Here is a 211,644-nt window from a genome sequence, read left to right as displayed (position 1 = left end):
CATCACAACCTCCAGGTCGTGTTCGCCCTGGCCATGGTGACGCTGCTGCTGGCGCCCGGATGGCGCAGGGCAGCGGGGGGCGGGGGGTGGGGGGGGCGGGGGGGGGGGGGGGGGGGGGGGGGCGCGGCCGGTGGGGGGGGGGGGGGGGGGGGGGGGCCACTACCCCGGCCGCGGGGGGCGCGGGGGGCAGGCCGCCGTCAAGCAGCGAGGCTGATATCAGCGGCAGATTGGCCATGCCCATATAGACGACGACCGGCTGGCCGGTGCGGGCGATTGCCGCCCAGTCGATGTCGTCGTCGGTGCCGGCGGCGTGGCCGGTGGCCAGGATCACCGCCTTGTTGATGCCGCGCATGGTGGCCGGGATGCCGGCCCCGGCAAGCGCGCTGAGGCCCGAAGTCAGGCCGGGCAGCACGCGGAACGGGATGTTTTCGCGCGCCAGCGCCAGCGCCTCTTCGCCGCCGCGGCCGAAAATATAAGGGTCGCCGCCCTTCAGCCTGACGACGCGGCGGGCCTCGCGCGCCAGCCGCACCAGCAAAGCGGTGATGTCGTCCTGTTTCATCGACGGCTGGCCGCCGCGCTTGCCGGCGTAAAAAAGCTCGGCGCCCGCGGCGACGGCGACGATATCGGGAGAGACCAGCGCGTCGTAGACGAGGGCATCGCACTGCCCAAGCGCGGCCAGCACTTCCAGCGTCAGGCAGCCGGGATCGCCGGGGCCGGCGCCGGCCAGCCAGACATGGCCGGGCTCAAGCTGGCGCGGCTTGAAGTTGAGCCGGGCCAAAGCCTGTTCGATCGTGGTGTTTCCACCGCTGTTTCCGGTGCCGTCGTTCACAATCCGTCCCGTCCGCGAAAACGCCGCTGGTAGTGGGCGTCGTAAAGTGAACTCTCGTCAAAGCCTTCCGCCGCCAGCGAGCGGCCGACGAAGATGATGGCCGTGCGCTCCATCGGGTCGGCGGCCAATTGCGCCTCGATCGTCGCCAGCGTGCCGGTCAGCACGCGCTCGTCCGGCCAGGAGGCACGGAAGACGACCACTACCGGGCAATCGGCGCCATAGAACGGCGTCAGCTCGGCGACGATGCGGTCGATGGCGTGGATGGCAAGGTGGATGGCGAGCGTCGCGCCGGTGCGGCCGAAGCCGGCCAGCGTCTCGCCAGGCGGCATTTTGGACGCGCGGCCGGAGATGCGGGTCAGCACCAGGCTTTGCGCGACTTCGGGAATGGTCAGCTCGCGGCGAAGCGCTGCCGCGGCAGCCGCGAAGGAGGGCACGCCCGGCGTCAGCGTATAGGCGATGCCGTGCTTCTCCAGCCGGCGGATCTGCTCGGCGACGGCGCTCCACACCGACAGGTCGCCGGAATGCAGGCGGGAGACATCGTGGCCGGCCTGGTGGGCCGCCACATATTCCGCTTCGATCTCGTCGAGCGACATCGGCGCGGTGTCGATCAGCTTCGTGCCGGGCGCGCAGTGCTGCAACAATTCCGGGGCGACGATCGAGCCGGCATAGAGGCAGACTGGGCAGCTTGCCAGCAGCCGGCTGCCGCGCAAGGTGATGAGGTCGGCCGCGCCGGGACCGGCGCCGATGAAGTGGACGGTCATGCGGCGTCTCCGCTGATGGCGATGGCGCAGGTGACCGGGCCAAGCACGGTGCGCGGCCCGAGCAGTTTTGCGCCTTTGCCCGCGGCAGCAAGCGCCGAGGCTTCGGAAACCGACGGCGTGCCGGCACGCGCCTGCGACAGGTCGGAACGGCTGAGCAAAGCGGCCCCCTCATCCGGCCCTTCGGGCCACCTTCTCCCCGCTGGGGAGAAGAGACTGCCGCCAGCATGCGAGATCTCCTCTCCCCTCGGGGAGAGGTCGGCCGAGCGAAGCGGAGGCCGGGTGAGGGGGAGCGACGGTTCAGAGCCAGCAACATCCACCACTATGACCGGGAGATCGAGTTTACGGCCGGCATCAAGAATGGCCACTTCGCTGCGTTTGAATTCGGTCGTCGCCAAGGCAGACAGTGCCGTCATCGCCAGCCCATGAACTTCAAGCGCGGCTTCTATTGCCGCAAGAACGTCTTGCACATTCACGCCTTTGCGGCTGCCGATGCCCGCGACCATCATGGCTTGACCCAGCTCCATTGGGTGACCGGCATGGCCGGCCGCCAGGCCTGCATCGAGCCAACCGGCGAAGCGCGGGATAGTGCGATGCGGGTGAGATCGCCGCCGAGCGACGCGTGACGGGCGAGCAGCAGCGCCTCCATCTCCAGCGTCACCGCATTGGCGACCAGCCGGCCGCCAGCACGCAGGGCCTCGAGGGCCGTTTCCAGCACGCCGGTATCGCTGCCGCCACCGCCGATGAAGATCGCGTCCGGCGTCTCCAATCCGGCGAGCGCCTGCGGCGCCGAGCCTTCGACGACGGCAAGACCGGGCACGCCGCAGGCGGAACCGTTGCGGCGGATGCGGGCGGCGCGGGTTGGATCGGCCTCGATGGCAATGGCGCGCATCGTCGGATGGGCGAGCATCCATTCGATGCCGATCGAGCCGGAGCCGGCGCCGATGTCCCACAGCAACTCGCCGCGCCTGGGGGCGAGGGCCGACAGGGTGATGGCGCGCACTTCGCGCTTGGTGATCTGGCCGTCATGCTCGAACAAATGATCGGCAAGGCCCGATGTCAGCGGCAGGATGCGTGCTTCCGATGTTGAGTCAACTTCGACCGCCAGAACGTTGAGCGGATTGATTTTTTGCAGGTCGAAGGCGTCCGCCCGCGCCGAGCGCAACCTTTCGTTCGGGCCGCCCAGCGCCTCAAGTGACGTCAGCTGCGATGCACCGAAGCCGAGTTCGGCCAGCAGGCGCGCAATCGCCGCTGGCGCATCGCCGTCCGAGGTCAGCGCAAGGATGCGGCTGCCCGGATGCAGCAACGGCCGGATCAGGTCGAGCGGGCGGCCGTGCAGCGAAATGGTCTCGATATCCTGCAGCGCCCAGCCGAGGCGGGCGGCGGCCAGCGAGAAGGCAGAAGCGGCTGAAATCACCTGCATCTCCTGGGGAGGAATTTTGCGAGCAAGGGTGACGCCGACGCCATGGAAGAACGGATCGCCCGACGCCAGCACGCAGACTCGCCTGCCGGAAAGCGCCAGCACGTCGCGCATCTCCGCATCGAAAGGGGTCGGCCAGGCACGGGCTTCGCCTTTGGCGAGCGACGCGACGAGCGCAATGTGGCGCGTGCCGCCGAAGACGAATTCGGCCTCGGCGATCAGCCGCTTGGCCTCGTCGCCGAGACCCGCTACACCGTCCTCGCCGATGCCGACGATTGTGAGCCAACTTGAGTTGAGCCAGGCGGCGCGCGGACCCTCAGCAGGCATGATGACCCACCGCATTCTGATCCTCGGCGGAACCACCGAAGCCCGGCAACTGGCGGGCAAGCTTGTTGCGCGCGCTGATCTTGAGGTCACGTTGTCGCTGGCCGGCCGCACCGAAAATCCTGTCGCGCAAGGCGTGCCGACGAGGGTAGGCGGTTTCGGCGGCGCCGACGGGCTGGCTGCCTACCTCCGCGAGACCCGCATCGAGCTGCTGGTCGACGCCACGCATCCCTATGCGGCGCAAATCTCGGCCAATGCCGCGGCAGCGGCGCATGAGGCCGGCGTGCCGATCGTCGCGCTCAGGCGCCCAGGCTGGGAGCCGGCCGAAGGTGACCGCTGGACGCTGGTCGACAGCGTTGCCGGCGCGGTGACGGCGCTGGCCGCTGCGCCACGCCGCGTTTTCCTGGCGCTCGGCCGGCAGGAGGTCGCCGCCTTCGAGACCGCGCCCCAGCATCATTATCTGATCCGCAGCGTCGATCCGGTCGAGCCAAGGCTCGCTGTGCCCGACGCGACCTATCTCCTGGCGCGCGGCCCGTTCCGGGAAGCCGACGAACGTGCACTGCTTCGGGAACACCGCATCGATGTCGTCGTGTCCAAGAACAGCGGCGGCGAGGCGACCTACGGCAAGATCGCCGCAGCGCGGGCGCTCGGCATCGAGGTGGTCATGATCCGCAGGCCGACGCTGCCGGACGTTGCGTCGGCGGAAACCGTCGAAGCCCTTGCCGCGATGGTCGATCATTTTCTTGGGCCCGCCGCCGAACGCGGCGTGTAGACCAGCGCCGGTTTTTCGCCGCGCTTGATGATCCTGGTTTCCGGCGAGCCGATGATGATGCAGGTCGCCATGTCGGCCTTTTCCGCATCGGCGTCCGCCAGCAGAACAATCTCGATGCGCTCGTCGGGACGGCCGGCGGCACGGCCGAAGACGACCGGCGTCGTACCCGGCAGGATCGCCGTGAGGCATTCGAAGGCGCGGCCAAGCTGCCAGGGGCGTGCCTTGCTGATCGGATTGTAGAGCGCGATGACGAAGCCAGCGCCGGCCGCCGCCAGCAGCCGCAATTCGATGAGATCCCATGGCTTTAGATTGTCGGACAACGAGATGGCGCAGAAATCATGGCCGAGCGGCGCGCCGATGCGGGCCGCGACCGCGAGCATTGCGGTGATGCCGGGCAGCATCGAAACGTCGACGGCACGCCATTCGGCCGGGCCGGCCTCGATCGCCTCGCAGACGGCTGCCGCCATGGCAAACACGCCGGGGTCGCCGCCCGAGACAACGGCGACATCGTGGCCCTGCGCAGCCATTGCCAGCGCGTCCTTGGCGCGGGACAGCTCCTCGCGATTGTCGGAGGCGACGCGGGTCTGGTCCGGGCGCAGGTCGAGCCGGTCGAGATACGGCTTGTAGCCGTAGAAGAATCTTGCCTCGGCGACGGCGCGGCTTGCCTCCGGCGTCACCTGGTCGGCATTGCCGGGTCCGAGGCCGACAACGGTCAGGCGGCCACTCATGCTTCGGCTCCCAATGCGGCACGACCGGACCAGCCGGCGACCAGCACGATGGCGAAGTAGGGTGCGTTGTCGCCCTGCTTGTCGGCCAGCCGCATCGAAACGCCGCCCGGCATGGTGCCGCGCTCGACATAGACGGCACGCGCCAGCTTGTCGGTCGCCGCCAGCGCGCGCCTGATCTTGGGCAGGTTGCGGCCAACCTTCATGATGACAGCGGCATCGGTGTCGGCGAGGCGGCGGGTCAGCTCGAATTCGCTCATCGTGCCCGGCAGCACGGTCAATACATCGTCGCCCTGGACGATCGGCGTTCCGGTCGCCGACCAGCAGCCGGACATCGCGGTCACGCCGGGAATGACCTCTGTCGGAAAGCGGTGCGCCAGCCTGACATGCAGGTGCATGTAGGAGCCGTAGAACAGCGGGTCGCCCTCCGAGAGCACCGCGACCATCCTGCCGGCGCTGAGATGCTCGGCGACCTTTTCGGCCGACTCCTCGTAGAAATCCGCTATCTGCGACCGGTAATCACCGTGATCCTTGTCGATTTCGGTGGTCACGGGATAGAGCAGCGGCAACTCCATCAAATCAGGACGAAAATGCGCGCCGACGATGGCGCGCGCATTGCTGTTGTTGCCGCGCTTGGCGAAATGCGCAACCACGTCGGCCTCGGCCAGCGCGCGCACGGCCTTGAGCGTCAGCAGCTCGGGGTCGCCGGGACCGGTGCCGACGCCGACAAGCCGGCCTTTTACAATCGCGTTCACAGGCCCGGCCTCGCCAATGCGTTGAGGGCGGCCGCGGTCATGGCGCTGCCGCCCAGCCTGCCGCGCACGATGGCGTAGGGAACGTCGTAGGAATTCTCGGCCAGCGCGTCCTTCGATTCGGCAGCACCGACGAAACCGACCGGCATGCCGATGATGACAGCCGGTTTCGGCGCACCGTCGCGCAGTTTCTCCAGCAGGTAGAAAAGTGCGGTCGGCGCGTTGCCGATGGCGACGACCGAACCGGCCATGCGCTCGCCCCACAGGTCGATGGCTGCGGCCGAACGGGTGTTGCCGATCTTTTTCGCTATGTCGGGGGTTTGTGGGTCGCGCAGCGTGCAGATCACCTCGTTGCCGGCCGGCAACCGGGCGCGCGTGATGCCGTGCGAGACCATCTCGGCGTCGCAGAAGATCGGCGCGCCGGCCGCCAGTGCCGCGCGGGCGGCGGCAAGAAAATCGCTGGAAAAAACAAAGTTCTGCGCGGCCCCGACCTGGCCGCAGGCATGGATCATGCGGATGGCGACATCGGCTTCGGCATTGGAAAAGCGCGACAGGTCGGCCTCGGCGCGAATGATGGCGAAGGAGCGCTCATAGATCGCCGTGCCGTCATGGATGTAGTCGTAGGGGGCGGGCATGTTCATTCCTGTCGGTAGAGTTCGGTGACACCGGCCGCGCCAAGCCTTGTCAGGCAGGCGGCGGTGGTCTCGCCTCGAAATCGTGCTTCGCGGATCGCTGCGGCAATGCGTCCAACGCCGCGCGCGGCGTCATAGCCCGGCCTGTATCCGGCAGGAAGGGCCTTTGCCGTCCCGTCCACGACAAGTCCGGCTCCGTTATCGCCGCCGACCAGTGTCAGCGCCGCCCGGCCGGGATGGGCGCAGCCCTTGGCACAGCCGGAGATATGGAGGGTGACGGAGGCATCGAGGAGGTCGCGGTTTTCGGCGGCGACGGTCTCGGCGATGTCGCGCGCGGCGATCCGGCCGGAGGCGCAGGCCGGCGCACCGGGGCAAGCGGCGATTTTCGTGCGCGGGTCGGCAGCGTCAATAATGAAGCCGAGGCTGGCGGCGGCCTGCTGGAGCGCGTGGCAGGCGGTCGGGGAGAGGCCGATGAAAAGCAGCGCGCGGTGTGGCGCCAGGCGGATTTCGGCCGCGCCAAGGGTGAGGGCGTGTTGCGTGAGGCCGATGATTTTTTGCGCCGGCATGCTGCCGAAGGGCAGGCCGATGCCAAGGGCGGTGCCGGCTGTCAGATCGAAAACGCCAATGGGGAGGCGAGCCGGCACAGGAAGGCGATCCACGGCGCCCCCCTCTGTCCTGCCGGACATCTCCCCCACTTGGGGGGAGATTGCGCCCTCATCGCCGGTTTCGCCAATGTCCAAAGTTGTAGAAAGAGAGCCGGCGGCGAAGCTGCCGATCTCCCCCCTCGTGGGGGAGATGTCCGGCAGGACAGAGGGGGGCGCGAAGGAATGCCAGCTTGCGAGAGATGTCAGCTGCCTAGCCGTCAAATCCCTTGCATGGGCATCGCGGCCCTTTTCGGCGACCATCCTCAGTATCGCGATGGCGATATCGCGGGCCGCATCGTCTCCCACCGTAGCGAGCGGCTTCGCATTCTGCCCATCACCCGCAACAGACACCTGCCACCTGATTCCCGCATTGGTGCGCGTTGCAGCCAGCCGCACATCGGCTGTCACTACATCCATAGCCAACTGTCCGCCGCCGTCGATAACCACCGAAACCTTCGGGCCAAGGCGCTGTGCCAGCCCGGCTTCGTCAATCGCTTTTCGAATCCGCTCCGCCAATGGGCGCGGATCGGCGATCTCTTGCGGATCCAGCCCGGCCAGCGGTCCGGTCTCGACCGGCACGCCGGTGCGCACTGCGATGCCGAGCGCGTCGACCTCCATTGCCAGCAGCCGGGCGCTTGCCGATATCAGGCCGCGGATCTGCAGGCTGCCACGCGCGGTCACTTCGATGATGCCGTTGCCATGCCGCAAGGCGGATTCACCGAGCCCGATCAAGGATTTCGGCGAGAGTCCTCCAGCGACCGGGTTGAGCCGCACCAGAAGCCCGTCGCCGGTCTGCATCGGCGCGGACAAAGCAGGGCAGGCGCCGCGTCGGGAGAAGGCGTTCATGCCGCCACCCCCAGCGCGCGGGCTTCGGCGATCAGGGCGGCGAGGTCGTCGTCGACGGAATTGCGCAGCGGGTGCCAGAGACCGCGCCGCCGCGCCGACAAAAAACGCTCGGCGATGATTTTCGCGGCCGCCGGATTTTCGTGCAGGATGAAGGCGCGCACCTCGGGATCGCCGAGATAGGCGTCGTGCACGGCCTCGATCAGTGTGCCCGGTATGGCATGGGTGGTCTCGGCGAAACCGACGAGACGGTCGACCGTCTCGGCGAATTCCGAAGCGCCGCGCGGCCCGTGCCGCATCTGGCCGGCAATGAAGCGCGGGTTGACCGCGCGGGCGCGAACCACCCGAGATACGGCTTCTCCAAGCGAGCGCGGCTTCGGCTTTTGCGGATCCGTGGTGTCGAGGACGATGACGTCGGCGTTCTTGCCAAGCGCTGCAAGCGCTGCCGAAAAACCGCCGATGAAGGCGACATCGGCGGAGCCTTCCAAAATGTCGCGGCCGGGGTCGTCTCCGGCATGGACGAGGAGGTCGGCCTCGGCGACGCGACCCTCGAACGCGCCGGGCGACGAAATCGCTTCGCCCTCGGCGCCGCCATAGGCATGCGAGGTGGCGTCGAGATAGGCGCGACCGATTTCTTCGCGCGCCGCCCAGTCGCCGCTCGACAGCAACGCCTCGATACCGGCGCCGTAGGTGCCGGGCGAGGTGCCGAAAATGCGCGGGCTGACCTTGCCATCGGCGCGGGTTTTTGCGGCGAGCGGGTTTTCCGTCGCGTCCTCGTTGCGGGCGGCGACGGCGTTGGCGGCCGCATCGATCAGGGCGATCTGGGTCGGGAACATGTCGCGGAACAGGCCTGAAATGCGCCAGGTTACATCGACGCGCGGACGGCCAAGGGTGGCCGGCGGCAGCACCTCGATGCCGGTGACGCGGCCGGTGGCGCCATCCCATTGCGGCCGGCAGCCCATCAGCGCCAGGCCTTGCGCGATCTCTTCGCCGCCGGTGCGCAGCGAGGCCGAGCCCCAGAGGTCGATGACCAGGGAGCGCGGCCAGTCGCCATGCGCCTGCATGTAGCTGCGCAAGACCTCGTCGGACGCCGCCCTGCCGAGATCGAAGGATGTCGGCGTCGGCATGGTGCGTGGATCCGATGTGAACAGGTTGCGGCCAGTCGGCAGCACATCGCGCCGGCCACGCGCCGGTGCGCCGGCCGGCCCGGCAGCGACATGGCGGCCGTCGAGGGCCGCGATCAATGCTGACTTCTCGGCTGCTGCACTTTGCTGGCGCAGCGGATCGGCCTCGCCCTCGGGCGAGCGGCCAAAGATGTGCAGCCCGTCCTTGATGGCGAAGTCCTTGAGGTCGCAGAGCCAGGCGTCGATGCGGCGCAGCGCTTCGTCGGGCGCGTCGGTTCCGGCGACGCCGGCCTCGGAGGCGAGATCGGTCTTTTCAGCTGTTTCGACGATCAGCCTCGCCAGGCGGTCGCGGCGGCGGCGGTCGAGCCCTTCAGCCTGGGCATATTCGTCGACCAGCCGCTCGAGCTGCTGCTGGTTCTCGTCCAGACCGGCGCCGGTCAGCGGCGGCGGCAGATGGCCGAGGGTGACGGCGGCGATGCGCCGCTTGGCTTGTGCCGCCTCTCCCGGGTTGGAGACGATGAAGGGATAGATGACGGGCAGGGGCCCGGTGACGATCTCGGGAAAACAGGATTCGCTGAGCGCCACTGTCTTGCCGGGCAGCCATTCCAGTGTGCCGTGGGCGCCGACATGGACGAGGGCATGGACATCGAGCGACTTGCGCAGCCACAGGCCAAAGGCAATCAGCGCATGGCGCGGCGGCAGCGTCGGGTCGTGATAGTCGGCGCGACGGTCGACTGAACGCCCGCGGTCGGGGGCAAGTGCTACGGTGATGTTGCCGAAGGTGGCGGCGCGGAAGGGGAATTGTTTGCTGTTTGCCAGACTCGAAGGTTGGTGCTCCGTCGCGCCCCCCTCTGTCCTGCCGGACATCTCCCCCACTTGGGGGGAGATTGGCGGCTCCATTGCCGGCTCTCCTCCTGCTGCGTTGGAAATTGGCGAAAGCAGAGATGAGGGCGCAATCTCCCCCCAAGTGGGGGAGATGTCCGGCAGGACAGAGGGGGGTGCCTCGCACAAACCTGTCTCATCTGCCGCATTCCCCCACGCGGCCTCTACCACAGCCATTGCCTCAGCAGGCAATTCCTTCGAGAAGGTCAGGTACTCCTTCAATGCCAACCCTTGATCGACCGACTCCAGCATCTCCAGCAATTCACGCGGCGTTTGCGGAATCCCTTCAACGACGTAGCCCTGTTCGCTCAGGTCGTGCAGCATCGCCAGCACGCTGGACGGCACGTCGAGGCCGACGGCGTAGCCGGTGCGGCCGGGCGCGCTTGGATAGTCGGGGATCAGGATGGCGAGCTTGCGTTTTTCGCGCGGCGTGCGCTGCAGGCGCACGAACGCCTCGACACGGTTCGCCACCTGCGCCACGCGGTCCGGCTCCGGCCGGTTGGCGAAGGCGCGGAAAGCCAATGCTGGATCGACCTCGCTTTCGCCCTTGAAGGAAATGGCGCCGGCGAGAATGCGGCCGTCGAGTTCCGGCAGGACGACATGCATGGCGAGGTCGGCGGGCGCCAGGCCGCGCTGGTTGTCTTGCCAGATATCGCGGCGTGTCGTCGCGACGATGACCTGAAAAACAGGAACGCCGGCGCGGTCGAACAGGGTTTCGACGCCGGGCTCGGCACCCGAGGCGAAGGCGGTCGCGGTGATGATGGCGGCCGGCTTCAGCGCGGCAAGCGCGGTCTCGACAAAGGCGAGCGAGGCCGGGTCCTTGAGGCTGGAGACGAAGATCGGCACGGGGGCCATGCCGCGCTGCCGCAGCGCTTCAAACAATGCGTCGATCGGCGCGACGTCGGCGGCGAGCAGCATCGAGCGGTAGAAGAGGATGGGCACGACGTCCCCCTCCCCCTCGAGGGGAGGGTGGCCCGCAGGGCCGGGTGGGGTCGTTGCGGCAGTACTCGACGTTTTTTGCTGTTGGCGCACTTCAAAGCGTTGGCGCACTTCATAGGCGACCCCACCCCCGGCCTTCGGCCGGACCCTCCCCTCGAGGGGGAGGGGGACGTCGCGCTCTATGACACCGCGTCCCGGTTGATAGTAGCCCGCCTTCGGCACGACAACCGGCTCCGCGACCGCCACATCTGATCCGGCGAGACTTGCCAGCCTCTGCACCAGCGCCGTCATATTCTCCGGGCCGCCTTCGCGGAAATAGCCGAGCAGGCCGTCGAGTTCCTGGCGCGGCAGCGTCGAGCCTTCGATCAGCCGCAAATCCTCGTCGCGGCATTCGCCGGGCAGCAGCGCCAGTTTTATGCCGTGCGTGCGGGCGGTCGAGGCGAGCTGGTCGCAGCCGTAGCGCCACCAGTCGTAGCCGCCGAGGATGCGAACCAGAACAACCCTGGCGTGCCGGGCGACGCTGTCGATCCAGAGGTCGACGGACATCGGATGGCGCAGATCGCGCAAGGCGGCCAGCCGCATCGACGGCAGCCGATCCGCGTCCGCTTTCCATGCCGCCGCCAGCCCGGCCAGATCGCTGTCGGTGAAGGACAGCGCCACGACATCCGCAGGCGTCTGCCTGAGATCGACAGGCTCGGCGAGATCGTCGAGCGAGGCGGATGTGGTGGTGAGGATGTGCATCGCGGCTCGTGCCTGAGGTCAGCCGGCGAGAATACGCTCGATGGCCGGGCGGTTCAGCCCTTTCAGGCCGATGACGACGAGGCGCGAGCGGCGGTCGTCGTCGGCAGTCCAGGCGCGATCGTAGTAGTGGTTGACGCGCGGCCCGACAGCCTGCAGCAACAGTCGCATCGGCTTGCCGCCGACCTCGACGAAGCCTTTTACGCGCAGCACGTTTTCTTCCTCCGCCGCCGTGGCGACACGCAAAGCCAGCTCATCGGGATTGGCGATCGACGGAATATCGATGACGAACGAGTCGAAATCGTCATGCTCGTGATCGAGCTCGTCGTCGTGGTGGGTCTTGCGGTTCTCGATGTCGTCCTCGACGGCAAGGCCGAGGCCGAGCAGCACGGACGGATCGACCTTGCCCTGAGAGGCCGGCACGATCTTCACCGCGCGGGCGGCGTGCTTGCCGATGACGGCATTGGCGCGGGCCGAGCCGGCGGCGTCCATCAGGTCGCTCTTTGACAATATGATCAGGTCGGCGCAGGCGAGTTGGTCCTCGAACACCTCCTCGACCGGATCGTCGTGGTCGAGCGTCTCGTCCTGCGCGCGCTGCACCTGCAGGGCGTCCATGTCGTTGGCAACGCGGCCTTCGGCCAGCGCCGGCCCGTCGACCACGGCAATGACGCCGTCGACCGTCACCCGGCTCCTCACCGTCGGCCACTGGAAGGCCTGGACCAGCGGCTTGGGCAGCGCCAGCCCGGAGGTTTCGATCAGGATATGGTCGACCCTGGGCGTCAGCGACAGGATCTGGTCGAGCGCCGGGACGAAATCGTCGGCGACGGTGCAGCAGATGCAGCCATTGGCCAGTTCGACGATGTTTTCCTCAGGGCAGGTGTCGATGCCGCATCCCTTAAGAATCTCGCCATCGATGCCGATGTCGCCGAACTCGTTGACGATGATGGCCAGCCGCTTGCCGCCGGCGTTTTCGAGCAGATGGCGGATCAGCGTCGTCTTGCCGGCGCCGAGGAAGCCGGTGACGACGGTGCAGGGCACGCGCGAGACGGAAGTGGTCATATCTGGTCCTTCAAAAGGTCGAGGGGAGGGATGCGGGCAACGAGGCCGCGCTTCAGGCAATCGGGGCGGCCGCGCCATGGCATGAGGCCGTCGGTCGAGGTGGCGAAGAGTTTTGCGCCGGTGATGAGATCGGCGCCGCTGGTCGCGGTCAGGTCGCCGAAGACATAGCTCCAGCAGCCGTCGCGCAGGATAGCGGCGCTGAGCCGGCGCTTGCAGTTGCCGAGGCATTCGACGCTGCGGATACGGATATTTTCGCCAGAGGCGGCGCGGCGCGTGTCTTCGGCCAACAATTCGCCGGCGCGAGGATGGCCGTCGGAGCCGGTCTCGTCACGGCAGGAGGCGCAGACGATCACGGTGACGTCGGCCAGAGCATCATCATCGCCGGACAATACGCCCGCTGTCTCAGCCGAAAAACTGCTGTCGCGTTCCAAATCAGGCTCCTTGCCCGGAAAACCCGCCAGGCGATCGGATTTTTATGTCCTAGACGGCAGGTCTCCTGGCTCGCGGGTCATCGCCTTGGTGCCGCCTTCCCGGGATTTTCCCAGTGGTTATCGGCCTTGGCTCGTCGCTTACAGTTGCGGGGACAGCCGCGGATTTGAAATCGAGATTTCGCACCGCATTCCCTCTTGGCTCCTCCCTTTGCCGAGAGGAGACCGTCTGAACCGGATTTAGGCTTGTGGAGGCAGTCGTGTCAACGCACGTCTACGACACGGCGAGGGAAACGCTCCAGAGCGATTTTCGATGTCGGCGCTGCCCCTCATCCGCCTGCCGGCACCTTCTCCCCGTATAGTGACGGGGAGAAGGAAAGCCGGCCGCACCTGGGCGCCCAGCCTTACAACGCTGTAGATTGGCGAAATCCCAAACGAAGTCGTCCTTTCTCCCCGTCACTATACGGGGAGAAATGCCCGGCAGGCAGGTGAGGGGCGGCGCCGACATCAGCAATCCCTTACGAAACCGCGACTTCCGCCAGCGCGTGGCCCAAATCACCCGCGGGCGTCACCTCGATGCGTTCGAGGCCGAGCCAACCCTGCATCAGCTTCAATTCCTCAAAAAGTTCGGCGGCGGTTTGCGGTGGCGCGCCGGGCTCGGCATAGGCGGCATGGACGCGCAGCACGCTGGCCGGGCGGTCGGCCTTAAGGTCGATGCGCGCCACGATCCTTTCGCCGAGCAGGAACGGCAGCACATAATAGCCGTACTGGCGTTTTTCGGCCGGGGTGTAGATCTCGATGCGATAGCGGAAGTCGAACAGTCTTTCCGTACGTGCTCGCTCGAAGACAACCGGATCGAACGGAGCGAGCAAGGCGCGCGCCTCGATCTTGCGCGGAAAACGGGCATCCCTGTGAAGATAGGCTGGCTTGCTCCAGCCTTCGACGGTCACCGGCAAGAGGTCGCCGGCCTCGACCAGTTCCTCGATGCGGCCTTTGATGTCAGCGGGAGAGAGACGAAAATAGTCGCGCAGGTCGCCTGCTGTCGCGACGCCGTGGGCGCGGGCGGAGATGCGCAGCAATTCGCGGTGCGCATCCTCAGGCGAGGGCACCGGCAGGGCAAGTACTGCCGGCGGCAGCACGCGCTGCGGCAGATCATAAAGCCGCTCGAAGCCACGACGCGACGCCGTGGTAATGCGGCCGGCCCAGAACAGCCATTCGAAAGCGTGCTTGGCGTCGCTCCAGCCCCACCAGCCGCCGGAGCCTTTCTGGCCTTCCAGGGCGGAAGCGGCGATCGGGCCGCGTTCGACGACCTCGCGATAAATGTCTTCAATGTAGGCGGCGCGCTCGCGGCCCCACTTGGCCAGCCCGTTATACATTTCCTCGCCACGTTCGGCCCGTTCCATGCGCCAGCGCATCAGCGGATAGGTCTCGACCGGCAGAAAGGAGGCTTCGTGCGCCCAATATTCGAAGACTTTGCGCTTGCGCGTCACGGCGGCGTTGTCGAGCAGGGCGAGCGGGTAGGGGCCAAGCCGCGAATAGAGCGGCATATAATGGGCACGCACCACCGCGCTGACGGAATCGATCTGCAGCAGACCGGTCCGGGCAAGCACACGGGCCAGATTGCGGCGATCGGGCGTGCCGTTAGGGCGAGGATCGGCAAACCCCTGTGCGGCAAGCGCGATGCGCCGGGCCAAGGCGAGCGAGATTTTTTCCTTCATGCAGGCGGCACTCTGTCGGCGTTCGACCAAAGGTGGAAGAGATGATTCCGCACCATGCTAGCAGGGTTCCGGCGGCATCTATGTCAGGAGAGAAAAGTGGAGTAAAAAGCGAAGGAAATCAAACAGGAGCGGATTGGACCAGTTTATCCGGATATGCCGTCGAGCACCGTGTTTTGAACAAGGTTTGACTTGCTTCGCCGAAAGCCCTGCGCTAACCCTCGCCGCGTTGCAGCATAGAGCCCCCTAAAACGGTTCAGTGGTTAAACTGTCACGCTTCCGCAAGTGGGTCCGGTGCTGTAATCAGAGTGGATTGGCCGCCAACGGAAAGCTGCAGCATGAACGCATTGTTGAGTTCGTACCTGCCCATCGTCCTGTTCATCGGCGTGGCGCTGGTCGTCGGCCTGGCGCTGCTTGCCGCACCCTTTCTGGTGGCCTACCGCAATCCCGATCCGGAAAAGCTTTCCGCCTATGAATGCGGCTTCAACTCCTTTGACGATGCCCGCATGAAGTTCGACATCCGCTTCTACCTGGTGTCGATCCTGTTCATCATCTTCGATCTGGAAGTGGCCTTCCTGTTTCCGTGGGCAGTGTCTTTCAGCCAGATCGGCATGCTCGGTTTCTGGTCGATGATGGTGTTTTTGGCGGTGCTGACCATCGGCTTTGCCTATGAATGGAAGAAAGGAGCGCTGGAATGGGATTGAGCGACAATTCCGGCACGCTCGTCGCGCCGAAGCCAAAAGGCATTCTCGACCCCAGCACCGGAAAGCCGGTGGGGGCGAATGATCCGTTCTTTCTCGAGATCAACGACGAGCTTGCCGACAAGGGCTTTCTCGTCACCTCGACCGAGGCGCTGATCACCTGGGCGCGCAGCGGCTCGCTGATGTTCATGACCTTCGGTCTTGCCTGCTGTGCGGTCGAGATGATCCACACCTCGATGCCGCGCTATGACTCGGAGAGGTTCGGCGTTGCGCCGCGCGCCTCGCCGCGCCAGTCCGACATCATGATCGTCGCCGGCACGCTGACCAACAAGATGGCGCCGGCGCTGCGCAAGGTCTACGACCAGATGCCGGAGCCGCGCTACGTCATCTCGATGGGCTCCTGCGCCAATGGCGGCGGCTATTACCACTATTCCTATTCGGTGGTGCGCGGCTGCGATCGCGTCGTGCCTGTCGACATCTATGTGCCCGGCTGTCCGCCGAGCGCGGAAGCGCTGCTCTACGGCATCCTTCTGTTGCAAAAGAAGATCCGCCGCACCGGCACGATCGAGCGGTGAGCGCGATGATGAGCCTGAATGAACTCTCGACCTATCTCGGCGAGAAGCTGAGCGGCCGGATCGGCGAAGCGGTGTTTGCCTATGGCGAACTCACGATCTCGCTCGAGCCGCACGATCTGATCGAGGTGGTGAGCTTCCTGCGCGACGATCCAAAATGCCAGTTCATCTCGATCATCGACGTCTGCGGCGCCGATTATCCATCGCGGGCCAAGCGCTTCGACGTCGTCTATCACCTGCTGTCGCCGAAGCAGAATATTCGCATCCGCATCAAGGTGCAGGCCGACGAGGAGACGGTGGTGCCGTCTATCACCGGTGTGTTTCCGGGCGCCGACTGGTTCGAGCGCGAAACCTACGATCTCTACGGCGTGCTGTTCTCGGGCCACCCCGATCTCAGGCGAATCCTGACCGATTACGGCTTCGAAGGCCATCCGCTGCGCAAGGACTTCCCGCTGACCGGTTTCGTCGAGGTGCGCTACGACGACGAAGCCAAGCGTGTCATCTACGAGCCGGTGGAATTGAAGCAGGAATTCCGCAATTTCGATTTTCTCTCGCCATGGGAAGGGACGGACTACGTTCTGCCGGGCGACGAGAAAGCCAAGACGAATTGAGACGCCAGAATGGCTGAAACCTCCGTCCGCAATTTTAACATCAACTTTGGACCTCAACACCCTGCAGCGCATGGTGTTTTGAGGCTTGTTCTTGAGTTGGACGGCGAAGTCGTCGATCGCGTCGATCCGCATATCGGACTGTTGCATCGCGGCACCGAGAAGCTGATCGAAGCCAAGACCTATCTGCAGGCCGTGCCCTATCTCGACCGGCTCGACTATTGCGCGCCGATGAATCAGGAGCATGCCTTCGCGCTTGCCGCCGAGCGGCTGCTCGGCATCGAGGTGCCGAAGCGCGGCCAATTGATCCGCGTGCTCTATTGCGAGATCGGCCGCATCATGTCGCACATCCTCAATGTGACGACGCAGGCGATGGATGTCGGCGCGCTGACGCCGCCGCTGTGGGGTTTTGTCGAGCGCGAAAAACTGATGGTGTTCTACGAGCGGGCCAGCGGCTCGCGCATGCATGCAGCCTATTTCCGGCCGGGCGGCGTCCACCAGGACCTGCCGCAGCAGCTGGTCGAGGATATCGGCACGTGGATCGACCCGTTCCTGAAATCGCTCGACGATCTGGACGCACTGCTCACCGGCAACCGCATCTTCAAGCAGCGTAATGTCGACATCGGCATCGTCTCGCTGGCCGATGCCTGGGCCTGGGGTTTTTCGGGCGTCATGGTGCGTGGATCCGGCGTCGCCTGGGATCTGCGCAAGTCGCAGCCCTATGAATGCTATGCCGAGATGGATTTCGACATTCCGATCGGCAAGAACGGCGACTGCTACGACCGTTATCTCGTGCGCATGGAAGAGATGCGCCAGTCGGCCAAGATTATGCGCCAGTGCGTCGACCTGCTGCTCGGCAAGGAAGGCAGCGGGCCGGTGTCGAACCTCGACGGCAAGGTGGTGCCGCCGAAGCGCGCGGCGATGAAGCGCTCGATGGAGGCGCTGATCCATCATTTCAAGCTCTACACCGAGGGCTATCGCGTGCCGGCCGGCGAGGTCTATGCGGCGGTCGAAGCCCCGAAGGGTGAGTTCGGCGTCTATCTGGTCTCGGACGGCACCAACAAACCCTATCGCTGCAAGCTGCGGGCGCCCGGCTTCGCGCATCTGCAGGCCATGGACTTTTTGTGCCGCGGCCACATGCTGGCCGACGTCACCGCCGTTCTCGGCTCCCTCGACATCGTGTTTGGTGAGGTCGATCGATAAATGTCAGTCCGCCGTCTCGCAGAAGCCAGCCTCCAGCCAGCCGCCTTCGCCTTCAACCGGGCGAATGCGGCAGCGGCGAAGCAATGGATCAACAAATATCCGAAGGGCCGCGAGCAGTCGGCGATCATCCCCTTGCTGATGCTGGCGCAGGAGCAGGAAGGCTGGGTGACCAAGGCGGCGATCGAGACGATCTCCGACATGCTCGGCATGCCCTACATCAGAGGGCTCGAAGTCGCGACCTTCTACACCCAGTACCAGCTCAATCCGGTCGGCACCCGCGCGCATATCCAGGTCTGCGGCACCACGCCCTGCATGCTTCGCGGCTCGGAAGCGCTGATGGATTTGTGCCGCTCGAAAATCCATCACGACCAGTTCCACACCAACGACAAGGGCACGCTGTCGTGGGAAGAGGTCGAATGCCTTGGCGCCTGCGTCAACGCGCCGATGGTGATGATTTTCAAGGATACGTTCGAGGATCTGACGCCGGAGCGGCTTGCCGAGATCATCGACCTCTACGATGCCGGCAAGGGCGCCTCGGTGACGCCTGGGCCGCAGAACGGCCGCATCACCTCCGAGCCGATCACCGGCCTGACGACGCTGAAGAGCGAAAAGGCAATCCTGAAGACGACCCGCGACAGGGACGCCAAGGCAGCCGCCAAGGCCGCCAGGGAGCCCGCGCCAGCGGCAATTGTCGCGGCGCCAGCGGCTCCGGCCCAGGCATCGGCCGGCCCCGTTGCGCCGTCGAAGGCCAGCAAGCCGAAGACCGATGCGCCCGAAACCAGCCCAGTGCTAAAGTCGCCTTCGCCGGTCAAGGTCGCACCGGAGACGGAAAAGGCGGCGAGCGTCAGAGCACCGCGGCATTCGGCGGCCAATGCCAACAAGGCCGCGCCGGAAGTCGAAAAGGTTTTGAAACAGCGCAGCGGTCCGATAGTCAAGGCTGAGCCGGCGGCTGCTTTCAAGGCGCCGGAAGCCAAGGGCACACAGCTCGGCGCTGCCGGCAAGACGGCCGCCGCGAAGACGACCAATGCCAAGCCGACCAGTGCCAAGCCGACCAATGCCAAGCCGACCAATGCCAAGCCGACCAATGCCAAGACGGGCAAGCCTTCGCTCGAGGACAAGAACCGTCCGGCCGGCATCGCGAGGCCGGCACTGGTCGACGATCTCAAGCTGATCTCGGGCGTCGGCCCGAAGATCGAAGGCATCCTGCATTCGCTTGGTATCTTCACCTACGCGCAAGTCGCGTCTTGGAAGAAGGCCGAGCGCGAGTGGGTCGATGGCTATCTCAGTTTCCACGGCCGTATCGAGCGCGAAGACTGGGTCAAGCAGGCCAAGGCGCTGGCCAAGGGCGGGGTCGCCGAATATATCCGCGTTTTCGGCAAGAAACCGGTCTGAGGGACGAACAATGCTTCAGGACAGAGACCGCATCTTCAACAACATCTACGGCCGCTTTGACAAGTCGCTGGCCGGTGCGATGGCGCGCGGCGCCTGGGACAACACGCCCGGCATCATCGCCAAGGGGCGCGACTGGATCGTCAACGAGATGAAGGCATCAGGCCTGCGCGGCCGCGGCGGCGCCGGCTTCCCGACCGGGCTGAAATGGTCGTTCATGCCCAAGCAGAGCGACGGCCGGCCGAGCTATCTCGTCGTCAACGCCGACGAATCCGAGCCCGGCACCTGCAAGGACCGCGACATTTTGCGCCATGACCCGCACACGCTGGTCGAAGGCTGCCTGATCGCCGGCTTCGCCATGGGCGCGATCGCCGCCTACATCTATGTGCGCGGCGAGTTCATCCGCGAGCGCGAGGCGCTGCAGCGCGCCATCGACGAGGCCTATGCGGCCAAGCTGATCGGCAAGAACAACACGTCCGGCTTCGATTTCGACATCTACATGCATCATGGCGCCGGCGCCTATATCTGCGGCGAGGAAACGGCGCTGCTCGAAAGCCTCGAAGGCAAGAAGGGCCAGCCGCGGCTGAAGCCGCCGTTTCCGGCCAATGTCGGCCTCTATGGCTGCCCGACGACGGTCAATAATGTCGAGTCGATCGCCGTGGCGCCGACCATTCTGCGGCGTGGCGCTGCCTGGTTCTCGTCCATTGGCCGGCCCAACAATGTCGGCACCAAGCTGTTCTGCGTTTCGGGCCACGTCAACACGCCGTGCACCGTCGAAGAGGCGATGTCGATCCCGTTCCGCGAGCTGATCGAGACGCATTGCGGCGGCATTCGCGGCGGCTGGGACAATCTGCTGGCGGTCATTCCGGGCGGGGCCTCGGTGCCGCTGGTGCCGGCGGAGCAGATCATCGACGCGCCGATGGATTTCGATGCGCTGCGCGACCTGAAATCGGGTCTCGGCACGGCGGCTGTCATCGTCATGGACAAATCGACCGATATCGTGAAGGCGATCGCCCGGCTTTCCTACTTCTACAAGCACGAGAGCTGCGGCCAGTGCACACCGTGCCGCGAAGGCACCGGCTGGATGTGGCGGGTGATGGAGCGGCTGGTGCGCGGCGAGGCGCAGAAGCGCGAGATCGACATGCTGCTCGACGTGACCAAACAGGTCGAAGGCCACACGATCTGCGCGCTGGGCGATGCGGCGGCGTGGCCGATCCAGGGCCTGATGCGGCATTTCCGCGGCGAGGTGGAGCGGCGTATCGACGAGTTTTCGCGCAATGCGCACCGGGCAGAACCGGTGATGGTGGCGGCGGAATAGAGAAGAATTTGAAGCGGGCGATTGCCCGATTGGAATGCGGGCAGGTGCCCGATCTGAGATACGGGCGAATGCCCGATCTGAAGTACGGGCAAGAGCCCGATCTGAGGAAACAGGCCGGGGCATACGGAAGAAACGACCAGGAGACTACCTATGTCGCTGAATTCGAGACCCGAACATTTGATGCCAGATTTGGACCCGTTCGAGAAGATGAACCAGGACCTGACCGGGATGATGCCGAAGGAGATGGCCAGCGCCGTCAATCTCCTGGCGCACCCTGTCGCGGGTGCGGCAGCGATGTCGGCGCTCGGCATCGGGCTTGCCAATCATGCCTTTGGGTTGTGGATGGGCGTGCTCTCGGGCGCCGCCGAGGCCTCGCAGCGGCTCTTCCAGCCGATCGTCGACGATTTCGATGCCAGGGTAGAACGCTTTTCGCAGACAGGGACAAACTCCTCGACCAAGGCGCGCGCGGCGACGAAAACCTTGATCGCCGAGGCGCAGTCCTTCGCCAGGAACGTGAATGACATAGCCGCGAACAGCATGGATGATGCACGCAGCGTGGTGGATGCGGCTGCCGCACCGGCCGGGTTGATGCCGGAGGATTTCAAGCAGCCCAAGGCAATGGATCGTCCGGAAAACCCGGCAGACCTCAAGGCAATATCGGGCATCGGGCCGAAGCTGGAACAGGTGCTGAACGGCTTGGGCATCTGGACCTACGGCCAGATCGCGACATGGACGCCGGAAGAGATCGCCTGGGTCGACGATTATCTGTCGTTCAAGGGCCGCATCGGTCGCGACAACTGGCTTGGCCAGGCGGCGGCGCTGGCTGCGGCCAGACATTGAATTCAATGCCGGGCGCGGTTTCGGCTGCGCCCGGAAAGAAAGATTGCGGAATGTCCGCAGGGGTTTGAGACGACATGGCAAAGCTCAAGGTCGACGGGAAAGAGATTACTGTACCCGACCACTACACGCTGCTGCAGGCAGCCGAGGACGCCGGCGCCGAAGTGCCGCGCTTCTGCTTCCATGAGCGGCTGTCGATCGCCGGCAATTGCCGCATGTGCCTGATCGAGGTGAAGGGCGGGCCGCCCAAGCCGCAGGCGTCCTGCGCCATGGGCGTGCGCGATCTGCGTCCGGGACCAAATGGCGAAACGCCGGAAATTTTCACCAATACGCCGATGGTCAAGAAGGCCCGGGAAGGCGTGATGGAATTCCTGCTGATCAACCATCCGCTCGACTGCCCGATCTGCGACCAGGGCGGCGAGTGCGACCTGCAGGACCAGGCGATGGCGTTCGGCGTCGATTCCTCGCGCTATCACGAGAACAAGCGGGCGGTCGAAGACAAGTATATCGGGCCGCTTGTCAAGACGATCATGAACCGCTGCATCCATTGCACGCGCTGCGTCCGCTTCACCACCGAAATTGCCGGCATTTCCGAGCTCGGCCTGATCGGCCGCGGTGAGGACGCCGAAATCACCACCTATCTCGAAAGCGCGATGACATCGGAACTACAGGGCAACGTCATCGATCTTTGCCCGGTCGGTGCGCTGACCTCAAAACCCTACGCCTTCCAGGCGCGGCCGTGGGAACTGACCAAGACCGAATCCATCGATGTCATGGATGCCGTCGGCTCGGCGATCCGCGTCGATAGCAGAGGCCGCGAGGTGATGCGCATCCTGCCGCGCACCAACGAGGCGGTGAACGAGGAGTGGATTTCCGACAAGACCCGCTTCATCTGGGACGGTCTGCGCACCCAGCGCCTCGACCGGCCATATGTCCGCAAGAACGGCAAGCTGGCCCCGGCAAGCTGGGCCGAGGCTTTTTCCGCGATCAAGGAAGCGGTGTCGAGCACTGCGCCCGACAAGATCGGCGCCATATCAGGCGATCTCGCCGCCGTCGAGGAGATCTATGCGCTGAAGCTGCTGATGGCCTCGCTCGGCTCGAAGAACACCGACTGCCGCCAGGACGGCGCCGCGCTCGATCCGTCGCTCGGCCGGGCAAGTTATCTCTTCAACCCGACCATCGAGGGCATCGAGCAGGCCGACGCGGTGCTGATCATCGGCGCCAATCCGCGCTTCGAGGCTTCCTTGCTCAACGCCCGCATCCGCAAGCGCTGGCGGCTCGGCAACCTGCCGGTCGGCGTCATCGGCGATGTCGGCGATACGCGCTACGACTATGAGCAGCTCGGCGCCGGAACGGAATCGCTCAGGGATTTGACCGACGGCAACGGCAAATTTTTTGAGGTGCTGAAGAATGCGACTCATCCGTTGATCATCGTCGGTCAGGGCGCGCTGTCGCGCCCCGACGGCGTGGCCGTGCTCGGCCAGGCGGCGAAGCTCAGCCTGGCCGTTAATGCTGCGAGAGCCGACTGGAACGGCTTTGCCGTGCTGCACACTGCGGCGGCGCGTGTCGGCGGTCTCGATGTCGGCTTCGTGCCGGGCGAGGGTGGCAAGAACGTCGCCGGCATGCTGGGCGAGATGGACGTTTTGTTCCTGCTCGGCGCCGACGAGATCGACATGGCCAGCACCGGCGGCGCCTTCGTCGTCTATATCGGCACGCATGGCGACCACGGCGCGCACCGCGCCGACGTCATCCTGCCGGGCGCCGCCTATACCGAAAAATCGGGCACCTACGTCAACACCGAGGGCCGGGTGCAGCAGACCAACCGCGCCGGCTTCGCGCCGGGCGATGCGCGCGAGGACTGGGCGATCCTGCGGGCGCTGTCGGATGTGCTGGGCAAGAGATTGTCGTTCGATTCGCTGCCGCAGCTGCGCGCAAAGCTCTATGGCGAATACCCGCATCTTGCCCGCATCGACCAGGTCGCGGCCGGCAATGCCGACGATATCGCTGAGGTGGCGAAGCTCGGCGGGCGGCTGGGCAAGGACGCCTTCACCTCGCCGGTCAAGGATTTTTATCTGACCAACCCGATCGCGCGGGCTTCCGCAGTGATGGCGGAGTGCTCGGCGCTGGCGAAGAACGGTTTTAGGCAGGCGGCGGAATAGCATGGACACCTTCTTCTCCTTCTACGTGCTGCCGGCGCTTCTCATCCTGCTGAAGTCGGTCGTGCTGATCGTCGTGCTGTTGATCTTCGTCGCCTACATCCTGTACGCGGACCGCAAGATCTGGGCGGCGGTGCAGCTGCGCCGCGGCCCGAACGTCGTCGGCCCATGGGGCACGCTGCAGGCTTTCGCCGACCTTCTGAAGTTCGTGTTCAAGGAGCCGGTGATTCCGTCCGGCGCCAACAAGGGCGTTTTTCTGCTGGCGCCCTTGGTTTCGGCGGTTCTGGCGATCTCGGCCTGGGCGGTGATCCCGGTCAATGAGGGCTGGGCGATCGCCAACGTCAATGTCGGCATCCTCTATGTCTTCGCCATCTCCTCGCTCGAGGTCTATGGCGTGATCATGGGCGGCTGGGCGTCCAACTCGAAATATCCGTTCCTCGGCGCGCTGCGCTCGGCGGCGCAGATGGTGTCCTACGAGGTCTCGATCGGTTTCGTCATCGTCACCGTGCTGCTTTGCGTCGGCTCGCTCAACCTGTCCGACATCGTGCTGTCGCAGCAGGACGGGCTGGGCACAAGGGTTGGCCTGCCCAACACCTTCCTCGACTGGCATTGGCTGTCGCTGTTCCCGATGTTCGTCATCTTCTTCATCTCGGCGCTGGCCGAAACCAACCGCCCGCCTTTCGACCTGGTGGAAGCCGAATCGGAACTCGTCGCCGGCCATATGGTCGAATATTCGTCGACGCCGTTCCTGCTGTTCTTCCTCGGCGAGTATGTCGCCATCGTGCTGATGTGCGCGCTGGCCACCATCCTGTTTCTCGGCGGCTGGCTGCCGCCCTTCGATTTCGCTCCCTTCACCTGGGTGCCGGGTCTGATTTGGTTCGTGCTCAAGGTCTGCCTGGTGTTTTTCATGATCTCGATGGTGAAGGCCTTCGTGCCGCGCTACCGCTACGACCAGCTGATGCGGCTCGGCTGGAAGGTCTTCCTGCCGATCTCGCTGGCGATGGTGGTCATTGTCGCCGCGTTCCTCAAGATCACGGGGTTTGCGTGATGGGCAGTCTGACCGCTGGTTTTCTAGGTGCAGCTGTCGGCGTGCTTTTTGCGCTCTTTGGCAACGCCGTTGTGCTGCCCTACGTTTTGCGACAACAGGACCAAAGGTTGGCAGCAAACTACCGAGCGCCGGTGCTTGGCTGGGATAAGCAGATGTTGGCGTCGCTTACGAGGCTTGTGTACCGTTTCCTGATGCCTGTCATTTTCGGATTTGTCGGCGCAGTCGCTGCAGTACAGATTTTTGGGGGTGCTGAATGAGCCCGCTAGCCCAAGCCGCAAAATCCCTGCTGCTGCAGGATTTCGTCAGCGCCTTCTTCCTGTCGATGCGCCAGTTCTTCGCGCCGAAGGAGACGATCAACTACCCGCACGAGAAGGGGCCGATCAGCCCGCGCTTTCGCGGCGAGCATGCGCTGCGCCGCTATCCGAACGGCGAGGAACGCTGCATCGCCTGCAAATTGTGCGAGGCGATCTGCCCGGCGCAGGCGATCACCATCGAGGCCGGCCCGCGCCGCAACGACGGCACCCGCCGCACGGTGCGCTACGACATCGATATGGTGAAGTGCATCTATTGCGGCTTCTGCCAGGAGGCCTGCCCAGTCGACGCCATCGTCGAGGGGCCGAACTTCGAGTTCGCGACCGAGACGCGCGAGGAACTTTATTACGACAAGGACAAGCTCTTGGCCAATGGCGACCGCTGGGAGCGCGAACTGGCGCGCAACATCTCGCTGGATGCGCCGTACCGCTGACATTTGACGCATGGACGAGGCGAAGGGCCTCGTCTAAGGAACACGCGGCTTCGGCACCGGAGGCGGACCAAGCCACACATCGAACAGGACGAACGTCCTGTTCGGACAGGAACCCGGGGGAACCCATGCTGAATGGATTAGAGGCGGCCTTTTTCTACCTCTTCGCCTTTGTCGCGGTGGCGTCGGCGTTCATGGTCATTTCGGCGCGCAATCCCGTGCATTCGGTGCTGTTCCTGATCCTGACCTTCTTCAATGCCGCGGGCCTGTTCATGCTGACCGGCGCCGAATTCCTGGCGATGATCCTGCTCGTCGTCTATGTCGGCGCGGTCATGGTGCTGTTCCTGTTCGTCGTCATGATGCTCGACGTGGATTTCGCCGAGATGAAGGAAGGCGCCCTGCAATACGCACCGATCGGCGCGCTGGTCGGGCTGATCCTGGCGGCTGAGCTGATCGTCGTGCTCGGCGGCTATACATTCGCGCCGCAACTGGCGGCAACGGTTGCAAAACCCACTCCGGACCTTGCCGCGCGCTCGAACACGGCAGCGCTCGGCGACATCCTCTACACCGACTATCTCTACTATTTCCAGATTGCCGGCCTTGTGCTGCTGGTCGCCATGATCGGCGCCATCGTGCTGACGCTGCGCCACAAGCCGGGCATCAAGCGGCAGTCGATCGCCGCCCAGGTCGGCCGCACGCCGGCGACGGGAATGGAAATCCGCAAGGTCAAGACGGGCGAAGGAATCTGAGATGGTCGTTGGCATCGCACATTATCTGACCGTATCGGCTATCCTGTTCACGCTCGGCGTGTTCGGCATTTTTCTCAACCGCAGAAACATCATCGTCATCCTGATGTCGATCGAGCTGATCCTGCTTGCGGTCAACATCAATTTCGTCGCCTTCTCGGCAGCGCTCGGCGATCTCGTCGGACAGGTGTTCGCGCTGTTCGTGCTGACGGTCGCAGCTGCTGAAGCGGCGATCGGCCTCGCCATTCTCGTCGTCTTCTTCCGCAACCGCGGCTCGATCGCGGTCGAAGACGTGAACATGATGAAGGGTTGACGGAAACCACCATGTATCAGGCCATCGTCTTCCTTCCTCTGCTCGGCTTCCTGATCGTCGGCCTGTTCGGCACGTCGCTCGGCGCCAAGGCGTCCGAGTACATCACCTCCGGTTTCCTGGTGATATCAGCCGTGCTGTCGTGGGTCGCCTTCTTCGCCGTCGGTTTCGGCGAGGGCGAGGTGTTCACCGTGCCGGTGCTGCGCTGGATCCAGTCGGGCGGGCTGGAGGCCGCATGGGCGCTGCGCATCGACACGCTGACGGTGGTGATGCTGGTCGTCGTCAACACGGTGTCGGCGCTGGTCCACATCTACTCGATCGGCTACATGCATCACGACCCGAACCGGCCGCGCTTCTTCGCCTATCTGTCGCTGTTCACCTTCGCCATGCTGATGCTGGTGACGGCCGACAACCTCGTGCAGATGTTCTTCGGCTGGGAAGGCGTCGGCCTCGCCTCCTATCTGCTGATCGGCTTCTGGTACAAGAAACCGTCGGCCAATGCCGCCGCGATCAAGGCCTTCGTCGTCAACCGCGTCGGCGATTTCGGTTTCGCGCTCGGCATCTTCGGCGTGTTCGTGCTGTTCGGCTCGGTCAATCTCGGCACCATCTTCGCCAATGCGGCGACGTTCATTCCGGCCGAAGGCGCCCCCGAGGGCGCTGCCGTGCTGACCTTCCTCGGCTATGCGCTCGACAAGCAGGCTGCGATGACCGTCGTCTGTCTCTTGCTGTTCATGGGCGCCATGGGCAAGTCGGCCCAGGTGCCGCTGCACACCTGGTTGCCGGACGCCATGGAGGGCCCGACGCCGGTCTCGGCGCTCATCCATGCCGCCACTATGGTGACGGCCGGCGTGTTCATGCTGGCGCGGCTGTCGCCGCTGTTCGAACTGTCGCATTCGGCGCTGATCGTGGTCACCTTCATCGGCGCCTTCACCGCCTTCTTCGCGGCGACCGTCGGCCTTGTCCAGAACGACATCAAGCGCGTCATCGCCTATTCGACCTGCTCGCAGCTCGGCTACATGTTCGTGGCGCTCGGCGTCGGCGCCTATGGCGCGGCGATCTTCCATCTGTTCACGCATGCCTTCTTCAAGGCGCTGCTGTTCCTTGGCTCCGGCTCGGTGATCCACGCCGTCTCCGATGAACAGGACATGCGCAGGATGGGCGGCCTCAGGACGCTCATTCCGAAGACCTACTGGATGATGGTGATCGGCACGCTGGCGCTGACCGGCGTCGGCATTCCGGTGACGGTCATCGGCACCGCCGGCTTCTTCTCCAAGGACGCGATCATCGAAAGCGCCTTTGCCGCGCACAATCCGGTCGCCGGCCTTGCCTTCGTGCTGCTGGTCGTCGCCGCCTGCTTCACCAGCTTCTATTCCTGGCGCTTGATCTTCATGACCTTCCACGGCCAGCCGCGGGCGAGCCACGACGTCATGCACCACGTCCATGAATCGCCGCCGGTCATGCTGGTGCCGCTGTACATCCTGGCGGCGGGCGCGCTGTTCGCCGGCGTGATCTTCCATGGCGCCTTCATCGGTGAGGGCTATGCCGAGTTCTGGAAGGCGTCGCTGTTCACGCTGCCGGAGAACCACATCCTGCACGACATCCACGAAGTGCCGTTTTGGGTGAAGCTGTCGCCGTTCGTCGCCATGCTGATCGGCTTTGCGATTGCCTGGCAATTCTACATCCGCGCGCCGGAGATGCCGAAAAACCTGGCGGCGCAGCATCGCGGGCTCTACGCCTTCCTGCTCAACAAGTGGTATTTCGACGAGCTCTTCGACTTCCTGTTCGTGCGGCCGGCAAAACGCCTCGGCCACTTCCTGTGGAAGACCGGCGACGGCACCGTGATCGACGGACTTGGTCCTGACGGGGTTTCGGCGCGCGTCGTCGACGTCACCAACCGGGTCGTCAAACTGCAGACCGGCTACCTCTATCACTATGCCTTCGCCATGCTGATCGGCGTTGCCGCATTCGTCACCTGGATGATGCTCTGATGACCGCCTGGCCGATCCTCTCGCTGGTCACCTTCCTGCCGCTGGTTGGTGTGCTGTCCATTCTGCTGATCAATGACGACAGCGAGAATGCCCGCCGCAACATCCGCGCCATCGCGTTGTGGACGACTGGTATCACCTTCATCATCTCGCTGTTCATCTGGACCGGCTTCGACAATGCGGAGCCCGGCTTCCAGTTCGTCGAGAAGTTTGCCTGGCTGGATTCCGGCATCTCCTACCATATGGGCGTCGACGGTATCTCCATGCTGTTCGTCATCCTGACCACCTTCCTGATGCCGCTCTGCATCCTGGCTTCGTGGGAATCGATCGAGAAGCGCGTCAAGGCCTACATGATCGCCTTCCTGCTGCTGGAGACGCTGATGATCGGCGTGTTCTGCGCGCTCGACATCGTCTTGTTCTACGTCTTCTTCGAAGCCGGCCTGATCCCGATGTTCATCATCATCGGCGTGTGGGGCGGCAAGCGGCGCGTCTACGCCTCGTTCAAGTTCTTCCTCTACACGCTGGCCGGCTCGGTGCTGATGCTGCTCGCCATCATGGCGATGTTCTTCCAGTCCGGCACCACCGACATCCCGACCCTGCTGACGCACAACTTCCCGGCCTCCATGCAGACCTGGCTATGGCTCGCCTTCTTCGCCTCCTTCGCCGTGAAGATGCCGATGTGGCCGGTGCACACCTGGCTGCCGGACGCCCATGTCGAGGCGCCGACGGCCGGTTCGGTGATCCTGGCCGCCATCCTGCTGAAGATGGGCGGATATGGCTTCCTGCGCTTCTCCCTGCCGATGTTTCCGATCGCCTCGGAGATGTTTGCGCCGCTGGTCTTCGCGCTGTCCGTCGTCGCCATCATCTACACCTCGCTGGTGGCGTTGATGCAGGAGGACATGAAGAAGCTGATCGCCTATTCGTCGGTCGCCCATATGGGCTTCGTCACCATGGGCATCTTCGCGATGAACCAGGAAGGCGTCCAGGGGGCGATCTTCCAGATGCTGTCGCACGGCCTGGTCTCCGGCGCACTGTTCCTCTGCGTCGGCGTCATCTACGACCGTATGCACACGCGCGACATCGACGCCTATGGCGGGCTGGTCAACAACATGCCGAAATACGCCACCGTGTTCATGATCTTCACCATGGCCAATGTCGGCCTGCCCGGCACCAGCGGCTTCGTCGGCGAGTTCCTGACCATGCTCGGCGTGTTCCGGGTCAACACCTGGGTGGCGTTCTTCGCCGCCACCGGCGTCATCCTGTCGGCGGCCTATGCGCTGTGGCTGTATCGCCGGGTGATCTTCGGCGCGCTGACCAAGGACAGCCTGAAAGGCCTGCTCGACCTGTCGACGCGCGAGAAGGTGATCATCTACCCGCTGGCCGTGCTGGTCATCTTCTTCGGCGTCTACCCGGCGCCGGTCTTCGACGCGACCGCCGCATCGGTCAAGGCGCTCGTCACCAATGTCACCGCATCCATCGACACCGCGCAGACCGCGGCGGCGAACTGACCCGAGAGGTTTGCGAACCATGACGCCGGACCTTCTCTCCAGCCTGTCGCTGTCGACGCCAGAGCTGATCCTCGCCGTCGGCGCCCTGGCGCTGCTGATGCTCGGCGCCTATTCGCGCGCCAACACCACCACCACGGTCAGCGGCCTTGCCGTCGCCATCCTGGTGGTTGCCGGCGTCTGGACGATCTTTTCCACCGGGCAGGGCAACGCTTACGGCGAAGCCTTCGTCCAGGATCCCTTCGCCCGCTTCATGAAGGTGCTGGCGCTGATCGGGTCGGCGGTGACGCTGGTCATGTCGATGCGGTTCGCCAAGGCGGAGCATTTCGACAAGTTCGAGTATCCGGTGCTGATCCTGCTGTGCACGCTCGGCATGATGCTGATGATCTCGGCCAACGGCATGATCGGGCTTTATCTCGGCCTGGAACTGCAGTCGCTGGCAATCTACGTGCTGGCGGCGATCAACCGGGACAATCTGCGCTCGACCGAGGCGGGACTCAAGTACTTCGTACTTGGGGCGCTGTCGTCGGGCATGCTGCTCTACGGCATCAGCCTCGTCTACGGCTACACCGGCAACACCGGCTTCCAGGAGATCGCCGCAGCACTTGGCGGCGGCGAGCGGCAGCTTGGCCTGGTCTTCGGCCTGGTCTTCGTACTGGCCGGCCTTGCCTTCAAGATATCGGCGGTGCCGTTCCACATGTGGACGCCCGACGTCTATGAAGGCGCGCCGACGCCGGTGACGGCCTTCCTCGCGGCGGCGCCGAAGATGGCGGCGATGGCGCTGATCGTGCGCGTCACCATGGACGCCTTCCAGCCGATCGCCGCCGACTGGCAGCAGATCATCGTCTTCATCTCGATCGCCTCGATGCTGCTCGGCGCCTTTGCGGCTATCGGCCAGACCAACATCAAGCGGCTGATGGCCTATTCCTCGATCGGCCATATGGGCTACGCTCTGGTCGGCCTCGCCGCCAACAGCCAGGCCGGCGTGCGCGGCGTCGCCATCTACATGCTGATCTATCTGGTGATGACGCTCGGCACCTTCGCCTTCATCCTCGCCATGCGGCGCAAGGAAGGCAATGTCGAACAGATCAGCGATCTCGCCGGGCTGTCGTCGACCAATCCGATCATGGCGACGATCCTGACCATCCTGATGTTCTCGCTGGCCGGCATTCCGCCGCTCGCCGGCTTCTGGGGGAAGTGGTACGTGTTCCTTGCCGCCATCAACGCCAACCTCTACGCGCTGGCGATCATCGGCGTGCTGGCCTCGGTGGTGGGCGCCTATTATTATCTGCGGATCATCAAGATCATGTGGTTCGACGAACCGGTCGGCGGCTTCGTGCCGATGGCGACCGAGCTTCGCATCGTGCTTGGCGTCTGCGGCGCCTTCGTGCTGTTCTACGTGCTGATCGGCGGGCCGATCGGCACCTATGCCGAAGCCGCCGCCAAGACATTCTTCTGACGGGATGGCATTTCGGCTGGCTCCAACAGCGGCCTCGGAAGGGTTCCGGCTCGAGGCTCATGACACGGTCGGTTCCACCAATGCGCTGGCGCTCGACCGTGCGCGGGCGGGAGATCCGGGCAAGCTCTGGGTCGTTTCAAAAAAACAGGAAAGCGGGCGTGGCCGGCGCGGCCGGGTCTGGGCGACGCCCGAGGGCAATCTGGCGGCGACGCTGCTGGTGGTCACCAATGCCGAGCTTCGCCTGGCCGCGACGCTCGGCTTCGTCGCCGGGCTGGCGCTGGCCGATGCGCTCGACGCCGTCGTGCCGAAGGGCAGGATCGCAATCGGCCTCGACGGCGGCAGCGATGGAAAAAACCGTTTCGAGTTGAAATGGCCGAACGATGTGCTCGCCTCCGGCGCCAAGCTTGCCGGCATCCTGCTGGAATCGGCGATACTCGAAGGCGATCGCTTTGCGGTGGCGGTCGGCATCGGTGTCAATGTGGTGGCATACCCCAAGGATTTGCCTTATCCCGCGACATCGCTTGGCGCGCTGGGCGCTGCTTGCGATGCCGAGACATTGTTTCTGGCACTGTCGGATGCCTGGAGCGAGAATGCGCGGCTGTGGAACGATGGGCGCGGGCTGGCCGCCGTCAGGCGGCGCTGGCTGGCGCGGGCGGCAGGGCTTGGCGGGCAGGTTGCTGTCAGAATTGACGGTAATGTGGTGCGCGGCACGTTCGAGACCATTGACGAGGACTGCCGTTTCGTGATCCGCGACGATGAGGGTTCGGTTCTGACGATCGCCGCCGGCGACGTGCATTTCGGTGCGGTCGCGTCGGCCCAGGTTTGACAGGCCCCCCAGGTTTGGCAGGCCAAGGTTTTGACAGGCCAAGTTTTTTACGGGCTCAGGTTTGACTGGCCCCAGATTTTGACGGGCTTGGGTTGACCGGCCAGGAAAGGAATGATCATGGCGACAGCGGAAAACGCCGAACTCGTCTTCGTGCCGCTTGGCGGCGTCGGCGAGATCGGCATGAACTTCGCCCTCTATGGCTACGGGCCGGCCAATGCGCGCGAATGGATCGTCGTCGATGTCGGCGTGACCTTTCCCGATGCCAGCCTGCCTGGCGTCGACCTGGTGCTGCCCGACACGCGCTTCATCGAGGAGAACGTCGCCAATCTGCGTGGCATCGTCATCACGCACGCGCATGAGGACCACTACGGCGCGCTGCTCGACACATGGCCGAAGCTCAAGGCGCCGGTCTGGATGACGCCGTTCGGCGCTGGATTGCTGGAAGCCAAGCGGCAGGGCGAGCAGGGCGCACCAAAGATCCCGGTGACGATCTACCGCGCCGGTGAAAAGTTCAGCGTCGGCCCGTTCGAGATCGAGGCCATCCCGGTTGCGCATTCGATTCCCGAACCGATGTCGCTGGCGATCACCTCGCCGGCCGGCACCGTCATCCACACCGGCGACTGGAAGATCGATCCGGCGCCGACGATCGGGCCGATGACCGACGAGGCCCGCTTCCGCGCCTATGGCGACAACGGCGTGCTGGCGTTGATCTGCGATTCCACCAATGCGCTGCGGGAAGGGGTATCGCCGTCGGAAGTCGCGGTTGGCGAGGGCCTCAAGGGCGTCATCCAGAGCGCCAAGGGCCGCGTTGCGGTCACCACCTTTTCCTCCAATGTCGGACGCATCGTCTCCATTGCCAAGGCGGCACGCGATGCCGGCCGGCAGTGCCTGGTGCTCGGCCGCTCGCTGAAGCGGGTCATCGATGTTGCCGGCGAACTCGGCTACATGGATGGGCTGCCCGAATTCATCGCCGAGGAGGACTTTGGCTTCATCCCGCGCGAAAACCTCGTCATCATCTGCACCGGCAGCCAGGGCGAGCCGCTTGCGGCGCTGGCGAAACTGTCGCGCGAGGAGATGAAATCGGTGTCGCTGACGGCAGGCGATACGGTGGTGTTTTCCTCGCGTACCATTCCCGGCAACGAGAAGGGTATCCTTGAGATCAAGAACCGTCTGATCGATCTCGGCATCAAGATCATCGAGGACGGCGATGCGCTGGTGCATGTCTCGGGCCACCCGCGCCGCAGCGAGCTGCGCAAGATGTATGAATGGGTGCGGCCGCAGATCGGCGTTCCCGTGCATGGCGAGGCGGCGCATCTGGTGGCGCAGGGATCGCTGATGTCGGTGTCCGGCATCGGCCAGGTGGCGCAGGTGCGCAACGGCGACATGCTGCGGCTCTATCCCGGTGCGGCGGCGATCATCGACCAGGTGCCGTTCGGCCGCATCTACAAGGACGGCAGGCTGATCGGCACCGACCAGGCGATGGGCATTCGCGACCGGCGCAAGCTGTCTTTCGCCGGCCATGTCGCGGTCAATGTCGTGCTCGACGACAAATATGAGCTCGCCGGCGATCCCGATCTGGTCGCCATCGGCGTCGCCGAGGCCGATGGCCGCGGCGAGAGCCTGGAGGACCTGATGATCGATGCGGCAATCGGCGCCGTGGACTCCATCCCCCGTCAGCGCCGAAGAGATCTCGACCTCGTGCAGGAGGCAGTGCGCCGCGCCGTCCGTGGCGCCGCCAATGAAGCTTGGGGCAAGAAGCCGCTGGTGACGGTGTTCGTCACAAGGTAAGGGAATAGGGGAGTAGGGCAGTACGGCAGTAGGGGGAGAAAGTCGTTTTTCCCTACTCCCATACTGCCCTATTGCCTTACTGCCCTGAGGAAAACCAATGCTTGGACGCCTGAACCATGTCGCGCTTGCCGTGCCGGATCTGGCTGCGGCGACAGCGGCTTATCGCGACACGCTCGGCGCTCGGGTGACGGCGCCGCAGGCGCTGCCGGAGCATGGCGTGACGGTGGTGTTCGTCGATGTCGGCAATACCAAGATCGAATTGCTGGAGCCGCTTGGTGAGGGTTCGCCGATCGCGGCATTCCTCGAGAAGAACCCCTCGGGCGGCATGCATCATCTGTGCTATGAGGTCGACGACATTCTTGCCGCGCGTGATCACCTCATCGCCAGCGGCGCCCGCGTCCTGGGCGACGGCAACCCGAAGACCGGCGCGCACGGCAAGCCGGTGCTTTTCCTGCATCCCAAGGATTTCTTTGGCACGCTGGTCGAACTGGAGCAAGCATGAGCTGGGTTTCATTTCTCGCCCTGTTCTTCATCACATGGTGGGTGGTGCTGTTCGCCATCCTGCCGTTCAGCCTGAGGACGCAGGACGAGGATGAGGACGTGACGCTGGGCACGGTATCCAGCGCGCCGCGCGGACCGCATATGCTGCGCGCGGTGCTGCGGACGACGATCGTCACGCTGGTTCTGCTTGGCGTCTTTTATGGCATGACGCGGGGGCTCGGCCTCGGCATCGACGACATCCCGCACATCGTGCCGGATTTCAGCCGGAGTCCCGAAAACTAGACCGCCGGGTACGGCTGGCCACATCTTGCATGCGAGCACCAATCCGGGCTGGAAGCCGATGCAGGTTCCGAACCGGCTGTGCTGGGGACCAGGTAAAGTGGTTTAGCAATTTGTCGTGCTAACCAAATGATTGCACAAAAAAAATGCAAGGCACGAGGCCTTGCAATTTAAACGCGTCCGATCTGTTTCCGGTATCCGGCGGCAGCGAGTAACCGCGCCTAGATCGCATCCTCCCAAGACTTTGACCGCGTAGGAGAGCAGATTTCTTTCCGCCCTCTCGTTTATCGGCGCACATTAGACCAAGCCGGGTGAAAATGTCACGCAGAATTTTGCCCGGAAATAAGCAATCTCGTGCTGCACTGCACAATAGTATGGCAGGCGTTGCTTGCGAAACGACCAGCAAGGCGAACGCGGCACTGCGGCGCCTTTGCGACGCCCCATCGGCCGCCCAGTTGGCTGCCAGTTGGCTTGGGGGGCGGGTTTCCATTCCGTCATGAAATGGCTATGAAGCCGGGGCAAGCAAGCCTGCGCTGCGCCGATTCCGGTGCGGCAATCCTCTCTCTCACGGACCGGTCCATGCGTTTGTCGCGCTATTTCCTGCCTATCCTTAAAGAAAATCCGCGCGAGGCCGAAATCGTCTCGCACCGGCTGATGCTGCGCGCCGGCATGATCCGCCAGCAGGGGCAAGGCAGTTTTTCCTGGCTGCCGCTCGGCAAGAGGGTGCTGGACAAGGTCTGCCGGATCGTTCGCGAGGAGCAGGACCGGGCCGGCGCGCTCGAGATCCTGATGCCGACCATCCAGTCGGCCGAGCTGTGGCGCGAAAGCGGTCGCTATGACGACTATGGCAAGGAGATGCTGCGCATCAAGGACCGGCAGGATCGGGACATGCTCTATGGGCCGACCAACGAGGAGGTGGTCACCGAGATTTTCCGCGCCTATGTGAAGTCCTACAAGGATCTGCCGCTCAATCTCTATCACATCCAGTGGAAGTTCCGCGACGAGGTGCGGCCGCGCTTCGGCGTCATGCGCAGCAGAGAGTTCCTGATGAAGGACGCCTATTCCTTCGATCTCGACTTCGAAAGCGCCAGGGCGGCCTATAACAGGATGTTCGTGTCCTATCTCAGGACGTTCACGCGCATGGGGCTGCAGGCAATCCCGATGCGTGCCGACACCGGGCCTATCGGCGGCGACCTCAGCCACGAATTCATCATCCTGGCCGACACCGGCGAGAGCCAGGTCTATTGCCATCGCGACTATCTCGCGCTTGACGTGCCGGGGGCGGACACGGACTTCTCCAACGATGCCGAGATCGGCGACATCGTCAAGAAATGGACGACGCCCTATGCGGCGACCGACGAGATGCACGACGAGGCGGCGTGGGAGAAGGTCGCGACAAGCGACCGGGTCTCGGCGCGCGGCATCGAGGTCGGCCACATCTTCCATTTCGGCGACAAATATTCGAAGCCGATGGGCGCCAAGGTGACCGGGCCCGACGGCAAGGATCATTTTGCTTCGGGAGGTTCCTACGGCATCGGCCCGACGCGGCTGGTCGCGGCGATCATCGAGGCCAGCCACGACGACAACGGCATCATCTGGCCGGAGGCGGTGGCGCCTTTCGACATCGGCCTGATCAATATGAAAGCCGGCGACGCCGACTGCGACCGCATCTGCGATGAACTCTATGCAGCGTTTGTCGCCGTCGGCAAGGACGTGCTCTACGACGACACCGATCAGCGGCCGGGCGGCAAGTTCGCCACAGCCGACCTGATCGGGCTGCCGTGGCAGGTGATCGTCGGGCCGCGCGGCGTGGCCGCCGGCGAGGTCGAGATCAAGAACCGCAGGAACGGCGAGCGTGAGACGCTGCCGATCGAAGACGTGAAGAAACGCTTCGGTTTTGCCGGATGAGTGGAGCGGCAGCAGCTAAACCCATGGCCGCCGGACCTTTTTCCGTGTTTGAACGCATGGTCGCGTGGCGCTATCTGCGCTCGCGCCGCAAGGAGACGGTGATCTCCGTCATTGCCTCGATCTCGTTCCTCGGCATCATGCTGGGCGTCGCCACGCTGATCGTCGTGATGGCTGTCATGAACGGCTTTCGCGCCGAGCTTCTGACGCGCATCCTCGGCGTCAACGGCCATCTGATCGTGCAGCCGCTCGACATGCCGCTGGAGGACTATGCGCAGATCGCCGGCCGCATCAACGGCGTGCCCGGCGTCCAATACGCCATTCCGCTGATCGACGGCCAGGTGCTGGCGCAAGGCAATGTCGGCGGCGGGTCGGGGGCGCTGGTGCGCGGCATACGCGGCGAGGACCTGGGCAAGATTTCAATCGTCGCCAACAATATCAAGCAGGGCTCGATCGCCGGCTTCGACACAGGCGAGGGCGTCGCCATCGGCAGCCGCATGGCCGACAATCTCGGTCTTGTGCTCGGCGACACCATCACGCTGATCGCCCCCGACGGCGATGTCACGCCGCTCGGCACGACACCGCGCATGAAGGGTTACCTGATCACGGCGATCTTCGAGGTCGGCATGTCGGAATATGACAGCTCCATCGTCTACATGCCGTTTTCGGAAGCGCAGCTCTATTTCAACATGGATGGCCGGGCCCAGGCGATCGAGATCTATGTCGACAATCCCGACAATGTCGACGCGCTGAAGCCGAAGGTCGAGGAGGCATCGCAGCGGCCGATAACCATGGTCGACTGGCGAGAACGAAACCGGACATTCTTCGATGCGCTGCAAGTGGAGCGCAACGTCATGTTCATGATCCTGACGCTGATCGTGCTGGTTGCGGCGCTCAACATCATTTCGGGGCTGATCATGCTGGTCAAGGACAAGGGCCACGATATCGCCATCCTGCGCACCATGGGCGCCACGCGCGGCGCGATCCTGCGCATCTTCCTGATGACGGGGGCGGCGATCGGCGTGGTGGGCACCCTCGCCGGCGTCCTGCTCGGCGTCGTTATCTGCCTGAACGTCGAGCGCATTCGCCAGTTCTTCTCCTGGCTGGCCGGCGAAAGGCTGTTCAATCCCGAGCTCTACTTCCTGAGCCAGTTGCCTGCCCGCATGGACGCCAGCGAGACGATCTCGGTGGTGCTGATGGCGCTGGTGCTGTCGTTCCTGGCGACGCTGTTTCCGGCATGGCGCGCGGCCAGGCTCGATCCGGTCGAAGCGCTGAGGTACGAATGATGGCCGAGGCCATTATCGAGCTGAAGAGCGTCGAGCGGCATTATGTCCAGGGGCCGCGCAAGCTGACCATCCTCAACGGCGCCGATTTTTCGCTGAAGCGCGGTGAGATCGTGGCGCTGGTGGCGCCTTCGGGCACCGGCAAATCGACGCTGTTGCATACCGCCGGACTGCTGGAGCGGCCGGACGCCGGTGATGTCATTCTGGCCGGCCGCGCCTGCGGGCGGCTTTCCGACGACGAGCGCACGGCCATCCGCCGCAACGATGTCGGCTTCGTCTACCAGTTCCATCACCTGCTGCCCGAGTTCACGGCGCTGGAAAACATCATGATGCCGCAACTGATAAAAGGGCTGACGCGCAAGGAGGCTGCCGAGCGGTCGGCGCAACTGCTCGACTACATGCAGATCGGCAAACGCGCGCAGCACCGGCCGTCGGAACTGTCCGGCGGCGAGCAGCAGCGCGTCGCCATCGCGCGCGCCGTCGCCAATGCGCCGCTGGTGCTGCTGGCCGACGAGCCGACCGGCAACCTCGACCCGGTCACTGCCTCCTATGTCTTCGAGGCACTGGCGGCGCTGGTCCGGCAGTCGGGCCTGGCGGCGCTGATCGCCACCCACAATCACGAGCTTGCCTCGCGCATGGACCGTCGCGTCACGCTAGCCGACGGCAAGGTCGTTCCGCTCTAGGTGTGCTGTCTGGCTGCATCTCCCCACGCGCAGCCAGCGCGGAAACAGTGAAATCCGATCTCAACCTTTCCTTAACCGTGCCGAACTGAGCGCCCGAATTTCGCGACACGCTCTGACTGAGGCCGTTGACATTCGAACAAAATCAGAACAAAATGCGAACATACTGAAAACAGGAGAGCGTTATGACCGGTCTTGTTCAGGATGTCGTGTCACTGGTGTGCATGAGCACGTTTCTCATTTCCATGGCGATCTGGATCGGAGCGATGTGAGGCAGCGCGCCCGTTCTTCACGGGTGAGGGGCTGCGTCGGAGCTCTGCGGTTCAGCGCCGCCTTGTCAGCCGGCCTTGCGGGCCGTTTCGACAAGCAGAGCTGCGGTGGGTCCGAAGACATCCTCGAAGGCGGATTTCAGCGCGAGGTCGAGATCGGCCATCGTTATGGGAAGGCCGAGATCGACGAGGCTGGTGACACCGTGGTCCTGCACGCCGCACGGCACTATGCCGCTGAAGTGGGCGAGATCCGGCTCGACATTGATGGCGATACCGTGAAAGCTCACCCAGCGCCTCAGCCTGATGCCGATGGCGGCGATCTTGTCCTCGGCGAGCGATCCGTCGGGCCGGGCGGGGCGATCCGGCCGGACCACCCAGACGCCGACACGGTTCTCGCGCCGTTCGCCGCGCACGTTGAAGGCGGCGAGCGTGCCGATGATCCATTGTTCAAGTGCCGCGACGAAGGCGCGGACATCCTCGCGCCGCCGCTTCAGGTCGAGCATCACATAAGCGACCCGCTGGCCCGGCCCATGATAGGTGTATTCGCCGCCGCGCCCAGCTGCGAACATCGGGAAACGGTCGGGCTCGATCAGGTCCTCGATGCGGGCGCTGGTGCCGGCGGTGTAGAGTGGCGGATGCTCTACCAGCCAGACCATCTCGCCGGCGCCGCCGCTTCTGATCGCTTCGGCACGCGCCTCCATCACGGCGAGCGCATCCGGATAGGCGGTGAGGCCGGGTTCGATCCGCCATTCGACCGGCGCCGAACCGGGCAGGGGCAGGAACGACGTGGCGATCTGGCTGCGTTCTGTCATGGTGTGTCTCGTGTCGCCTCACATATGGCGGCAATCGGCTGAAACGTCCAGTTGCGAGCGCGTTTCAGCTCTTTGGAGGGTTATGCCGAAGCCCGGGCAATTATTGCGCGACGCGCCCTTGTTTCGCTGGAAACGATTTGCTACACGCCGCGAGCCGGTTCGTTCCGGCTCCTACCACGTGCGGTCGTGGCGGAATTGGTAGACGCGCAGCGTTGAGGTCGCTGTGGGGCAACCCGTGGAAGTTCGAGTCTTCTCGACCGCACCAGCTTTATCCAATAAGCTGTTATTTTTATTGTGCGTTTTTTGTTTCCCTGCAGTCCTTCCAAGACTGTTTGTGCAAACTGAACACTGCGCGAACCCGTTGCTGTTTGGATGCGGAATGCCGCGCCCTGACCGCGTGGTTTGACCCGCCATCATATGCCAGCTGCTTCAAAGACCGAACCGTGCCGCGAAACGGACACGTGGGAATGCTCGGCGAAAAATGCGCTTTCCCCGCAAGCGGCTGTATATTGATGTGATTGCGCGGCAAAATAGCCCGCTAGTGCATTATCTCAAGGCTTGTTTGCGGACGCGACTTTCCAGCCGCATGAGCAAATAGTCGACCTCTTGTCTGGCCGCCGCCGACAATGCACTGCCCGGCTTGCGCTGGGCGTCCGACGCGATGGCGCCGCGCTTCATCATCACATATTTGCGTACCGCAAGTCCCACGCCGGGTTGCTGCTCATAGCGCAGATAGGGCAGGTGGGCGTCGAAAAGATCGTGCGCCTTGTCGCGCTCGCCGGCGGCGGACAGTTTCACCATGTCGACCAGCATGTCGGGGAAGGCATAGCCGGTCATCGCGCCGTCGGCACCGCGCTCCATCTCGAAATCGAGAAAGAGGCCGCCATTACCGGTGAGGATGGACAGCGGCCGCAGCGAGCCGTCCTTCTGGAAACCGCGCAGCGCGCTGATCTTCTCCAGGCCCGGCCAGTCCTCGTGCTTGAGCATGAAGCAGGCCGGGTTGTCGGTGACGATGCGGCGGATGACGGCCGGCGTCATGACGACCGAGAGGGTCAGCGGATAATCCTGCAGGACGAAAGGAACATCTTCGCCGACCGCTTCGGATGCGTTGCGGAAATAGGTGACGATCTGGTCGTCGGTGCGCAGCGCCGGCGGCGGCGCGATCATCACGCCCTGAGCGCCAACCTCCATCGCGGCGCGCGCAAGGCTGCGCATGGCGGCGAAGCCAGGGGCGGAGACGCCGACGATGACCGGCAGCCTAGTGCGCGCCACGACACGTTTGACGATCTCGATCGATTCGCCGGCGTCGAGCTTCGGGGCCTCACCCATGATGCCGAGGATTGTCATCCCATCGACGCCGCAGCGCTCGTAGAAATCGACCATCGAATCAAGCGATTCCCAGTCGATCTTGCCATCCGCCTCGAACGGCGTCGGGGCAATGGTGTAGACGCCTTTGGTGTCAGCGCCGATGGCCATGAGCTCCTCCTAAATCCAGCTTTCAATCATAGCGCAGGACCGACGGCCCGATCCAACCCGGCAGTCGGTCCGGACGGGCGGGGTCCCGTTCGTCGTTCCATCGTATGCGGACAACTGGTTGGCCGATCTGGACAATGGCTGCACGGGATTGCGCCGCGGGTCGAAACCCGCGGAAAAGAGAAGGTGTTGCGCCGTCGGACAATGCAATCGTGCTCTGCGAGCCGTCAACCTTCTTCCGCCGCGAGATCAGCAATTGCAGGCGGCGATCCGTGCGGCGATTGACCTCAAGGACTGTCGATCCTGGGGAATGGCTTTGCCAAAGTCAAAATCCAGCCTTAACCTTCTGCAATGCATTCCAGGTCGAGCATCCGGTTTTGCCTGGGAAAGCCGCACGCAACGGAGCCTATTTATGAGTGACAGCCAGGTAAGGATTGCGGCCGGGAACACCATTCGAAGCCTGCATGCCGATCTGCCGGTCAACGCCACCTTCCATATCTGGCTCAAGGCGACCAGGCCGGACGTTCCAGGCTCGCTGTCGTTTTCCAACGTTCGCGGCAAGTTCGGCGAGGTGAGCGTCGCGAACGCCGAAGAGCATGAATTCAGAATTTTTCACGTCTTCGGCGGCGGCAGTGTCGAACTGGATTACGATGCGGATCAGACCTCGGTTTCGGTTGCCTACTGGTTCGCATTGGCCGACGTGCTGGAGACAGGCATCACGGTTCTCCACACCAATCCGGGAAATGCCCCGCCGAACATCCCCGACAGCTATCATTTTCGTCCGCCGTTCGGCTGGATGAACGATCCGAACGGATTTGGCCGGTTTGGAGGCCGCCCACATCTGTTCTATCAGCATTATTCGCATGGGCTTCGCTGGAACACGATGCATTGGGGGCACGCCGTCTCTTCGGATTATTTGCGTTGGCGCCACATGCCCATCTTCCTGTTTCCATCGGAAGATCTCACCGCCAGGCCCGACAAACGGGGCGGCGCCTATTCCGGCTCGGCCATCCCGCTTGCCGATGGCCCGGGCATTCGCGTCTTTTTCACCGAGCAGGTACAGGACCGTATCCCGGAACAGCAGATCCAACTCACGGCCACTTCCAGCGACCTCATCATGGCGGGAGATGCGCACGTCATCCTGCCATACCGTCCGCTTGACCAGGGACTGACAGCGGATTTTCGTGACCCATACGTCTTCAGGGGACCGGATGGCCTTTGGAAAATGCTGCTGGGCAGCCAGAGCGATGAAGGCGGCGTTGTCCTGCTCTACGAAACCCGTGACCATACGGCCGCCACCGGATGGACGTATGTCGGCAAGCTTCTGGTCGAGAAACACTATCGGACGACGGCGATCGAATGTCCCTGTCTGCTGCCGCTCGACGGGCCTGCGACCGACCCAGCGACGCGCTGGGTCCTGATTCTCGGGCTGATGAACAGTGAAGACCAGTCGACCCGGCGCAAGAACCTGACAATGGCCATTGTCGGCTGGTTCGATGGTCGGACCTTTGCCAAGGAATTCGAACAGGAACTGGACTTCGGGACGGATAATTACGCCTTCCAGGCCTTCGCCGACGGCGATGCCATTGTTGGCATAGGCTGGCTTGCCAACTGGGCCGACACCGGACCGGCGATCGATTTTCCCACAGCCATGACATTGCCTCGTAATATCCATCTGTCTGCAGGCGAGTTGCACACCCCGCCCATCGGCGCTGCCGAGAGCCTGCGGAGCCATATTCTGGACCGGACACGCCTCGCAGCCGGAGAGCAGGTAAGCTTTATCAACGGCGCCGTCGAAATCCTTTTCGAGCTGGAAAACCCGGGTGCCCATTTCCACTTGAAGCTGCAACATCCAACCGTCCGGCTCGAGGTTGTCGTCGACGACGAGGGACTTGCCATTCTTCATGGAGACGACGCAGCGGCATCCCCTCACTATATTGCCAAGGGAGCCCGTCCAAAACGGCTGCGGATATTCCTCGACTACGGATCGATCGAGGTTTTTGCGGATCGCGGTCGTTGGGCCGGCACGAAACGGATCAGCGGGTTTGAGCCGGTGCAATCGGCACGTCTCATCGCCGAAACTGGCGCCATTCTACACGCGACGGTGTGGGCCCTCAAACCGTGACAACGAGAATATTTCCAGCTCAGGATCGGGCGTCCGCAAACACCGACCAATGAACGAGGCCTTCGACGACGCCAAGGGCGAACTGTCCCTTGGCGCTGTAGATCAGCGGGTTGGCCCGCGCCATGTCAAGCAGTTCGGGAAGGGCATTGGCAACGACAATCCCGCGCGCACCGGGCAGCTCGAACATGCTGCGGTCGTTGTTGGTATCGCCGGCGACGACCACCTCATCGAGGCCGATGCCGAGCTCATTGCAGAGCCAGGCCAGCGCCTGGCCCTTGTCTGCTGAGCGCGGCAGGATGTCGAGATCGCGTCCGCTCGAATAAACCATCGTCACCGACAGGCCGGCCTCGGCCAAAGCACGCTCGATGCTGGCAAGGGCTTCCGGACTTGCGTCGAGCAGGTACCAGCTCGATTTGAAGGCGTGCTGATAGCCGTCGGGTTGGCGGACGGTGTCTTTGAGCGACCCGAGCACCGCATCGATCTTTTCAAGCGACCAGCCTTCCGAAAATCTTTGGGTAAAATGCCCCAAATCAGTAAAGTGTGCGGGGCGCGAGGTGTGCCGCGGACCGGCGAGCATCGTGCCGACACCGCCGATCACATAGTCCGGCGCCGGCAGGGCTACTTCGTCGACGAAGTTCAAGATATCGTCGGCCAGGCGACCGCTGTTGTAGACGAGAACCGGCCGGTGCTCGGGATCGAGCGCCTCCCATTTCAACCGAAAGCGTGACGTCGCCGGCGCATCGCCAGCCAGGGTCCCGTCGAGATCACTCGACAAAAGCGCGATCGGTTTCAATCGCCGTCGTTCCACGGCTCGTCCCAATCATGGTCGTCGACCGCCTTCAGCACCGGACGTCCTTCGACAAGGCTGACCAGCTGCTGCGCGATGCCTGTCCAGGTGAACAGGCTGCGCGCCTTGTGCGCGCCCATGCGGCCCAGACGGCCGTAGAGGCGCTGGTGCTTCATCGGCTTGACGATGGTGATGCCGAGATCTTCCTTGTCGAACGGATCGCCAAAAAGCGCATGCCGGCCATAGCTGATCCCGCGATAGAGGCCGCCATGGATCGTAACCACGGTCGGCGTTCCGCAAGCCATTGCCTCGATCGCGGTCATGCCGAACGGCTCGTATCGGCTCGACAGGACGAACATGTCCGCCGCCCGATAGGTGTCGGCCAGGTCCTCGTCGGCAACATAGCCGGAGAAGACGACACGATCCTGCAAGCCTAGCTGTTCGACCTGTTGCTTGAGCTGGTTGAGGATCTTCTGTTCCTGCTCGTCCATGTTCTCGCCGCCGACAGCGAGCCTCAGGACCGCATCCGGCACACGCGGCGCCACCACGGAAAACGCATCGATCAGCAGGTCGTAGCCCTTGTTGGTGGCGAGCCGGCCGAGCGCCAGGACCGTTCGCCCTTCGAAGCCGAGCCGATGGCGGATCAACCGACGAGACGCCTCGCTGACGGGGAAGAACCGGTTGTCGTCGTAACCGGGCGGGATCATGTGCACGCGGTCGCGCTCGAGGCTGTAGTCCTCGACCAGCATGTCGACCTGCGGCGGCGTTGTTGCGATCACCATGGCGCAGCTTCGATAGATGATCGTCTCGTGCTTTATGCGCTCGCTGAAATTGAACTCGGCCTCGAACGTATCGGCCTTGTCAGGGTAGTCGGTCTTCATCTGGCGCTGCTTCCATATGCCAAGCGAATGCGGCGTATGGATGTGCGGGATATTGAGCGCTTCGGACAGCCGCTGCCCCGCCACGCCCGCATCCCAGTAGTGACTGTTGATGAAGTCGTAGGAGAGATTTTCCCGGCGAATCAGGCGCAGCGCGTTTTCACACCACTCGAGAAGGTGGCGGTGGAGATATTCCTTCGGAATAAAATCGGGTCCGCCACAGGCGACACGCAGGACGCGAACCCCGTCGGCCACTTCATCGACAGGAGGCTGGTCTTCAAATCGTCGCGTCCAGATATCGACGGCATAACCCAACTGGGCCAGCTTTTTGGCAAGTTCCAGGACATAGACCACCTGTCCGCCGGTATCGGCCGCGCCCAGTGGCGGGTTGGCTGCTACGTAGCCGTGGGTTGAAATGAGAGCAATTCGAGGTATCGCCGCATCCGAGTCCGGCATCTGTATCCTTCTCTACGATTGATCTGCGCACGCCGCAGCATGCACAAGTTCGATTATATAAGGTTTCCAGCCGCCATCCGCAAATGTCGAAAGCGCCGGGCGGCCGCCAGGCTGGTGGCACGTCGGTGAGAATATTGACTCCGCCCGCAATGGTGGCCCCCAGAGACGCCGATAGGGGAATATATCGGAGAACCTCGGGGCGACGATTATGGGAGCCGGACAAGACATTGGCTATTGGTCGATGACTGCCCGCTGACATCGACTTCGAAATCTGACAGACGCTGTAGCAATTTGACGCTGCTCATGATCCTTTCTGGAAATCGATTCCGATTTCCATGGTCATGCGCTAGACCTAACACGCAGCTTTTCCGGAATTCTGATGGCGGGAGGCGCCGGTGGAAGGCCAGGACGAACAGACGACCGGCGCCAGGACTGCTGAGGACAGCGCCGACATCTATGGCGAGGACGGCGCCATTCTGTCGTCGTTCCTTGCCCAGATCGGCGCCGCGATCGCCGATCGCGACACGCTGACGCTGAAGCGTGAGGTCGACGACCTGCACCAATCGGAACTCGGCGACCTGATCGAGGCGCTCCATCCCGAACAGCGCCGCGCGCTGGTCGAATTGTTGGGCGCCGACTTCGATTTTTCCGCGCTGACCGAGGTCGACGAGGCGATCCGCCGCGACATCGTCGACAGCCTGCCCAACGCACAGATTGCCCAGGGTGTGCAGGACCTCGATTCCGACGACGCGGTCTACATTCTCGAGGATCTCGAAAAGGAAGACCAGGACGAGATCCTGTCGCAACTGCCGTTCACCGAGCGGATCAGGCTGCGCCGCTCGCTCGACTATCCCGAAGAGACCGCCGGCCGCCGCATGCAGACCGAGTTCGTCGCGGTGCCGCCATTCTGGACGATCGGCCAGACCATCGACTACATGCGCGAGGACAACAACCTTCCCGACCGCTTCAGCCAGATTTTCGTCATTGATCCGAGCTTCAAGCTGCTCGGCGCCATCGACCTCGACCAGATCCTGCGCACCAAGCGCTCGATCAAGGTCGAAGAGGTCATGCATGAGACCAGGCACGCCATTCCGGCGACCATGGACCAGGAAGAGGCGGCACGCGAGTTCGAACAATACGACCTTCTCTCCGCTGCCGTCGTCGACGAGAACGAGCGGCTGGTCGGCGTGCTGACCATCGACGACGTGGTCGACGTCATCCAGCAGGAAGCCGAGGAGGATCTGCTGCGCATGGGCGGTGTCGGCGACGAAGAATTGTCGGACAGCATCCTTTCGACCTCGCGCTCGCGCGTTCCGTGGCTGCTCGTCAACCTTTTGACGGCGTTCCTGGCGGCCTCGGTGATCGGCTTGTTCGACCGCACGATCGAGCACATCGTGGCACTGGCCGTGCTGATGCCGATCGTCGCCGGCATGGGCGGCAATGCCGGCTCGCAGACCATGACGGTCACGGTGCGGGCGCTGGCGACGAGGGACCTCGACATCTACAATGCCGGCCGCATCATCCGCCGCGAGATGGGGGTGGGCTTCATCAACGGCATCATCTTCGCCATCCTGATCGGCATCGTCGCGGCCGCCTGGTTCCGCGATCCCAATCTGGGCGGCATCATCGCCGCGGCGATGATCATCAACATGTTCGTGGCCGCACTTGCCGGCATCCTGATCCCGCTGCTGCTCGACCGGTTCAAGATCGACCCGGCCGTGGCTTCGGCGGTTTTCGTCACGACGGTCACCGACGTCGTCGGCTTCTTTGCCTTTCTCGGCCTCGCCACATGGTGGTTCGGCGTGTGAGCGACGCCCGCTCAATTGACTTTTACGTAAATGCCATGCGAGATTTTGGAACAGCCTTTGGCCGATTCTGACACGCGTGCGGATAGCGAGGCCGCATGGTTGGAACTCGCAGCACGGCCGGGCATTTGGAGTGATGATGCGGGAATATTATTCGATAACCGAACTGACCCGCGAATTCGACGTTTCGACGCGGACGCTGCGCTTCTACGAGGACGAGGGGCTGGTGCAGCCGGTGCGGCGCGGCCGCACGCGGCTGTTTCGCCCGTCGGACCGGCATCTCATCCGCCAGATCATGCGCGGCAAGAGGCTCGGCTTTTCGATCAACGAGATCCGCGAAATCATCCAGATGTACAAGGAGCCGCCCGGCGAGGTCGGTCAGCTCAACCTGATGATCAAGCGCATCGAGGAAAAGCGCGAGGATCTGCGGCAGAAGCGCCGCGACCTCGAAGAGACCCTGGCCGAGCTCGACCAGGCCGAGGAGTCCTGCGTCGAGCGGCTGGTGGAGCTTGGCGTCAACACCTGAACTTAGACGCTGGAGGGACAGCGCCCCCCTCTGTCCTGCCGGACATCTCCCCCACAAGGGGGGAGATTGGCAGCTTCGGCGCTGCCTCAAATCCAGCGCCGCACAATTTTCGCGTAATCCCGGTATTTCTTGCCGAATTTCGTTGCCAGAACTTTTTCCTCGCCCTCGATCGCCATTTTCTGCGTTGCATAGGCGGCGATGATCGCCAGCGGTAGGAACCATACGTTCCCCGAGATAAGGGCGACGCCGATCATCAGCAGCGTGTTGGCCAGATAGATCGGATTGCGGCTGACGGCGAAGGGGCCCGATGTAACCAGATGGTCCGGCACGGCGTTCGGGTGGAGCGTCGTCTTTGCCCGGATCATGATGCGGATCGCCGTGAACCAGAGTGCGACGACGCCGAACAATGCCACCCAGCCGGCCGCGAACAGGATGTCGCCCAAAAGGCCGCCGATCCATGGCAGCGGATAAAGCAAGCCAAGCGCGATGCTGACGGCGATGGCCGCGACATAGATCAGCGGCGGCCACGGTATAAACCCCGGTTTTTGCTGTCCCGGTTTCTGTTGGCCCGGTTTCTGCTGATGGTCGGTCATTGTGCTCCTCCCTCCATCAAAGTGCCGTCGGCCTTGGCAGTGCAGGCGCCGGCGAGCTCGTCGAGATGCGCCTTCCATTCCGCAGCCTGGTCGTTGCGGTAGAGCCGATCAAGCGTGGCCTCGCCCTCGAGCGTATCGAGCATGCAGACACAATAGCTGCTGCAGAACTCCGTGTCGCGCGATTGCTCGCACGATGCCTGGCACTCTTTCAGGAAGGTGACCTGCCTGGTTTCGACCGCTGCCGGCATGACTTGCGAAATCAGCCAGACCGAGCCGATCAGCACCGGCTGGTGGATCAGATAGAAGGCGAGGCTGTGCCGGCCGATAAAGACCAGCGGATTAGTCCAGCGGCCGGGCGTCAGGCCCGCCAGCCGCGTCAGCATGCCGGAGGCGAAGGCAAGCTTTGCCGCTGCGATGCCGGCAAGCACAGCGCCGAACCATGGAAACAGCGGGACATAATCGTTGGAGCGCGGGTTGGTTGCCGACAGGCCGACCCACCACAGGGCCGGATGATCGAAGATCTCGGACCTGAGGTAGAGCGGCGCGGTGATGACGAAAGCAGCGACAACCAGCGTCAGCAGCGCCGGCAGCCGCAGAAACGCCAGGCCGAGCAGGCTGGCGAGCGCGATCTCGTGCAGGATGCCGAAGAAGATGAAACTGTCGGGTGTGGCAAGCCTGGTGGCGGCCGATATGCCGAGCGCCGCCCCGCCGACCATGGCGAAGCGTTTCCAGAAGCCGTTCCAGCGGATTTGCTTGCCATGGGCAAGGAACAGGCTGACGCCGACCAGGAACAGGAAGGTCGAAGCGATGCAGCGCGCGTAGAATTTCCACCAGCCAAAGGCAGTCAGGCCGGGATCGGTGTAGCCGAAGAATTCGAGATCCCAGGTGAAATGGTAGCTCGCCATGGCAAGCAAAGCGATGCCGCGGGCGACGTCGATAGCGATGATGCGCCTGGATCGGTCCTGAACGGCCGGCGTAGGAATGGTCATGGTCTCGCAATCTGATTCAGTGCTGCAAGACGACTATCATGGTTGCCCCGGACAAAAGAAGACAAGGCGCCGCCCTTCTTCCTTCTCCCCTTGTGGATTGGCGAGCAGCGCCAAGACGGAAGAGGGGTGTTGGACGGAGCGCGGCTTTTGCCAAGCTGGAACACCCCTCATCCGACCTCGCTTCGCGAGGCCACCTTCTCCCACAAGGGGAGAAGGAAGAGCCCACGAGAAACGATTACCTTGACGGCGCATTCGCGCTGCTAGCTGGCGGAATTTGGTTTGCCGGGCGCGGCGATTCTGCCTATAGTCGCACCCGTCGTCGGTTCCGTTTTGGAACCAAGAGGGAATGCGGTAGGGGCAAAATTCGCCCGATGCCGTGGCTGCCCCCGCAACTGTGTGCGGTAGTCCTCTCCATATGCCACTGAAGATTTTCTTCGGGAAGAGCTTCTTCGGGAAGGTGGGGAAGGGCGCTGATCCGCGAGCCAGGAGACCTGCCGGCGACAGGAGAACTGACTTCTATGCCCTCGGGTGGAGGGCGAAAGGACAAGACATGAATACCGCTTCCGTCTCGCTCGGCGCTTCCGTCTCCTCGCAGTCGCGCTTCGTGCAGTTGGCGCTTGCTGCATTTCTCGGCGTTTTCGTCATGGGTTTTGTCGGCTTCTCGCATATCGATGCGGTCCACAATGCCGCCCACGACTATCGCCATTCGATGGGCTTTCCCTGCCACTGACGAGGGGCTGACACCATGACACTGTTTCGCAACGTCGTGTTCATCGCGGCGATCGCAGGGCTAGTGGCCGGCGTCGTTCTCGCCTGCATGCAGGCCTACGCCACGGTGCCACTCATCCTCAAGGCGGAAGTCTACGAACAGGCCGGCGGTGGTCACACGCATGACCATGGTTTGTCGCCGGCCGCAGCAGGCAGCAATGCCATGAGCAGCGTCGTGCCGGCTGAAGCTGTCATCGCGGAAGAGGAAGGCTGGGCGCCGGCCGATGGCTTCGAGCGCTTCGCCTTCAACGTCGTTGCCAACGTCGTCACCGGCATCGGCTTTGCGCTGATCCTGGTCGCCGCTTCGGAATTCGCCGGCGGCATCGGCAATTGGCGACTGGGCCTGTTCTGGGGCGTTGCCGGCTTTGCCGTGTTCACGCTGGCCCCGAACCTTGGCCTGCCGCCCGAACTGCCAGCGATGCCGGCGGCCGATCTCGCCCAGCGCCAGATCTGGTGGACGGCGACCGTGGTGGCGACGGCTGCCGGTCTCGGGCTGCTCGCCTTTCGCAAATCGCTGCCGCTGGCGGTGATTGCCGTGGCGTTGATCGTCGCGCCGCATATTGTCGGCGCGCCGCAGCCCGACAGTTTCGAATCGCCGATCCCGGAAGGCCTGCACCACCAGTTCGTGGTGGCGGTGACGCTGACCAATCTGGTGTTCTGGCTGGTGCTCGGCGCCGTCGTCGGCTTGTTGCGCGGCCGCTTGACCGGCACCGCAACCAGCCTGCGCGACAGCCTTGCCTGATCGCGCTGCTCCAGGCAGCAAGCTGACCCTGGTCGTCGGCGGTGCACGCTCGGGCAAGAGCGCGCATGCCGAAAGCCTGGTGACGGACTGTCCGGCGCCGTGGGCCTATATCGCCACGGCGCAAGCATATGACGACGAGATGCGCGAACGCATCGCGCTGCACCGGGCACGGCGCGGCGAGGGCTGGACGACCATCGACGCGCCGCTCGATCTCGTCGGCGCGATCGAGGCGCTGCCTGACGGCCGGCCAGTCCTGATCGACTGCCTGACGCTGTGGCTGTCCAACCACATGCTGGCCGAACGCGACCTTGAGGCCGAATGCCGAGGGCTGGCGGATGTGCTGTCGCGGCCGCGCGGGCCGTGGTTCGTGGTTTCCAACGAGGTCGGGCAAGGCATCGTGCCCGACAATGCGCTTGCCCGCCGGTTTCGCGATGCCGCCGGCCGGCTCAACCAGCAGGTCGCCGCCGTCGCCGGCACGGTGCTGCTGATGGTGGCGGGGCTGCCGCTCAAGGTGAAATGATATGACCGCTATCGACGACAGGGACGAGCAACGCCACCGCGCCAAGATGGCCAAGCGCAAGGCGGTGCAGGATGCCGAGGTCGCGGCCAAGACGGTCGAGAAGGGACTGCTGATCGTCAACACCGGGCCCGGCAAGGGCAAGACCACTTCCGCCTTCGGGCTGGCGCTGAGGATGCTCGGCTACGGCAGGCGCGTCGGCGTCGTCCAGTTCATCAAGGGCAAATGGCATACTGGCGAGAAGGACGCCTTTGCCGCTTTCGGCGACCGGGTCGTCTGGCACACGATGGGCGAGGGGTTTACCTGGGAAACGCAGGATCTGAAGCGCGACATCGCCGCCGCCGAGGCTGCCTGGGCCAAGGTGCTCGAGCTGATGGCCGATCCATCGATCAGCCTGCTGGTACTCGACGAGTTGAACATCGCGCTGCGCTACGACTATCTCGATCTCGACACGGTGGTGGCGGCGCTGAAGGGCCGCCGCGAAAACCTGCATATTGTCGTCACCGGCCGCAACGCCAAGCCGGCGCTGGTCGATGCGGCCGATCTGGTCACCGAGATGGGCGTCACCAAGCATCACTTTTCCGCCGGCGTGAAGGCGCAGCAAGGCATAGAGTTTTGAGGTTTCGTTCGCCTCTTCTCCCTTCTCCCCTTGTGGGAGAGGTGGATTGGCGCGTAGCGCCAAGACGGTTGAGGGGTGCTGGACGGAGCGCCGTCGGTACCAAGCTGGAACACCCCTCATCCGGCCGCTTCGCGGCCACCTTCTCCCACAAGGGGAGAAGGGGAGGCCGCAGTCACGCAACGATGACGATCACCGACAGCAAGCCGAACAGTCCCATCAGCAGAAAGTCGGCAACCCGATAGAGTCTTAGCGCTCGTCTTATGTCCACGCTCTCGACATCGCGGCGGCCGCCTTCGCCCATGAACGCGTCGTCGACCATGACGCCGTTGTAGGAGCGCGGCCCGGCCAGCGCCAGGCCGAGCGCGCCGGCCATCGCTGCTTCAGGCCAGCCGGCATTGGGCGAGCGGTGCTTTTTCGCGTCGCGCCGCACGGTGCGCCAGGCGTTGCCGGCATCGGCGTCTTTGACGAGGAAGGCGGCCAACACGATGAGCAGCGCGGTCAGCCGCGACGCCGGCAGGTTGATCAGATCGTCGAAGCGCGCCGCCGCCCTGCCGAAGGCCTCGTGGCGCGGCGTGCGGTGGCCGATCATCGAATCGGCGGTATTGGCGGCCTTGTAGGCGACGCCGCCGGCCAGCCCGCCGATGCCGATCCAGAAGACCGGCGCGACGACGCCGTCGGAAAAATTCTCGGCCAGGCTTTCGATCGCCGCGCGGCAGACACCGGCTCTGTCGAGCTTTTCCGGATCGCGGCCGACGATCTGCGAGACGGCAACACGACCGATGTCGAGTCCGCCATTGTCGAGTCCGTCGGCCACCGCCTCGACATGCTCGGCCAGGCTCTTCTGCGACAGCAGCGATGTCGCCAGGAGCGCGGTGAGGATCAATCCGGCTGGAATGCCCGCAAGCATGGTTTCCACCGCGAAAGCGATGGTGGCCGGCACCAGCACGATGATCAGCAGCGCATGAACACCGCGCCGGCGACGCAGGGCGTCGGAATCAGTATCGCGGTTGAGCCTGCGGTCGAGAAAGGATATCAGCCTGCCGAACCAGGTGACGGGATGGCCGATGGCGCCAAGCAGCCAGCTGGGATAGCCGACAGCGAATTCAACAAGCAGTGACAGGAAAGCGATCAGGATCGACATGAAGTCTCTTGATGGAGCGGCGGCAGTGGTGGATCACGGCGGAAGCCTTGGCCGGGCGAGGGCGCTTTTTCCGCATGCGCCGCAGCCCTTCGTCGACCTCTCGACCGGTATCAATCCGCACTCCTATCCGTTTTTCGAGCTGCCCGCCACCGCCCTGTCGAGATTGCCGGAAGCTGCGCGGGTCCGTGATCTGGCCGATGTCGCAGCGAGCGCCTATGGCGCACCATCGGCGGCCAATGTGGTGGCAGCGCCGGGCACGCAGATCCTGTTGCCGCGCATCGCTTCGCTGGTCAGCCCCGGCAAGGCGCTGGTGCTCGGGCCGACCTATGCCGAGCATCAGCGGGCAGCGGCAATCGCCGGCCATGCGGTGACGGAGATCGACGATTTCGAGGCCCTGGCAGGAGCCGATCTTGCCATCGTCGTCAACCCCAACAATCCGGACGGTCGAATCGTCGAACGCAAGAATCTGCTTGCGCTTGCCGAAAGTTTGCGCGCCAGAGGCGGGCTGCTGGTCGTCGACGAGGCGTTCATGGATGTCGGACCACTTGGCGAGAGCTTGGCCGGCGATGTCGAGCAAGGCGGCATCGTCGTGCTGCGCTCCTTCGGCAAGTTTTTTGGCCTTGCCGGCCTGCGGCTCGGCTTTGCGCTGGCCGACGCGCTGACGGTCGAACGGCTGGAGGCGCAGTTCGGGCCGTGGGCGGTTGCCGGTCCGGCGCTCGAATATGGCATCCGCGCGCTTGCCGACAGCGGCTGGCAGGCCGAGATGCGGGACCGTCTGGCCAGGGATGCAGCACGGCTCGATACGCTGTTCGGCCGCTTCGGTATCCCGGTCGCCGGCGGCACCACGCTGTTCCGCTATGTCAGGCTGAGCGACGCCGCCGGTTTGTTTTCGGTGCTTGGCGAGCGCGGCATCCTGCTTCGGCATTTTTCCGGCCGGCCGGAGGTGCTGCGCGCCGGGCTGCCGGGCGAGGGCGAGGAATGGCAGCGGCTCGAATCGGCTCTTGCCGCCTGGGCGCAACAGCGCCACGATAACACCAGCGAGGTCCAGCAATGATCCATGTCTGTTCGCTTTCAAAAGTCGAGGAAACCGTCGCGAAGACCGGGGCCGAGCGGTTGCTTTCGCTGCTGGCTGCCGGCACCGAGGTGACGCGGCCGGCCTCGATCGCCCGGGAAAACCATCTGCATCTGGTCATGCACGATATCGCGGCGGCGCAGGAGGGCATGACCATGCCGAGCGAGGCGCATGTTCGCAACCTGCTCGATTTCGCGCGCCGATGGGATCGCGCAAGGCCGCTGGTCGTGCATTGCTATGCCGGTATCAGCCGGTCGACGGCCTCGGCCTACATCATCGCGGCGGCACTGGCGCCGCAGCGCTGCGAGGTCGAGTTGGCTGAGACGCTGCGTGCACTGTCGCCGACGGCCACACCCAACCCGCGGCTGATCGCGGTCGCCGACGCGCTGCTCAATCGCAACGGCCGCATGACCGGTGCGATCCAGGCGATCGGGCGCGGCGCCGAGGCCTTCGAAGGCACGCCTTTTGCGTTGAAGATCGACGGCTGATTCTGGCCAGAGGCCTGATCCGTCCCGATCGGGCTAAGGCCGCGCTTGTTTTCACGGCAGGCTATTTGGTGACCCTTTCCATGTATCGCGTAACCCCCTCCAAGCCCTTCGGTGCTGGTTCGAATGGTTCGCACTCTTGAAAGCCGAACTTGCGGTAAAGAGCGATAGCGCTCGTCATGAATGAAACTGTCACCAGGTTCACTTTTCGGCACTTGGACTCCTCGATAGCATCGAGCGCGGTCGCAAGGAGGCGGGCTCCTACGCCTTTTCCTCGTCCTTCCGGACGCACGAAGAGCTTAACGATCTCGGCGACATTTCCATGGCTGACGTGGCTGACGCAGCCCAAGGCGACAGAGCCAATCCGAGCGAGGTACATGCCTGTGCTGGGCAAGGTGCACTTTTCCAACAAGCTCGCGGCATCGTCAGAATAGTAGGCGGAAATCACGCCTTCCGACGGAAGACCGTGCACTCCGCATTGGGCAACGTCCCATTGGCCCATCTCCGCGATGAGTGCGTGGGCTGCATGGAAGTCAGCAAGGGTCAGTGCCTTTGTGACGACAACCATCGCGCACCCGTGGATGTGAGACTAGAGAGACAAACCAGCGAGACTTTACCTTACGCATGATCTGGAAACTGGCGCCATCAAAGCGGGCTGTCTGTCTTCAACCTCAAGCGGGGCGTGTGTGGCTCACCTTGATCTGAAACAGACCCTACGCCAACCAGTCGGCCAGCTTCGCTTTTCGCACGTCCTTCAACAGGCTGATGAAACCGTCGGCTTGATGGTTGGCGGTCAGCCGGCCCTTTTCGGCCGTTGCAATGCTGGCGTCGCCGACCACGCCGTTCGGGTTGAGGTCGGTGGCGATCCAGGCGAAGGCGTGCGTTCCCGTATGGCGCAGCAGCGAGAATTCCTGTTCGGCGTGGGCGACGTTGGACACGAAATTGCCGGCCTTTGCCATGTCGACCAGATCCGGCCGGAAATGCAGCATCAGCGAGGTCTCGACATCGCCGCCATGGATGCCGTGGCGGTCTTCAAGCTCGGTATACATGCCGGCCGGCCGGCCGAAGCGCTGCCAGCTCGTCTTCACCGCCAGCATCTTTGCCCGCACGCGCAATTCGCGGGTGATGATGCCCATGATCTCCTCGTTGCCGCCATGCGAGTTGACGACGATCAGCTTCCTTAACCCGGCCCGTGCGACCGACAGGCCAAGCTCGGTCCACGCCTCGATCAAGGTCGCCGCCGGCAATGTAAGGGTTCCCGGCGCATGCAGGTGCTCGTTCGACTTGCCCACCGCCTGGACCGGCAGGATGCGGATGTCGAGATCGCCGGGCAGGCGCGCGATCACCGTTTCGAGCATGCCGTTCATGATCGAGCTGTCAGTCGAGACCGGCAGATGCGGCCCGTGCTGTTCGATCGCCGCCACCGGCAGAACGGCGATCGTCGCCTCCGGGTCGATGGTGGCGTATTCTGTGGTCCGATAGTCGCCCCACCACACGCGTTTCGTTGCAACGGTCATTTTGAAACCTCGAGCAAACTGGCGGCGTTGGCGCTGCCCCTCACCCTTACCCTCTCCCCGTATAGAGACGGGGAGAGGGGGTCGCCGGCGTTGGAGCTTGTCCCTTCTCCCCGTCACTATTCGGGGAGAAGGTGCCGGCAGGCGGATGAGGGGCAGCGCCAACCTGATTTCGTTTAACTTGAGATCGCTGGCCTGTCGATTCTAGAGCCTTCGGCCAGCCGGCTCCTCACCCTGCCGCGACGACCTCGATCTCGACCTTGAATTCCGGCCGCGCGAAACCGGATACGATCATCAGCGTCGAAGCCGGCGCCGGGCTGGTGAACAGGCGGTCGCGAACGTCCATATAGGGTTTCAGGAAGACGCGGTCGGTGACATAGGCGTTGATGCGCACAATGTCGGAAAGTCCAAGCCCGGCGTCGCCGAGAATCGCCGCGATGTTTTGAAAACAGAGTTCGGCCTGCGCGCCGGCATCCTCCGGGATCTGATCGTCCACAGTGATGGCGACCTGGCCAGAACACAGCACCAGCCGCTTGCCCGGCGGCACCTCGACGCCATGGCTGTAGCGGGCAAAGGGCGGCTTGATCGACTTCGGCGTCAGGAATTTGAACATGAAAATCTCCAGTCTGCTGCCAGCGTAAAGCCGGATCAGGCGAGCCCTCAAGATGCAGTGCATACTATCAGGGCGATTGTGGACAGGCGTTCAAAAAATAGGCACGATGCCCCCGGTACGGCATGACCCGTCCGGCTTTCGCGCGCCACTGTTGCGCGAGGCGGGCGGTCCGGGCGATGGCATGTGTCTTGCTTCTTCAATCGATGGTGTCGAGCCCGGCGCGCAGCGCGCCGGAGCCAACTGAGGGTGGTGTGGATGGACGGAAAACTCAAGATTTCGGCTGGCGCGATCGTGCTGCTTGCCGCAACCACGCTGAGTGCGGCAGCAAACGAGAAGATCACATTCGGCACCAATTGGCTCGCCCAGGCCGAGCACGGTGGCTATTATCAGGCGGTCGCTGATGGCACCTATGCCGCTTGCGGGCTCGACGTGACGATCATGCAAGGTGGCCCGCAGGTCAGCGGCCGGCCGCTGCTGCTTGCCGGCAAGATCGACTTCTACATGGGCGGCAACATGCTGCAGGCCTTCGACGCGGTTCAGCAGGAGATTCCGCTGCGCGTCGTCGCCGCTTCGTTCCAGAAAGAGCCGCAGGTGATCATGGCCCATCCAGGTCAGGGGCTCGACAGATGGGAGGATTTGAAGAACGCGGACCAGTACATCGTCGCTGACGAAGGTGCACAGAGCTTCTTCCAATGGATGGTAACGGAATTCGGCTTCGATCCGGCCAAGCGCGTGCCCTACACCTTCAACCCCGCACCTTTTATCGCCAATCCGAAGTCGATCCAGCAAGGCTACGTGACCTCGGAGCCCTATGCCGTCGCCAAGGAAGGCGGCTTCCAGCCCAATGTGTTCCTGCTCGCCGACTACGGCTTCGACACCTATGCGACGACGATCGAGACCATGCAGGCGACGATCGACAAGCGGCCGGAGGTGGTTCAGTGCTTCGTCGATGGCTCGGCCAAGGGCTGGTACAACTATCTCTACGGCGACAACGCTGCCGCCAACGCGGCGATCAAGAAGGACAACCCCGACATCAGCGACGAGCAGATCGCGTTCTCGATCGAGCAGATGAAGAAATTCGGCATCGTCGATTCCGGCGATACGGAAAAACTCGGCATCGGCGCGATGACCGACGCGCGCATCCAGAGCTTCTACGACAAGATGGTCAAGGCCAAGGTCGTGCCGGCCGACGTCGACATCAAAAAGTCCTACACACTGGCCTTCGTCAACAAGGGCGTCGGGATCGACCTGAAGAAATAGCACCCGGGCATGATGCAGGAGAAAGTGGCGCAAGCGCCGGCAAGCGCATCGGGCAAAGGTCCGATGCTGCTGGCGCTGCGCGGCGTCGGCAAAGTCTTTTCCAACGGCGTGACAGCGCTCAGCGACGTCGACCTGACGATCCGGGAAGGCGACTTCCTCAGCCTTCTCGGCCCGTCCGGCTGTGGCAAGTCAACGGCCTTGCGCCTCATCGCCGGTCTTGCAACGCCGACCTCCGGCCTGCTCGACTGGCGCGGCAGCAGCGCTGCCGATCGCTCTGACATCGGCTTCGTCTTCCAGGAACCGACGCTGCTGCCGTGGGCCGACGTCTTCGACAATGTCTGGCTGCCGCTCAGGCTGAAGGGCGTGTCGCGGGCCAAGGCTGCGCCTGTCGTGATGGAGATGCTGGCGCGGGTTCATCTGACCGGCTTCGAGAAAGCCGTGCCGCGCGAATTGTCCGGCGGCATGAAGATGCGCGTCTCGATCGCCCGCGCCATGGTGACCAAGCCGCGCGTGCTTTTGATGGACGAGCCATTTGCGGCATTGGACGAGATCACCCGCTTCAAGCTCAACAACGATCTTCTGGAACTGTGGCAGGACGAGCGTTTTACCGTCGTCTTCGTCACCCACAGCGTCTTCGAAAGTGTTTTCCTCTCCAGCCGCGTCGTCGTCATGGCGGCGCGGCCGGGCAGGGTCTTCAAAGAACTCGCCATCGATGCGTCCTATCCGCGCAACGAAGCCTTCCGCACCTCGCCCGCCTATGCCGCGCTCTGCCGCCAGGCGTCCGATGTGCTGATCGGCGCCATCAACTCAACCGCGGGACCGCATCATGACGGCCATTGATCATACTGCCGTAACCCTGGATCCAGAGGAGGCGCGTCGCCTGCGCCAGGAGCGGCTCGAGCGGATCGGCCGATGGCTGCTGCCGCTGGCGATCATGGTCCTGGCGATCTGGCTGTGGGACCGCATCTGCGTCTGGAACGACATCCCGAAATATATCCTGCCGCGCCCCGCTGTGGTGCTGCAAACGCTGTTCGACGATGCCGGGCTGCTGTTCTCCTCGCTGCTGGTGACGCTCAGGATCACCTTTCTCAGCCTGCTTCTGGCCGTCATCGGCGGCGTCGGGCTGGCGGTGCTGTTTACGCAATCGAAATGGGTGGAGATGTCGTTCTTCCCGTTTGCGATCGTGCTGCAGGTTACGCCGATCGTCGCGATCTTCCCGCTGATCAACATCTATGTCGACAACCAGACGACGAAGCTTCTGCTGTGTGCCTGGATCGTCGCTTTCTTCCCGATCCTGTCCAACACGACGCTCGGCCTCAACTCCGTCGACCGCAACCTGCGCGACATGTTCAAGCTCAACGGCGCAACCCGCTGGCAGCAATTGCGCTATCTGCGCCTGCCGGCGGCGATGCCGTATTTCCTCGGCGGGCTGAAGATCGCCGGCGGCCTGTCGCTGATAGGCGCGGTGGTGGCGGAGTTCGTCGCCGGGGCCACCGGGCAGTCGTCGGGGCTGGCCTCGCGCATCATCGAGGCCGGTTACCGGCTCAACGCACCGCGGCTGTTCGCGGCGCTGATCCTGATCTCGTTCACCGGCATTTTGATTTTCCTGGTGCTGTCGCTGATCTCGCACCTGATCCTGCGACGCTGGCACGAGAGTGCGCTGAAGCAGGAGCGATGATGGTTGAAAGGTTGGCGCAAATCACCCCCCTCTGTCCTGCCGGACATCTCCCCCTCAAGGGGGGAGATCGGCAGCTTCGCCCATGGCGCTCGTGTTGCAACGTTGGTGATTGGCGAAACCCTAGATGGCATCCAATCTCCCCCCTTGAGGGGGAGATGGCCGGCAGGCCAGAGGGGGGTGCGCCTTGATACCAGCCTCTGGTCCTTATCAACTCACCAGCGCCCGGCTTCACGCATCACTTACGCCGGGACTCTCCGCAGCCTTCGATGCAGACGGCTTTGCGCTCGCCGACATCACCGTCGCCGACGGCAAAATCTCCAGCATCGTCGCGAATCGCCAGTCCAATTCACCCGTAGGCGCCGTCGACCTCGGCGGCCGTATCGTCATGCCGTGCTTCGTCGACTGCCACACCCATATCGACAAAGGCCATATCTGGCCTCGAAAACCCAATCCGGACGGCACCTTCATGGGGGCGCTGAACGCCACCGGCGCCGACCGTGCTGCCCGCTGGAGCGCCGAGGACGTCGCTCGCCGCATGGATTTTTCGCTGCGCTGCGCCTATTCGCACGGCACCAGGGCTTTGCGCACCCATCTCGACAGCGTCGCACCGCAGGAGGAGATATCCTGGCCGGTGTTCGAGACGGTGCGGGAGAAATGGCGTGGCCGCATCGAGCTGCAGGCCGCCTGCCTGCTCGGCATCGAAGGCGTGCGCGACAAGAAATGGTTCGAAAGCCTGGCCAAACGCGTCGCTGCGGCCAACGGCGTGCTTGGCGTCGTCACCTATATGCTGCCGGACCTGGAAGAGCTTCTCGATCGGGTTTTCGCGCAGGCGATCAAGCATGGCCTCGACCTCGATTTCCATGCCGACGAGACCGACGACATCTCGGCGATCTCGCTGAAGAAGATCGCCGAGGCGGCGCTGTGGAACGGGTTTGAGGGAAACATCCTCGTCGGCCACTGCTGCTCGCTGGCACGCCAGCCCGATCTCGACGTGCTCGACACGCTCGACAAGATGGCGAAGGCGGGGCTCGCCGTGGTGTCGCTGCCGATGTGCAATCTCTATCTGCAGGACCGGCGCGGCGACAACACCACGCCGCGCTGGCGCGGCGTGACGCTGCTGCACGAGATGAAGGCGCGCGGCATTCCCGTCGCCGTCGCCTCCGACAACACCCGCGATCCGTTCTACGCCTATGGCGATCTTGACATGCTGGAGGTCTATCGCATGGCGACGCGTATCCTGCATTTCGATCACCCGGTCGGCGACTGGCCGCAAGCGGTGACTTCGACGCCGGCCAGAGTGATGCGGCTCGACGGGTTCGGCACCCTTGCCGCAGGCGGTGGCGCCGACTTCGTCGTCTTCAGGGGGCGGAACTGGACGGAATTGCTGTCGCGGCCCGAATCGGATCGCACCGTGGTGCGTGATGGCCGCGCCATCGAGCGCCAATTGCCCGACTATGCCGAACTCGACGATCTGATGGTGCGATGATGGACCTGGCTGCGCTCAAACGCGATCTCGACGGTCTGAAGATCGACGACCATCCGGCGATCGTCCAGCAGAAGAGCCGCGATTTCTACTGGTACAGCCCGGTGCTCAAGCAACAGCTCGACCATGTCACCGGCGACCTGATCGTGACGCCAAAGACCGAAGTCGAGGTGATCCGCGTGCTTGGCGCGTGCCACCGGCATGGCATTCCGGTGACGCCACGCGGCAGCGGTACCGGCAATTACGGTCAGGCGATGCCCTTGTCCGGCGGCGTCGTGCTCAATCTCGCCGAGATGAACGCAATCAAGGCGATCGCGCCTGGTCGCGTCGTGACCGGTCCCGGTGCCGTCCTCGCCGACATCGACAGGGCGACGCGCGCCCATTCCGGCCAGGAGCTTCGGATGTCGCCGTCGACCTATAACACCGCTTCGATCGGCGGCTTCGTTGCCGGCGGCTCGGGCGGCATCGGCTCGATCCGCTGGGGCGGGCTGCGCGACCTCGGCAACGTCATCCGGCTCAGGACCGTGACGATGGAGGCGGAGCCTCGCATCATGGATCTTGCCGGCGAGGAGGTGCTGAAGGTGATGCATGCCTACGGCACCAACGGCATCATCACCGAGGTCGAGATGCCGTTGACCGCATCCTACGACTGGATCGACGTCATCGTCGGCTTCGACGATTTCATGGATGCGGCTGGCTTCGGCAACGATCTCGCCATTCAGGACGGCATACTGGCGAAGCTGATCACGCCGATCGCCGCGCCGATCCCTTACGACTATTTCAAGCGGCACCAGAAATTCTTCCGGCGCGAGCAAAGCATCGTCGTCTGCATGATCGCCCCGCAGGCGATGGACGCCTTTGTCGCCCTCACGGCGCGCAGCAAGGGCGAGATCGTCTTCCGCGCCGACAAGGAGGCCGATCTTAGGGGTTTGCCGCCGGCCTATGAGCTGACCTGGAACCACACGACGCTGCGCGCCATCAGGGTCGACCCTGATATTACCTATCTGCAGACCCGCTATCCCTCGCCGGATCACCTCGCTTACGTCAAGGCGATGATCGACCGCTTCGGCGACGAGGTGCCGGTTCATCTCGAATTCATCCGCTTCGACGGCGCGATCGGCGTCGCCGGACTGCCGCTGGTCCGCTTCACCACGGCGGAGCGGCTCGACGAGATCATCCGCATCCACGAGGACAACGGCTGCTGGGTCTTCAATCCGCACCGCTACACGCTGGAAGAGGGCGGCATGAAGCAGACGGACGAGGTGCAGCTCGCCTTCAAGCGCGAAACCGATCCGCAAGGGCTGCTCAATCCCGGCAAGATGATCGCCTGGGAAAACCCTGACTACGACTATCGCTCGGGCAAGTCGTTCCTGTTCAAGGGGTTGCAGAAGGCGGGGTGAAACGATGACGAGCGTGTGGCGCTGTCGCGCTGACCTGCGAGGTCTTCGGTGAACATCCTCGTGCTCTACGCCCACCCGGTCGAAACCAGCTTCAACGCCGGTCTGCACCGGACGATCGTCGAGCGGCTGACGGCCGCCGGCCACGCCGTCGACGATTGCGATCTCTATGCCGAGGATTTCGACCCGCGGCTGACACGGGCCGAGCGGCTAGGTTATCACGACGAGCGCGGTACCGGTGATCCGGCAGCGCTCTATGTCGAGCGCCTGCTGAGGGCAGAGGCGCTGGTGCTGTCGTTTCCGGTGTGGAACTACGGCTATCCGGCGATCCTGAAAGGCTTTTTCGACCGCGTCTTCCTGCCCGGCATCTCGTTCAAGCTGGTCAATGGCAAGGTGCAGCCTTCGCTGCACAACATCCGCAAGCTGGCGGCGGTCACCACCTATGGTGGCAGCCGGCTCCACGCCATGCTGATGGGCGACCCGCCGCGCAAGCTTGTCAAGCGTGTGTTGCGCGCGACGGTCAAGCCAAGCGCCTCGGTGTCCTATCTCGCGCATTATTCGATGAACCTATCGACCGATGAGACGCGGAAGAGATTTACGGCGAAGGTCGCCGCCAGCATGGATGCCTTCTGATGCGGGTCCTGGTGGTTTATTGCCATCCGGTCCCGGAAAGCTTTTGCGCCGCGATCCGGGATAGTGCCATCGAGGTGCTGGAGGCGAGAGGCTGGGAGGTGCGGCTGCTCGACCTCTATGCGGAAAATTTCGATCCGGTCATGGGCTGCGACGAGCGACGCGTCTATAACGAGCACGCCCCGCAGGATCCGGCGCTCAAGCCGCATATCGAAAATCTCAACTGGGCCCAGGCAATCCTCTTCATCTATCCGACATGGTGGTACGGGCTGCCGGCGATGCTGAAGGGCTGGCTCGACCGGGTCTGGGCGACCGACGTCGCCTTCCGACTGCCGGCCGGCAAGGGACGGATCCAGTCACTGGTGAGGCATGTGACGAAGATCGGGGTGATCACGACCTGCGGCGCACCGACCTGGTGGAGCGTCGTCGTCGGCCAGCCGGGACGCAAGACGATCCTGCGCGGCATGCGGGCGCTCTGCGCCACTCGCTGCAGGACGTTCTTTCTGGCGCACTATTTGATGGACGCGTCGACACCCCGGAGCCGGGCTGCTTTCCTTGCGAAAGTGCGGGCGAAACTGGAGCGGTTTTGAGAGATGAGCGTCCTTCTCCCCGTTCACGGGGAGAAGATGCCGGCAGGCAGATGAGGGACAGCGTGAACCTGGCAAGACTTGTGCCGCCCCTTCATCCGGCCCTTCGGGCCCCCTTCTCCCCGTAAACGGGGCGAAGGAAAAAGGGCTACATCCGCACCCGTTCCGCTTTCGGATCATACATCGGCTTCAGCGACACTTCCGCGGCGAAGCGGTCGCCGGCGATCTCGATCTCGTAGGAAGACGACAGCACGTCCGCCTCGCTCTCGCCCCGGCAGGGCACGTAGCCGAGGCCGACGGCGCCGCCGAGATGATGGCCGTAATTGCCCGAGGTGACCGGGCCGACAATCTTGCCGTCGCGCAGGATCGCTTCGTTGTGGAAGAGCAAGGGTTGCGTGTCTTTCAGGCGAAATTGCACCAGCCGCCGGTTCAATCCGGTTTCTTGTCTCCTCAGCACGGCATCGCGGCCAAGAAAATCGCCCTTGGCAGTCTTCACTGCGAATCCAAGGCCTGCCTCCAGCACATTGTCCTCGTCGGTGATGTCGTGGCCAAAATGCCGGAAGGCCTTTTCGATGCGGCAGGAATCCAGCGTGTGCAGGCCGCAAAGTTTTAGGCCGACATCGGCGCCGGCCGCCTCGATCGCCTCGAACACGTGTGCGGCCTGGTCGGTCGAGACGTAAAGCTCCCAGCCGAGTTCGCCGACATAGGTCACGCGATGGGCGCGGGCCAGCCCCATGCCGATTTCAATCTCCTGAAACGTTCCGAACGGATTGGTTTCGTTGGAGAAATCGTTCGGGCTCAGCTTTTGAATGAGCTGCCTCGAATCCGGGCCCATCAGGCAGAGCACGGCCTCGGCCGCGGTGACATCGGTGATGACGACGAATTCATCGGCGAGATGTTTTTTCAACCAGGCGAGATCACGCTGTAGCGTGGCGCCCGGCACGACGAGGAAGAACACGGTTTCAGACAGCCGCGAGACGGTGAGATCGCTCTCGATGCCGCCGCGCTGGTTGAGCATCTGGGTGTAGACGATCTTGCCCGGTGCCACCTCCATGTCGTTGGCGCAAAGCCTCTGCAGGAAGGCGCAGGCATCGCGGCCCTCGACACGGATCTTGCCGAACGAGGTCATGTCGAACAGGCCGACGCCGTTTCGGACGGCCAGATGTTCGTCGCGCTGGTTGTCGAACCAGTTCTGCCGTTTCCAGGAATAGCGGTACTCGCGCTCCTGGTCCTCACGCGCGAACCAGTTGGCCCGCTCCCAGCCAGCGACCTCGCCGAACACCGCGCCGCGTGCCTTCAGATGTTCATGGAGCGGGGAGCGCCTGACGTTCCGAGAGGTCGCCATCTGCCGATACGGGAAATGATCGGCATAAAGCAGGCCGAGGGTTTCGGAGACGCGCTCCTTCAGGTAGCGGCGGTTCTTCTGGAACGGCTGGGCGCGGCGGATGTCGACCTCCCACAGATCGAAGGGTGCTTCGCCATCGTTGATCCATTGCGCCAGCGCCATGCCGGCGCCGCCTGAGGAGACGATGCCGATGGAGTTGTAGCCGGTCGCCATCCAGTAGCCGGAAAGCTCCGGCGCCTCGCCGAGATAATAGCGATCATCAGGCGTGAAACTCTCGGGGCCGTTGAAGAAAGTGTGGATGCCGGCGCTGGCCAGCATCGGCATGCGGTTGACGCCCATTTCGAGGATCGGCTCGAAATGCTCAAAATCCTCGGGCAACTGGTCGAAGCAGAAATCTTCGCTTATGCCGTCCATGCCCCACGGCTTGGCCACCGGCTCGAAGGCGCCGAGCATCATCTTGCCGGCGTCTTCCTTGTAGTAGGCGCACTCGTCCGGCACGCGCAGCACCGGCAGCCGGGTCAGGCCGGGGATCGGTTCGGTGACGAGATAAAAATGCTCGCAGGCATGCAGCGGGATGCTGACGCCGTTCTGGGCGCCAAGCTCGCGTGCCCACATCCCGGCGCAATTGACGACGACATCGGCCTCGATCATGCCTTGCTCGTCGCCCCGCATCCAGGAAACGCCGGTGACGCAGCCATTCCTGGTGTGAACCTTGGTGACCTTCACATTCTCGACGATCGTCGCACCGCGCTGGCGCGCACCCTTGGCCAGCGCCATGGCGATATTGGCCGGGTCGCATTGGCCGTCGAGCGGCAAATGCACGGCGCCGACCACATCGGAAACATTAAGATGCGGGTACATCTGCTTGACTTCGTTTGGCGAAATCTCGCGCACGTCGATATCGAACGCGCGGGCGAGCGACGCCTGCCTATAAATCTCGTGCTTGCGTTCCTCGGTCAGCGCCACGGTGATCGAACCGACCTGGCGCATGCCGGTGCCGACATCGGTCTCGGCCTCCAGCCTGACGTAGAGGTCGGCCGAATATTTCGCCAGCCGTGTCATGTTCTGCGAACCGCGCAACTGGCCGATCAGGCCGGCGGCATGCCATGTCGTGCCCGATGTCAGCTGCTTGCGCTCGAGCAGCACGATGTCGGTCCAGCCGAGCTTGGCCAGATGATAGGCGACCGAGCAGCCGGAGACGCCGCCGCCGATGATGACGGCCCTCGCCTTGGGAGGAATGGTTTTGGCCAGTATGGTTTTGGGAGACGGGACGCTCATGCGGCCTCGCGGCGGTAGCTGGACGCGAAGCGGCGCAGGCGAAGGGCTGCTTCCAGAAGCACCGCCTCGGGCTGGCAGAGGCTGACGCGAATATGACCGGCGGCGGCCTCGCCGAAACTCGAGCCGGGCATGACGCCGACCTTTTCCTTGTCGAGCAGGGCCCAGGCGAATTTCTCGTCGTCCGGCTCGAGAGCCGAGATGTCGAGCATGACATACATGCCGCCTTCGGAGCCGCGCACGGTGACGTTGTTCATGCCGCGCATGGCATCGAGGACGACGCTGCGCCGTGCGGCATAGCGTTCGGCGATCTCCTTGACGCCGTAGCCGTTTTCCAGCGCCTCGGCGCAAGCGAGGCTGATGAACGCCGGCAGGCCGTAGGTGGTCACCAGATTGAGGTTGGTCAGCAGCGAGATCATCTGCTCGGGCCCGCTCAGCCAGCCCATGCGCCAGCCGGTCATGCCGTGGCTCTTCGACATGGAGTTGATGACCAGCGTGCGTTCCGCCATGCCGGGCAGCGAACGCGGCGAGACGTGCTCGCCGCCGCCCAGCGTCCAATAGACCTCGTCCGACAGCAGCCAGAGGTCATGCTCCCGGCAGATCTGCGCCAGCTCCTCAAGCCGCTGGCGCGAATAGACGGCACCCGTCGGGTTGTTCGGCGTGTTGATGAGGATGGCGCGGGTGTTCGGCCGAAGTGCTGCGCGAATGTCGACGGCGCGCGGCTGGAAACCATCCTCGGCCGGTGTCTCGACCACGGTGAAATCGGCGCCCGCCGCACTGAAGGTGTTGGGGTAGGTCGCGTAATAGGGCGCCACCACAATGGCATGGTCGCCCTGGTCGAGAACGGCCTGCACCGCCGCATACAGCGCGGCCTGCCCGCCCGGCGTAGCGATGACCTGGTCGGGGTTGGTCGCAACGCCGGTGCAGGCGGTCGAGGCCGCCGCCATGGCCTGGCGCAGGCGCGGAATGCCGGCAAGCGGGGTATAGTGGTGATTGCTGGCGCGAACCGCCGTCACGCAGGCTTCGATCGTCTGCGCCGGCGTGTCGAAATCATGGTCGCCGACGGACAGCATGATGATGTCCTCGCCGGCCTGCTTGCGCGTCCAGGCGGCGAAATGGACCTCCCAGCCGTCCTTGCCGGAAGGCACGATGCCGGAAATGCGCGATGATGGTCTGGGCATTATGCTACTCCCGAAATTTCGTAGCCGGCCTGTTCGAGCCGGTCGCGCAGGGCCGCGATATGAGGCGGCCCGACTTCGCAGCAGCCGCCGACGATGTCGGCGCCGGCCTCGACCCAGCCGACCGCCTGGTCGGCATAGGCATCCGGATCGAGGTCGTGGCGGGCGTGCAGCACTTCCACCGTTCCGCCATGCTTGAGCGCCTCGACCGAGGTGAAGCCGTTGGCATAGGCGCCAACCGGCCCGCCGAGAGCGATCAGTTCGGGCAGCGCTGCAGCAATGGCTTCGGGCCGGCAGCAATTGATCAGCCTGGCTGCGACCGGCAGGCCGTCGAGAGCTCTTGCTGCCGCCGCTATGGTTTCGCCGCTGCGCAGCCGCGGCGCGCCGTGATCGGCGAGCGTCCACGACACCCACACCGGCTTGCCGCTTTCCGACGCGGCGGTGACAGCCGCGCGCGCCTCCTCGGCCGACGCCATGGTCTCGCACAGGAACAGATCGACGCCGTCGGCCTGCTCGGCAACGATGCGGCGGTAGATGTCGAGCGTATCCTCGAAGGATATCGTCAGGGCCGGTGCGTAGCTGCCGAACAGCGGCGACAGGCAGCCGGCGATTGCCGCGTCGCCGGCCTGGTCGCGCGCTTGCCTTGCCAGTTCTATGCCGCGCTGCTGCAGCGGCTTGAACAGCTCTTGCGCGCCCTCGCGCGCCAGCCGCTCGGGGGTTGCGGAATAGGTGTTGATGGTGATGACGCGGGCGCCGGCCCGGATGAATTCCGCATGCAGGTCGCGCACCAGGTCCGGTTCGTCGATCAGCACCCTGGCCGACCATAGCGGGGTGGGATCGGAGCTGCTGCGGCGGACCAGTTCCTGGCCCATGCCGCCGTCGGTGAGAATGACTGAATTCATGCGCGCAACCTCTCGTTGTTTGGATCCCACAGCGGTTCGTCCTTCTGCACGACCGCCTTGAAGCGCTCGCCGAAGATCTCAACCTCGACCGCAGTTCCCGGCTCAGTCAGGTCGGCGCGCAGCATGCCGAGCGCGATCGACCTGTCGATCCGATGACCCCAGCCGCCGGACGTCGTCTCGCCGACGATCCGGCCGTCATGCCACAGCGTCGACATGGTTGGCGCGTCGCAGTCACCGGGGTTTTCGACAACCAGCGTGACAAAGCGCTTCTTCACGCCCTGCTGCTTCTCGTCTTGCAGCGCCGCCTTGCCACGGAATTCCGGCTTGTCCCATTTCACGAAACGCTCCAGCCCACCCTGCAGGATCGAATAGTCGGTCGACAGGTCGCCTTTCCAGGCGCGATAGGATTTTTCAAGCCGCAATGAATCCAGCGCGTACATGCCGAACGGTTTCAGGCCGTGCTTCTGCCCGGTCGCCCAGACGGCGTCGAAGACGGTGGCGGTGTCGTCGATCCTGGTGTGGATTTCCCAGCCGAGTTCACCGGCGAAGGACACGCGCAACAGCCTTGCCCAACGGCCGGCGATTGTCGTCTCCTGGTGCGTCAGCCAGGGCAGAGCAAGGTCGGCGGCGCAGACATCGGCGAGGATTTTTCGCGAATTGGGCCCGGCGAGGATCTGCGTTGAGAATTCCTCGGTCCTGTCGACCAGCCTGAACGAGGCGTCCTTCGGCATGCGCCATTTCAGCCATTCGAAATCATGCCACTGCGCCACCGCGGCGGTGATCAGCGTCATCAGATTCTCGTCGTGGCGAACGACAGACATTTCGGTGACGATGCGGCCCTTGTCGTCGGCAAAATAGACGAGGCCGATGCGGCCGGGTTTCGGCACCAGGCCGGTGATCTGTTGGCTCAACCAGTCGGCCGCGCCCGGACCGTCGAGATTGAAGCGGGAGAACCCGGGCAGGTCCAAAATGCCGGCGGCATCGCGCACGGCAAAGCATTCTTCGCGCACGCGATGCTGCCACGGCCCGTCGCGGCGGAAGGTCAGCGTCGCGGTTTCCGAGACGTCGTCGCCGGCCTGCGCGTACCAGGTGGCGCGCTCCCAGCCATTATAGGCGTCGAAGCAAGCGCCGAGCGCCTTGATGCGATCATGGATCGGCGACAGTTTGCGGTCGCGGCCTGCCGGCCAGGCATGGCGCGGGAACTGGATGGCGTATTCGTTGCCGTAGATTTCCATGCCCTTGGCGACGCAGTAATCCGGGGCCGAGGCAAAGCTGGTGAAGCGGCGCGGATCGCAGGACCACATGTCCCATTCGGTTTGGCCTTCAGTCACCCATTCGGCCAGCACCTTGCCGGCGCCGCCGCCCTGGGCGATGCCGAAGGTGAAGACGCAGGCCTCGAAGGCGTTCGGCACGCCGGGCATCGGGCCGATCAGCGGGTTGCCGTCCGGCGCGTAGGGGATCGGACCGTTGATGACCTTGGACAGGCCGGCGGTGCCGAGAATCGGCACCCGGGCGACGGCATCGGCCAGATAGTCCTCGAGCCGGTCGAGATCGTCGGGGAACAGCTGGAACGAAAAATCGTCTGGCATCGGATCGTTGTGGCCGACCCAATGGGCACGGCAATTGCGCTCATAGGGGCCGAGATTCATGCCGTTCTTTTCCTGGCGCAGATAATAGGAGGTGTCGACGTCGCGCAGCAGCGGCAGTTTCTTGCCCTGCTCCTTCGACCACGCGGCCAGTTCGGGGATTTCCTCGAACAGGATATATTGATGGCTCATCACCATCATCGGCACGTCGCGGCCGAACATCCTGCCGACTTCGGCCGCACGGTAGCCGGCGGCGTTGACGACGATCTCGCAGCGGATCTCGCCCTGAGCGGTCTCGACCACCCACTCGTCCTTGTCGCTGCGCACGCCGGTGACCGGACAGAAGCGAATGATCTTCGCACCCAGGTCGCGGGCGCCCTTGGCCAGCGCCTGGGTCAGTTGCGCCGGGTCGATGTCGCCGTCGCTCGGATCGTAGAGCGCGCCCTTCAATTCATGCGTTTCGATGAACGGGTAGCGGCGCTTGATCTCGTCGAGCCCGACCACATCGATGTCCATGCCCTGGTAGCGGCCCATGCCCTTGGCGCGCTGAAACTCCTGCATACGCTCGGCTGTATGGGCCAGCCTGAGCGAGCCGGTGACATGGTAGTTCATGGGATAGCCGACCGCGTCGGCCAGCCCGCGATAGAGCTCGGTCGAATAGCGCTGCATGTTCATCAGCGACCATGACGAGGAGAAGGTCGGCACGTTGCCGGCCGCATGCCAGGTCGAGCCGGAGGTGAGCTCGTTCTTTTCCAGGAGCACGCAGTCGGTCCAGCCCGCCTTTGCGAGATGGTAGAGCGCCGACGCACCCACGACACCGCCTCCGATGATCACCACACGTGCCGTGGTCGGCAAACCGGCCATATTCTTCTCCAGACCCTAGTAAACAGGTGGCGAAACCACCCAGATGACCACCGCCGGCTCCGCACCGGGATTGCGCCAGCGGAACGGCTTGCCGTCGAAGCGAAAGGAGTCGCCTTCGCCAAGCCGGTGCCAGACGCCTGATATCTCGATGTCGAAGCTGCCGGAAGCGACATATCCGGCTTCCTCCGTCGGCCGGCGGGCTTCGGTCTTCAGTTCAGCACCCGGCGCGAAGACCGAACGCAGCATCTCGAAGCTACCGCCGAGATCGGGCGAAAGAAGCTCCTCCACCAGGCCGGAATCGCTTGTGCCAAGCGTGCGGCGGCTGCCGGCGCGCACGACCACGCCGCGTTCGTTCTCGACGGGCACGTCGTGGCTGAAGAACAGGCTGACCGGCACGCCGAACAATTCCGCGAAGCCCCTGAGATCGCTAAGCGACGGTATCGACAGGCCGCGCTCGACCTGACTGACCCAGCCGACCGAGCGGCCGAGCTTCAGGCCGGTCTCGGCAAGCGTCAGCCCGCGCGCCCTGCGCAGCGCCCTGATATCGCCGGCCAGCAGCCGTTCGCGGTTTTCCTGCTCCGATCTGACGGCGGTTGAGGTCAAAGCTTTTTTCTCGGTGAAAATCTCTCTGGTGAAATACCCCTGGTGAAAAATTGGGGGCAAATTTCATGAGGGGTCAAGTTCGTGAAAAAATCAAGAGAATTTTCATGAGGCCACAAGATTTGCTTGCGCCGTTTTGACGGTTCAGGCAAAGGCTCGGCCACGAACGGCGAGTGAGGGCGTCCGGTCGAGGCTTGCGTTAGAGCGCCATGCGTCAAATTGGACCGCATTGGTGCTCTCTCATTTCTAGACGGCGCATGTATCCTTTCCGGAATCGATTCCGGTTTCCGGGGCACGCGCAAAGGGACGCCCATGCTGGAAAACAGGACTAAGATTACGGATGGCGCGGCGATCGTCGACGAGGCGATCACGTCGCGCCGTTCGGTGCGGGCGTTCCTGCCCGACATGGTCGACGACGAGACGATCCGCGCCATACTCGCCGTTGCCGCGCGTGCGCCTTCGGGCACCAACATGCAGCCCTGGCGGGTCTACGTGACCAGGGGCGAGGTCAAGCAGCGGATCACCGACGCCATCCTCAACTCCGGCATCCGTGCCGAAAAGGCCGAGTGGGACGAGTATCGCTACTATCCCGACCAGTTCTTCGAGCCCTATCTGACCCGGCGGCGAGCCAACGGCTTCGGCCTCTACAGCGTGCTCGGCATCGGCCGGCGTGAGGTCGACAGGATGCGCGCGCAGCACGACCGCAACTTCGTCTTCTTCGACGCACCGGTCGGCATGATCTTCACCGTTGACCGGCGGCTGAACAAGGGCTCGTGGATCGATTACGGCATGTTCCTGCAGAACATCATGGTGGCGGCGCGGGGCAGGGGCCTGCACACCTGCCCGCAGGCGGCCTTTGCACCCTATCACAAGCAGATCAGGCCGGTGCTCAACATTCCCGACGAGGAGATCGTCGTCTGCGGCATGGCGCTTGGCCGTGAGGACACATCCAAGCCCGAAAACGCGTTCCGCACCGACCGCGCGCCGCTGGAAGAGTGGGTGACGTTCGCCACGTGAGGTGACGATACGCCGTCCCGGTCTACTGCACTTCGTAGCCGACTTCCTCGCTGGCGTGACAGAGCGCCTTCCAGAACGAGCGCGCAAACGAGCGGAACACATAGATGTCGAACTGGTCGGCGCCGGTGCGCTGGATTTGGGCGAAGACATCATGATGCATGGTCGAGCGGCCGGCACCGACCGGGAAGGCCGGCAGCGCGAAGTCGATGGCGAAGAACTTTGCCAGCACCCATTCCGCCTTCGGTCCGGCGATGCGGATCGCGGTGCGGCCGTGCGACAGGTCGGTCACCGTGCCGATGTCAGGGGTGACGACATTGGCAAAGGCCGATGCCAGGCCCTCGGCTTCGTCGACCACGGTGAATTTTCCCGGTGCAAATCCGAACACCGACCTCACGCCGTTGGTGCTGCCGGCGCCGGCGCCGTCGGGCAGCGCAAGGCCGGTAACGGTGCGAATGCCTGCTATCAACGCCTTCTCCTGGCCCGGCCAGGCTGCGAGCTGCAGGATCGATCCCGGCCTGGTTTCGGAGAGGATGACCTCGATGCCGTGTTCGAAATCGCCACGCGAGCCGGTGCGCAGCTCCAGTTCAAGCGGGGATTGGCGCTCAACCATGCATGCGGCTCCCGTCCGGATCAAAGAAGTGATTGGAGACGATCTCGACCGGGCCGAACCGGTTGCGCAGAGGATCGGAGATATGGGCGCGCGTGCCGCGCCGTGCCTTGCCGTCCTTGACCAGAGCGAGCGCGATGTACTTGCCGAGCGCCGGCGAATAACAGCAAGCGGTGATGTGGCCGATGGAATCGCGCGGATTGGCTTCGTCAAGCGCTTCGACGATGTGGGCGCCGCCGTTGAGCGGCTGGTTGTCCAGCGAAATCAGGCCGACGAGTTCCAGGCGGCCGGGCGCGATCAGGCCCTCGCGATCCATCATCGCCGAGCCGATGAAGGGCTTTTTCCTGGACAGCATCCAGTCGAGATGCAGGTCGCGTGCGGTGGTGCGGCCGTCGATCTCGGCGCCGGTGACGTGGCCTTTCTCGATGCGCAACGTGCCAAGTGCCTCAAGCCCGTAAGTCACCAGTCCGAACGGCTTGCCGGCTTCGATCAAGGCTTCCCAGACATGGGCGCCGTAGCCGGCGCCGCAGTAGACTTCGAAGGCCATTTCGCCGGAGAAGGAAAGCCGGCAGATCATCACCGGCACGCCTGATATCTTGCCGCGCACGATGCCCATGAAAGGCAGGGTTGCGTTGTCGACGGCGGTGCCGGTGACGCAGGCAGCAAGAATGGCTCGCGCCTTTGGCCCGCCGATCGCCGCACCCGCCCACTCGTCGGTCACCGAGGTGACATGGACCTTAAGCTCCGGCCAGATGACGTCGAGGAAATACTCCAGATGCTGCATCACCTTGCCGGCATTGGCGGTGGTGGTGGTCATCAGGAAGTCCTGTTCGCCGAGACGCCACGTCGTGCCGTCGTCGAAGGCGAGGCCGTCCTCGCGCAGCATTAGCCCGTAGCGGGCCTTGCCGACGGCCAATGTCGAGAACATGTTGGTGTAAACCCGGTCGAGGAATTCCGCCGCGTCCGGGCCCTGCACGGCGATCTTGCCCAGCGTCGAGACATCGACGATGCCGGCGCTCTCGCGCGTCGCCCTGGCTTCGCGCACATAGGCCTGCTCGATCGTCTCGCCGGGATCGCCATAGATCATCGGGCGATACCAGAGGCCGGCCGAATACATGGTCGCGCCGTTGGCGACGTGCCAGTCATGGATCGGCGTCAACCGTTGGGGCCTCAGGTCGCCGAAACGCTCGGCGGCGAGTGAGCCGATCGACACGGCCGAAAAAGGTGGGCGAAAGCGTGTCGTGCCGACTTCGGGAATCGGCTTGCCCAGCGCCTCGGCCATGATGGCGAGGCCGGGTATGTTGGAGCTCTTGCCCTGGTCGGTCGCCATGCCGAGCGTGGTGTAGCGCTTCAGATGCTCGACCGAGACGAAGCCTTCGCGATGTGCAAGCCGTACGTCCTCCGCGGTCACGTCGTGCTGGAAATCGACGAAGCTTTTTCCATTGGCCCTGATCTCGAACACCGGCGCCGGGTCGGGACCGCCGGGTGCGGCTTCGACGACCGGCAGGGCCGTAGGCACGCCTGTTCCACCTGCCGCCGAAAGCCCGGCGGCGCGGCCTTCGGCGATTGCCTCGGCGGTTGAAAAGCTGCCGGTGAAAGCGCCGGCGCCAATCCATCGCTGTGTTGGCCATCGCTGGGTCGGCCATTGCTGGGTTGGCTTCGGTGGCAGGAAGGCTTGTCTGGCGGCATTCCATTCCGCCTTGGCGCCTGCCTGGCTGGCCAGATGGATGGTCGGCGACCAGCCTCCCGACATCAGCAGGCAGTCGGCTTGAATGCTGCGCGCCTCGCCGGCAAGCGCGCCGTTGACCATGTCGAAGCGCTGCACCTTGACGCCGGACAGCGCCTTGCCGCCTTCGGTGGCGACCACGGCGTGACCGAAAAGGATCTTGGCTTCCGCTTCATCGGCGAGCTCGCGCATCTCGCTCGAAAGCTCCGGCCGCACGTCGACGATGGCGACAATCGCCGCACCGGCCTTCTTCAGCGCCAGGGCGGAGCAATAGGCGCTGTCATTGTTGGTGAACAGTGCGATCCTGTTGCCCGCCAGCACGCCGTACTCGTTGGCGTAGCGTTCGGCGGCATGCGCCAGCATCACTCCCGGCCGATCGTTGCCCGGAAACACCAGCGGCCGCTCGAAGGAGCCGGTGGCCAGCACCACCGACTTGGCGCGAATGATCCAGTAGCGATGGCGTGGTTCGCCCTTGCCGGGCCTCTCCTTGTGGTCGGCAACCCGTTCAAGCGCGGCGAGCGTGTTGCCGTCGTAATAGCCCCAGACCGTGGTGCGTGGCAGCAGGCGGACATTGTCATAGCCTTCGAGCTGGCCGGCGGCTCGCGCTGCCCAGTCGGCCCCGGGCATCCCGTCGATCGTCTCGCCCGACCAGTTGGCCGAGCCGCCGAAATGCGGTTCGAGCTCGCTGAGGATGACACGCGCGCCCTGATCGGCGGCTGCCCTGGCGGCCATCAGTCCGGCCGGACCGGAACCGACCACCAGCACATCGCAGAAGGCGTTCATGCGCTCGTAACGCGCCGTGTCGGCAGCGGTCCCGGCGCGGCCGAGACCGGCGGCGCGGCGGATAAAATGCTCGCAGAACATCCAGAAACGCGTGCTCTTCAGCGGGCCGATCGCGGGCCCCATGAAGGTCTTGTAATAGAAGCCGGCGGACAGAAGCTTGCCGCCGAGCTGGTTGGCGGCGCTGACATCCCAGGCCAGCGATGGAAAGCGGTTCTGGCTGACGGCGGTCAGCCCATCATGGATCTCGACCATGGTCGCGGCGATGTTGGGCTCGCGAACCTCGCCCCGCAACACCGTCACCAGGGCGTTCGGTTCCTCGGCGCCTGCCGTCAGCACCCCGCGAGGACGGTGATATTTGAACGAGCGTCCGAACAGGGTGACGCCATTGGCCAGCAGCGCTGAGGCAAGGGTGTCGCCGGCATGGCCGGTGTAAGGCGCGCCGTCGAAGGTGAACCGGATGGTTCGCAGCCGGTCGATCCGGCCACCGGCATCGGTGCGGCGCGGGCTCATGACTTGCCCTCCGCCTTGTGCCGGGCAGCCACTTTGTGGTCGCCGCGCGTGAACACGACGCTGGAGATCTCGTGTGTCAGCGTGTTGCGCACGACCCTGAGATGGGCACGGCAGCCGCCGGAATGCTGCCAGATCTCGTTGTGGTCACCCGCCGGGTTCAATCGGTCATAGACATAGGCGTTCCAGGCATCGAGGTCCTGCGAGGCAGGCTGAGGGCGCTCGCGGTTGCCGTCACCCTGATAGATGAACTCGATGACGTCGCGCGGGCCGCAATAGGGGCAGGTAATCAGCATGCGATTGTATCTTCTCGTTTGACCATGATCTTGGCCGAAAACCGGTTTCCACTCTTTGTTACGCCGGCCTGCGGTTCGGGATCATGGTCTAATGCAGCCGCGGCGTTGCGCCCTGGCCCTTGTCGTCGATCACCAGTCCGCGATGGAAGCGATCCAGCGTGAAGGGGGCGTTGATGTCGTGCGGTTCATCCTTGGCGATGGTCCAGGCAAAGCACCAGCCGGAGGCCGGCGTCGCCTTGAAGCCGCCGTAGCACCAGCCGCAGTTGAGATACATGCCCGGCAGCGGGCCGGTGGTGATGATCGGAGAACCGTCCATCGACATGTCGCAGACGCCGCCCCAGGAACGCAGCATGCGAACTCGGGCGAGACCCGGAAACAGCGCCAGCATCTCGCTCATCACCTCATCGACAACAGGCAAACTGCCGCGCTGGGCGTAGCTGTTGTAGCCGTCGAGATCGCCGCCATAGACAAGGCCGCCCTTGTCCGACTGCGACATGTAGAAATGGCCCATGCCGAAAGTCAGGACTGTGTTGATGAACGGCTTCAGCGATTCCGTCACAAAAGCCTGCAGCACGTGGCTCTCGATCGGCATCGTATCGATGCCGGCGAGCCGCATGACTTGCCCGGTGCTGCCGGCCACCGCGACCGCCACCTTCCTGGCGCGGATATCTCCGCGCGACGTCGAGACGCCTGATATGCGGTCGCCGTCGTGCAGGAAGCCGGTGACCTCGCAATTCTCGATGATGTCGACACCGCGGCGGTCGGCGCCGCGCGCATAGCCCCAGGCGACGGCATCGTGGCGGGCGGTGCCGGCGCGCCGCTGCATCAGGCCGCCGACGATTGGGAAGCGCGCCGTGGCGGAGACGTCCAGCGCCGGCACCAGGCGCGCGATCTCGGCCGTGGTCATCAGTTCGGCGTCGACGCCGAGATGGCGCATGGCGTTGCCGCGGCGGGCAAAATCGTCGAGCTGGGCGGGCGTGTGCGCGAGGTTGAGGCAGCCGCGCTGCGAGAACATGACGTTGTAGTTGAGGTCGTGCGACAGGTTCTCCCACAGCTTCATCGAATGTTCGTAGAAGCGGGTGTTGGCCGGCAGCAGGTAGTTGGAGCGGACGGCTGTCGTGTTGCGGCCGACGTTGCCGGAGCCGAGCCAGCCCTTTTCCAGCACCGCGACGTTGGTGATGCCGTGCTCCTTGGCGAGATAATAGGCGGTCGACAGGCCATGGCCGCCACCGCCGATGACGATCACGTCGTAGGACGCCTTCGGGTCCGGCTTGCGCCAGGCCGGTTTCCAGTCCTTGTTGCCGGTCAGCGCATTTTTGAGAAGCGAGAAGGCCGAATATTCCGCCATTCTTTTTGTTGTCCGTTCTGGCTTTTCGTCAGCCGTTTTGGGCGATGCGGCACATTATAGAGCAGGCCGCTGCCGCAAAGCCAATATTGCGCCATCGCTTTTCGACTGGCCGACTCCGAAGGACGGGCAGGGCGGGACGGCTTGCTCCCCGGTATCAGCGTCTTTATCAAGGGCGAGCTTTAAAACGCCTTACCGCCTGTGAGTCGCCAAACGATCATGCTTTTCCGACTGCTCCGCTTCGTTCTGGTCCTGGCGATCGTCGCCTCGGCGCCGCTGTCGCTTGATGCGGCGGCGCAGGGGCTTGACCAGGCTGCCTCCGGAGTGGTCGCCGACCAGCAGAAAATCCTGCAGGACCTGACGACGAGGACCGACAATCTCGAAAAGAAAATCCAGGAGAACGGTGACGACGACGCCAGCCTTGTCGACATCCGCCTGCAGCTCGAGGAAATGTCGCGAGGTGCGCTGGACAGCGCGCTTGCCTTCCGCCCGCGCCTTTCGGAGATCAACGCAAGGCTCGATCAGCTCGGGGCGCCGCCGGCCGCGGGCCAGCCGACCGAACCCGACATCGTGACCAGCGAACGCCAGGCGCTGGCGTCCGAAAAGGCCGAGATCAATGCAGTCATCGCCGCGGCGCAAAACCTGTCGATCCGCATCAGCGGCCTCATCGCCAAGATCGCCAATATGCGCAGCGAGCTGTTTCGCAATCTGCTCACCAAGCGCTACGTGCTGTCCGACGCGTTGAGCCCTGAGGTCATTTCCGATGCCAATGGTGAATTTACCGGCTTCAACAAGGCAGTGTCGTCGTGGCTGACGTTCGTCTTCAAGTTCAAGTTCCAGGCCGTGCTGGCCGCGACCTTGACGGCGCTTTCCCTGGCGGCGGTGCTTTTTGTCGGTGGGCGGCGTTTGTTCGGGCGTGTCTTCGAAGCGGACCCGTCGGTCGAAGATCCGTCCTATCTCAGCCGGTTGTCGGTGGCGTTCTGGTCGACATTGCTGCCGACGCTGGCGGTCGGCGTCTTCCTGGTCTCGACCGTGTTCTTTTTCAACTATTACAATGTGTTGCGCGGCGACATTGGCGTTTTCCTGAAGGCGCTGGTCGGGGTCATCGCGGTGGTGTTCTGCGTCAACCGACTGGCCAATGCGACGCTGGAGCCGCGGCTGCCGAACTGGCGGCTAATCCCCGTTGAATCAGGCCCGGCACGCTGGCTGGTGCGGCTGACGACCGCCATGGCGGTGGTGATCGGCGTCAACTATTTCCTGTCGGTGGTCAACGACACGATGGGCTCGCCGCTGTCTCTGACCATCGCCAGAAGTTTTGTCGCCACCGTCATCGTCGGCATCATCCTGATCCTGATGGCGCTGCTGAAGCCGTTCAAGGCCACCGACGGAAGCTGGCGCCCCTGGCCGGCGTGGCTGCGCTACACCGCTGTCGCGCTAGGCCTTTTCACCATTGCCACGGCGCTGCTCGGCTATATCGGCCTTGCCATCTTCGTCTCGCTGCAGGTCGTGGTCACCGGTACCATTCTGGTGACCGCCTATATCGGCTTCCTGTCAGCGCGGGCGATCAGCGAGGAAGGTGGCTTTGCCAACACGTCGATCGGGCGCTGGCTATCGACCAATTCCAGTTATGAGGAGTCCGCGCTCGACCAGCTCGGCCTGGTCGTCAGCGTCGCCATCAACCTGATGATCGTGCTGGTGTTCCTGCCGCTGATCCTGTTGATGTGGGGCTTCCAGCCCGGCGACATCGAGGCCTGGGCCTACAAGCTGGCGACGGGCCTCACCGTCGGCTCCGTGACGATCTCGGTGACCGGCATCCTGACCGGCATCATCGTCTTCATCATCGGCTATTTCCTGACGCGCTGGTTCCAGGGCTGGCTCGACGGCTCGGTGATGGCGCGCGGCAAGGTCGATACCGGCGTGCGCAACTCGATCCGGCTGGCGGTCGGCTATGCCGGCGTCGCGCTCGCAGCCCTCGTCGGCGTCTCGGCGGCGGGCATCGATCTCTCCAACCTGGCGCTTGTCGCCGGCGCCCTGTCGCTCGGTATCGGCTTTGGCCTGCAGAATGTCGTCTCCAACTTCGTCTCCGGCCTGATCCTCTTGGCCGAGCGGCCGTTCAAGGTCGGCGACTGGATCGTCGCCGGTGAGATCAGCGGCACGGTCAAGAAGATCAGCGTGCGCGCTACCGAGATCGAGACGTTCCAGCGCCAGTCGGTGATCCTGCCCAATTCAAACCTGATCAACAATGCCGTCGGCAACTGGACGCACCGCAACAAGCTCGGTCGCATCGACATCAAGGTCGGCGTCGCCTACGGCAGCGACGTCAAGCAGGCCCATGCTGTGCTGTTGGAGATTGCGCGCGGCCATCCGCTGGTGCTGAAAAATCCGGAACCCTTCGTGCTGTTCACCAATTTCGGGGCGGCCGCTCTCGAATTCGAAATCCGTGTGTTCCTGGCCGACGTGATGAACGGCAACATCGTGCAGAACGACATTCGGTTTGCCGTCCTCGACGAGTTCGCCGATCAGCATATCGAAATTCCGTCGGCGCCGCGCGCCGTCGTCGAGACCAAGAAGCATGAGGCGTGGCCGATCGATGACGACAAGATCGAAGTCGATTTTGCCGAACAGGAGCAAGCAAAGGCGGAAGCCGTGGCCGAGACGAAACGCCTGGCCAGATCCGGGCGCAAGACCCGCAAGCCGGATCCCGATTAGGGTTTATTGATATTCAGCCGGCCTGCGAACGGCTGATACCTGCGCTTCCGACGCAGCCAAAGCAATTGCGGCATGAATGCGGCATTCAGTTGCCGTTCAGCTGGCATCTCATATAAGCTCATATGCAAACGGCGAGAATGCCTTGCGAAATGCAACAGAGGCGGTGGCAACACCGATACTGCAAATGTGGAAGTCTCTCGTCGCCGCCATTGCTTTTCTTGCCGTGGGCGATTCAGCCTTCGCCGCCAGCGCCACCAACAAGGACGCCGAGACCCGCACACTCGTCGTGACCGAAGGCGGTGGCAAGACGGAGCTGGCGCTGGCCGCCGGCGAAACCGCTGAATTCTGCCCGACCGGCTGTTTCGTTACCATGCCGAATGGCGACCTCGAAGCACTGACCGGTTCGGAAACAATCGAAATCTCTGGCGGCGTCGCCCGCATCAAGTAACCGCGTCAAAAAACGTTGACTAGTTTTTAGAAGGCCGGGCAAATGCCCGGCCTTTGATCGTTTCGGGTTATCGAAACTTAACGATGAAAGGGAAAATACCGTCACGCAAGCCAGGCCGGGCCGGACGCCTTAACGATCGCTGCGCTGTTGCTCGCTATATCGGGCCGAAGACGCTGAAGCATGGGGTTTTGGATCGGCGCCTGATCCTTTCCGAAAGGTCGGCTTTCGGGATCATGCGCTTTTAGGCAGGGCAACGAAGAATGGATGCGCGGTGGGACAGGAACGCAATCCCGCTTGCTGTCGATCTCGACGGCACGCTGCTCGCGACGGACCTGCTGTGGGAAGGTCTGTTCATCCTTCTCAAGAAGAATCCGCTCTATGTTTTCCTGGTGCCGTTCTGGCTCGCCGGCGGGCCGGCGCGGTTGAAGCAGGCCATCGCTCAACGCATCGACATCGATCCTGCGTCGCTGCCCTACCGCGAGGCGCTGCTTCAGCGCCTTCGCACCGAACATGGCGAAGGCCGCAAGATCGTGCTGGCGACCGGGACGCCGCGTAAATTCGCCGAGGCGATCGCCGCACATCTCGGGATATTCGATCGCGTCCTGGCGACTGACGGCCCCCACAACATGACGTCAGGCAGAAAGTGCGCCTCGCTTGTCGCAGCCTATGGCGATGGCGGCTTCGACTATGCCGGCAACAGTCGGCACGACCTTAAGGTATTCGACGCCGCGCACACGGCAATCGTCGTCGCGCCCGACCGCCATGCCGCGCGCTGGCAGGCCGCGCACAGTGCTGAAATCATGCCGGCGCCGAAACCGACATTCAGAACCATCGTCAAGATGCTGCGCGTTCATCAGTGGCTGAAAAACTCGCTGATCGCAGTGCCGATGGTGCTGTCGCACGAATACTTCAACGCCGACATGATCTGGGAATGCCTGCTGGCATTCGTCTCGTTCAGCGCAGTCGCTTCCGCCATCTATATCCTCAATGATTTCTTCGATCTCGCGCTCGACCGCAAACACCCGACCAAGCGCAACCGGCCATTCGCCAGCGGCGCGCTGTCGATCCCGTTCGGCCTCGGTTCAATGATGGTGCTGCTCGCAACAGGCGTTGCTGCAGGGCTTCTGCTGCCGATCGAATTCCTCGGCGTGCTCGGTGGCTACATGGTCATCACCACAGGCTATTCGCTGTCGTTCAAGCGCATGCTTCTGATCGACGTGCTGACATTGGCCGGTCTCTACACGATCCGCGTTCTGGCGGGCGCCGCGGCAACCGGCGTCGACGTCTCTTTCTGGCTGCTGGCCTTCTCGATCTTCTTTTTCCTGTCGCTGGCGCTGGTGAAGCGGTTTGTCGAGCTGCGCACGACCGCCATTCCGGCCGGCGAGCGCATTGCCGGCCGCGGCTACCGCACCGAAGACCAGGAGATCGTCGCCCAGGCGGGCATGGCGTCGGCCTTTTCCTCGGCGCTGGTGCTGGCGCTCTATATGGACAGCGCTGCGGTGCGCGAACTTTATCCGCATCCTTGGCTGGTCTGGCCGCTGGCGCCGATCGTGCTTTACCTGACCATGCGCGTCTGGATTCTCGCCCGCCGCGACCAGATGCATGACGATCCGGTCGTCTTCATCATCCGCGACTGGCGCAGCCAGATCGTCGTGCTCATCGGCGCTGTGTTTCTGGTCGTCGGAGGCTGGTAGGGGTGGGCCAGGAGCGGTTCCAGAGCTTCGGTCTTGCCACGCCACCGGCACTCGATGTGATCCCGGCTGACGACGCTGTTGCGTTGCTGAAGAGCGGCAAGGCGACAAGAAACGCTTTGCTCGCCTACGGCAACGGCCGCTCCTATGGCGATTCCTGCCAGAATGGGGCCGGCACGATCATCGATATGCGGCCGCTGAACAGGATCCGCGCCTTCAATGCCGAGACCGGCGTGATCGAGGCCGAGGCCGGCGTGCTTCTCTCCGACATCATCGACCATGCAGCGCCATACGGCTTCTTTCCCGCCGTCGTTCCGGGCACGCAGTTCGTCACGCTCGGCGGCGCCATCGCCAACGACGTTCACGGCAAGAACCATCACCGGCGCGGCACCTTCGGCTGCCACGTCGAATCCTTGACGCTGCTCAGATCGGACGGACAGGCCCATTACAGCTCGGCCACCGAGAATGAACGCCAGTTCGCGGCGACGATCGGCGGCATGGGGCTGACGGGCCTGATACTGTCCGCATCGATCCGGCTGATGCGGGTGCCATCGCTCGACATCATCGAGAAGGTGACGCCATTCCGTGATCTCGGCGAGTTCTTCGAACTTGCGGAAGCGGCCGATCAGGCCAACGAATACGTCGTCGCCTGGATCGACCAGCTTGCCGGCGGCCACAGTCGCGGGCGCGGGCTGCTGTTCACCGGCAATCACGCCGAGCATGGCTCCCATGTGGCCTTGCGTGCCGGTGGAAATCTTTCGGTGCCGTTCCAGCCGCCGTTCAACGTGCTCAACCGGCCGTTCCTGACTGCCTTCAATGCCGCCTACCGGTGGAAGAAAGGCCGGTCGACGGAGGCGCGTCAGGTCGGCTACCAGGGATTCTTCTTTCCGCTCGACGGCGTCGGCAACTGGAACCGCCTCTATGGACCGAATGGGCTTTTCCAGCACCAGAGCGTGATGCCGGAAGACGTCGCGCGCCGAGTGGTGCCGGCGTTGCTTGCGGCGGCAAAACGGGCCGGGCAGGGCTCGTTCCTCACAGTCCTGAAGCGCTTCGGCGGGGTCCGCTCGCCGGCACTGCTGTCGTTCCCGCGGCCGGGTTTCACGTTGACGCTGGATTTCCCCAACCGTGGCAGGGCGACGCTGGCGCTGCTGAAGGAGCTCGACCAAATCACGGTCGAGGCCGGTGGTGCGGTCAATCCCTACAAGGATGCCCGCATGGGCGACGACGTTTTCGCAGCCTCCTTTCCGGAATGGCAACGCCTCGAAGCGATCCGCGATCCCGCCTTCATGTCGAGTTTCTGGGCGCGAACGGCGAAAAGGCTCGAGGCGCGACACGGAGCCGCCGAAGCCGCGGAATAGATAACATTCGAATAGTTCGTGGTAAACAGATCGATAATTCAAGCTTTCCTCGAACTTTTTTGTGCTTCACGAAATGTTTGGAAGTTTTCAGTAGAACGAAAAAGGTTGATGAGAAAAACATGAAATACATCGTCTCAATTCTGTTCACGGTCATGACCAACGCCGCCGCGCAACTCATGCTGAAGCAGGGCATGATGTCACTCGGTCCGATTTCCTTCGAGGGCAGCAATCCGTTGCTGAAGCTGTTGCAGATCGTCTTCAGCCCATGGGTTTTCTTCGGCCTGTGCACCTTCGTCATCTCGATGGCGGCGCACATCTATGTGCTGTCCAAGGTAGAGCTCAGCTTCGCCTATCCGTTCCTCAGCCTCGCCTATGTCGCCGTCGCGATCTTCGCCTATTTCATCTTCCGCGAAGACCTCAATGGCTGGCGTATCGCCGGCATCGCTTTCATCTGCGTTGGCACGGTGCTGATCGCCCAAAGTGGCCGGGATCTGGGTGGCCGGGATTTGGATAGCCAGGATTTGGGTGGTCGCGGGCATGACGAGGAAACCGCCTCCCTTTCGTCCGACAAGATTCACAGTGGGATCGTTCGATGAGACATGTGATCTTCGGCGGTGACGGTTTCGTCGGCCGCCACCTTGCCCCGAAACTCCTGGCCGACGGCGAGGAGGTGGTCGTCGCCGATATCGCTAAAAGCGACCTGCCGCATTACCGCTCCGCCCAATATGTCAGGTGCGACGTCACCGATCCGGCCTCGGTCGCTTCGGTCGGGCTGAAGGCCGACGACATGGTCTATAATCTGTCGGCGAAAATGCTGTCGCCGATCCAGGTGCGCGCCAAGCGCCACGAATTCTTCTTCCCGGTGAATTTCCACGGCACCGAGCACATCATGCAGGCGATGGACAGAGCCGGCGCGCCCAAGCTCGTCCATTACACGACCGACATGATCTACGGCCACACGGTCACGCAGCCGATGACCGAGGAGCACCCGGTCGCGCCGCTCGGCGAATATGGCTGGTCGAAGCAGAAGACCGAGGAACTGGCCGCCGATTGGCGCAAGCGCGGCATGTCGATCTCGCTGCTTCGGCCGCGCCTGATCATCGGCCCCGGCCGCCTCGGCATCCTCGAAAAGCTGTTCAAGCTGATCGACTGGAACCTTCCGGTGCCGACGATCGGCTCGGGTAAGAACCCGTATCAGTTCATCTCGGTGTTCGACTGCGCCGAGGCGGCGCGCGCCGCCTGGAGAGCCGGCGTGCCTGATGAGGCTTATAATCTCGGCTCGCTCAACCCGCCGCCGGTCCGGAAATTGCTCAGCGATCTGATCAGGCATGCCGGCTCGAAATCGATCCTGATCCCGACCCCGGGCTGGGCAGTCAAGCGAACGCTCGACCTGCTCGACCTCTTGAACATGCCGATCATGGATCCGGAGCAGTATCTGATCGCCGACGAGGACTGCGTGCTCGACGTGTCCAAGGCCGAACGCCAGCTCGGCTGGGTGCCGCAATATCGCGACGAGGACATGCTGATCGCCGCCTACAGCGAATATCGCGCCAAGAAAGACGGCCATGCCGTCGCCGCCAAACATGTGCCCGCCGAGTGAAGGGCCAGCAGGAGACTCTTGAGATGACCGTCATGACCAAACCAGACCACACGACTGCGCACGTCACGGTCAGCGCGCCAGCGCTTTCGCCCGCCACCACCGCCAAGCCCGATCTGATCAGCGTCGAGCAGGCCAAGGCGATGGACGTCGCACGCATGACCGACCTGTTCAAGGCGCATCTCAACCCCGGCCAGCTGCATTTCATGAAGCTGCTCGGCTTCCACAAGATCAAGGTCGAGCGCGCCGAAGGCATGTTCTACATCGACCAGAACGGCCGCAAGATCCTCGATTTCTTCGGCGGCTTCGGCTCGCTGGCCTTCGGCCACAATCATCCGCGCCTTCTCGAGGCGCGCAAAAAGTTCCAGGAGGAGAAGCGGCAGGAGATCGCCATCGCCTTCATGTCGCAATATGCGGCGGCCCTGGCGCACAATCTCGCCAAATGCTCGCCCGGCGACCTCGATATGGTGTTTCTGGGCTCTTCCGGCTCGGAAGCCATGGAGGCGGCGGTGAAGCTCGCCGAGCGCGCCGCCGGCCCGAAGCGGCCGAAAATCGTCTATGCCGAGAATTCCTTCCACGGCAAGACCAAGGGCGTGCTGGCGATCACCGACGGCTCGCTCTATCGCGCCGACTTCAAGATGGCCGACAATGTCATGCGCATTCCGTTCGGCGACGTCGAAGCGGTCGAGCGCACGTTCCGCTCCGATCCCGAGGTCGGCGTCATCGTGCTCGAAACCATCCAGGGCGGCGGCGGCATCATCCAGGCGCCTGCCGAATACTGGCAGAAGCTGCGTGCGCTATGCGACCAATACGGTGTTCTGTGGGTCGCCGACGAGGTGCAGTGCGGCTATGGCCGCTCCGGCCGCTTCTATGCCTTCGAGCACTACGGCGTCGTTCCGGACGTGACGGCGCTGGCAAAGTCGCTCGGTGGCGGCAAGGCGGCGGTCGGCGCGATGATCGCCAGGCGCGAGGTCTATTTGAAGGCCTATGGCACGCCGAAGACGGCGATGATCCACGCCATGGCCACCTTCGGCGGCATGGGCGAGGCCTGCGTCACCTCGATCGAGGCGCTCAACGTGCTTTACGACGAGGGGCTGATCGACAACGCCGCGGTCACCGGCGACTATCTGCTGCAACGCCTGCAGACGTTGCGGGAAAAATGCCCGAGGATCATCAAGGAGGTCCGCGGCAAAGGCCTTATGGTCGGGCTGGAATTCCACGACTTTTCGCAGACCTTGCCGATGGTGCTGCGGCCTGTGGTCAGCGTGCTTGACGACAAGCTGAAGGGATCCTTGTCCGGTTTTGTTGGTGCTTTGCTGCTGCGTGACTACGACGTGCTCGTTGCCTTCACCGAATACAACCGCAACGTCATCCGCCTCGAACCGCCGCTGATCTGCCAGCGCGAACATGTCGACCGCTTCGTCGAGGCGCTCGACAGCCTGTTGTCGCGCGGCATCGTGTCGATCGTGAAGGATTTCGTCAAAAGCCAGGTTCGTTAGCCAGGTGCGCCGAGCGAGACCATGCTGAGCAAGTCTCCGGCTCCGACAAACCTGCTCGACTGGCTGACCAAGGCCAGTCTGGCATGGGGCGAGGGCACCTATGCGCGTCTTGCCGCACCGATCGGCGCGGCTGCCTTCGCGCTCTACATCCTGCTGACCGCGGCGACGGCATGGTTCATGCCTGACGCCAATTGGGACATGCTGCCCTACCTTGCGATCGCCGAGGAGGGCACCTATCGCGATGTGCAGGCGCTGCACGATTATGCCTATGGCACGGTCAGGGACGGCCTGTCGGCGAGCGACTACAAGGCGCTGACCGATGATGGCGGCGGTTTCCGCAGTCATATGGCCGGGAATGCCGCCGATTTCCATTCGCTGCTCGGCATGTACCGGATCAAGTTCCTTTTCGCCGAGATCCTGTCGACGATGAGCTCGGCGATGTCGCCGGTCGCGGCGATGCGGCTGCTGCAGGTGTTCTCGGTGCTGCTGTTCGGCGCGATCGCGCTGCTCTGGCTGCGCTCAGAGGGCGCGCTGGCGCTGGCGCCGGTTCTCGGCGCGGTGCTGATGATGGCTGATTTCGGCGACGCGGCGCGGGCGTTGACGCCTGACCTGCTGTGCTCAGCGCTGTTCCTCGGCGGGCTCTTTGCCTATAGGCGCGGTCGTGAAGTGGCCACCGCGATCCTGCTCTTCCTCGCTTTCATGGCTCGGCCCGACAATATTGTTTTCCTTGCTATTTTTGCCGTGCTGCTGTTGGTCTTCCGGCAGAATGCGTGGGGCGCGCTGGCCGGCTTTGCCGCCTCGCTCGTCGCCTATTTCGCCATCTCCCACTGGGCGCAGCATCCCGGCTGGTGGCCGCATCTGTGGTTCTCCTCGATCGAGCAGCACTACAATATGGCCGGCTTCGATCCGCCGTTCTCGGCTGTCGCCTACCTCCGGGCTTTTGCCGCCTCCCTGATCCGTGCCGTCAGCCTGAACAACTGGGTCGGCGTCTCGGTGATGGCGCTGGCGGGGTGGTATGCCTCAAGCCGTGCCGGCTTCAAGCTCGACCGCCGCGCCGGCATTCTGTTTGCGGCATTGGTGCTCGGCGTATTGGCCAAATTCACGGTCTTCCCGATCCACGACACCCGCATCTATTTTCCCAATCTGATCCCGCCGTTCCTGCTGCTCGCCGGGCCATTTATGGCGTTGTGGGCATCAGCGAGCACCAAAGGGCGCGGCGCCGCGCCATTGCACGTCATTCCTGGAGACAAGTCATGAGTTCCGTTTCCAGCCTGGCGCGCATCGCGCTGTCGCTCGGCCTCCCCGCTGGCATCCTCGATCGCGGGCCGTCGCTGCACGGTACGAAGTTCCTGGCGAAGGCCGCGCTGAAGGCGCGCCTCAGTGGGGCAAAAAGGCGGTTCCAGATGGTCAATGTCGGCGCCTGCGATGGCGTGTTGTTCGACGATGTGACGCCGTGGCTGCACCGCATCCCGCACGCTCGCGCCGTACTGGTCGAGCCGATCCCGCACAACCAGAAGCGGTTGCGCGCCAACTATACCGATACGGGCCGCTTCATCATTGAGCCGGTTGCGGTGACGAAGAGCAAGGGAACGATCACGGTCCACACCTTCGATGCCGCCGCACTCGAGGCTGGCACGCTGCCGATCGAGTTCATCGGCTGCTCGTCGGTGACCGACACCAATCTGATGTCGGGCAAGAATGCCTGGGGCCAGGCCGATGCCAACTTCAACAAATTCGCGCCGCACCTCAGGGATATCGAAGTGCCGTCGGAGACATTGCAGACGCTGCTCGACCGCAACTGCATCACCCATATCGACGCCTTCCTTGTCGATTGCGAAGGCGCCGACTGGATCGTCTTCGAGCAGCTCGACCTCGAGCGCTACCGTCCCGGCATGATCAAGGTCGAGGTTGGTGCGTTGCCGGCGGCCGAGATCGGCCAGGTCGTGGTCAAGTTGAAGACCGCCGGCTACCAGGTCGGCTTCCAGGCCGAGGACATCTGGGCCTTCGCCTGAGGGATAGCCCCGGAGCCCGATAGCACCTGATTTTTGCGGGTCGCGTCGCACTTGCAGCGTGTCGCAAACAGGCGGTAGCATGGCGGCTGTCGCCTGCATATTGTGCGCCGATCAAACGGGCGCCGGTGCCCGCTTTACCACTTTGGAGTCGCGGGCAATGGCAGGGTTTCCGGAAAAGGCGAAGGTCGTCATCGTCGGGCTGGGCGGTATTGTCGGCGCATCGGTCGCCCATCACCTGATCGAGCGCGGATGGGATGACATCGTCGGCATCGACAAGTCAGGGATTCCGACCGATATCGGCTCGACAGCGCATGCTTCCGACTTCTGCTACACCACCAGCCATGATTTCCTGTCCTGCTGGACGACGCTCTACTCCATCGATTTTTATGAAAAGATGGGTCACTACGCCCGTATCGGCGGCCTCGAGGTTGCCCGCGTCGGCGATGACGATCGCATGGCGGAGATCAAGCGCAAGATCGCCTCGGCAAAGGCTTTCGGAACGCGTGCCCGGCTGATCGAGCCGGCCGAGATCAAGCAGAAATTCCCGCTGATCGAAGAAGAGATGGTGCAGGGCGGCCTGTGGGATCCCGATGCCGGTCTCGTCATCCCGCGCTCGCAAACGGTCGCCGGCAAGCTGGTCGACCAGGCGGAAGCCTCCGGAAAACTTAAATCCTTCGCCAACACGCCGGCCCGGTCGCTTGTCGTCGAGAACGGTCGCATCAAGGGCGTGGTGACCGATCGCGGCACCATCGAAGCCGACTACGTCATCGTTTGCGCAGGTATCTGGGGCCGGTTGATCGCGGAAATGGTCGGCGAGGACCTGCCGGTCATGCCGATCGACCATCCGCTCACCTTCTTCGGGCCCTATACCGAGTTCGCCGGCACCGGCAAGGAGATCGGCTGGCCGCTGCTGCGTGACCAAGGCAACTCGGCCTACATGCGCGACACCGGCGATCCCAAGACCGCCGAAGGCGGACAGATCGAGTGGGGCTACTACGAAGAGACCAATCCGCGCCTTTGCCATCCGCGCGACCTCCTGGAGAAAGACCAGGCCCGTCTATCGCCCTCGCAGCGCGACCTCGACATGGAACAGATCCTGGCGCCGCTCGAGCGCGCCATGGAATTGACGCCGATCCTGGGCGAACTGGGCTACAATGAGAGCCATTCCTTCAACGGGCTTCTGCAGGTGACGGCAGACGGCGGCCCCTCCATGGGCGAGAGCCAGAAGGTGCGGGGCCTCTGGTATGCCGTCGCGATCTGGGTCAAGGACGGCCCCGGCATGGGCAAGCTCATCGCCGACTGGATGACGGACGGCCGGACGTCGATCGACCACCACGCCATCGACTATTCGCGCTTCTATCCGCACCAAACGCAAGAGCAGTTCATCTGGGACCGCTGCACCGAAACGGCGATGAAGGTCTACAATCCGGCCGTCCATCCGCGCGAGCCATTCTCCAAGGCTCGCGACGTGCGCCGCTCGCCCTTCTGGGAGCGCGAGAAGGAACTCGGCGGCTATTTCATGGAACTCGGCGGCTGGGAGCGCGCCCACGGCTATGCCGCCAACGAGCACCTGCTCGAGAAATACGGCAACCGGGTGCCGGTGCGCGAAAACGAGTGGGACAACCGCCATTTCTGGCGCGTCTCCAATGCCGAGCATCTCGCCATGAGCGAGGATTGCGGCATCGTCAACCTGTCGCATTTCGCGATGTACGACGTGGAAGGCCCTGATCATGTCGCGCTGATGGAGTGGCTGTGCGCGGCCAGGATCGGCGGCGACGGCAATATCGGCAAAGGCATCTACACCCATTTCCTCGACGACGAGGGCATGGTGCGCGCCGACCTGACCGTCATCCGCATGGCCGACCGCTGCCGCGTCATAGACGGCGCCGATGCCGGCCCGCGCGACTTCCACTACATGCGGCGGACGGCAGAAGACAAAGGGTTCGATGTCGCCATCACCGACGTGACCGAGAAATACGTGACCGTCGGCATCTGGGGTCCGAACGCGCGCTCGACCTTGCAGAAGGTCGTCGAGGACCCGGATGGCCTGACGCCGGAGAACTTTGCCTTTGCGGCGATCAAGCCTGTCAGGATCGCCGGCAAGGACGTGACCGCTTTCCGGATCTCGTATGTCGGCGAGCAGGGCTGGGAACTGCACATGCGCTACGAAGACGGCCTGGCCGTATGGGATGCTTTGCGTTCGACCGGCGTGATGGCTTTTGGCGTCGAGACCTATGCCAACAGCCGCCGCATGGAGAAGAGCCTGCGCCTGCAGAATGCGGATCTTTTGACCGAGTACAATCTGCTGGAGGCCGATCTTGCCCGCCCGAAGGTCAAGGAGGCCGATTTCAGCGGCAAGGCAAAGCATCTGGACTATCGCGCCCGTGCGCATCAGCCGGTTATGCTCTGCACGCTTGTCATGACGGATAATGTCGATTCCAGGGGCGTGGCCCGCTATCCCGTCGGCACGATGCCGGTGATGGACCCGCAAACGGGTGAAACGCTGGTCGACGAACTCGGCCGCCGATCGTTTACGACCTCGGTCGCCTACGGCCCGACCATCGGCAAGAACATCGCGCTTGCCTATCTGCCGTGGGCGTATTGCCAGGAGGGCCGCAAGCTGGATGTCGAATATTTCGGCGAGACATACCCGGTCGAAGTGGCCGCCGTCGGCTACAGGCCGCTTTACGACCCGGACAACCTCAAGCCACGCAGCTGAGCCTCCCACAATAGAGGGTGAGAGGCGGACTCGCAAAATGTGAGCGCAAGGACTTAAGGCGCGTCACGTTGTGTGGGGAGTCATGCGCAGCGCGTTAAGTTCTCGTTTTTATGCAAGTCGTTGCCCAAACCCGCTGCGCACCCTTAGTTCAAGCCCGAGGGCATGCTTTTGGACGACATGCATTAGCCCGGCGCTGGGCTTTTCGCTTTGTGGCGTGACGATTTTCGCTTACCTTGCGGCATGTCTGCTTTTCCCCGCGCAGGACATCTCCTCTCAGGCGCCGCCGCGCTGGTGCTGATGCTCGTCCAGGCGCCGGACTCCCGCGCTGCCGAACCCGTCGACGTCGAACTGGTGTTGGCGGTCGACGTTTCGCTGTCGATGTCGCCGGCCGAACTCGAAATCCAGCGTCGCGGCTATGTCGCGGCGCTGACGCATGACACGGTCCTGCAGGCCATCGCCGACGGCGCCTACGGCAAGATTGCCGTCACCTATGTCGAATGGGCCGGCACGACATGGCAGCACATCATCGTGCCGTGGACGGTGATCGCCAATCGTGCCGACGCCGAGCGGGTGGTCGAGCAACTCTCCGCCCATGCGCCCAACAGCGCGCGGCGCACCTCGATTTCCGGTGCCTTGCAATTCAGCAGCGATCTCTTCGCCGAAAGCGGCTTTCAAGGCGTCAAGCGAGTCATCGACATTTCAGGCGATGGCCCCAACAATCAAGGTGCTCCCGTCGACATCATCCGTGACGAACTGGTCAGGCAAGGCATCACCATCAACGGCCTGCCGCTGATGACGCGGGGCGGCTTCACCAGCGTCTACGACGTCAACTATCTCGACCGCTATTACACCGACTGCGTCATCGGCGGGCCCGGGGCGTTCATGATCCCCGTCAATGAGTGGACGCAGTTTCCCGAAGCGATCCGCCGCAAGCTGGTGCTTGAGCTTGCCGGACCTGCCTCACCGCAATGGACGGCGGAAGAAGCGGCGCATCCGCCAGTGGTGCTGGCGCAGGACAAGCCGGCCACCGATTGCCAGGTCGGCGAGAAAATGTGGCGCGACCGAAGCTGGATGTTCGACACCCGCTAGACTTCAATCGGCCATCCGCCAGACCAGAGATACGCGTGCAAAATATTGCCTTGTCTTGTCTAGTCTACGCGACCAGCAACTGCTTGCGATCGACGCGCTCCTGCTGCGGCGAGCGCGCATAGAGCTCGCGATAGCATTTGGAGAAATGCGAGGCGGAGACGAAGCCGCAAGCGACCGCCACTTCGACCACCGGCAGCGATGATTGGATCAGCAAGTGCCGGGCCCGGTCGAGGCGGATCTCCAGATAATAGCGGGCAGGGGATCGTCCCATCTCGGTGCGGAACAGGCGCTCGATCTGCCGGCGTGACAGGTCGACATGGTCGGCGATCTCGATCAACGACAGTGGCTCGGACAGGTTTGCTTCCATCAATTCGATGATGGTCAGCACCTTGGAGTTCTGCACGCCAAGGCGTGCGCGCAGCGGCAGGCGCTGGCGATCGGTCGGGCTGCGCACGCGGTCAGTCAAGACCTGCTCGCAGACCCGGTTAACCAGATTGTCGTCGAAATCGTCGCCGATCAGCTTCAGCATCATATCGAGCGCCGCGGTGCCGCCGGCGCAGGTGTAGATGTTCTGGTCGATCTCGAAGAGGTCGGCAAAGACATTGGCCTTCGGGAACGCTTCGGAAAAGCCCGGCAGGTTCTCCCAATGAATGGCGCAGCGTTTGTTGGACAACAGGCCGGCGGCGGCCAGTATATGAGCGCCAGTGCACAAGCCGCCGATGGCGACGCCGCGATTGTATTCCTCGCGCAGCCAGGCGAAGGCCGATTTGTTCTGATAGCGCTCGACATTGATGCCGCTGCAAACGACCGCCATGTTCGGCCGTTCGGGGCCGGACATCTTCTTGCGTTCGTCCTCCAGCGAGGTGTCGACGGCGCATTCGACGCCGTTCGAGGCGCGCACCGGCTTGCCGTCGATGCTGGCGAGCCGCCAGCGGTAGGCCTCGTAGCCGAGCATCCGGTTGGCCGAGCGCAACGGATCGAGCGCCGTTGCAAAGGCGATCATGGTGAAATCGGGGACCAGGAAGAATACAAACGATCGCCTGATCGGATGATTTACGACGTTCACAGGGTAACCCTCACGCTGCAATGGCGCGAACAGGATGTCGCGATCAGCATAGCGACATCAGGAAAAACTTTTCCTGTCAATCGGCTAGGCGGCAACGGATACACTTTATTTGCGACATGGGTCGCAAATGGGCAATCGCTAGGCGATGACGACCCAACCTGCTGCCGGATTGAGCGCATTTCGCATGAGGTCGGGGCATGACCAGGCACGCCGCCTCGGCAAACCGAAGCGGCGTTGTGATCAACTTCGAAGCTGCAGCAGCGAGCGCCGCTTGCGAGCTTGGCAGATCAGGCGACGAAGCCGAGGCGCGCGGCGGCCACGGCGCCGGTCTGGCCCGGCATGGTGTTGGCAAGGCGCTGGCGCTCGAGCGCGGTCGTCAGGCTCATTTCGCGGCGAGCAAAAAGGCGGGCAAAAAGCTTCATCATCATCTCCATTCGGTTGCTCAGACGGGTCGCCTTCGCGTGATGGAGTGGGGCAGCTCGTTGGCTGGCGCTGATATAGGCTTACGTGAAGGGAAACTAAATCGCAAAAGCGAAGCACTTGATAGGAAAAGCGACACGGCATGCGACGTATTTGGGCATTCCGCCAGATTAATAATCACTTACAAGGCGTTAGTTCAAAATTTGAGCTGCTATGCGGCCCGGTCATAGGCACCATGCAACGACGGCATGGCTCGGAAATGGCTGCAAATAAAAAGGCCTGCCGGACATGGTCTGTGCGGCAGGCCTTCAGCTTTTGATACACACGATCTATTTTGCTCCGCCAGCCCAGGATCCAACGCCGTGGCGAGTGCCGGTCTTGGTGTCGGCGGCTTCAGGCCAGCCGATATCCTTCTGCAGTTCGATCGGCAGAGAGCGGATGGCGCGTTCGGTCTGGTAGCGGGCGCGGGCCGCGCTGAATTCGGTCGCGATGCGGCCGATGGATGACAGGATGGACATTTTAATTCTCCTTAGGGTTGGGTCGGGTGCCGGTCGCTCGGCGGACCAAGCGCTACATCCGGTTTGTTTCAGCTTCATTTCGTGTCGATTGCAGATCAGTGTCATCGCCGTCTGCCTTCGATGGAGTTGACTATCCTCCCAAAGTGATGTTCAATCAAACGAAATGGAATGATAGTTTGCATCAGAAAAATTGAAGGTCGATCCCGATGAACGCCCCACTCAATCATCCGTTGCCGCTGCTCGATCTCGACGTCTTGCGCACCTTCGTGGCGATCGCCGAGACCGGCAGTTTCACCACCGCTGCCAGTGCTGTCTTCCGCACGCCGTCGGCCGTCTCCATGCAGATCAAAAAGCTGGAGGACATTCTCGGCCGCTCGGTGTTTGCGCGCGACGCGCGCTCGGTGACGCTGACCACGGATGGCGAGATGCTGCTCGGCTACGCCCGCCGGCTGTTGTCGATCAACCGCGAGGTGGTGTCGAAGTTCATCATCCCCGACATTGTCGGGGTGGTGCGGCTCGGCTCGCCCGACGATTATGGCGAGCGCGTGCTGCCGCACGTGCTGAAGCGTTTTGCACAGTCGCATCCTTCGATCGCCGTCGACGTGACCATCGACCAGAGCGTCAATCTGCGTCGGCGCATGGACGACCGGGCGCTCGACATCACGCTTCTCACCAATTCCTACAAGACCAGCGCGCTCGGCGCCGAAGTGCTGCTCACCGAACCGATCGTCTGGGCCGGCGCCAAGGGCGGCTGCGCGCATCTGCGCGAACCGCTGCCGGTGTCATTGTGGGAAGAGGGCTGCGCCTGGCGGGCAGGCGCCCTCGAGGCGCTTGGGCGTGAGGGCCGGAACTACCGCGTCGCCTATATGAGTGCGCACACCGCCGGCCAGCGCGCCGCAATCATGTCCGACCTCGCGGTGGCGCCGCTGCCAAAATCGTTCCTCGGCAGCGACATGGTCGAGCTTTGCCCGAAGGACGGCATGCCCGACATCGGCACCTACAATCTGGCCATGGTCGTGGCGCCGGACGCCAGCGCGCCAGTGAAAGCCGTTGCCGATCACATCCGCGCGACCTTCGAAGTGTTCAAAGAAACCGGAAAGTTTTGATTCAGGACTTCGACGGCGCAGACAGGTTGTGAGTGGAGACTTCACGACCTGTCCTTTGCAGTGCCAATTCGCCGGCATTGGCATGATAGCTTTCGCTGTCGCTGGCTAAAAACGTCACGATGCTGTCCCGCGCGCGCCGCGCTTCTGGCATGTCGATCAGCGGCCAGGCATGGAACATGCCTTGCTCGTGCACGACCTCTATCGCGACACCGGCGGCACGGGCCTTTTGCGCGAAGATCAGATTGTCGGGGGTCAGCATGTCGCGCGAACCGGTCAGAAGCAGCGTTTTCGGCAACACCGAGAGGTCGCCGTAAAGCGGACTGATGCGCCAGTCGCTGGGATCTATGCCGGCACTGTAGAGCCGGACTGCCTCCAGCCCGCCAGGAATTCCCAGCCACGGATCGTAGCGTTCCGCCTCGAACACTTCGGGGTTGGCGAGCGACAGATCGAGCCCGGGCGAAATCAGCACATGGCGAGACGGCAATGGCAGGGCTTCCTCCGCGGCCATCATGGTCAGCACCACGGCCATGTTGCCGCCGGCGGAATCGCCAATGAAGACGATGTCCTGCGCTTCCGTTTCGTCGAGCATCTGACGGTAGACCTCGCCGACCATGCCGAACATGGCGTGGAAATCGTGTTCGGGAGCAATGGGGTAGATCGGCACGGTGATGCCGAAGCCCAGCCGGTCGGCCATATCGGCGATCAGTCCCCAGTGATAGGACGTGATTTGAAAGACATAGGCGCCGCCATGCAGGTAGAGGATCCGCTTTCGCTCGCCGGTCTTCGGCGCGATTTCGTACACGGGAAAGCCGTCCACGCTGCGCGTCGCGATCTCGAAACGCTGATGCAGCGATGCGGGCGGCTGATGGTTCTCCGTCTTGCGGGCGTAAGCGATCCAGCGCTGCAGGTTTTCCGGGCTGGAAAAGGCTTTCTTGCGGCTATACCTGAGCACGAAGGAAACGACGTGGCTTTTGATACTGGGCATGCGGACACACGGACTTCGGCTGAGCCGACTAAGAGAACCCCTCGCAATCGAAGATCGTGCCTTCGCCCAGAATGTCAAGATTTGCGCGGTCTCAACACGGCCCTGTGATCTGGCTGGCAATCAAGGCCAGCGCAGCATCGCTCAGCGCCTGGGCAGCAGTACGGCGCGCAGCCGACGGTCGCTTGCTGCCGGAGCCGTATGACGGTTCCGGCGCTTGGCCAGCAGCTTGCATTTGTCGGCGAAGGTCATCAGCGCGCCGAACCCAGATGTCGGGCCGAGAAGGTGACCTGCGGGTCGTTGCGCGGCGACACGGGCCAGCCGATATCCTTCTGAATTTCGGGCGGCAGGCTGTTCATGGCCCGGACCGACCTGTTCCTGTTGTGCGCATGCTTGATGGCCGTACCAAAGCGGCCGAGGCTTTCGAACATCGACATCTTCATCTCCCTTGGAGTGCTGCGGCGGCTGAAAGTTATTTCCTGCCTGCCGTTCGATGCCGGTTAAATGCGCCGCGTGTGTATCGGGTGGATTTCGCTGATAACAGCGCCTTGTTTCTGTTTGGGCTGATCCGGAAACATATGCATGCAAATGAGAATGAGGGTGAGTGCAGCTTTTAGCAGCGGGATGCTACCCCCGGCCGCGCCGGGCGGCGTGGCCTTCGCGCGAACGACGCCGTGGGGCGGCATCGCCGGCAATGCCGTCCTCGCTCACGGTCTTGCGCGGTGGCAGCTTCACCGCCGCCGATAGTTTCGGGAACGGGTCGATCTTGTTCGGCAGCGCCATGGCATAGACGAAATGCTCCTGGAATCTCGGCTCCAGCGCGGTCTCGATCTTCTCGATCCGGCTCACTGTTTCCTCGATCTCGCGGCGATAGCCGCGATTGAGCAGCGCCATGCGCGCACCGGCACCGGCGGCGTTTCCGACGGCCGAGACCTTGTCGAGATCGCAGTCGGGAATCAGTCCCAGCACCATGGCGTATTTCGGATCGATAAAGGAGCCGAAGGCACCGGCGAAGTGGATGCGGTCGACATGATCGGTGTGCTGCTTTTCCATCAACAGCTTGGTGCCGGCGTAGAGGGCCGCCTTGGCGAGTTGGATGGCGCGTACGTCGGTCTGGGTGATGGTGATCCTCGGCTCGCCTTCCTTCAGCACGTAGGAGAAGGTGCGGCCATTGGCGGTGACGCGCGGCGAGCGGGCGCAGAGCCCACCGTCGACGACGCCGTCCTCGGAGATGATGCCGGCCAGGTACATCTCGGCGACCACCTCGATGATGCCGGAGCCGCAGATGCCGGTGACGCCGGTTGCCTGGACGCTGTCGAGGAAGCCGGGCTCGTCGGACCACAGTTCCGAGCCGATGACGCGGTATTTCGGCTCCAGCGTGTCGGGATCGATGCGGACGCGCTCGATGGCGCCGGGCGCAGCGCGCTGGCCGCCGGAGATTTCCGCGCCCTCGAAGGCCGGACCGGTGGGCGAGGAGGCCGCCACGACCCGCTGGCGATTGCCGAGCACGATCTCGGCATTGGTGCCGACATCGACGATCAGCATCATCTCGTCCTGGCGGTGCGGGCCTTCCGACAGCGTCACCGCAGCCGCGTCGGCGCCGACATGGCCGGCGATGCAAGGCAGCATGTAGAGCCTGGCGCCCTGGTTGAGCTTCAGGCCGATATCCGACGCCTTGATGTGCACGGCGCCCGAGACAGCCAGCGCGAAGGGCGCGCCGCCGAGTTCGGTCGGGTCAATGCCGAGGAACAGATGGTGCATGATCGGATTGCCGACGAAGACGCAATCCAGGATGTCGTTGCGCTGGACGTTGCCTTCCGCGCAAACCTTGTCGACGAGACCCGAGATCGCCTCGCGCACCGCGACCGTCATGCCTTCGCGGCCGTCCGGGTTCATCATCACATAGGAAACGCGGCTCATCAGATCCTCGCCGAAGCGGATCTGCGGGTTCGACGTGCCTGACGAGGCGGCGACGCGGCCCGACAGCAGCGACACCAGATGCATGGCGATGGTGGTCGAGCCGATATCGCAGGCAAGCCCGTAGGCCTCGTTCTTGAGGCCGGGCCACAACGAGATGACCCGCGCGGTCTCGCTTTCGGCATCCTTGTGGATGGCGGCGGTCGCGGTCCAGTTGCCTTTGCGCAGGATGCCTTGCACCTGCGGCAGCAGATGGAAATCGAAATCGAGGCTGTTGAGCCCCCAGTCCTTCATCAGCGCGATCTTCAGGCGATCGAGATCGCCTGAAGGATTGTGCATGTCGGGCTCTTCGATCTCGACATAGCACATGTGGATTGCCGAATCGCGGGCAATGACCCTGGTGTCGGCATCCTTGCGAATAGTCTGTGCGTTGATGACCGTATCCTGCGGTACGTCGACGACGAGATCGCCGAGGATCTGCGCCGAGCAGGACAGGCGGCGCCGTTCGGGAAGGCCGCGCACGCGTTCGTAGCGTTCCTCCTTGGCGCCCTTGGGCGAGATGTGGTCGTTGGAAGAGACGATCTTGTGCTTGGCGAAATTGCCTTCCTGCACCTCGACCTGGCAGCGCCCGCAGGTGGCGCGTCCACCGCACACGCTCTCGACATAGACGCCGAGCTGGCGTGCGGCATCGAGCACCGGCGTGCCGACCGGAAACCGCCCGCGCTTGCCGGACGGCATGAACAGCACGAGTGGATCGGTGATGTTGGCAGGAGAGTTCACGATTGCGCGCTTATCCTCGGGCCATACGGGCTTCACGACCCCCGCGCCGGCGACCGCCATTGCCATTGCCTTCGCCCGGCGCATTGACTTGCGTGGGCGCCGCGATCGCCTGGCCGCCTTCGGCCGGCTTGTAGTCCTTGTAGGTCCTGATCCAGTTGGTGCAGTTCTCGTCGGTGCCGTTCAGCACATTGGCGCCGCGCACCGCTTCCATCTCTTGCGGACGCACCGGGTTCATGATCGCCGAGGTCATGCCAGCGCCGATCACCATCGGGATGAAGGCAGCATTGATGCCGTGGCGGTGCGGCAGGCCGAACGAGATGTTTGACAGGCCGCAGGTGGTGTTGACCTTGAGCTCTTCACGCAGCCGGCGCAGCAGGGCAAAGACCTGGCGGCCGGCGTCGCCGAGCGCGCCGATCGGCATGACCAGCGGGTCGACGACCACGTCATGCGCCGGAATGCCGAAATCGGCGCAGCGCTCGACGATCTTCTTGGCGACGGCGAAGCGCACATCCGGATCCATCGAAATGCCTGTCTCGTCGTTGGAGATGGCAACCACCGGGACATTGTATTTCTTGACCAGCGGCAGGATGGCTTCGAGCTTTTCTTCCTCGCCGGTGACGGAGTTGACCAGCGGACGGCCCTTGGCGACCCTGAGCGCCGCCTCGATCGCCGCCGTCACCGAACTGTCGATCGACAGCGGTAGGTCGACCAACCCCTGCACGATTTCCAGCGTCTGCACCAGCAGGCCGGGTTCTGTCTCGTTCGGGTTGACCGAGGTGACGCCGGCATTGACGTCGAGCATGGTCGCGCCGCAGGCGGCCTGTTCCAGCGTGTCCCTGATGACGGTATCGAAATTGCCTGCGATCATCTCGGCCGCGAGCTTCTTGCGCCCGGTCGGATTGATGCGCTCACCGATCACGCAGAAGGGCTGGTCGAAGCCGATGATGATTTCTCGTGTCGCCGAGGCGACGATCGTCCGGGTCATGCAATCTCTCCCTCGTGATATAAAGACTTCTTTATATCGTTTCTGTTTTCGATCAAGCGAATGGTGGCGTCCGCGCCATCAATGCGCGGTCTTGACCATGTCGACCTGCGTTTCGGTGATCTCGTCGTGCAAAATGTGGTCGAGCCGGTCGGCGACGAGCTGATCGTCGCGGCGGATTTCGCGTTTCCAGGGCTGGCGCCCCTTCAGCACGCCCGATTCATCGACGATCTCGGCGACATATTCCTCCTGGCGATAGGCCATCACATGGACGCCGCAGACGCCGGGAATTTCTTTCACCTCGTTGATGATATCGATGCAGAGCTGCTTGCCTTCCTTCTTTTGGTCCTGGGCGCCTTCCAGCCGCTTGACGATCGAATCGGGGATATGAATGCCCGGCACGTTTGAGCGGATCCATTTGGCGGTCTTGGCCGAGGCCAGCGGTCCGACGCCGCACAGGATGAAGCATTTTTCTGTAAAACCGAGATCGCGGACCTGCTGCATGTAGGTGCGGAACATCGGCACGTCGAAGCAGTACTGGCTCTGCACGAATTGCGCGCCGGCGGCGATTTTCTTGCCCAGCCGGTAGGGGCGGAAATCGATCGGCGGCGCGAAAGGGTTGATCGCCGCGCCGAGGAAAAGCTGCGGCGGCGTCGTCAGCTTGCGGCCGGACAGGAACTTGCCGTTGTCGCGCATGATGCGGCAGGTTTCCAGCAGTGACATGCAGTCGAGATCGAATACCGGCTTGGCGCCTGGCTGGTCGCCGGCCTGCACGCCGTCGCCGGTCAGGCACAGCATGTTGGCGACGCCCATCGCCGCCCCGCCCAGCACGTCGCCCTGGATGGCGATGCGGTTCCTGTCGCGGCAGGCGATCTGCATGATCGGGGCATAACCCATGCGGGTCAGCAGCGCACAGATGCCGACCGACGACATGTGGCAGTTGGCGCCCGAGGCGTCGACGGCGTTGATGGCGTCGACCCAGCCGTCGAAGATTTTGGCGCGGTTGTAGACGTCTTCCGGATCGGCGCTGTCCGGCGGGTTGAGCTCGGTGGTCACCGCGAATTCGCCGCGCCTCAGGACGCGCTCCAGCCGGCCGCGCGAGGTGTGGCCGGGCAGGGGGTCGAGCGGCAGATGGATGCCGGCCGGGTTCTCGTCGGGCTGGCGGCCGATCATGCCGGTGCCCCAGGTTTTGGAACGTTGCGCGCGGCTTCGCGGGCGGCGGCGGCCTGTGCGGTCACCCGCAGCCATGCCGAGGTCTCGCGCAGCGACTGGTCGACCGGCTTCTGCACGTCGAGGATCTTGTCGCCATGCACCATATTGCGTGAACCTTCCCAGGCCTTGACCCAGACGCACGGCATATCAGGCTCGACCTCGCAATTGCCGTTGGCGCGCACACCGCCGCAAGGGCCGTTGCGCAATTGCTTGGGGCAATTCATCGGGCACGACATGCCGGTAGAAGAAAGGACGCACTGGCCGCACATGCGGCAGTCGAACATAAAACCCTTGACGCGTTTTTCGACGAATTTGATCGGACCTTCGACGCGGCCGTAACCGATGCGCTTCCACAGCGGATGGAGGAGCAAAAACATGTCGGAGAACCTGGCGTAGAACCATTCGAGCAGTCGCGAGTGGCGGACGGACCACAGCCTGACCGCGAAGGAGCGCTGCACGCGCCGCTGCGGCGACACGTCGGCCGGCTTGTAGTCGGATTTCGGCGCTGCCTTCTTGACCAGAGTGGCCTGGGTAATCGCCCGGGTCGTTTCAGACATCTTCTTTTCCGCCCGCCTTGACCAGAGCGACCAGCCGCTCGCGGTCGTATTTCGCGTCGATGTCCTGAAAGGCTTTTTCCGCCTCGCCTTCAAGATCGTCGCTGACCGGCATGGGGTCGGCCTTGCGCCATTCGGCAAGGTAGTCGTCGGTGCCGCCGGCGCCGGTGCGCATCGCGCACATGTCGATCGCCTCGGTAAAGCGCAGCGGCAGTTCGCGCTTGGCGTTCTGCCGGCCCTTCTTGACGATGACCTGGGCGGGGATGTCGCGCCAGTAGACGACGATCAGATCGGCCATGAATTTCCTACTCCTCGCGCATGACCCCGAAAATCGGCATCGTTTGGAAAGGATCATGCGCCGACTTAAAGTGCTACAGCGTCTATTGCGCGTCCAATGGGACGCGCGGCGCTGTAGTGAGTGCGAGCATTGCCGGAAGCGCTGTCGGGCTGCTTGTTATGGGACGACGCGCGCGCATTCAAAAGCGACGCAATTGGCAGCCGCAACGGAAACGCGAAAATATTCGATGCTTGGCCTGGTTTTGATCAGCCGGCGCGACGATCGAAGCTGCCGACAAGCTTCCTGTGGAAGCGGACATAGCCTCGCTCGGTCGTGCGCAGATGTTCGGCGACAATTTGGTGGAAACGCGGCAGGCGGTGAAAGGGAACGGCCGGATAAGAATGGTGCTCGGAGTGGTAAGGCATGTTCCACGCCACGAAGCGGACCAGCCTTGTGGTAAAGGTGGTGCGGGTGTTTTCGAGCATGTTGGCGACATACGGGCAGAGCGCGTGCTCGGCCAACAGATAGGCCCGCAAAAACGGCTGACCGACGAGCACCGGAACAATCCAGACCCACAACAGCAGCGCCGACTGCACGGCCAGGGAGGCCGCCAGCAGCACCGCATAGGCGATCAGAAACCAACGCGTTTGCGAAATCACCTTGTCGCGGCCCTTGTCCGGCACGAAGCCGTCACGGTTGCGGCCGGCGGCGTTGACGACGATCACGCGCGCCATGCCGCTCCAATAGGGGATCCCGGAGAGATAGCGCACATACTGGCCGATGGTCTCCGGTTTCGGAGCCATCAGTTCGGGGTCATTGTCCGGATCGTGCGTGTGACGGTGGTGCGCGAAATGGAAATAACGGAACCATGCCGGCGGCAGCAGGATCAGGAAGCCGGTGACAGTGGCGATGGCGCGATTGAGCCACGGCGTTCTGAAGGCGGTTTCGTGGATCGTCTCGTGCAACAGCGTGAAGAAAAAGACGACCAGGATTCCCTGCGGCAGCACGAGAACCGGCCAGAACGGAATACGGGCGGCAATCAGCGCACCCAGCACCACAACCAGCCCGCCGTGAACGGCCAGCCGGACAATGCCAGGCCTGTCCAGTTTGGCGGTGAGGTCGCGACGATCCTCGACCGAAAGGCCGGCGATGATGGTGCGGTGATCGATTTCGCTCATAAGTGCCAAGCTTATCGCCAGGGCGCTGTCCGGTAAATCGGCGCTCGTTGCCAGACGCCGGTTTTTGCGCCGGTCATCGGTGCGTTCCCGGTCGGCTGGAACAGCCTGTTTTCTCGTTTGGCATACAACTTACCCGTTCGCGGCGGCCTGTCATCCGTGCTTAACAGCGATCGGCTAAAAAATCGTGGGTTTGCCGATGCGGATCTTGCTTACGGGATCGTCAGGCTGGCTGGGCAGCGCGCTCGCGCCGCGCCTGCGGGCGCTTGGCCATGCCGTCATCGGGTTGGATCCGGTCCCGTCGCCGCAAACGCAGGTGATCGGCTCGGTCGCCGACCGTGATCTGGTGATGCGGATGGTCAGGGAAGACCGCATCGAGGCGATCATCCACAGCGGCGCGCTGCACAAGCCTGACATCGAACACCAACGTAATGAGGATTTCATCGAGACGAATGTGCGCGGCACCCTGAACCTGCTCGACGCGGCGGTGTTATCAGGCGTTCAGCGCTTCGTCTTCACGTCGACGACCTCGCTGATGATCTCGAAAGCGATACGCGCCGGCTTGATCGGCGGTGCGCGCAAGGCCGCCTGGCTGACGGAAGACATGGCGCCCGAGCCGCGCAACATCTACGGCGTAACCAAGCTTTCGGCCGAACATCTTTGCCGCCTCTATCACATCCAGTCCGGACTGCCGGTGATCGTGCTGCGCACCGCCCGGTTCTTTCCCGAGGCAGACGACATGGCGCATGCGATCGAGCAGTCGGACGCCAACACCAAGGCCAATGAGCTGTTGTTCCGCCGACTGACCGTGGAAGATGCCGCCGAGGCCCATGTCGCGGCGCTGGAGAAGGCGCCGCGACTGGGCTTCGATATCTTCATCGTCTCGGCGCCAACGCCGTTCCGGCCTGATGATTGCGAGGCATTGATCGCCGACGCGCCGCCCGTCGTGGCGCGTTATTTTCCGGAGTTTCCGGCGCTCTATGCGCGAAAGGGCTGGACGATGTTTTCCTCGATCGACCGTGTCTACGACGCCTCACGGGCGCGGGACAGGCTGGGCTTCGTCTGCAAAACGAGCTTTGCCGCTGTGCTTGCCGGGCTTGCAGCGGAAGAAGGGGCGGCCTGATCGAACGGTCAGCCGTGTCCGGCGGCGCTGGCCAGCTCCGTCGTCAGATCGCCGTAGCCGGTCGAGCGGCGCTCATAGGCGAGGCCGAGCATTTTCGCGGCCTTCTCGGCGACCTTGTCGAGTTCCGGATCGTCGGTCTGGGCGATATAGACCAGCTTCTGGTAATTGCCGAAATAGTCCTTGATGAGCTCCGGATGCCGATCGAGGCCGAGCGGCTTCATGAAGAAGGCGTCGAACTGCCGGCACAGGAAATCGGTCATGTAGAACGACATCATGTCGCCGTCGGCGATTTTCGCATAGGCTTCCATGCCCTGGTAGAAGGCAAAGCAATGCGGACCGGCCATGCGCTCGACCCCATGCTTCTCGCAGACGCGGTCGAGCAGGCCGCCTGTGCCGCAATCGGCATAGCCGACGAAAATATTGGTGTAGCCGTCCGCCTTGGCCTTCTCGATTGCCTTGTCCATGGCCGGCGCGATGCGGTCCGGGTAGAAATGGAACTCCGCCGGCAGGCAGGTCAGGTCGAGATGGTCGAGCCCCAGCTGCTCCTTAACGGCCAGAACTTCGCGCGCAATCATCCCGCAGGCGATGACAAGCAGCCTGTCACCTTGATCGGGTTGTAGTTTTCGCGCAATGCTCATGGAACCAGTCTAACCGATTTTCGTTGCTGTCCCACGAATCTATCTGTTGAGGGAGATACCATTCATGAAACCGCTACGCATTGCGCCGATCGCCATCCTCGCTTGCGCCCTGGCTCTTTCGGCCTGCGCCAACACCGTCCGCGGCGTCGGCAGGGATGTCAAATCGACAGCCAACGCGGTCGAGGATACGGTCCAAAATCCCTGATCCCGCGGATATCAACAAGGCGCATCGCTATCGAGAAAGTTCAAGCGATGCGCGTTAAGTCATTGTAACATCTGGGAACAACAAAGTCGCGTTGCAAGGCTTGGCTCGGTTTATGGTCCATGCCGAATTCGCCGAAGTGAGGTCGAAGCGGCCGTGGTGTCCGCCTATTGCAATTGTTTCGTCAGGTGGGGGTTCGCTGGGGCAGGCACAAAAAGTTGACTTTTCCAATGCGGGACATGCCGGTAGTCTTTCCCTGTACCTCAACAACGAAGCTAGGAGCATAGAATGAAGACCGCTCTCTTGGTTATCGCCGCTCTGGGCCTTTCGGTATCCGGCGCCGCAGCGGAATGTGTCGGCCACAACAAAACGACGGCTTCCGTAGATCAGCAAACCAAAGCTGCAAGCGTAGATCAGCAAACCAAAGTCGCAAGCGTCGCGAATACAACCGCCGACACGCCGATCCTGAAAAAGGAAGAGGCGAAAGAGTCTGAATAAGCACTTCAAGCCGTTACGCGGGTCGCTGTTGCTTGTTGAAGTCTTGACATGCCGGCGCTACGCGGCGCCTCGTCTGCAAGAGCATAAGTACGGGCTCCGTACTTATGCTCTTGTGTTCTCCTCGTCAGCTCAGGCCGAAGCGCGGACGTTGTGCTTGCGCTTCATAAAATCCTTGGCGGTTTCGACTGCCACGGCCGCGTCGCGGCAATAGGCGTCGGCGCCGACGGCTTTGCCGAATTCCTCGTTGAGCGGGGCACCGCCGACCAGCACGACGTAGTCGTCGCGGATGCCCTTTTCCTTCATCGTGTCGATGACGACCTTCATGTAGGGCATGGTCGTCGTCAGCAGCGCCGACATGCCGATGATGTCAGGCTGGTGCTGTTCGATGGCGTCGAGATATTTTTCCACCGCATTGTTGATGCCGAGGTCGATGACGTCGAAGCCGGCGCCTTCCATCATCATGCCGACAAGGTTCTTGCCGATGTCGTGGATGTCGCCCTTGACGGTGCCGATCACCATCTTGCCCTGCTTCGGCGCGCCGGTGGCGACAAGCAGCGGACGCAGGATGAACATGCCGGCCTTCATCGCGTTGGCCGACAACAGCACTTCCGGCACGAACAGGATGCCGTCGCGAAAATCCTCGCCGACGATGCGCATGCCTTCGACTAGTGCCTCGGTCAGCACCTTGTAAGGCGCCCAGCCGCGCTCGAGAAGGATGTTGGTGCCTTCCTCGATCTCTTCCTTCAGCCCGTCATAAAGGTCGTCGTGCATCTGCTGCACGAGTTCGTCGTCGGAAAGCTCGGAAAGGATGATCTCGTCGTCGGCCATTTTTAATCCAGCTCCTTGCCGCACAGATGCAATTGCGGGGCCTCAAATATCACGTCAATACCTAACCCGCTACAGGCTTGCGTCCATAGCTGATTTGCGACTTCCCGCAAAAGGAAAGCGACTGCAAATCTATTGGAATTCTTGTCGATTTTGCGACAGGCGTTGGCGCTGGCGGGCCGTTTCGAATAGGGTGCATGACTACGATCCGGCCAGAAGCCGCGATATGCGGCAATAATAATTGTGCCAGAACAAAAGTCAGGGAAGAACGATCATGAGTGAGAACGCGCCGGTCGACCAGGAAGCGTCAAACGCGCGGCGCGGACGCGCCGCCAGCGGTGGTGCCGCTGCCCGGCGGGCGGCGCGCTCGGGTAGCGGCCCCGGCACCCAGCTCACCTACATCAAGCGCAAGATCAACGTCTATGAGGTGCTGGACGAGGAAGGGCTGGCGCTGATCGAGAAGAACACCGACACGGTGCTCGAGGAGATCGGCATCATCTTTCGCGACGACGCCGAGGCGCTGCAGCTGTGGAAAGAGGCCGGCGCCGACGTCAAGGGCGAGCGCGTGCACTTCCCGAAGGGGCTCTGCCGCTCACTTTTGAAAACCGCGCCGTCCGTCTATACCCAGCACGCCCGCAATGCCGAACGTTCGGTGCAGATCGGCGGCAACGCCACGGTCTTCGCACCGGTCTACGGCCCGCCCTTCGTGCGCGACCTCGACGGCGTCAGGCGCTATGCGACGATCGAGGATTTCCGGAATTTCGTGAAGCTCGCCTATATGGCGCCGTCGATCCACCATTCGGGCGGCACGGTGTGCGAGCCGGTCGACGTGCCGGTCAACAAGCGCCATCTCGACATGATCTACAGCCACATCAAATATTCGGACAAGCCGTTCATGGGCTCGGTCACCGCGCCGGAGCGCGCCGAAGATACGGTTGCGATGGCCAAGATCGTGTTCGGCGACGATTTCGTCGAGAACAACACGGTGCTGACCAGCCTGATCAACGCCAACTCGCCGATGGTGTTCGACGAGACCATGCTGGGGGCGCTGAAAGTCTATTCGCGCCACAACCAGGCCTGTATCGTCACGCCGTTCATCCTCGCCGGCGCAATGAGCCCGGTGACGGTCGCTGGCACGCTGACCCAGGTCCTGGCCGAAGTGCTGGCTGGCGCGTCGTTCACGCAGCTGATCCGGCCGGGCGCACCGGTGCTGTTCGGCACCTTCGCCTCGTCGATCTCGATGCAGTCTGGCGCGCCGACCTTCGGCACGCCGGAGCCGTCACTGGTTTCCTATGGCGCGGCGCAGCTCGCGCGCCGGCTTGGCCTGCCGTTCCGCACCGGCGGTTCGCTCTGCGCCTCCAAAATCCCGGACGCGCAGGCGGCCTATGAGAGCGCCAACACGCTGAACTCGACGATCCTCGCCGGCACCAATTTCGTGCTGCACTCGGCCGGCTGGCTCGAGGGCGGGCTCGCTTCCTGCTACGAAAAATTCATGATGGACATCGACCAGCTCGGCATGACCCAGAAGTTCTCCGAAGGCGTCGATCTGTCGGAGAACGGCCAGGCGATGGATGCCATCCGCCAGGTCGGCCCGGGCAGCCACTATCTCGGCTGTGACCACACCCAGGCCAATTTCCAGACCGCCTTCTACCGTTCCAGCATCGCCGACAACAATTCCTACGAGCAGTGGCTGGCCGAAGGCGAAAAGTCGGCACCGCAGCGCGCCAACGAACTCGCCCGCCGCTGGCTGGAAAGCTACGAGGCGCCGCATCTCGATCAGGGCATCGACGATGGGCTGAAGGACTTCATCGCCAGCAAGAAGGCGTCGATGGCCGACGCCTTCACTTGAAAGGAGCCCGAGTCAGGCGGGGCTAAAGTCGCCAACATCATCCACAAGGAAGTCTGGCGGAGCGCCTTCTCCGAGCCGGACAGGAAGGGATGATCCTTGAGCGCAGCATGGTCGAAGATATAGCGGCGGCGCTTTCCGCCCACGGCCTCATCCTGCGCGGTGGCTTCAATTTTGCAGGCGGTGAGGAAACACCCTCCGGTCTCTCCGGCGCTGCCGCCAGATCCGTCCTGCTGGTGGGGCAGGCGGGCGCCGCGCCGTGGCCGCATTTTCTGCGCTGGCGGGAAGGCCAATCGCAAACAGTTGCCGATCCGCTCGATGCATGGTCGCGCGAAGTGATCGGCGCAGTGGCGAAGACATTCGGCGCGCGCGCCGTGTCGCCGTCCGACAGACCGTATCTGCCGTTCCAGCAATGGGCGATGCAGGCGGAGGGTCTGAAACCGTCGCCGCTCGGCATCCTCATACATCCGCAATACGGGCTCTGGCACGCCTATCGCGGCGCGCTGCTGTTCGAGGACGAGATTGCGTTTGGGGTAACTCGCGAAGTGGTTCACCTTTGCGATGCATGTGTCGACAAACCTTGCCTGAAATCCTGTCCGGTCGACGCTTATTCTGCGGATGGTTTCGCGCATGGAACATGTCTGGCGCATGTGCGTGGGCACAACGGCGCGGCTTGCCGAACCGGCGGTTGTCTCGACCGCAACGCCTGCCCCTACGGCGCGGCCTATCGCTATCCGCCACAGGTTCAAGCCTTCCACATGGTCGCGTTCGCGGGCCTGTAGCGTCGCCGAATGCCGCACGAAACTTGAACACCGCATTGCGACCCCGATAGCCCGCTGGTGGTCATCTGACCGCCCTGCAAAAAATCCTTCCATCATCCCAAGGAATCGCCATTAGCCTTCGTCCAACAGGCAAATGATGGCGATGATGCTGGATGAAAGCGAAGCCTCCGACGCCGAGCTGATCGGTCGTGCGAAGGGCGGTGACAGGGGGGCTTTCGGCAAATTGCTCGAAAGGCACTATGACTTCGTCTATCGCGCCGCCTATCGCTGGTGCGGGAAAAAGGCCGATGCCGAGGATATCGCCCAGGAAGTCTGCGTCCGGCTCGGCCGGGCGATCCGCGACTATCATGGCAGCGGCGCCTTCACCACCTGGCTCTACACCATGACGCTGAATGCGGCACGCGACATGATGCGCAAGAGCGTCCGCGAGGCGATCAAGACCGAAGCCTACGGGGCTTACGAGCTGATCTCGGGAGAGGCCCCGGCCGAGCCCGAAGATCCAGCCGAGGCGCTTTGGGCGGCGGTGCGGATGCTGCCGGACAAGCAGCGCGATGCAGTGCTGCTCGTCTATGGCGAAGGGCTGAGCCACGCACTCGCTTCCGAGGCGATGGGCATCTCGGAGACGACGGTTTCCTGGCACATCCATGAAGCGAAGAAACGGTTGAAGGCGCTCATGCTTTCAGCCGGGGAAGTGTGATCATGGTCGACGACAACCAACTCAACAGGCTGCGCGACATCGCAGCACCGGCACCCGGCAACGACGCGAAGGGGCGTGCCTTAGGGGCGGCCATGCGTGCCTACGACATGGGCGAAAAAACTTCACCTGCCGCCCAAGGATCGGCGAAAGGGGTTCGTCTCACAGAGCGAGCACAAAAGCTCTGGAGCGAAATCATGCAAAAGAAACTCTTCGCCACGCCGGCCATTGCCGGGCTCGTCGCCCTGCCGATCGCCGGATACGCCACCATCTATATGCTGCAGGAGCAGCCGTTCTATTCCGGTGGGGACGAGAAGATCACCGAAACGCTGGCCGATAAACCAGCGGCTACGAAGAAAGCCGATGCCGACGCCGAAAACCGCGTCGCAGCCGAGGCGCTTGTCGCGCCGGCATCGCCGCCGAAGCCACAATCGGCTGCCGGCGGCTTGGCGCAGCAGGACGCTCTGGCCCGCAATGTGGCGCCCAAGCCGGCACCTGCGCCGAAAGGTGAGTTCGCACAGGATGGTGGAGCTGCGCCGTCTGGCAGAGTGATGATGTCTATATCTCCTCCGAAAGCCGACGGAGCCACGCGGGCTGGCCGCATGCCAGGCGCCGAATCCAAGCTGATGGTACAGCCGCAGGCCATGCCGGCCGACCAGATGCTGCCGGAGCAAAACGGCGACCGCGTCGGGGATTTCAAGAGCAATCCGGTGCGTGCCGCGCTCGAAGACCCGGTGTCGACCTTCTCGATCGATGTCGACACGGCCTCCTATTCCTTCGTGCGGCGCTCGCTCAGGGAAGGTGCTTTGCCGCAGGCCGACACGGTCCGCGTCGAGGAGATGATCAACTACTTCCCCTATCACTGGAAAGGTCCGGACGTTGCCTCGACGCCGTTCAACTCGACCGTCAGCGTCATGCCGACGCCGTGGAACGAGCACACCAGGCTGATGCATGTCGCCATCAAGGGTTTCGACGCCAAGCCGGCCGAGCAGCCCAAGGCCAACCTGGTCTTCCTGATCGACGTGTCGGGCTCGATGAACGAGCAGGACAAGCTGCCGCTCCTGCAGTCCGCGTTCCGGCTTCTGGTCAACAAATTGAAGCCCGACGACACCGTCTCGATCGTCACCTATGCGGGCGATGCCGGCACTGTACTGGAGCCGACGAAGGTTTCGGAGAAGGACAAGATCCTCGATGCCATCGACACGTTGGCGCCCGGCGGCAGCACGGCCGGCGAGGCGGGTATCAGGCAAGCTTATCGGCTGGCGCAGAAATCCTTCGTCAACGACGGCATCAATCGCGTGATGCTGGCCACGGACGGCGACTTCAATGTCGGCCAGACCGACGACGACGATCTGAAGCGGTTGATCGAAAAGGAGCGCAAGACCGGGGTGTTCCTGTCGGTGTTCGGTTTCGGCCGCGGCAACCTGAACGATCAGATGATGCAGGCCATCGCCCAGAACGGCAACGGCACCGCCGCCTATATCGACACTTTGGCCGAGGCGGAGAAGGTGCTGGTCGAGGATGCGTCCTCGACGCTGTTCACCATCGCCAAGGACGTGAAGATCCAGGTCGAGTTCAACCCGCAAAAAGTCTCGGAATACCGGCTGATCGGCTACGAGACCCGCGCCTTGAATCGCGAGGATTTCAACAACGATCGCATCGACGCCGGCGAGATCGGTTCGGGGCATTCGGTTACCGCGATCTACGAGATCACGCCGAAGGACAGCGGCGGCGAGAAGATCGATCCGCTGCGCTACGGCCAGGCGTCCGTGAGCAATGGCGGCGTCGCCAATGCCGACGAATATGCCTTCGTCAAGATCCGCTACAAGCTGCCGAACGAGGATGCCTCGAAGCTGATCACCACGCCGGTGACATCGGCCAACGAAGTTGCTGATTTCGACCGGGCCAGCACCGACCAGCGCTTCTCCGTTGCCGTCGCAGCTTTTGGCCAGAAGCTGCGCGACGAGGATGCGACCGCGAAGTTCGGCTACGACAAGATCATCGAGATTGCCACTGCCGCCCGGGGAGCCGACCCGTTCGGGTACCGGTCCGAGTTCCTCTCGCTGGTGCGCCTTGCCTCGGCGCTCGGCGGTAACCGGTAATGGCTGTGACGGCCGGTTTTCCTCAGATGGGATCGTTCTGATACGGAAAACCGACCGATGGGCGGTGAGGCAGGCCGGCAGGGAAAACCTTGCCGGCCTTTTTCAATTGCCTCAGGCGCGGCTGCGCCGGCGCTCGCGGCGGGCTTCGCTGGTCTCGACGGTGTTGACCGTCGCCTGCTTGTTGCGCATCGGGCCGATGCGCTCGACGATTTTTTCGACGGTCGGGCGATCCGACCTTGTGTGCGCATCGAGTGCCTTGCGCATGGCGGCGAGGTGGGCGAACGAGGTGCCGCAGCAGCCACCGACGATCTTTGCGCCGGCATCGACGGCCAGCCTGACATAGTCGGCCATCAGCTCGGGCGTGCCGGAATAGTGGATCTCGGCGCCGCGAAATTCCGGAATGCCGCAATTGCCCTTGACGATCACCGTCGCCTCCGGCTTCGCCTCGGTCATGTCGAGCAGTGATGCGAGGATGTCGGAGGCGCCGACGCCGCAATTGGCGCCGACACCGAGCGGCGCCTGCGACAAGCCATCGGCGACGCCGTGGATGTCCTGCGGCAACAGCCCCATCATGGTGCGGCCGGCGGTGTCGAAGGAGCCGGTGTAGGTATAGGGAAGGCCGACGCGGATCGCGGCTTCGGCTGCGGCGCGGATTTCGTCCGGCGCCGACATGGTCTCGATCCAGGCGACTTCGGCGCCGCCGGCCTTCAGGCCCTCGATCTGCTCGGCAAACGCCTCGACCGCCTCGTCATAGGTCATGGCGCCGAGCGGCACCAGCAACTCGCCGGTCGGGCCGACCGAGCCGGCGACGATGACCTTGCGGCCGGCTTTATCGGCGACGGCGCGGGCGATCTCGGCGGCGCGCTGGTTCAGCGCATGCACGCGGTCTTGCGCATGGTGCAGCTTCAGCCGGTGGCGGGTGCCGCCGAAGGAGTTGGTCAGGATGATGTCGGCGCCGGCCTCGACGAAGTTCTGGTGCAGACTGGTGATGATGTCCGGCGCCGTTTCGTTCAGCAACTCTGGAGCCTCGCCGGCCTCCAGCCCCATGGCGAACAGATTGGTGCCGGTGGCGCCATCGGCGAGCAGAACGCCCTTTTCGGCAAGCAAAGCGTCAATTGGATTGGTCATTGGAAATTACGCCTTCCGGGATTCTTTGTCGAGAAAGGATATAAAGAAATCTTTATATGGCGTCAATGTTGGTGCAGGACGCAAGCCGTCAAAATCGCATTTCCGCCAGCCTTTGCGTGAAGCTGGCTGCTTCGTGCGCATTGATATCGGCGGCGCGGATCAGATTGTCGAAATGGCTGGTCAGCGTGCGGACCGGCTGGGTCGCGTTCAGCACCAGATACATGTCGCCGACGTAGATGGCGGCGCGATAGGGCCCGAAGATGGTGTAGGGGATCGAATACCGCATCCGCCCGTCATAGAGAAACAGGCGGAAGGTGGGATAAAGGTCGTCGAGCAGCGTCGCCATGTGCAGAAGCTGCTGGTGGCGGGCGGCCTCAGGGAAACGGTCCCAGACGCCCAGGCCGCGCGCAAAGATCTCCAGCGTGTGGCGCGGCATGCAGACTTCCATGTCGGTTTCCGGCCGCCGGTTGTAGTCGATGCGGTACTGCGTCTCGCCGGCCTGGGCCTCACGGCTCTTGTTGGTGATACCGGCCTCGTAATCGACGAGCGCTTCGGTGCGCAGAAGATCGGGAATGCCGGCCGGCACGTAACGGATTTTCGTGCCGGCGGCCTCGGCATGCCACTTGGCGAGCAGCGTGCGGTCGAAGCCGTCAGGCGCTTCCTCGATCTCCAGGCTCTCGCGGATTTCACCGGTGAGGCCTTCGTCCTGGCTGAGGCCGAGCAGCCAGTCGAGCGACACTTTGAACTCGGCGGCGATGTTGAGCAGCGTTTCGGCGCGGGGAAGGCGTGTCGAGGCGCCGGACAGCAGCTGCGAAAGCGCCGAGCGGTCGATGCCTACCGCAGTCGCGAAAGCGGACTGGTTCAGATCCGACCGTGTCAGGAGCATTTTCAGGCGCTCCCGAAACACCGTCGACAGGTCGCGTTTGTCCATATCGTCATTCCAGCCATTGGGAGAAAAAAAATTCGCCGCACTCGCCAACATAGCACCTTTGGCGTAAATGAATCCGCAAGCCTGTTTACAATAGATAACACATGCGGCTGAAAATGCGCAATCGCAACATTTTGTGCGCTTTGTCGCGTTGCAGCATCACGATGCTCCTGACACAATGCTGTCAGGAATCAAAACGGTTCCGGCGACTGGAAGGGCAGTGGTCGATCGATGACAAGCAGGAATAGCAGACGACGCAATGCACCGGCCATCGAATGGCCGACCGTCTTCCTCGCGTTTTTCTGTCACGGCACCTGGCTCGCAGCCGGCCTGTTCCTGTGGCCGCCCTATCCGCTGCTGGCGCTCATCGTCCTGGCCTTGATGGCGGCGCTGCAATCCTCGCTGGCGCATGAAGTCCTGCATGGTCATCCGACCCGCAATGCGCAGCTCAACGAAGCTTTCGTCTTCCTGCCGATTGGTCTTGTCTGGCCGTTCCGGCGGTTCAAGACCATTCATCTGCGCCATCATGCCGACGAACGGCTGACCGATCCGCTTGACGATCCTGAAAGCTACTACAAGGCGCTGTGGCACCATGACGAATTGCCGCCGGCGATGAAGTTCCTGCTGAAGATCAACAACACCATGATCGGCCGGCTCATTCTAGGTCCGTGGCTGTCGTGCACCGGCTTCTTCATCGACGATGCCAGGCAGATGCTTGCCGGCGACAAGGTGATCCGCAAGGCATGGCTGCTGCACGCCATCGGCCTCGCCGTGGTGCTGCCGGTCGTGCAGTTCGGCTTCGGCATCCCGCTATGGCTCTACATCCTGGTGCCGGTGTGGCTGGGCCAGTCGCTGATCTCGATCCGCACCTTCGCCGAGCATCAGTGGTCGGAGCATCCGGAAGGCCGTACGGTGATCGTCGAACGTTCGCCGCTGTCGTTCCTGTTCCTCAACAACAATCTGCATTTCGTTCATCACAAGAGCCCGACGGTGGCCTGGTACCGGCTGCCGAAGCTGTTTCGCGAGCGCCGTGACGAGTGGCTGCGGATGAACAATGGCTATGCCTATCCGAACTATTTCGCGCTGCTCAAGGCATATGCCTTCAAGGCCAAGGAGCCGATCGTCCACCCGGTGCTGCGGCGCACGCCGGAACCGGGCCGGGCGTTCAAGCCGCGCGTCAGGGCGCGCAGCCTCAATGGGCTTGGCAGTGCGCCGGTACCGGCCGAGCCGCCGAAAGAATGAATTTTTGGGTATTGCCGGCGGCGATGCCCAGGTGCGCGTCAATGGCCTCGTCAATTTTTCTCAGCGTAACGATCAAAGTCCCGGCATGAGCGATTTCGTTGCCGGCTTGCCGATGTACGACTGGTCTGAAATGCGGAGCGAGGTCGACGCCCAATGGGCGCGGCTGCGTGATGCCTTCCGGCAAAAAGGCATCGACGCGCCGCAGACCATCGCTCGCGTCAATGCCGATCTGCGGCCTGTGGAAGGCGGCATCCGCGACGCCGCCGGAAAGGTCATGGCGCCCGATCCGGCGACGCTGCCGCCGGACGAGTTGGATTTTTTCGGCCTCTGGCTGCATCCGGCGCTGCTGTTCGCACAGACCTGCTGGGGTCCGATGGAACTCGGGCTGGCGACGCATGTTCAACTGGTCGGCCAGCCGCGTTACGACGCGTTCGAGGGCGGGCAGGGTGAACTCTATTCGAGCGCGTTGGTGATGCGTGCAGGTGAAGCGCCAACGGTTGGCTCACCGTCCGACGGCAGCCCGCTCATCCCGCTCGATGTCCTGCGTGGCAAGCATTTTACCTTCAACAGCCTCGATTCCATGTCGGGCATTATCGCGCCGACGCGTGACCTGGAGGCGCTGGGCGAAAGCCTGGACATCTTCTCCGAGCGCAGCGAAAGCGGTGGCCACCGCGCCTCGATCGTCGCCATTGCCGAGGGCAAGGCCGATGTCGCGGCCATCGACTGCCAGAGCTGGGCCAATGCGCGGCGCTTCGAGCCGGCAGCGGAAGCGGTCACGGTCGTCGGCTGGACAAGGCGGCGCAAGGGCCTGCCGTTCATCACTGCCAGAACGACACCGGAAACGGTCGTGGAGGCGTTGCGCGAGGCGGTCGCGGCGACCGCATAAAAAATCAGTCGCCCAGCAGCCGCTCGTCGAGCGGATAGGTCGAAAGCTGCTCGTTGCCGGTTTCGGTGATCAGGATCTGCTCCTCGATCTTGACGCCCTCGCGTCCGCCAAGCCGGCCGATATAGCTCTCGACGCAAAGCACCATGCCCGACACAAGCACGCCGTCGGGGGTGTCTTCGGTCCAGTCGATGGCATGCGGCAGCGTCGGGTATTCGTCGGCCAGGCCGACACCGTGATAGAGCACGCCGTAACGCGTCGGGAAACAATCTCCGGGCGGCACCGCCGAGCGTTCGACAAGATCGCGGAACGATGTGCCCGGCTGCATCAGGCCGATGTTGTGGGCGATCTGATCGGCGGCGATGCGAAACAGCTCGCGTTGCTCGTTGGATGGCTCGGTGTCGCCGCAGAGCCAGGTGCGCGACAGGTCGGCGCAGAAACCGTAAGGGCCGATCAAATCGGTATCGAAAGCGACGAGATCACCGGCTGCGATCGCTCGCGACGAGCATTCCTGGAACCAGGGATTGGTGCGCGGGCCGGACGTCAACAGCCGGGTTTCGACCCATTCGCCGCCACGCGCGATGTTGCCGCGGTGGAGTTCGGCCCACAGTTCGTTTTCGGAAATTCCTGGCCTCAATGCTGCTTCCATCTCACCCATCGCCGCCTCGCAGGCGACGATCGACCGGCGCATGGCCAGGATTTCGTCGGGCGATTTGATCAGGCGTGCATTTTCCATCAGCGCTTCGCCATTGCCGATCGAGATGCCGAGGCGGGCGAGCGCTTCGACGCCCTCGGGATTGATGTGATCGACGGCGATGCGGCCGATACCGCCGCCATGCTGCTTGACCAGATCGGCGATCCCGGCGGCCCAGCGGCGGACTTTTTGCTCGGTGAGTTCGCCGCTGTAGAGATACATCCACGACACTGCCGGCCGAACCTCGTCGACGACGCCGGAGTGGTCGGAAAGGTGCTCGCAGGAAAAATAGTCGAACAGCACCACCGGACCTTCGGTGGCGACGAAACAATGTCTTGTCGGATTGTGCGCGACCCAGAGCTGCATATTGGTCGAGTCGGTCGCATAGCGGATGTTGATCGGATCGTAGAGCAAGGCTCCCGCATAGCCGCGGCGCTTCAGCTCGGCGCGGATGCGGTCGAGCCGGTATTGGCGCATGGTGGGCAGGTCGGGAGCAGCAATGCCGGCGGCGTGCCACTCGGCTTCCGCCAGTGCGCCGTAGCCAAGCACATGCTGGTTGAGTTCAGCGGCCTTCTGCCGCGATTTCAGGCGCAACGCATCGATTGAGCCTGCTTCGTCAGGCTCGAACGGCGCGATCCTGCGATGACGACCGAACCGTCGCTCGACGCCCGGATCGCTCATTTTCCTGTCCTCTCGATATCAATCGGCCGCGCGGTCAGGCCCGAAGGCGGGCCTTTGGGCCCAATGCTTTCAGGCCCGCATCTTCTCGCCGCTCGGGTCGAAAGGCGGCTCGACATTGATGCGGGCTGGTCGTCGGCTTCCGAGGATTTCGATCTCGAACAGTCCGGCGCTCTCGTCCCCGGCCAAGGCCGCTGGCACATAGCCTTGCGCCATCGATTTCTTGATATAATGGGCATAGCCGCCGGAGGTGACCCAGCCGACCACGCGCCAGTCGCCGTCGATGATGCCGCGCACGGCCGAAGCGCCTTCCGCGGCCCTCGAGCCGCGCACTTCCTTTCCGTCCGTGTCGAAACGCGGCGCGCCATAGCCGTGCGGCTTCTCCACTGTGCCGTAGTCCTTGCCGACCTTGGCCCAGATTGGTTCGTCGCCCATGACGTCGGCGTCCGCGGCATCGACGATGAAGGAGACACGGCGCAGTTTTGGCCCTTCTGCCTGCTCCCTGGCTGCCGCGTCGCGTCCGATGAAGTCGTTCTTCTCCAGCTTGACGAAGCGGTCCATCGCCCCCTCGAACGGCCCGTAGATCGGGCGCAGTTCGCGGAACCAGGTCGGAAAATTCTTTTCCAGGCGCATCGAGAGCAGGGCGCGCATGCCGAAATCGACCAGGCCAAACTCTTCGCCGGCATCCTTGATCGCCTTGTAGACAAGGCGCTGGTAGGCCGGCGCCATCCAGATCTCGTAGCCGAGGTCGCCGGTATAGGTGATGCGATTGACCATGCAGGGCGCGCCGCCGACCGCCATCTCGCGGAAGTCCATGAAGCGGAAGGCCTTGGTCGAGATGTCGGCGTCAACCAGTTTCTGCAGCAGGTCGCGTGATTTCGGCCCGGCGATCGACAAGCCGACCAGCGTCTGGTCAAAGCGGTGAATGCGGACCTGTGACGTCCCTGGAGCATCCTTCGGCAGGTGCTTCTCGAACCAGCGCATGTGATACTTCTGCGCCGCCGACGAGCTCCAGATCATGAAGCGCTCTTCGCCCGCCTTGGCGATGGTGAAATCGCCGATCAGCCTGCCGAACTCGTTCAGCATCGGGGTCAGCACAATGCGGCCGGTCTTCGGCATGCGGTTGGTCATCAGCCGGTTGAGGAAATCTTCCGATCCCGGCCCGGAGACTTCGTATTTGGCGAAGTTGGCGATCTCGGTGACGCCGACCTTCTCGCGGGTGGCGCGCACTTCCTCGCCGATCGGCCCGAAATCGTTGGAGCGATGGAAGGAAACGATGTCCTTCGGCTCGGTGCCTTTCGGGGCGAACCAGAGCGGGGTTTCGAGGCCCCAGCTGTCGCCCATGACGGCGTTGTTGGCCAGCATCGTGTCGTAAAGCGGGGTGGTCTGGGCCGGGCGTGCCGCCGGCAGTTCCTCGTTGGGAAAGCGGATGGAAAAACGGCGCGAATAGTTTTCGCGGACCTTGGCGTTGGTGTAGCGCAGCGTCGCCCATTCGCCGAAACGCGCGACGTCCATGCCCCAGACGTCGAAGCCGGGATCGCCATGGACCATCCAGTTCGACAATGCCAGCCCGACGCCGCCGCCCTGCGAGAAACCGGCCATGACGGCGCAGGCGCACCAGAAATTGGTCAGGCCCTGCACCGGGCCGACCAGCGGATTGCCGTCGAGCGCGAAGGTGAAGGGACCGTTGATGATCTGCTTGATGCCGGCCTTCTCGATGCCGGGAAAATGCTTGAAGCCGATTTCCAGCGACGGCGCGATGCGGTCGATGTCGGGCTGCAGCAATTCATGGCCGAAATCCCACGGCGTGTTGACCGGCGACCACGGCTTGCAGGCTTTTTCATAGGTGCCGAGCAGGATGCCGTTGCGTTCCTGGCGGGTGTAGATCTCGCCCTTGAAGTCCATAACGCCGATCATTTCGCGGCCGGTCGACTTGTTGAATTCCTCGACCTCCGGCATTGGCTCGGTCAACAGGTACATATGCTCCATGGCCAGCAGCGGCAGTTCGACGCCGACCATGCGGCCGATCTCGCGCGCCCACAGGCCGCCGCAGTTGACGACATGCTCGGCCTTGACCGTGCCTTGCTCGGTTACGACGTTCCAGGTGCCGTCGACCTCCTGCGTCAGCTCGACGACGCGGTTGCGCAGCACGATCTCGGCGCCGAGCTTCCTGGCGGCCTTGGCGTAGGCGTGGGTGGTGCCGGAAGGATCGAGATGGCCTTCGACCGGATCCCACATGGCGCCAACGAAATTGGTTTCGTCCATCAGCGGGAACATCGCCTTGGCCTCTGACGGCGTGATCAGCTCGGTGTCCATGCCGAGATAGCGCCCTTTGGCGTGAGCAAGGCGCAGGAAGTCCATGCGCTCCGGCGTGTCGGCCATCATCACGCCGCCGGTCAGGTGCAGCGAGCAGGACTGGCCGGAAAGCTCTTCGATCTCCCTGTAGAGCTGCACCGTATAGGCCTGCAGCTTGGCGACATTGGGATCGCCATTGAGCGTATGGAAGCCGCCCGCCGCATGCCAGGACGAACCGGAGGTGAGCTCCGAACGCTCGATCAGCATGATGTCGGTCCAGCCGGCCTTGGCCAGATGATAAAGCACCGAGCAGCCGACGACGCCGCCACCGATGACAACCGCTTTTGCATGAGATTTCATGAAGATAGTTCCGTTTTTGAAGAGATTGAATCGAGTGGGCGGGGCGTGAAAGCAAAGCGAGGAAGGGCGCTGGCTGGAATAATCTCACGCCCTTCCTCTACCCCGTCGATCGGGGGAGAGGTGTCGAGCGGAGCTCGACGGAGTGGGAGTCGCCTGTTCATCAAATCAATGCAGATGATCAAAAATCAGTCGGCGCGCCGCCTTCGGACCGACGTTTGTCGACGAAGGCGTCGAGCTCCTCGCGGATAGCCGGGTCCATGTAGGGCTCTTCATAGGAGGCCAGCCGCTCCTTCCACACCCGATTGGCTTTTTCGATAGCTGTCGGCGATCCGGCTTCCGCCCAGGTCTCGAAATTGCGCCAGTCGGAGATGATAGGCGAATAGAATGCGGTCTTGTAGCGGTCCTGGGTATGTTGGGTGCCGAAGAAATGGCCGCCCGGACCGACGGACTGGATGGCGTCGAAGCCGAGGGCCTCCTCGGAGAGGTCGAGCGGGGTCAGGAACTCCGCCACCATCTGCAGCAGATCGATGTCCAGGATGGTCTTCTCGTAGGAGCAGCGCAGGCCGCCTTCCAGCCAGCCGGCCGCATGCATCATCAGATTGCCGCCGCCCTGGATGGCGCCCCACAGCGAGAACACGCTTTCATAGGCGGCCTGTGCGTCGACCGTGTTGGCGGCGCAGGTGTTGGAGGTGCGGTAGGGGATGTTGTAGCGGCGAGCGAGCTGGCCGCCGACCAATTGCGCCTTCATGTATTCCGGTGTGCCGAAGGCCGGCGCGCCGGACTTCATGTCGACGTTGGAGGTGAAGCCGCCATAGCCGACGGGCGCGCCCTTGCGCACCATCTGGGCGAAGGCAATGCCGGACAGTGCCTCGGCATTCTGCTGCACCAGCGCACCGGCGATGGTCACCGGCGCCATGGCGCCCGACAGGGTGAACGGCGTCACGATGACGACCTGGCCCTTGCTCGACATCTGGATGATGCCTTCCATCATCGGCACGTCGAGCTTGAGCGGCGAATTGGTGTTGATGATGGTGAACACCGACGGCTGTTCGAGAAGCTGTTCGTCGCTGATGCCGCGCGCGATCCTGGTGATCTCGATGCCGTCGACATTGCGCTCCTTGCCGAGCGAATAGATGTGGAACACCTTGTCGGTGAGCACGCTCAGATCGCGGATGCATTCGAGGTGGCGGACGGACGGATGGATATCGATCGGCTCGACCGGATAGCCGCCCGTGCAGTTCAAGATGTTATGCGCCTGCGCAAGCTTGAGGAAGTTGCGGTAGTCCTGCTGGTTGCCGGGGCGACGGCCGCGGTCGATGTCGGAACAATTGGGCGCCGACGCCATCATCGAGATGATCAGGTTGTCGCCGCCGAAGCGGACATTGTGCGCCGGATTGCGGGCATGGATGGTGAATTCCGACGGGCAGTGCGAAACCAGCTCGAGGATCATGTCGCTGTCGAAGCGCACCCGCTCGCTGCCTTCGCGGACATCTGCGCCATGCGCCTTCATGATGCGCCTTGCCTCGTCGTGCAGCACGTCGACGCCGATTTCCCTGAGAACGCGCAGCGAGGCGAGGTGGATCGATTCCAGCTCGTCGTCGGAGACCAGCCTGGTCGGCGTCAGCGGGATTTTCAGCTGACGGAAAGGCGGCTGCTCGAATGCCGCCGCTGCGCCGGCGCGCTTGCCCGCGCGGCCGCCGCGACGGGCGCGGTCGTTTGCCAATGCCGGTTCGGCGGGATGAAGGGCGGCGGTCATGATAGTCCTCGTACGCTGCGATGGTGCGGCGGCATAATGGACCGACCGCCGTCCCGCCATTGCGGAGGCGGCGACCACTAGGACGAGGGAAGCGACATGGACGTTCGCCAGCCGGACGCACCAGGGCGAATCCAGATCTGTGCCCGAACTGTGAAACATGTCACGTTGCGATCACGTCATATTGAGCAAGTACATTGAATACAAACCGTCCTGAGGGAGACTATTTCCGTGTCGGATGTTGTCAGCGTGCGTGCAGCGACCAACAACGAAGTCGCTTTCATTGCCTGGGATATTGACGGAATGATCGACGGCTGTCTCGGCTTCGAGATCGTCCGCATCTATCCCGGCACCGGCGAGGAACGCTGTCTGGCGTCCTGGGTGCCTTTCCGGGGGCAACGCAACAAGGACTGGATTCCGCAGGATACCGGCGTCTGGCCGGTGCAGAAGACATTCTGGCGCGATCTTACGGTGCGGCGGCGCCGCGACAGCGTCGAAATCAGGCCGGATGGCGAATTGGTCGCCTACCGGGTGCGTCCGGTCGGCGACATGCGGCCCGGCCTCGATCCGGTGCCGGTGCGGCCCGAGAAAGCCTATACCGGAGCGGCTCGGCCGCTCGGCTATCTCGGACAAGGCGCCGTCAGCCCGACCATCTTCCTGGGATCGATGTTCGGCAAGGCGCGGCTCGCCTTCACCAACGGCGTGCTCTCGACGCAATGGCTGTCGCGCGCCCTCGAAGATGCCGGCATCAAGGTCGGGCAGCGCGACAAGATCAGGGCCGAGCTTCAGCGTCCCGGCAGCAAGATACGCGCCTATCTTCACGGCGAGGTTCCGGATGTGCTCACCAGCCTGATGAAACGGGCCAAGGCCGAGGGCGGCACTGTCAGGGTTGCCCTCTACGAGCTTGGCGATGACGAGTTGTGCGACGCGATCATCGACGCCAAGGATGTCGTCGACGTCATTCTTTCGAATTCGGGCAGGGATGAACAAACCAAGGCGTGGGACGCGGGCAACGCGCCCTTCAGAAAGCGGCTGCGCGACGCCGGCGTCGTGCTGACCGATCGTCTGTTCAACAACAACCATATCGGCCACAACAAGTTTGCCGTCTACCGCGACGCCCAGGGCAATCCGCAAGCGGTCATGACCGGCAGCACCAATTGGACGTCGACGGGCATTTGCGGACAGTCCAACAACGCCTTCATCCGCGACGACCCTGCCATGGCCGAAGTGTTCGATACCTATTGGGAACGGATGAGGGCCGACGTGTTCCCGCCGCCGGCGAGCGATAGCGCTGCCGGACGTGTGGCGCAGAAGCAAGGCAGGCCGTTTCGCCTGAAGAATCGCACACCGAACCATGTCGATGGGACCACCATCTGGTTCTCGCCAAACGATCCCGACCGCAGCAAAAAGGACATCTCGGTGCGGCCTGTCGATCTCGAAGATGTTTTCGCACGGATCAAGGCGGCGAAGGAGGCGGTGCTCTTTCTCGTGTTCAATCCGTCGCGGCTTGGCAACAATTCGGTCATCGATCAGGCGGTCGCGGCGGCGACGGCGAATCCAAAGCTGATCGTGCAGGGCGCAATCAGCGATCACACCGCCATGCCCAACTATATTGCTCCGACCCGGGATCCAGTCACCAACAAATCGAACAAGGACGGCAAGTCGCCATTCGTCTTTCCAGAGAAGGTCTGGGAGGCGCCGAACGTCTCCATCGTCAGGGCGGCCAACCTGACTGGGGCCTCCGTTGCGCGGGATTTCCAGGCGGAAGTGCTGACCGTCGGCCATGCGATCGTGCACGACAAGATCGTCATCATCGATCCGATGGCCGACAATGCGACCGTCATCGCCGGCAGCCACAACCTTGGCTACAAGGCGTCCTATGAAAACGACGAGAACATGGTGATCGTCGAAGGCGACAAGACGTTCGCTGCGGCCTTTGCGGTGCATATGCTCGACGTGTTCGACCACTACAAGTTCCGTGCCTGGCGCAGAACGATTGGAGAAGGACCGTCGGACAATGACGGGCTCTCCATCGACGACAAGTGGCTGAAGCCTTACGCGGAGGGCAGGAAGGGGGCGATTGCCCGGTATTTTCCGTAGTGGCCTGAATGGCGCCGCGGAGTCCTTGACAAGGCATGCTCTGGCTGGCGCAAGCGGTTCCTGCCGCCGGTGCTTCCCGGCACGCCGCCGAAACGCTAATCGTGCAGGCTTCGTGGTGCGGATCATGGACCGGGCGGAACAGAACAGCGACCAGACAATGCAGTGGGCGGCGATCACCGGCGTGATCGCCACCGTTTCGGTGTTCGCCATCGCGCAAGGGCTGAGCTACCCGCTGCTGAGCTTCATCCTGCAGCGCCAGGGCGTCTCGCCGGCCATGATCGGCCTGTCGGCGGCAATGACGCCGGTCGGCTTTATCGTCTCGTCGCCGCTTATCCCGGCGCTGGCGCGCCGGTTCGGGGCAGGGCGCACGGCGCTGACCTGCGCGGCCCTTTCCGCCATCATGCTGGCGCTGATCGGCTGGACGCAAAATGTCTATCTCTGGTTTCCACTGCGCTTCCTGATCGGCGTGGTGACCAATCCGCTCTATGTGCTGAGCGAGATCTGGGTGATCGCGCTGGCGCCTCCGGCGCGCCGCGGTCGCGTGATGGGCATCTATTCTACAGTCATTTCGGCAGGTTTCGCGGCCGGCCCGCTGTGCCTGCTTGCGGTCGGCACCGAAGGATGGCCGCCGTTTCTCGTCGGCATCGCCGCATTCGTCTTTTGCGGCGCCTGCCTGGCGCTGGTGCTGGGACGGCTGCCAAAGGTCGATGAAGCCGGGCACCAGGTTTCGGTGATGGGGTTCATGCCGATGGCATGGCTGCTGCTGTCGGCGGTGGTGGTGGCCGCCGGTTTCGAACAGGGGGTGCTGGCACTGCTGCCAGTCTACGGAGCGCATTATGGCATCGCGGAGGCGCGCATGTCGGCGCTGCTGTCTGTCATGATCGCCGGCAACATCGCCATGCAGGTGCCGCTCGGCCTGCTGGCGGAACGGCTGACGGCGCGTCTGGTGCGATTTATCTGTGTAACGCTAACGGTGCTCGGGTGTGTGCTGTTGCCGGTTCTCATCGAGACGCCGCTGATCTGGCCGTGCGTGTTCGTCTGGGGCGCGGTTTCCTACGGCATCTACACGATGTCGATCATCGAGCTCGGCGAGCGGTTCACCGGCTCGGCACTGGTCGCCGGCAACGCCGCCTTCTCGCTAATGTGGGGCGTCGGCGGCATCGCCGTGCCGCCGCTGGCGGGCGGCGCCATGGATATTCTCGGTGCGGACGGCCTGCCGATCACGCTTGGCGCCATTTGTCTGGCGTTGGCGGTCACAACCGTATTGCGGGGGCGAGCGGTCTAAAGCGCGTCGCGTCTGATGCGACGCGCTTTAGGTTGTTGTTTTTGCATGTCGTTATCGCAAAACCGCTGCACACTTTTGCGCGACATGCATTAATACAATTGCGGGGTGCCTTCATTTCCTTGCCATCTGGAAATCGCCCATAAATCACATTCGGCATGGTGTTCAGAGGGATGCATCCTGCGTAGAAGGTCTCGAATTTCAACGGCACGATCAAAGTCGGGTATCAATCCAACATCGGACAGTTCCGTGTTCGCAAACACGTCAGGAAATCCTCCGCAGTTGGTCAGCGCGCTTATGGAGACGTCTTGATCCAACAAGTCGTAGCCCAGGAAGGTAAATCCGCTCCAGTCGAGTGAACGCACGTCAACCGACGGTCTTCGTATCACATTGAGGACATTCAAATCGCCCGGATCGGCCAACTCCGAAAGGAGGAAGTCCAGGTTCACAAAGAAATCGAGCATGTAATCCTCGTTAACAATATAGGGCCAGTAGCTGTCCTTTACCTGTCCCAGCGCGACCGGCCCGAGCATTCCATCGAGTGAGACGACCTCGCTTAATTGGGTGAGGCCGGACCAGTTTATGTACATGGTCCATGCAGTGCCGCTGAAAGGACCGAACTTCTCTTTGGCAATGTACAGATGTTGCATGGATTCCCTCGTGGCCTGCGGGCGGCAGGCGGCCCCACCTTAGGAGGCCAACAGCGCAATGGCTCCTTTTGCGTTCCAAGTTGAATACCGATAGTGGCAAGACGACGTTGCCGAGCCTTGACGAATTTATCGGAGACCACATGACCAGTTCGAACACAAAGACGCGTCCCAATTCGGCGACTGAGGATCCCTTTCTCTGGCTGGAGGACAGAACGGGCAAGGAAACGCTCGACTGGGTTCACCGTCAGAACGAGATCACGGTCGCCGAGTTGCAGGGCGATCCATCCTACCAGACCTGCTTCCAAACCGCACTGGACCTGATGACGGCCGAAGACAACATTGCCGTCGGGTCTGCGCTCAACGGCCACGTCTATAATTTCTGGCAGGACAAGACCAACGTGCTCGGCCTCTGGCGGCGCACTCCGGTCGCTTCCTACAAGACCGAGAAGCCGGAATGGGAGACGATCATCGACTTCGACAGTCTGTCAGCCAAGGAGGGTGTGAAATGGGTGTTCAGCGGCGCCAGCCGGCTTTACCCCGATTTCAGCCGCTGCCTGCTCAGCCTGTCGCCGGATGGCGGCGACGCCAGCGAAATGCGCGAATTCGACATCGACAGCAAGTCCTTTGTCGAGGGCGGCTTTCGTGCTCCTGCCTCGAAGTCGGGCTTCAACTGGCTGGATGAGGACACGGTCATCGTCTCGGCTGCCTTCGAAGAGGACGAAAAAACCCAGTCCGGTTATCCGCGCGTGGTCAAGCTTTGGCAGCGCGGCACCAGGCTGGAGGATGCGACGCCGATTTTCGAGGCGCAGAAGCAGGATCTCGCCGCCGGCGGTTCCCTCGAATTCGACGGTGACAAGCGGCATCTGTTGCTGACCCGGACGCTCGATTTCTTTGCCTCGCACAGTTTTCTGCGTCTGCCTTCCGGCGAAAACAGGCGCATCCCGTTGCCGGACGACGTGACCGACGCGGTGCTGTTCAGGGATCAGTTCGTCTTTGGGGTGCGCAGCCCGTGGACGGCGCCGGACGGCACGCTGTGCAAGCCTGATGGCCTCTATTCACTGGACTTCGCGCGCTGGATCGAAACCAAAGCGCTCGGACCTGTCGAAACCGTGCTCGAGCCGGCGGATCGTGTCTCGATTGCCGGCATTGCCCGCACGCGGGACCGGTTGTTCATCAATCTGATGGACAATGTGCGCGGCAAGGTCGTCGCCTGCGATCGCAGCGGCAGCGGCTGGTCGCTGCAGCCGGTGGCGCTGCCCGAAAACGGCAGTGTCGGCATCAGCCACGCCGAGCGTTTCGGCTCCAGCGTGTCCTTCTCCTTCACCGATTTCCTGACGCCGAGTTCGATCATCTGGTCGGACGACAATGCAGCGATGCTGACAACGGTGAAATCGCAGCCGGCGCGTTTCGATGCATCGTCGCTGGTCTCGGAACAGTTCAAGGCACGCTCGAAGGACGGCACCAAAATCCCTTATTTCGTCGTCAGGCGGCGCGACCAGGACGGGCCGGTGCCGACGCTGCTTTACGGCTATGGCGGCTTCGAAGTGCCGCTGCTGCCCGGCTATGCCGGCGTGCGCGGCCGGCTGTGGCTGGAAAAGGGCAATGCCTATGTGCAGGCCAATATCCGCGGCGGCGGCGAGTTCGGTCCGAACTGGCATCAGGCCGCGCTCAAGGCCAATCGCCAGAACGCCTTCGACGATTTCGCCGCGGTCGCGCAAGACCTGGTGAAACGCGGCATCGCCACGCCGGCGACGCTCGGCATCCAGGGCGGCTCGAATGGCGGCTTGCTAACCGGCGTTTCGCTGACCCAGCATCCCGAGCTTTTCGGTGCGGTGATCATCGACGTGCCGCTGCTCGACATGCTGCGCTACACCGAGCTGCCGCCCGGCGCATCCTGGATGGCCGAGTATGGCGATCCGGCGAAGCCGGAAGAGGCCGCGTCGCTGGCGGCTTACTCGCCTTATCAGCATGTCGAGCCCGATGCCGCCTATCCGCCGGTGCTGCTGACGACATCGACGGCCGACGACCGCGTCCATCCCGGCCATGCGCGGAAGATGGCGGCACGGCTGCAGGCTGCCGGCCACGCGAAGACGCTGTTTTTCGAGGAGACCGAGGGCGGCCATGGCGGGCGCGGCGATCGCCGGCCGCAAGCGGCACAGGCGGCGATGAAGTATGTCTTCCTGCAACGGGCGCTGACCGGAACGGCTTGACGGAACGGCTTGAACTGATCGCATCAGACCGCCTAAGATGCTGCATGGCTTGGATGAAGGCATCATGCGCGTTTGGGGTGGCGGTGACGCCGTCGCCGCGCACGCTTCGCGCCGAGCTTTTGCGGCTTTGCGCCCGCATCGGCTATTCGCCGCCCGCCTTCCTCTGACGAATCCGCCCCCGCTGCAATTGCCGGATTGTCTGCAATTGCCGGATTGGTTCAAGAGGAAAGATCAGACATGAGCTATCAGAATTATTCGCTGAAGCAGCTTCAGCAGATCGATGCTGCGCATCACCTTCATCCGTTCACCGACCACAAGGAGATGCGCGAGGCCGGCTCACGCATCATCACCCACGCCAACGGGCCGTTCATCTACGATTCCGAAGGCACGGAAATCCTCGACGGCATGGCCGGGCTGTGGTGCGTCAACATCGGTTACGGGCGCGATGAGCTGGCCGACGCCGCTTACGCCCAGATGAAGGAACTGCCCTACTACAATTCCTTCTTCAAATGCTCGACCCCGACACCGGTGCTGCTGGCCAAAAAGCTGGCGGAACTGGCGCCGAAGCATGTCAACCAGGTGTTCTTCGGCTCGTCCGGTTCGGAGGCCAACGACACGGCGCTGCGCCTCGTGCGCCACTATTGGGCATTGGAAGGCAAGCCGGAGAAGAACCGCATCATCTCGCGCAAGAGCGCCTATCACGGCTCGACCATCGCCGGCACGTCGCTGGGCGGCATGGAGCCGATGCACAAGCAGCTCAACGGCGCGGTTCCCAACATCGTCCATGTGATGATGCCTTATGCCTATGAGCTGGCTCTGCCCGGTGAAAGCGACCATGATTTCGGCCTGCGCGCGGCCAAGGCCGTCGAGGATGCCATCCTCGAAGCCGGCGCCGACAAGGTCGCCGCCTTCATCGGCGAGCCGGTGATGGGAGCAGGCGGCGTGAAGATACCGCCGATGAGCTATTGGCCGGAAGTGCAGCGCATCTGCCGCAAATACGATATACTGCTGATGCTCGACGAGGTCATCACCGGCTATGGCCGCACCGGCGAGTGGTTCGCAGCTCAGACCTTCGACATCGAGCCCGATACCATCACCACCGCCAAGGCGCTGACATCCGGTTATCAGCCGCTGTCGGCGCTGCTGGTCGGTGACCGCATCGCCGCGACGCTGGTCGAGAAGGGCGGCGAGTTCAATCACGGCTATACCTATGCCGGCCACCCCGTGGCCTGCGCCGTGGCGCTGAAGAACCTCGAGATCATCGAGCGGGAGGGTTTGGTCGATCGGGTCAAGAACGACACCGGACCCTATTTCGCCAAGGCGCTGCAGGAGCACGTCGGCGGTCACGATCTGGTCGGCGAGGTGCGCTCGATCGGCCTGATGGGGGCGATCGAGATCGTCAGCGACAAGGCGACCAAGGCGCGCTTCCTGCCGGCCGGGAGCGCGGCCGTGACCGTTCGCGACCACGCAGTTGCCCAGGGCATGATGCTGCGCGCCACCGGCGATACGATGATCCTGTCGCCGCCGCTGATCTGGACGCGCGAGACGATCGACATGGCCTGCGGCCGCATCGCCAAGGCGCTTGATCTGGCGCAGGCGGATTTGCGCAAGCTGTGAGATAAAACGATCGCCGGGCGTCCTGCAACCGGACGCCCGGCGTTTGAATGCCGGATTCTGCCAGCCGGAGGAACCGCTCACCAAGGCCCGATCGGCGGATTTCACTTTTTTGTCTCGGGCAGCGCCGCTTTGCTCGAGGTCGTGCTGCGCTTCGGTGCGGCGCGCCGGCGCCGCATAAACCGCTCAAGCAAGTTCCGTCTTCTCTTGCGCTGCACAAGATCGATATCGCTGACAAGCTTTGCGCCGCCCTCGCGCCGCTCCAAGGTGATCTTGCGGCTATGAAAGGCTTCCAGCTCGGCGCGATGCGCCACGCTTATGATGGTGACCTTCGGCAATTCGTGAACGATCATCTCCATCATCTTGTCCTGGCTCTTTTCATCGAGTGCTGACGTTGCTTCATCCAGCACGATGATATCGGGGCTGTGCAGCAGAAGACGCGCGAAGGCGAGCCGCTGCTTTTCGCCACCCGAGAGGGTCTGGTCCCATGGCGCGTCGTCCTCGATCTTGTCGTTCAGATAATCGAGCCCGACTTTGTCGAGGGCAGCTTTGATCTCGTCCAGCGTCCAGCGATCGGCGGCGCCTGGATAGGCGACTGCGCGGCGAAGCGTCCCGGTGGGGACATAAGGCCGTTGCGGCAACATGAACAGCCGTCTGTCGGCGTGGATGTTGACGCTGCCGCCGCCCCACGGCCACAGACCTGCGACGGCCCGCACCAGCGTACTCTTGCCTGAGCCGGATTCGCCGGCGACGAGCACCCGCTCGCCTGATTCGATCACGACCTTGGTTTCCTTGACCACGGCGGTGCCGTCGTCGAGTGACACGGAGAGATTGTTCAGGCTGAGCATCGCATCGCCTGCAGCTTCGCCGCGCTTTATGCGTCCGAGCGTGTTGCTCTGTTCCGCGCGCTCGAGCCCGTCGAGCGACATCATCAGCGAGGCGATGCGCCGTGCACAGGCGTTCCAATTGGCGAGACGGGGGTAGTTGTCGACCAGCCATCCGAACGCGCCCTGCACGATGGCAAAGGCAGAGGCAGCCTGCATGACCTGTCCAAGTGTCATGCCGCCTTCGAGAAACTTTGGAGCGCAAAGCAAAACCGGCACGACAGGCGCAAACAGACTCGCCCCCTGCGATACCAGCGCTGTGCGCATGTGCTGACCTGTAAGGAGCGCCCACTGCCTGAGCACATAGGCGAACGTCTTGTCGATGCCGCTACGCTCTTCCTCCTCGCCGCCGAGCAATGCGATACTCTCGCCGTTTTCCCGCACGCGCGTCAGCGTGTAGCGGAATTCGGCTTCCGCCTGATTTTTTTCCTCGGAGAGGTGGACGAAATGGCGGCCAATGACCGCCATCGAGGTGGATGTGATCGCGGCATAGAGCACCGCGGTGATGACGAGAAAGCCGGGAATGGTCACCGTCGAACCTGCGATCGTCAGCGTCAGGGCCCCGCCGATCGTCCAGAGCACCACGATGAAGGTCGAGGCCGACAGAAACGCGTTGATGACACCGGCGATGAAGTCGACCGGGGATTCGGTGGCAATCCGCAAATCCTCCGTAATGCGTGCTTCAGGGTTCTGGTGGTCGCCGCCGACGAGGTTCAACTGAAAGTAGCGGCCGCTTGCAAGCCACCGCGCGATGACCGCGTTGGTGAGCCAGGAACGCCAGTGGCGCTGCATCGTCATGCGAAGGAAGACCTGTGCAACGACAAGGCTTCCGCTGCCGAGCACGAGCGGCACGAAAACGGCGCTCAGGACATAGACGGTGCGCGCATTGCGTTGCTCAAGGGCATCGAAAATTGCGCGATTCCAGACATTGATCCCATACTGGAAGCCGACATTGATGACGATCAGGAGCAATAACCCGATCGTGTACGGCCAAGCCCGCCTATCGCCTCCGCGGCCCCAGTAACCGCGCGCGCTGATCCAGAAACGCCTCAGCAAGTATCTCTTGCGCGCCTGCTCGGCCTCCTCAGGGGTCAGCTCCGGATCGGGTTCGACGAACTCCAGCGGCGGCGGGGCCGCGCCGACGGTCTCAGGCGCGGCTTCGACGGTCGATTGCTTCTCCTGGCGCGACTTCTCGGCATCGCGTGATTTGGAGACCGATTTCGGCTTGGATTTAGCCCCGGACATACCGGCGATAACGGCTTGGAAATCAGAAGGTTTCAATGATGTCCGCTCAAGCCGCTTGATCTCCACGTCAGCGCGGATGCGGTCGGCTTCGTTTTTTTGGCCTCTTCCTTGATCTGCTGCCCGGCCATGTTGGATTGAACCGCATTGCGTGAATGCAAAAACCGCGCTCCATCGGGAACGCGGCTTTGCCAGATACGCATGGCGCTTCGCTGACTGAACACTTGGCGAAACTTACGGGGCTCCGGTACGCGAGACCTGATCCGGAGCGCCGGGCGGTTGCGATAGGCCGCCTCGCACTCCGTTCTACAGGGACATCGTTACCGGGTGGTTATCGATAGTTTAAGCAAATCTAAATTTCCGCGTTTCTTGCCGGAAACCGAAAGTCGGTCGAGTTCGAGGCTGAAAGCGCGTCGCGTCTGCTGCGCACGCTTTGCGCACCCTTGGGGGTTAGCCCAAGCTTTTGGGCGACATGCATTACGCCGGGGTGCCGCGCAGGAAATTTATGATGCCGGAGAAGTCGGCAGCGGCATGCCCCTGGGCGTTGAACAGCGCATAAAGCTGGGCGGCCTCGGCGCCGAGCGGCGTCACCGCACCGGAGCCTTGCGCGGCTTCCTGCGACAGTTTCAGGTCTTTCAGCATCAGTGCCGCGGCAAACCCCGGCCTGTAGCCATTGTTGGCCGGCGATGTCGGCACCGGACCAGGGACCGGGCAGTAGGTGGTCAGCGACCAGCACTGGCCCGACGAGTTCGAGGCGACGTCGAACAGCGCCTGGTGCGACAGGCCGAGCTTTTCCGCCAGAACGAAGGCTTCGGCGACGCCGATCATCGAAATGCCCAAGATCATGTTGTTGCAGATCTTTGCCGCCTGTCCGGCGCCGTCATCACCACAATGGACGATACGGCCGGCCATCGGCTTGAGGATTGGTTCGGCCTTGGCAAAAGCTTCCTTCGCGCCGCCGGCCATGAAGGTCAGCGTGCCGGCGGTGGCGCCGCCGGTGCCGCCGGAAACCGGCGCGTCGATCGACAGCAGCTTGTGTCTGGCGGCAATTGCGTGGGCTTTTCGTGCCGATTCGACGTCGATGGTCGAGGAATCGATGAACAGCGCGCCTTTTTTCGCCTTTGGCACGATGTCTTCATAGACCGACAGAACGTGTTTGCCGGCCGGCAGCATGGTGATGACCACGTCGGCCTCCTTCACCGCGGCAACGGCATTGGCCATGACGACGACCCCATGCTCCTTGGCGTTGGCGAGATTTTCCGGGATCAGGTCGAATCCGTGAACGGCATATCCAGCCTTGACGAGATTGGCTGCCATCGGATTGCCCATATTGCCGAGGCCGATGAAGGCGATGGTGGTCATGATGGCACTCCGTGGTTTGGGTAAGGCAGTAGGCAGTAGGCAGTAGGCAGTAGGCAGTAGGCAGTAGGCAGTAGGCAGTAGGCGGCCTATTCGGGCGCGAGTCTGCTGATAAGTTGGCGCAGCTTTTTCCGATGCCCTCGGTCGCTAACAGTATCTGACAAGCTTGATCTTGCGTAGCTAGGCCAATGCGTTCAGCGATCTGCAGGTGCGTCTCGAATTCCTTCAGCGACCCTTGGGCTATCCGGAGGAATTGCTGATAAGAGCCTCTGTTGTCTCGGCCATAACCTTCCGCGATGTTTGCAGGGACTGACGTTGCCGAGCGGCGGATTTGGCTGGTCAACCCATACAATTCCTCTTTTGGCCATGCCTTGGTCAAGGCGTAGGTGGTGACGGCCAGATCCATCGCCTGCTGCCATACGATAAGATCCTTGTATGAATTGATCTTGCCGGTCATCTTGCTGCCTATTGCCTATTGCCTATTGCCTATTGCCTACTGCCTACTGCCTACTGCCTTCCCGCCCGATCAGCGCGCGTGCGATGATGACGCGCATGATCTCGTTGGTGCCTTCGAGAATCTGGTGAACGCGCAAATCCCGCACCAGCTTCTCGATGCCGTAATCGTGCAGATAGCCATAGCCGCCATGCAGTTGCAGCGCGTCGTTGGCAACGTTGAAGCCGATGTCGGTGACGAAGCGCTTCGCCATCGCCGACCATTTCGAGGCGTCCGGGGCCTTGCGGTCGAGCTTCGAGGCAGCGGCGTAGAGGAATATCCGTGCAGCCTGCAGTTCGGTCTCCATGTCGGCCAGCTTGAACTGCAGCGCCTGGAACTGGTTGATCTTCGACCCGAAGGCCCTGCGTTCGGCGGTGTAGGACAGCGCCTTGTCGAGCGCCGATTGCGCCCCGCCCAGCGAACAGGCGGCGATGTTGAGCCGGCCGCCGTCGAGCCCGGCCATGGCGATGCCGAAGCCGGCACCTTCGTCCGAGAGCAGGTTTTCAACCGGCACCTTGCAGTCCTCGAAGACGACCTGGCGGGTCGACTGCATGTGCCAGCCCATCTTGTGCTCGTTGGCGCCGAAAGACAGGCCGGGCGCATCTTTCGGCACGACGAAGGTCGAAATGCCCTTCGGACCGTCGGCGCCGGTGCGCGCCATGACGATGTAAAGGTCGCTGTCGCCGGCGCCCGAAATGAACTGCTTGACGCCGTTCAGCACATAGTCGCCGCCGCTCCTTACCGCACGCGTCTTCAGCGCCGCAGCATCCGATCCCGAACCCGGCTCGGTCAGGCAATAGCTCGCCAGCCATTCCATCGAGGTCAGCTTCGGCAGGAAGTGCTGGCGCTGCTCGTCGCTGCCGAAGCGGTCGATCATCGAAGCCACCATATTGTGGATCGAGATGAAGGAGGAGAAGGCCGGATCGGCGCGCGAAAGCGCCTCGAAGATCAGCACCGCGTCGAGCCGGCCGAGCGCTGAGCCGCCGCCGACATCGTCACTGACATAGATGCCGCCAAGCCCGAGCGGGCCAGTCTCGCGGATCACGTCCGCCGGAAAATGCTTGTTGCGGTCCCAGTCGAGCGCGTTCGGCGCAACGCGATCGGCAGCGAAGGCCTCGGCCATTTGCTGGATGGCGCGCTGGTCGTCGTTGAGTTCGAACTGGCTGGTGCCCGCATCGACAGCGGCGTCCATGGCGTGCTCCGTGATGTCTTCGGCCGGCTGGCCTGTCGTTTTTGGCTTTGCGCGCGGTCCAATCTAGACCAATGATGCCGCCGCGCAAGCCGACTAGCTCCATCCAACGATCTGGGGGGCGGCTGTGTGATAATGCGTGTCTGGGGCAAGGCATGACGACAAATTTCGATGAGCTGCTTGAACGGTTCCACGCCACGCTCGAAACATTCGATGATGCGCTGGTGCGCGATGCGGTGGCCCGGATCGGCTGGGCCATGCCGGCGCGTCCGCTCGAGCCGCGTCCGCTTGCCTGCCTGCGCCAGCTCGACCGCATCGTCGAGCTCGCTCCGGCCAACGCCCAGCCGTTGGCGCGGCTGCTTGCGGAGCGTCGCGGCGAGCTGCGCTGGGGGCAGACCTACAGCGAGGCGGATCTCGGCAAGACATTCATCGACAAGTACGGCTGGCTGGAGGTCTTCGGCACACGCGGCCATTTCGTCAACGACGAGGTCGCGGCCGGCTTGCTGATCCTCGGACCTGAAATCGTCTATCCCGACCACCATCATGTCGCCGAGGAGATCTACATTCCACTGACCGGCGGCACCGAATGGCGCATGGACGAAGACGACTTTCGCAAGCGAGAGGCGGGTGAGGTGATCCACCATGCCTCTGATGTCAGCCATGCCATGCGCACCGGCAAGGAGCCTCTGCTGGCGCTCTACATCTGGCGCGGCGGACCACTGGCCGCGAAATCCACGATCACCGGCAGCGTTTCACAGGGCAGGAATTAATGGCGGCCAAGACGATCATGCTGCAGGGCACAGGCTCCGATGTCGGCAAGACGGTGCTGGTCGCGGGCCTCTGCCGCGCGGCGAAAAAGCGCGGGCTGAAGGTGCGGCCGTTCAAGCCGCAGAACATGTCGAACAACGCCGCCGTCGCCAATATACCGGGCGACAGACGCGGCGGCGAGATCGGCCGCGCCCAATGGCTGCAGGCGATCGCCTGCGGCGTTGCGCCCACCGTCCATATGAACCCGGTGCTGCTCAAGCCGCAGACCGATATCGGCGCCCAAGTGGTGGTGCAGGGCAAGGTGTTCGGCGAGGCGCGGGCACGCGACTACCAGGCGCTGAAAGCCCGGCTGATGGATGCCGTGCTCGACTCCTGGGCCAAGGTCGGCGAGGATGCCGACCTCGTCATCGTCGAAGGCGCCGGCTCGCCGGCCGAGATCAATCTCAGGAGCCGCGACATTGCCAATATGGGCTTTGCGACGCGCGCCAACGTGCCGGTGATCCTGGTCGGCGACATCGATCGCGGCGGCGTCATCGCCTCGGTCGCCGGCACCCATCTGATCCTGCCGGAAGAGGACCGGCGCATGATCGTCGGCTATCTCATCAACAAGTTCCGCGGCGATGTCTCGCTGTTCGATGACGGCATCAAGGCGATCGAGAGCTTCACCGGCTGGCGCTGTTTTGGCGTGGTGCCGTGGCTGAAGGCGGCGGCGCGGCTGCCCTCGGAAGATTCGGTTGTGCTCGAACGCCTGGCGTCCGGCGAGAAGCGCGCGCTGAAGGTGGCCGTGCCGATGCTTTCGCGCATCGCCAATTTCGACGACCTCGACCCGCTCAAGGCCGAGCCGCAGGTCGAGGTCGTCTTCGTGCCGCACGGCCAGCATTTGCCGGACGACGCTGGGCTGGTGATCATTCCCGGCTCGAAGTCGACGATCGGCGATCTGCTAAGATTCCGCGAGAATGGCTGGGACCGCGACCTTGTCGCCCACCGCAAGCGCGGCGGCCACGTCGTCGGCATCTGCGGCGGCTTCCAGATGCTCGGCCGAGTCGTGCGCGATCCCGACGGCATCGAGGGCAGCGCCACCGAGACCGAGGGGCTCGGCCTGCTCGACGTCGAAACGGTGATGCAACCGGAAAAGACGGTGCGCAATGTCAGCGCGCGCTCGGTCCAGTTCGACCTGCCGCTCGAGGGCTACGAGATCCATCTCGGCCGCACCACCGGTCCCGACACGCTGCGGCCGTCCGCCGTCATCAACGGCGCCGATGACGGCGCCGTCTCCGCCGACGGCAAGGTGTCGGGGACCTATCTGCACGGGCTGTTTTCCGCCGACGCTTTTCGGGCGAAATTCCTGGAAAATCTCGGCGTCAAAGGCGGCGGCATCGATTATCGCGCCGAGGTCGAACGGGCATTGGACGAGGTCGCAGCCGAACTGGAAACCCACCTCGACTGCGACGCCATCTTTGGTCTGGCGCGTTAGCTGGCGGGCTCACCGGCCTTTGGCCAATAGGTGCCGAACGACCAGACATTGCCTTCCGGATCGCGGCAGATGAACTCGCGGCTGCCATAGTCGCGGTCGGTGAGCTCTTCCAGTATTTCGGCGCCGGCCTTTTTTGCTCTGGCATAAGCGGCATCGGCATCGTCGACGGCAACATAGATCGATCTGCCGCCACCCGGGCCAGGCGCACCGACCATCTGGCCAAACTTGTCGTCGCGTGCGGTGCCCAGCATGATCATCGAAGAGCCGAAAGTCAGTTCGGCGTGTTGGACGATGTCGCCTTCGCCGTAGCGGGCATGAACGGCAAAGCCGAAGGCTTCACCCAGCCAGTCGATCATTTTCGCGGCATTGCGGTAGCGCAAGGTCGGATAGAGCCTGGGCGGTTCGACTGACATGGTCATGGCGATCTCCTTCAATTGGATTGGACGATAATCCAGTCTGGGCGAAGGCTTTTCCCACGTCTTGAAGAAATGTTACCTGCGCCCTATGCCTGGGCGGCCAGCGCCGTCGGCGTTTCGCCGGCAAGGTCGCGGAATTCGCGCACCAGATGCGCCTGGTCGGCATAGCCGCAATCGGCGGCGATATCAGCCCAATCGGATTTGCCCTGCCCGGATTTGCCCTGCCTTGACAGGCCGAGCGCCCGGTTGAAGCGGACGATGCGCGACAGCGTCTTGGGGCCGACGCCGATCGCGTTGGAGAATTTTCCGGCGAGATGCTTGCGGCTCCAGCCCAGCCTGTCGGCGAGCGATGCGACGCGAATGCGGCCACCCGAGACGATGATCCGGTCATAGGCCCAGGCGATTTCGGCCTGCATTTCGCGGGCGTCAGTCAGCCGCGCGGCGACGAACGTCTCGACGATGGCAAAACGTGCGCTCCAGCCGTGCGCATTGCCAAGTCTTTCGCGCAGCGCGATGCCTTCGATCCCGAGCACATCGTCGAGGCCGACCATGCGGTCGGTCAGTTCGCTCATCGCAAGGCCGAAGAAGCGTCGGGCGCCGAGCGGGGTGAAATTGACCTGGATGCAGCAGGCGCCGCCGCGGGATTCGATCACCACCGGACCGGCATAGAGGCCGGCGGCGAAACTGGCGAAGCGGTCATTGTCGCCCGGCTCCTTGCCGAGCCCGATGGCGAAGGGTTCGGCAAAGCTGATGACCAGCGGCACGGTCAGCGATGCGTATTCGACGTTGCGGAAACGGCCGGGCATGGTTTCGCGGTAGCCGCAGATGTCAGTGACTGAACCCTGGAGCCAAGGGCCAGGCGCACGCTGAACCATCTCGAACCGGTCGAGGCCAGGACTGTGCTGGTTGCTGCCGTCTTCGCTCTGGGCAGACATGAGCTTTCCTCCGCCCGCGGATGGTAGCAGACCAACCCTCAGAATCAAAAGTGCCCGGCTTGTGGCCGGGCGCTCCGAGTTGCCTGAGAGATCTGAGGGCTTAAGCGCCGCGAACCAGGCAGCCGCCGGCAAGCACGACATAAGCGATGAGGACGATCCACACCGCGGCCAGGGGAATGAACGCAAAAACGCCGAGAGCGGCGAGAAGACCGATGATGGCGATAACAAGGGATATGATGAAAATAAGCTGCGTAGGCGCACTGAGATTCATGTGTGGCTCCTCCCGACATGATTCGTATAACCGCATCCTATCAGGCGCCCCGTTCACACACCAATAAGCGTGCGCAGTGGGTTCGCCCGGTCAGCCGGTAGCTTGATGGGGGTGGCCCGGAGGATGCGGCGCGTTGCTGCGGGCGCCTTCTCCCTTCTCCCCTTGTGGGAGAAGGTGGCCGAGCGAAGCTCGGTCGGATGAGGGGTGTTCCAGCTTGGCACCGACAGCGCTCCGGCCAGCACCCCTCATCCGTCTCGGCGCTACGCGCCGATCCACCTTCTCCCACAAGGGGAGAAGGGAAGAGCAGCCGACCATTTGCGCAAGCCCGATTCCGCGCTACCTATTTGCAACGAATCGGAAAGGGGTCGCTGATGGCATTCGCATTGCTGGAGCAGATACGCTCGATCTTCGACGGCGACCCCGGCGTGCGCAAGGTCGCGGACGATCCGGTGCTGTCGGCGGAACTGCTGATGCTGTTTCGCATGATTTTGGCCGACGGCACGGTCAACGAGAGTGAAATGGCCGCCTTCAGGCGCATCTGCCGGGAAGCCTTCGGCATTCCGGAAGCCAGCATCGACAGCGTCATCGAATATCTCAACGAGTTCGGCTACGAGACCAACGGCTCGCAAGCCATCGCGCAGTTCCGTGACCTCGACATCGAGAGGCGCAGCCTGCTTGCCCGCCATATGGCCGAGATCGCCAAGGCCGATTCGCAACTTGCCGGGACAGAGATGCAGCTCTTGCGCCGCACCCTCGACTTGCTCGACATCAGCCCGGCCGATGTGGTGAAGGCCGAAGAGTAAGCCTCTCCCGACGGTCGGCTGTTTACCCCTGTTCCTGTAATCGCCGGGCAATCGCGCGGTGCAGGTCCGGGGCCGCAGCGACCAGCGCCTTGGCGGCTTCGGACTGCGGATGGTCGAGAACTGCGCTCGTCCTGCCGCGCTCGACGATCTTGCCGGCATGCATGATCATCACCTGGTCGGTAATGGCGCGGGCAACGGTCAGATCGTGGGTGATGAACAGATAGGCAACGCCGAGCTTCTGGTTGAGCTCGGCGAACAGATCGAGAATCTGGGCGCGGATCGAGACGTCGAGCGCCGAGACCGGCTCGTCGGCGACGACCAGCTTGGGGCGGGTGATGATGGCGCGGGCGATCGACAGGCGCTGGCGCTGGCCGCCTGAAAATTCGTGCGGATATTTGTCCATGTCGCGTGGACCAAGGCCGACCTCGTGCAAGGCCTTTGCCACCATCTCGCGCCGCTCTGCATTCGTCGGCCTTTTCTCCAGGACATGCAGTGGCTCGGCGACCAGTTTTTCCACCTTCTGGCGCGGATCGAAGGAGCCGTATGGGTCCTGGAACACCACCTGCATGTCGCGGCGCGCCGGCTTGAGCTCCGCCTCGCTCTTGTCGGTGATGACTTCGCCGCGAAACCGGATCGTTCCCGATGTCGGCCCGTCCAGCGCCAGGACCATGCGGGCAAGCGTGGACTTGCCGCAACCGGAACGCCCGACCAGCGCCACAGACTGCCCAGGATCGATCGAGAACGAGACATCGTCGACGGCGCGGGTCGGAACCGCGCGCTTCAGCAGCGATTTGCGCCGTCCCGGATAGTCCCGCGTCACGCTTTCTACCTGAAGAAGAGGTTTGGCCTGGAGCATGGGATTGTCTTGGCCGACCTCGTTTGTCCTGGCACGCGCCGGCACATGCATCGAGGCCTGCGCAAGTTGTCTTGTGTAGGGATGAAGCTGCTCGGACAAGGTGCGCGCCGTGTCGCCGGCCTCCATCACTTCGCCGTGGCGCAGGATGGTGATGCGCTCCGCCATTTCGGTCACCACCGCGAGGTCATGCGAGATCAACAGCAGACCCATGCGGTTTTCTGAAACCAGGTCGCGCAACAGGTCGAGGATTTGCGCCTGCAGCACGACGTCGAGCGCCGTCGTCGGCTCGTCGGCGATCAGCAGTTTTGGTTTCAGCGCGCAGGCGATGGCGATGACGACGCGCTGGCGCTGGCCGCCGGAAAGCTCGTGCGGATAGCGCGACAGCGGGAATTGCGCTGCGGGCAAGCCGACCCGGTCGAGCATTTTTCGAGCGCGGTCCTCGGCGTCGGCGCGGCTTACCCTGGTGTGCCAGCGGATGCCTTCGGCGACCTGCTCGCCAATGGTCTTGACCGGGTTCAGCGCCGTCATCGGTTCCTGGAAAACCATGCCGATATCATCGCCGCGCAGCGCGCACATCTGGTCTTCGCTGGCCGCGAGGATGTCGATGCCGTCGAAGACGACGCGCCCGCTGGCGCGCGCCGCCCAGGGCAGAAGCCGCATCACCGTCAATGCCGTGATCGATTTGCCCGAGCCGGATTCGCCGACCAGTCCCATCACCTCGCCGGGCGCGACGGAGAGCTCGACATCCCTCAGGATCGGCGTGTCGCCGATCGTCAGCGACAATTTCTCGATTTCGAGCAGGCTCATCGCTGCCGCCGCGATTTGGGGTCGAGGATGTCGGCAATGCCGTCGCCGAGCAGGTTCAGTCCAAGCACGGTGACGACGATCGCCATGCCTGGAAAGATCGCCATCCACGGCGCCATCCCCATGCGCGTCTGGGCGTCGAACAGCATCCGTCCCCAGCTCGGCATCGGCGGCTGTGTGCCGAGCCCGACATAGGAAAGCCCGGCTTCGGCCAGGATGCCGAGCGCGAACTGAATGGTGCCTTGCACCAGGAGCAAAGTAACGATGTTGGGCAGCACGTGTTCGATGATGATCAGTGCTTTGCCTTTTCCGGCGGCACGCGCGGCGAGGATGAATTCGCGCGGCCAGATCGCCAGCGCGCCGGCCCGGGCGACGCGGGCGAAGACCGGGATGTTGAAAATGCCGATGGCGATGATGGCGTTGAGCGCGCCCGGGCCGAAGATGGCGGTGATCATGATCGCCGACAGCAGGGCAGGGAAGGCGAAGACGAGATCGTTCAGCCGCATCACCGCCTCGTCGACGACGCCGCCGCGCGCCGCGGCAAGGGCGCCGAGCGGCACGCCAACGCCCATGCCGATACCGACCGCCACCAGCGCCACGGCGATCGAATTGCGGGCCCCGACCATGATCATGGAAAAAATGTCGCGGCCGAAATGATCGGTGCCGAACCAGTGCGCCGGCGAGGGTGCCTGGGTCTTGTCGGCGATGATCAGCCTGGTGACGTCAAAAGGCGTCCAGAAGAACGAGACGATGGCGACGGCCGCCACCAGTGCAGTGATGACGAAGCCGGTGAGGAACGAGCGGTTGGTGAAAGCCTTGACGAGGATGTCGGCAAAATTTTCCTCCGGGATGCCGAAGCGCAGCGTCATTGGCGGCGTCTCAGACGCGGATCGACGACCGCGTAGGAGAGGTCGACAAGCAAGTTGACGGCGATGACGGCGGCGACCAGCAGCATGACGACGCTTTCGACGACGATCAGGTCGCGCTGGGTGATCGCCTGGAACACCAGTCGGCCGAGGCCGGGCAGATAAAAGACGTTCTCGATAATGATGGTGCCGGCGAGCAGGAAGGCGAACTGCAGGCCGAGAATGGTCAGCACCGGGATCATCGCGTTGCGCAGCGCGTGCCGCCACAGCACCGCGCGATAGGGCAGGCCCTTGGCGCGGGCAGTGCGGATATAGTCCTCGTTCAGCACTTCGATCAGCGCCGAGCGGGTGACTCGGGCGAGGATCGCCGCTTGCGGCAGAGCGAGCGCGATCGCCGGCAGGACCAGCGATTTCAGCGCCGGCCAGACGCCGGCGCTCCATCCCGGAAAGCCGCCGGCCGGCACCAGCCGCAGCCAGACGGCAAACAGGTAGATCAGCATCAGCGCAAACCAGAAGTTCGGCACCGCAACACCAAGCTGGGCGGCGCCCATCGCGATCGTGTCGCCGGCCCGTCCGTGCCGGCCGGCGGAAAACAGCCCGACCGGAATGGCGATGATGGTGGACAGCGCCAGCGCGATCAGGGCCAGCGGCAGCGAGACCACGATGCGCTCGCGGACCAGGTCGATGACCGGCACCGAATAGGTGTAGGAACGACCGAAATCGAGGCTCAGCAAGCCGCCGGCCCAGTGCAGATAGCGCGCGGCAAGCGGCGCGTTGAGGCCCATCTGGTTGCGCAGCAACTCGACCTGGTCGGCGCTGGCATTCATGCCCAGCATCAGCCGCGCCGGGTCGCCGGGAATGATCTCCAGCACGGCGAAGACCACCATCGAGGCCAGGACCAGCGTGATGAGCGCGATGGCAAGGCGCTTGAGGAGATAGGCGGTCATGGGGGGAGGACCGCAGCTTTGCTCAGCGCGGCAACCGGATGAAGGTCGCGGGAACGCAAGCGTCAGCCCCTCACTCCGTCCACTTCACCTTGGTCAGATCATTGGCCTGGATCGGCGCATTTGCCCAAAAACCCTCGAGCTTGGCGTCCCAGACGCCGACTTTCGGCAGTTCGTAGAGGAAGCCGACCACGGCATCGTCGGCCAGTATCTTCTGCGCCTCGCCGAGCAGCGTCATGCGCTTGGCCTCATCGGAGGTGAGGTTCAGATCGGCGATGATCTTGTCGAAGGTCGGGTTGTCGTAGTTGAAGTAATAATCCTTGCGCGAATAGATATCGATGTCGTTGGGTTCGGTGTGGGAAACGATGGTCAGGTCGTAGTCCTTCTTGGTGAAGACCTGGTCCAGCCACTGCGCCCATTCCACCGGCACGATCTGCAGATCGATGCCGACGTCGCGAAGCTGCGACGCGATGATCTCGCCGCCAAGTCGCGCATAGGGGGGTGGCGGCAGTTTCAGTGTCGCCTTGAAGCCGTTCTCCAGGCCAGCTTCCTTCAGCAGTTCCCTGGCCTTCTCGACATTGTGCGGATAGAGACCGGTGAGGTCGACATAGGCCTTGTTGGCGGGCGACATGTGCGAGCCGATCGGCACGCCAAGGCCGGCCGAGGCGCCGTCGATGATCGCCTTGCGGTCGAGCGCAAACGAAATCGCCTGCCTGACCTGCAGCCGGTCGAAAGGCGGCTTCTTGTTGTTCATCGAAAGGATGGTCTCACCCTCGGTCGCGCCGATCACCACCTTGAAGCGCGGGTCGCCCTGGATCTGGGCGACGCTGTCGGGATCGAAGAACGGGAAGGCCTGAACATCGCCGGAAAGCAGCGCCGGAACGGCGGCTGCGGCATCCGTGACGATGCGGAACTCGGCCTTGTCGAGGGAGACCGGGGCACCCCAGTAAGCGTCGGACCTGATCAGCGTGATCGACGAGCCCTTGGCCCAGGTCTGGAACTTGAACGGGCCGGTGCCGACAGGCGTTTCCTTGTTGGTGTCGGCTGTCTCCGGCGCGACGATGACCGCGTCGCCCCAGCCCATATTGTAGAGGAACGAACTTTGCGGGTTCTTCAGCGTGATCCTGACCGTCGCCGGATCGACCATTTCGACCGTATCGATCGCGGCGAACAGGCCCTTTTGTGCGTTGACGGAGTTGTCGGCACGGGCGCGATCGAGCGAGAATTTGACGTCGTCGGCATTGAAGTCGGTGCCGTCATGGAATTTCACGCCGCTATGCAGCTTGAAGGTGTAGACCTTGCCGTCGTCGGAAACGGTCCAGCTTTCGGCGAGAGCCGGCAGCACCTCGCCGTTCGGGCCGATGCGGGTCAGCCCCTCGAACACATTGGCGTAAAGCACCTCGTCGATCGCCGCCGCAGCACCTGCGGTCGGATCGAGATGCGGAGGTTCGAGCGTGATGCCGATGACCAGATCGCGCGCGGCAAATGCCGATGTTCCGGCAGACAGCACCAGGGCCGCAGCGGTGAGAATGGTTTTCCACAATTTCATCGTGCAACTCCCGATATGCTCAAAAACATGCTCGAAACCCGGTGGATAGAAGCGTGATTTCACCAAGGAGTAAATTGCGTTTCGTGCTTTCCGGCGGCGCCGGCAGGAATGTTTTTCCGCCTATCGCCGGCTACCGAGCGCCCGCGCCCCTCAGCAGCACGTTGAGCCCGATCGCCATCACCTTGGCCGATTCGACCATGTCTGATATCCCCACCCATTCGTCGGGCCTGTGGGCGAGGTCGAGAATGCCCGGGCCATAGGCGATGCAGTCGTAGATGTGGCCGATGCGGGCAATGTGCTTCTGGTCGTAGGTGCCGGGCGAGATCACGTAGGCGGGCTCGCGGTCGAATACCTCCATGATGCCCCGCGCCACCGCCTTGACCACCGGCGCATCGCGCTCGGTCATCAGCGGCAGCACCTCCATGAGATCGCGGATCTCGTAGTCGAATTTCTTGCGCTCGCGCTTCAGCCGGTCGAGGATATCGGTCACCTCGCGCTTGACCGTGCCAAGATCCTCTTCGAGCAGGAAGCGGCGGTCGATGGTCAGCCGGCAGGAATCGGGGACATTGGGCGAGGGCAGGCCAGGCCGGAAATCCTCGGTCTGGCCGCCATGGATCGAGTTGATGTTCATGGTCGAGCGCTTGGCCCCGTCGGGCACGACCGGCATGCGCGTCACCTTGCGGTCGAGCGCCGGGAACAGATCGTCCTCGAAAGCCCTTAGCAGGGCGCCCATATGGCGTACCGCATTGTCGCCGAGGAACGGGATCGAGCCGTGCGCGATCTCGCCCTTGGTCTCGATCTCCGCCCACCAGACGCCGCGATGGCCAAGGCAGATGCGATCCTTGTTCAACGGCTCGGGGATGATGACGTGGTCGACCTTCGGCTTGGAGAAATAGCCGAGCTTTGCCAGATGGGCGACGCCGCCGAAGCCGCCGGACTCCTCGTCGACCGTGCCCGAAATCTCGATGGCGCCCGGGAAGTCGGGGAAAACCTCCATGAAGGCCTCGGCGGCGATGATCGAGGAGGCTAGGCCGCCCTTCATGTCGCAGGCGCCGCGGCCATGGACCTTGCCATCCCTGACGATGCCGGCGAAGGGATCGAGGCTCCAGCCGTCGCCGGCTTCGACCACGTCGATATGCGAGTTGAAATGCACGCAGGCGCCGGGCGAGCGGCCATCGAAGCGGGCGACGACGTTGACGCGCGGGTAGCGGTCGGTGTCGCCGGGCGTGCCTTCGGCGCGGATGAATTCGACTTCGAAACCGCGCTTTTTCAGCCGCGCTCCGACGTATTCGGCGCATGGCCGATAGGCCTCGCCGGGCGGGTTGATAGTCGGAAAGCGGATCAGGTCCGCGGTCAGCGCGACCAGGTCGTCGACCCGATCATCGACCGCTTTCAGCAGGAGTTCGTTCATTCGACGAATTGAGCAGCCAACGGTGCGTTTTGGCAAGCCTGTTGGCGGGTCGCGCCCTAGTTATGTGGTTACATGTCGCCACGGCAACTATCGCGGGAAATCGTTCAAATTTGCTGCTTTGGATTGGTGAATTCGTCAGAGGTGTGTGGTTACCTCATTCACTTGCGATTAAAGGATGAAGAATAGCGTGAAGGCAGGCAGGCAAGGGCAATCAAAGGGGTTTGATCGCATGAAAAAGACCGTTCTCATGGCAGCGGCACTGGCAACGATGCTGTTCGGTTCTTCGGTCGAGGGCTGGGCAGCCAAGCTGGTTGCAAGGATCGACGTGTCATCGCAGACGATGACTGTAAGGTACGGCCGGGCGGTCTACCGATGGCGCGTATCCACGGCGCGCAAAGGCTATATCACGCCGCGCGGCAGCTACCGGCCGCAACGAACGGCACGGATGTGGTATTCGCGCAAATACGACATGTCGCCGATGCCTCATTCGGTGTTCTACCGCGGCGGCTATGCCATCCATGGCACAGGCGCAGTAAAATCTCTCGGGCGCCCAGCGTCGCATGGCTGCGTGCGACTGCACCCGTCCAATGCCGCCGCCTTCTATTCGATGGTGCGGCAAGCCGGCTTCCGCAACACGCGGATCGTGGTGACCAACTAGAGCGCGGAAAACACGCCGATCGCCCCGACCAGAACCAGGCTTAGCGCCCAAATCACATCTAGATCAAACCAGCTTTTCGAAAGAAACCTTAATCCCAGCCACCGATAGACGCCGAAGGCCAAAGCGCCGCCCGCAGTGATCATCGCGCCGGTGTGGACCGCTGCCACGCCGATCGAGAGCGCTGCAGTTCGTGCAATGAGGGCGGTCGCGGCACGGTGCCCGGCATCCGTTTCAACGACGCCGCACAGGCCGAGGTAGATCGGCACCAGCATCAGGCCGGCGCCATGCGCGACGGCGACGAGAAAGGACCAGAGCGCCAGTCGCGACGGCGGCACGCGCGCCAGAAATCTAGGATGCCGCCGGTTGAAGAGCAGCCAGACTCCGAGCGCGACGACAATTAGACCTGCGCCAACGCGGATCTCGGTTTGCCAATCAACCAGCATGGTCATTAGCGCGAAGGGCAAGAGGACCACCGTCATGGCGACAAGATGCCCGAACGCCAGCGCCAGAAGTGCGCCCGGCAGCGCATAGGCTCGCCGTTCCATCAGGGCGGCCGAAACAGCAAGCGGCCAGCCCATACCCGGGTTTACGCCATGGTAAATCCCGCTGGCGACCACAGCAAACCAGAGGCTAGCTGTGGTCGAAAGGAGTTCGGGCAACACCTAGGCCGATGGGTAGCAGAAACTGTCGGTAGAGCAGTCGCCGCCTTCAAGCCGGATCTGGTGCGTTCGATAGCCTTTGGGGAACTCGACGAAGAAGTTGGTGTCGAGCGTCAGGCCACCATTGGCGCCAACATCGGCCTTCACCATCGCCCCGCCGCGCTCACCGGGATAGAACTGATCGTCCCAGGTCGAATAGAGCGAATTGGTCCAATAGACACGCTTGCCGTCGCGGCTAATCTCGACCATCTGTGGCCCATAGCCGAAGACCTTGCCACAGGGGTGCTTGGTCTTCTTGACGATCCCACCCAGTTCGACCTTGCCCGCCAGAACCGGCTTCATCGGGTCGCTGACATCGTATTGATGCATTTCACCCGTACCCCAACAAGCCACATAGAGATATTTGTCGTCGAGGCTGAGGTCGATGTCGGTGACCAGCGGGGGCACCGCCGAGAAACCCTTCAGAAGATCCGGCAGATCGTCGGCATTGGCCGGTTGAGGCGGGATGACCGCCGTCTTCTTGGCCTGGAACTTGCCATCTGCGTCGCGCCACCAAGTCCAGATCGAGCCTTCGAGATTGGTGGTATCGACCACAACGCCGCAGAAGCCGTATTGCTGGACTGGATCATGCGCCGGGCGGATTTCGAGCGCCATTTGGTGATTGGCGCCCAGATCGATCGTCTGAATGTTCTTACGCGCACGCAGATCCCAGAAATGCATGCGGTGGCCGTACTTGTTGGACAGTAGATCCTCAGGGACGATGCCGTTTTCGAACTGCGGCGGCAGGGCCCATTCGGAACTGACCATGTAGTCGCGCGGCAGGTTCCACCAGAAATCGTAGTGCTTGTCCTGGGCGCCACGATCTATTTCATAGCGGCCAATGACATCGAAGGTCTGGCAATCCATGATGAAAATGCCCGGAGGACCGTCGGTACCGTCCTTGCCACCGCCGCCGAGGGTCGACACATAGATGCCCTCGGGTCCGCAGTGGATCGTATGCGGGCGGGAATAGCCCGTCTTGGCAAAGACTTCTGCGGGTTCGATGATCTTGTGAATCTTGGCGGCTGTCGGCCCGCCCTTCACATCAATTATGTAGATGCGCGACGAACGAATGCCCGGAATGATCAGATAACGACGCTCCAAAAAGGCGTGGCCAGTCAGTGGTGACAGCGCCGAAGAACACGCATTCCAGCCGAAGTGATGAAACTCATCGCCCTTGTTAGGCATGATCACAGTGTGGACGATCTTGCCGAAATCCAGCGAATTTGGATCGACATTCACCACAGCCAAACCGTCAGGTTGCGAGAAGTCCGGGCTAAGCATCAACGTGTAGGCCAGAGTCTCCGGCGGCCCTTCCATAGCCAGCCTAGGTGACGGATAGAATGTGGGGTCTGGTCGCAGATTCATCGCGGTATCCTCCCTACGCGTTTGTGAAACTTTATTTTTGGTGGTCTCCGTGTCGCTCCCTTTTGAAATGCGGCCCAGGTAGGGATCACAATACACCAAGTCTCCTCGTCTGTCTGACACCGCGTCGCGCTAGCACTATTTACGTGGGCAGACTTTGGGCAGAATATACCGGGTGGGAGGGAGCATTCGGAATCCTGAATAAATGCGCCCGAACGGCTTCCGACCGTTGGTTGCAAGGGAGGATAATTATGAAACGTATTTTCTCGCTCGCGGCATGTGCCGCGGCGTTATCGCTCGGCGTATCGAACGCCTACGCACAATCGGGCGGCGTCGACAAGGCGGTCGGCGGCTACAGCTTCGAAGAAGCCGCAAAGGAGGCCCCCGGTACCAAGGACTTCCATTCGGCCGATGGTCACCTCACATTCGCTATCGTGACACACACTGCCGGCAATGGCTTCTTCGATCCGGTCTACGTCGGCGCGACCGTCGCCGGCAACCTGATCGGCGCCAAGGTCCTGCTGCTCGGCTCGGAATCGCCGACTGACGACCCTGCCCGCGAGATCGAAATCCTGAACCAGATCGTGCAGGATCCGACGATCGACGGGCTGATCATGACAACGCCCCAGGTCGGCGCCTACAACGACATCGTCAAGGCTGCCGAGGCGAAGGGCATACCGGTCGCTACGACCAATTCCTTTGACGGCACGCTCCTCAACCGCAGCAGCATCGGCCACACCGGCCAGGACGCCTCCGCTGCCGCAATCGCCGGCGAGGCGCTCGTCAAGTGCCTCGCGGACAAGGGTATAGAAAAGGGTTCGATCGTCCTGCCGTCGTCGACCGCAATGGGCAACATCGAGGTGAACAACCGCGTCACTTCGGCTTTCAACGCCATCGTCAAGGGCTTGAAGGATGCCGGCAAGCTTGATGCCTTCAAGGTCGACGCGGGTCCGGAGAACACCGGTATAGACACCAATCCGAATGACCCGGTGAACGGCATCGTGACGCTGTTCGAATCGCGCGGCGACGTCGTAGGCGCGTTCGCCGGCAACAACGTGTTCACGCCGGCGCTTGCCAAGGCCGTCGCTCAGACCGGAATGACCGGCAAGATCTGCGCCTACGGTTTCGACCTCGGCCCGGCCCAGCAGGACGCGATGAAGAGCGGCGATCTGACCGGCGCGCTCGGGCAGCAGCCCTTCTTGCAGGGCTTCTGGCCGGTCATGCAGCTCTATCTGGAGATCGACCGCGGCATCGCGGCGGCCAACCTCGACACACGCGCCCAACTGGTGACGAAGGAGACCGTCGAGGATGTCGGCAAGCGCTTCGAGAACTGAGTCCACTTGGAACGTCTGAAATCATTGCGGGAGAGCGCAGGCTCTCCCGCAATGCGGCAGCAGGAAATCGACCAGAAGAGACCATGGCGCTTACCGCGACCACATCGCTCGGCCGTCCGCCGTCCCAGATTGTCGGCGGCTGGGAGGTGGGGCTCGTTGCCTTGCTTTTGCTGCTCTATCTCGGCGGCGCTCTCGTCAATCCCGCGTTCTTCGGGTCAACAGGAGCGTTTCACTCGCTGCTCCGCGACACCTCGCGGGTTGCCATCATCGCGGTCGGAGTGACCTTCGTCATCGTCAACAAGGACCTCGATCTTTCGGTCGGTTCAACTTACGGCCTAGTCGCCGTCGTCTTTGCCAGGCTGTTCGCGCCGAACTTCCTTGACCTCGGCGTCGTCACGTCGGCGATCCTCTGCCTGCTGCTCGGCACGCTGATCGGGCTGATCAACGGCGTGCTCGTCACCATCCTGAAGGTGCCGGCGTTCATCGCCACGCTGACCGTCCTCTTCATCGGCCGCGGCTTCGTGCTGGCGCTCACTCACGGCCAGGCGATCTACTACCCTGCCAAGGCGACCGGCTATCCGGGTTTTTTTCACCTCGGCGAGACCAACCTCCTCGGCTTCAACAACCAGATCGTGATCTTCCTCGTTGTCGCCGTGATCGGCGCCTATGTGCTTGCCAAGACGCGCTGGGGCTACGAGACCTTCGCCACCGGCGGCAACGAGCAGGCGGCGTCCTATGCCGGCATCCCGACCAACTGGGTGCGCATCCGAGCCTTCCTGATCTCCTCACTCTGCGCGGCGCTGGCCGGCTTGATGTCAGCTGCGCAGGACAAGGGCGTGACGCCGCTCTACGGCGTCAGCGGTGAGCTGACCGTCATTGCCGCCGTGATCATCGGCGGCGCCTCGATCCTCGGCGGCCGCGGCCGGGTCGCCGGATCCTGCCTTGGCGCCCTTCTGGTGGTGCTGCTCGACAAGGTATTGCGCGAGGGCTGGCCGATCACGCGCATCATCAAGATCGGCGACGAGGAGATCACGGTCAACGCCGTTTTCTCGCTACCGGTCGGCGCGGTGCCGGTGTTCCTCGGGCTGCTACTCGTCGTCGCTGTGCTCATCGAGCCCTATCTCATCCGCCGCCAGGTGGCAGGGCGCCTCTGGGCCTGGCTCCGCGGCCGGCCGCCGCCACCGGCCTACGAGATCGGCGGCATCGCGATTGAGGGGGTGCAGACCAAGGGCGCGATGGCGACCGACATGGCGTTGTCGGCCACCGGGTTCGGCAAGTTCCTCGCCCGGCGCGACGCGCTCGCCATCATCCTGACCGCGCTCCTGTGGCTGACCGGCCTCGCGCTCCGGCCGGACTACTGGTGGAACCTGTCCAACAGCTTCGCTATCTTGCTCAACTACACCGAGCTTGCGCTGATCACCATCGGGCTCACTTACGTCATCGCCGCCGGTGATATCGACCTCTCCGTCGGGGCGGTGCTTGCCCTCGCCGGCAGCACAGCCGCCTATTTTCTCAAGGTCCTCGGCGCCGACCCCGTGACCGCCGTGGCGATGGGCCTGCTGGCGGGCATGTGCGCCGGCCTCGTCAACGCGATCGTCACCGTCGGCTTCAAGCTGCCGGCCTTCATCGCCACGCTCGGCATGTTCTACATCGCCCGCGGCCTCGCCGCCTGGTTCGTCGCCGGGCAGCAGCTCACCGGCTGGCCCGAGGGCTACAACCTGCTTGGCCGCAAGGTGAACGACATCCTGCTGCACTACCGCATCTCGCTGCCGGACGGGCTGCTGCGCTCGATCGCCGAGGTGGTGAGCGTCCAGACCATCTGGATGCTGTTGGTCGCCCTCATTGCCGGCGTCGTGCTCGCCTACATGCCGTTCGGGCAGAAGGTCTATGCGACCGGCGGCAACATTCGCGCCGCCGCTTATGCCGGGATCAACACCAACCGGGTGCGGTTCTTCGCGCTCATGCTGGCGGCGCTCTGCGCGACAATGGCCGGGATCATCAACGTCGCCTACTTCCGCAGCTTCAACCCGGTAGCCGGCCAGTTCCGCGAGCTCGACGCCATCGCTTCGGTGATCATCGGCGGCGGTTCGATCTTCGGCGGCTACGGCACCGTGATCGGGGCGCTCGCCGGGGCGGCGGTGATCACCCTGATCCGCGCGCTGCTGCAGCTCAACGTCCAAGGCTTTACCATGCCGCAGCACTGGATCAACGTCTTCATCGGTGGCATCCTTATCGTGGCGGTGCTGATCGACATCTGGGTGCGCCAGGCCAACATCTTCGGCCGCCTGCGGGCGCGCCTCGCGCGGCGCACAAGAACGGCGGACACGACCCATGCGTGACGCGACCAGGCCCGCACCGATCGTAGAAATGCGGGGCATCGAAAAAGCCTTCGGTGCGGTGCAGGCGCTCCGCAACGTCGACCTCGTGCTCTATCCAGGCGAGATCCTGGGCCTCGTCGGCGACAACTCGGCCGGCAAGTCGACGCTGATGAAGATCCTGACCGGCGCCTACCAGCGCGACGCGGGCGGCGAGATCTTCGTCGCCGGGCAGCCGGTGCACTTCAAGAGCCCGCACGAAAGCCGCGACGCCGGCATCGAGATGATCTACCAGGATTTCGCTCTTTGCGGGAATATGGATGTCGGTCAGAATATCTTTCTTGGCCGTTGGCCGCGCAGGGGCCTTTTCGTCAATCGGCGGAAAATGTACGCGGAAGCCGACAGTGTGCTGAAGCGGCTGAAGGTCGAGGTGAACTCCGTCTATCAAAAGGTCGAGAGCCTTTCGGGCGGCCGCCAGCAATCGGTGGCGATTGCCCGCGCTATCTCCTTTCAGCCGCGCGTGGTGATACTCGACGAGCCGACCGCCAATCTCTCGGTGATGGCGACCGAGCGGCTGCTCGAAACCATGCTGGAACTGAAAAAGCAGGGCGTTGCCCAGATCATCATCTCCCACCGCCTCGTTGACATCTTCGCTGTGGGCGACCGCGTGATGGTGCTTAAGCGCGGCGAGAACGTCGGCGATCGCTACATCAAAAACACCGACGAGCATGAGGTCCTGGAGATCATCGTCTCCGGCACGCGAGAGCATGCACTTACGGCCGATGAGGCAATGCTTTGATCGATCAGGATCACTTTTCTCCTGGCGTCGCAGAAATGCGGCTAAAACCACCCGCTCTAAGTCCATCGAGATTGTGGCCCGAGATGGCGAAGGGACCGGTGTTGGCTGCGCTTTCTCGCCGTTGCGCCGCGATCACCACCCGAAGGTCGCATTGATTGCACCCAACGGGCGCCGAACCATTCGATGAGGATGTCAATCAGCGCACGCACCTTTCTGGGCGCAATCCCGCCAGGTGGCCGCACCACATAGATCCCCGCCTCTGGCGAGGGATAATCCGCCATCACTTGTCTCAATGTACCCTCCGCGATCGGCACGTCGGTAAGGAAGTCGGGCAGCGCAGCAATGCCCAGCCCAGCCAAGAATGCGGCGGTTCAGAATAAAAGCGCTCTGTAGTGATCCTTCGCGCCCCCGTCTGTCCTGCCGGACAGAGGGGGGCGCTGTCCGGGCGCTGTCCCTCCGCGATCAAAGGTTCTGCACCGCAGCAGCGCGAGGGCTGGCGGCAGCGGCGAGCAGGGCTGAGCCCGCCAGCAGGGCGGCGGCGAGCAGGAAGGCGCTCCACCAGCCGGCAGTGTCGAACAGCATGCCGCCCGCGGAAGCGCCGCCGGCGATGGCGAACTGGATCAATGCGACCTGCAACCCGCCTCCAGCTTCAAGATCGTCGGGAATGATCTAAGCCATCCATGTACCCCACGCCGCCGGAATCGGGGTGTTGAACAGCCCCCAAAGAACCAGAAGCGCAGCCGTGGCCCAAAGCACCGGTCCCACTGCGATCAGGAGCAGGGCGAGGAGCGCAAGCGCGCTCGGCAGCCCGATCAGCACGGCGGTGAGGTTTCGCCGGAGAACAAAGCCGGCGATGGATAGTCCCGCCATGCCTCCTAGGCCGAGGCCCAGGAGCACCAGCGACAGGACGTTCACGTCGAGGCCGGTGACGCTTTCAAGGAATGGGCGCAGATAGATCGACAGCGAATTCATTCCCATGAATGCGAGTCCAGTTGCGGCCATGCCGATGGTGAATGTCCGATTGCGCAGCAGACGGAACATGCTGGATACCGAAACGGCCTCCATCGGCGGCATCTTCGGCAGAACGGCCAGTTGCCAGACGAGCGCCGCGACGCCGACCGGGACTGTGACGAAGAAGGTGCCCCGCCACCCGATCAGTTCGCCGAGGAAGCTGCCGAGCGGTGCGGCGATGACGATCGCCAATGCGGTTCCGCCCTGCAGCAGGGCGATCGCCTTGGGCAGGTCGGAGCCTGGGGCCAGGCGCGCCAAAATGGCCGTGGAGAGCGACCAGAAGCCGCCGATCGCGATCCCGACCAGGGCCCGTCCGGCCAGAAACACCAGGAAGTTGGGAGCGAGGGCAACAGCCAAACTCGATGCGACCAGCATTGCCGTGTACAGCAGGACGACCGTTCTCCGGTCGAACCTGGCCAGGAGTGCGTTGCCGAACAGGCTGGTGATCACGGCAAAGAGCCCCGACACGGCGATCGCCTGTCCGGCCTGGCCTTCCGAGATGGCCAGGTCCTGCGCAATCGGAGTCAACAGGCTCACCGGCATAAACTCCAGGCCGACGAGGAGAAAGGTCAAAAGCGAGAGGCAGGTGACGGCGGCCCATGGCGTTACCGCCCCTTCAACCGCCAGCGTGTCATCCAGTGTCAGTTCGATAGCCATTCGTGCGCTCCTGTCCGTCGCCAGACTAGGTAGCCGGGCTGGTCTTGTCAGACTAGCGGCTATAATCTGCATGTCGTAGTGAACGGAGCTCACCAATGCCGCGTGACGAGTTCAGTGAGATGCGAGCCTTCCTTGAGGTCGCTCGGCAGCGCAGTTTTACGCGAGCGGCGGCCAAATTGGGTGTTACCCGATCGGCCCTCAGCCACACGATCAGGGCAATGGAGGAACGGCTTGGCGTCCGTCTGCTCTCTCGCACGACCCGCGATGTGGCGCCCACGGCGACCGGAGAACGCCTCGTCGAAAGCATCGAGCCGCATTTCGAAAGCATTGCCGCCGGGATCAGCGCGATCAGCGCCCTGCGCGGCCAGCCCTCGGGCCAGATCCGTATCGTGTGCCCCGATGATGCCGTCAATCTGGTCTTTCGCCCCAGGCTGCCAGCGTTCCTGCGAGACTACCCGGACATCAATGTGGAGCTCATTGTCGACAACGGCTTCACCAACATCGTCGAGCGTCAGTTCGATGCCGGTGTTCGACTTGGCGAGGCAATCGCCCGTGACATGGTGGCCGTTCGCATTGGTCCCGATGTCGGTTATGCCGTCGTCGGCTCACCCGATTATTTCGCTCGTCGGGATGCGCCGAAAAGCCCTCAGGACTTGACCGACCACAACTGCATCAACCTGCGGCTTCCCAGCTCAGGCGCGCTATATGCCTGGGAATTCAGGAAGAACGGACGCGAGTTCAGCGTCCGTGTGGACGGCCAGCTGACCCTGAACAATATCGCGCCGGCGCTTGACGCGGCCCTCGACGGCATCGGTTTGGCCTATGCACCGAAGGATCTTGTTCAACCCCATGTTGAGGGTGGTCGGCTCGAGGAAGTCCTTGCCGACTGGTGCCCGACCTTTCAAGGCTATCATCTTTACTATCCCAGCCGACGCAATCAATCGCCGGCGTTTGCAGCCTTTGTCGCGGCTTTCCGGTATCAATCTCGATAGACCCTTTCGACCCGCCCCAAGATCGCAGATCACGACGTGGGCTCGATCGGCACCGGAGCCAGGGTGCGCCGCCTGATCCTGGGGGAACATGCCCATCGGACCCGTTAGCGTCGAGGAGCGCGAGGCGAAGGACTCACGCGGCCCGTTCGGCCGTGCCCTCGAAGCTGTCGAGGTTCGTCGAAGTGAAGCCGGGGCAGGCAGCGTCGGCGCCGGCATCCTCAAATTCGATGGCGAAGGCGAGCGTCGTCGCATCGAGGGCAGTCTCCGAGGGGCTGTAAACAGGGCCGAACAACGCGCGCTGTGGACTGGACGGGTCGACGCTGACGATGCGTGCCGCCGGCGCTTCACCAAGCAGCCGCAACATCGCCTGCGTGACGGCGACGACGCCGAACACGTTGGTCTCGAACACCGCGCTTCCCTCGAGGGGCGCCGCATGCGAGATGCCCTGCTTTCCCGCATCGGAAGTGCCTGCATTGTTCACCAGGACGTCGAGGCGACCGAACTCGTTACGGATGCGCTTTGCCGCGGCGGCGATCGAGGCCTGGTTCGTGACATCGAGTTGGACGGCGCGGGCATCCGCGCCGATGCTCTTTGCAGCCGTCTCCGCATGCTCGAGCTTGCGCGACCCTACGAGCACGGTGAGGCCGTGCGTCGCCAGGTCCCTGGCGATCTGGAGGCCGATGCCCTTGTTGGCTGCAGTGACCAGGGCAATAGGTTTGACCCGCATGGTGATCTCCTCTTTTTGCATTGACGTGTAGGCAACGGCGCCATGCTGTGCTAATTTTCCCAATCGGAACTGCATTCCGTTTTATACGGAACATCGTTCCGTTTATCAAGTGGAAAAATCATGGACGACAAATCGGAGGAGCGGAGTGGTGGCTTGGAGCCCGTAAACTCGACGGATCGGCGCGTGCGTGCGGACGCGCAACGCAACTCCAAGGCGCTGCTCGAAGCAGCAATGGCAGTGTTTGCGGCTTCGGGGGTCGATGCTCCGGTGCGAGAGATCGCCGATAAGGCCGGCGTTGGCGTGGGTACGCTTTATCGGCATTTTCCGCAGCGTTCGGACCTGATCGTGGCGGTCTTCCGTAACGAAGTGGATGCCTGCGCAAATGCTGCATCTGCCATTGCCGCCGAATATGAACCCGGCGAAGCGCTCGCCCGATGGATGCAACGTTACGTGGACTTTATCGCTGCCAAGCGTGGACTCGCCGCGGCCTTCTCCTCCGGCGATCCGGCATATGAGTCTTTGCCGCTGTATTTTCTTGAGAAACTTCGGCCCGCGCTGCAGACCTTGCTGGATGCCGCGACCGAAGCTGGCGACGTTCGCTCGGACGTTGATGCGAAAGAACTATTGTTCGCGATTGCCAGGCTCTGCTCACCAGACCGCTATGGCGGAGGCCCCGACCAGGCACGACGGATGGTTGGCTTGCTGGTGGATGGACTTCGCTATGGCGCCGCTTCGGTTGGCTGATTGGTCTTGCCAGGACAGGCCACCGAGCGATCGGTGACTAAACAAACCCGCGTCGGCAACCGGGCGGGGTCGGTGGCGCAATTAGAACATTGCCAACAATAGCATAATTGCTGTCACTCACTTCTACTCAGGCGGCTTCGCTGCGGTTCCTCGCCCGCTTGTGCTTCCCGCGCGGGCCGCTGATTTCCCATCTTTTGTGGAACCACATCCACTGGCCGGGATCCTCGCGCACCCAGCGCTCGACCACGTCGTTGAGCAGCTGGGTGGTGCCATGGACGTCGACACTGCCGGCGGCGGTGCGCGGCAAGGTCAGTTTGTCCTCGATCTCGAGCCGGAAGCGGTTGCCCGGCAGGCGCACGCAGCGCGCCGGATAGACATCGCAGTCATAGTGCCGCGCCAGGGTGCCCAGGACCCGGTTGCTCTCGCATGGGCGGCCGAAAAAAGTCGTTTCGAGCCCGCTCGAGAATTTCTGGTCGACGAGCACGCCGATATTGCCGCCTTTCTCCAGGATGGCCGCCAGCGCGAACGAAGCGCCGGTCGCGGAGGGCAGGAGCGAGCCCATGGTCGAGCGGCGCGTCGAGAGGATGTAGTCGGCAAGGTAGGGGTTGTTGGGCGGACGAAACAGCGCCGTGATGTTCATGCCGAAAGTGGCTGCCGCCACCGGAAGCAGCTCGAAATTGCCGAGATGCCCGGTGAAGATGATATGAGGTTTTTGCTCGCCGGCGATTTGCACGAAGTGCTCGACCCCCTTGACCTCGATGCGGCCCGGTTTTGTCGCGGCGGGATCGTAGTCGAACAGGGCATCGAGAAAGACGTATTCCGCGGCAAGGCGAGCCATGTTGCCCCACATGTCGGAGGCGATGGCCTGGATCTCCTTGTCGCTCTTTTCCGGATAAGCCTTGCGCAGATTGGCGATGGCGACGTTGTGGCGCCCCACCCACGGACCAATGCGGCGGGCGGCGCGGTCGGCGAAATTGAGCGCGCTGTCGACCGGCAGCAGACGCAGCAGCCAAATCATCGTCATGGCGAGGCGCGCCAGCAGCCAGTAGTTGAACTGGCGCAGCCGCCTGCCGTGGCGGAACGCCAGGTCCCGGCGGAGCTTCTTGAAGGCGTTGCCGACCATTCCTAGACCATGATGTTTTCAGACAGCAGCATCATGGTCTAGCCGACGCGCAGGATGATCTTGCCGAACACGTCGCGGCCTTCCATGCGCTTCAGTGCGGTCTCGATGCCGTCGAAGCCGACTTCGGTGTCGATAACCGGAGAAACCAGCCCCGCCGCCATTTTCTGCATGGCGTCGGCCATGTTTTGCATGCGACAGCCGAACGAGCCGAGCAGCTTCAACTGCTGCTGGAACAACTGCATCAGGTTGATCTGCGTCGACACGCCCGAGGTCGAGCCGCAGGTCACCAGGCGGCCGCCGCGTTTCAGGCACAGCATCGAGGCGGCAAAGGTGTCGGCGCCGACATGCTCGAAGACGATGTCGACGCCCTTCTTCTTCGTCAGCTTGCGCACGACGCCTTCGAAACGGTCGTCGCGATAGTTGATGACGTGATCGGCGCCAAGCGCCTTCGCCTTGTCGATCTTGTCGTTCGAGCCGACCGTGGTGATCACGGTGCAGCCCATTTTCTTCGCCAGCTGGATCGCGGCGGAGCCGATGCCCGAGCCGCCGGCATGGATCAGGATGGTTTCACCGGGCTGCAGCCTGGCGTTGTCGAACAGCATGTGCTCGACCGTGCCGAAGGTGACGGGCGCGACGGCGGCGCCGACGTCGGTCACGCCGGGCGGGGCAGGGACCAGCAGGCGCGCCGGCAGGTTTATCTTCTCTTGCGCAAAGCCGTCGAGATGGAAGCCGTGCACGCCCGAAACATGCTCGCAGAGATTGTCGCGGCCTTCGCGGCAGGCGCGGCAAAGCCCGCAGGTGCGCGCACCGTAGATAGATACAAGCTGCCCGGGGACGAGACCGGAGACGCCGGGGCCGACTGCCTCGACCTCGCCCGAGGCTTCGGCGCCGACGACCAGCGGTAGCTTGCGCTTGGCGAAGGCCATGCCGCGCCAGCCCCAGACGTCGATATGATTGAGCGCCACGGCCTTGATGCGCAGCGTCACTTCGCCCAGCGCAGGCTGCGGCGGAAGCGGCAGGTCCACCTTTTCAAGGCGGCGGTCCTCGATAAGTTGCAATGCGCGCATGGAGCCTGTCGGTTCTGTTGGCGAAGAACGGTCGCTTAGACTGGTTCCCGCGCCATGACAAGGCAGGTGTTCTGGCCGCCGAAGCCGAAGGAGTTCGACAGCACCGTGCCGACCTCGGCGTTGCGCTTCTGGTTCGGCACCACGTCGAGCACGATCGCCGGATCGGGATTGTCGTAATTGATGGTCGGCGGGATAACGCTTTCGCGCATGGTCATCAGCGAAAACGCCGCCTCGACCGCGCCGGCGGCCGACAGCGTGTGGCCGATCATCGACTTGTTCGACGAGATCGGCATCGAGCCGATCCGCTCGCCGAACACGGTCGACAGCGACAAATGCTCCATCTTGTCGTTTTCCGGCGTTGAGGTGCCATGGGCATTGACATAATCGATCTCGTCCTCGCCCAAGCCGGCATCGGCGAGCGCGGCGCGAACCGCCGCGATCGCCGGCGAGCCGTCCGGCTTCGAGCGGGTGCGGTGGAAATCGTCGGCCTTCTCGCCGCAGCCGCGCAGGATGCCGAGGATGTTTGCACCACGGGCGAGTGCCGCCTCCAGCGATTCCAATACCAGCGCGCCAGAACCCTCAGCGAGGACAAAACCGTCGCGATCCCTGGAAAACGGTTTTGACGCCTTTTCGGGGATGTCGTTATGGGTGGAGAGTGCGGAAAGCAGCGAGAAACGGATCAGCGCCTCGGCGGTCGCCGAGCCGTCGGCGCCGATCGACAGTGCCCGGTCGCATTCGCCGCGGCGGATCGCCTCGACGCCGAGCTGGATCGAGGTGGCGCCAGAGGCGCAGGCCGTCGACAGCGTGATCGGCAGGCCGCGCGTGCCAAAACGGTCGGCGAGCCGGTCGGCGATCGAACCGAATTGGGTGGTCTCGAAAACATCGAACCCCTTCAAGCCGCGCGCCACCCGAAGCAGCCGTTCGGCGCCGATGTCATGCTTGTCGGAATTGTAGAGTGAAAAGCGCTCGCTCCAGTCGAGCTCGACCGGCGGCGAGGCGAGGAAAAGCGGCCCGCCGAAATCGCCCGAATCGAGGCCGGCTTCGGCCACGGCTTCCTGCGCGGCTATCTCGGCGAGGTCGTAGGTAAGAAGGGAAGCGCCCTTGGAGCTCGACGGCAGGAAATCGACCGTGCCGGAGATGCGGGTGTTCAGATGGTCGACCGGAAAGCGGGTTATCGGATGGATGCCGGACGTGCCCGCGGTGAGCGCTGCCCAATTGTCGGCCTTGCCGACGCCCAGCGACGTCACCACGCCGATGCCGGTGACGGCAACGATCGGCCTGCCCATGTGGTCGTTCAGATTGGCCATGTTTTTGTCCCAAAACCCTCTAGGCGGCGTTGACCAACGCCATGCCCTCGAATTGGTGATAGCCGATCGCCGTTGCAAGCACGGTCGTGGGAATGCCGTTGAACGGCTTCTCGGTGGCGGCGTCAAAAGCCGGGTAGGCGGCCTTGCGTTCGACAGCCAGTGCCGCAAGCGCCACGGCGAAGGGAAACTGCGCTTCCTTCATGTGGCCGGTCAGCGTCGAAAAACCGCGTGCGGCAATCGCCGGATTGGCGTCGAGCGCCGATTTCTCGGCAGCAGTCGCGGCATGGGCACCCGAAGCGCCTGAAATCGTCAGCAGCTCGCCGTTCGGCAATGCCGCCTGGCTGAGCAGCGCGGCAATCTCGGCATTGAGCTCGCCCTGCCGGCGTATGGCGCGTCCGGATACGACGGGGCCGAGTTCGGCATAGATCTTTCGCCCGCGGCTGATCGCGTGCTCGCGCTGTTCCAGGACGAGAAACGCACCGCCCGATCCAGTCACCACGCCGCCGCCGTCCAGGCCCTGTCTCTGCCAGACCGGTCTCCAGGGGCCGCGATGCAAGTAGCCGGCCAGCTCATAGCCAAGCAGCATGTCGGAATGTTCGGTCTGGAATGCGCCGCCGACCAGGATATGCGTCGATTGGCCGGAGCGGATGCGCGCGGCGGCTGTCTCGACGGCGGCGACGCCGGCACCTTCCTCGCCCATGAAGGTGCGCGACGAGCCGGTCACCTTGTGGACGATCGAGATGTTGCCGGCGAGCAGGTTGGAAAGCTGCGCCAGAAACAGCGTCGGCCGCAATTCGGTGGTCAGTTTCTCGTTGAGCAGCACGTCGCGGTCGTTGCGGCTTTCCGAAGCGGCGAGAATGTCGGCGTCGACCGCCTCATCGCGCTCGCCGCCGCCGGCAGCCACCACCATGTCCATCGTCGTGCAGAGATCGTCATTGCCCTTGATGCCGGCGTCGTCCAGCGCCATGCCGGCGGCATAGGTGCCGAGCCGCTGCCAGGTTTCCATCTGCCGCTGGTCGCCGCGCTTGGCGATCTGCAGGTTCCAGTCGATCTCCGGCAGCGGGTGGACGGTGTAGGGCGAGAAGCGCGCGGCTTCGAGCACCGGCTCCAGGCCGGGCTGGACTAGCTTGCGCCAATGCGCATCCGAGCCTTCTCCCAGCGAAGAGACAAGGCCGATGCCTGATATGACGACGTCGTGGGAGCTCATGGGCGAGGGGTCATGGGGCGGCTGTTGTGGGTCTTAGGCGTTTTTTGCCATGACCAGCGCGTCGATCTTGGCGCACAGGTTCCTCATGACGAAGTAATCGTCGGTCGAGGCCTTGCCGTCATTGACGTCCTGCGTCCACTTTTCCAGCGGCACCTTGATGCCGAATTCCTTGTCGATGGCAAAGACGATGTCGAGGAAGTCGAGGCTGTCGATGCCGAGATCGTCGATGGTGTGGCTTTCGGGGGTGATCGTGTCGATATCGATCTCACTGGTGTCGGCGATGATCTTGGCGACTTTGTCGAACGTGGTGGACAAGGGCTTTTCCTTCGGTTGCGGGCGGAATCTGTCCGCTGGTGTTTGCGCGCTGTCTAATCGGTTTTTCCAGGCAGGAAAAGGCCTGAACGCCGGGCGCAGATGGGATACCCACTCCGTAAACGCAAGAAGAGCCGTTGGCGACCCTCCCGGCGATATGCCGCAACCACCCCATCTCTGGTGTACCCGTGGTACAGAAATCTATGACCATAGAACGCGTGCAGACCGGAGTGCGCCTCGAAAAACGATTGGTGACGGTCCTCAAGGCCTTGGCCGAGTATCGCGACATGAGCCTGGGTGACCACATCGAGGGCATCGTGCGGCATGCCTTCGAATGCCAGACGCCGTTTTCCCCGGCGACCCTGGAAACAATCGGCCAATTGAAGCGCTTCCGCCGATGAACGCGCAGGCTTTCTCGAACACAGCTGGCCACAGCGCGGGGTCGAGGGAGGCATCGTAGATGTCGCGACCAGCGCTGAAAATACCTCAATTTCGGGCATTGCAAAATCCGCGTGGTGAACAGGTGTACTATCGACCGATAGCATACAGGGCACAGCCGCGCAGCCTCCGTCACCGAATCGGCGGCCGCCAATCATGCGGTAACGACTGGCTGGGGTGGTGAGCCGACTTTCAGTCGCACGGCTGAACGGCTCAATGCCAGAACGCGACGCCGGCAGGGAATGGCTCGTCAATGGAGTTGCGCACGCGCGATCCTTTGCGTCATACTAGGCAGGTACGCGGAAAGGGGCCGGCGTCATGCAAGACGACGAGAGCAGTCCTCGGCGCCGTTTCCGCGATGTCATCACGAGCGAAGAGCAATTGCGAGCGGTTTTGGGGGCCCCCACAGACCGAGCAGTTGCCAAGGTCGTTCGAGTAATTGACGAACATGCTCGCCGCTTCATTGCTCATGCGCCTTTTGTGTTCGTAGCGTCCGCCGGCGCCGATGGCATGCTCGACATCTCGCCAAAGGGTGATCCCGCCGGCTTCGTCAAGGTGCTGGACGAGAGACTCTCGCCATTCCAGACCGCCCCGGCAATCGTCGACTCGATACTTTCCGTAACGTCCTGAGCAACCCGAATGTCGGCCTGATTTTCGTAATCCCCGGTGTGACCTACACGCTTCGCGTGGCCGGCAAGGCGCTCATTGTCCGCGATACTGAGCTGCGTGAGGCCATGGCTGTCGACCGTAAGCTCCCTGAGCACATACTCGTCATCGAGATCTCGCACGTACTTTCTCATTGCCCGAAGTGCATGGTCCGCTCGGGCTTGTGGCAGCCGGAAGCGTGGCCTGATACCAGCAACCTTCCCTCGTTTGCGGAGATGTTGGTCGCCCACGGCAAACTCGCGGAGACGGCTGAGGAGATGCAAACGATCATCGACACGGGTAATCGCGACCGGCTCTACTAACTTGATGAACCACCGGTTGCCGGCTTCATGCTGACGGCGGCGTGCTACTCTGCCAACAGAGGGGATCATGCAGATTATCGATCATAACCTTCAGCCGACAGAAGAGTGGCGTCCCGGCGTGTTGACCAGAATGCGCGTTTCTGCGGTCACCGAGGCAGCCACGCTGTGCATATTCGAACAGTGGGTCGCACCAGGAAGTGGCACACGTACTCACACCCATCCCGTCGAGGAAGTCTTGACCGTGCTGGAAGGCCAAGCCGAGCTGTGGTTGGATGATGAACGAGAAACAGTATCGACGGGACAATCAGTCATCGTGCCGGCCGGCCGCTGGCATGGCTTTCGCAATACCGGAAGCGCGACATTGCACATGCAGGCCATACTGGCCGCGCCAACCTTCGAGGCCTCTTTCGAGGGGCAGCCGGAAGTGACGAGGCATTGGGCTGCCGCAAAAGCGTAACACCCGCCATCTTGACCACGGGACCCGCGCCTGGCTGCAATCTGATCCGTGGATCGTGTACTCGGGATCGGGGATCAGCGGATATGGGCGAGGAGGGCTTGGCAGAGATCTCAACCCGGTATCTTCGCTTCGCCGATACGGAAGCTCGCAGTCGCTCACCGCTCTATGAGGAGTTGACTCGTGCGATCGCAGGGGACCGTGAGACACTCGGTTTCCTGTCGACCCTCCCGGACGTGAAGCGGCAACCGAATCTTCTGCTTGCCGTGGTGCGTCACCTGTTCGGCACACCGACAGGGTGGACCGAGTTTCGCCAGGCGCTTCTGGCGCATCCCGAGCTTGTCCGCTCGCTCATGCTCGAGCGCTCGACGCAAACCAACGAGCCGGGAAGGTGCGCCACACTGCTGCCCGTCCTGGCGCGCCTGCCGCAGCCGCTGGCCCTCCTGGAGGTCGGGACTTCCGCAGGGCTCTGCCTTATGCCCGACCTCTACAGCTACGACTACGTGCTCCGCACACCCGTCACGGCCTCGGAACCGCCTGTCTTCCGATGCTCAGCCAGCGAGACAACGCCATTGCCGACGGCCCCGCCGCATGTCGTCTGGCGAGCGGGATTGGACCTGAGTCCGATCGATGCTTCAAACCCCTCGCAAGTCGCATGGCTTGAGACGCTGGTCTGGCCGGAGCAGACGGTGCGGCTTGCCAATCTGCGGGCGGCCCTAAAGATCGCTGCCACAGTCAAGCCTCGGGTGGTAAAGGGCGACCTGCGCGGGAGCGACCTCGTGCGGCTCTGCAGCGAAGCGCCAAAGGACGCTACCCTCGTTGTCTTTCACACAGCCGTCCTCGACTATGTCTCCGATCCGGCAGACAGAGAGGCCTTCGCAGAACAGGTGATGCGTCTTTCTCCGTATTGGGTATCGAACGAGTTCCCTCGCGTATTCCCGTCCATCGCCACACGCGCCGGAAAAAGCTGGCCGCCAGGCCGCTTCCTCCTATCTGTGAACGGCTCCCCTGTCGCTTGGACCGACCCGCATGGCGCCTCGCTCGAATGGATCGCGGACGAGGCGTAGGCGGTATTCCGTTTAGGGACCCAAGCGTTAGATTTCACCACTGGCGAACGCTTCAACTGGCTCCAGCGCAGATTAGAAAGTGACGCGGCCGAGCACGCGCAGGCCGTCGTCTTGCGGCTCGACGATCACGGCTTCGCCTTCGCGCGGCGAGATGCCGGTGAGCGCCATGATGTTCTCCAGATGGGTGACCATGACAACATTGTCGGAGCCGGAATAGGCGCTGATCTCGTTCATGATCGCCTCGAGCTGGGCGGCTTTCTCGCTGGCGTCGGTCTTCAGCAGGTCAAGCGGGGCGAAAGGTTCGGGCTCTTCTCTGAAAGCGGTGCGAGCCGTGTCGAGGGCGCGGCAATAGCGGCTGGACAGCACGCGCTCGACCGGCGCCGCGCGGGCGTCGAAAAGCGCGCCGATCTTGCGGGCCTGCTGCTTGCCGCGCACCGAGAGATTGACCTGGGTGGCGCATTTCTCGATGTCGAAATTCGCCGGATCGGTGGTGCCGGTGACCATGGCATGGCGAAGCAGCACGACATGTCCGCCGTCGCGCAACAGCGCCCAGCCGGCTTCGGTCGCATGGGCCGCGGCGGGAAAGACGAGCAGCAATAGGGCCAGCACAGATCGAAGCATCAGGCGTCCTTTCCGGTCACCGGAGGTGGGTTCCGGTGACCGCATATAGGGACGGCAAAGCCGGCTGAAAAACAAGGCATCACCTATCCCGGCTGTTTGCGAGAACGGACCGCTTTGCAAGGCGGGGCGGTTGCGCTCAAATCCCGGCTCGCCTATCAGGGGAAAAATGTCCCCACTCATCGAAACCGTCCTTTTTGTCTTCGGCCTTGTCGCGCTCGGCTATCTGGCCGGGCTCACCGGCTATCTGAAGGCCGAGGCGGGTGGGGCCATCGCCGAATTCGCCGTCGGGGTGGCGATGCCGCTGCTTCTGTTCCGCACCATGGTCAACGCCGATTTCCATGGCACCGCGCCCTGGTTGTTCTGGGGAGCCTATTTTACGGCTGCCGCGGTGACGTGGGCCGCAGGCCACCTGGTCATCACCCGGGTGTTCGGGCGCGACTCGCGTGCGGGGGTCGTCGGCGGCGTGTCGTCGGCTTTTTCCAACCTCGTCCTGCTCGGCATCCCGTTCTTCCTCGGCACATTCGGGCCAAGTGGATTCGAAGTGCTGTCGCTGCTGATTTCCGTGCATCTGCCGACGATGATCATGGCATCGATCATCCTGTTTGAGATCTTTGGCCGCGGTGACGAGCATGTGCATCCGCTGCGCATCATCCGGCGCTTCTTTCGAAAGTTGCTCTCCAATCCGCTGATCATCGGCATCCTGGCAGGATGGGTGTGGCGTATCACCGGCCTGCCATTGCCGGCGCTGGCGGTCCGGCTGGTCGACGCGCTGGCCAACATCGCCGGACCGGTCGCGTTGTTTGCCATGGGGCTGGGCCTGTGCCGTTTCGGCATCTCCGGCAATGTGCGGCCGGCGCTGGCGCTGTCGGCGCTGAAGCTGATGCTGATGCCGGCCGTCGCGCTCTGCCTGGTCTGGCTGCTTGGCCTGCCGCCGCTGTCGGCGAAAGTCGCGGTCGTGGCGGCCGCGCTGCCATCCGGGGTGAATTCCTACCTGATTGCGACGCAGTTCAACACCGGCCAGGCGCTGGCATCGAACCAGATGACCATCGCCACCGCCTGCGCGGTCGTCACCACGGCCTTTTGGCTGACGGTGGTGGTCCACGTGTTTGGATAGGTATGATCGATATTGATGCCTGCGAAGGGCGGTTTCCTGGTGCTTCCGGTACTCGTATACCCAAACGTTACGCTCCGTTCCGGTTCTCGGGAGCCACCGGTCCGGTCGTTTCCTCACACATCCTCAAGCAAAAACGGGAGCGCAACGGCCTCGCCATGTGCTGGCCCAAACCCTATATGCCATCTTGCGATTGATTGCGGGGCTTGCCCTAGGTAAAGAGCAGTGGCTCCAGGCGTGCCGGCATCGATGCCAGTGCGCACGCCCGTCAAGGAAATCCAGATAGCGGCCCGTCAGCGCGCCGAACGGAGGCTAGACCATGCTTCAGAAAACCAGCCATTTCATGCGCCAGGCCAATCTCATCAACGGCGAGTGGGTGCAGGCCGACAGCGGCCAGACGGTCGACGTCAACAATCCGGCCACCGGCCTCAAGATCGGCACCGTGCCGAAGTCGGGCAAGGTCGAGACGCGCCGCGCCATCGAAGCTGCCGACGCCGCCTTCCAGACATGGCGCAAGACCACCGCGCTCGAGCGCTCGAAGCTGTTGCGCAAGCTGCATGACGCCATGATGGACAACCAGGATGTGCTGGCCGAGCTGCTGACCATCGAGCAGGGCAAGTCGCTGTTCGAATCGAAGGGCGAGATCGGTTCGGCGGCCTCGTACATATTGTGGTTCGCCGAAGAAGGCCGCCGCACCTATGGCGATGTCGTGCCGTCGCCCTGGGCGGACCGCCGCATCCTGGTGACCAAGGAGCCGGTCGGCGTCATCGCCGCCATCACGCCGTGGAATTTCCCGTCCTCGATGCTGGCCCGCAAGCTCGGCCCAGCACTTGCCGCCGGCTGCACCGCGGTCGTCAAACCGGCGTCGCAGACGCCTTATTCCGGCCTCGCCTGGGGCGCGCTCGCCGAGGAAGTCGGCTTCCCCAAGGGCGTCATCAACATCTTGACCGGCGCCGCCGGCGAGATCGGCGACGAGATCTGCGCCAACCCGCTGGTCAAGAAGATCACCTTCACCGGCTCGACCGAGGTCGGCAAGATCCTGATCCAGAAGTCGTCCGTCACCGTCAAGAAGGTGTCGATGGAACTTGGCGGCAACGCGCCGTTCTTGGTCTTCGACGACGCCGATATCGAGCGCGCCGTCGCCGGCGCGATCACCGCCAAATACCGCAATTCCGGCCAGACCTGCGTCTGCACCAACCGCTTCCTGGTCCAGGCTGGTGTCTACGACAAGTTCGTCGAAAAGCTCGCCGCCGCCAGCGACGGGCTGAAGGTCGGTTCCGGCCTCGATGACGGCGTGCAGCAGGGGCCGCTGATCGACGAGAAGGCGGTCGAGAAGGTCGAGGAACTGATCGCCGACGCCACCGCCAAGGGCGGCAAGATCGTCGCCGGCGGCAAGCGCCATGCGCTCGGCGGTTCGTTCTTCCAGCCGACGGTAATCGCCAATGCCACACCGAAGATGCGCTTCATGAAGGAAGAGATCTTTGGCCCGGTAGCGCCCGTGTTCAAGTTCGAAACCGAAGAGGAGGCGATCGCGCTCGCCAACGATACCGAGTTCGGCCTCGCCTGCTATTTCTACACCGGCGATCTCGGCCGCGCCTTCCGGGTCATGGAAGGGCTGAAATACGGCATGGTCGGCGTCAATGAAGGCCTCATCACCACGCCCGAGGCGCCGTTCGGCGGCGTCAAGGAATCGGGCCTCGGCAAGGAAGGCGGACATCAGGGCATCGAGGATTATCTCGACACCAAATATGTCTGCATCGGCGGCCTCGGCCTCTGATCGGGCAGGGCCTGTCGAACGTCAACAGACCAAGCCGGCCCACGCGGCGAGCCGGGATCGATCAACCAACTGGCGTTTCGGACATGGCGATGAAGGACGGCGAGGTTTTTGGCACGACGCAGGCGGGCGAGGCCATCCGCCGCTTCAGCATCCGCGGCGGCGGCCTCACCGCCAACATCATCGGGCTTGGCGCCATCATTCAGGATCTGCGGCTGGCCGGCCACGATGCGCCGCTGGTGCTCGGCTATGACAGTTTTGAGCCCTATGAAACGGATACGGCCTTCTTCGGCGCCGTCGCCGGACGCTATGCCAACCGTATCCGCGATGGCCGCTTCACCATCGCCGGCCAGCGCTACCAGACCGAGCGCAACTTCCTCGACAAGCACACGCTGCATGGCGGCTCGCAAGGTTTTTCGCACCGGCCATGGGAGGTTTCGCTGCATGGCAGGGATTTTGTCACCCTGACGCTGCATGATCCCGACGGCACGATGGGCTTTCCCGGCGCGCTCGACGTGACCTGCACCTACAGGTTGAAGATCCCAGGCACGCTCAGCGTCGAGCTGACCGCCACCTGCGAGGAGCCGACGCTGTGCAATCTCACCCAGCATTCCTATTTCAACCTGGATGACGGCGGCGCCGGCGATGTCCTCGATCACCGGCTGATGCTGAACGCCGGCGCCTATCTTCCGGTCGATGGCGACCTGATCCCGACCGGCGTCGTGAAGCCGGTCGATGGCACGCCGTTCGATTTCCGCCAGGCGCGGCCGCTGCGCATGGAGAGCGAGGGCAAGCAGCTCCCCTACGACCAGAATTTCTGTCTTGCCTCGACGCGCGGGTCGCTCAAGCTGGCATCATGGGCGCAAGGCGCGAATTCCGGCGTCGAGATGGAGCTGTGGACCACGGAACCGGGCGTCCAGCTCTATACCGGCCAGTATCTGGCGCCAGCTTCGCCGGGGCTCGGGGGAGTTCATTACAAGGCCTATTCGGGCTTCTGCCTGGAGCCGCAGGTCTGGCCGGACGCACCGAACCGGCCGTATTTCCCGCAGGCCACGCTATGGCCGGGCCAGATCTACCATCATGTGACGGAATACCGGTTCCGACTGCCTGGCGCCTAACGCTGGAAGCCGGTCTTTCGACTCCACCTTCGGTTTGGAAAGGGTCATGTCCGCCGTCTGTGTCGGTCTGGGCCAGTCTTTCTCAGATACAGCGAGACCGGCGCTAATTCAGCGCGGTCCTCACGCGCTCCGCTTCGCACTGCTTCATGCGGAACATGCCGGTATCGGTCTTGGCCTGCTCGACCGTCATGCAGACCGGAAGTCCGGCCTTGGCGGCGCTTTCGGCCAGTAGGGTTTCGTCCGAGAAGGCTGGATACGGAAACATGCTCTCCGCCGTCCAGTCGGGCTTCATACGCAGCACCTTGGCCGCGGCGGCGGCTGCTTCCTGCTTCTTTCCGATCTGCGCGGCGCTCATGGCGACAAAGGCGGCCTGACTGGGCGACTCGCCGAGCTGCTTCGCCGTCGTGTAAGCTTCATCGAACTGGCGCGCCGCGAAATAGGTTTGCGTGATCGGAAAATTCCACCAGGAGGGATAGCGCGGGTTGAGTTTCAGCGTCCGTTCCACAAGCTCCAGGGCGCGCTCCGTCTGCCAGCCGGCGTAAGTCCAGGCCAGCTGCATCATTGTGTCGGCATTATTAGGACCAAACTGCAGCGCGAGCTTCTGATAGCGTTCCGCCTGTTCACTGTCGTTCTGGTAGGCGTAGGCCACCGCCATCGTGAAATTTGCGGTGGAGTCGTTCGGGTCTAGGGCGAGCGCTCTTTCTGCATACTTCCGCTGGGCATCGACCCATGCTGGAAAGTCGATGACCGAGCCGATTTCCATCTCGATCGCATAGGTGATCCCCATGTCGCGCACCAGCGGCATGAAATCGGGAGCGAGCTTCAGCCCCCTCTCGAAATACGCCCGCGCCTCGAGCTGACTCGCCATGGTCATCTTGTGCTTCGCTTCGATGCCCAGCAGCCAGTAATCATACGCATTGAGGCCAGTTGCATTCTTGCGTCGCGCCAGCGTGCGCTCGGCCTCCGTCACCTGACCCTGCCAGCCGGTAAGCGTGGTCGCAATTTTCTGCGTGATCTCGTCTTGAACTTCGAGCAGTTCCGCTGCGAGGCGATCGTAGCGCTCCGACCAGACATGTGCTCCTGTCTCGGCATCGATCAGCTGTGCCGTCACCCGCATGCGGTGGCCATCTACTTGCAGGCTGCCTTCCAGCACATATTTGACGTCAAGCGCTTCGCCGATCTCGCGCACATCGTGGGCCTTGCCGCGATAGAATTCGGCGGAGGTCCGGGCGATTACCGATATATCGCGGTAGCGGGCCAGATCGGTGATGATGTCCTCAGTCACGCCTGTGGCGAAACGGTCCCACCTGTCGTCGCCGTTGATGTTTTCGAAGGGCAGCACGGCGATAGCCGGTGCCTCGGCGCCAGATTTCGTTGTCGGAAGGAGATAGGCGGCGGCTGCACCGATCAGGATCATGAGACCGGCGGCGAGGCCCAGCCAGGATTTGCTGCGTAGCCCGCGCAACCGAGCGCCGGCAACTTTCCTGCTATCTTCGATCGCCTTTTCCGCCTCTAGCACATAGCCGCGCTTCGGCAGGGTCCGGACGATCTCGTGCCGCTCGTCGCCGAGCGCTTTCCTGATCTCGATGACGCACTGGACAAGGCTATCATCGGTGACGGCGAGGTTTCCCCACACCGCCTGCATCAATTCATCCTTGGTGACGATTTTTCCTGGCCGGGCGGCCAGCACCTTCAGTACCTCGATGGCCTGCGGCCGCAAGGCTATGACATGCCCGCTCTGGTCCGTGATGCAGCCGCGCTGAAGGTCGACCGTGCGGCCGTTCAGGCGAATCGGCGTCAGCGCCGAACTGTCCATCGGAACGTTCCCCACGGGGCGAGGCCGGTTGGGTCTCGTTGCGGTCAATCTACAGCAAAGCCCGCCGTCATTCCAGCAATCGTCGAGGATTTAGTCGGCGATCGGAAGATTTCGTCCGATTTCGTCGGCCCATCGTGCTGCTCTCGTTACGAATGGTGCCGTCGGGTTCATCCTGTGTGGAGTCGAGGAAAGAGGCGGAACGCAACGATTGTCTGTGTGCGTCCGCCCGCCCGATGGAGGAAATGACCATGACCAGACTTTTCGCAGCATTCGCATTCGCCGGCCTCGTCTGGACCGGGACCTCGGCTGCAGCCGAACTGGCGCCAGGCAACGGGCATAGCGTTCATCTCGCCGCCTTCGACGGCGTCGTCTACTATACGGTCGAGCAGGACGGCTACCGGATCGTGGCAACGTTGGCATCGGGAGCAGACGCGCTGCCGCTGCGGATGATTTCCACGCTCGCCCCCGGGCAGCGCGTGACCATTTCCGTGCCCCAGTCGGCCGGCCAGCCGTCGATCGATTTCGAGATTCTGCGCGATGGTGATGCGCTCGTTGTCAGCGACGCCATTCCCGCTGCGGTGGTCGATCTCGTGGACGTGGCGCCGACCCCGGCGGCGTTGGGGGAGTGAGTGCTGCCGTAGAGTTCGAGGCGAGCGCACGGGTTTGTCGAGAATGCTTCCGTAGCTCTCGGACCATCCGTGCACAGGGAGGCTATGATGCAGATCAGATTCGGATCATACAATGGAAATATCACGCGCAGGACACTGCTCGCGGTTGCCGTTGCCACAGTCGCGACACCAGCTGCGGCGCAGCGCTGCCAGATCGGACCACCATCCCACCAGAAGGGTCCGCTCGTTTTCAGGGACTATGACCAGGTCGAGCTCGACGCAGCGTACAGCCAAGTACATTACGAGCCGCTGGAAGGCCGGACAACCAATCGGATCTTCGCGAACAGCGCAGCCGCCCGGGACCGGATTGGCTTGCCACTCCGCGTCGCTTACGGACCAAGCGAAGTCGAGAAGCTCGATATTTTCCGTACCGATCGCCCCAAGGCGCCAATCTTCCTGTTTGTTCACGGGGGCACTTGGCGCGGCGGCTCGGCGAGGGATTGCGCCTATGCTGCGGAAATGTTCGTCAAGGCCGGTGCGCACTTTATCGCGATCGATTTCGCCTCAGTGACCAACGTGAATGGCGATCTCGGCGTGCTCGCTGCGCAGGTGCGCCGAGCGATCGCCTGGGTGCACGAAAACGCGGCAACTTTCGACGGCGATCCAGATCGCCTCTACGTTGGGGGTCATTCCTCCGGCGGCCATCTGTGCGGCGTTGCTCTCACTACGGATTGGATGAAGGAATTCGGCTTGCCCACCGGCACGATCAAGGGCGGTCTCTGCATGAGTGGCCTGTTTGAGATGAAGCCGGTGCGACTTTCATGGCGTGGCGGCTATGTCAATTTCACCGATGAGATGGCGGAGGAAATGAGCCCGCAGCGGCATATCAACGAGTTGAACGCGCCGGTAGTTGTTACTTACGGCACTTACGAAACGCCGGAGTTCCAGCACCAAAGTCGCGATTTTGCCGCTGCAGCGGAGGCGGCAGGAAAGACGGTCGAGATAATAGAGGCACTCAATTACCACCATCAGGAGATGGCGGAATCGCTCGGCAATCCCTACGGGCCCAACGGCCGAGCAGCGCTGGCGCTGATGAAACTGGATTCATGATGCTTGGTCGCGGCGCACCTGATGGCGGGGAGCGGGGCACGTTTCTACCTGAAACCAAACTGGCGAATCCACCCAACCGCAATGTTCGGTAGTGGGTCAGTTTGAAATCTAGCTGGGCGACACGAGCTGGCTTTTGGTGACGGTTCGCCGTTGGGAGACTGATGATATCATGGCGCTCTTGGACTGCTAAGCAAGCCCAGCGAAACGTGGCTCTTACAAGAAGCGCGGGGCAGCAAAAGAACGGACCGGCATATGAGGGAGAAGATGCCCAGGCTGGCTCGGAAGATGGCGCTTACGCCGGAGATTATTGCGCGTGTTCATGGGGTGTTAGAGGACCCCGGCTCGGCACCTGGTCTCGATTACCACACCGAGGAGGACTACGATGCGGCGGTGCATGAGACGCTCGCCTCGCATCCCCGAGGCGAAGACCTTTGGTTGTTCGCCTATGGCTCACTGATTTGGAAGCCGGAAGTTGAGCACACTGAGGAGCGCATTGGCACGGCTCACGGCTGGCATCGTTCATTCTGCCTAAAGATGACCCGGTGGCGGGGCACGAGGGAGCAGCCTGGCCTGATGATGGCCCTCGACCGAGGCGGCCAGTGCCGGGGGATGCTCTATAGGCTCGCCGGCAACACAGTGGAATGGCAGCTCGGCAAGCTGGTCCGCCGAGAGATGAAGGCGAAACCACCCAGCAACCCGCCCCGTTGGCTTACCGTCAAGACGGATCAGGGGCCTGTCCGCGCCCTAGCCTTCGTGATGAACCGAGAGGCGGGCGCATACACCGGCAGGCTCCGGCCTGATGAGGTGGCGGACATTATGGCCAAGGCATGCGGCCACTTGGGCTCGTGCGCCGAGTATCTCTATAATACCATCACGCATCTGGAAGAGCGCGGCATCCACGACAGCAATCTATGGCGGCTACAGCGTCTGGTCGCCGAACGCATTTTGGGTTCCATCGTAACACCAATTTCAAGCTGACCATTGCCGATCTTCGCGAACAGCGCACCTATAGGCTGAAAATCCCAGGCACGCTCAGCGTCGAGCTGACCGCCACCTGCGAGGAGCCGACGCTGTGCAATCTCACCCAGCATTCCTATTTCAACCTGGATGACGGCGGCGCCGGCGATGTCCTCGATCACCGGCTGATGCTGAACGCCGGCGCCTATCTTCCGGTCGATGGCGACCTGATCCCGACCGGCGTCGTGAAGCCGGTCGATGGCACGCCGTTCGATTTCCGCCAGGCGCGGCCGCTGCGCATGGAGAGCGAGGGCAAGCAGCTCCCCTACGACCAGAATTTCTGTCTTGCCTCGACGCGCGGGTCGCTCAAGCTGACATCATGGGCGCAAGGCGCGAATTCCGGCGTCGAGATGGAGCTGTGGACCACGGAACCGGGCGTGCAGCTCTATACCGGCCAGTATCTGGCGCCAGCTTCGCCGGGGCTCGGGGGAGTTCATTACAAGGCTTATTCGGGCTTTTGCCTGGAGCCGCAGGTCTGGCCGGATGCGCCGAACCGGCCGTATTTCCCACAGGCCACGCTATGGCCGGGCCAGATCTACCATCATGTGACGGAATACCGGTTCCGACTGCCTGGCGCTTGACGCCGGAAGCCGGTTTTCGATTCCACCTTCGGTTTGGAAAGGGTCATGTCCGCCACCGGTGTCGGTCTGGGCCGGTCTTTCGCAAATAGGGCGAAACCGGTCCTAATTCAGCGCGGCCCTCATGCGCTCCGCTTCGCACTGCTTCATGCGGAACATGCCGGTATTGGTCTTGGCTTGCTCGACCGTCATGCAGACCGGCAGCCCGGCCTTGGCGGCGCTTTCGGCCAGTAGGGTTTCGTCCGAGAAGGCTGGATAGGGAAACATGCTCTCCGCCGTCCAGTCGGGCTTCATTCGCAGCACCTTGGCCACGGCCTCGGCTGCTTCCGGGCTTTTTCCGAGTTGCGCGGCGCAGTCACAGCTCCTGGCGGTATCGTCTTCCTATTTCAGTCGTCGCCCCGGCAAACCTTTTTGGTCGTCTTCGGGCTGATGACCCCAATGGCGCAGGCGAGACCATTCAGCTGATCGAGCAGTCCTAAGCAGGTTCTCGGCTGACGGACCCCCGGACGACGAACAGAAAAACGCCAGACGCGCCACCGTCGCGCTGCAGGCTCTTCGGGTGGCCGACAGACGCAATTAACGACGCCGATGACATCATCGCGACTGGATCTGCGCGCGCCTGAATACTGGGCGGCGAAATAATCAAGCAGCGCACCCACTTCTCCACTCCGATTGAAGTGATTGTTTAGCGGTCTGGGGTGGCGAGATTCTGCACCCGCGGTTTTGGTCGGCGGGAATAGCGTCACACTTGTTACTCCCACTGGTCGTTTTCCGGTGCCAAACTATTTTAGGCCCAACAATCAGCGATGAGCAGCGAATGAGCCGTGCTTCGGCGACGCGGGAATTCGCCCAGATCAGGAGGAAGCCATGACTTCAGCAGCCAAGAGCGAACGGAAAAGCGGACAGACTGCCATGCGCACACCACCGGTGGTGTCGCCGCAGGAGTGGGAAGCGGCCCACGCGCAGCTGCTCGTGAAGGAAAAGGCCCAGATCCGCGCCCGTGACGCGCTGGCCGCCGAGCGGCGGCGGATGCCGTGGATGGCGGTGGAGAAGAATTATGCGTTCGAGGGGCCCGACGGGAAGGTGAGCCTGCTCGACCTGTTCGACGGTCGGCGTCAGCTGATCGTCTACCGCGCCTTCTTCGAGCCGGGAGTGTTCGGCTGGCCCGACCATGCCTGCCGCGGCTGCTCCATGGTGGCCGACCAGGTCGCCCACCTCGCCCATCTGAACGCCCGTGACACCACCCTCGTCTTCGTCTCGCGTGCGCCGCAGGCGGATATCGCGCGGATGAAGGCGCGGATGGGCTGGGAGATACCATGGTTCACCCTCACCGACAGCTTCGACGCCGATTTCGGTGTCGACGAGTGGCACGGCCACAACGTGTTCATCCGCGACGGCGACCGCGTGTTCCGCACCTACTTCATCAACAATCGCGGCGACGAGCAGATGGGCGGCACCTGGAACTATCTCGACATCACGCCGTTGGGCCGGCAGGAGGTCTGGGAGGACTCGCCCGAGGGCTATCCCCAGACCCCAGCCTACAAATGGTGGAACTGGCACGACAGCTACGCCGCAGATCCGGCAGCCGACAAGAAGTGGGCCGAGGTGTCGGAGGCCGGAGAGGCGGCGTTCCGGGAGGCGAGCACGAAGCAATGAGCCAGGCCTGATCGCTGAGATCGACGGCGGCGGCGTCGAAACGCAGGAATCCTGTTCCCAGCGGCGCTGGCGCGGCGGCTCATGAGCGATCCGTGCGCTGTTGCCGTGTTGTTCCCCCAACCGGACAACCTCGGAGGGCGTCCGGCGGTAGTGCTGGATCAGGTCAATTGATCACGGCCGATTCACGCTGTTCGTCAGCCCATTGACGTACATGACCAGGTTCAGCGGATCGAACCTGAGGCCGTGGAACTTGGCCGCGAAGCGCCCGCCGCGGTCGATCACGTGCGTCACCAAGCCATGCATCTGCTGGCCGCCTTCGAGCGGATCGAAACGGACGTTGTATTGCTCGGACAGCTTGCGCGTCGCATCCTCCGCCTGCCCTTCGCGGGTGGTCAGGAAGGTCCAGTTGCGCGGGTCGAGCCCGTGCGCTTCGCCGTATCCCTTCATGACCTCGGGCGTGTCTGACTTCGGGTCTGTCGTCACCGTCAGGAACTGCACCAGGTCCTTCATGGGCGTTTCGTTGACCATCGCCTGGACGCGGGCGATCAGGTCGGAGTGCAGCGGGCAGACGTCGGTGCAACTCGCGAACACGAAATTGAGTACAACGACCTTGTCGGCGAAGTCCGAGAGGCGGACCGGATTGCCTTCGTCGTCGGCCAGATCGAATCCCGGCGCTGCGGGAGCGTCGATCGCCTGGAAATACTTCTCCTCGCTGCCCATAAGCCTGTCGAGATCGGCGCCCGGATGATGGGCAAATGCGGGAAGCGCGAGGACAGACGTGACGGCCATCGCGGCGAGAAGTGTTTTTCTGTTCATCTCCGTTCTCCGGTTTGGTCGAGTTCTCGTACGATGATCCCTTCGAAGAAGGAAACCATCTCGGGGGTGTCCCATTCGGCGGGTCCGGCGAGCCGCGCGAGCTCGTTTCCGTCCGGGCCGATCAGAAGCGTGGCTGGCAGGCCGAACAGTCCCAACGCGCGGATCGCAGTCCCGTCCTGGTCGATGAAGACGGGGAGTTTGACCCCGATCTGGTCGAAGAACTTCCGGACTGCGCTGGCTCCCGCTCGGTCCACCGAAAGGGCGACGACATCGAATCCCTCGCCGCCGAGCCGCTCCTGAAGGCGGTCGAGCGTGGGCATTTCGGCCCGGCAGGGCGCACACCAGGTCGCCCACACGTTGAGCAGCACCATCTTGCCGCGCCAATCTTCGAGAAATTGCAGCTCTCCCGCCTCGTCGGCGAAGATGAGCTCCGGCAAGGGCTGCGGCTCCTCGTGCAGCGGCATCACTGTCGGTTCCTGCGCGTGCGCGTTGCCCACGGCCACAAGAACGGCAAGTAACAGCGCCGACAGGATCGTCTTCACTGCGTCTTCTCCTGCTCGCGGCGGCTCATCTCCGCCTGGTAGGCGCGCTCCCGCTCCGGCCATGTGCTCTTGATGAAGGCGAGAACGGCGCGGATCTCCTCGTCGCTCAAAATGTCCTCGAATCCCGGCATGTCGCTAGCGTACCCGTTGCCCACCACGGCGGCTGGACCCTTTTTGGTGATCCGGAACAGCACCCCGTCCGGGTGGTGCCAGGTGTGCCCGGATGCATCGTGCGGCGGGGCGGGCATGCGTCCCGAGGGAAGCTGCCTCTTCCAGTCAGGCTGGCCTTCGAGGCTGGCCCCGTGGCAGGAGGCGCAGTTCGCGGAATAGAGCTGCCGTCCCCGCGCAATTGCCGCGGCCTCGCTTGCTCCGAACGACCAGATCAAGGCGAGGGCGGCAACTCCCAAGAGCGCCGCGAAGCCGAGGATAACAGCCTGCCTGCTCATTTGCGGCCGCTGAAGAACAGGTACTTCACCAAGGTCGCGACCGCGAGAACGAGCGCAACTGCGAGCAGGAGCCCACACCCATGCCCAGCATCATGCCGCTCATGCCTTCCATCATTCCGCCGTCCATCGTTGTCGGCTCCTTTTCCGCGTCTCGTTGCAGGCCTATTCCCGCGCGTATACGCCGCCCACGCTGCCAGACTTGGTGATCTCCAGCATCTCGAACGGTGCTTCCTTGGTGCCGCTCATTCCCGGCGAGCCCATTGGCATGCCGGGCAGCGTCACGCCCTTGATGTCGGGCCGCTCCGTGAGCAGCTTCTTGACCGTGCCGACGGGGACGTGGCCGCTGACGACGTAGCCATCCACGAATGACAGGTGGCAGCCCTGGAATTCGTCCGCGATGCCTGCCTCGCGGCTCATCTCGGCGAGGTCGTGGGTGGCCTTGCTGGTGACGGTGAAGCCGTTCTCCCGCAGGTACTCGGCATAGCCTTCGCAGCAGCCGCACTGCGGGTTCTTGTAGAGGGTGACGTCCTTCTCGCCCGCGAGCGCCGGGACGGCAGCCCAGACGAAGGAAGCGAGGGCGACGGCATTCAGGATAGTACGCATTTTCGGTTCTCCTTTTGAGGGATTGGTCAGGCGACGCGGAAGACGCCCATCATCCCGGCGGCCTGGTGTTCGAGTATGTGGCAATGGAGCATCCAGTCGCCCGGATTGTCGGCAACGAGGGCGATCTCCACCCGCTCGCGCGGAGACATGAGCACCGTGTCCTGCCACTCGCGGTGCTTGCTCGGCTTGCCGTTCCGGGAGATCACCCGGAAGGAATGGCCGTGCAGGTGGATCGGATGATGCCAGGCCGTCGCGTTGGTCATCGCGATGGCATGGCTCTTGTCCCGCGCAAGCGTCAGCATCGGGTCCATGACGTGCCCTTCCGCCGCGATGCCGTTGATGAACCAGATGCCGCCGGAGTGCATCATGTTCATCATGCCGCCCATGCTGCCCATCATGCCGCCAACGGCGCCGGGGAAATGCTTGCGCGTGTCGCCCATGCTGCCGCCCATCTCCTGCATGACCATGGCTCCCATCACGCCGCCGTTGAAGGTGACCTCGTGCCGGACGGCCGATGCAAGGTCCGGCTCCGGCAGCGGGTTGGGCGGGAGGGCGACAGGCCAGTCGGGAGCCGCCTGCCTGAGCGGATTACCGGCATAGGCTAGGTCGACCAGGCGGTATTCGAGGCCCTCGTAGAAGCGGTCGATCACGGAAACCCGGCTTCCGGCGTCAGCCGTCATGTCGAGGATGAGGTCGGCGCGCATCGCGGGCCCCAGCACGACCAGTCCGCCTTCTGGCGCATGCGGCTCCACTGGCTGCCCGTCCAGCGCGATGACGGCAGGCTGATGGTTCCCGAAGTCGAGGCCGAAAATGCGGGCGTTGGCGGCGTTGATCAGCCGCAGCCGGATGCGTTCTCCCTTTCGCACCTGAAAGACATCCGGCACGCGGCCATTGATCGTGACCGTGTTTCCGACCCGGCCGTTGTGCATCATGTCATGGCGGTTGCCGAAGTCTTCCCGCATCTCGGCGGTTTTGGTCAGCCGCCAGTCGGACAGCACCCATGTGACTTCGCGGTCGACCCGGATGGGATCGGCTTCCTCCACGATCAGCGGGCCGTAGAGGCCTCTGCCGACCTGCTCGAAACTGCGATGGTGCGGATGGTACCAGAAGGTGCCTGCGTCGACGGCATCGAACTCGTAGGCAAAGGTCTCGCCGGGCCAGATCGGCGCCTGCGTGAGGTGCGGCACGCCGTCCATCGCGTTCGGGACTCGCAAACCGTGCCAGTGCACAGTCGTCTCTTCGTTGAGTTTGTTCTCGACCGCCACCCGCAGGCGTTCTCCCTGGCGGATGCGAATTTCCGGACCGGGCAGGCTGCCGTCATAGCACCAGATGGGGGTATCGCCATGCGGCTCTGGCGCGATCTGGGCGCGTCCCGGTCCGGCGCGGATCCGGAACTCGCGAAGGCCTGCGGCGTCGGATCGCGGTGGAAGCACCACGCCCGCCGAAACGGCGGCGGCCGATGCGAGGAAGGTTCGACGCGTCAGCGCCGGCACACGTGGATAGGGCATTGGATCAACCATTCCGGAATAGGCTTTTTTGGCGCGCGGACGTAGCCGGGCGCGTCGACGGGTCGGTCGCGAGCGGATGCCGCGGCCGTGTCAGCTCAGGAAGGTAGTTCGGGGAGGATAGGGCTCAGGCGGACCGGTGCGGCCGTCGGACGGTTCTCCGGGAGGCAAGGATACGATACCGGCGAAATGCGGCAGCTCGGCCGCGGCAGGCGTGCAGATCGCGACAAGCGAGGTAACGCAGAACTGGTCGCATGCCGACGTCTGGCCGTCATCGCCGGGACAGTTCTGGCAGTCGGGCATGTCGCCGTCCATCTCAGCCATGGACATCTTCAGGGACATGTCCGTCAAAGCCGCGGCATGCGCCGCCGTGCCGAGGGCGAAGGCCGCGAGGAAGACGACTGCGAGGATGCGGACGAACCTGCTCATTGAGTAGACAGTAGTCCTGGCTCTGCGCCGTGTCCAGATTCGGTCGCAGGTGAACCATGACCGCCGCAAACGGATGCCGACGGGAGGCGATTTGTTGCAGACTGCCTTGGAATGTCTGACTAGGTTCCGGAAATGGTCTGGCGTGAGATTATAACCGCCTTTGGTGCCATTGCGCTGGCTTCTGGACCGCGGCGGCATTAAGCGGTTCCGAGTAGCCTAAGACGCGAAGTCCGCTAGTTATGATTCTAGAGTGGCCGGCCGGCGCGGATCATGGCGCGTCCGATCGCGAGTTGCGCCTCGACCTTGGCGTTTCCTTTTGCGGGAGCCGCGCCGCCTTCACTGAGTTGGAAGCGGCTGTGGAAGGGCCTCCAGCATGCCGGCGAGGCGGCCAAGGAGATGAAGAAGCGGCCGACGATGCAGTGGGTTAAGCCGGGTTCACTAGCGTCACGCACCGCTGTCACGGCAAGAACAATTCGCACTCCGAGTTCCTTGTGTCGTCAGGCAGTTATCCATCCGGCCCTAGGCTCAAAACCCAACGGAAGATCAGTTGACTTTGGGCCGCAACGGCTCATCCTTGACTTGTTGGCCTACCTTTCCGACCAACTTTTGATAGGGAGGAAGCAATGGAAGCCGTCAATCGTAGATCCACACTTGCACTCGGTCTTACAGTGGCCGCAACGCCACTGATCGCTTGGGCGACCCCAGCCGCCGCACAGACTTACGGCCCCGATGAGGGCAAGGAGGTCGGCCCCGGTGTCAGAGTTGTAGCGCTTGGTGAGCGGGCTTCGGTCATACCAGCTTATAAAACGGTCATGCTACGCGATGTTGTAATCCAACCCGGGGCGAAGACGCCGGACAACGTGATGAAGAATGACATGCTCTGCCACCTGACCGAGGGAGAACTTTCTGTCGTTCAGAACGAGAAAAAGTTCACCGTCAAGAAGGGCGATGTTTGGACCTGCGCCAAAGCAGATACGACCGAAGGCACCCAGAACACGAGCAGTGCCGTCGCAATCATGCGGGTCATCGATTTAATGCCCGCATGAAGTAAGCGATGGGTGGAAGTGTGGCTATGGCTGCCCTAAAAGAGATACGCGAGCGCCTATCTGTCGTGGTGGGGGAACATCCAGCGACGGGCCGCCTTCCATCCCGGCCATTGTCGATCACCGGCTGATTGAGTTTTGACCCTAGTCCCCCGACAGCTGCTTGATCTGTTTCCTGATTTCCTTGGATCGCCACGCGAAACGATGGCGATGATCGCCAGTAGTTCGGCCAGTTCGCGGCGGCGGCGCAACCGGCGAACAGCAGATCTCCCCGCGTCCAGCCTGCTCCCAGCATGCAGTCGACGATCGCCTGAAAGCTTGGCTCCATCGCCTCCTGGCAGTCGATCTCACGGTCGGGATAGTCGCCCTGTCCTTCTCGCTCGGTTCCGCCTCGCCGATGTCGAGCTTATTTGGGCGACAGCTATCGGGAGCGGCTTCGATAGGAGAGACCCCAGCAATTGGATGCACGCATTCGGCTGGGACAAAGCCGCTGGAAGCGGCAACGATCGCTAGCAGGGCTCAGATCGCTCCGCCGCCATTCATGCCGACTTGACGATCGACAATGTGCGTTTGTAGGTGGCCGGTTTGGTGCGGAAATTCGCGGCGGGAGCAGGGCGGCCGACGTGAAAGCCCTGGATCTTATCGATGTCGAATTCGCGGATAAGGGCCAGCTGCTCGTCGGTTTCCACCCCCTCGACCAGGATTTTATGGCCGCGATTTCGCACCAGGGCAATAATGTCCTGCAGCATCGCCTTGCCCCTTGGGGTGCCGCAGTCATGCAGGAACGAGCGGTCGATCTTCACCGTATCGAAATCGATGAGGCGAAGCCATGAGAGGCCCGCGAAGCCCGTCCCGAAGTCGTCAAGCCATATCCTGACCCCCAGCAGCTTCAGGTCGCTGATGCAGCGCAGAATGTCGGAGTGCATCTCCATCTCCAGCCCTTCGGTGATTTCGAGGGCCAGCCTGCTGCCGGCGACGCCGGTCTCGCTCAAAATCGTCGCAACCGAAGCTGCGAAGCCGGGCGTCTTGAGCTGAATTGGAGAGACGTTGACACTGACGACACGGACGTGATCGTCCGCCAGGAGCTCAGTGCATACTGTCCTTATGGCCCAGCGCCCGAGTTCCAGGACCGCGCCGGTTCGTTCCGCAACAGGAATGAACAGGCTCGGCGGAACCGATGTGCCGTCGAGCATTTTGAGGCGCATCAGGGCCTCGACGGCTTCAACCCGGCCAGACGCCACATTCTGGATCGGCTGATAGACGAGCGAAACGAGATCCTGGCCGATTGCGATCTTCAGCAAAGCCGCAATATTCTCGCTCTCGTCGCTGCTCTGGGGATCGTTTGGATCGAACAGCCAGGTACAATTGCGACCGCCTGCTTTTGCCAGATAGAGCGCACGATCGGCCTCGTGGATGATCTTCTCCAGCTTGGCGCCGGTCTGCGGCCTGGTGAAGGCAGCGCCAACGCTCACCGTCACCACCGAGATGCCGTCCCTGCGCTGCTGGTGGGGAAGCGCGAGGTTCTCCACCGTGCTTCGAATGGCTTCCGCGAGACCTGCAACCTGTTCCCTTTTCTCCATGCGAGCCAGGACAATGAATTCTTCCCCGCCGTAGCGGCCGATTGAGCCATTGCGCTGCTTGATCATTTCGGCAAGGGCATTGGCGACGAGTATCAGGCAGCGGTCGCCTTCCTGATGTCCGTAGTAGTCGTTGAACCTTTTGAAGAAGTCCACGTCGATGAGGATCGCCACAAAACCGCTGCCGTGCCTTTGCCAGTCGCTCCAGTAGTCGCGCAGCTTCTCGTCAATCGCCCGCCGGTTCTCCAGACCCGTAAGCGGATCGGTTCTCGACAGACTCAACAGCGCCTGGCCGCGCTCGGTGGCTTCCTTGTGCTGGATTTTGGCTTCGAGGGCGTTCAGGAAGACGTTGTAACGTTCCTCGTTCAGCTTCCAGTTTACGTAAGATGTAAATGTGAAGCATGATATGTAGAAAGTTCCAAATACCATCTTGTATGTCAATGCGGAAGGGACAAAGTAGTTTACAATATACAGTATTATCAGAATTATACTTGAAGTCACGATAGACAGATTGAATTTAAACGTAAAAAATAGATTTGCGCTCATCATAAAGATGGTGCCGAAGACCATATAATAAGAGACGCTTTCCTTGTCCGCGCCCATAACCGCTGGGGACAACCAACCAATATAGCCAAAGATGATGGCAGCGGCGCAAGTCACGTCAATCCATTCCGTGGCGACCCCCCGGCGAAGTTGTGCTTCCAGGGTCAACAGCGCCGTCACTCCGACCGCGAAGCGGGCCATGATCGTATAGAGTGCGACATCCGGAATCAGTAGCAGGTCCGTTGCCGAAAACAGCAGGTAGATGGTAACGGCGATCCAAAGCCCCGGCCTGGCGTCCATTCTTCGCTTCGCCTGGCCTTCCTCTCGGTAGAGTTTGCGAAGCTCGTCGGACCGCGGCTCGTAGCGCCGCTCAAGCGGTTCCGCATGGGCCATATCGGCCAATGCGGATGACGCATAATCGTTCGTCACCCTAAGCCCCATTTGAACCGGGCTTTGCATGCCGAACTCATTTCTAGCTTCTGCCCCCACGCCGGCCGACTCCTCGGGCGCGACAGCGAATTGCGGCGCCTCGCAAGCAATATGCAGTCGCGCAGATAGGTTTGCGTTAACTCGTATCGGGAATCCGACCCGCAAGGCGTCCAAAAAACCAGCATGGTTGGTGCGAATTTAACGACACCGCTAAAATGCCGGGGATTTGTCTTGGCAAAGATAAAATTTTAGGCAATATCTAACTATATCTAGTTAAATGTGATTATGGAGTTCTGCGGTGGCAACAATCCTCGATGGCAAAAGTCTGATTACTGCCGAGATGATCGCCGCCAGTCTCCCTCGAAGAAAGCTCGAGCCTCATGGCGAAGCGTTCGAAACCGCCCGCGTCGAGCTTGCCCTCATTCTCCACATCACGCACCAGCAGATCGAGCAGCAGAAGGACCCCGCGGAGGTCATTCGCCGTCTGATGTCGCATCTCGAAGCAATGCGTATCAAGGTTCATCCGGACGTTTGGCAAGCATTGATACCGGTGGTGCGGAACCACCCGGTCCTGGAGTACTTTCTTGAGGATCCGCTCACGCGGTGGTCCCACGACAAGCCCAGAGGTTATTCCGGCGACGCACAGTTGCTCGACTACATCTATTGTGATCCGCACGTGGCGGAGAGCGTGGCAAACGCCTCGGAGGTCGGCAAGGCGCTCTACAGGCATACCAAGGATGTGCCGTCGTGCGTCGCGGCACGCGAACGACGCGATCTTTTGACCCGATATGTCGATGAGATTGCGACCAGGAATGGACCTCAAACCGAGGTCCTGGCGATTGCGGCCGGCCATTTAAGGGAGGCCAATCGCTCGGCCGCCTTACAGGAGGGCCGTCTCAAGCGCTGGGTTGCGCTCGATCAGGATCCTCAGAGCGTTGGATTGATCACGCGCGACTTTCAGGGCACTGCGGTAGAGGCCATCGACGGTTCGGTGCGAACCATGCTCACGAGGGGCCACAAGCTTGGCAAGTTCGACTTCATCTATGCCTCCGGCCTTTACGACTACCTTGCGCACAACGTCGCCGTGAAGCTCACGAAAACCTGCCTGCAGATGTTGAAGCCGAACGGGACATTCCTCTTCGCGAACTACGCCGAGGGCAACCCTGACGCCGGCTACCGGGAGACGTTCATGAACTGGGTGTTGCTGCTGCGGTCGGAGGCCGATATGTGGAACATCATCAATGCCAGCGTCGACCGAAACACTGTCGAGGCGCAGGTGTTCTTTGGCGAGAACCGCAACGTCCTCTACGGCGTCATCGAAAAGCGCGGATAACGACCGCCCGGGCTGCAAGCTTGTGGCGGTTGGCGGCAGCCAGTCCGATTGCGTTTAATCTTCGAACGCTGCGCTTAACGTCTCGAATGGCGCCAGCGCGCCGCGCACTTGGACGACGGCCGCGGCGACGCGATGCGCGCGCAGCACCGCCTCGGTCGGGGCATGGCCGGCAAGCCGGGCGGCGAGATAGGCGCCATTGAAGGAATCGCCGGCGCCGGTGGTGTCGACGGGGGCGGCGACATGCACGGCCGGAACGGGTTGCAGGGTCCCGCTTGTGGCGATCAGCGCCGGTTCCTCACCGTTCTTGACGGCGACTTCGCCGACCAGCTTTCGCAGCCGTTCCGCGGTTTTCTGCGGCGCTGCGTCGCCGAACAGCATCTGCTCGTCGGGAAAGGTCGGCAGCGCGATGTCAGTGACTGCCAGCGCATCGAGGATCGCGGTCTGTGCTTCCTCGCGCCGGCGCCACAGCCGCGGCCGATAATTGGGATCGAAGGCGACAAGCGAGCCGTCGGCGCGCGCCTTGGCCACCGCCGCCAAAAGTGTCTTGCGCGCGGCGTCGTCCAGAATTGCCAAAGTGATTCCGGAAAAGTAAACAAGCGCCTGATTTTCAAGGCTTTTCGCCAAAGCGGCCGCGTCGGAGGCAAGCTGCCTCGCGGCGGCGTCGCCGCGCCAGTAGGTGAAGGAGCGTTCGGCGCCGGTCAGCGTGATTGCATAGAGGCCGGGCCGTGCGCCTGCTATGATCGGGCTGGCGCCGATGCCGATGCCGTTTTGCGCGAAGAAATCGATCTGGTCGCGCGAGAACGGGTCGTCGCCGAAGGCCGACACATAGGTCGCCGGCCGGTCACCGCTCAGCGCATGCAGCGCCCACAGCGTATTGAATGTGTCGCCGGCAAAGCCCATGCGCCAGTTCGGCCCGGCCTGGCCTGAAAGCTCGAGCATGCATTCACCGATCGAGGCAACGCCGTTTCCTGCCATGTATCTCTCCTGGTGCATGTCGCCCACAGCTTGCGCGGCGGTTTTGGGATAACGACATGCACAAAACCAAAGACCGGTGCTGTAGCTTTTTGCGGGCGCCAGCGCCATGCTTGGCGGCAGCGGATTTTGCGCCGGCGGCGTTTTCTCAGCGGCGCGGCGGGACGCGATCCGCTCAGTGAGACGTTATTTCTGGAAGAGGAACCGGTTTGGCATCGTTATGGCGCTACGTTCTGGCAGGTGTTGGTCTGGCTGCCTTGCTGGCCGGCATTCTCGCCGCCGTCTATCTGACCGCGCCGCAAGCGCCTCGGCTTGCCGATTCCGAGATGGCCGGCTCCGAGATTGCCCGGTCGAAAGAGACGGCGAACGGCCTGTTTGTAGCCAGTTTCGAGCCGGAGCGGGGCGTTGTCCGTCAAGGCGAGCTGGAATCCTGGCTGCTGACCCTGAAGACAAATGCGGGCACCCCGGTGGAGGGCGCCGCGATCTCGATATCCGGCGGCATGCCGCAGCACAGGCACGGTCTGCCGACCAGCCCGCATGCGACCGATTATCTGGGCGACGGCCGCTATCGCATCGGCGGGGTGAAATTCACAATGAGCGGATTGTGGCAACTGCATTTCGCCATTTCCGCGGCGGCCGGATCCGACACGGTGGTCTTCAATGTGTTGCTCTGAGCGCTGGAGCAAGATGAACCGCTTTTCGCGACTTTTCGCGCTGCTGGCGATGGCTGTGCTTGCCGGCTGCGGCAAGCCTGAGTTTTCCGATGCCGAAAAGAAGACCATCGCCTCGCTGGCGCTGTCAGCCCTGCCGCCGCTGAAAGCCGACACCACCAACCGCTTCGCCGACGTGCCGGCCGCCGCCGCGCTCGGCGCGACGCTGTTTTTCGACGCCGGGATGAGCGGCGACGGCAAGGTTTCCTGCTCGACCTGCCACAAGATCGACCGGCAGTTCCAGGACGATCTGCCGCGAGCGGTCGGTGTCGGCCGCACCAACCGGCGCACCATGCCGCTGGCCGGCGTTGCGCATGACGCATGGTTCTTCTGGGACGGGCGGCGCGACAGTCTCTGGGCGCAGGCGCTGGCGCCGCTGGAAAATCCGCTGGAGCAGGCCGGCAACCGCGCCGCCTACGCGCATTATATCAAGGCGCGATTCGGCGAGCGCTACGAGCGCATCTTCGGGCCGCTGCCCGACCTTTCAAATGTGCCGGCCAATGCCAGTCCGCTCGGCAGCGATGCCGAGAAGGCTGCCTGGAATGCCATGTCCGGTGCGCAAGCCGAGGACGTCAACCGCGTCTTCGCCAATATCGGCAAGGCGATCGCCGCCTTCGAGCGATCGATCGCGCCACCGCAGACGCGCTTCGACCGGTTCGCCGCCGCTTTGGATACCGGTATACAGGCACTGCCAGGCGACGACACCTTGTCGCCCGAAGAAATCCTCGGGCTAAAACTGTTCATCGGCAAGGCCAATTGCGTGACCTGCCATAACGGGCCGCGTTTTACGGACGGCGGTTTTCACAACACCGGCGTGCCGTCGGTGGCGAACCTGCCGCCGGATCGCGGCCGCATAGACGCGGTGCGCCAAGTCGAGGCCGATCCGTTCAACTGTTTTGGCGCGTTTCGCGATGGCGACGCCAGCGCCTGCGGCGAGCTGCGCTTCATGGTCAAGGCCGGGCCGGAACTCGTGCGCGCTTACAAGACGCCGTCGCTACGCGGCGCCGCCACTCGTGCGCCCTACATGCATGCCGGGCAGTTTTCCTCGCTCGAGGAGGTTGTGGCGCATTATTCGAAGGCGCCTGCCAGTGTCGAGGGTGTATCCGAAATCCACCCGCTGCAGCTTTCGGACCGCGAGCGCGCGGCGCTGGTGGCGTTCTTGAAGACGCTGGCGGAGTGAAGGGACTCAGCTGCTCGGTAGCGATCCTTCGCGCCCCCCTCTGTCCTGCCGGACATCTCCCCCACGAGTGGGGAGATTGGCTGTCCCCTCGGCTTTCGCCAATTTTCAACATTCAAGGAAAGGGGCACTGTCGCCGAAGCCGCCGATCTCCCCCCAAGTGGGGGAGATGTCCGGCAGGACAGAGGGGGGCGCTGTCCCGCCGGCATCGAAGGTTCTTACCGCACCGCAGCGCCTACCGGTCCTTCACCGTCTCCATCGCCACGAAGGTCGAGGTCTGGGCGACGTGGGGCAGGGCGGAGATGCGCTCGCCGAGCACGCGGCGGTAGGCGGCGATGTCGGTGGTGCGGACTTTCAGCAGATAATCGAAGCTCGACGCCATCATGTGGCATTGCTCGATCTCCGGCACCGGCTGCACGGCGCGGTTGAAGGCGTCGAGCGCGGCCGAGCGGGTGTCCGACAGTTTCACCTGGACGAAGGCAACATGGCCTTCGCCCATGCGCTCACGGTCGACGATCGCCTGATAGCCACGGATGATGCCGTCCTTTTCCAGCCGCTTGACCCGCGCCTGCACCGGCGTCTTCGACAGGCCGACCTTTGCCGCGAGTTCCGACATCGAAAGCCGGCCGTCGCTGCCCAGCGCCGAAAGGATGTTCCTGTCGATGCGGTCCAATTGGTCTTCTGTCATCAAATATCTGGTCAAATTGGAGGAAATTTGGCCGAATGATAGATCAATCGACCTCTCCTGTCGATTTCTTTGGACCGATCGAAACTACGCTTTGTGCTAGCTTGCGTCATTCGTCCGGTGACCGCCGGACCGCTCACTGATGCTCGCTCCACAGGACAGTCATGCCAGCGCTCGAAGCCATCCGCCAGCAGATCCGTGCCAATTACTTGCCTGACGAAGACGAGGCCGTGAAGCGGCTGGCCGAGGCGACAGGGCTTTCGACGAAAGAGCGCAAGGCAATCTCGGCCCGCGCCGCCGATCTGGTGCGGGCGGTGCGCGGCTCGTCCGATCCGCGGCTGATGGAGGTTTTTCTGTCCGCCTACGGCCTTTCCACCAAGGAGGGCGTCGCGCTGATGTGCCTGGCCGAAGCGCTGCTGCGGGTGCCGGACACCGAGACGATGGACGACCTCATCGCCGACAAGATCGCGCCGCATGACTGGTCGGCGCATTCTGGCGGCTCGAGCTCGATCTTCGTCAATGCGTCGACCTGGGCGCTGATGCTGACCGGCCGGGTGCTCGACGAGGGCGAGGACGGCATCGAAGGCACACTGCGCGCCATGGTGCGCCGTCTGGGCGAGCCGGTCATCCGCAGGGCGGTCGCCGCCGCCATGCGCGAAATGGGCGAGCAGTTCGTGCTCGGCCGCACCATTGCCGAGGCCGTCAAGCGCGGCCGGCCGATGACCCAGAAAGGCTATCTCTATTCCTTCGACATGCTGGGCGAAGCGGCCCGCACCGAGGCCGACGCACTGCGCTATCTCAAGGCCTATGCCGACGCCATCTCGTCGCTCGATGCCGGCGCCAACGGCCCCGACATCCGCCAGAATCACGGCATCTCGGTCAAGCTGTCGGCGCTGCATCCGCGCTACGAGGCGACGCAGAAGGAAAAGATGCTGCCTGTGATGGCCGAGCGGCTTTTGTCGCTGGCGCTGGCGGCGCGCCATTCGCGCATGGGCCTCAACATCGACGCCGAGGAGGCCGACCGCCTCGACCTGTCGCTCGAAATCATCGAGCGGGTGCTGGCCGAGCCGGAGCTTGCCGGCTGGAACGGTTTTGGCGTCGTCGTCCAGGCCTATGGCCCGCGCGCCGCCTTCGTCATCGACTGGCTCTATGCGCTGGCGAAGAAGCACGACCGCACCATCATGGTGCGGCTGGTCAAGGGCGCTTATTGGGACACCGAGATCAAGCGGGCGCAGGCGCTCGGGCTCGACGGCTATCCGGTGTTCACCCGCAAGGTCAACACCGACGTCTCCTATCTGGCCTGCGCGAAAAAGCTGCTGTCGATGACCGACCGCATCTATCCGCAATTCGCCACCCACAACGCCCACACCGTCGCCGCCGTCCTGTCGATGGCCGGCGATCGCGACTCCTTCGAGTTCCAGCGCCTGCACGGCATGGGCGAGGCGCTGCATGAGACGGTGCGGCGGGCTGAGGGCACGCGCTGCCGCATCTATGCCCCGGTCGGCGCGCATTCCGACCTGCTTGCCTATCTGGTCCGCCGGCTGCTCGAAAACGGCGCCAATTCCTCCTTCGTCCACCAACTCACCGACGAGGAGGTCGAGCCGGAGGATATTGCTCGCGACCCGCTCGAGACGGTCGAGAAACAGGGTCCGGCCGCCAATCCGGCGATTCCCGGCCCGTCGGCGATCTTCGGTGCGGCCCGCCGCAATTCGAAGGGCTTCGACATCACCGATCCGGTGACGCTGGCCGCGATCGACAAGGCCAGGGCGGAATTCGCCGGGCCGGACCGCTGGCACGCCAGGCCGATCACCCGTGCCGCCGGCTACGGCAAGCAGCGTCCGGTGGTCAATCCGGCAAAACCCGACGAGGTGGTCGGCACGGTCAGCGAGGCAACCGCCAAGCAGGTTGCGACCGCCGTGCGCATCGGTGTGGAGGCGCAACCGGCCTGGGCGAAGCGCGCCGTCGCCGAGCGCGCCGCCATCCTCAACCGTGCCGCCGACCTCTATGAGGCCAAAGCCATCGAATTCTTCGCGCTCGCCACACGCGAGGCCGGCAAATCACTGGCCGACGGCGTCGCCGAAGTGCGCGAGGCGGTCGATTTCCTGCGCTATTACGCGACGGAGGCGGCCAATGCCGAAACGGGAACCGAGGCGCGCGGCGTGATTGCGTGCATCTCGCCATGGAATTTTCCGCTCGCCATCTTCACCGGCCAGATTGCGGCAGCACTCGTCACCGGCAATTCGGTCATCGCCAAGCCGGCCGAGCAAACGCCGCTGATTGCCTTCCGCGCCGTCGAATTGCTGCGCGAAGCCGGCGTGCCGGAAGACGTCATCCAGCTTCTGCCCGGCGACGGCCCCTCGGTCGGCGGCCCGCTGACCGCCGATCCGCGCATTGCCGGCGTCTGCTTCACCGGCTCGACCGAGGTCGCCAAGCTGATCGAAAAGCAGCTGGCCGAGACCGCCGCGCCCGACGCCATGCTGATCGCCGAGACCGGCGGGTTGAATGCGATGATCGTCGATTCCACCGCGCTGCCCGAGCAGGCAGTGCGCGACATCCTGGCCTCGGCCTTCCAGAGCGCCGGCCAGCGCTGCTCGGCGCTGCGCGTGCTCTACGTGCAGAAGGACGTCGAGAAGAAGATGCTGGACATGCTGAAAGGCGCCATGGAAGCGCTCAGCCTCGGCGATCCCTGGCGGATCTCGACCGATGTCGGGCCAGTCATCGACGAGGAGGCACAAAAATCGATCCGCGACTATTGCACCAAAATGGGCCTGCAGGGCCGGCTGATCGCCAAGCTCGAAGCGCCGAAGGCCGGCCGCTTCGTGGCGCCGCATGTGTTTCGGGTCAAGGGCATCGAGGACATCGAGCGCGAGGTGTTCGGGCCGGTGCTGCATGTCGCCAGCTTCGACGCCGACGATATCGACGGGGTCATCGCCGCGATCAACCGCAAGGGTTATGGCCTGACCTTCGGCCTGCACACCCGCATCGAAGGCCGCGCCCAGCATTTCGTCGACGGCATCCATGCCGGCAACATCTATGTCAATCGCAACCAGATCGGCGCCGTGGTCGGCTCGCAGCCGTTCGGCGGCGAAGGACTTTCCGGCACCGGACCGAAGGCCGGCGGGCCGCACTATCTCAGGCGGTTCCGCAAGGGGCCGCAGGCGGGCACGCCGGTTCTTGACGGCCGCAAGGTGACGGCGACCGAACTTGCCGACAATCTGCCGGACCCGACGCTTGGCGGCTGGTCGACGCGGGCTGACCGGGTGGCGGTGCTGAGGAAGCATTTGCGCGGCAAGGGTGCTGCGGCCATCGGTGCCGCCGCCAGCATCGATTTCGGCCAGGTCGATTTGCCCGGGCCGACCGGCGAGGCCAACACGCTGTCGCTGTCGCCGCGCGGCCGCGCGCTGTGCCTGGGACCGGACGCCGACACGCTGCTTGCCCAGACCATCCAGGCGCTCGCCGCCGGCAATGCGGTGCTGGCCGTCGCGCCGGGTGCGCCGGCAGCACTGTCATCACTGACCGGCAAGGGCCTGCCGCTGGCGGCCATTGACGGCCGGCCCGACCCGGTCGAGGCACGCGCGCTGCGTGTCGACGTCGTTGCCTTTTCCGGCACGCCCGAGGCCGCTCGCATCGTGCGCAAGGTGATCGCCGACCGCGCCGGCCCGATCGTGCCGCTGGTCAGCGAAGTGCTCAACCCGGCCGCCTATGCGAATGAGCGCGCCGTCTGCGTCGACACCACGGCCGCCGGCGGCAATGCCAGCCTGCTGGCCGCGGCGTAGGGGTCGGTCGGGTGCGCTCATCTCGGGCAGGGCAATCACTTCAGGTTTGCGCTGCCGGCGAAGCTGCCGATCTCCCCCCTTGCGGGGGAGATGTCCGGTAGGACAGAGGGGGGTGTGAAGGATCACCAACTTTCGACTTTAGCCACTCCCAACCGGAAATTCGCCTGAGGGCGTGGCTGTGACAGTTTGATAGGTCGGCGGGACAGCACCCCCCTCTGTCCTACCGGACATCTCCCCCGCAAGGGGGGAGATCGGCAGCTTCGCCGGCGGCGACCTGCTCACGCGCCCTCGACGACCGAGAAGCCCTCGAACTGCGGATGGCCGAGATAGTGCACCTTGGTGGAGCCGGCGTTGCGGTGCGCGGCGCGGAAGTTCTCGGATTTGGTCCAGGCGACGAAATCCTCATGGCTCGCCCACACCGTGTGCGAAGCGAACAGCGTGTAGCATTCGGCCTCGTTGACCGGACCGCGCAGCAGATGAAATTCTTTAAAGCCTTTCATCTCCGAAAGGCTTGAATCACGGTTCTTCCAAACGTCCTCGAAGGCCTCCTCGGAGCCGTTCTGGACCTTGAAGCGGTTCATGGCGATGTACATTGGCTGTCCTTCCGGGATTGCGGATTATGATGCTTGGTGGATTGCCTGAAACGATGAGGCGCAGGCTGTTAAAATGGACCAATCCGCGCTTTAAACACCCAACTTGACTTGCCGGTTTCGCTTGGAATGGGAGGGAACGGCGCCTGCTTGCGCACCAGTGTCAAAGCGAATTGATCAAGCTCCGCAGAACCTGAGCTCTCGGCTAGCTGTATGTCGCTGATGCTGCCGTCGGCCATGACAACGAAAACGACCCTGGCATTGTTGCGAGCGCTCGCCTGTATCGCTTTCGAAACATGACGGTTGGCGCGGGCAAGCTTCTTCTGAACTTCACCGCTATAGCCGGATTCTATCGCATTGCCTGCCGCTGCCTGCTCCTTGCCCTTGCTGGAAGTCACCGCTTCGCGTTCTTCGCCATCCGCGGCGCCGCGGGGATCGTTCGTTTCGCCGGCCCCGCCAAGACCTGGTGTCACGCTCGGCCTTGGCGTCGGGATCGGCGGCTGTCCGATATCGGCAGGAGGGGCCTCGGTGCTTTCGGCCGGAGCAGCCGGCTCTGCCGGCGTTTCGATCTTCGGAACCACGCTCTGCTCGTCCAGCCGTGGGGTTTCGGCCATCAGCATGTCTGGCGTGGCAGTGGGTTGCTCGACAATCTGCGGCAAGGGCGGGGGTGGTTGCGCGGCCATTTCCCTAATGGGCCTGTCACCGGTGGGCCGGTCGGCAGGCGGCTCTGGCTTGATCTGGGGCTTGACCTCGGGCTTGGCTGGCCGCGGGTCGGGCACCAGGGTGACGTTCAACGCACCCTGACTATCCAAGGCGCTGCCGACCACGTTGGCGCCGGTTTGATCGGCGCCTTCCACCTCGATTGCGTCCCCGGCATCAAACCTGCCGGCAGGCGCGACGAGAAAAGCGGCCGCCACCGCCGCATGAAACAGGCAGGAGGCGACGATCGCCGTCGTCCATTTGCGGCTCATGGCTGACGGTCGGGCCGGCGCAAGCGGTCCGGTCGGCGCAATCGCCAGTTCGCCATCGGCGTCGGGGAGGGGACTGATGTTCTGCATGGCTCGCGGCGAGACCTGCCGCAACCGGCGCGGACTTGTCAAATCAACATCATTTGCCCTGGCGGCAACAGGCCAGCCTCGTACCCGCTTCCAGTCTGCCTTCTCAGACCCCGAAGGCGATGCCGGTCTTGGTCTCGGTCTTCAGTCCGCGCATGCAAGCGTCCGGCTTGATGCCGGTGCCGGCGCATTCGGTCGAGCTGTTGATCAGCACGCGGCTGACCTTGGCGCAGTCGGCGCCGGCAAGGTCGAAACGCGTCACCTTGGTCTTGCCCGCCGGCAGGTCCTTGAAGTCGAGCACGGTCAGCCGGTCGACGACGCCGGCCTCGTTGAACAGCGCGATCTCGAACGCCGCTTTCGAGAGGTCGGCGCCGAGCGTGTTATTGACCACGAAGGTCAGACGGCAGCCTTTTTCGGAGGCCTGCGCGCCATTGAGCTCAAGCGTGAGAGCTGGGGCCGGCGCAGACTGTTGCGCCCACGCCGGACCCATCGCAAGCGGCATGGCCAGCACCGAGGTCAGCAGGCGAAGCGATGCCGTCAAGCTTGTCATTGTCGTCAGCCTCCAAATCGCATTGTCGCCGCCAGCTTCAGCGTGACGCCAGGCTCGTAAACTACAACAGTGGCGGGTGCATTCAACGGGTTGGTGTATTTGACGCCGAACAAATTGTCAGCGCGAAAATCGACCTTGAGATTATCGGTCGCCTGGTAGCTGGCGAAGACGTTGACCAGCGTGTAGTCCCTGGCCACCGGATTGCCCTTCGGCCTGCCATTATACTGCACCTCGCCGCCGACGGTCAGCTTGTCCTCCAGAAAGCGGAAGCCGAGTTGCCCGGTGACCTGCGAAGAGGGGACGGTGACAAGGTCTGCCCGCTCGCCGTCGTAGGAGATGGTGTGGCCATCGATGATCGACGCGGAAAGCCCGGCGAAACCCCAGCCGGCGTCATAGACGGCTTCCATTTCAAAGCCGCGGATCCTGGCTTCTGCAAAGTTCTGGTACTGGAAGCAGATCGGGATACCGGGGCCGAACGGGCAGCCGCTGGTCGGATCGAAAGCCGACAGGGTGACGCCGTCGATGTAGTCGTCGACGTCGTTGTTGAAGTAGGCGGCCTTGAAACGAAACGCGTCGCCGGCCTCGAGGATGTCGTTGCGCTTGTAGTTGATACCGAATTCGACGGTCTTGCCGGTTTCAGGCTTCAGATCGGGATTGGGGAGGAAGGGAAAGCTGACGCCTGCCGGATGGTTGCCGCTGATGAGGGTTTCCGACAGCGACGGGGAGCGATATCCCTCGGCATAGGTGCCGTAGAATTGCAGTCCCGCAAGGCTGGCGGTTTCGAACGGCGAGACGCCGACGGTGATGCGCGGCGACAGCCGGTCGCCGGAGGTTTCGCCGACATCGCTTTCCAGCTTGTAGCTGTCGTAACGCAGGCCGGCGATGATTTCGAGCCAGCCCCAGGTGAGCTTGTCCTGGATGTAGGCGCCGGAAACGTTTCGCTTGCCCGAAGGGGTATAGAAACTGGCGCCGCCTGCGTCGCCACCCGTCTCGACGTCGTCGCCAACCCAGTCACCGCCATAGGTCAGCTCGTGCGCAATGGCGGCGGTCTCGAACCGCGAGGTGTTCCAGATGTCGATGCCCGAAGTTCCGACATCGAAAGTCGACATCGAGCCCGCCGGCAGGACGATGGGAAGACCGGTGACCGGATCAAAGCGGTTTTGCGCAACCAGGCTCGTCATCTCCATGTTGGTCTTGTTGTAGGAGGCGTTGACGTGGAGATCGAGCCAGCTCTTGTCCGCATCGGTGATGTTGTAGCGCGCCGTGAAGGTATTCGCCTCGAGGTCGACGTCGTTCACCGGCGTGCCGCCGCTGACCTCGTTCCAGCCGTCGCTCGTGCCATTCCAGCCCAGCTTCAGTTCGCTGTTTTCGCTGGGGCGGATGGTTGTCTTCAAAAGGCCGCTCAAAACGTCGAAGCCGGTGCCGTCGACCGTATCGCCGCCGCCATCCTTGTAGTCGTCATAGTCGCGATAGACGATGTTGCCGAGGACATCCCAGTTTTCGTTGAAACGGTAGGCGCCGGCAGCGCTGGTCGTCCAGCCTTCGCCGTTGCTCTCATAGCGCCCGGTCGCGGACGCCGCCCATGTCTCGCCGTCGCGAAGATAGTCGTCCGCGTCCTTGGTCTCGAACAGGACGACGCCGCCAATGGCGCCCGAGCCATAGGTGTTGGCGACCGGGCCGCGAATGACGTCAACGGATTTGATGAGTTCCGGGTCGATATAGAAGGTCGATTGCGGGCCGTGGTCGGAGCGCTGGAAATTCTGCCGCGCACCGTCGACGATGACCGCGACGCGGCCGAAATCCTGCAAGCCACGGATGTTGATGCTGGAGGAGACGCGCCTTGCGTCGGCCTGGACCGCTACACCCGGCACACCCAACAGCATGTCGTTGGGCGTCGTCGCCATGCGGCGTTGCAATTGCTCCTGATCAACATGGCTGACCGAAGCCAGGGAATCGATCGCCGTCTCGCCGGTGCGGCTGACGACCAGGATCTGATCGAGCAGCGTTGCGCCTGCCGCGGCCGGCTGTTCAGGCGCCTGCGCCTGTTCGGCCTGCTGCCGATCTGTTGCAGTTTGGCCGGCCTGTTGAGCATTGGCCGACGGGGTAAGCAAAGCGATCGCCGCAGCGCCCGCCAGCAATGCCGCCATGCCCGTTGCCATCGATCGATGCGCCGGACCTCTATGCCCCGGATCTGGGTTGCTATTCGCCAGACCCAGCCGTCCCCAATTCCCCAACCCCATGCCCCAACTCCAAAAATCCTGGTTCGATGCTGGCCGGCTTGACGCGCATGCATTTTTCGTCGTGTCCGGCTTCTTAAATCTTGACTCATCTAGTCCGGTATTGCACTGACTAGTAAACATGAGTATTAAAGTCAAGAAATGAATCGGCATTTCAGGCACCGCCGCGCCAGCCGACCAGGCCCGGCCCAGAAAAGGGATCGAACCAGATGAACACGCACAATCCCAAGGACTTTCGGCCCAGTGACTTTCGCCCCAATGACTTTCGCGATCGCGTTCGCCGTTCCGACGACAATTCGGCTCGTTTCGATCGGGTCCCGTTGACGGTGAGGACCCTGTCCAGCAACGCGCTGTTCCAGGGCGAGCACGAGATCGGCATCGAGCATCACGGAGCGCTCTACCGGCTAAAAATCACCCGCCAGGGCAAGCTCATCCTCAACAAGTAGGTAATAAAAATATGGACCAGCGCGTAAGGCCCGCGCCGCACGAGATCCGGCGGGCGCGGGCAGACAATCCGAAGACGCGCGAGCGCGATCTCGCCGCCCAGCTTGGCATTTCGGAGGCCGAGCTGGTCGCCGCGCATTGCGGCGACGGCGTCCTCCGCGTCGAGCCGCGCGTCAATGATCTTTTGACCGGCCTCGAGGCCGTCGGCGAGGTCATGGCGCTGACGCGCAATGAAAGCGCCGTGCACGAGAAGATCGGCGTCTACGACAAGGTCGTGACCGGCAACCACAATGCCATGGTGCTCGGCGAGAACATCGACCTGCGCATCTTCCCGAAAGCCTGGGCGCACGGCTTTGCCGTCGAAAAGCGCGACGGCGGCGATATCAGGCGCAGCCTGCAGTTCTTCGATGCGGCAGGCGAGGCGGTGCACAAGGTGCATCTGCGGCCGGCGTCCAACCTCTATGCCTATCAGAAGCTGGTGGCTGAGCTGGAATCGCCGAACCAGGAGTCGAGCGTCGCGATTTCAGAGGAAGGGTCGATTTCAGAAGGCGGGCCTGAAAGCGAGGCCGAGGCTTCCGCCGCTTCCGCTGACGTCGACGATCTGCGCGACCGCTGGAGCCGGCTGACCGACGTGCATCAGTTCTTCGGCATGCTGAAGACGCTGAAGCTCGACCGCCGCCAGGCGCTGCGCATGGTTGGCCAGGATTACGCCTGGCTGCTCGACAACGATGCCGTCAGCGCCATGTTCCATCATGCCGCCGAGGGCGAGATGCCGATCATGTGCTTTGTCGGCAATCGCGCCTGCATCCAGATCCATTCGGGCCCCATCAAGTCGATCAAGCCGATGGGGCCGTGGATCAACGTGCTGGACGAGACCTTCCACCTGCATCTGCGGACCGACCACATCCAGGAGGTCTGGGCCGTGCGCAAGCCGACCAAGGATGGCCATGTCACGTCTCTCGAAGCCTATGGCGCCGACGGCAAGATGATCATCCAGTTCTTCGGCAAGCGCCACGAAGGCGAAAGCGAGCGCGAGGACTGGCGGTTTCTGGCAGAGAACCTGCCGCGCATTCCAAGCCCGACCGCAGCCTGAGGACAACGACAATGGCTGCTTTGCTTGAACGGGCGCGTGTTTTTGGAATGGCGCTTGGGGCCACGATGTGCCTTTGCGTGGCCTTCGCGCTGCCGGCCCGCGCTGCCGAAGGCACGGAGGTCTTTGCGGACCCGTCGAAGATAGCGGCCATCGGCGGTTCGATCACCGAGATCGTCTTTGCGCTCGGCGAGCAGGACCGGCTGGTCGCGCGCGATTCGACCAGCCGATATCCCGAGGCGGCGCTCAAGCTGCCTGATGTCGGCTACATGCGCCAGCTGTCGCCGGAAGGCGTGCTGTCGGTCAATCCGTCGGGCATCCTGGCGCTGCACGGCAGCGGGCCGAAGCAAGCCGTCGATGTGCTGAAGAAGACGAGCATCCCGTTCATCGAGGTGCCCGAGCGCTACGACCACGAAGGCATTCTCGAAAAGATCCGCATCGTCGGCAAGGCGCTTGGCGCCGACGCCAAGGCCGATGCGCTGGCAGCCGAGATCGACGCCAAGCTGAAGGCCGCCGAAAAGCAGACGTCCGCGATCAAGGACCGCAAGCGCGTCCTGTTCGTTCTGTCAATGCGGGGCGGCAAGATCCTCGCTTCCGGCGGCGACACCGCGGCCGACGGCATCATCAGACTTTCGGGCGGCGTCAATGCGATCGACGGCTATTCCGGCTACAAGCAACTGTCCGACGAGGCTGTCATCACCGCCAGGCCCGACGTGATCCTGATGATGAACAATGCCGGTCCCGGCGTATCGGACGACGAATTGTTCGCGAACCCGTCAATCCGGTCGACACCGGCGGGTGCGGCGCGCAAGGTGGTCCGCATGGATGGCGGTTATCTGCTCGGCTTCGGGCCGCGCACCGCCGACGTCATCCGCGACCTTGCCGCCTCGCTCTACGGCGGGCAGGCCGCGGACTGAGCGGGCGCCCGATGGTGGATCAATCGATCGCTGGTGCGGGCACTATGGCGACAGCATCCGACGGCGACCGCTCGGGGCGCGCGCGCATCGTCATCCTGGCTTTGTGCCTCGGACTTGCCGTTGCCGTCCTGTTTTCGCTGACATCAGGCGCATCGGATGCCTCGGCCGTCAGCGTCGTCGGCGACTGGCTGTTGGGTGCAGCACCCGGCAATGAGGCGCTGAGCGCGCGCGACCGCCTGATCGTCTACGACATCCGCCTGCCGCGCGTCACGCTCGGTGTGCTGATCGGCGCAGCGCTGGCCGTCTCCGGCGCGGTGATGCAAGGGCTGTTCCGCAACCCGCTGGCAGACCCCGGTCTCATCGGCGTTTCGGCCGGAGCGAGCCTCGGCGCGGTGTCCATCATCGTGCTTGGCGCCACAGTGCTGGCGCCGATAACTTCGATGCTGGGCACACTCGCTCTGCCGCTGGCGGCGTTCTGCGGCGGGCTGGCGACGACATTGGTGCTTTATCAGGTGGCCACCCGGCGCGGCCAAACCTCGGTCGCCACCATGCTGCTCGCCGGCATCGCGCTGGCGGCCCTTGCCATGGCGCTGACCGGTATCCTGATCTTCATGGCCGACGACCGGCAGTTGCGCGACCTGACTTTTTGGCAGCTAGGCTCGCTCGCCGGTGCGACCTGGCAGAAAATCGGCTCCGTTGGGCCTGTGATCGTGCTGGCGTTGGCGGCGATGCCGTTCCTGGCGCGCGGCCTCAACGCGCTGCCGCTGGGCGAAGCCACCGCCGGCCATCTCGGCATTCCGGTTCAGCGGCTGAAATACACGGCCATCATCGGCGTCTCGGCGGCGGTCGGGGCGTCTGTCGCCGTCAGCGGCGGCATCGGCTTTGTCGGCATCGTCGTGCCGCATCTGCTGCGTTTGGCTATCGGCCCGGACAATCGTTATTTGCTGCCGGCCTCGGCCCTGCTTGGCGCTTGCCTGCTGCTGCTGGCCGACGCCGTCGCCCGCACCATCGTGGCGCCGGCGGAGCTGCCGATCGGCATCGTCACCGCGATCGCCGGCGCTCCGTTCTTCCTCTGGATCCTGCTGCGTAAGCGTGGCGTCATCGATCTGTGAGAGTGGCCCTATGAGAGAGTTTCCATGATCGAAGCGCGAAATGTCTCGGTGGCGATCGGCGGCAAGGGCATCGTCGCCAATGTCGATTTCGACATGCGCCCCGGTGAGATCGCGGCCATCGTCGGTCCCAACGGTTCGGGCAAGACGACCTTCCTGAGGGCGCTGTCCGGCGATCTTGCCTATTCGGGAGAGGTCACCATCAACGGTCGCGACCTGTCGGTGATGAAGCCGGTCGAGGCCGCCATGCTGCGCGCCGTGCTGCCGCAGGCGACGACCCTGTCGTTTCCGTTCACGGTGCGCGAGATCGTCAGGCTTGGCCTGCTCGGCGGACGCTCGGGCGCGCTGACCGGCGAGGACGAGCGCCTGCCCGATCGGGCGCTGGCGCGCGTCGATCTCGACGGCTTTGCCGGCCGTTTCTACCAGGAGCTTTCGGGCGGCGAGCAGCAGCGCGTCCAGTTGGCCCGTGTGCTCTGCCAGGTCTGGGCGCCGGTCCTCGACGGCAAACCGCGCTATCTCTTCCTCGACGAGCCGGTTTCCGGCCTCGACATCAAGCACCAATTGATCATCATGAACATCGCCCGCGATTTCGCCAGGCGGGGCGGCGGCGTTGTCGCCATCCTGCATGACCTCAATTTGACGGCGATGTATGCCGACCGGATCTTCGTCATGCACCGCGGCAGGCTTGCCGCCACCGGCTCACCGCAGGACGTGCTGAGCGACGATCTGATCGAAAAAGTGTTCGATTGCCGGCTGAGGGTCGGCGTGTTGCCGGCTGGAGACATGCCGTTCGTCCTGCCGCAGTCGGCGGCGTAAGTTCCAGCTGGCAAGGTCGGCGCCGCCCCTTCTTCCTTCTCCCCTTGTGGGAGAAGGTGGATTGGCGCGCAGCGCCAAGACGGTTGAGGGGTGTTGGACGGAACGCTGTTGGTGCCAAGCTGGAACACCCCTCATCCGACCTCGCTTCGCGAGGCCACCTTCTCCCACAAGGGGAGAAGGGAGAGTTGCAAGCGCTGTCGGCTATGGCTCGACCCGACTCAGGCGGCCGGCGCCCTTTGCACCAGCATGTCGATGCCGAGCAGGTGGCGCACGTTCGGGCGCGCTGCCACCATGTCGGCGATCGTATAGCGCTCGAGCACGGCGAAGAAGGCGTTGAGCGCCTCGCGCAGCGACGAATTCAGTGCGCAACTGTCGACCAGCGGACATTCGGCGGCGTCGTTCTCGAAGCATTCGGCCATGGCGAAGCTCTCTTCGGTCACGCGCACGACGTCGAATAGGGTGATCGATTCGGCCGGGCGGCCGAGCCTGACGCCGCCGTTCCTGCCGCGCACCGTCTCGACCAGACCATGCTCGACCAAAGGCTGCAGGATCTTGAAGAGAAAGAGCTCGGACACCGAGTAGGCGGCAGCGATCTCCGGGATACGGCTCAGCCGGTCGGTATTCGCGGCGCAATACATCAGAATGCGCATGGCGTAGTTGGTCTGGCGTGTCAGCCGCATTGTGTCCTCACGAAGCAATAGCTCAACCCTAATATGGCCTATACCTTGGAATAATTCCAGACAAGCACCGCATGATAGTTGAATATTTTTATCATGTTTGTGTGGGCGGTCGTGCAACCATGACCCTGATATGGCGCGCATTCGGGTGGGCGGATCACTAAGTTAAGTCCGCGACATCGACCAGGAGCAGTTCATCCATGCCACAATCATCACCGGCTTGGGCATCCGCCCGGTTCGATGCCGACGCGGAGGCCAAGCTTTCGGCGCTTCGGCGCACAAAATTCGTCGCCACCGCAGCGCTCGCGCTCTGCGTCCTCATCTTTGCGGTGTCCAAGTCGTTCGAGGGCCGCTATCCGTGGCTGGGTTTCGTCGCCGCTTTCGCCGAGGCGGCGACGATCGGCGGGCTGGCCGACTGGTATGCGGTGGTGGCGTTGTTCAGACGGCCGCTCGGCCTGCCGATCCCGCACACCGCAATCATCCCGGAGAACCAGAACCGCATCGCCGATAATCTCGGCCGCTTCATCGAGGTGAATTTCCTGGCGCCCGAGCCGGTGCGCGACAAGCTTGCCGAGGTCGATTTTTCCGCGCTCGTTGCCGACTGGCTTGCCGACCCCAACCGCGCCGCCGATCTGTCGCATTTCGTCGGCCGGCTGGTGCCGCAGACACTGGCGGCGATCGAGCAATCCGGCCTGCGCGGCTTCGTCAGCAGCCGCATGCTGGAGCAGATCGAAAAGGTGCCGCTGGCGCCGCTCGCCGCCGAGTTGCTGTCGGCGCTGACCGATGATCGCCGCCACCAAAGACTGTTCGACGAATTCACCAAGGTCGTCGGCCGCTTCCTGAGCGACGAGGCGGCGCTGGCGACGATGCGCGAGAAGATCCGCGAGGAACTGCCGTCGCTGTTCAACCTGTTTCGCGCCGACGCGTATCTGCTGAAGAAGATCGTCGCCTCGGCCGGATCGCTGCTCGACGAAGTGAGGGCCGATCCCGATCACCCGATGCGCGCCGAGTTCGACCGTTTTGTCCTGAGCTTCGTCGAGCGGCTGAGGACATCCAAGCAATACGCCAAGCGCGCCGAGAAACTGAAGCGCGATTTCCTCGCCCGGCCGGAGCTGAAGGCGCTGGCCGGCGACATGTGGGAAAGCCTCAGCGTGTTCATCGAGCAGGACGCCAAGGCGCCGAATTCGATGATCCGCGCCCATCTCGCCAGCATGTTCGTCGAGGTCGGCCGCCATCTTGCCGGCGACGCCCAGATCAGGGCCGACATGAACCAGGGGTTTATCGTTGCGCTGTCGTCGTTCGTCGAAAGCCAGAAGAGCGGCGTCTCGAAATTCATCGCCGATCAGGTCAAGCGCTGGGACCTTGCGCAACTGACCAGGCTGATCGAAATGAACATCGGCAGGGACCTGCAATATATCCGCTTCAACGGCATGGTCATCGGCGGCCTGGCCGGCGTCGTGCTCCACACTTTGGAACGGCTGTTCCTCGTCGGCTGAGGCGCGATGTGTGCGCGGCCGAATGGACCGCGAAGCTCCGCTGTTCTATTGTTTCTCTTTAGCTGCCGAATTCGCAGCAACAGAGGAAAACCACCATGGCAAAGCGACCGGAATCCGACTCCTTCATCGACATGTTCGGCAGGTTTGGCCGCGACCTGAAGCTGCCGAACGTCGATGTCGAGGCGATCCTCAGCCATCATCGCAAGAACCTCGAGGCACTCGAAAAGTCGGCCAGGGCAAGTGCTGCCGGAGCGTCATCGATGCTCTCCAGGCAACGCGAGATGCTGCAGGACACGCTGCACGAGATCGCCGACATGGCGCAGGACTACAGGGCGCCGGGCGATCCTCGGGAGCTGATGGCCAAGCAAACGGCGTTCGCCAGGAAATCCTTCGAAGCCGCATTGAAGAATGCCGGCGAGGTGGCCGAGCTGGCCAGGAAATCCGGCACCGAATCGGTCGAGATCCTGCGCGAGCGCATCAAGGAGGCGATGGAGGAAATCCGCAGCGGCTACGACAAGCAGTAGGCTGTTTCCCAAGTCGCTGGACTTTTCTGTCGTCATCCCGGCTGGCGAAAGCCTTGGTGTTGGTCCCGCCGAGGCGCACAAAGATCCTCTTGCTCGATAATCCTGTTGCCAGCTCTACACCGGCACTGGCGCGATCCGGCCGAGGATATCGCGGCGGAACACACTGAGCGAATTGACAGAGGCGGCCGGTTCGTGGTCCGGAGGCAGGGCAAGCGATCGGGAAAGCAGGAATGACGCAAATACGGCTGAGGCCGCCGCCGACCTACGAACAGCTCAGGACGATGACAGGGCAGGAGCTTGGCGTGTCGGACTGGACGACGGTCGACCAGAGCCGCATCGACCAGTTCGCCGAATGCACCGGCGACCGCCAATGGATCCATGTCGATCCAGAGCGGGCGAAGCGGCAGAGCCCGTTCCGCGCCACCATCGCGCATGGCTATCTGACGCTGTCGATCATCGGCGCGCTGGCGCTCGACATGGGCATCGTGCCGGAAAATACGCAAGCCGTCTTCAATTATGGTTTTGACAAGGTGCGGTTCCTAGCGCCGGTCAGGGCCGGGGCGCGCATCAGGCTGCGGATCACGCTGTTGTCCATGGAGGACAAGGGCCCCGGCCAGTATCTGATGAAGGCGGCCAACATCGTTGAGATCGAAGGTGAGAAGAAGCCGGCGCTGACCGCCGAAACCCTGGTCATGCTCTATGAGCGGCGACGCAGGAGGGCAGGGCCGTGAGCAGAGCGAAGCGCCGAGACGGTCGAGGCCGGAGTGCTGTTGGTGCCAAGCTGGAACACCCCTCATCCGACCTCGGTCGGCGAGGCCACCTTCTCACACAAGAAGGGGAGAAGGGACAGTGCGGGAAAATCAACGCGACATCGCCTCTTCAAGCGTCCTGAAAATTCTCTCATCCGCCGACTGCGCGACATTGAAGCGCAGGAAACGGCTGGCGGTTTGGGACAGGCTGAACGCATTGCCGGGCGCCAGCACGACATTGGCCGACAGGGCGCGGCGGGCTATTTCCGCTGCATCGACGCCTTCCGGCAGTCTGCACCACAAGAACATGCCGGTCGGCTGGTCGATCCACGGGGTGATGCCGATCGCCTTCAGGCGGCTGCCTGTCTCAGCCATGGCGCGGGAAAGCCGCGTTCGCAGCAAATCGACGTGCTTGCGATAGCTGCCGTCCTTCAGCAGCGTTAGCACCAGTTCGGAGGCAAGCCTGCCGCTGCCGAAGGACGTGGCGATCTTGAGATCGGTCAGCCCTTCTATCCAGTCGCGCGGAGCCGCGATGAAGCCGCAGCGCACCGACGCCGAAAGCGTCTTGGAGAAGCTGCCGATATGGACGACGCGACCAAGACCGTCGAACGCCGCCAGCCTGGGTGCCGAGGTGTGTTCGAAGTCGGCAAAGATATCGTCTTCGATGATCGTCAGATCCGATTGGTCGGCGAGCTTGAGCAATCGGTGGGCGACGACCGGCGACAGAATTGCACCCGTTGGATTGTGAAGCGCGGAATTGGTGATGTAGAGGCGCGGCCGGTGCTCGACCAGCGCCTGCGCGAATAGCTCGATATCCGGTCCCGATGGCGTATAGGGAACGCCGACCACCTTGGCCCGATGAGCGCGCAACAGGGCATGGAAGTTGAAATAGCAGGGGTCGTCCACCAGCACCGTGTCGCCCGGTTCGAGCAGGAACCGGCACAGGAGGTCGATGGCCTGGGTGCCCGATTCCGTCAGCATGATCTGGTCGGGAGACGCCTCGATGCCGTGCTCTGCCATGCGCCGGGCGAGCAGATGACGCAGCGGCGGCAGCCCGAGCGGAGTGCCGTAATCGGTCAGCGTGACATCATCGCCGCGTGCCATTGTCCGCAGCGCCCGGCGCAATCCGGCCTCCGGCATCCACGCGGCCGGCAGCCAGCCGCAACCGGGTTTGAGCACGCCGTCGCCGGCTTCCAGCGACTGGCGCGAAACCCAGAGCGGATCGACGGCACGGTCAAGCCTGGGGCCGATCTCGGCCAGCGACAAGGGAGCCAACGGTCCGGCGGCATAAAAGCCCGAACCTGGACGCGAGCGGATGATGCCTTCTGCGGCAAGACGCTCATAGGCTTCGACCACTGTGGATTTCGAAACCTGCATGGTTTTCGCGAAAGCCCGGATCGAAGGCAATCGTGTTCCCGGTGTCAGGCTGCGCGCGGCGATCCTGTGCCTGATCGTCGCCATGACGCTTTCGACAAGCGTCCCGCTGCCCACATTTGCCGTCGTCTGCTCGTCCATCCGTACTGCTCAATCTGCCATGACAGTTTCATCAAACTGTACCTCATTGTCTCTGGCGGCGCCATAGGTCCGGCCCGATAGAGGGCGAGAACATCAGGAGCATGCGATGGACAAGACGGCGGGCGGCTGGATCAACGGATTTGTGGGCGTGCTGATTTTCAGCGGATCACTTCCGGCAACGCGGGTTGCTGTGATGGATTTCGATCCGGCCTTCCTGACCGTCGCCCGCGCTGCCACGGCAGGCATCCTCGGCCTGGCGCTTCTGCTCGTTTTTCGCCAGAAGCGTCCGGAACGGCAGGATCTGTTGTCGCTGGCCATCGTCGCGCTCGGCGTCGTGGTCGGCTTTCCGCTGCTGACCGCGCTGGCGCTCAAGCACGTCACCTCGGCCCATTCCACCATCTTCATCGGCCTGTTGCCGCTGGCGACCGCGATCTTCGGCGTCATTCGCGGCGGCGATCGCCCCAAACCGGCCTTCTGGCTGTTTTCATGCCTTGGCAGCGCCCTTGTTGCCGGTTTTTCAATGACCCAAAGTGTCTCGGCCTCGCCGCTTGGCGACATGCTGATGCTGGCGGCAATCATCGTGTGCGGACTGGGCTATGCGGAAGGCGCCAGGCTGTCGCGCAAACTTGGCGGCTGGCAGGTGATCTCATGGGCGCTGGTGTTGTCGCTGCCGGTCATGCTGGCGCTGACGCTCATCACCATGCCACTGTCGCTCGAAAACGTCGGCAAGGCCGCCTGGATCGGCCTGGCCTATGTCTCGCTGTTCAGCATGCTGATCGGTTTCGTGTTCTGGTATCGCGGGCTGGCGCAAGGCGGCATCGCCGCGGTCGGGCAGTTGCAGCTTCTGCAGCCTTTCTTCGGCCTCGGGCTGGCGGCAATGCTGCTGCACGAGCAGGTCAGCCCCGCCATGATCGCCGTCACCGCCGCCGTCGTGCTTTGCGTGGTCGGTGCGAAGAAATATGCGAGATAGGGCAGGCTGCCTGAATGCAGCCGTTGCGGTGTTGTGTTGAGCGCGCTAGGCGCGCTCAGTCTGGTTTTGCAGCGCTGACTGTAACCTGCCATATGTTGGCGCAAGTGTTCGCAGCGCAGTGGCGGCTGCCGCGTCGTCGCCAATGACCAATGGGTGCTGAGTCGAGCCAATGAGCCGCGCCTGTGCGGCCGCGATTCGCGCGGCTTCGGTGTATCCCGCTCGCGCCAAGCAGGTCGCGGCATCTGCAACACGGCGAGCGCCAACCCGGATCGCAAAGTGGATCAGATGGCCACGCAATTCCTCATCGCAACCGTTTTCGATGAGCGCAGCGAGACCTTCAGCGGCTTCGCCGTTTCCGAGACTTCCAACTGGCATGTTGTGATCACCGCACATCGATAGCCACTGGATGGCGGTTGGGATTGACGCCTTGATGGCTTCGACATCGGACACTTTCGCGAACTGACTGAAGCCAGTGCGCATGGTATAGGGCGTACCGTAGTCGATCGTCTCGGCTCGCCAGGCCGCTATGAAATCCGTCAGTGGCAGAGAAGTATACGGATAGCCCTGAGGGTCGTGCATGAGAACACGGTCGTCGACCACATCGATGACGACGACATAATGATCCGCGCCGATCGGCCCCGTCTTGCCCGGTTGATGCGACAGGTGCCCCATCTCGATGGGACCAATCCATACCGGGCCATCCGCAAGGGAGACCCGCAAGCGGGCGAGGGCGTCTGCGGCATTGCTGCCCGTGACGACCGACGACCTCCAGCCAAGCGCGGTCAATGCTGCGTCAAAACCTGCCTCGGGCGTCCAGCCATAGGGATCGAAGAACGGCAACGTGCCGCCGATCAGCTGCATCCCAAATGGGCTGCCCGTAGCGATCTCAATGACTGCCGTGGGCGGTGCATCGGCTCCGAACATCATCGCAAACGAATTCGCGTAACAGTACGGACCAGAGCCGGTGTAGGGAACATGCGTCATCTTGCTGTCTCTCACCAAAATTCGGAACGAGACATAACAAAGGGGGCAATTTCACAGAAATTGTCAACCTAAGACCGGCTCTGAATCGCCCAAACTAATTGAGAGCGCCGCGCCTGAACTCGATAACGTCAAGAGTGAAACAGTACCTTGCCGCCTCCACAAGAAGCCTGAGCATCAACGTGAAACAGTGCCGTTCTGACGTCGAAGAACAGTCTGCCCTTTAGAACTTCGTCACCACGCCGATGCCGATGCCTTCGAAGCCGCCCATCGCCATCAAGGCGGCCGGCGCCTCATCGAGGCTGATCCGCTTGCCGACCAGCAATTCTGGCTTCAGCTTGCCGGTGCGGATCATCTCCATCATCGCCTGGTAGCGGTAGGCTTGCATGCCGTGGCTGCCGCGGATTTCGAGCTCGAAGGCGATCACCTTGTCCATCGGGATCTGCGGCCTGGCATGATCGCCGAGCATCAGCCCGACCTGGACATGGCGGCCGCGCCGGCGCAGGTTGGCGATCGAGTTGAACGAGGTCGTCGGATGGCCGAGCGCGTCCATCGACATGTGCGCGCCGCCATTGGTGATCTGCTTGACCGCCTTGACCACGTTCGGCGTCGTGGCGGCATTGATCGTCGCCACCGCGCCGATTTTTTTGGCGAAGTCCAGCTTCTCGTCGGTCAGGTCGATTGCGATCACGTTGGCGCCCATGGCGCTGGCGATCATGATCGCCGACAGGCCGACGCCGCCGCAGCCATGCACGGCCACCCATTCGCCTGGCGTCACCCGGCCCTGGTCGACAATGGCGCGGAACGAGGTGACGAAGCGGCAGCCAAGGCTGGCGGCGGTGGCGAATTCCATCTCGTCCGGCAAGCGGACCAGATTGGTGTCGGCATGGTCGATGGCGACATATTCGGCGAACGAGCCCCAGCCGGTGAAGCCGGGCTGGGTCTGGTGCTCGCAGACCTGATGGTTGCCGGAGCTGCATTCGAAGCAACGGCCGCAACCGACGGCGAACGGCACGGTGACGCGCTCGCCGGTCTTCCAGCGGGTCACCTGGCTGCCGGCGGCCACCACGACGCCGGCAAGCTCGTGGCCCGGCACATGCGGCAGGCGGATGCCGTCGTCGTGGCCCATCCAGCCATGCCAGTCGCTGCGGCAGAGCCCGGTCGCCTCGACCTTGATGACAACGCCGCCCAGTGCCGGCTCCGGATCGGCAACAGTCTGGATCGTCGGCACCTCGCCGAATTTTTCGAAGACAACGGCTTTCATCGTCAATTCCTCATAATTGGATAGCGCTGCTATTCGGCATCGATCTGGTTCTCCGGCGCGGCCTTTTGGAAGGCCGGCAGCGCCATGCAGGCGGCGTGGATGCGTGTGACCGTCGGGTAGGGCGCTAGGTCGACGCCGAAACGGGCGTTGCTGGTGACCTGCGCGGCCAGGCAGATGTCGGCCAGCCCCGGCGTGTCGCCATGGCAGAACGTTTTTGTTTCAGGCGATGAAACAAGAATCTTTTCAAGCGGGTGGAAACCTTCGTTCACCCAGTGCCGGAACCAATTGGCGACGTCCTCGTCGCCGGCGCCGAAGAGCGTGCGCAGCGAGGTCAGCACGCGCAGGTTGTTCACCGGATGGATGTCGCAGGCGATCATCTGCGCCAGCATCCTGACGCGGGCCCGGCCAGGCGCGTCCTGCGGCAAAAGCGGCGGTTCGGGCCTGGTCTCGTCGAGAAATTCAATGATCGCCAGCGATTGCGTCAGCAGCGTGCCATCGCCCAGGATCAGCGCCGGCACCAGTCCTTGCGGATTGACCGAGAGATAGGCGGGCTCCAGATGCTCGCCGTGGCGCAGATGATGCGGCACATATTGGTAGGTCAGGCCCTTCATCTCCAGTGCGATCCGCACCCGGTAGGAGGTGGAGGAGCGGTAGTAGTTATGCAGGACGAGGTCGCTCATTCCTGCACATTCGGCCGATTTGGACGACCGGGCAAGGCATGATGGTCCGGAAATTGCCATCTGAGAAACCGTTTGGAAATTCTACTCTGGCGGCCATCTGATGGCGGTTTCTGCGCTTCCGGTGCTCATATGTGGACGGCCCCCTGCTTGCAAGCGTTGGCTGAG

At 63.2% G+C, this 211,644-nt stretch carries 195 protein-coding genes, 1 tRNA gene, 3 pseudogenes and 2 riboswitches; of the genes and pseudogenes, 104 read left to right on the top strand and 95 right to left on the bottom strand.

From position 1 onward, the window contains the following. The 4 genes from cobA to cbiE all read right to left on the bottom strand — a co-directional run. The coding region (gene cobA / locus AC0L17_RS11940; protein WP_473515966.1) for a uroporphyrinogen-III C-methyltransferase at nt 1-829 on the bottom strand (829 nt) is incomplete at its 3' end. Beyond that, entirely contained in the window at nt 826-1,590 is a 765-nt protein-coding gene (gene cobM / locus AC0L17_RS11935; RefSeq protein WP_473515965.1) for a precorrin-4 C(11)-methyltransferase, read from the bottom strand. The genes cobM and cobA, both read right to left, overlap by 4 nt. Further along, a complete protein-coding gene (locus tag AC0L17_RS11930) occupies nt 1,587-2,096 on the bottom strand; it encodes a cobalamin biosynthesis protein (protein ID WP_473515964.1) in 510 nt (169 codons plus the stop codon). The genes cobM and AC0L17_RS11930 overlap by 4 nt, the downstream gene beginning before the upstream one ends. After that, on the bottom strand, nt 2,093-3,334 hold the full coding sequence (cbiE, locus tag AC0L17_RS11925; RefSeq protein WP_473515963.1) for a precorrin-6y C5,15-methyltransferase (decarboxylating) subunit CbiE: 1,242 nt from the start codon (nt 3,332-3,334) through the stop codon (nt 2,093-2,095). The genes AC0L17_RS11930 and cbiE overlap by 4 nt, the downstream gene beginning before the upstream one ends. Nucleotide 3,335: 1 nt before the next feature. Here cbiE and AC0L17_RS11920 point away from each other — a divergent pair, with 1 nt between their 5' ends. Further along, on the top strand, nt 3,336-4,103 hold the full coding sequence (locus AC0L17_RS11920; protein ID WP_473515962.1) for a cobalt-precorrin-6A reductase: 768 nt from the start codon (nt 3,336-3,338) through the stop codon (nt 4,101-4,103). Here AC0L17_RS11920 and AC0L17_RS11915 read toward each other — a convergent pair. From AC0L17_RS11915 to AC0L17_RS11880, 8 genes are all read right to left on the bottom strand, one after another. Next, the gene (locus AC0L17_RS11915) at nt 4,067-4,831 is read right to left on the bottom strand and encodes a precorrin-3B C(17)-methyltransferase (RefSeq protein WP_473515961.1); all 765 of its coding nucleotides are present in this window, start codon (nt 4,829-4,831) and stop codon (nt 4,067-4,069) included. The genes AC0L17_RS11920 and AC0L17_RS11915 overlap by 37 nt on opposite strands. Beyond that, nucleotides 4,828-5,583, bottom strand: a complete 756-nt coding sequence (locus AC0L17_RS11910; protein WP_473515960.1) for a precorrin-2 C(20)-methyltransferase — start codon at nt 5,581-5,583, stop codon at nt 4,828-4,830. The genes AC0L17_RS11915 and AC0L17_RS11910 overlap by 4 nt, the downstream gene beginning before the upstream one ends. After that, nucleotides 5,580-6,221: a precorrin-8X methylmutase gene (locus tag AC0L17_RS11905; RefSeq protein ID WP_473515959.1), complete on the bottom strand. Its 642-nt coding sequence runs from the start codon at nt 6,219-6,221 to the stop codon at nt 5,580-5,582. Before AC0L17_RS11905 ends, AC0L17_RS11910 begins: the two co-directional genes overlap by 4 nt. Continuing rightward, nucleotides 6,218-7,702, bottom strand: a complete 1,485-nt coding sequence (gene cobG / locus AC0L17_RS11900) for a precorrin-3B synthase (protein WP_473515958.1) — start codon at nt 7,700-7,702, stop codon at nt 6,218-6,220. Before cobG ends, AC0L17_RS11905 begins: the two co-directional genes overlap by 4 nt. Next, entirely contained in the window at nt 7,699-11,385 is a 3,687-nt protein-coding gene (locus AC0L17_RS11895) for a cobaltochelatase subunit CobN (protein WP_473515957.1), read from the bottom strand. Before AC0L17_RS11895 ends, cobG begins: the two co-directional genes overlap by 4 nt. An 18-nt stretch (nt 11,386-11,403) precedes the next feature. Then, nucleotides 11,404-12,441: a cobalamin biosynthesis protein CobW gene (gene cobW, locus AC0L17_RS11890; protein ID WP_473515956.1), complete on the bottom strand. Its 1,038-nt coding sequence runs from the start codon at nt 12,439-12,441 to the stop codon at nt 11,404-11,406. Further along, nucleotides 12,438-12,872, bottom strand: coding sequence for a DUF1636 family protein (locus AC0L17_RS11885; RefSeq protein WP_128173888.1), 435 nt, complete (start codon nt 12,870-12,872; stop codon nt 12,438-12,440). Before AC0L17_RS11885 ends, cobW begins: the two co-directional genes overlap by 4 nt. Nucleotides 12,873-12,910: 38 nt before the next feature. Continuing rightward, nucleotides 12,911-13,114: riboswitch (cobalamin riboswitch) on the bottom strand. A gap of 273 nt (nt 13,115-13,387) precedes the next feature. Then, nucleotides 13,388-14,587, bottom strand: coding sequence for a winged helix-turn-helix domain-containing protein (locus AC0L17_RS11880; RefSeq protein WP_473515955.1), 1,200 nt, complete (start codon nt 14,585-14,587; stop codon nt 13,388-13,390). A gap of 335 nt (nt 14,588-14,922) precedes the next feature. Between AC0L17_RS11880 and AC0L17_RS11875 the strand changes: the two genes are divergently transcribed. The 23 genes from AC0L17_RS11875 (at nt 14,923) to AC0L17_RS11765 (ending at nt 38,428) form a co-directional block, all read left to right on the top strand. Further along, the gene (locus AC0L17_RS11875; RefSeq protein WP_023798850.1) at nt 14,923-15,288 is read left to right on the top strand and encodes an NADH-quinone oxidoreductase subunit A; all 366 of its coding nucleotides are present in this window, start codon (nt 14,923-14,925) and stop codon (nt 15,286-15,288) included. After that, complete coding sequence (locus AC0L17_RS11870; protein ID WP_023798851.1) at nt 15,279-15,860, top strand: NuoB/complex I 20 kDa subunit family protein; 582 nt, start codon at nt 15,279-15,281, stop codon at nt 15,858-15,860. The genes AC0L17_RS11875 and AC0L17_RS11870 overlap by 10 nt, the downstream gene beginning before the upstream one ends. A 5-nt stretch (nt 15,861-15,865) precedes the next feature. Continuing rightward, the gene (locus AC0L17_RS11865; RefSeq protein WP_473515954.1) at nt 15,866-16,468 is read left to right on the top strand and encodes an NADH-quinone oxidoreductase subunit C; all 603 of its coding nucleotides are present in this window, start codon (nt 15,866-15,868) and stop codon (nt 16,466-16,468) included. Between the two features lie 9 nt (nt 16,469-16,477). Then, on the top strand, nt 16,478-17,668 hold the full coding sequence (locus AC0L17_RS11860; protein ID WP_027156090.1) for an NADH-quinone oxidoreductase subunit D: 1,191 nt from the start codon (nt 16,478-16,480) through the stop codon (nt 17,666-17,668). After that, nucleotides 17,669-19,060 (top strand): NADH-quinone oxidoreductase subunit NuoE, encoded by a 1,392-nt coding sequence (gene nuoE / locus AC0L17_RS11855; protein WP_473515953.1) that lies wholly within the window; start codon nt 17,669-17,671, stop codon nt 19,058-19,060. A gap of 10 nt (nt 19,061-19,070) precedes the next feature. After that, on the top strand, nt 19,071-20,375 hold the full coding sequence (gene nuoF / locus AC0L17_RS11850; protein ID WP_473515952.1) for an NADH-quinone oxidoreductase subunit NuoF: 1,305 nt from the start codon (nt 19,071-19,073) through the stop codon (nt 20,373-20,375). Nucleotides 20,376-20,525: 150 nt separating this feature from the next. Continuing rightward, entirely contained in the window at nt 20,526-21,215 is a 690-nt protein-coding gene (locus tag AC0L17_RS11845) for an NADH-ubiquinone dehydrogenase (RefSeq protein WP_473515951.1), read from the top strand. Between the two features lie 74 nt (nt 21,216-21,289). Next, complete coding sequence (gene nuoG, locus AC0L17_RS11840) at nt 21,290-23,371, top strand: NADH-quinone oxidoreductase subunit NuoG (RefSeq protein ID WP_473515950.1); 2,082 nt, start codon at nt 21,290-21,292, stop codon at nt 23,369-23,371. A gap of 1 nt (nt 23,372) precedes the next feature. Next, entirely contained in the window at nt 23,373-24,416 is a 1,044-nt protein-coding gene (gene nuoH / locus AC0L17_RS11835; RefSeq protein WP_023798860.1) for an NADH-quinone oxidoreductase subunit NuoH, read from the top strand. Continuing rightward, entirely contained in the window at nt 24,416-24,673 is a 258-nt protein-coding gene (locus AC0L17_RS11830; RefSeq protein ID WP_473515949.1) for a hypothetical protein, read from the top strand. Before nuoH ends, AC0L17_RS11830 begins: the two co-directional genes overlap by 1 nt. Beyond that, nucleotides 24,670-25,161, top strand: coding sequence for an NADH-quinone oxidoreductase subunit NuoI (nuoI, locus tag AC0L17_RS11825; RefSeq protein ID WP_473515948.1), 492 nt, complete (start codon nt 24,670-24,672; stop codon nt 25,159-25,161). The genes AC0L17_RS11830 and nuoI overlap by 4 nt, the downstream gene beginning before the upstream one ends. A 125-nt stretch (nt 25,162-25,286) precedes the next feature. Beyond that, nucleotides 25,287-25,907 carry an NADH-quinone oxidoreductase subunit J gene (locus AC0L17_RS11820; protein ID WP_023798862.1) on the top strand — a complete coding sequence of 207 codons (621 nt, stop codon included), beginning with the start codon at nt 25,287-25,289 and terminating at the stop codon, nt 25,905-25,907. 1 nt (nt 25,908) lies between these two features. Continuing rightward, complete coding sequence (gene nuoK, locus AC0L17_RS11815) at nt 25,909-26,217, top strand: NADH-quinone oxidoreductase subunit NuoK (protein ID WP_023798863.1); 309 nt, start codon at nt 25,909-25,911, stop codon at nt 26,215-26,217. A gap of 11 nt (nt 26,218-26,228) precedes the next feature. Beyond that, the gene (gene nuoL / locus AC0L17_RS11810) at nt 26,229-28,202 is read left to right on the top strand and encodes an NADH-quinone oxidoreductase subunit L (RefSeq protein WP_287214147.1); all 1,974 of its coding nucleotides are present in this window, start codon (nt 26,229-26,231) and stop codon (nt 28,200-28,202) included. Continuing rightward, complete coding sequence (locus tag AC0L17_RS11805) at nt 28,202-29,707, top strand: NADH-quinone oxidoreductase subunit M (protein WP_473515947.1); 1,506 nt, start codon at nt 28,202-28,204, stop codon at nt 29,705-29,707. Before nuoL ends, AC0L17_RS11805 begins: the two co-directional genes overlap by 1 nt. A gap of 19 nt (nt 29,708-29,726) precedes the next feature. Next, nucleotides 29,727-31,163, top strand: coding sequence for an NADH-quinone oxidoreductase subunit NuoN (nuoN, locus tag AC0L17_RS11800; protein ID WP_473515946.1), 1,437 nt, complete (start codon nt 29,727-29,729; stop codon nt 31,161-31,163). Nucleotides 31,164-31,167: 4 nt separating this feature from the next. Then, a complete protein-coding gene (locus tag AC0L17_RS11795; protein ID WP_128173882.1) occupies nt 31,168-31,989 on the top strand; it encodes a biotin--[acetyl-CoA-carboxylase] ligase in 822 nt (273 codons plus the stop codon). A 117-nt stretch (nt 31,990-32,106) separates the two neighbouring features. Beyond that, on the top strand, nt 32,107-33,777 hold the full coding sequence (locus tag AC0L17_RS11790) for a ribonuclease J (protein WP_473515945.1): 1,671 nt from the start codon (nt 32,107-32,109) through the stop codon (nt 33,775-33,777). A gap of 97 nt (nt 33,778-33,874) precedes the next feature. Continuing rightward, on the top strand, nt 33,875-34,279 hold the full coding sequence (gene mce / locus AC0L17_RS11785; protein ID WP_077383436.1) for a methylmalonyl-CoA epimerase: 405 nt from the start codon (nt 33,875-33,877) through the stop codon (nt 34,277-34,279). Further along, the gene (locus AC0L17_RS11780) at nt 34,276-34,560 is read left to right on the top strand and encodes a DUF1467 family protein (protein ID WP_287252421.1); all 285 of its coding nucleotides are present in this window, start codon (nt 34,276-34,278) and stop codon (nt 34,558-34,560) included. Before mce ends, AC0L17_RS11780 begins: the two co-directional genes overlap by 4 nt. A gap of 576 nt (nt 34,561-35,136) precedes the next feature. Continuing rightward, nucleotides 35,137-36,465 carry a proline--tRNA ligase gene (gene proS / locus AC0L17_RS11775; protein ID WP_128173880.1) on the top strand — a complete coding sequence of 443 codons (1,329 nt, stop codon included), beginning with the start codon at nt 35,137-35,139 and terminating at the stop codon, nt 36,463-36,465. After that, nucleotides 36,462-37,748 (top strand): lipoprotein-releasing ABC transporter permease subunit, encoded by a 1,287-nt coding sequence (locus AC0L17_RS11770; RefSeq protein ID WP_473515944.1) that lies wholly within the window; start codon nt 36,462-36,464, stop codon nt 37,746-37,748. Before proS ends, AC0L17_RS11770 begins: the two co-directional genes overlap by 4 nt. Continuing rightward, nucleotides 37,745-38,428, top strand: coding sequence for an ABC transporter ATP-binding protein (locus tag AC0L17_RS11765; RefSeq protein WP_206072800.1), 684 nt, complete (start codon nt 37,745-37,747; stop codon nt 38,426-38,428). Before AC0L17_RS11770 ends, AC0L17_RS11765 begins: the two co-directional genes overlap by 4 nt. A 334-nt stretch (nt 38,429-38,762) precedes the next feature. Here AC0L17_RS11765 and lipB read toward each other — a convergent pair whose 3' ends face one another. Continuing rightward, a complete protein-coding gene (gene lipB / locus AC0L17_RS11760; RefSeq protein WP_473515943.1) occupies nt 38,763-39,506 on the bottom strand; it encodes a lipoyl(octanoyl) transferase LipB in 744 nt (247 codons plus the stop codon). Nucleotides 39,507-39,686: 180 nt separating this feature from the next. Here lipB and AC0L17_RS11755 point away from each other — a divergent pair. Continuing rightward, a tRNA-Leu gene (locus tag AC0L17_RS11755) sits at nt 39,687-39,771 on the top strand. A 281-nt stretch (nt 39,772-40,052) separates the two neighbouring features. Here the strand turns inward: AC0L17_RS11755 and AC0L17_RS11750 are convergent. Continuing rightward, a complete protein-coding gene (locus AC0L17_RS11750; protein WP_473515942.1) occupies nt 40,053-40,982 on the bottom strand; it encodes a dihydrodipicolinate synthase family protein in 930 nt (309 codons plus the stop codon). A gap of 409 nt (nt 40,983-41,391) precedes the next feature. On the opposite strand from AC0L17_RS11750, the gene AC0L17_RS11745 reads away from it, so the two are divergent. Further along, entirely contained in the window at nt 41,392-43,104 is a 1,713-nt protein-coding gene (locus tag AC0L17_RS11745) for a GH32 C-terminal domain-containing protein (protein WP_473515977.1), read from the top strand. 19 nt (nt 43,105-43,123) lie between these two features. On the opposite strand, the gene AC0L17_RS11740 is transcribed toward AC0L17_RS11745, so the two are convergent. Both AC0L17_RS11740 and AC0L17_RS11735 read right to left on the bottom strand, forming a co-directional pair. Continuing rightward, a complete protein-coding gene (locus AC0L17_RS11740; RefSeq protein WP_473515941.1) occupies nt 43,124-43,897 on the bottom strand; it encodes an HAD-IIB family hydrolase in 774 nt (257 codons plus the stop codon). Continuing rightward, a complete protein-coding gene (locus tag AC0L17_RS11735) occupies nt 43,894-45,225 on the bottom strand; it encodes a glycosyltransferase family 4 protein (RefSeq protein ID WP_236377083.1) in 1,332 nt (443 codons plus the stop codon). The genes AC0L17_RS11740 and AC0L17_RS11735 overlap by 4 nt, the downstream gene beginning before the upstream one ends. Before the next feature lie 395 nt (nt 45,226-45,620). On the opposite strand from AC0L17_RS11735, the gene mgtE reads away from it, so the two are divergent. Both mgtE and AC0L17_RS11725 read left to right on the top strand, forming a co-directional pair. Continuing rightward, entirely contained in the window at nt 45,621-47,033 is a 1,413-nt protein-coding gene (gene mgtE / locus AC0L17_RS11730) for a magnesium transporter (protein ID WP_023798879.1), read from the top strand. 136 nt (nt 47,034-47,169) lie between these two features. Next, entirely contained in the window at nt 47,170-47,556 is a 387-nt protein-coding gene (locus AC0L17_RS11725; RefSeq protein ID WP_023685221.1) for a MerR family transcriptional regulator, read from the top strand. A gap of 86 nt (nt 47,557-47,642) precedes the next feature. On the opposite strand, the gene AC0L17_RS11720 is transcribed toward AC0L17_RS11725, so the two are convergent. Together AC0L17_RS11720 and AC0L17_RS11715 are read right to left on the bottom strand one after the other, a co-directional pair. Continuing rightward, nucleotides 47,643-48,149: a methyltransferase family protein gene (locus AC0L17_RS11720; protein ID WP_473515940.1), complete on the bottom strand. Its 507-nt coding sequence runs from the start codon at nt 48,147-48,149 to the stop codon at nt 47,643-47,645. Beyond that, on the bottom strand, nt 48,146-49,138 hold the full coding sequence (locus tag AC0L17_RS11715) for a heparan-alpha-glucosaminide N-acetyltransferase (RefSeq protein ID WP_473515939.1): 993 nt from the start codon (nt 49,136-49,138) through the stop codon (nt 48,146-48,148). The genes AC0L17_RS11720 and AC0L17_RS11715 overlap by 4 nt, the downstream gene beginning before the upstream one ends. Nucleotides 49,139-49,441: 303 nt before the next feature. After that, nucleotides 49,442-49,651, top strand: a riboswitch (cobalamin riboswitch). A 37-nt stretch (nt 49,652-49,688) separates the two neighbouring features. On the opposite strand from AC0L17_RS11715, the gene AC0L17_RS11710 reads away from it, so the two are divergent. Genes AC0L17_RS11710 through cobO form a run of 4 tightly spaced genes read left to right on the top strand, consistent with a single transcriptional unit; the run spans nt 49,689 to nt 51,784 of the window. Beyond that, entirely contained in the window at nt 49,689-49,868 is a 180-nt protein-coding gene (locus tag AC0L17_RS11710; protein WP_023798882.1) for a CbtB domain-containing protein, read from the top strand. 15 nt (nt 49,869-49,883) lie between these two features. Then, the gene (locus AC0L17_RS11705; protein WP_473515938.1) at nt 49,884-50,648 is read left to right on the top strand and encodes a CbtA family protein; all 765 of its coding nucleotides are present in this window, start codon (nt 49,884-49,886) and stop codon (nt 50,646-50,648) included. A 22-nt stretch (nt 50,649-50,670) separates the two neighbouring features. Beyond that, nucleotides 50,671-51,168 (top strand): bifunctional adenosylcobinamide kinase/adenosylcobinamide-phosphate guanylyltransferase, encoded by a 498-nt coding sequence (gene cobU, locus AC0L17_RS11700; protein WP_473515976.1) that lies wholly within the window; start codon nt 50,671-50,673, stop codon nt 51,166-51,168. 1 nt (nt 51,169) lies between these two features. After that, entirely contained in the window at nt 51,170-51,784 is a 615-nt protein-coding gene (cobO, locus tag AC0L17_RS11695) for a cob(I)yrinic acid a,c-diamide adenosyltransferase (RefSeq protein WP_473515937.1), read from the top strand. A gap of 172 nt (nt 51,785-51,956) precedes the next feature. On the opposite strand, the gene cbiB is transcribed toward cobO, so the two are convergent. Continuing rightward, nucleotides 51,957-52,925 (bottom strand): adenosylcobinamide-phosphate synthase CbiB, encoded by a 969-nt coding sequence (gene cbiB, locus AC0L17_RS11690; RefSeq protein WP_473515936.1) that lies wholly within the window; start codon nt 52,923-52,925, stop codon nt 51,957-51,959. Here cbiB and cobD point away from each other — a divergent pair. After that, the gene (gene cobD / locus AC0L17_RS11685) at nt 52,924-53,979 is read left to right on the top strand and encodes a threonine-phosphate decarboxylase CobD (protein ID WP_473515935.1); all 1,056 of its coding nucleotides are present in this window, start codon (nt 52,924-52,926) and stop codon (nt 53,977-53,979) included. The genes cbiB and cobD overlap by 2 nt on opposite strands. Then, entirely contained in the window at nt 53,976-54,485 is a 510-nt protein-coding gene (locus tag AC0L17_RS11680) for a tyrosine phosphatase family protein (RefSeq protein WP_473515934.1), read from the top strand. Before cobD ends, AC0L17_RS11680 begins: the two co-directional genes overlap by 4 nt. 61 nt (nt 54,486-54,546) lie before the next feature. On the opposite strand, the gene AC0L17_RS11675 is transcribed toward AC0L17_RS11680, so the two are convergent. The 3 genes from AC0L17_RS11675 to AC0L17_RS11665 form a co-directional block, all read right to left on the bottom strand. Then, entirely contained in the window at nt 54,547-55,050 is a 504-nt protein-coding gene (locus AC0L17_RS11675; RefSeq protein ID WP_473515933.1) for a GNAT family N-acetyltransferase, read from the bottom strand. A 145-nt stretch (nt 55,051-55,195) separates the two neighbouring features. Further along, nucleotides 55,196-55,999 carry a creatininase family protein gene (locus tag AC0L17_RS11670; RefSeq protein ID WP_473515932.1) on the bottom strand — a complete coding sequence of 268 codons (804 nt, stop codon included), beginning with the start codon at nt 55,997-55,999 and terminating at the stop codon, nt 55,196-55,198. A gap of 226 nt (nt 56,000-56,225) precedes the next feature. Then, nucleotides 56,226-56,609, bottom strand: a complete 384-nt coding sequence (locus AC0L17_RS11665) for a RidA family protein (RefSeq protein WP_287230269.1) — start codon at nt 56,607-56,609, stop codon at nt 56,226-56,228. A gap of 255 nt (nt 56,610-56,864) precedes the next feature. On the opposite strand from AC0L17_RS11665, the gene AC0L17_RS11660 reads away from it, so the two are divergent. The 7 genes from AC0L17_RS11660 to AC0L17_RS11630 all read left to right on the top strand — a co-directional run bounded on the left by AC0L17_RS11660 (nt 56,865) and on the right by AC0L17_RS11630 (nt 63,647). After that, on the top strand, nt 56,865-57,869 hold the full coding sequence (locus AC0L17_RS11660) for an ABC transporter substrate-binding protein (protein ID WP_473515931.1): 1,005 nt from the start codon (nt 56,865-56,867) through the stop codon (nt 57,867-57,869). 9 nt (nt 57,870-57,878) lie between these two features. Then, a complete protein-coding gene (locus AC0L17_RS11655; protein ID WP_473491268.1) occupies nt 57,879-58,709 on the top strand; it encodes an ABC transporter ATP-binding protein in 831 nt (276 codons plus the stop codon). Beyond that, complete coding sequence (locus AC0L17_RS11650) at nt 58,696-59,547, top strand: ABC transporter permease (protein ID WP_473515930.1); 852 nt, start codon at nt 58,696-58,698, stop codon at nt 59,545-59,547. Before AC0L17_RS11655 ends, AC0L17_RS11650 begins: the two co-directional genes overlap by 14 nt. Nucleotides 59,548-59,731: 184 nt before the next feature. Further along, on the top strand, nt 59,732-61,033 hold the full coding sequence (locus AC0L17_RS11645; protein ID WP_473515929.1) for a cytosine deaminase: 1,302 nt from the start codon (nt 59,732-59,734) through the stop codon (nt 61,031-61,033). After that, complete coding sequence (locus AC0L17_RS11640; protein WP_473515928.1) at nt 61,030-62,430, top strand: FAD-binding oxidoreductase; 1,401 nt, start codon at nt 61,030-61,032, stop codon at nt 62,428-62,430. The genes AC0L17_RS11645 and AC0L17_RS11640 overlap by 4 nt, the downstream gene beginning before the upstream one ends. A 48-nt stretch (nt 62,431-62,478) precedes the next feature. Then, a complete protein-coding gene (locus tag AC0L17_RS11635; protein WP_473515927.1) occupies nt 62,479-63,060 on the top strand; it encodes an NAD(P)H-dependent oxidoreductase in 582 nt (193 codons plus the stop codon). Continuing rightward, a complete protein-coding gene (locus AC0L17_RS11630; RefSeq protein WP_473515926.1) occupies nt 63,060-63,647 on the top strand; it encodes an NAD(P)H-dependent oxidoreductase in 588 nt (195 codons plus the stop codon). The genes AC0L17_RS11635 and AC0L17_RS11630 overlap by 1 nt, the downstream gene beginning before the upstream one ends. A 145-nt stretch (nt 63,648-63,792) precedes the next feature. Here the strand turns inward: AC0L17_RS11630 and AC0L17_RS11625 are convergent, their stop codons facing one another. From AC0L17_RS11625 to AC0L17_RS11605, 5 genes are read right to left on the bottom strand one after another with little or no spacing between them, the layout of a single operon-like run. After that, the gene (locus AC0L17_RS11625; protein ID WP_473515925.1) at nt 63,793-66,267 is read right to left on the bottom strand and encodes a GcvT family protein; all 2,475 of its coding nucleotides are present in this window, start codon (nt 66,265-66,267) and stop codon (nt 63,793-63,795) included. Further along, entirely contained in the window at nt 66,264-67,445 is a 1,182-nt protein-coding gene (locus AC0L17_RS11620; RefSeq protein ID WP_473515924.1) for a pyridoxal phosphate-dependent aminotransferase, read from the bottom strand. Before AC0L17_RS11620 ends, AC0L17_RS11625 begins: the two co-directional genes overlap by 4 nt. After that, complete coding sequence (locus tag AC0L17_RS11615) at nt 67,445-68,344, bottom strand: homocysteine S-methyltransferase family protein (RefSeq protein WP_473515923.1); 900 nt, start codon at nt 68,342-68,344, stop codon at nt 67,445-67,447. The genes AC0L17_RS11620 and AC0L17_RS11615 overlap by 1 nt, the downstream gene beginning before the upstream one ends. Beyond that, nucleotides 68,341-70,794, bottom strand: coding sequence for a GcvT family protein (locus AC0L17_RS11610; RefSeq protein WP_473515922.1), 2,454 nt, complete (start codon nt 70,792-70,794; stop codon nt 68,341-68,343). The genes AC0L17_RS11615 and AC0L17_RS11610 overlap by 4 nt, the downstream gene beginning before the upstream one ends. 15 nt (nt 70,795-70,809) lie before the next feature. Further along, on the bottom strand, nt 70,810-71,397 hold the full coding sequence (locus AC0L17_RS11605) for a helix-turn-helix domain-containing protein (protein WP_031254773.1): 588 nt from the start codon (nt 71,395-71,397) through the stop codon (nt 70,810-70,812). 309 nt (nt 71,398-71,706) lie between these two features. Here AC0L17_RS11605 and AC0L17_RS11600 point away from each other — a divergent pair, with 309 nt between their 5' ends. Further along, nucleotides 71,707-72,411, top strand: a complete 705-nt coding sequence (locus tag AC0L17_RS11600; protein ID WP_091594418.1) for a nitroreductase — start codon at nt 71,707-71,709, stop codon at nt 72,409-72,411. 22 nt (nt 72,412-72,433) lie between these two features. Here AC0L17_RS11600 and AC0L17_RS11595 read toward each other — a convergent pair whose 3' ends face one another. The 4 genes from AC0L17_RS11595 to AC0L17_RS11580 all read right to left on the bottom strand — a co-directional run bounded on the left by AC0L17_RS11595 (nt 72,434) and on the right by AC0L17_RS11580 (nt 77,678). Next, entirely contained in the window at nt 72,434-73,021 is a 588-nt protein-coding gene (locus tag AC0L17_RS11595) for a sarcosine oxidase subunit gamma (protein ID WP_473515921.1), read from the bottom strand. Next, a complete protein-coding gene (locus AC0L17_RS11590; protein WP_473515920.1) occupies nt 73,014-76,037 on the bottom strand; it encodes a sarcosine oxidase subunit alpha in 3,024 nt (1,007 codons plus the stop codon). Before AC0L17_RS11590 ends, AC0L17_RS11595 begins: the two co-directional genes overlap by 8 nt. Next, nucleotides 76,034-76,330, bottom strand: coding sequence for a sarcosine oxidase subunit delta (locus AC0L17_RS11585; RefSeq protein ID WP_473515919.1), 297 nt, complete (start codon nt 76,328-76,330; stop codon nt 76,034-76,036). Before AC0L17_RS11585 ends, AC0L17_RS11590 begins: the two co-directional genes overlap by 4 nt. A gap of 88 nt (nt 76,331-76,418) precedes the next feature. Beyond that, nucleotides 76,419-77,678, bottom strand: a complete 1,260-nt coding sequence (locus tag AC0L17_RS11580) for a sarcosine oxidase subunit beta (RefSeq protein ID WP_473515918.1) — start codon at nt 77,676-77,678, stop codon at nt 76,419-76,421. Nucleotides 77,679-77,894: 216 nt separating this feature from the next. On the opposite strand from AC0L17_RS11580, the gene AC0L17_RS11575 reads away from it, so the two are divergent. The 11 genes from AC0L17_RS11575 to AC0L17_RS11525 all read left to right on the top strand — a co-directional run bounded on the left by AC0L17_RS11575 (nt 77,895) and on the right by AC0L17_RS11525 (nt 92,797). Beyond that, a complete protein-coding gene (locus tag AC0L17_RS11575; protein ID WP_473515917.1) occupies nt 77,895-80,384 on the top strand; it encodes a mechanosensitive ion channel domain-containing protein in 2,490 nt (829 codons plus the stop codon). A gap of 184 nt (nt 80,385-80,568) precedes the next feature. Then, a complete protein-coding gene (locus tag AC0L17_RS11570) occupies nt 80,569-80,832 on the top strand; it encodes a hypothetical protein (protein WP_236377105.1) in 264 nt (87 codons plus the stop codon). Between the two features lie 260 nt (nt 80,833-81,092). Further along, nucleotides 81,093-82,526, top strand: coding sequence for a UbiA family prenyltransferase (locus AC0L17_RS11565; RefSeq protein ID WP_473515916.1), 1,434 nt, complete (start codon nt 81,093-81,095; stop codon nt 82,524-82,526). 2 nt (nt 82,527-82,528) lie between these two features. Further along, nucleotides 82,529-83,881, top strand: coding sequence for an FAD-binding oxidoreductase (locus tag AC0L17_RS11560; protein ID WP_473515915.1), 1,353 nt, complete (start codon nt 82,529-82,531; stop codon nt 83,879-83,881). Between the two features lie 119 nt (nt 83,882-84,000). Continuing rightward, entirely contained in the window at nt 84,001-84,477 is a 477-nt protein-coding gene (locus tag AC0L17_RS11555) for an EamA family transporter (protein WP_473515914.1), read from the top strand. Next, a complete protein-coding gene (locus tag AC0L17_RS11550) occupies nt 84,474-85,481 on the top strand; it encodes an NAD-dependent epimerase/dehydratase family protein (protein WP_473515913.1) in 1,008 nt (335 codons plus the stop codon). The genes AC0L17_RS11555 and AC0L17_RS11550 overlap by 4 nt, the downstream gene beginning before the upstream one ends. 32 nt (nt 85,482-85,513) lie before the next feature. Beyond that, nucleotides 85,514-86,977, top strand: coding sequence for an aspartate aminotransferase family protein (locus tag AC0L17_RS11545; RefSeq protein WP_473515975.1), 1,464 nt, complete (start codon nt 85,514-85,516; stop codon nt 86,975-86,977). 21 nt (nt 86,978-86,998) lie between these two features. Then, a complete protein-coding gene (locus AC0L17_RS11540; RefSeq protein ID WP_473515912.1) occupies nt 86,999-88,234 on the top strand; it encodes a hypothetical protein in 1,236 nt (411 codons plus the stop codon). Next, entirely contained in the window at nt 88,231-88,989 is a 759-nt protein-coding gene (locus AC0L17_RS11535) for an FkbM family methyltransferase (protein ID WP_473515911.1), read from the top strand. The genes AC0L17_RS11540 and AC0L17_RS11535 overlap by 4 nt, the downstream gene beginning before the upstream one ends. Before the next feature lie 157 nt (nt 88,990-89,146). Beyond that, a complete protein-coding gene (locus tag AC0L17_RS11530) occupies nt 89,147-91,708 on the top strand; it encodes a GcvT family protein (RefSeq protein WP_473515910.1) in 2,562 nt (853 codons plus the stop codon). Nucleotides 91,709-91,948: 240 nt separating this feature from the next. Next, the gene (locus AC0L17_RS11525; protein ID WP_473515909.1) at nt 91,949-92,797 is read left to right on the top strand and encodes a DUF1194 domain-containing protein; all 849 of its coding nucleotides are present in this window, start codon (nt 91,949-91,951) and stop codon (nt 92,795-92,797) included. 64 nt (nt 92,798-92,861) lie between these two features. Here AC0L17_RS11525 and AC0L17_RS11520 read toward each other — a convergent pair whose 3' ends face one another. From AC0L17_RS11520 to AC0L17_RS11510, 3 genes are all read right to left on the bottom strand, one after another. Next, the gene (locus tag AC0L17_RS11520; protein WP_473491301.1) at nt 92,862-93,863 is read right to left on the bottom strand and encodes a GlxA family transcriptional regulator; all 1,002 of its coding nucleotides are present in this window, start codon (nt 93,861-93,863) and stop codon (nt 92,862-92,864) included. A 287-nt stretch (nt 93,864-94,150) separates the two neighbouring features. Next, entirely contained in the window at nt 94,151-94,297 is a 147-nt protein-coding gene (locus AC0L17_RS11515; RefSeq protein ID WP_198032808.1) for a hypothetical protein, read from the bottom strand. Between the two features lie 315 nt (nt 94,298-94,612). Next, entirely contained in the window at nt 94,613-94,801 is a 189-nt protein-coding gene (locus tag AC0L17_RS11510; protein ID WP_077383673.1) for a hypothetical protein, read from the bottom strand. 206 nt (nt 94,802-95,007) lie between these two features. Here AC0L17_RS11510 and AC0L17_RS11505 point away from each other — a divergent pair, with 206 nt between their 5' ends. Beyond that, on the top strand, nt 95,008-95,907 hold the full coding sequence (locus AC0L17_RS11505; RefSeq protein ID WP_023798923.1) for a LysR substrate-binding domain-containing protein: 900 nt from the start codon (nt 95,008-95,010) through the stop codon (nt 95,905-95,907). A gap of 1 nt (nt 95,908) precedes the next feature. Here the strand turns inward: AC0L17_RS11505 and AC0L17_RS11500 are convergent, their stop codons facing one another. The 8 genes from AC0L17_RS11500 to AC0L17_RS11465 form a co-directional block, all read right to left on the bottom strand. Further along, nucleotides 95,909-96,892 (bottom strand): alpha/beta hydrolase, encoded by a 984-nt coding sequence (locus AC0L17_RS11500; RefSeq protein ID WP_473491306.1) that lies wholly within the window; start codon nt 96,890-96,892, stop codon nt 95,909-95,911. Between the two features lie 248 nt (nt 96,893-97,140). Beyond that, nucleotides 97,141-97,326, bottom strand: coding sequence for a hypothetical protein (locus AC0L17_RS11495; RefSeq protein ID WP_091594529.1), 186 nt, complete (start codon nt 97,324-97,326; stop codon nt 97,141-97,143). Nucleotides 97,327-97,516: 190 nt separating this feature from the next. Next, entirely contained in the window at nt 97,517-99,646 is a 2,130-nt protein-coding gene (locus AC0L17_RS11490) for an ASKHA domain-containing protein (RefSeq protein WP_473515974.1), read from the bottom strand. Then, nucleotides 99,597-100,571: a methyltetrahydrofolate cobalamin methyltransferase gene (locus AC0L17_RS11485; protein ID WP_473515908.1), complete on the bottom strand. Its 975-nt coding sequence runs from the start codon at nt 100,569-100,571 to the stop codon at nt 99,597-99,599. The genes AC0L17_RS11490 and AC0L17_RS11485 overlap by 50 nt, the downstream gene beginning before the upstream one ends. A gap of 78 nt (nt 100,572-100,649) precedes the next feature. Next, complete coding sequence (locus tag AC0L17_RS11480; protein WP_027154501.1) at nt 100,650-101,741, bottom strand: methylenetetrahydrofolate reductase; 1,092 nt, start codon at nt 101,739-101,741, stop codon at nt 100,650-100,652. Then, complete coding sequence (locus AC0L17_RS11475) at nt 101,738-102,337, bottom strand: methylenetetrahydrofolate reductase C-terminal domain-containing protein (protein ID WP_473515907.1); 600 nt, start codon at nt 102,335-102,337, stop codon at nt 101,738-101,740. Before AC0L17_RS11475 ends, AC0L17_RS11480 begins: the two co-directional genes overlap by 4 nt. After that, on the bottom strand, nt 102,330-102,632 hold the full coding sequence (locus AC0L17_RS11470; RefSeq protein ID WP_128173850.1) for a virulence factor: 303 nt from the start codon (nt 102,630-102,632) through the stop codon (nt 102,330-102,332). Before AC0L17_RS11470 ends, AC0L17_RS11475 begins: the two co-directional genes overlap by 8 nt. Nucleotides 102,633-102,877: 245 nt before the next feature. Next, a complete protein-coding gene (locus AC0L17_RS11465) occupies nt 102,878-103,789 on the bottom strand; it encodes a fatty acid desaturase (RefSeq protein WP_473515973.1) in 912 nt (303 codons plus the stop codon). 196 nt (nt 103,790-103,985) lie between these two features. Between AC0L17_RS11465 and AC0L17_RS11460 the strand changes: the two genes are divergently transcribed. Beyond that, a complete protein-coding gene (locus tag AC0L17_RS11460) occupies nt 103,986-104,909 on the top strand; it encodes an NAD-dependent epimerase/dehydratase family protein (RefSeq protein ID WP_473515906.1) in 924 nt (307 codons plus the stop codon). An 8-nt stretch (nt 104,910-104,917) separates the two neighbouring features. On the opposite strand, the gene AC0L17_RS11455 is transcribed toward AC0L17_RS11460, so the two are convergent. After that, nucleotides 104,918-105,547, bottom strand: a complete 630-nt coding sequence (locus tag AC0L17_RS11455) for a DUF1638 domain-containing protein (protein ID WP_473515905.1) — start codon at nt 105,545-105,547, stop codon at nt 104,918-104,920. 64 nt (nt 105,548-105,611) lie between these two features. Here AC0L17_RS11455 and AC0L17_RS11450 point away from each other — a divergent pair, with 64 nt between their 5' ends. Continuing rightward, nucleotides 105,612-105,752 carry an entericidin A/B family lipoprotein gene (locus tag AC0L17_RS11450; RefSeq protein WP_036263015.1) on the top strand — a complete coding sequence of 47 codons (141 nt, stop codon included), beginning with the start codon at nt 105,612-105,614 and terminating at the stop codon, nt 105,750-105,752. A 285-nt stretch (nt 105,753-106,037) separates the two neighbouring features. Further along, nucleotides 106,038-106,247, top strand: a complete 210-nt coding sequence (locus AC0L17_RS11445; protein WP_473515904.1) for a hypothetical protein — start codon at nt 106,038-106,040, stop codon at nt 106,245-106,247. 129 nt (nt 106,248-106,376) lie between these two features. On the opposite strand, the gene AC0L17_RS11440 is transcribed toward AC0L17_RS11445, so the two are convergent. Beyond that, the gene (locus AC0L17_RS11440; RefSeq protein ID WP_095494578.1) at nt 106,377-107,075 is read right to left on the bottom strand and encodes a corrinoid protein; all 699 of its coding nucleotides are present in this window, start codon (nt 107,073-107,075) and stop codon (nt 106,377-106,379) included. Nucleotides 107,076-107,346: 271 nt separating this feature from the next. Here AC0L17_RS11440 and AC0L17_RS11435 point away from each other — a divergent pair, with 271 nt between their 5' ends. From AC0L17_RS11435 to AC0L17_RS11420, 4 genes are all read left to right on the top strand, one after another. Beyond that, nucleotides 107,347-108,921 carry a trimethylamine methyltransferase family protein gene (locus tag AC0L17_RS11435; protein WP_128166887.1) on the top strand — a complete coding sequence of 525 codons (1,575 nt, stop codon included), beginning with the start codon at nt 107,347-107,349 and terminating at the stop codon, nt 108,919-108,921. Nucleotides 108,922-109,028: 107 nt separating this feature from the next. Beyond that, the gene (locus AC0L17_RS11430; protein ID WP_473515903.1) at nt 109,029-109,700 is read left to right on the top strand and encodes a hypothetical protein; all 672 of its coding nucleotides are present in this window, start codon (nt 109,029-109,031) and stop codon (nt 109,698-109,700) included. 136 nt (nt 109,701-109,836) lie between these two features. Beyond that, nucleotides 109,837-110,397, top strand: coding sequence for an RNA polymerase sigma factor (locus AC0L17_RS11425; protein WP_287342793.1), 561 nt, complete (start codon nt 109,837-109,839; stop codon nt 110,395-110,397). 2 nt (nt 110,398-110,399) lie between these two features. Continuing rightward, nucleotides 110,400-112,496, top strand: coding sequence for a vWA domain-containing protein (locus tag AC0L17_RS11420; RefSeq protein WP_473515902.1), 2,097 nt, complete (start codon nt 110,400-110,402; stop codon nt 112,494-112,496). Nucleotides 112,497-112,607: 111 nt separating this feature from the next. Here the strand turns inward: AC0L17_RS11420 and bmt are convergent, their stop codons facing one another. Beyond that, nucleotides 112,608-113,624 (bottom strand): betaine--homocysteine S-methyltransferase, encoded by a 1,017-nt coding sequence (bmt, locus tag AC0L17_RS11415; RefSeq protein ID WP_473515901.1) that lies wholly within the window; start codon nt 113,622-113,624, stop codon nt 112,608-112,610. Between the two features lie 88 nt (nt 113,625-113,712). Next, nucleotides 113,713-114,555 (bottom strand): helix-turn-helix domain-containing protein, encoded by an 843-nt coding sequence (locus AC0L17_RS11410; protein WP_473515900.1) that lies wholly within the window; start codon nt 114,553-114,555, stop codon nt 113,713-113,715. Nucleotides 114,556-114,783: 228 nt separating this feature from the next. Here AC0L17_RS11410 and AC0L17_RS11405 point away from each other — a divergent pair, with 228 nt between their 5' ends. Continuing rightward, nucleotides 114,784-115,794, top strand: a complete 1,011-nt coding sequence (locus AC0L17_RS11405) for a fatty acid desaturase (RefSeq protein ID WP_473515899.1) — start codon at nt 114,784-114,786, stop codon at nt 115,792-115,794. An 85-nt stretch (nt 115,795-115,879) separates the two neighbouring features. After that, complete coding sequence (locus tag AC0L17_RS11400) at nt 115,880-116,680, top strand: phosphate/phosphite/phosphonate ABC transporter substrate-binding protein (protein WP_287342917.1); 801 nt, start codon at nt 115,880-115,882, stop codon at nt 116,678-116,680. Between the two features lie 4 nt (nt 116,681-116,684). Here AC0L17_RS11400 and AC0L17_RS11395 read toward each other — a convergent pair whose 3' ends face one another. The 3 genes from AC0L17_RS11395 to AC0L17_RS11385 form a co-directional block, all read right to left on the bottom strand. Further along, on the bottom strand, nt 116,685-118,052 hold the full coding sequence (locus tag AC0L17_RS11395; RefSeq protein WP_473515898.1) for a M24 family metallopeptidase: 1,368 nt from the start codon (nt 118,050-118,052) through the stop codon (nt 116,685-116,687). A 69-nt stretch (nt 118,053-118,121) separates the two neighbouring features. After that, on the bottom strand, nt 118,122-120,704 hold the full coding sequence (locus tag AC0L17_RS11390) for a GcvT family protein (protein ID WP_473515897.1): 2,583 nt from the start codon (nt 120,702-120,704) through the stop codon (nt 118,122-118,124). A 178-nt stretch (nt 120,705-120,882) separates the two neighbouring features. Then, nucleotides 120,883-122,460, bottom strand: a complete 1,578-nt coding sequence (locus AC0L17_RS11385) for a trimethylamine methyltransferase family protein (protein ID WP_473515896.1) — start codon at nt 122,458-122,460, stop codon at nt 120,883-120,885. Nucleotides 122,461-122,688: 228 nt separating this feature from the next. Here AC0L17_RS11385 and AC0L17_RS11380 point away from each other — a divergent pair, with 228 nt between their 5' ends. Together AC0L17_RS11380 and AC0L17_RS11375 are read left to right on the top strand one after the other, a co-directional pair. Further along, nucleotides 122,689-124,557 carry a phospholipase D-like domain-containing protein gene (locus tag AC0L17_RS11380; RefSeq protein WP_473515895.1) on the top strand — a complete coding sequence of 623 codons (1,869 nt, stop codon included), beginning with the start codon at nt 122,689-122,691 and terminating at the stop codon, nt 124,555-124,557. Between the two features lie 124 nt (nt 124,558-124,681). Then, nucleotides 124,682-125,842: an MFS transporter gene (locus AC0L17_RS11375; RefSeq protein ID WP_473515894.1), complete on the top strand. Its 1,161-nt coding sequence runs from the start codon at nt 124,682-124,684 to the stop codon at nt 125,840-125,842. 89 nt (nt 125,843-125,931) lie between these two features. Here the strand turns inward: AC0L17_RS11375 and AC0L17_RS11370 are convergent, their stop codons facing one another. Next, nucleotides 125,932-126,489: a hypothetical protein gene (locus AC0L17_RS11370; RefSeq protein WP_473515893.1), complete on the bottom strand. Its 558-nt coding sequence runs from the start codon at nt 126,487-126,489 to the stop codon at nt 125,932-125,934. 140 nt (nt 126,490-126,629) lie between these two features. On the opposite strand from AC0L17_RS11370, the gene AC0L17_RS11365 reads away from it, so the two are divergent. From AC0L17_RS11365 to AC0L17_RS11355, 3 genes are all read left to right on the top strand, one after another. After that, entirely contained in the window at nt 126,630-128,699 is a 2,070-nt protein-coding gene (locus AC0L17_RS11365) for a prolyl oligopeptidase family serine peptidase (RefSeq protein WP_473515892.1), read from the top strand. Between the two features lie 44 nt (nt 128,700-128,743). Continuing rightward, a complete protein-coding gene (locus AC0L17_RS11360) occupies nt 128,744-128,866 on the top strand; it encodes a capsid protein (RefSeq protein WP_091599613.1) in 123 nt (40 codons plus the stop codon). Nucleotides 128,867-128,936: 70 nt separating this feature from the next. After that, nucleotides 128,937-130,316, top strand: a complete 1,380-nt coding sequence (locus tag AC0L17_RS11355; RefSeq protein ID WP_473515891.1) for an aspartate aminotransferase family protein — start codon at nt 128,937-128,939, stop codon at nt 130,314-130,316. 101 nt (nt 130,317-130,417) lie between these two features. On the opposite strand, the gene AC0L17_RS11350 is transcribed toward AC0L17_RS11355, so the two are convergent. From AC0L17_RS11350 to AC0L17_RS11330, 5 genes and pseudogenes are all read right to left on the bottom strand, one after another. Beyond that, a complete protein-coding gene (locus AC0L17_RS11350; protein WP_473515972.1) occupies nt 130,418-132,442 on the bottom strand; it encodes an ABC transporter ATP-binding protein/permease in 2,025 nt (674 codons plus the stop codon). 32 nt (nt 132,443-132,474) lie between these two features. After that, nucleotides 132,475-132,642 (bottom strand): hypothetical protein, encoded by a 168-nt coding sequence (locus tag AC0L17_RS11345; RefSeq protein ID WP_473515890.1) that lies wholly within the window; start codon nt 132,640-132,642, stop codon nt 132,475-132,477. Between the two features lie 274 nt (nt 132,643-132,916). After that, entirely contained in the window at nt 132,917-133,801 is an 885-nt protein-coding gene (mmsB, locus tag AC0L17_RS11340; protein WP_473515889.1) for a 3-hydroxyisobutyrate dehydrogenase, read from the bottom strand. 86 nt (nt 133,802-133,887) lie between these two features. After that, nucleotides 133,888-134,255: pseudogene (locus AC0L17_RS11335) on the bottom strand (four helix bundle protein). 43 nt (nt 134,256-134,298) lie between these two features. Further along, nucleotides 134,299-135,483 carry an isobutyryl-CoA dehydrogenase gene (locus tag AC0L17_RS11330; RefSeq protein WP_473515888.1) on the bottom strand — a complete coding sequence of 395 codons (1,185 nt, stop codon included), beginning with the start codon at nt 135,481-135,483 and terminating at the stop codon, nt 134,299-134,301. Between the two features lie 152 nt (nt 135,484-135,635). Here AC0L17_RS11330 and AC0L17_RS11325 point away from each other — a divergent pair, with 152 nt between their 5' ends. Next, nucleotides 135,636-136,250: a dimethylsulfonioproprionate lyase family protein gene (locus AC0L17_RS11325; protein ID WP_473515887.1), complete on the top strand. Its 615-nt coding sequence runs from the start codon at nt 135,636-135,638 to the stop codon at nt 136,248-136,250. Beyond that, nucleotides 136,250-137,722 carry a cobyric acid synthase gene (locus AC0L17_RS11320; protein ID WP_473515886.1) on the top strand — a complete coding sequence of 491 codons (1,473 nt, stop codon included), beginning with the start codon at nt 136,250-136,252 and terminating at the stop codon, nt 137,720-137,722. Before AC0L17_RS11325 ends, AC0L17_RS11320 begins: the two co-directional genes overlap by 1 nt. Here AC0L17_RS11320 and AC0L17_RS11315 read toward each other — a convergent pair. From AC0L17_RS11315 to AC0L17_RS11305, 3 genes are all read right to left on the bottom strand, one after another. Then, entirely contained in the window at nt 137,719-138,141 is a 423-nt protein-coding gene (locus AC0L17_RS11315; protein ID WP_473515885.1) for a VOC family protein, read from the bottom strand. The genes AC0L17_RS11320 and AC0L17_RS11315 overlap by 4 nt on opposite strands. Before the next feature lie 83 nt (nt 138,142-138,224). Then, nucleotides 138,225-139,073, bottom strand: a complete 849-nt coding sequence (locus tag AC0L17_RS11310; RefSeq protein ID WP_473515884.1) for a helix-turn-helix domain-containing protein — start codon at nt 139,071-139,073, stop codon at nt 138,225-138,227. Between the two features lie 100 nt (nt 139,074-139,173). Beyond that, nucleotides 139,174-139,344 carry a hypothetical protein gene (locus tag AC0L17_RS11305; protein WP_023798964.1) on the bottom strand — a complete coding sequence of 57 codons (171 nt, stop codon included), beginning with the start codon at nt 139,342-139,344 and terminating at the stop codon, nt 139,174-139,176. A 371-nt stretch (nt 139,345-139,715) separates the two neighbouring features. Between AC0L17_RS11305 and AC0L17_RS11300 the strand changes: the two genes are divergently transcribed. Then, complete coding sequence (locus AC0L17_RS11300) at nt 139,716-140,147, top strand: TerB family tellurite resistance protein (protein WP_473515883.1); 432 nt, start codon at nt 139,716-139,718, stop codon at nt 140,145-140,147. Between the two features lie 22 nt (nt 140,148-140,169). On the opposite strand, the gene AC0L17_RS11295 is transcribed toward AC0L17_RS11300, so the two are convergent. From AC0L17_RS11295 to AC0L17_RS11275, 5 genes are all read right to left on the bottom strand, one after another. After that, complete coding sequence (locus tag AC0L17_RS11295) at nt 140,170-141,810, bottom strand: ABC transporter ATP-binding protein (protein ID WP_473515882.1); 1,641 nt, start codon at nt 141,808-141,810, stop codon at nt 140,170-140,172. Next, entirely contained in the window at nt 141,807-142,676 is an 870-nt protein-coding gene (locus AC0L17_RS11290) for an ABC transporter permease (protein ID WP_473515881.1), read from the bottom strand. Before AC0L17_RS11290 ends, AC0L17_RS11295 begins: the two co-directional genes overlap by 4 nt. Continuing rightward, on the bottom strand, nt 142,673-143,620 hold the full coding sequence (locus AC0L17_RS11285; RefSeq protein WP_287063863.1) for an ABC transporter permease: 948 nt from the start codon (nt 143,618-143,620) through the stop codon (nt 142,673-142,675). The genes AC0L17_RS11290 and AC0L17_RS11285 overlap by 4 nt, the downstream gene beginning before the upstream one ends. Before the next feature lie 70 nt (nt 143,621-143,690). Further along, a complete protein-coding gene (locus AC0L17_RS11280; protein ID WP_473515880.1) occupies nt 143,691-145,166 on the bottom strand; it encodes an ABC transporter substrate-binding protein in 1,476 nt (491 codons plus the stop codon). Nucleotides 145,167-145,296: 130 nt separating this feature from the next. Next, a complete protein-coding gene (locus tag AC0L17_RS11275; RefSeq protein WP_473515879.1) occupies nt 145,297-146,577 on the bottom strand; it encodes an acetylornithine deacetylase/succinyl-diaminopimelate desuccinylase family protein in 1,281 nt (426 codons plus the stop codon). A 229-nt stretch (nt 146,578-146,806) separates the two neighbouring features. Here AC0L17_RS11275 and AC0L17_RS11270 point away from each other — a divergent pair, with 229 nt between their 5' ends. Then, on the top strand, nt 146,807-147,235 hold the full coding sequence (locus AC0L17_RS11270) for a L,D-transpeptidase (RefSeq protein ID WP_023802989.1): 429 nt from the start codon (nt 146,807-146,809) through the stop codon (nt 147,233-147,235). On the opposite strand, the gene AC0L17_RS11265 is transcribed toward AC0L17_RS11270, so the two are convergent. Beyond that, a complete protein-coding gene (locus tag AC0L17_RS11265; RefSeq protein ID WP_023802988.1) occupies nt 147,232-147,813 on the bottom strand; it encodes a hypothetical protein in 582 nt (193 codons plus the stop codon). The genes AC0L17_RS11270 and AC0L17_RS11265 overlap by 4 nt on opposite strands. An 84-nt stretch (nt 147,814-147,897) precedes the next feature. Beyond that, entirely contained in the window at nt 147,898-149,301 is a 1,404-nt protein-coding gene (locus AC0L17_RS11260; protein ID WP_473515971.1) for a selenium-binding protein SBP56-related protein, read from the bottom strand. A 248-nt stretch (nt 149,302-149,549) separates the two neighbouring features. On the opposite strand from AC0L17_RS11260, the gene AC0L17_RS11255 reads away from it, so the two are divergent. The 3 genes from AC0L17_RS11255 (at nt 149,550) to AC0L17_RS11245 (ending at nt 153,746) form a co-directional block, all read left to right on the top strand. Continuing rightward, nucleotides 149,550-150,632: a substrate-binding domain-containing protein gene (locus tag AC0L17_RS11255; protein WP_473515878.1), complete on the top strand. Its 1,083-nt coding sequence runs from the start codon at nt 149,550-149,552 to the stop codon at nt 150,630-150,632. Between the two features lie 83 nt (nt 150,633-150,715). Then, complete coding sequence (locus AC0L17_RS11250; RefSeq protein WP_473515877.1) at nt 150,716-152,971, top strand: ABC transporter permease; 2,256 nt, start codon at nt 150,716-150,718, stop codon at nt 152,969-152,971. Next, nucleotides 152,964-153,746 carry an ATP-binding cassette domain-containing protein gene (locus tag AC0L17_RS11245; RefSeq protein WP_473515876.1) on the top strand — a complete coding sequence of 261 codons (783 nt, stop codon included), beginning with the start codon at nt 152,964-152,966 and terminating at the stop codon, nt 153,744-153,746. The genes AC0L17_RS11250 and AC0L17_RS11245 overlap by 8 nt, the downstream gene beginning before the upstream one ends. A 56-nt stretch (nt 153,747-153,802) precedes the next feature. On the opposite strand, the gene AC0L17_RS11240 is transcribed toward AC0L17_RS11245, so the two are convergent. Further along, complete coding sequence (locus AC0L17_RS11240; protein ID WP_091598252.1) at nt 153,803-154,105, bottom strand: LysR substrate-binding domain-containing protein; 303 nt, start codon at nt 154,103-154,105, stop codon at nt 153,803-153,805. Between the two features lie 103 nt (nt 154,106-154,208). Then, nucleotides 154,209-155,414, bottom strand: a pseudogene (locus tag AC0L17_RS11235) (MFS transporter). Between the two features lie 95 nt (nt 155,415-155,509). Between AC0L17_RS11235 and AC0L17_RS11230 the strand changes: the two are divergent. Beyond that, nucleotides 155,510-156,406 (top strand): LysR family transcriptional regulator, encoded by an 897-nt coding sequence (locus AC0L17_RS11230; protein WP_473515875.1) that lies wholly within the window; start codon nt 155,510-155,512, stop codon nt 156,404-156,406. Between the two features lie 133 nt (nt 156,407-156,539). Here the strand turns inward: AC0L17_RS11230 and AC0L17_RS11225 are convergent, their stop codons facing one another. Further along, nucleotides 156,540-157,133 (bottom strand): SDR family NAD(P)-dependent oxidoreductase, encoded by a 594-nt coding sequence (locus AC0L17_RS11225; RefSeq protein WP_091598315.1) that lies wholly within the window; start codon nt 157,131-157,133, stop codon nt 156,540-156,542. Nucleotides 157,134-157,253: 120 nt separating this feature from the next. Between AC0L17_RS11225 and AC0L17_RS11220 the strand changes: the two genes are divergently transcribed. Then, entirely contained in the window at nt 157,254-157,877 is a 624-nt protein-coding gene (locus AC0L17_RS11220) for a TetR/AcrR family transcriptional regulator (RefSeq protein WP_473515874.1), read from the top strand. A gap of 127 nt (nt 157,878-158,004) precedes the next feature. Here AC0L17_RS11220 and AC0L17_RS11215 read toward each other — a convergent pair whose 3' ends face one another. The 5 genes from AC0L17_RS11215 to AC0L17_RS11195 are packed head-to-tail and all read right to left on the bottom strand — an operon-like array spanning nt 158,005 to nt 162,896. Beyond that, a complete protein-coding gene (locus AC0L17_RS11215) occupies nt 158,005-159,000 on the bottom strand; it encodes a lipid A biosynthesis lauroyl acyltransferase (RefSeq protein WP_473515873.1) in 996 nt (331 codons plus the stop codon). Between the two features lie 38 nt (nt 159,001-159,038). Further along, on the bottom strand, nt 159,039-160,067 hold the full coding sequence (locus AC0L17_RS11210) for a zinc-binding dehydrogenase (RefSeq protein ID WP_473515872.1): 1,029 nt from the start codon (nt 160,065-160,067) through the stop codon (nt 159,039-159,041). Nucleotides 160,068-160,102: 35 nt separating this feature from the next. Further along, the gene (locus AC0L17_RS11205; protein ID WP_287306465.1) at nt 160,103-161,374 is read right to left on the bottom strand and encodes a beta-ketoacyl-ACP synthase; all 1,272 of its coding nucleotides are present in this window, start codon (nt 161,372-161,374) and stop codon (nt 160,103-160,105) included. A gap of 19 nt (nt 161,375-161,393) precedes the next feature. Continuing rightward, nucleotides 161,394-162,581, bottom strand: coding sequence for a beta-ketoacyl-ACP synthase (locus AC0L17_RS11200; RefSeq protein WP_473515871.1), 1,188 nt, complete (start codon nt 162,579-162,581; stop codon nt 161,394-161,396). 33 nt (nt 162,582-162,614) lie between these two features. Continuing rightward, complete coding sequence (locus AC0L17_RS11195; RefSeq protein ID WP_473515870.1) at nt 162,615-162,896, bottom strand: acyl carrier protein; 282 nt, start codon at nt 162,894-162,896, stop codon at nt 162,615-162,617. 200 nt (nt 162,897-163,096) lie between these two features. On the opposite strand from AC0L17_RS11195, the gene AC0L17_RS11190 reads away from it, so the two are divergent. The 5 genes from AC0L17_RS11190 to AC0L17_RS11170 all read left to right on the top strand — a co-directional run bounded on the left by AC0L17_RS11190 (nt 163,097) and on the right by AC0L17_RS11170 (nt 165,820). Further along, nucleotides 163,097-163,294 carry a hypothetical protein gene (locus AC0L17_RS11190; protein WP_473515970.1) on the top strand — a complete coding sequence of 66 codons (198 nt, stop codon included), beginning with the start codon at nt 163,097-163,099 and terminating at the stop codon, nt 163,292-163,294. Nucleotides 163,295-163,649: 355 nt separating this feature from the next. Then, complete coding sequence (locus AC0L17_RS11185; protein WP_473515869.1) at nt 163,650-163,961, top strand: hypothetical protein; 312 nt, start codon at nt 163,650-163,652, stop codon at nt 163,959-163,961. Beyond that, complete coding sequence (locus tag AC0L17_RS11180; RefSeq protein WP_473515969.1) at nt 163,910-164,299, top strand: pyridoxamine 5'-phosphate oxidase family protein; 390 nt, start codon at nt 163,910-163,912, stop codon at nt 164,297-164,299. Before AC0L17_RS11185 ends, AC0L17_RS11180 begins: the two co-directional genes overlap by 52 nt. A 67-nt stretch (nt 164,300-164,366) precedes the next feature. Continuing rightward, nucleotides 164,367-164,756 (top strand): cupin domain-containing protein, encoded by a 390-nt coding sequence (locus AC0L17_RS11175; RefSeq protein ID WP_473515868.1) that lies wholly within the window; start codon nt 164,367-164,369, stop codon nt 164,754-164,756. An 83-nt stretch (nt 164,757-164,839) separates the two neighbouring features. Next, nucleotides 164,840-165,820, top strand: coding sequence for a DUF2332 domain-containing protein (locus tag AC0L17_RS11170; RefSeq protein ID WP_473515867.1), 981 nt, complete (start codon nt 164,840-164,842; stop codon nt 165,818-165,820). A gap of 72 nt (nt 165,821-165,892) precedes the next feature. On the opposite strand, the gene AC0L17_RS11165 is transcribed toward AC0L17_RS11170, so the two are convergent. Then, the gene (locus AC0L17_RS11165; protein ID WP_473515866.1) at nt 165,893-166,441 is read right to left on the bottom strand and encodes a histidine phosphatase family protein; all 549 of its coding nucleotides are present in this window, start codon (nt 166,439-166,441) and stop codon (nt 165,893-165,895) included. A gap of 166 nt (nt 166,442-166,607) precedes the next feature. Between AC0L17_RS11165 and AC0L17_RS11160 the strand changes: the two genes are divergently transcribed. From AC0L17_RS11160 to AC0L17_RS11150, 3 genes are all read left to right on the top strand, one after another. After that, on the top strand, nt 166,608-167,555 hold the full coding sequence (locus AC0L17_RS11160) for an AEC family transporter (RefSeq protein WP_473515865.1): 948 nt from the start codon (nt 166,608-166,610) through the stop codon (nt 167,553-167,555). A 316-nt stretch (nt 167,556-167,871) separates the two neighbouring features. Continuing rightward, nucleotides 167,872-169,329, top strand: coding sequence for an NAD-dependent succinate-semialdehyde dehydrogenase (locus AC0L17_RS11155; protein ID WP_287360620.1), 1,458 nt, complete (start codon nt 167,872-167,874; stop codon nt 169,327-169,329). An 83-nt stretch (nt 169,330-169,412) separates the two neighbouring features. Beyond that, nucleotides 169,413-170,444 carry an aldose epimerase family protein gene (locus AC0L17_RS11150; protein WP_473515864.1) on the top strand — a complete coding sequence of 344 codons (1,032 nt, stop codon included), beginning with the start codon at nt 169,413-169,415 and terminating at the stop codon, nt 170,442-170,444. Nucleotides 170,445-170,547: 103 nt separating this feature from the next. Here the strand turns inward: AC0L17_RS11150 and AC0L17_RS11145 are convergent, their stop codons facing one another. Then, nucleotides 170,548-172,260, bottom strand: coding sequence for a winged helix-turn-helix domain-containing tetratricopeptide repeat protein (locus tag AC0L17_RS11145; protein WP_473515863.1), 1,713 nt, complete (start codon nt 172,258-172,260; stop codon nt 170,548-170,550). Nucleotides 172,261-172,508: 248 nt separating this feature from the next. Between AC0L17_RS11145 and AC0L17_RS11140 the strand changes: the two genes are divergently transcribed. The 4 genes and pseudogenes from AC0L17_RS11140 to AC0L17_RS11125 all read left to right on the top strand — a co-directional run. Beyond that, nucleotides 172,509-172,889, top strand: a complete 381-nt coding sequence (locus tag AC0L17_RS11140; RefSeq protein ID WP_473515862.1) for a hypothetical protein — start codon at nt 172,509-172,511, stop codon at nt 172,887-172,889. A gap of 87 nt (nt 172,890-172,976) precedes the next feature. Next, the gene (locus AC0L17_RS11135) at nt 172,977-173,978 is read left to right on the top strand and encodes an alpha/beta hydrolase (RefSeq protein ID WP_473515861.1); all 1,002 of its coding nucleotides are present in this window, start codon (nt 172,977-172,979) and stop codon (nt 173,976-173,978) included. A gap of 252 nt (nt 173,979-174,230) precedes the next feature. Continuing rightward, the gene (locus AC0L17_RS11130; protein ID WP_473515860.1) at nt 174,231-174,956 is read left to right on the top strand and encodes a gamma-glutamylcyclotransferase; all 726 of its coding nucleotides are present in this window, start codon (nt 174,231-174,233) and stop codon (nt 174,954-174,956) included. Nucleotides 174,957-174,982: 26 nt separating this feature from the next. Then, nucleotides 174,983-175,576 (top strand): annotated as a pseudogene (locus AC0L17_RS11125) (aldose epimerase family protein); the annotation flags it as partial. A 102-nt stretch (nt 175,577-175,678) separates the two neighbouring features. Here AC0L17_RS11125 and AC0L17_RS11120 read toward each other — a convergent pair. After that, nucleotides 175,679-175,885 carry a hypothetical protein gene (locus tag AC0L17_RS11120; protein ID WP_473515859.1) on the bottom strand — a complete coding sequence of 69 codons (207 nt, stop codon included), beginning with the start codon at nt 175,883-175,885 and terminating at the stop codon, nt 175,679-175,681. Between the two features lie 555 nt (nt 175,886-176,440). Here AC0L17_RS11120 and AC0L17_RS11115 point away from each other — a divergent pair. Next, nucleotides 176,441-177,229 (top strand): DUF899 domain-containing protein, encoded by a 789-nt coding sequence (locus AC0L17_RS11115; protein WP_473515858.1) that lies wholly within the window; start codon nt 176,441-176,443, stop codon nt 177,227-177,229. Between the two features lie 171 nt (nt 177,230-177,400). On the opposite strand, the gene AC0L17_RS11110 is transcribed toward AC0L17_RS11115, so the two are convergent. The 7 genes from AC0L17_RS11110 to AC0L17_RS11080 form a co-directional block, all read right to left on the bottom strand. Next, the gene (locus AC0L17_RS11110; protein ID WP_091598162.1) at nt 177,401-178,045 is read right to left on the bottom strand and encodes an SCO family protein; all 645 of its coding nucleotides are present in this window, start codon (nt 178,043-178,045) and stop codon (nt 177,401-177,403) included. Further along, nucleotides 178,042-178,587 carry a TlpA family protein disulfide reductase gene (locus AC0L17_RS11105; protein ID WP_473515857.1) on the bottom strand — a complete coding sequence of 182 codons (546 nt, stop codon included), beginning with the start codon at nt 178,585-178,587 and terminating at the stop codon, nt 178,042-178,044. The genes AC0L17_RS11110 and AC0L17_RS11105 overlap by 4 nt, the downstream gene beginning before the upstream one ends. Continuing rightward, nucleotides 178,584-179,033: a c-type cytochrome gene (locus AC0L17_RS11100; RefSeq protein WP_473515856.1), complete on the bottom strand. Its 450-nt coding sequence runs from the start codon at nt 179,031-179,033 to the stop codon at nt 178,584-178,586. The genes AC0L17_RS11105 and AC0L17_RS11100 overlap by 4 nt, the downstream gene beginning before the upstream one ends. A 162-nt stretch (nt 179,034-179,195) precedes the next feature. After that, the gene (locus AC0L17_RS11095; protein WP_023803572.1) at nt 179,196-179,636 is read right to left on the bottom strand and encodes a DUF411 domain-containing protein; all 441 of its coding nucleotides are present in this window, start codon (nt 179,634-179,636) and stop codon (nt 179,196-179,198) included. A gap of 26 nt (nt 179,637-179,662) precedes the next feature. Beyond that, the gene (locus AC0L17_RS11090; RefSeq protein ID WP_473515855.1) at nt 179,663-181,144 is read right to left on the bottom strand and encodes a multicopper oxidase family protein; all 1,482 of its coding nucleotides are present in this window, start codon (nt 181,142-181,144) and stop codon (nt 179,663-179,665) included. 90 nt (nt 181,145-181,234) lie between these two features. Beyond that, complete coding sequence (locus AC0L17_RS11085; protein ID WP_473515854.1) at nt 181,235-181,570, bottom strand: hypothetical protein; 336 nt, start codon at nt 181,568-181,570, stop codon at nt 181,235-181,237. Nucleotides 181,571-181,815: 245 nt separating this feature from the next. Continuing rightward, the gene (locus AC0L17_RS11080; RefSeq protein WP_473515853.1) at nt 181,816-182,049 is read right to left on the bottom strand and encodes a hypothetical protein; all 234 of its coding nucleotides are present in this window, start codon (nt 182,047-182,049) and stop codon (nt 181,816-181,818) included. A 144-nt stretch (nt 182,050-182,193) separates the two neighbouring features. On the opposite strand from AC0L17_RS11080, the gene AC0L17_RS11075 reads away from it, so the two are divergent. Beyond that, nucleotides 182,194-182,616 (top strand): hypothetical protein, encoded by a 423-nt coding sequence (locus tag AC0L17_RS11075; RefSeq protein WP_091598150.1) that lies wholly within the window; start codon nt 182,194-182,196, stop codon nt 182,614-182,616. Nucleotides 182,617-183,152: 536 nt separating this feature from the next. Here the strand turns inward: AC0L17_RS11075 and AC0L17_RS11070 are convergent. Further along, nucleotides 183,153-185,126 (bottom strand): putative bifunctional diguanylate cyclase/phosphodiesterase, encoded by a 1,974-nt coding sequence (locus AC0L17_RS11070; RefSeq protein ID WP_473515968.1) that lies wholly within the window; start codon nt 185,124-185,126, stop codon nt 183,153-183,155. A gap of 334 nt (nt 185,127-185,460) precedes the next feature. Here AC0L17_RS11070 and AC0L17_RS11065 point away from each other — a divergent pair, with 334 nt between their 5' ends. Next, nucleotides 185,461-186,495: a class I SAM-dependent methyltransferase gene (locus tag AC0L17_RS11065; RefSeq protein ID WP_473515852.1), complete on the top strand. Its 1,035-nt coding sequence runs from the start codon at nt 185,461-185,463 to the stop codon at nt 186,493-186,495. A gap of 54 nt (nt 186,496-186,549) precedes the next feature. On the opposite strand, the gene AC0L17_RS11060 is transcribed toward AC0L17_RS11065, so the two are convergent. Then, nucleotides 186,550-187,470 carry a sugar kinase gene (locus AC0L17_RS11060; protein WP_473515851.1) on the bottom strand — a complete coding sequence of 307 codons (921 nt, stop codon included), beginning with the start codon at nt 187,468-187,470 and terminating at the stop codon, nt 186,550-186,552. Nucleotides 187,471-187,676: 206 nt separating this feature from the next. Here AC0L17_RS11060 and AC0L17_RS11055 point away from each other — a divergent pair, with 206 nt between their 5' ends. Together AC0L17_RS11055 and AC0L17_RS11050 are read left to right on the top strand one after the other, a co-directional pair. Next, nucleotides 187,677-188,141 (top strand): FixH family protein, encoded by a 465-nt coding sequence (locus AC0L17_RS11055; RefSeq protein WP_473515850.1) that lies wholly within the window; start codon nt 187,677-187,679, stop codon nt 188,139-188,141. Between the two features lie 13 nt (nt 188,142-188,154). After that, nucleotides 188,155-189,357: a cytochrome-c peroxidase gene (locus AC0L17_RS11050; protein WP_473515849.1), complete on the top strand. Its 1,203-nt coding sequence runs from the start codon at nt 188,155-188,157 to the stop codon at nt 189,355-189,357. 232 nt (nt 189,358-189,589) lie between these two features. On the opposite strand, the gene AC0L17_RS11045 is transcribed toward AC0L17_RS11050, so the two are convergent. Next, the gene (locus AC0L17_RS11045; RefSeq protein WP_473515848.1) at nt 189,590-190,042 is read right to left on the bottom strand and encodes an Lrp/AsnC family transcriptional regulator; all 453 of its coding nucleotides are present in this window, start codon (nt 190,040-190,042) and stop codon (nt 189,590-189,592) included. Between the two features lie 161 nt (nt 190,043-190,203). Between AC0L17_RS11045 and putA the strand changes: the two genes are divergently transcribed. Further along, nucleotides 190,204-193,815: a bifunctional proline dehydrogenase/L-glutamate gamma-semialdehyde dehydrogenase PutA gene (putA, locus tag AC0L17_RS11040; protein WP_473515846.1), complete on the top strand. Its 3,612-nt coding sequence runs from the start codon at nt 190,204-190,206 to the stop codon at nt 193,813-193,815. Between the two features lie 278 nt (nt 193,816-194,093). On the opposite strand, the gene hmuQ is transcribed toward putA, so the two are convergent. The 4 genes from hmuQ to AC0L17_RS11020 all read right to left on the bottom strand — a co-directional run bounded on the left by hmuQ (nt 194,094) and on the right by AC0L17_RS11020 (nt 198,157). Continuing rightward, a complete protein-coding gene (hmuQ, locus tag AC0L17_RS11035; protein WP_473515845.1) occupies nt 194,094-194,408 on the bottom strand; it encodes a heme-degrading protein HmuQ in 315 nt (104 codons plus the stop codon). A gap of 68 nt (nt 194,409-194,476) precedes the next feature. After that, on the bottom strand, nt 194,477-195,322 hold the full coding sequence (locus tag AC0L17_RS11030) for an energy transducer TonB family protein (protein WP_473515844.1): 846 nt from the start codon (nt 195,320-195,322) through the stop codon (nt 194,477-194,479). A gap of 244 nt (nt 195,323-195,566) precedes the next feature. Further along, the gene (locus AC0L17_RS11025) at nt 195,567-196,010 is read right to left on the bottom strand and encodes a hypothetical protein (RefSeq protein ID WP_236376692.1); all 444 of its coding nucleotides are present in this window, start codon (nt 196,008-196,010) and stop codon (nt 195,567-195,569) included. 5 nt (nt 196,011-196,015) lie between these two features. Beyond that, nucleotides 196,016-198,157, bottom strand: a complete 2,142-nt coding sequence (locus AC0L17_RS11020; RefSeq protein WP_473515843.1) for a TonB-dependent hemoglobin/transferrin/lactoferrin family receptor — start codon at nt 198,155-198,157, stop codon at nt 196,016-196,018. A 299-nt stretch (nt 198,158-198,456) separates the two neighbouring features. Here AC0L17_RS11020 and hemP point away from each other — a divergent pair, with 299 nt between their 5' ends. The 5 genes from hemP to AC0L17_RS10995 are packed head-to-tail and all read left to right on the top strand — an operon-like array spanning nt 198,457 to nt 202,623. Further along, the gene (hemP, locus tag AC0L17_RS11015; RefSeq protein WP_287139719.1) at nt 198,457-198,693 is read left to right on the top strand and encodes a hemin uptake protein HemP; all 237 of its coding nucleotides are present in this window, start codon (nt 198,457-198,459) and stop codon (nt 198,691-198,693) included. An 11-nt stretch (nt 198,694-198,704) separates the two neighbouring features. Beyond that, a complete protein-coding gene (locus AC0L17_RS11010; RefSeq protein WP_473515842.1) occupies nt 198,705-199,784 on the top strand; it encodes a hemin-degrading factor in 1,080 nt (359 codons plus the stop codon). A gap of 47 nt (nt 199,785-199,831) precedes the next feature. After that, nucleotides 199,832-200,698: a heme/hemin ABC transporter substrate-binding protein gene (locus AC0L17_RS11005; RefSeq protein ID WP_473515967.1), complete on the top strand. Its 867-nt coding sequence runs from the start codon at nt 199,832-199,834 to the stop codon at nt 200,696-200,698. A gap of 11 nt (nt 200,699-200,709) precedes the next feature. After that, nucleotides 200,710-201,810 carry a FecCD family ABC transporter permease gene (locus AC0L17_RS11000; RefSeq protein WP_473515841.1) on the top strand — a complete coding sequence of 367 codons (1,101 nt, stop codon included), beginning with the start codon at nt 200,710-200,712 and terminating at the stop codon, nt 201,808-201,810. A 24-nt stretch (nt 201,811-201,834) separates the two neighbouring features. Next, entirely contained in the window at nt 201,835-202,623 is a 789-nt protein-coding gene (locus AC0L17_RS10995; RefSeq protein ID WP_473515840.1) for a heme ABC transporter ATP-binding protein, read from the top strand. 218 nt (nt 202,624-202,841) lie between these two features. Here AC0L17_RS10995 and rirA read toward each other — a convergent pair whose 3' ends face one another. Continuing rightward, a complete protein-coding gene (rirA, locus tag AC0L17_RS10990; RefSeq protein WP_091598109.1) occupies nt 202,842-203,303 on the bottom strand; it encodes an iron-responsive transcriptional regulator RirA in 462 nt (153 codons plus the stop codon). Between the two features lie 197 nt (nt 203,304-203,500). Between rirA and AC0L17_RS10985 the strand changes: the two genes are divergently transcribed. The 3 genes from AC0L17_RS10985 to AC0L17_RS10975 all read left to right on the top strand — a co-directional run bounded on the left by AC0L17_RS10985 (nt 203,501) and on the right by AC0L17_RS10975 (nt 206,051). Beyond that, nucleotides 203,501-204,796 (top strand): DUF445 domain-containing protein, encoded by a 1,296-nt coding sequence (locus tag AC0L17_RS10985; RefSeq protein ID WP_473515839.1) that lies wholly within the window; start codon nt 203,501-203,503, stop codon nt 204,794-204,796. A 95-nt stretch (nt 204,797-204,891) separates the two neighbouring features. Beyond that, nucleotides 204,892-205,320, top strand: a complete 429-nt coding sequence (locus AC0L17_RS10980) for a phasin family protein (protein ID WP_473515838.1) — start codon at nt 204,892-204,894, stop codon at nt 205,318-205,320. A 230-nt stretch (nt 205,321-205,550) separates the two neighbouring features. Next, a complete protein-coding gene (locus AC0L17_RS10975) occupies nt 205,551-206,051 on the top strand; it encodes a MaoC family dehydratase (RefSeq protein ID WP_027156157.1) in 501 nt (166 codons plus the stop codon). A 129-nt stretch (nt 206,052-206,180) separates the two neighbouring features. On the opposite strand, the gene AC0L17_RS10970 is transcribed toward AC0L17_RS10975, so the two are convergent. Beyond that, a complete protein-coding gene (locus AC0L17_RS10970; protein ID WP_473515837.1) occupies nt 206,181-207,584 on the bottom strand; it encodes an aminotransferase-like domain-containing protein in 1,404 nt (467 codons plus the stop codon). A gap of 106 nt (nt 207,585-207,690) precedes the next feature. Between AC0L17_RS10970 and AC0L17_RS10965 the strand changes: the two genes are divergently transcribed. Beyond that, nucleotides 207,691-208,554: a DMT family transporter gene (locus tag AC0L17_RS10965; protein ID WP_473515836.1), complete on the top strand. Its 864-nt coding sequence runs from the start codon at nt 207,691-207,693 to the stop codon at nt 208,552-208,554. Between the two features lie 45 nt (nt 208,555-208,599). On the opposite strand, the gene AC0L17_RS10960 is transcribed toward AC0L17_RS10965, so the two are convergent. The 3 genes from AC0L17_RS10960 to maiA form a co-directional block, all read right to left on the bottom strand. Continuing rightward, nucleotides 208,600-209,538: a hypothetical protein gene (locus tag AC0L17_RS10960; RefSeq protein WP_473515835.1), complete on the bottom strand. Its 939-nt coding sequence runs from the start codon at nt 209,536-209,538 to the stop codon at nt 208,600-208,602. Between the two features lie 220 nt (nt 209,539-209,758). Next, complete coding sequence (locus tag AC0L17_RS10955; RefSeq protein WP_473515834.1) at nt 209,759-210,799, bottom strand: zinc-dependent alcohol dehydrogenase family protein; 1,041 nt, start codon at nt 210,797-210,799, stop codon at nt 209,759-209,761. Between the two features lie 29 nt (nt 210,800-210,828). Continuing rightward, the gene (gene maiA / locus AC0L17_RS10950) at nt 210,829-211,479 is read right to left on the bottom strand and encodes a maleylacetoacetate isomerase (RefSeq protein ID WP_091598088.1); all 651 of its coding nucleotides are present in this window, start codon (nt 211,477-211,479) and stop codon (nt 210,829-210,831) included. Nucleotides 211,480-211,644 lie beyond the last annotated feature (165 nt).

The sequence above is a fragment of the Mesorhizobium sp. WSM4829 genome, assembly GCF_055811475.1.
This window is presented reverse-complemented; position numbering and strand designations above follow the sequence as displayed.

Coding starts and splice junctions, on each gene's coding strand:
- cobM (WP_473515965.1), bottom strand. CDS start 1,590: ATGACCGTCCACTTCATCGGCGCCGGTCCCGGCGCGGCCGACCTCATC.
- AC0L17_RS11930 (WP_473515964.1), bottom strand. CDS start 2,096: ATGATGGTCGCGGGCATCGGCAGCCGCAAAGGCGTGAATGTGCAAGAC.
- cbiE (WP_473515963.1), bottom strand. CDS start 3,334: ATGCCTGCTGAGGGTCCGCGCGCCGCCTGGCTCAACTCAAGTTGGCTC.
- AC0L17_RS11920 (WP_473515962.1), top strand. CDS start 3,336: ATGACCCACCGCATTCTGATCCTCGGCGGAACCACCGAAGCCCGGCAA.
- AC0L17_RS11915 (WP_473515961.1), bottom strand. CDS start 4,831: ATGAGTGGCCGCCTGACCGTTGTCGGCCTCGGACCCGGCAATGCCGAC.
- AC0L17_RS11905 (WP_473515959.1), bottom strand. CDS start 6,221: ATGAACATGCCCGCCCCCTACGACTACATCCATGACGGCACGGCGATC.
- cobG (WP_473515958.1), bottom strand. CDS start 7,702: ATGAACGCCTTCTCCCGACGCGGCGCCTGCCCTGCTTTGTCCGCGCCG.
- AC0L17_RS11895 (WP_473515957.1), bottom strand. CDS start 11,385: ATGCACATCCTCACCACCACATCCGCCTCGCTCGACGATCTCGCCGAG.
- cobW (WP_473515956.1), bottom strand. CDS start 12,441: ATGACCACTTCCGTCTCGCGCGTGCCCTGCACCGTCGTCACCGGCTTC.
- AC0L17_RS11880 (WP_473515955.1), bottom strand. CDS start 14,587: ATGAAGGAAAAAATCTCGCTCGCCTTGGCCCGGCGCATCGCGCTTGCC.
- AC0L17_RS11875 (WP_023798850.1), top strand. CDS start 14,923: ATGAACGCATTGTTGAGTTCGTACCTGCCCATCGTCCTGTTCATCGGC.
- AC0L17_RS11870 (WP_023798851.1), top strand. CDS start 15,279: ATGGGATTGAGCGACAATTCCGGCACGCTCGTCGCGCCGAAGCCAAAA.
- AC0L17_RS11865 (WP_473515954.1), top strand. CDS start 15,866: ATGATGAGCCTGAATGAACTCTCGACCTATCTCGGCGAGAAGCTGAGC.
- AC0L17_RS11860 (WP_027156090.1), top strand. CDS start 16,478: ATGGCTGAAACCTCCGTCCGCAATTTTAACATCAACTTTGGACCTCAA.
- nuoE (WP_473515953.1), top strand. CDS start 17,669: ATGTCAGTCCGCCGTCTCGCAGAAGCCAGCCTCCAGCCAGCCGCCTTC.
- nuoF (WP_473515952.1), top strand. CDS start 19,071: ATGCTTCAGGACAGAGACCGCATCTTCAACAACATCTACGGCCGCTTT.
- AC0L17_RS11845 (WP_473515951.1), top strand. CDS start 20,526: ATGTCGCTGAATTCGAGACCCGAACATTTGATGCCAGATTTGGACCCG.
- nuoG (WP_473515950.1), top strand. CDS start 21,290: ATGGCAAAGCTCAAGGTCGACGGGAAAGAGATTACTGTACCCGACCAC.
- nuoH (WP_023798860.1), top strand. CDS start 23,373: ATGGACACCTTCTTCTCCTTCTACGTGCTGCCGGCGCTTCTCATCCTG.
- AC0L17_RS11830 (WP_473515949.1), top strand. CDS start 24,416: ATGGGCAGTCTGACCGCTGGTTTTCTAGGTGCAGCTGTCGGCGTGCTT.
- nuoI (WP_473515948.1), top strand. CDS start 24,670: ATGAGCCCGCTAGCCCAAGCCGCAAAATCCCTGCTGCTGCAGGATTTC.
- AC0L17_RS11820 (WP_023798862.1), top strand. CDS start 25,287: ATGCTGAATGGATTAGAGGCGGCCTTTTTCTACCTCTTCGCCTTTGTC.
- nuoK (WP_023798863.1), top strand. CDS start 25,909: ATGGTCGTTGGCATCGCACATTATCTGACCGTATCGGCTATCCTGTTC.
- nuoL (WP_287214147.1), top strand. CDS start 26,229: ATGTATCAGGCCATCGTCTTCCTTCCTCTGCTCGGCTTCCTGATCGTC.
- AC0L17_RS11805 (WP_473515947.1), top strand. CDS start 28,202: ATGACCGCCTGGCCGATCCTCTCGCTGGTCACCTTCCTGCCGCTGGTT.
- nuoN (WP_473515946.1), top strand. CDS start 29,727: ATGACGCCGGACCTTCTCTCCAGCCTGTCGCTGTCGACGCCAGAGCTG.
- AC0L17_RS11795 (WP_128173882.1), top strand. CDS start 31,168: ATGGCATTTCGGCTGGCTCCAACAGCGGCCTCGGAAGGGTTCCGGCTC.
- AC0L17_RS11790 (WP_473515945.1), top strand. CDS start 32,107: ATGGCGACAGCGGAAAACGCCGAACTCGTCTTCGTGCCGCTTGGCGGC.
- mce (WP_077383436.1), top strand. CDS start 33,875: ATGCTTGGACGCCTGAACCATGTCGCGCTTGCCGTGCCGGATCTGGCT.
- AC0L17_RS11780 (WP_287252421.1), top strand. CDS start 34,276: ATGAGCTGGGTTTCATTTCTCGCCCTGTTCTTCATCACATGGTGGGTG.
- proS (WP_128173880.1), top strand. CDS start 35,137: ATGCGTTTGTCGCGCTATTTCCTGCCTATCCTTAAAGAAAATCCGCGC.
- AC0L17_RS11770 (WP_473515944.1), top strand. CDS start 36,462: ATGAGTGGAGCGGCAGCAGCTAAACCCATGGCCGCCGGACCTTTTTCC.
- AC0L17_RS11765 (WP_206072800.1), top strand. CDS start 37,745: ATGATGGCCGAGGCCATTATCGAGCTGAAGAGCGTCGAGCGGCATTAT.
- lipB (WP_473515943.1), bottom strand. CDS start 39,506: ATGACAGAACGCAGCCAGATCGCCACGTCGTTCCTGCCCCTGCCCGGT.
- AC0L17_RS11750 (WP_473515942.1), bottom strand. CDS start 40,982: ATGGCCATCGGCGCTGACACCAAAGGCGTCTACACCATTGCCCCGACG.
- AC0L17_RS11745 (WP_473515977.1), top strand. CDS start 41,392: ATGAGTGACAGCCAGGTAAGGATTGCGGCCGGGAACACCATTCGAAGC.
- AC0L17_RS11735 (WP_236377083.1), bottom strand. CDS start 45,225: ATGCCGGACTCGGATGCGGCGATACCTCGAATTGCTCTCATTTCAACC.
- AC0L17_RS11725 (WP_023685221.1), top strand. CDS start 47,170: ATGCGGGAATATTATTCGATAACCGAACTGACCCGCGAATTCGACGTT.
- AC0L17_RS11720 (WP_473515940.1), bottom strand. CDS start 48,149: ATGACCGACCATCAGCAGAAACCGGGCCAACAGAAACCGGGACAGCAA.
- AC0L17_RS11715 (WP_473515939.1), bottom strand. CDS start 49,138: ATGACCATTCCTACGCCGGCCGTTCAGGACCGATCCAGGCGCATCATC.
- AC0L17_RS11710 (WP_023798882.1), top strand. CDS start 49,689: ATGAATACCGCTTCCGTCTCGCTCGGCGCTTCCGTCTCCTCGCAGTCG.
- AC0L17_RS11705 (WP_473515938.1), top strand. CDS start 49,884: ATGACACTGTTTCGCAACGTCGTGTTCATCGCGGCGATCGCAGGGCTA.
- cobO (WP_473515937.1), top strand. CDS start 51,170: ATGACCGCTATCGACGACAGGGACGAGCAACGCCACCGCGCCAAGATG.
- cobD (WP_473515935.1), top strand. CDS start 52,924: ATGAAGTCTCTTGATGGAGCGGCGGCAGTGGTGGATCACGGCGGAAGC.
- cbiB (WP_473515936.1), bottom strand. CDS start 52,925: ATGTCGATCCTGATCGCTTTCCTGTCACTGCTTGTTGAATTCGCTGTC.
- AC0L17_RS11680 (WP_473515934.1), top strand. CDS start 53,976: ATGATCCATGTCTGTTCGCTTTCAAAAGTCGAGGAAACCGTCGCGAAG.
- AC0L17_RS11675 (WP_473515933.1), bottom strand. CDS start 55,050: ATGGTTGTCGTCACAAAGGCACTGACCCTTGCTGACTTCCATGCAGCC.
- AC0L17_RS11670 (WP_473515932.1), bottom strand. CDS start 55,999: ATGACCGTTGCAACGAAACGCGTGTGGTGGGGCGACTATCGGACCACA.
- AC0L17_RS11665 (WP_287230269.1), bottom strand. CDS start 56,609: ATGTTCAAATTCCTGACGCCGAAGTCGATCAAGCCGCCCTTTGCCCGC.
- AC0L17_RS11660 (WP_473515931.1), top strand. CDS start 56,865: ATGGACGGAAAACTCAAGATTTCGGCTGGCGCGATCGTGCTGCTTGCC.
- AC0L17_RS11655 (WP_473491268.1), top strand. CDS start 57,879: ATGATGCAGGAGAAAGTGGCGCAAGCGCCGGCAAGCGCATCGGGCAAA.
- AC0L17_RS11650 (WP_473515930.1), top strand. CDS start 58,696: ATGACGGCCATTGATCATACTGCCGTAACCCTGGATCCAGAGGAGGCG.
- AC0L17_RS11640 (WP_473515928.1), top strand. CDS start 61,030: ATGATGGACCTGGCTGCGCTCAAACGCGATCTCGACGGTCTGAAGATC.
- AC0L17_RS11630 (WP_473515926.1), top strand. CDS start 63,060: ATGCGGGTCCTGGTGGTTTATTGCCATCCGGTCCCGGAAAGCTTTTGC.
- AC0L17_RS11625 (WP_473515925.1), bottom strand. CDS start 66,267: ATGAGCGTCCCGTCTCCCAAAACCATACTGGCCAAAACCATTCCTCCC.
- AC0L17_RS11620 (WP_473515924.1), bottom strand. CDS start 67,445: ATGCCCAGACCATCATCGCGCATTTCCGGCATCGTGCCTTCCGGCAAG.
- AC0L17_RS11615 (WP_473515923.1), bottom strand. CDS start 68,344: ATGAATTCAGTCATTCTCACCGACGGCGGCATGGGCCAGGAACTGGTC.
- AC0L17_RS11610 (WP_473515922.1), bottom strand. CDS start 70,794: ATGGCCGGTTTGCCGACCACGGCACGTGTGGTGATCATCGGAGGCGGT.
- AC0L17_RS11600 (WP_091594418.1), top strand. CDS start 71,707: ATGCTGGAAAACAGGACTAAGATTACGGATGGCGCGGCGATCGTCGAC.
- AC0L17_RS11595 (WP_473515921.1), bottom strand. CDS start 73,021: ATGGTTGAGCGCCAATCCCCGCTTGAACTGGAGCTGCGCACCGGCTCG.
- AC0L17_RS11590 (WP_473515920.1), bottom strand. CDS start 76,037: ATGAGCCCGCGCCGCACCGATGCCGGTGGCCGGATCGACCGGCTGCGA.
- AC0L17_RS11585 (WP_473515919.1), bottom strand. CDS start 76,330: ATGCTGATTACCTGCCCCTATTGCGGCCCGCGCGACGTCATCGAGTTC.
- AC0L17_RS11580 (WP_473515918.1), bottom strand. CDS start 77,678: ATGGCGGAATATTCGGCCTTCTCGCTTCTCAAAAATGCGCTGACCGGC.
- AC0L17_RS11575 (WP_473515917.1), top strand. CDS start 77,895: ATGCTTTTCCGACTGCTCCGCTTCGTTCTGGTCCTGGCGATCGTCGCC.
- AC0L17_RS11570 (WP_236377105.1), top strand. CDS start 80,569: ATGTGGAAGTCTCTCGTCGCCGCCATTGCTTTTCTTGCCGTGGGCGAT.
- AC0L17_RS11565 (WP_473515916.1), top strand. CDS start 81,093: ATGGATGCGCGGTGGGACAGGAACGCAATCCCGCTTGCTGTCGATCTC.
- AC0L17_RS11555 (WP_473515914.1), top strand. CDS start 84,001: ATGAAATACATCGTCTCAATTCTGTTCACGGTCATGACCAACGCCGCC.
- AC0L17_RS11550 (WP_473515913.1), top strand. CDS start 84,474: ATGAGACATGTGATCTTCGGCGGTGACGGTTTCGTCGGCCGCCACCTT.
- AC0L17_RS11545 (WP_473515975.1), top strand. CDS start 85,514: ATGACCAAACCAGACCACACGACTGCGCACGTCACGGTCAGCGCGCCA.
- AC0L17_RS11540 (WP_473515912.1), top strand. CDS start 86,999: ATGCTGAGCAAGTCTCCGGCTCCGACAAACCTGCTCGACTGGCTGACC.
- AC0L17_RS11535 (WP_473515911.1), top strand. CDS start 88,231: ATGAGTTCCGTTTCCAGCCTGGCGCGCATCGCGCTGTCGCTCGGCCTC.
- AC0L17_RS11530 (WP_473515910.1), top strand. CDS start 89,147: ATGGCAGGGTTTCCGGAAAAGGCGAAGGTCGTCATCGTCGGGCTGGGC.
- AC0L17_RS11525 (WP_473515909.1), top strand. CDS start 91,949: ATGTCTGCTTTTCCCCGCGCAGGACATCTCCTCTCAGGCGCCGCCGCG.
- AC0L17_RS11515 (WP_198032808.1), bottom strand. CDS start 94,297: ATGGAGATGATGATGAAGCTTTTTGCCCGCCTTTTTGCTCGCCGCGAA.
- AC0L17_RS11510 (WP_077383673.1), bottom strand. CDS start 94,801: ATGTCCATCCTGTCATCCATCGGCCGCATCGCGACCGAATTCAGCGCG.
- AC0L17_RS11505 (WP_023798923.1), top strand. CDS start 95,008: ATGAACGCCCCACTCAATCATCCGTTGCCGCTGCTCGATCTCGACGTC.
- AC0L17_RS11500 (WP_473491306.1), bottom strand. CDS start 96,892: ATGCCCAGTATCAAAAGCCACGTCGTTTCCTTCGTGCTCAGGTATAGC.
- AC0L17_RS11495 (WP_091594529.1), bottom strand. CDS start 97,326: ATGTCGATGTTCGAAAGCCTCGGCCGCTTTGGTACGGCCATCAAGCAT.
- AC0L17_RS11490 (WP_473515974.1), bottom strand. CDS start 99,646: ATGGCGGTCGCCGGCGCGGGGGTCGTGAAGCCCGTATGGCCCGAGGAT.
- AC0L17_RS11485 (WP_473515908.1), bottom strand. CDS start 100,571: ATGACCCGGACGATCGTCGCCTCGGCGACACGAGAAATCATCATCGGC.
- AC0L17_RS11480 (WP_027154501.1), bottom strand. CDS start 101,741: ATGATCGGCCGCCAGCCCGACGAGAACCCGGCCGGCATCCATCTGCCG.
- AC0L17_RS11475 (WP_473515907.1), bottom strand. CDS start 102,337: ATGTCTGAAACGACCCGGGCGATTACCCAGGCCACTCTGGTCAAGAAG.
- AC0L17_RS11470 (WP_128173850.1), bottom strand. CDS start 102,632: ATGGCCGATCTGATCGTCGTCTACTGGCGCGACATCCCCGCCCAGGTC.
- AC0L17_RS11465 (WP_473515973.1), bottom strand. CDS start 103,789: ATGAGCGAAATCGATCACCGCACCATCATCGCCGGCCTTTCGGTCGAG.
- AC0L17_RS11460 (WP_473515906.1), top strand. CDS start 103,986: ATGCGGATCTTGCTTACGGGATCGTCAGGCTGGCTGGGCAGCGCGCTC.
- AC0L17_RS11455 (WP_473515905.1), bottom strand. CDS start 105,547: ATGAGCATTGCGCGAAAACTACAACCCGATCAAGGTGACAGGCTGCTT.
- AC0L17_RS11450 (WP_036263015.1), top strand. CDS start 105,612: ATGAAACCGCTACGCATTGCGCCGATCGCCATCCTCGCTTGCGCCCTG.
- AC0L17_RS11445 (WP_473515904.1), top strand. CDS start 106,038: ATGAAGACCGCTCTCTTGGTTATCGCCGCTCTGGGCCTTTCGGTATCC.
- AC0L17_RS11440 (WP_095494578.1), bottom strand. CDS start 107,075: ATGGCCGACGACGAGATCATCCTTTCCGAGCTTTCCGACGACGAACTC.
- AC0L17_RS11435 (WP_128166887.1), top strand. CDS start 107,347: ATGAGTGAGAACGCGCCGGTCGACCAGGAAGCGTCAAACGCGCGGCGC.
- AC0L17_RS11430 (WP_473515903.1), top strand. CDS start 109,029: ATGGTCGAAGATATAGCGGCGGCGCTTTCCGCCCACGGCCTCATCCTG.
- AC0L17_RS11425 (WP_287342793.1), top strand. CDS start 109,837: ATGGCGATGATGCTGGATGAAAGCGAAGCCTCCGACGCCGAGCTGATC.
- AC0L17_RS11420 (WP_473515902.1), top strand. CDS start 110,400: ATGGTCGACGACAACCAACTCAACAGGCTGCGCGACATCGCAGCACCG.
- bmt (WP_473515901.1), bottom strand. CDS start 113,624: ATGACCAATCCAATTGACGCTTTGCTTGCCGAAAAGGGCGTTCTGCTC.
- AC0L17_RS11410 (WP_473515900.1), bottom strand. CDS start 114,555: ATGGACAAACGCGACCTGTCGACGGTGTTTCGGGAGCGCCTGAAAATG.
- AC0L17_RS11405 (WP_473515899.1), top strand. CDS start 114,784: ATGACAAGCAGGAATAGCAGACGACGCAATGCACCGGCCATCGAATGG.
- AC0L17_RS11400 (WP_287342917.1), top strand. CDS start 115,880: ATGAGCGATTTCGTTGCCGGCTTGCCGATGTACGACTGGTCTGAAATG.
- AC0L17_RS11395 (WP_473515898.1), bottom strand. CDS start 118,052: ATGAGCGATCCGGGCGTCGAGCGACGGTTCGGTCGTCATCGCAGGATC.
- AC0L17_RS11390 (WP_473515897.1), bottom strand. CDS start 120,704: ATGAAATCTCATGCAAAAGCGGTTGTCATCGGTGGCGGCGTCGTCGGC.
- AC0L17_RS11385 (WP_473515896.1), bottom strand. CDS start 122,460: ATGACCGCCGCCCTTCATCCCGCCGAACCGGCATTGGCAAACGACCGC.
- AC0L17_RS11375 (WP_473515894.1), top strand. CDS start 124,682: ATGGACCGGGCGGAACAGAACAGCGACCAGACAATGCAGTGGGCGGCG.
- AC0L17_RS11370 (WP_473515893.1), bottom strand. CDS start 126,489: ATGCAACATCTGTACATTGCCAAAGAGAAGTTCGGTCCTTTCAGCGGC.
- AC0L17_RS11365 (WP_473515892.1), top strand. CDS start 126,630: ATGACCAGTTCGAACACAAAGACGCGTCCCAATTCGGCGACTGAGGAT.
- AC0L17_RS11360 (WP_091599613.1), top strand. CDS start 128,744: ATGGCTTGGATGAAGGCATCATGCGCGTTTGGGGTGGCGGTGACGCCG.
- AC0L17_RS11355 (WP_473515891.1), top strand. CDS start 128,937: ATGAGCTATCAGAATTATTCGCTGAAGCAGCTTCAGCAGATCGATGCT.
- AC0L17_RS11350 (WP_473515972.1), bottom strand. CDS start 132,442: ATGTCCGGGGCTAAATCCAAGCCGAAATCGGTCTCCAAATCACGCGAT.
- AC0L17_RS11345 (WP_473515890.1), bottom strand. CDS start 132,642: ATGCGTATCTGGCAAAGCCGCGTTCCCGATGGAGCGCGGTTTTTGCAT.
- mmsB (WP_473515889.1), bottom strand. CDS start 133,801: ATGACCACCATCGCCTTCATCGGCCTCGGCAATATGGGCAATCCGATG.
- AC0L17_RS11330 (WP_473515888.1), bottom strand. CDS start 135,483: ATGGACGCCGCTGTCGATGCGGGCACCAGCCAGTTCGAACTCAACGAC.
- AC0L17_RS11325 (WP_473515887.1), top strand. CDS start 135,636: ATGACGACAAATTTCGATGAGCTGCTTGAACGGTTCCACGCCACGCTC.
- AC0L17_RS11320 (WP_473515886.1), top strand. CDS start 136,250: ATGGCGGCCAAGACGATCATGCTGCAGGGCACAGGCTCCGATGTCGGC.
- AC0L17_RS11315 (WP_473515885.1), bottom strand. CDS start 138,141: ATGACCATGTCAGTCGAACCGCCCAGGCTCTATCCGACCTTGCGCTAC.
- AC0L17_RS11310 (WP_473515884.1), bottom strand. CDS start 139,073: ATGTCTGCCCAGAGCGAAGACGGCAGCAACCAGCACAGTCCTGGCCTC.
- AC0L17_RS11305 (WP_023798964.1), bottom strand. CDS start 139,344: ATGAATCTCAGTGCGCCTACGCAGCTTATTTTCATCATATCCCTTGTT.
- AC0L17_RS11300 (WP_473515883.1), top strand. CDS start 139,716: ATGGCATTCGCATTGCTGGAGCAGATACGCTCGATCTTCGACGGCGAC.
- AC0L17_RS11295 (WP_473515882.1), bottom strand. CDS start 141,810: ATGAGCCTGCTCGAAATCGAGAAATTGTCGCTGACGATCGGCGACACG.
- AC0L17_RS11290 (WP_473515881.1), bottom strand. CDS start 142,676: ATGACGCTGCGCTTCGGCATCCCGGAGGAAAATTTTGCCGACATCCTC.
- AC0L17_RS11285 (WP_287063863.1), bottom strand. CDS start 143,620: ATGACCGCCTATCTCCTCAAGCGCCTTGCCATCGCGCTCATCACGCTG.
- AC0L17_RS11280 (WP_473515880.1), bottom strand. CDS start 145,166: ATGAAATTGTGGAAAACCATTCTCACCGCTGCGGCCCTGGTGCTGTCT.
- AC0L17_RS11275 (WP_473515879.1), bottom strand. CDS start 146,577: ATGAACGAACTCCTGCTGAAAGCGGTCGATGATCGGGTCGACGACCTG.
- AC0L17_RS11270 (WP_023802989.1), top strand. CDS start 146,807: ATGAAAAAGACCGTTCTCATGGCAGCGGCACTGGCAACGATGCTGTTC.
- AC0L17_RS11265 (WP_023802988.1), bottom strand. CDS start 147,813: ATGGGCTGGCCGCTTGCTGTTTCGGCCGCCCTGATGGAACGGCGAGCC.
- AC0L17_RS11260 (WP_473515971.1), bottom strand. CDS start 149,301: ATGAATCTGCGACCAGACCCCACATTCTATCCGTCACCTAGGCTGGCT.
- AC0L17_RS11255 (WP_473515878.1), top strand. CDS start 149,550: ATGAAACGTATTTTCTCGCTCGCGGCATGTGCCGCGGCGTTATCGCTC.
- AC0L17_RS11250 (WP_473515877.1), top strand. CDS start 150,716: ATGGCGCTTACCGCGACCACATCGCTCGGCCGTCCGCCGTCCCAGATT.
- AC0L17_RS11245 (WP_473515876.1), top strand. CDS start 152,964: ATGCGTGACGCGACCAGGCCCGCACCGATCGTAGAAATGCGGGGCATC.
- AC0L17_RS11230 (WP_473515875.1), top strand. CDS start 155,510: ATGCCGCGTGACGAGTTCAGTGAGATGCGAGCCTTCCTTGAGGTCGCT.
- AC0L17_RS11225 (WP_091598315.1), bottom strand. CDS start 157,133: ATGCGGGTCAAACCTATTGCCCTGGTCACTGCAGCCAACAAGGGCATC.
- AC0L17_RS11220 (WP_473515874.1), top strand. CDS start 157,254: ATGGACGACAAATCGGAGGAGCGGAGTGGTGGCTTGGAGCCCGTAAAC.
- AC0L17_RS11215 (WP_473515873.1), bottom strand. CDS start 159,000: ATGGTCGGCAACGCCTTCAAGAAGCTCCGCCGGGACCTGGCGTTCCGC.
- AC0L17_RS11210 (WP_473515872.1), bottom strand. CDS start 160,067: ATGCGCGCATTGCAACTTATCGAGGACCGCCGCCTTGAAAAGGTGGAC.
- AC0L17_RS11205 (WP_287306465.1), bottom strand. CDS start 161,374: ATGGCCAATCTGAACGACCACATGGGCAGGCCGATCGTTGCCGTCACC.
- AC0L17_RS11200 (WP_473515871.1), bottom strand. CDS start 162,581: ATGAGCTCCCACGACGTCGTCATATCAGGCATCGGCCTTGTCTCTTCG.
- AC0L17_RS11190 (WP_473515970.1), top strand. CDS start 163,097: ATGACCATAGAACGCGTGCAGACCGGAGTGCGCCTCGAAAAACGATTG.
- AC0L17_RS11185 (WP_473515869.1), top strand. CDS start 163,650: ATGCAAGACGACGAGAGCAGTCCTCGGCGCCGTTTCCGCGATGTCATC.
- AC0L17_RS11175 (WP_473515868.1), top strand. CDS start 164,367: ATGCAGATTATCGATCATAACCTTCAGCCGACAGAAGAGTGGCGTCCC.
- AC0L17_RS11170 (WP_473515867.1), top strand. CDS start 164,840: ATGGGCGAGGAGGGCTTGGCAGAGATCTCAACCCGGTATCTTCGCTTC.
- AC0L17_RS11165 (WP_473515866.1), bottom strand. CDS start 166,441: ATGCTTCGATCTGTGCTGGCCCTATTGCTGCTCGTCTTTCCCGCCGCG.
- AC0L17_RS11160 (WP_473515865.1), top strand. CDS start 166,608: ATGTCCCCACTCATCGAAACCGTCCTTTTTGTCTTCGGCCTTGTCGCG.
- AC0L17_RS11155 (WP_287360620.1), top strand. CDS start 167,872: ATGCTTCAGAAAACCAGCCATTTCATGCGCCAGGCCAATCTCATCAAC.
- AC0L17_RS11150 (WP_473515864.1), top strand. CDS start 169,413: ATGGCGATGAAGGACGGCGAGGTTTTTGGCACGACGCAGGCGGGCGAG.
- AC0L17_RS11145 (WP_473515863.1), bottom strand. CDS start 172,260: ATGGACAGTTCGGCGCTGACGCCGATTCGCCTGAACGGCCGCACGGTC.
- AC0L17_RS11140 (WP_473515862.1), top strand. CDS start 172,509: ATGACCAGACTTTTCGCAGCATTCGCATTCGCCGGCCTCGTCTGGACC.
- AC0L17_RS11135 (WP_473515861.1), top strand. CDS start 172,977: ATGCAGATCAGATTCGGATCATACAATGGAAATATCACGCGCAGGACA.
- AC0L17_RS11130 (WP_473515860.1), top strand. CDS start 174,231: ATGAGGGAGAAGATGCCCAGGCTGGCTCGGAAGATGGCGCTTACGCCG.
- AC0L17_RS11115 (WP_473515858.1), top strand. CDS start 176,441: ATGACTTCAGCAGCCAAGAGCGAACGGAAAAGCGGACAGACTGCCATG.
- AC0L17_RS11110 (WP_091598162.1), bottom strand. CDS start 178,045: ATGAACAGAAAAACACTTCTCGCCGCGATGGCCGTCACGTCTGTCCTC.
- AC0L17_RS11100 (WP_473515856.1), bottom strand. CDS start 179,033: ATGAGCAGGCAGGCTGTTATCCTCGGCTTCGCGGCGCTCTTGGGAGTT.
- AC0L17_RS11095 (WP_023803572.1), bottom strand. CDS start 179,636: ATGCGTACTATCCTGAATGCCGTCGCCCTCGCTTCCTTCGTCTGGGCT.
- AC0L17_RS11090 (WP_473515855.1), bottom strand. CDS start 181,144: ATGCCCTATCCACGTGTGCCGGCGCTGACGCGTCGAACCTTCCTCGCA.
- AC0L17_RS11085 (WP_473515854.1), bottom strand. CDS start 181,570: ATGAGCAGGTTCGTCCGCATCCTCGCAGTCGTCTTCCTCGCGGCCTTC.
- AC0L17_RS11075 (WP_091598150.1), top strand. CDS start 182,194: ATGGAAGCCGTCAATCGTAGATCCACACTTGCACTCGGTCTTACAGTG.
- AC0L17_RS11070 (WP_473515968.1), bottom strand. CDS start 185,126: ATGGCCCATGCGGAACCGCTTGAGCGGCGCTACGAGCCGCGGTCCGAC.
- AC0L17_RS11060 (WP_473515851.1), bottom strand. CDS start 187,470: ATGGCAGGAAACGGCGTTGCCTCGATCGGTGAATGCATGCTCGAGCTT.
- AC0L17_RS11050 (WP_473515849.1), top strand. CDS start 188,155: ATGAACCGCTTTTCGCGACTTTTCGCGCTGCTGGCGATGGCTGTGCTT.
- AC0L17_RS11045 (WP_473515848.1), bottom strand. CDS start 190,042: ATGACAGAAGACCAATTGGACCGCATCGACAGGAACATCCTTTCGGCG.
- putA (WP_473515846.1), top strand. CDS start 190,204: ATGCCAGCGCTCGAAGCCATCCGCCAGCAGATCCGTGCCAATTACTTG.
- hmuQ (WP_473515845.1), bottom strand. CDS start 194,408: ATGTACATCGCCATGAACCGCTTCAAGGTCCAGAACGGCTCCGAGGAG.
- AC0L17_RS11025 (WP_236376692.1), bottom strand. CDS start 196,010: ATGACAAGCTTGACGGCATCGCTTCGCCTGCTGACCTCGGTGCTGGCC.
- AC0L17_RS11020 (WP_473515843.1), bottom strand. CDS start 198,157: ATGGCGGCATTGCTGGCGGGCGCTGCGGCGATCGCTTTGCTTACCCCG.
- hemP (WP_287139719.1), top strand. CDS start 198,457: ATGAACACGCACAATCCCAAGGACTTTCGGCCCAGTGACTTTCGCCCC.
- AC0L17_RS11010 (WP_473515842.1), top strand. CDS start 198,705: ATGGACCAGCGCGTAAGGCCCGCGCCGCACGAGATCCGGCGGGCGCGG.
- AC0L17_RS11005 (WP_473515967.1), top strand. CDS start 199,832: ATGGCGCTTGGGGCCACGATGTGCCTTTGCGTGGCCTTCGCGCTGCCG.
- AC0L17_RS11000 (WP_473515841.1), top strand. CDS start 200,710: ATGGTGGATCAATCGATCGCTGGTGCGGGCACTATGGCGACAGCATCC.
- AC0L17_RS10995 (WP_473515840.1), top strand. CDS start 201,835: ATGATCGAAGCGCGAAATGTCTCGGTGGCGATCGGCGGCAAGGGCATC.
- rirA (WP_091598109.1), bottom strand. CDS start 203,303: ATGCGGCTGACACGCCAGACCAACTACGCCATGCGCATTCTGATGTAT.
- AC0L17_RS10985 (WP_473515839.1), top strand. CDS start 203,501: ATGCCACAATCATCACCGGCTTGGGCATCCGCCCGGTTCGATGCCGAC.
- AC0L17_RS10980 (WP_473515838.1), top strand. CDS start 204,892: ATGGCAAAGCGACCGGAATCCGACTCCTTCATCGACATGTTCGGCAGG.
- AC0L17_RS10975 (WP_027156157.1), top strand. CDS start 205,551: ATGACGCAAATACGGCTGAGGCCGCCGCCGACCTACGAACAGCTCAGG.
- AC0L17_RS10970 (WP_473515837.1), bottom strand. CDS start 207,584: ATGGACGAGCAGACGACGGCAAATGTGGGCAGCGGGACGCTTGTCGAA.
- AC0L17_RS10965 (WP_473515836.1), top strand. CDS start 207,691: ATGGACAAGACGGCGGGCGGCTGGATCAACGGATTTGTGGGCGTGCTG.
- AC0L17_RS10960 (WP_473515835.1), bottom strand. CDS start 209,538: ATGACGCATGTTCCCTACACCGGCTCTGGTCCGTACTGTTACGCGAAT.
- AC0L17_RS10955 (WP_473515834.1), bottom strand. CDS start 210,799: ATGAAAGCCGTTGTCTTCGAAAAATTCGGCGAGGTGCCGACGATCCAG.
- maiA (WP_091598088.1), bottom strand. CDS start 211,479: ATGAGCGACCTCGTCCTGCATAACTACTACCGCTCCTCCACCTCCTAC.